The following is a 230,686-nucleotide window of genomic DNA, read 5'->3' on the forward strand; positions in this document are numbered from 1 at the left end:
GCCACCTGCATCGACTGCCATCAGAACCTGGTGCACAAGGAAGCTCCCGAAACCGACCTCAACGAAAGCATCAAGCAGGGCAAGCTGGTCCTCAAAACCGCATCGAAGGATGAGGATGAGGAGGAAGAAGAGGACGAGGAAGAGGAGTGAATTGAATGATAGATGCAGTCTGACCGATCATGCTGTCAGTCAAGAATCAGTGTCTCGGTAATCTGCAGATGAATTCGCAACGAATCAATTAACGGTACCTTTGCTGGATTCGCTGTTGGCGATCCAGCTTTAGGTCCGATTGCCACCGCAGTAAACCGCTGTTATCCATTTTTGATTCAGCCTGCGACCCCTTGATCAACTGGGAATCCACCCGAAATGACGCTGCTTGCGGCGCTGTAACATCTGATGGGGGAATTCTGTCCGGTAATCGGGGCATCACTTGAAAGCTTGTCTGCCGGTCGATTTTTCAAAGCTGAATAAGCGCCAATCGGAATGTTTTAAACGACAATCCTCTGATTATTGACCCTCTGTCTGTCAATTCTTGAATAGGCCAAAGGCTTATTCTGGCTTTTTATGCCATTTCAATGTCACAAAACTGTAATATACCCAGCGTAATATGTAACCTGCTCAGGGAACGTTCCTTTTAAAATGCATTGCCGGCGACAGCACAGTCCGACGAAATGACTCAGCCTAAAAGACTCGGATATAGCTATCGTCGGCATTTGGGTGAGCGTTTTATCGAAGCGTTGCTGTTCCTGATGGCATTTGTCTCGGTGGCGATCACCATTGCTATCGTCGCGATGCTGGTTAAAGAGTCGATTGTGTTTTTTGAACACGTTCCGCTTTGGGAATTTCTCACCGATACCGAGTGGACGCCGTTGTTCGATAACGCACACTACGGCATACTCCCGCTGATTTCCGGCACGGTAGTAAGTTCCGCTGTCGCGCTTCTGGTTGCCATTCCCCTGGGCACGATCACTGCGATATATCTTTCGGAATTTGCGCCTTTCACTGTCCGTGAAATGGCCAAGCCATTTCTCGAGTTGCTAGGCGGCGTCCCGACTGTCGTGTACGGTTATTTCGCATTATTGTTTGTGACACCCCTGCTGCAGAAAATATTTCCCGAATTGCCCGGCTTCAGTCTTCTTTCCGCCGGACTGGTGATGGGCATCATGATCATTCCCTATGTGAGTTCCATGGCTGAAGACGCAATGCGCGCCGTACCCATGCATTTACGTGAAGGTTCTTATGCAATGGGCGCAACCCGATTCCAGACGGCTATCAGGGTAGTGATGCCCGGCGCTTTTTCGGGCATAGCTGCTGCCTACATTCTCGGGATTTCCCGCGCGGTGGGCGAGACGATGGTGGTGGCTATCGCCGCCGGCATGCAGCCAAATCTTACCTGGAACCCGATGGAACCAGCCGCTACCATTACCGCTTATATCGTTCAGGTAAGTCTGGGCGATCTGCCTCATGGTAGCATTGGTTATCAGACTATTTTTGCCGCTGGGCTTACGCTACTGCTGTTAACGTTGATATTCAACATCATTGGCCATGTTCTGCGTAAACGTTACCGTGAAGTATATTAAAATCATCAACCATGATCGTTATTTGTATTCACAATTAGCCCAATGTGCTTTTCCTGTATTTCTGGCTGTTCGATTCCCGGCTTGCCGATGAGCAGGTTTATATCTTTCCCGGGGCTAGTTGATGAAGGATAAAGACCTGGGCGAGATCCGCGCCATCATTGCACGTCATAAGTTGTGGGACCTGATTTTCATGATCGTCGGCATATTTGCGCTGATGATCGCGGTGCTGACATTCATGGCGTTATTCGCTCATATGCTTATCGACGGGCTCCCACGTTTGTCCTGGGATTTTTTTACATCCTTTCCATCGCGTCGTCCCGGATCGGCAGGCATACTTTCCGCCTGGGTCGGTACAACCCTGGTCATGCTGGTGACAGCTGCGGCCGCCGTGCCAATGGGCATCGGGGCGGGGGTTTATCTGGAAGAATACGCGTCCAAAAATATCATTACCGAAATCATCGAAATCAATGTTACCAATCTTGCAGGCGTTCCATCCATTATCTATGGACTGCTGGCGTTAAGCCTCTTTGTACATCAATTCGGGTTTGGTCAGAGTATTCTGTCGGCCGGACTGGCGTTGGCATTATTGATCCTGCCAGTGGTAATCGTGGCCACCCGAGAGGCGATACGCGCCATTCCAGTGGTCATCCGCGAGGGCGCCTACGCGCTCGGCGCAACCAAATGGCAGACCGTTTCCGATCATCTGCTTCCTTATTCTGCGGCCGGTATTTTAACTGGCGTTATTATTGGCCTGGCTCGCGCTATTGGCGAAACAGCGCCGATCATCACTATTGGCGCACTGACTTTTATCGCTTTTTTACCGCCGTCCCCGGTGAAAGCCGAGTTTCCTTTTATATCCTTCGAGTGGCTGATGGCACCATTTACCGTAATGCCAATCCAGATGTTCAACTGGGTATCGCGGCCGGAAGAGGCGTTTCAGATTAACGCGGCGGCCGCAGGGTTGGTGCTGGTAGTGATGACCCTTGCCATGAATGCGATTGCCATCTATTTGCGCTACCGCATGCGCAAGAATTTAAAATGGTAGAGAATTCGGCCGGTGGAAATTCTACTGTCGATGCCCCGCATGCCCAGTACAAGTCGGAAGTCAGAAACCTTAGCTTTTATTACGGCGCCTTCTCCGCGCTCAAAAACGTCAACATGATGTTGCACGAAAAAAAGGTAACTGCACTGATCGGCCCCTCGGGATGCGGCAAATCCACGTTTCTGCGCTGCTTCAATCGTATGCACGACCTTTACCCCGGCAATCGTTACGTGGGCGAAATCATTCTGCATCCGGACAATATCAATATACTTTCGCGTAATGTCGATCCAATCGAAGTACGGATGCGCATCAGCATGGTATTTCAGAAACCGAACCCCTTCCCGAAGTCAATTTACGAGAATGTTGCTTATGGTTTGCGCGTGCGTGGCGTCAGACAGCGTGCGGTACTGGACGAGAAAGTGGAGGAAGCGCTGCGCGGTGCAGCGCTATGGGACGAAGCAAAAGACCGCCTGAATCAACCTGCCTATAATCTTTCCGGCGGTCAGCAGCAACGCCTGTGTATCGCACGGGCACTTGCAACCGATCCCGAAATCCTGTTGTTCGACGAACCTACTTCCGCGCTTGACCCGATCGCTACAGCGAGCATTGAGGAACTCATCGCTGACCTGAAAGATAAGGTAACGATTCTCATCGTTACCCACAATATGCAGCAGGCAGCGCGTGTCTCGGATTACACCGCTTATATGTATCTCGGTGAGATTATCGAGTTTGATGTTACTGACACCATTTTCATCAAACCCAAAAATAAACAGACGGAAGATTACATTACCGGACGTTTCGGATAGATTCATATACCGATCTATTGATAGTTTCTTTTTGCGGTATTGGCCGACGCGCTCCGCGCTCTTCCGCCGGCTCTTCCATACCCACGGCCACGGTCATGCCCACGGCTATTCCTACACCCATTTTGTTTGCTTGTCTTCGCCCACGTCGTTTTATTTTCTTCGGGGCTTTTGTTCCCGGGCGATATTGTCAGTCGTGATTGACCCCGTATTCATTCACGGGTAACATTCGCAGCTTTCAAGTCAAAGGCGGCTCTCCATGGCTATGCGTCCGAAGCTGGTTGCGGGTAACTGGAAAATGCACGGCGGAACCATACAGAATCGGGAGTTGCTTGCTGCGATTGTGGCCGGAACGGAAGGGCTGAGCGGGATTGGTCTGACCGTGTGTGTGCCTTACCCCTATCTTTCGCAGGCGCAGTCGGTGTTGCAGCATACAGCTGTTTCCTGGGGCGCCCAGAACCTGAGTCAGCATGATAAAGGCGCCTACACAGGCGAAGTTTCGGCGGCCATGTTAACGGATTTCGGTTGTCGCTATGTCATAGTCGGTCACTCGGAACGCCGCGCGTTGTATGGTGAGGATAATCATACGGTAGCGCTGAAATTCAAGGCGGCGCAGACAGCTGGGCTGATACCTGTCCTGTGCATTGGCGAAACCCTGGATCAGCGCGCGGCCGCCGTTACCGAGCAGGTAGTGGCAGAGCAATTGGACACGGTAATTGACCTGATGGGGATAGATGCACTTGCGGAGTCTGTACTTGCTTATGAGCCTGTGTGGGCTATCGGTACCGGTAAAACTGCTACACCGCAGCAGGCCCAGGACGTGCATGGATTCATTCGCAGCAGAATCGCCGCTAATAGTCGCGGAGTTGCTAATGAACTTCAAATTCTTTATGGCGGCAGCGTCAAGGCGAACAATGCTGCGGAACTATTTGCCATGCCCGACATTGATGGGGGTCTGATTGGCGGTGCTTCACTTGTTGCCGATGAATTCATCACCATCTGTCGCGCGGCTAAAAACTAATTCATTTTGGAGTAGGTTTTGGAAACAGTCATCTGGATACTACACCTCTTGTCGGCCGTCAGCGTAATTGTTCTGGTTCTGCTGCAGCACGGTAAAGGGGCTGATATGGGAGCCGCCTTCGGCAGCGGTTCTTCGGGAAGTCTGTTTGGCGCCAGTGGCTCGGCAAATTTTCTGAGCAGGACCACCGGTGTGCTGGCCGCAGTATTTTTCATGACCAGTCTGGGTCTAACCTATCTTTCCGGTCACAAGACGGAAGATGGAGGAGTCATGGATAAAGAAGTGCCCGCACAATCAGCCAAGCCCCCTCAGCCCGCTCAGCCGGCCGAGTCCTCACAGGCTGCACCTGAAATTCCCGCGGATGGAGGAGCTTCCAAAGCTACAGAAATACCGGAATAACTTAATGATGAGTTAATCGAGCTTTAATGATGAGCTGATTGAACAATCAATTAAAGCTGCGTTCTAATCAAGATTATGCTTCAGATCGGAACTCGAATTAAGCCGCCGACGTGGTGAAATTGGTAGACACGCCGTCTTGAGGGGGCGGTGGCGAAAGCTGTGCGAGTTCGACTCTCGCCGTCGGCACCATTTAAATGGAATAAGCGGAGAATCAGGCCGGGCAAAGAGTAAAGGTGGGCCTGCTCTCCAGCTCTATACTTTTGATTGCATATGCTCGAAAATTACTTTCCCATTCTGCTGTTCATTTTGCTTGGCCTTGCCGTAGGGGCCTTGGCCATGGGGTTTGGCTGGCTATTTGGTCCAAACCGTCCTGACAGCGAGAAATTGTCCCCGTACGAGTGCGGTTTCGAAGCGTTCGAAGATGCGCGCATGAAATTCGACGTACGCTATTATCTGGTAGCCATCCTGTTCATCCTGTTCGACCTGGAGATTGCGTTCCTGTTTCCATGGGCGGTTGTATTGAGCGAGATTGGTCTCTTCGGTTTTATCGCAATGATGGTTTTTCTCGGCATCCTGGTCGTGGGTTTTATCTACGAGTGGACCAAGGGCGCCCTGGAATGGGATTAAGGTCATGAGTGCTAACGGTGCAATGGAAAAAGGTTTTGTCACCACGAGTCTGGATTCGGTTATCAACTGGGGACGTACCGGGTCCATGTGGCCCATGACTTTTGGTCTCGCCTGTTGTGCAGTGGAGATGATGCAGGCGGGCGCGTCGCGTTACGACCTCGACCGTTTTGGGATCGTATTCCGCCCAAGTCCGCGTCAATCGGACGTGATGATTGTTGCCGGCACTTTGTGCAACAAAATGGCGCCCGCATTGCGTAAGGTCTACGACCAGATGGCTGAGCCGCGCTGGGTAATATCCATGGGCTCCTGCGCCAACGGGGGCGGTTATTATCATTACTCGTATTCTGTTGTACGTGGCTGCGACCGCATCGTGCCGGTCGATATCTACGTCCCCGGCTGTCCACCCACGGCGGAAGCGTTACTCTACGGGATTATTCAGTTGCAGAATAAAATCCACCGCACCAATACCATCGCCCGTTGAGTCATCATATGTCGTCGCCTCGTCTGGAAACGCTCTCCTTTTGCCTTCAAAATGTGTTGGCCGATAAGCTTGTCAATGTCAGCGAACAACTGGGCGAGCTCACCATATCGGTGCTTCCTGCTGATTTGTTGGGAGCGATGGAAACCCTGCGCGATCATCCCGAACTGGGTTTTGAAATGCTCATCGATTTATGTGGTCTGGATTATTTGGGCTATGGCGCCGAATTTGTCGGCGAAAACGACCGGACGGGCAAGCGCTTTGCTGTTGTATATCACCTGCTCTCCATCAACCATAACCATAGGGTGCGGGTCAAGGCGTTTGCGAATGATGATGAATTCCCGGTTGTGGATTCGGTGATAGGCATCTGGCCGTCCGCTAACTGGTTCGAGCGTGAGGCGTTCGATCTTTACGGTATCGTTTTCACCGGCCATCCGGATTTACGCCGTATTCTTACCGATTATGGTTTTATTGGCAGTCCGTTTCGAAAGGACTTTCCATTAAGTGGTAACGTCGAGATGCGTTATGACCCCGATCAGCAACGGGTAATCTATCAGCCGGTCAGCATCGAACCGCGCCAGATTACGCCGCGCGTAATCCGCGAAGAGCATTATGGGGATAGTGAATGAAGTCTCCGTGGAAGACTCTTAAATATGGCTGAGATACGCAACTACACGATGAACTTCGGTCCGCAGCATCCCGCGGCGCATGGAGTATTGCGCCTGGTGCTGGAGCTCGACGGAGAAGTCATTCAGCGTGCCGATCCGCATATCGGGTTGCTGCACCGCGCGACCGAAAAGTTGGCCGAATACAAGACCTACATTCAATCCGTTCCTTACATGGACCGGTTGGACTATGTGTCCATGATGTGTAACGAGCATGCTTATGTGATGGCCATCGAGAAGCTGCTTCAACTCGAGGTCCCGGTGCGCGCGCAATATATTCGCGTGATGTTCGACGAAATCACACGGATACTCAATCATCTTTTATGGCTGGGCGCCCATGCGCTGGATGTGGGCGCGATGACGGTATTTCTGTACGCGTTTCGCGACCGGGAAGACCTGATGGATGTTTACGAAGCGGTGTCGGGCGCCAGAATGCACGCTGCTTATTACCGCCCTGGCGGGGTCTATCGGGATCTTCCGGAATCGATGCCGCAATATCAGGCGTCAAAAATCCATAACGAAAAAAGTACCAAGGTACTCAACGAAAATCGTAGCGGTTCGCTGCTGGATTTTATCGAAGATTTTACCAACCGGTTTCCTACCTATGTAGATGAGTATGAAACCCTGCTTACAGACAACCGTATCTGGAAACAGCGTCTTGTCGGCATTGGTGTGGTCTCGCCGGAACGGGCAAAGGCGCTTGGCTTCACCGGCCCCATGCTGCGCGGTTCCGGTGTGGAATGGGATTTGCGGAGAAAACAGCCTTACGAAGTATACGATCGAATGGATTTTGACATACCGGTAGGTGTCAATGGCGATTGCTATGATCGCTATCTGGTCCGGATTGAGGAATTCCGTCAGTCCAACCGCATCATCAGGCAGTGTGTCGATTGGCTGCGAAAGAATCCCGGCCCGGTCATCACGGATAACCATAAGGTCGCACCGCCTCCACGAGTTGAAATGAAACAGAATATGGAAGAGTTGATTCATCATTTCAAACTTTTTACCGAGGGTTTTCACGTGCCCCCTGGTGAAACCTATGCCGCGATTGAGCATCCCAAAGGGGAATTCGGCATTTATCTGGTATCGGATGGCGCCAATATGCCTTATCGCCTGAAAATCCGTGCGCCAGGCTTTGCTCATCTGGCGGCGCTGGATGAAATGTCGCGCGGACATATGATTGCCGATGTTGTAGCCATTATCGGTACGCAGGATATTGTGTTCGGTGAAATAGACAGATGACGTCATTGACAGTTAAACAGTTATCAAGATGTTAAGCGCCGAGTCCATCAAAAAAATCGACCGTGAAATCGCCAAATATCCCGCCGATCAAAAGCAATCAGCGGTAATGTCGGCGCTCGCCATCGCTCAGGATGAGAAAGGGTGGCTGACCACCGAAATAATGGATTTTGTCGCCCATTATCTTGAAATGCCGCCAATCGCGGTATATGAGGTGGCGGCCTTCTACAATATGTACAATTTGCAGCCGCTGGGCAAATTCAAGATCACTATCTGTACGAATTTGCCTTGCGCGTTATCCGGCGCGAATGAGGCCGTGGCGCATTTCCGGCAAAAATTGGGTATCAATTTCAACGAGACGACTGCTGACGGTAAATTCACCTTGAAAGAAGGCGAGTGTATGGGGGCATGCGGTGACGCGCCTGTACTCCTGGTCAACAACAAACGCATGTGCAGTTTCATGTCCAACGGCGCGATTGACCAATTGCTGGAGGAGTTGAGCAAATGACTCAGCCTACACAGGTACTGCTGGCCGGAGTGAATCCATCGGATCCGGACAATTGGCGCCTCAAAAATTATGAGCAGCGCGAGGGTTATGCCGCGATTAGAAAAATTCTGAACGAAAAGATTCCGCCGGAAAAGGTCATCGAGGAAGTCAAGAAATCTGCCTTGCGGGGTCGCGGTGGTGCGGGTTTTCCCACTGGGCTGAAATGGAGTTTCATGCCCAAGCAGTACGAAGGCGACAAGTACCTGGTGTGCAATTCGGACGAAGGCGAACCCGGCACCTTCAAGGACCGCGACATCATGCAGCACAACCCGCACATTCTGATCGAAGGCATGATGATCGGTGCTTATGCAATGGGCATCAGGACCGGCTACAACTATGTTCATGGAGAAATCTGGGATACCTATGAGCGCATGGAGGAAGCGGTAGACGAAGCACGCGAGGCGGGACTACTCGGGAATAACATTCTGGGTTCCGATTTCAGTTTCCAGTTATACAATCATCATGGTTACGGCGCCTATATCTGTGGCGAGGAAACCGCGCTGCTGGAATCACTGGAAGGCAAGAAAGGCCAACCACGCTTCAAGCCTCCTTTCCCTGCCAGCTTTGGCCTCTATGGCAAGCCCACCACCATCAACAACACCGAAACATTCGCCTCCGTGCCCTGGATCATCCGCAACGGTGGGGACAAATTTCTGCAACTGGGCAAGCCCAATAATGGCGGGACGAAGCTTTTCTCCGTTTCCGGTCATGTCAACAAGCCGGGCAACTATGAGGTGCCGCTGGGTACGCCGTTCGCAACACTGCTGGAGATGGCGGGCGGTATGCGGGGCGGGCGAAAACTGAAAGGTTGCATTCCTGGGGGCTCATCCATGCCGGTACTGCCGGGGGACGTCATGATGGAGACGGACATGGATTATGATTCCATCGCCAAAGCGGGGTCGATGCTGGGTTCGGGCGCGGTCATCATTATGGATGACACCACCTGCATGGTGAGAGCGCTGGAGCGGCTGTCCTATTTTTATTATGAAGAATCGTGTGGTCAATGCACGCCTTGCCGGGAAGGCACCGGGTGGCTCTACCGTGTTGTGCATCGCATCGAAACCGGCAAGGGGCGGATGGAGGATCTGGATCTGCTCAACAATGTTGCCGACAATATTCAGGGGCGCACCATCTGCGCACTGGGCGATGCTGCCGCAATGCCGGTACGCGCTATGATTCAGCATTTTCGTGACGAGTTTGCATACCATATCGAGCACAAGAAATGCCTGGTATAGCAGGGGTGGCGAATAGCACGGATGAAGCCGATGTGTTTTTTTCTTGTCTGCGTTTACTCGCTAAGCCGATTCGTTAAGCCGAGAGTATTTATCCAATGATCAATTTCGAAATCGACGGTAAACCGGTGTCTGTGCCCAAGAATGGCACCGTCATGGACGGTGCGAATCAGCTGGGTATATACATTCCTCATTTCTGCTATCACAAAAAGCTCTCCATCGCCGCCAATTGCCGCATGTGCCTGGTACAGGTGGAAAAAGCGCCCAAGCCCTTGCCCGCCTGCGCGACTCCCGCCATGGAAGGCATGAAGGTATCGACCCATTCCGGACAGGCGGTGACAGCACAGAAAGGCGTGATGGAATTTCTGCTGATTAATCATCCGCTGGATTGCCCTATCTGTGATCAGGGCGGTGAATGCCAGCTGCAGGACTTGGCCGTGGGTTATGGAGCGAGCTCATCACGCTACACGGAAGCCAAGCGGGTGGTGGCAAACAAAAATCTGGGTCCCCTGATTTCCACCGATATGACGCGCTGTATCCATTGCACGCGTTGTGTACGCTTTGGACAGGAGATTGCCGGCATCATGGAGTTGGGGATGGCGGGCCGCGGTGAGCATGCTGAAATCCTTTCATTTGTGGGCCGTACGGTGGATTCGGAGTTGTCGGGCAACATGATCGATCTCTGTCCGGTAGGCGCGCTCGTGAGCAAGCCATTCCGTTATTCAGCGCGCACATGGGAATTATCCCGCAGAAAATCCGTGAGTCCTCATTGCGGTCTCGGCTCCAATCTGGTGGTCCAGGTGAAACAGAATCGTGTAATGCGGGTCTTGCCGCGTGAGAACGAGGACATCAACGAGTGCTGGTTGTCGGATAAGGATCGTTTCTCGTACGAGGGATTAAACTCGGAAGAGCGCCTGAGCAAGCCGATGATAAAGCGCGAGGGTCAGTGGCAGGAATGCGACTGGCAAACGGCGCTGGAATTCGTCGCTAACGGATTGAAAGCCGTAACGGAAAAACATGGCGCGCAAAGTATCGGCGCATTGGTTTCTCCTCATAGCACGCTGGAGGAACTCTATCTGCTACAAAAATTCGTGCGAGGATTAGGTAGTGGAAATATTGATCATCGTCTGCGGCAATCCGATTTTCGTGCGGATGATCATATGCAAGGTACGCCATGGCTGGGAATGAGCATCGCGGATGTTTCTCGCCTTAAGTCGGCGCTGGTTATTGGCAGCACCTTGCGCAAGGATCATCCTCTCCTTGCGCAGCGTTTACGCCAGGCGGTAAAACATGGCGCACAGTTGAACTTGATCAATCCAGTGGATGATGACCTGCTTACCAAGGTAGCGAATCGCACCATTGTCGCGCCCTCCGACATGGCAGCCATGCTTGCCCAGGTTCTGAAAGCCGCCGCCGAGTCAAAGAATGTGGAAATTCCTGGCGACGCAAAGAATGCGTTAAACACGGTTAACGTGAGTGATGCCGCGCGTTCGATCGCAGCCAGCCTCATCGATAATAAACCCGCTGCTATCTTCCTCGGCAACGTGGCTCAACATCATCCGCAATACACGGATATTCACGTGCTGGCGCAGCATATTGCCCAAATTGCCGACGCGCAATTCGGCATATTAGGCGAGGCCGCCAACAGCGTCGGCGCCTATATCGCCGGGGCAGTTCCTGACCGGAATGCCATGGGCGAGTCGGCCGGCAGTCAGGTGCGATCAGGAAGCCTCGATACTTCGCAAATGTTCGGGATGCGTGCTGAAGCTACTGCCGGGGAGTCATGCCAAGCTTATATTCTGCTAAATCTGGAACCGGAATTGGATAGCTACGACCCGCGGCAAACAATGAAAGCCCTGGGCGCAGCCGAGCTGGTTGTGATGATGACCGCATACAAAAACTACGCTGTGCTTCAAGGCGATTACGCCGATGTATTGCTGCCTGTCGCGCCGTTCACCGAGACCTCCGGCACTTTCATCAACACGGAAGGCCGCGTGCAAAGTTTCAATGGCGTTGTGGCGCCCCTCGGAGAAACGCGTCCGGCATGGAAGGTTATCCGGGTGCTGGGCAATATGCTGCAACTCGATGGCTTTGATTACGAAACGCCGGATCAGGTGCGCGCGGATATCCTGCCGGCGGGAACCGATGTCGGCGCTCGCCTGAATAATAATCTCAGCGGTTTTGTTGTCGGGGACCTTGGGCCGAAGGATATTGAAATCCAGCGCATCGGCGAAGTACCGATTTATCAGGCCGATCCTATCGTGCGCCGTGCTGAATCCCTGCAGCGGACCAGTGACGCGGGTGTGCCGAAGGCATGGATGCGCGGTGATCTCATGGACAAGCTTGGCATAGGAGCCGGAGACAACGTCCGGTTGAAGCAGGGAGAAGGCGAAGTGCAACTGGCGGCGGCGCGGAACGATAAGCTGCCCGCCAACTGCGTGCGCGTGGCTTCCGCACACCCGCTGACCGCGGCTCTGGGTGGAATGTTCGATGAAATAGTGGTGGAAAGGCTGTGATGGAAGAAACCGGAATTATCTGATGGAATACGCGCAACAATTATTCGGGGATTTTTTCGGCGCCGAGTGGGGTCCGGCCCTGTTCGTTTTGACCAAGAACGTGCTGTTGATCTTCGCCATCGTGCTGCCCCTGATGCTGGCTGTGGCCTATCTTACGTTTGCGGAACGCAAGATCATCGCCTTCATGCAGATGCGCGTGGGACCCAACCGGGTGACCTTCTTTGGCATTCCGTGGCTTGGCGGCTGGGCGCAACCCATTGCAGATGCGGTCAAGGCGGTGATGAAAGAAATCATCGTTCCCAGCGGCGCGAATAAATTCCTGTTCGTGCTTGCGCCGATATTGACGTTCGCCCCCGCACTTGCGGCTTGGGCGGTCGTGCCATTTTCTCCGGAAGTGGTATTGGCGGATATCAATGCGGCTCTGCTTTATATTCTGGCTATGACTTCCATGGGCGTCTATGGAGTTATCATCGCTGGCTGGGCGTCCAACTCCAAGTATGCGTTCCTCGGCGCGATGCGTTCCGCCGCGCAGGTGGTTTCATACGAGCTGGCAATGGGTTTTGCCCTGGTATGCGTACTGATGATGTCGCAGAGTCTGAATCTGGGAGATATCGTCATGGGTCAGCAGGGCGGGAGCTTCCTTAACTGGTATCTCCTTCCGTTGTTTCCCATGTTTTTGGTGTACTTCATTTCCGGTGTCGCGGAAACCAATCGCGCGCCGTTCGATGTGGCCGAGGGTGAGTCGGAAATCGTAGCAGGGTTCCATGTCGAGTATTCCGGCATGGCCTTTACCGTGTTCTTTCTGGCGGAATATTCCAACATGATCCTGGTGGCTACGCTTGCCAGCATCATATTTCTGGGCGGTTGGCTGCCTCCGGTCAACATTGCACCATTTACGCTGGTTCCCGGTTTTATCTGGCTGGTTTTAAAAATAGCATTTTTACTGTTTTGTTTTCTCTGGTTCCGCGCCACTTTTCCACGCTACCGCTATGATCAGATCATGCGTCTTGGCTGGAAGGTGTTTATTCCTATCACGTTGGTCTGGATACTGCTTTTAGGCCTGGTGATGCAGCTCCCATCGTCGATTCTGAGCGCATTCCCGCTTAATTTGTGGTTCCACTGAGACAGGAGAAAGCCATGAACCGTATCAAGGATTTTTTCCGTACTTTCCTGTTATTTGAACTGCTCAAAGGGATGATGCTAACCGGACGATACATGTTTGCGCGTAAAATCACGGTGCACTTTCCCGAAGAAAAAACGCCCCAATCGCCACGCTTTCGCGGGCTCCATGCATTACGCCGGTATCCGAACGGCGAAGAGCGCTGTATCGCTTGCAAGCTATGCGAAGCGGTGTGTCCGGCATTGGCCATCACCATCGAATCCGAGCAGCGCGATGATGGAACCCGGCGCACCACGCGTTATGACATAGACCTGACAAAATGCATATTTTGCGGCTTCTGCGAAGAGTCCTGCCCGGTGGATTCGATTGTCGAGACTCGTATCCTGGAATATCACGGCGAGAAACGCGGCGACCTGATCTATACCAAGGAGATGCTGCTTGCGGTGGGAGACCGGTATGAGGAACAGATAGCAAAGGATAGGGCGGCAGATGCCGGCTACCGATGAATCTCGCGGTTAATTACATGGGTATGCTTTCTGGATCCAGATTCGCGAGTGTCAGAGGTTTCACCGGGTTATGCTACCCGGCCCGTAGAACCAGTCCGACCCACAAAGTGGGTTGGCAAATGAGCGGACTTGTCGGGTTACGCTACATTAACCCGACCCCTGGAACATCGAACTTATAGAAGTACCCACATGAGTTTTGCGGATATAATTTTCTATTTTTTCTCGGCAGTGCTGGTGGCGTCCGCTCTCGGTGTCATTACCGCGCGCAATCCGGTGCATTCCGCATTGTTGCTGGTGCTGGCTTTTTTTACCTCAGCGGGATTATGGCTGCTGCTGCAGGCGGAATTTCTCGCCATTACGCTGGTGCTGGTATATGTGGGCGCCGTGATGGTGTTGTTCCTGTTCGTGGTGATGATGCTGGATATCAATCTTGATCAACTACGTGAAGGATTCTGGAAATGGTTTCCGTTTGGCGCGTTGCTCGCCTTGCTGATGTCGGCTGAGATGGCCATGGTGCTGATGGGCAAGCAGTTCGGAATCGATGAAATGCCGGCTCCGCCAGCGCGTGCTGCCGATTACAGCAATACCAAAGAACTGGGGCGCCTGATTTATACCGAATATGTTTACGCCTTTGAGTTGGCGGCCGTTATTCTGCTCGTGGCGATAGTAGCCGCCATCGCGCTGACACTGCGGCGCCGTACCGGCAACAAAGCGATGGATGTGGCGAAGCAGGTTGCGGTGAAGCGCGAAGACCGGATTCGTATGGTGACAATGCCATCCGAAAAGAAAGAATAAAAAGTAATTACATAGTCAGTCGTATTTTGACGTTGTCCTAAAAGGGGGCGCAGTTTGGTTTCATTATCCCATTACCTGGTTCTCGGTGCGATTCTGTTCGCCATCAGCATTGTGGGGATATTCCTCAACAGGAAAAATGTGATCATCCTCTTGATGGCAATTGAACTGATGCTGTTGGCGGTAAACATGAATTTTGTCGCCTTCTCCCACTATCTGCAGGATACAGCGGGGCAAATTTTCGTGTTTTTCATTCTTACCGTGGCCGCGGCAGAATCCGCCATTGGCCTGGCGATACTGGTGGTGCTGTTTCGCAACCTGCACACCATCAATGTAGACGACCTGGACAAACTTAAAGGATAGCTTTTCAGGGTGGAGAACCCGGGGATATCCCGGGGTCGGGTATTGGCGATTCAAACAACAAAAACTGAATTTCATGACTGAGATGCAAAAACTATATCTATTGGTGCCGCTGGCGCCTCTGGCCGGGGCGCTTGTTGCCGGGCTGCTCGGGCGCCTGATCGGTCCCGCGTGGAGCCACCGCATTACCATCTTGTTGATGCTCGTTTGCGTGGCCGCGTCCGTCACCGTTTTTCTGGATGTGTTGAAGGGAAATATCTATAACGGCAGCGTTTACACCTGGCTGACCTCAGGCGACACCCGTTTTGAGGTTGGATTTCTGATCGATCAACTCTCGGCCACAATGATGATTGTGGTGAGCTTTGTTTCTTTAATGGTGCATATCTACACGATCGGATATATGCACGAGGATCCTGGCTACCAGCGCTTTTTCAGCTATATCTCGCTTTTCACCTTCTCCATGCTGATGCTGGTGATGTCCAATAATTTTCTCCAGCTTTTCTTTGGCTGGGAGGCGGTGGGACTGGTTTCCTATCTGCTTATCGGATTCTGGTATATGCGCCCCACCGCAATTTATGCCAACCTGAAAGCTTTCCTGGTCAATCGCGTCGGTGATTTTGGCTTTCTCCTCGGCATCGGTCTGGTGCTGATATATTTCGGCACGCTGGATTATGCGGCCGTATTCGCCCAGGCGCCGCAGATCGTGACGCAGACGATTGAAATCATTCCCGGCTCGCAGTGGGAGCTCTTGTCCGCAATCTGTATTTTGCTCTTTGTCGGGGCAATGGGTAAATCAGCGCAATTTCCGTTACATGTATGGCTGCCTGATTCAATGGAGGGCCCAACGCCTATTTCCGCGCTGATCCATGCCGCTACGATGGTGACCGCGGGTATTTTCATGGTGGCGCGCATGTCGCCGCTGTTTGAGTTAACCGAAACGGCGCTATCGTTCATGCTGGTGATCGGTGGCATCACCACGCTATTCATGGCGTTGGTGGCCATTGTGCAGAACGACATCAAGCGCGTGGTGGCGTATTCGACATTGTCACAGCTGGGTTACATGACGATAGCCCTCGGCGCATCGGCTTATTCAGCCGGCATTTTTCATCTCATGACCCATGCTTTTTTCAAGGCGGTGCTATTTCTGGGCGCAGGCTCCGTCATCATTGCCATGCATCACGAGCAGGACATGCGGAAAATGGGCGGGCTCAGGAAATATATGCCAATTACATATTGGACAATGTTCATCGCTGCACTGGCAAGCGCCGGCGTACCTGGTTTTTCGGGTTTCTTTTCCAAGGATGCCATCATAGAAGCGACGCACTTTGCAGACATTCCCGGCGCCGGCTTCGCCTACTTCTGCGCGGTAACCACCGTATTCGTTACTGCGTTTTACACCTTTCGCCTGCTGTTCATGACGTTTCATGGCAAGCCTCGGATGGACCATCACACTGAAGAACATCTGCATGAATCGCCCTGGGTGGTTACGCTGCCGCTCGTTGCCCTGGCGATACCCTCCATTGGTGCGGGCTGGCTTATCGGGCCGATGCTGTTTGGAGATTATTTTGGCAGCACCATACAGATCATGCCTCAGCATGAGGCCATGGCGAGGATGTCAGCGGAATTTCATGGCATATTCGGAATGATGACTCACGCGGTATCTACCTTGCCATTCTGGTTTTCCATCGGCGGAATTTTTACTGCCTGGTATCTATACATGGTGAAAACCGATTTGCCGGGAAAAATAAAGCAGGCTGCCGGTCCGCTTTTCACGCTGCTCGACCGTAAATATTTCATCGACGAATTTTATTCCTGGCTCTTCGCGGGAGGCGCCCGTGCGCTCGGCAGGGGATTGTGGAAATTCGGCGATGCAAAAGTGATTGACGGATTCTTCGTTAACGGCACAGCGCGAGTGGTCGCCGGAACCGCCATGCTGGTGCGCCGCTTCCAGTCCGGCTATATCTATCACTATGCGTTCACCATGATCGTTGGCGTGTTTATACTGATGAGTTTGTGGTTGTTCGTATCATAGGGCAACAAAATACAATAAAAATACTATTGCGGGCTTTACCCGCATCCGCTGCGCGCTAATGAATAAAATGGAATAAACATGTTGTTTGGTCTTCCCCTGTTAAGTCTTGTCATCTGGCTGCCTATTCTTGCCGGCATTGGTGTGCTTGCGACGGGCGGCGATCGCAATGCCCACCTGGCGAGATGGATCGCGCTCATCGGCGCGGTAGCGGGTTTCCTGGTTGCAATCCCGCTTTATACGCGGTTCGATCCGTTAACAACCGCCATGCAGTTCGTCGAATACAACGTCTGGATCGAACGCTTCAACATTCATTATCATCTCGGCGTGGATGGCATTGCCATGCCGCTGATCCTGCTGAACTGCTTCACTACCCCGCTGGTGATAATTGCCGGATGGCAGGTGATAAGCAAACGCGTGTCTCAATATATGGCCGCGTTTCTTATCATGTCGGGTATCGTCAACGGCGTGTTCTCATCACTCGATGCGATTCTTTTCTATGTCTTCTGGGAAGCTTCGCTGATCCCGATGTTCCTCATCATTGGCGTCTGGGGAGGCCCCAACCGCGTGTACGCCGCGATCAAGTTTTTTCTTTACACGCTCCTGGGTTCCCTGTTGATGCTGGTGGCGTTCATTTATCTCTATCAGGTTTCCGACGGCAGTTTTTCCATACTTGATTATCACAAGCTCCCACTCCCACTGGCGCCGCAAATCCTGATATTTGTCGCTTTCCTGTTGGCGTTCGCAGTCAAGGTGCCCATGTGGCCAGTTCATACCTGGCTGCCGGATGCCCACGTGGAGGCGCCGACTGGTGGATCGGTAGTGCTGGCGGCAATACTGCTGAAAATGGGTGGTTATGGTTTCTTGCGCTTTTCACTGCCGATCGTGCCGGATGCAAGTCAGTCTCTTTCCGGCATGATGATTGCCTTATCATTGATTGCGGTCGTTTATATCGGTCTTGTTGCACTGGTGCAGGCGGATATGAAAAAGCTCATTGCCTATTCATCGGTGGCGCATATGGGATTTGTCACGCTTGGTTTTTTCCTGTTCAATTCTTACGGGATCGAGGGTGCAATGGTGCAGATGGTTTCGCATGGATTTATATCCGCCGCCATGTTTCTATGCGTCGGGGTGATGTACGACCGGCTCCATTCGCGCCAGATCGCCGACTACGGGGGGCTCGCCAGCAGAATGCCGATATTCGCCGCATTCTTCATGCTGTTTGCCATGGCTAATTCCGGGTTGCCCGGCACCAGTGGTTTTGTCGGTGAATTCATCGTCATCATGGCTGCCGTGAAGGTCAATTTCTGGTACGCGTTCTTCGCCGCCACCACGCTTATAACCGGCGCGGCGTACACTCTATGGATGTACAAGCGCGTAATATTCGGTGCGGTGGTACATCCGGCTGTGGAAGGGATGCAGGATATCGGCAGGCGCGAGATTCTGATACTCGCGGTTCTGGCGGCAGCGGTGCTGGGGATGGGCCTCTACCCGTTGCCATTGATGGAAGTGATGCATACCACTGTAGATGATTTGCTTGCACACGTCGGTCGCAGCAAATTGTAGTTTAAATAAGATGGCCCTGCTTGTTCGAGGATGATAATGAATTTTACCCAGCCTGATTTCGCGCCTGCCTATGCGGAGATATTCCTGCTGGTCATGGTATGCGTGGTGTTACTGGCCGATCTTGCATGGGGAGAGAAGAAATCCTCTATCGCTTATCTGTTGGCGCAGATATCGTTGCTAGGTTGCATGTTTATCACTTTTGCCACTTCTGCGCCTGGCGTCGTATATACGTTTTCCGGAATGTTCGTCGACGACGCCATGGCCGACATACTGAAGATGCTTGTGTACATCACCGTGTCCACCGTGTTGGTGTATTCGCGCAATTATATTTCTCTGAGGGGTATGCTCAGCGGCGAGTTTTTCGGTCTGGCCCTCTTCGCAACACTGGGTATGATGGTGATGATTTCCGCCAGCCATTTCCTGACTCTCTACCTGGGACTGGAACTCCTGTCATTGTCGCTATACGCGATGGTGGCGTTGAGGCGCACGGTCGGTGCAACCGAAGCGGCAATAAAATTTTTCGTCCTTGGCGCGCTGGCTTCCGGCTTTTTGCTGTATGGCATGTCCATGATATACGGTTCGACCGGCTCCCTTGATATTCCCCGTATCGTGGAAGTGATTCAGACCGGCTCAATCAACCATCCAGTACTGGTTGTGGGTCTTGTATTCATTGTTGCCGGCATCAGTTTCAAGTTGAGCGCGGCGCCGTTTCACATGTGGGTTCCGGATGTCTACGAGGGAGCGCCCACAGCGGTGGTCCTGTTTGTCGGTTCGGCGCCCAAGCTGGCCGCGTTCGGCTTTGTCATGCGTCTGCTGGCGGAAGGTCTGGGGGGAATGGCGGCGGATTGGCAGGGAATGCTCATCATTCTGGCGGTGATATCCATGGTGATCGGCAATCTTGCCGCCATTGCCCAGACCAATATCAAGCGCATGCTGGCGTATTCCACCATCTCGCATATGGGATTCATGCTGCTCGGCATTATCGGCGCGGATGGGAATGGCTACAGTGCAGCCATGTTCTATGTTGTGGTGTACGTGCTGATGACGCTGGGCACATTCGGCATGATCATTCTTTTATCGCGCGAAGGATTCGAGGCTGAAAAGCTCGACGACTTCAAGGGGCTCAACCGGCGCAATCCATGGTATGCGTTTATCATGTTGCTGCTGATGTTTTCAATGGCCGGCATTCCTCCGACGGTTGGTATTTATGCCAAACTATCAGTGTTGCAAGCGGTGCTGAGTGTGGGTTATGTCTGGCTGGCAGTAGTGGCCGTGCTTCTTTCGCTGATCGGCGTGTTTTATTACCTGAGAATCGTGAAACTGATGTACTTCGACGAACCTGAAACAGATGCGGTCATACTGCCGCAGCCTGACGTCAAGATATTGCTGAGCGCGAACGGTTTGGCGATGCTCGGGTTTGGGCTTTTTCCCCAGGCACTGATTGCGTTGTGTGCCTACGCTATTCAGCAGTCGATGTAGCTCGCAAAGACTGAATCACAAGCAATGCAATGGTCTAGATAAGATAGACGAGCTGAATATTTTGAATCTCACCCTCGTTGACTGGCTCGAGATTGCCAAAGTGTGACTGCACTCGAGCGGCGAAAACTGTTTTAATAAAATACGGAGACTATTGGCCTCTTAATATAGTGGAGACCAATGAAACCTATTACTGGCACGGCATCGATAACCAACCAGCCGGACACAGTCGTACCACCAGCGCCGCCGCACACATATTTTGGCGTGGCTCAAAGCCTGATACCTGGGGTAAAAATTCTTGCTGCCGCGTCTCCACCGCAAAATTATGCGCTAGCCCTTGTAGCAGCACATGTTCTTGAGTGTTTACTGAAGGCCTACCTTTCGCGGAACGGATCAGATGCACACATCAGAAAGCGGAAGCTTCGTCATGACCTGAAGGTCCTTTGGGAAATGGCCTTCGAACAAGGTCTTCACATTCCAAAGTCACCGAGCAGTTGGGTCGATTGCCTCAGCAGTTTACACGCCGAGCCCTACCACCTACGCTATTCATCTGGTGTACACGGCATTGTCCTGCCAAGCGCTGAACCGATGACGTCCGAGTTGGCGGCGCTGCTTGAGGTCGTACGAGACCAACTTAAATCCAGGTCCAACGGCAACGCCTAACACGGCCCGCAACTCCGACCCCTAAGCAATGCACCTCCGTCGCTTCGCTTGTCAATATTGAATAGGGTGCCACATCGAGCATCTGCTTTTCGAAAATCTGTCCGTCGACCTTTGTCGATCTGAGATATGACGTTCGGGCAGCGCCGGCAAATGTTGTTGCCATTATTACCGTTAACCTCAGTATTCCCCGACTTGCTCCTCCTCAGGGTTTCTTGTAGCTGATGCGATAAATCACCCCAGCATAATCGTCAGAAACGAGCAGTGCGCCGTCGGGCATGACCAGCACATCCACCGGTCTTCCCCAGTTGTTTTCCTTTTCCAGCCAGCCTTCAGCGAACACTTCCTGTTTTACCACCTTGTTGTTTTTTACCCGTACAAGGTTGAGGCGATAGCCGGTTTTATTGCGGCGATTCCACGAGCCATGTTCGGCAACAAAAATGCTGTTGCGGTATTCCGAGGGGAACATTTTGCCTCTATAGAAGCGCATCCCTAACGCTGCTACATGCGCTCCGAATTTGGCTACGGGCGGAACAAGTTTTCGGCAATCGCGCTTTGCGCCATATTTTGGATCTAGAATATCGTCGCCGTGGCAATAGGGATATCCGAAATGCATGCCTTTACGTGGTGCCCGGTTGAGTTCGTCAGGCGGTATGTTATCGCCCATCCAGTCACGGCCATTGTCGGTGAACCATAATTCCTTTGTTTCAGGATGCCAATCGAACCCCAACGAATTCCGCACCCCATGTGCGAAGGCCTCATAATCGGTGCCGTCGGGCTTGATACGTGAAATCAGCGAAAATTCATCCGGATCCCTTTCACAGGCATTGCAGGGCGCGCCGACCGCCACATATAGCAGATCGTCAGGTCCAAAACGAATGTATCTGCCCCCATGGTGTTTCTCGCTGGGAAATCTGGTCGTCACCACATGAGGTTTGCCGGGTTGATCGAGTTTTTGTTCGATATCGTCAAAGCGCAAAATGCGACTGACTGCGGAAACGTATAGTGAACCATCGTGAAATGCTACTCCCACAGGGAGGTTGAGTCCGTTGGCGATGGTTTTGACTTGACGTGCTCCCCCAGTTTCGGTGATGGCGTATACCTTGCCCTCCGCCATTGAGCCTGCGAATACTGTTCCATTTTTTCCCATTGTCAGTCCGCGTGCGTTAGGTGCTTCCGCCCACACTTCAATGGAAAAGCCGGGGGGGAGCTTTATCTTGTCCAGCGGCAATTCACGCGACTGGTCTTGTGCGGCCGCGGGCAAGACAGAACAGAGCATGCACATGGTTATGAAACGGGTAAGAGCTTTCACGATTGGTGGCATAGATCAGACTCCGATTTATATGGCCGTCCAGGGACCAGAATGGCAGGGAACCGAATGGAAAACAAGGAACGACTAATGCTTGTTGATGCTGAGCACCTTGAAAATTCTCAATCTGCCCTCAGTTATATACTTGCATTTTTTTAAGAGAGGAAACCATGGAAGCCACAGCTACAAAAGAACATTTAAGTTTTCAGACGGAAGTAAAGCAGTTGCTCAAGCTGATGATTCATTCCTTGTATAGTAACAAGGAAATTTTTTTGCGCGAACTGATTTCCAACGCATCGGATGCCGCTGACAAGCTGCGCTTCGAAGGATTAACCGACGGCGCTCTGTACGAGTCCGATTCAGAGCTGAAGATTCGCGTCAGCTTTGATGCCGCATCACGTACCATCACCATTGCCGATAATGGCATCGGCATGTCGCGGCAAGAAGTGATAGATCATATAGGCACTATCGCCAAATCCGGTACTCGAGAATTCTTCAGTTCGTTAACCGGCGATCAGGCCAAGGATGCGCACTTGATTGGCCAGTTTGGTGTCGGTTTTTATTCCGCATTTATCGTTTCGGACAAGGTGACGCTTATCACGCGCCGCGCCGGCTTGACGCCCGAGCATGGCGTCCGCTGGGAATCGGGTGGTGAAGGCGATTATACGCTTGAGACAGTGGAGAAAACAGACCGCGGCACTGAAGTTACCCTGCACTTGCGCGAAGGCGAGGATGACCTGCTCAATGGTTGGCGGTTGCGATCCATCATCCGCAAGTATTCAGACCACATCACGCTGCCCATCGTGATGAAAAAAGAGGAATGGTCACAGGAAAAAAACGAAAACGTAATGACGGACGAAGACGAGACCGTCAATCAGGCAAGCGCGCTTTGGGCCCGGCCCAAAAGCGAGATCACCTCAGAGCAATATGAAGAATTCTACAAGCATGTAGCGCATGATTTCGAGCCTCCCCTGGCCTATCTTCATGCCAGGGTAGAGGGCAAGCAGGAATATACCCAGTTGCTGTACATTCCCTCACGGGCTCCTTTTGATTTGTATGATCGCGAATCCCGCCACGGCATCAAGCTTTATGTCAGACGGGTGTTTATAATGGATGATGCGAAACAGTTGCTGCCGAATTATTTGCGCTTCGTGCGCGGAGTGATCGACTCCAACGATTTGCCGCTGAATGTTTCGCGCGAGATATTGCAGGAATCCAAGGACATTGAGGCCATACGTGCCGGGGCGGTAAAAAAAGTGCTGGGCCTGCTTGAAGACCTGGCGCAAAGCGAGCAGGAAAGTGAAAAGGAAAAATTCAAGACCTTCTGGAAAGAATTCGGACAGGTTATCAAAGAGGGCGTAGCAGAAGATTACGCTAACCGCGAACGTATCGCGAAGCTGTTGCGCTTCGTCTCCACCCATATCGACTCTGACGAGCAAACAGTGTCGTTTAGCGACTATATTGCGCGTATGAAGGAAGGGCAGGAAAAAATTTATTATGTTACGGCCGAAAGTCTCAAGGCAGCTAGAAGCAGCCCGCACCTGGAGGTTTTTCGCAAGAAAGGCATTGAGGTCTTATTGCTGTCCGATCGAGTGGATGAGTGGCTGGTTGCCAATCTGACGGAGTTTGAGGGTAAGCAACTGCAATCCGTAGCCAAAGGCAGCCTGGACCTCGGTAAACTGGAAGACGAGGCGGAGAAGAAGGAACAGGAGAAAGAAGCGGATGAATACAAGGAGCTTACCGAGAAAATAAAGGGCACTCTTGGCGACCAGGTGAAGGATGTTCGTGTGACATTACGCCTGACCGAATCTCCTGCCTGTCTCGTGGCGGATAGCCACGATATGGGGGGAAACCTGGAGCGATTGCTGAAGTCGGCCGGACAGAAAGTGAATCATGCGAAGCCCATCCTGGAAATCAACCCTTATCATGCAATGATACAACGTTTGAAATCGGAGGAAACCCACTTCGCCGACTGGAGCCATATTTTATTCGATCAGGCATTGCTGGCCGAAGGCGGTCAACTGGATGACCCAGCGGGTTTCGTGAAACGGATCAACGAACTGTTTCTAAACACGGCAAATGAGAAATAGCGCCGTTGAGAATGCGGAGCTTTCTCTGCCGAGGCTATTTTGCCGAATGTATCGCATCCGCGCGGGGATACAGGTTCGCGAATAGTTCGCGATGGGCGGTATCGTTGATGGCGACGACGGCAGGGTGGGTGAGGCGGCGTTCCATGGAGATGGCGTAGAACTGCTCGGTGACCTCGTCGGTCTGACCGATAATGGCAACGCCATGTTCGCGCTGCACCTCGTCGGCTATCACCGATGGCGCGATGAAAATGCCGATGCCGGCCTGGCCGAAAGCCTGCATGAGCGCGCTATCGTCAAATTCCCCCACGATACGCGGCCGGAGTTGGTGCACATCGAACCAGCGCATCAGCGGTATTCGCACAGCGGCCTCCTTGCCGGGAATGAGCAAAGGGGCCGCATCAAGAATACGGGGCCATTTTTGTGTGAACTGTGCTGCCAACTGTGGCTCGGCAAAGAACGTGATACCGCAGTCGCCCAGCTTATGACTGTAGCCTTTTACATTGGTCCCGGCTGGCATGGGCCGGTCAGCAAGAACCAGATCCAGACGCTGGATCGCCAGTTCCACCAGTAGACGCACCAGTTTGTCTTCCCGGCAGACGATGCGCACCGGCTGGGCGAGCGCCATTGCCGGGGTTAACAATTTATAGGCAATGGTCTTGGGAACGGCATCATCGACCCCAACGCGCAACGGAATGGCATAGCTTTCCGGGCGGCTACGCAAAGCCTCTTCCAGCTCGTTTCCGATCTGAAAGATTTCGTCGGCGTGGGAAAGCGCCAGTCTGCCTGTTTCAGTTAATTCAAGGCGCCTGCCGACGCGCAAAAAAAGCGCTACCCCAAGCGTCTCTTCCAATAACCCGATCTGGCCGCTCAGGGTTTGCGGGGTAAGATTCAGCCGCTCACTCGCCCGGACAATGCTGCCTGCCTTTGCGACGGCCCAGAAATAATGCAGCTGCTTGTAGTTGAGCATCAGGATTGGATTTAGTGCTTTGGCAATACATACTTCGTAAATATCGATTATACCATCAGGGAGATACTACTTTTCTTGATGCAAATTCTCATTTAGACTAAAACTCTATCTCCTCTATTAATAGAAGCTGGACACTATTTTTTTGCAGTTGGAAACTTTGTGATGATGTCGGAATGCTTGCTGCCGGGGTTCGGTTCATCGTGTTCGAGGAGCTTCCGGCTCATTCACGGCGATTGAAGCAAGCATTGCTTTAGAACAACCGAAGGTAGTACATGCGTATATCACGTTTTTATTGTATTTTGCCAAGTCTCATCCTTGTTTTACCATTTACGCCCGCCTCAGCTCAGGGGTCTGCAACCATACCCGAGATTGCCGTACCTTCGCGTCCATCCGCACCCGCACGTGCCCCGGCAGGACCTGTATTTGCACCTGCGCCTGCCCCTACGCCGGTACTCCCGCCCGTGCCTGGTACCACTGTACCCGCGACCGTACCTTATCCGCCAGCGCCGTCCCTGCCGTCCGGATCCGTACCAGGTATGCCGTCCACTGGCGTACCCTCCACCGAACCTTCCGCCAGGACACCTTCCGTTGTCGTCCCTTCCGTACCGGCTTCTGCCGTACCTGGGGACTCGCTCTCCATCGAGGCCCTGCAAAGGCTGGGGCTGCAAGCCAACGGCCTGGTTCGCGCGGCTGCATTTCAAGTCGACATGGCTGGCGCAGGTGTCGTCGGCGCCGCTGCCTACCCTAATCCGCAAGTAAGCGTGATAGGCGGGCCTCAGGATCCGCGCATCCCGGCGGCGAATCCGGCAACGAACACGCGGACCGTAACCGTCAGTCAGCCCATTGAAAATCCATTTGTGCGCAGGGCGCGCATCGGTTCGGCCGAGGCGGGCGTGGAGGCCAGCCGTGCGAGTTTCGACCAGGTCCGCGCAGACCTGGCGGCGCAGTTGAGGGTGCGCGCATATGAACTGCTGCTGCGTCAGGAAATAGCGCGGATGGAGGCAAGTATCCGAGATCTGATGGAGGAGGTGCGGCGGCGAATCAAAGTGGGCGTGGACGTCGGTGAAACGGCGCGCTTCGAGCTGATCAGAGCCGATGCCGAAGTGTTGAATGCCGCCAGCCGTCAAGAAGCAGCGGTATTGAACGCGCAGCGAGCGCGGATTGCGCTCCTGCAGTTGACCGCAGGCGCATTGAGGCCTGATTTTACAATAGATGCATCCTTGTTCGATCCGGTCAATCTACCTCCGCTGCATGAACTGCGCGAGGAGGTGCCGGCGGTCAATCCCGATGTGCTGCGTTTGCTGGCCGAATCGGAACGGAGCCGCCGGCGAATCGATCAGGAACGTGCCATGATACTGCCGTCGGTGGACATCTTATACAGCAATTATCAGGATGCTCAATACACCGACAACAGGGGCGGATTTAGAGTGACAATTCCCCTGTTATACCGTCGGCGCGGCGAGATCGATGCAGCCGTCGCGGACTCCGCGCGGGTGCGGGAAACGCTGGAATACCGCCGTTTCGAAATCGGGCAGCTATTCGAATCCGCGTGGCAGGCCCTGCAGATTGCGCAGCGCAGGGTGGAGATGTTCGAGGGAGGAATAATCAAGGAAGCGGAGGCGGCATTACGCGTTGCCCAAGCGGCTTACCGTTTGGGTGAGCGACCCCTGATCGAAGTGCTCGACACCCAGCGCGTGTTGCGAGGAATACTGGCGGACTCGCTGCAGGCACGCTTTGATTTACAAGCCGCCGCCGCTGAAATTGACCGGTTGCGTGCTTATTATCCCAGGGAGCAAGTCCTCGAATGAAAACTACAACGCAGGTCACCGGCGCCATCCTGACTGCCATGCTGCTTGCTGCGGGATGTGGCGGCGGTGAGGAGGCCGCATCCCCCGACAAAGAAGCCGCGCAGCAGGAGCAGAAGAAGGAGGACATCAACGCTATCACGATCAGGCCGGAAATGGAGCCACGCATCACGATCGGCAAGCCGGCAATGGTCGCTCTCGCCGATAAGATGCAGGTCCCAAGCCAGGTCGAGGTGGACGAGGATAGGCTCGTCCGTATCGGATCCTACGTGACAGGCCGTATTATCGACCTGTACGTCATGCTGGGTCAAAGTGTTAATGCCGGCGATTCTCTTGCGCGTATTTCCAGCCCGGAATTGACCGAGGCACAGCTCGCCTATCTGCGCGCGTTTTCGCGAACTGCACTGACTCAAAAAGCAGCCGAACGTGCACACCTTTTGCTGGCCGCAGACGTGATCGCCATCGCCGAAGTGGAACGGCGCGAGTCGGAACTGGAGGTCGCACGTGCGGAATTGGGCGCAGCCACGGATCGATTGCGGCTGCTGGGTGTGGACAACGGAGCGCTGAAAGAACTGGCGAGGGAAGGAAGTATTCTACCATCCGTTACCATCGATACGCCGAAGAGCGGCATCGTTATTGCGCGGAATGTGATCACTGGCCAAGTAGTGCAACCGGCCGATCTGCTATTTGCGGTAGCCGATCTATCCTCTGTCTGGGTGGTCGGCGACGTGCCGGAGCAGATAGCTCGTAATGTTCAGGTCGGCCAACATGTCGAGATCAAGGTGCCTGCACTGGGGGATGTCAGCTTCGACGGCCTGATCATATTCGTGGCCGATACGGTAAACCCCATGACCCGCACGGTAATGGTGCGCACAATCGTCGAGAACCCGCGGCGCAGGCTGAAGCCCGACATGCTGGCTAGCATGCACATCGTAGACAACCCGCACGAAAGCCTGGTGGTGCCGGAAACAGCGGTGGTGCGAGAGGCCAATAAAGATTATGTGTTTCTCGCCAAGGGCGACAATCGGTTCCTCCGCATTCCCGTCGAACTGGGCCCCGGAGTGGCTGACATGCGACCGGTGCTAAGCGGCCTCACAGCGGAGCAGAACATTGTGGTGGACGGCGCCTTTCATCTAGACAACGAGCGCAAGCTCGCCGAATTGGAATAAGCCTATGCTTGCCTCGATAGTGCGCGCTATGCTTAAGCAGCGACTGCTAGTCGTAGTGGTCGCGCTAGCCTTGTGCGGCGCAGGCCTTTATTCTACGAAGAGCCTGTCGGTCGATGCCTTTCCCGATGTGACCAATATTCAGGTAATGGTCGCTACTGTTTCGGTCGGTCGCAGTCCCGAGGAGATCGAGCGGCTCGTCACCGTCCCGGTGGAACTCGCAATGATCGGTCTGCCGGGGCTGGTTGAAATGCGTTCTATAAACAAGAGCGGACTGTCGCTCATCACCCTGGTGTTTACGGATCAGACGGACGTTTATTTTGCGCGCCAACTGGTGATGGAACGACTGATCGAGGTATCGCCCACGCTGCTGCCGGGCATCAATCCCGTATTAGGGCCCGTGACGACAGGTCTTGGCGAGGTATATCAATATACGCTCGAGCATCCGGACGACGGCGAGCGCGAACTGACTGTCGAAGAGTTGACGGAGCGGCGGACGATTCAGGATTGGGTGGTGCGGCCGCTGCTGCGTGCAACGCCCGGTGTGGCGGAAATCAATTCCATCGGGGGCTACGTCAAGCAATACCACGTGCGGGTCGATCCGAATCGGCTGCGCCACTATGATCTGACACTGACGCAAGTCGACCAGGCCATCGCGAGCAACAATGCGAACGCCAGCGGCAACGTACTGCCGCTGCATGCGGAACAATACCTGATCCGCGGTGTCGGCCTGATTCGAACGTTGGACGACATCCGCAACATTGTACTTAAGGAACGGGATGGCGTGCCGGTATACGTGCGTGACGTGGCCGAGGTGAAATTCGGGGAGGAGGTGCGCCAGGGTGCCAGTATCAAAGGCGGCTACACGGAGTCGGTGGCAGGCATCGTAATGATGCTGGCGGGCGGGAATGCGAAGGAAATTGTCGGACGCCTAAAGGCAAAAGTTGCCGATATCAATGAGGGCGGCCTGTTGCCGGGCGGACTTCAGATTGTGCCATTCTATGACCGGACCGATCTCGTCAATGACGCACTGTGGACAGTCGGCAAGGTGCTGATCGAAGGCATTTGTCTGGTAATTGTAATATTGTTCATCTTCCTGGGGGATGTGCGCTCCAGTCTGATCGTGGTTGCCACTCTCATCATTACGCCCTTGATCACCTTTATGGTGATGAACGACCAGGAGATAACCGCCAATCTGATGTCTCTGGGAGGTCTGGCTATCGCCATTGGACTGATGGTGGATTCTACCGTGGTCGTGGTGGAAAACGTCTACCACCGCCTGGGTCACGCCGGCGACACGCGGGAGTCGAAGCTGCTGACTATTGTAGACGCTGTGGTCGAAGTCGGTACGCCCGTTATCTTTGGCATCTGCATCATTATTCTCGTATTCCTGCCGCTGATGGCGCTGCAAGGCATGGAGGGCAAGACTTTCAGCCCGCTCGCATTCACGATCGCCATTGCGCTGGCGGTGTCGCTTATCGTTTCGCTGACGCTTTCACCGGTGCTCTGCGCCTACATCCTCAAAGGCGGGGCCGATAAGGATACCAAAGTCATTGCGTTCCTCAAGGCGCGTTATCATGGCCTGCTGAATTCGGCGTTAGCCCATGAGAAAACCACTATCATCATATCCGTGAGTTTGCTCGCGATGTCTTTTTCGCTTTTTCCGCTCCTGGGCAAATCCTTCATCCCAATCATGCAGGAAGGCGCAGTGACGCCTGTGATTATTCGTGTCCCCTCGATTTCGCTGGATAAGGCAATCGAGATAGAAATGGAGGCGATGAAACTGATTGCCGCAATCCCCGGAGTGAAGAGCGTGGTATCGAAACTCGGCCGTGGCGAATCTCCCGCTGATCCTGCGTCACGGAACGAATCCGATCCCATTGCGCAACTGGACGTGGAGGGTTCCGGCCGCACTCAGCATGAGATCGAGGAGGATATCCGAGAGGCTTTGAAGGTGCTACCCGGTGTGAGTGTCGCGCTATCGCAGCCGATCGCGCAGCGCGTGGACGAAATGGTGACTGGAATACGCTCCCAACTGGCGATCAAAATATTCGGCGACGATCTGGAAGAGTTGCGCAAATTGTCGGAGCAGGTAGCGCGCATCATCAAGTCGACGCGCGGCGCTCGTGACATACGGATCGAGCGCTTGTCGGGTCAGCAGGAATTAACGATCGACATCGACCGTCGTGCCATTGCCCGTCACGGGCTCAACGTAGCCGACGTGAACGAGTTGATCGAAACGGCCATCGGCGGCAAGGCGGTCACCAAAATTTTTGAGGGTGAGCGGCGCTTTGTGCTTCTCCTGCGCTTCCCTGAACATTTTCGCGATGACGTCGAGGCGATTCGCGATCTCTTGCTTCGCGCTCCCGCAAGCGGAGGTCGCGGGTCGGTGATGCAAGAGGGTGCGCTGGTGCCGCTGAGCACCGTGGCAGATATCCGCGTGGTCGACGGCCCGGCGATAGTCTCGCGCGAATATGCAAAACGGCGAGTGGTTATCGGTGTTAACGTACATGACCGCGACATTGCCGGGTTCGTTGCCGAACTACAGGACCGTACCGCCAAGGAAGTCAAACTGCCGGAAGGCTACTATTTTGTTTGGGGTGGGCAGTTCGAGAATATGGAACGTGCCATGGCGACGCTCTCTGTAATAGTCCCGCTCACTATCGCGGCTATTTTCTTCTTGCTATTTGTGCTGTTCAACTCGGTCAAGCTTGCCGCGCTTATTATTCTGGTACTACCATTTGCTTCCATTGGCGGGGTCGTCGGGCTTTTTGTCACTGGTGAGTATCTTTCTGTGCCAGCGTCGGTGGGCTTTATCGCGCTCTGGGGCATTGCCGTGTTGAATGGTGTAGTATTGATCTCGTATATCCGAAAACTGCGTAATGAAGGGGCCAGCGTAGCGGAGTCGGTGATCAAGGGGTGCGAACAGCGCTTCCGCCCGGTGCTCATGACTGCTACTGTTGCTATGCTGGGTCTGGTGCCATTTCTCTTTGCCACAGGTCCAGGCTCGGAAGTGCAACGTCCGCTTGCCGTGGTGGTGATCGGTGGACTGATCACTTCGACGTTACTGACGCTGGTGGTACTGCCAACCCTGTACCGCTGGTTCGACGAGAAGCCGATGGAAGTCTGAGGGGAACATTATGAAAGAGATTCGTGCTGTATTCCGCCCTGATCGTCTACACGTCTTACGCCGGGCATTGCGCAAGATTCCAGGTTTTCCCGGTCTGACTGTGATTGAGGTGAAAGGCTTCACTGCGCCGGGTCTCATTAATAATCCCACACTGCAGGAAGAATTGACCGACTTTGCGGGGAAAGTCATGATTTACACGGTTGCCACGGATGACATGGTCGATTCGATCATTGACGTGATAGTACGCGAGTGCCAAACCGGACTTATTGGGGACGGCATCGTCTGGGCACTGCCCGTTGAAACGGCTCGCCGCATTCGTGATGGCAGCCCCCTCTAAATACTCCTGACACTTCTATACACGATGCTGGCGGCAGGAAGTAAAATCGCAGCCTATTCGCGTCCTATCTGTTACTGAAATACCTCAAGTAGAAATTAAAATACAGTTTTATGGGTAAGAAACATGTCGCTATCCCGGTCATCCGCAAAAGATAAAGCTAAAATCCTGGCCGAGGCGCTGCCGTACATCCAGCGTTTTCACGGCAAGACCATCATCATTAAATATGGCGGTAACGCGATGGTCGAGGAAAATCTCAAACAGGGTTTCGCTCGCGATGTGGCGCTGCTGAAACTCGTGGGAATGAATCCCGTGATCGTTCATGGCGGAGGGCCTCAGATTAACGATATGCTGAAGCGGGTTGGCAAGCAAGGTGCGTTCATTCAGGGAATGCGCGTGACTGATGCCGAAACGATGGATGTGGTGGAAATGGTACTGGGGTTGATCAACAAGGAAATTGTCAATCTCATCAACCAGCACGGCGGCCTCGCGGTCGGCCTGACGGGAAAGGACGGTGGCTTCATCCGTGCAAAAAAAATGCTTATGCAGGATAAAGAGAAAGTGCATGAGTGGATCGATCTCGGACAGGTTGGGGAAATCGAAAACATAAATCCTGATCTGATTGAACTACTCGAAACACGTGACTTCATCCCTGTGATTGCCCCTGTCGGCGTGGGCAAGAATGGCGAATCCTATAATATCAATGCCGATCTGGTTGCGGGAGAGCTTGCCAGAGTCTTGAACGCTGAAAAGCTGATACTACTCACCAACACCCCCGGCGTGCTGGACAAGGATGGTAACTTATTGACCGGATTGACCGCGCAGAGAGTAGATGAGTTATTTGCCAACGGGACCATCTCGGGTGGCATGATACCGAAAATCAAGTCAGCACTGGATGCGGTGAAAAAGGGGGTCAAATCCTGCCACATCATTGACGGACGTGTGGAGCATGGGTTATTACTGGAAGTGATGACGGATGAAGGCGTGGGTACGCTCATAAGGGCGGCTGTATGAGTTTCAAGATGGCGCGCCCGAATCCCGGAGCCGTCGCTGCGAGTGCTGGCAGAAGGAGGTGAATCAGAAGGGAACGGACCCTGAAGTTATATTAAAATTAAAGTTATCGAAGTGGGGATTCCATGGCAGCCAAGCCCGGTGAAAGAAAAGATCAGATCCTGCAGGTTCTGGCCAGGATGCTGGAAGAGCCCCGTGCCGGAAAAATCACCACAGCAGCGCTGGCAGCCAAACTTGATGTTTCCGAGGCGGCGCTGTATCGCCACTTTGCGAGCAAAGCGCAGATGTTCGACGGTTTGATCGAGTTCATCGAAAAAACCCTGTTCAGCCTTATCAATAAGCTGGCAGAGGAGGAGAAAAGCGGCATCAGGCAGGTTGAAGGAATCATTGCGCTATTGCTCGGTTTCGCGAAGAAGAATCCGGGCATGACGCGAGTACTGATCGGCGATGCGCTGATAAACGAGAATGATCGCCTGCAAACCCGCATCAATCAACTTCATGACCGACTGGAAGCGACGCTGAAACAGGCGCTGCGCTTCGCGGCCGGAGAGCGGGAAATCACGGCAGACCTGGACGTGTCCGCTCAAGCAAATATGCTGATGTGTTATGTGGCAGGTCGTTGGCACCAATTTGCCAAAAGCGGTTTCAAGCGCGACCCGATGGAATATTGGGAGGATCAACGCAAGGCGATACTTTCAAACGGGGTATTCAGGTTCGGGATTCCGGCGAGCGGTTAATTCTTGTGTAGTGTACGGCCTGGGTTATGCCGCTCAATCACCCGTGCCGCAAACTTTGCAAGTGGCGTCCTTGTTCAATTTAATGGAGCGCCATTCCATTGACAAGCCGTTGAGCAACAGCAATCGGCCATCCAGAGTTTGTCCAATATCGAGCAGGATTTTTAGCGTTTCCGCTGCCTGCACACTACCGATAACACCTACCAGGGGCGCAAATACGCCCATCACTGCGCAACGCATGTCCTGATCTTCTCCCATCGCGGGAAACAGGCAGTGATAGCAGGGGCTATCGGTATGGCGCAGATCGAATACCGCGACTTGTCCGTCAAAACGCACGACCGCGCCTGATACAAGCGGTTTTTTGCTGATCGTACAGACACGATTGATGGCATGGCGAGTGGGGAAATTATCGCAAGCGTCGACAACGACATCCGCATCCTCGACCAGTTGCAGCAGTCTCGTCTCATCCATACGCTCGTTCAGCGCAATCACTTTGACTTCCGGATTGATTTCGGAAAGCGTCTGTTTGGCGGAATGGGTCTTGGGGGCTCCGATGCGATCAGTGCTATGAACGATTTGCCGCTGAAGATTGGTCAGATCAACCGTGTCGCTGTCACAAATCGTCAGTGTTCCGACACCGCTGGCAGCAAGGTATAGCGCGACAGGCGAGCCCAATCCCCCCGCGCCAACGATAAGCACATGGGATCGGGTTAAGGCTTCTTGCCCCGATATGCCAATCTGCGGCAACAGAATGTGACGGCTGTAGCGCAGCAGCTGGTCATCATTCATTATGTCTGGGCAAGTTCACGATTTTGACGGCAGGGGGAACGGCGGCTTGTGAGGCAGTATGCGGAATACTCAGGGGTTGATATTGACGGAGATGGATTCTCATGCCACGCAATGCGCCGCATGAGAATTCCATAGTTAAACTTCCCCGATAGCTTCTAACCCGTCCTGAAATTTTGCCAGAAACCGCTCCTCAACAAACTTGCAAACCTGCAAACCTGCTTAGAGAGGTATCACACTCTCCCTTCGCAAAAATCCAGATTGCTTTTCGCGTCAAAATAATTACAGATTGCAATCAATTCGCGATTTTTGCCGAGTTTGCCGAGTTTTTGGCTGTTGCGCCATCTTTGAAATAGTTCATAGCCTGTGTCAGCAGTAAGTCACCGCTGGAACCAAATTCCGCCGGTGGCTCCTGTTTTTTGTCTTTGACCTCTCCGTTCTCCGGCTTGTGTATTTTGGCTGCGGGCTTGGGTGCGGCCTTTGCAGCTTCGGTCTCAGATTTAGTCTCGGATTTGGCTTCTTCCTTGACCCCCGGTTTTCCATTGGATAGATGGCCATCCAGATCGGCTTCGCGCAAACGCTCCGTTTCATCCTTCGCCGCCTCGTCAAGGATATCGGGGGTAATCCCTTTGGCCTGGATGGATTGTCCATCCGGCGTATAGTAGCGTGCAGTGGTAAGCTTGATAGCCGTATTGTTGCCGAGCGGCAGAATGGTTTGCACCGATCCTTTCCCGAAAGTCTGCGTCCCCATGACAATGGAACGCTTGTGATCCTGCAAAGCACCCGCGACAATCTCCGAAGCAGAGGCCGAACCGCCATTTACCAGGGTAACCATTGGTACGGTCTTGATTTCCGGCGGCAGTCGCTTCAGATAATCGTTTCTTTTATCGCGCAGATAGAATTCCGGGCTGGCTTTGAGCTTCATCTTGGCATCATCGGTACGGCCGTCGGTATACACTACCAGCGAATCGGGCTGTAGAAAGGCGGCAGACACTGCGACGGCGCCGTTGAGTAATCCGCCGGGGTCGTTACGCAGGTCCAGCACCAGCCCTTTCATTGGCACGGCACTCTCCTTGAACAATTTGTCGATGGCCTTGACCAGGTTTTCGCCAGTTTGCTCCTGAAATTGCGTGATACGGATATATCCATAGCCTGGTTCGATCAGCTTCGACTTGACGCTCTGGATTTTGATGATCGCTCGCACGATAGGGAACACCAGCGGCTTGGTCTCACCCTTGCGCAACACGGTAAGGGTAATGGGAGTATCCGGTTTGCCACGCATGCGTTTTATTGCATCGGTAAGAGAGAGGCCCTTGACTGCAGTATCGTCCAGCTTGATGATAAGGTCGCCCGGCTTGATGCCTGCGCGGAAGGCGGGGGTATCTTCTATGGGGGAAATGACTTTAACAAACCCATCCTCCATGCTGACCTCAATACCCAAGCCGCCAAATTCGCCCTGGGTGCCAATTTGCAGTTCCTTGAAGGCGTCCGTGTCCAGATAGGCTGAATGGGGATCCAGACCGGTTAACATGCCATTGATCGCCTCTGTGATCAGCTTCTTGTCTCCCACCGGCTCGACGTAATCGCTTTTGATGCGGCCGAATACTTCAGTGAACGCCCGGAGCTCTTCGACCGGAAGCGGGTGCGCGACTTCCGGGGTTTCCTTATTGGCGACCGCAGAAAAATTGAGACTGAGCATCACGCCGACGATCGCCCCGGAAAGAACCAAGCCGAATTGTCGCATTTTGTCACCCATTAAACATTTCTCCATTGATTGTCAAATTGTTGCATTGCTCATTTTATTCTGACCCAGTTCAAAGGGTCAAACGGTTTACCCTGATGGCGCAATTCAAAGTATAAGCCGGAATCCGGATTGCCACCGCTGTTTCCGACCGTCGCAATGGTATCGCCGCTGCGAACAGAATCTCCTACCTGCTTATAGATGGTTTCGTTATTGCCGTATAGACTCATGTAACTACCACCATGATCCACAATCATCAGATTACCAAATCCTCTCAGCCAATCGGCAAAAACCACGCGGCCGCCTGCAATGGCCTTTACGTTCTCACCGGTAGTCGAACGGATGAACAGTCCTTTCCAGGTAATTCCGCCATCAGCACGTGGACTGCCAAAACGGTTCACAAGTTCCCCGCGTACGGGCAAACTCAAGCGGCCTTTCAACGACGAGAACGGACTTCCTTGTGTCGATGCATCAGGTAATCTGTCATTACTGAGAGGGGCGGGGCCAGGGCGGCGCGGACTTTTTTTGCGCGCGAGCATTTTGGCGATTTTGTCCACCAGCCGGGCGAGGCGATCCTCGTCGCGCTTGAGTTTGCTGATTTCCCGCCGCTGCTGATCCACTTGCGACGAAATCCGCAGGAGCAGTTTTGCGTGCCCGGTTTTTTGTTGTTCAAGGTGTTTTTTGTGTCCTGCCTGCTTAGCCTGAATCGCGGCGATTTCAGCTGTTTTTTCGCGGCTCTGGCTTGTAAGGTCATCAAGCCGCTGAAGATTTATGCGAAGAGCATCTATGTCTTCCACGCGGGCGCGGGACAGATAACCGTAGTAATGCAGATTACGCGCGATTTCGTCCGGGTCTTGCTGGTTAAGCAAGAGGCCCAGGTACTCCTTCTGTCCGCCCCCATCGACATAGCGGCGGTAAAGTAATTTGCTCAATCGCGATTGTTGCGCCTCAATATCTCTGGCAACCTGTCTGGATTGCGCCTTTAATTGACCAAGCTTGTCATTGGCCTCATCCTGCTCTTGCTTGAGCGCCGCCAACTTGCGATTGGCGGCACTGATGGCCTGTTCCGATTCGCGAAGTGCATCGGCCGCTTCCGATTTCGATTCTTCCGTATCGGCCAGTTCCTTCTGCAAGGTCTGGATTCGATCGCGCAATTGTCTCAGTTCTTCCTTATCAACCTTGGGGGTATCCTTGGGCGCGGCGTAAAGCGTATGCGACAGGATCAATGCGCAAGCAGGCATACACTTGCGTATCATGTTCAACCAAAGATTAATACCGGTCAGGAATGAGATTTTCAAACGTATCTTTACCAAAAGAAATCATACACGCCGAAGCAATATAGATTACCTTGGGAAAAGGAAAAAAAGCTGTGGAACTGCCAATGACGGCGATCGTACGTGCCGTATGTATCAATAGTAATGGATCGGTGCAAAGCAATGGGCGAGCGAAAAACTCATGGCTGGGGCAATATTTTTCCCTGATTTGCGACAACCCGCATCGCTTGTTCAATCTTTGCCTGGTCCCCGAGATAATAGCTCCGGACAGGTCTCAGTCTGTCGTCAAGCTCATACACAAGCGGAACGCCGGTAGGGATATTGAGTTCCATGACATCCTGCTCTGAAAGATTGTCCAGATACATCACAAGGGCCCGGAGCGAGTTGCCATGAGCAGTAATGAGCACGCGTTGCCTGGATTTGACCTGGGGCGCGATGGTTTCGTTCCAATAGGGCAGAAACCTTGCCACGGTATCCTCGAGGCATTCGGTCAATGGGATATCCTTACTTGCCAGATTACCATAGCGGGGATCGAATCCGGGATAACGGTCATCCTCCGGCGTTAGCGCGGGCGGGCGGGTGTTATAGCTGCGCCGCCAGATCAGAACCTGCTCTTCACCATACTTGAGCGCTGTCTCAAGCTTGTTCAAGCCTTGCAAGGCGCCATAGTGCCGTTCATTCAACCGCCATGTCAAATTAACGGGGATCCACATCAGATCCATTTCATCCTGTACGATCCACAAGGTACGAATAGCCCGCTTCAATACCGAAGTGTAGGCAACATCGAACGTAAACCCGTTTTCGCGCAACAGGCGTCCGGAATTTTTGGCTTCGTCCAGACCCTTGGGAGTTAAATCCACGTCTGTCCATCCAGTGAAACGGTTTTCCTTATTCCAGGTGCTTTCTCCATGCCGCAGGAGAACGAGTTTTATCATGTTTTTCTTTATAAAAAGGATGAGATTTTCTGTAAAGCAATTTGAAATACCATGGTATTTTAAAGTATTTTGGGCGTGGCCGCAGCACGGAAAAGTGGGGAAGAGATGGGCCGGGACGGCAGCGGAAGTTTCCTCAAAACTTTTATACGTGGTAACAGATTGTTTTAACGTCCTTAACGTTGCTCGCAAATCCCGCCATCGGATCAGTCCCGCTGCAGCATGGCTGACGAGGGGCTCACGAAGGTTATATTCCCGTCTTCGCCCGGAACGAGAGAATTCCGCAATGTTCCCGTCTCTGATAAAATCCCCGGTTAAGTATATCAAGGAGCTCAAGGAGCGTGGACGTGTCATTCCTGCAGAATAATATTACTCTGATCATAGCTGCCCTGGCGAGCGGCGGCATGCTGTTATGGCCATTGTTGCGCCGCTCCGGTAAGGAGGTGGATACAATGGTCGCGGTTCAACTCATCAATTACAAGGACGCGTTGGTGCTGGATGTCCGTGAAGCCAGTGAATACGAATCGGGCCATATACCCAATTCAAGGCATATCCCCGGGGACAAACTGGAGCAGCGTCTCCAGGAACTTGAGAAGTTCAAGGACAAGCCCATTATATTGATACATCGCAGCGGCGTGAGTTCTACCGGCAAAGCCGGCGCGCTCCTGCGCAGTAATGGATTTGCCCAGGTGCGCACGCTGGCCGGTGGCATCGATGTATGGCGACAGGCGAATTTACCGATAGTGAAAAATAAAAGAGGGGGTTGAATGACTAAGGTGGTCATGTATTCCACCGCTTTTTGTCCATATTGCGTAATGGCGGAGCGAATGTTGCGTGCCAGGGGAGTGAAGGAAATAGAAAAAATTCGGGTTGACCTGGAACCTGCGCGACGTGCCGAGATGATAAAAAAAACGGGGCGCCGTACCGTGCCCCAAATCTACATAGGCGAGACCCATGTAGGGGGTTATGACGATCTGGCGAAGCTTGATCGCAGTAATGGATTGGTAAAGCTCCTGGCACTTGACGGCGCCGCTTGAGAAGAAGCAGGATACTACGCTGGTTGCCAGCGTCAGTGTGGCGAATACAATGGTTGTCCCATGTTACTTTCCGGGTGCTCTCCGAACGCGGTCAAATTTATGCCGTTCATGCTTGTACGACCTGAATACCATGTACAGCCTGCATAGGATGCCAGCTGTTTCGGTTTCAGGATAGTTTTACCTCTGCGATGCAGATATTTACGCTGCATTTTTGATTACTCCTTTTCCGGATGACTCCTTATGGAACCCAATACAAATACAAATAACCAGCCGCAACAGCCGGTTTTCACCATTGAAAAACTCTATGTCAAAGACCTTTCCCTGGAGATACCCAACGCGCCTGGAATTTTTCTCGAGCGTGAGACACCGGAGGTGAACATACAGTTGCATACCAAGGGTGAGCGTATCGACGAAGGTATGTATGAAGTATTGCTGACAATAACTGTCACCGCGAAGGTCAAGGAGAAAACGATGTTTCTGGTGGAAGTAAAGCAGGCGGGGATTTTTCAGATTCGCCACGTACCGGAAGCAGACATGGACCCCGTGTTGGGCATTGCATGCCCCAATATACTTTTTCCGTATTTGCGTGAAGCCGTTTCCGACATTGTGACCCGCGCCGGATTTCATGCTGTCATTTTAAACCCGGTGAATTTCGAAGCGCTTTACTATCAGGGAAAGCAGCAAGCTGAGCAGAAGGCTGCAGCACCGGAAAAAGTGGAAGAAACACAAAAAGTGACGCATTAAACATGAAGGTTGTGTGTGTCGCATTACTGAAACGATTTCCGCATAGCCTGGGCCGGGCAGTACCGGGAATTGTGGCGTTGATGTTTTCGGCGCACGCCATTGCAGCGTTCGAGTTTTTTTCGATAAACGATAACGCAGCAATCATGTATGACGCGCCGTCTCTCAAGGCGGTCAAATTATACGTCGCGAGTCGCAACCTTCCGGTAGAGGCGGTGGTAAAAGTCGAGGGCTGGGTCAAGATCCGCGATAGCGAGGGCACTCTCGCCTGGGTGGAAGAAAAAGTCTTGAGCGAACAGCGCTATGTTATTGTTACCGTGCCGCTGGCAGAGGTTTATCACACTGCGAATGTAAATTCCGCGCTTGTATTCAAGGCGCAGCAAAACGTCATCATGGAATTGCTTGAGCCCGCGGAGAATGGCTGGGTCAGGGTACGCCACCCCGACGGTCAGCAGGGCTACGTCAGGACCAATCAGGTCTGGGGTACGTGAGAATAGCCGTCCTGGGCGCAGGCGCGTGGGGCACCGCCCTGGCCATCAGTCTAAGCGTCAATTCCAACTCTTCCCATCAGGTGACTTTATGGTCGCGAAATCCAAACCATATTGCCGAGCTTGCTTCCCAGCGTGTTAACCGGCGCTATTTTCCGGCTTTCCCTTTACCTGATTCACTACGGTTGACCTCAGACCTCGATGCGGCCATCGAGGCCGCGGAATTAGCGCTGATCGTTGTTCCGGTTTCCGGATTGCGCGAGACATTGCGTGGAATTGCTGCCTTCGGAAAAACCATACCTGTGGTGTGGGGATGCAAGGGATTCGAGGCGCAATCCGCGAGGTTGCCTCATCAGGTGGCAGTAGAGGAATACACCAACCTGGCGCCCTGGGGCGTGTTGTCAGGTCCCAGTTTTGCGCATGAAGTGGCGCAGGGGCTTCCTACAGCCCTGACTGTGGCATCTCATGACGAGGAATTTGCGCGAAACGTTGCTGCCCAATTGCACACCCATCGGCTGCGGGTTTATTCGTCCAAGGATGTCGTGGGCGTAGAAACGGGCGGTGCGGTCAAGAACGTCATATCGATTGCCGCAGGCATTTGTGATGGCATGGAGTTTGGTCACAATGCCAGGGCAGCCTTGATTACGCGAGGTCTGGCGGAAATAACCCGCCTGGGCCTGAAGCTGGGCGGTTGCATGGAAACCTTTATGGGGTTAACCGGAGTGGGAGACCTGATACTCACCTGCACCGGAGATCTGTCCCGCAATCGACGAGTGGGACTGGCGCTTGCAGCAGGCCATCCGTTACCAGACATACTGCGGGAGTTGGGGCACACTGCGGAAGGCGTTCATACGGCGCGGGAAGTGTTGCGGCTTAGTCAGGAACTGAAAGTGGAGATGCCGATTACGAAGGCTGTGTGTAGCATACTCGATGACGGCGTGCCGGCAAGAGTGGCGGTGGAAACGCTGCTTAACCGCGAACCGAAGACAGAAAATTATTGAGCGGAGAAGGACCTGTTCAGGTAAAAGTCTTATACGCCTTTTTCAAAGCTCATCTGCCGCCAGGCTTCGTAGACCACCACCGCTACGGTATTGGACAAATTGAGACTACGGCTATCAGGTACCATGGGTACGCGGATTCTGCGTTGTTCCGGGAAACTATCCAATATTTCCGCTGGCAGCCCGCGGCTTTCCGCACCGAAAAGAAATGCATCGTCGCTCGCATAGGCGGCCAGGTCATAGCGTTGTTTTCCTTTGGTAGAGACCGCAAAAAGGCGGCGCCCCTGCAGGTGCTCGACGCATTCGGTCCAGCTTGCGTGAACCATCACGCTGGCAAACTCATGGTAATCCAGACCCGCGCGAATTAACTGCTTATCCTCCAGGATAAAGCCCAGCGGCTTGATGAGATGCAGCTTTGAACCCGTATTGGCACACAAGCGGATGATATTGCCGGTATTGGGCGGGATTTCAGGCTGATAGAGGACTACGTCGAGCATGGCCAATCCAGATTCTCAAAGCGCTTTTACGAATCACCGGAAAGCGTTCTCGCCACTACCCATCCGCTTATGTGAGCAGCGCCGCATTTGCGGAGTATTTTTGCCAGTTCATTCAGGGTTGAACCGGTAGTCATCACGTCATCCAGCATGGCGATGCGCTTGCCTGAAAGATCAGTCTCGCAGGCAAACGCATCCCGGATATTTTTCCCGCGTTCCTTCCAGGGCAGTCCAGTCTGGGAGGGGGTATCCTTGACACGGCGGCAGATGGCGGGCAGTAACGGAATACCGAACCTTTTCGATACGCGACGGGCAATCTCGAGCGCCTGGTTGAAACCCCGTTCACGCAATCTCGCAGGATGGAGTGGCATCGGCACAATGAAATCCGGCAATGCACCGGCATCAATCCGCCTCACCAGCAAATCAGCCAGCACGGGCGCCATGGCAAGGTTTTTCTGGTATTTGAGGGAGTGAAGCAGCGCATCTACCGGAAAAGCATAATTCACGGCCGCCAGACCAAGGTCGAACGCGGGTGGATTTGCCAGGCAAGCGCCGCATACGCGGGATTCCGCTGTAGGTAACGCACAGACAGGGCAATAATGAGGTGGTAAATGAGGCAGGCTGTCCTCGCAAGGAGAGCAAAAGTTACCATCAGCGGCAGCGCCGCAGAGCAGACAGTTTTTGCTGAATAGCACCTGCTTAATATTTAATCGGCTGTTCAAAAATTTTCCGCAAAAAATTGACAACGAAGATGCAATCCGTGATGATAGGTGCAATCTCAAGGATGAGTGACTAGGCGCTTTTCTCGCGCTTTTCTTTTTCGTTCATTGTAGCGCAGGTACTCACTTACTCGCCCAGTCAATGGCTAAGTTAATCACAAAGTTAATCATTGAGTTATCGCCGAACAAAAACATATAGCATCATAAATACCGTATGAGCCAACTTACTTCCGACATAACTGCCGATCTGGAGATGGGCGCAGGCAGCGCAGCTGACAGACTCACTGATAAACTTGCTGAACCTGCGGGAACGGTTGCCGAACCGCCGCGCTGGGATGTTTCCCGCGTTGAGGCACTGCTGGATTTGCCGTTCAGCGACTTGATTCATCGCGCGCAATTGGTTCACCGCCAATATCACGATGCCAACGCCGTGCAGCTTTCCACATTGATTTCAGTGAAGACTGGCGGCTGCCCTGAAGACTGCGGCTACTGCCCTCAGGCGGCACGCTACCACACAAGTGTGGAAAATCAGGATATGTTGTCCCTCGATGAGGTCGTGACAACGGCTGCCGCCGCGAAAGCGCAGGGGGCGTCGCGTTTTTGCATGGGCGCCGCGTGGCGTGGGCCCAAGCAGCGCGACATCGAAAAAATGGTGGAAATGGTTAGTGCCGTAAAAGCCCTGGGGCTTGAAACCTGTGCCACCTTAGGCATGTTGAAGTCAGGTCAGGCAGAGCAACTCAGGCAAGCCGGGCTCGATTATTACAACCATAACCTGGACACAGCGCCGGAATTTTACGATGAAATCATCACCACCCGCAATTACGAGGATCGGCTGGATACCCTGGAGAAAGTTCGCAGCGCGGGAATTCACGTTTGCTGCGGCGGCATTGTGGGCATGGGCGAAACGCGGCATGCCCGCGCTGGTCTGATCGGCCAACTGGCAAATCTCGATCCTTATCCCGAATCGGTTCCCATCAATCATCTGGTGCAGGTGGAAGGCACCCCCCTTCATGGCACTGCGGCGCTAGATCCGCTGGAATTTGTACGCACTATTGCTGCCGCACGCATCACCATGCCTAAAGCAATGGTAAGGCTTTCGGCCGGCAGGCAGGAAATGTCGGATGCGGTGCAGGCACTGTGTTTTCTGGCCGGCGCCAATTCCATTTTCTACGGCGACAAATTGCTTACCACCGGCAACCCGGAAGCTGAAAGGGACAAGGCGTTGTTCCATAAATTGGGGCTCCGTTCGATATAACCCCACGCCCCATCGTGTTATCCATCCGTTTCGCCCGCCCTCAATCGGGGCCAACACCGGAATGCTCAACGATCTTACTGAATACCTGCGCAGCCGGGAAAGGAAAAAGCTGTATCGCCGTCGTCTGACACTGGAGAACGCCCAGAACATGCGGGTCTCGGTGGATGGACGGGAATATGTAGCGTTTTGCAGCAACGATTATCTCGGTCTCGCCAGCCATCCCCGTTTAATCGCAGCAGTCTGCGAAGGCGCCAGCCGATATGGAGTCGGAGCAGGGGCTTCCCATCTTATCAGTGGGCATTCGTTGGCGCACCACGCGCTGGAGGGAGCGCTGGCGAACTTTACGGGGCTTCCCCACGCGTTATTATTCTCGACGGGATATATGGCAAATGCAGGGGTGGTGACGGCCCTGGCGGACCGTGGCGATGCAATATTTGCCGATAAGCTCAACCATGCCTCACTCAACGATGCCGTACTTGTTTCCCGTGCGAAGTTTAGCCGGTATCCGCACCTCGACATGAATGCGCTGGAACGGCAACTTTCCGTGTCACATGCCAAAAGAAAGCTTGTGATAACCGACGCCGTGTTCAGCATGGATGGGGATATTGCGCCAGTTCCCGACCTGTTGGCATTGTGCGAAAAATACGATGCGTGGCTGATGCTTGACGACGCACACGGCTTTGGCGTGCTTGGTCCGCAAGGGAAGGGTATCCTGGCCCATTTCAATATCAGTTCGCCACGCATCATCTACATGGCAACACTTGGCAAGGCGGCGGGCGTATTCGGTGCTTTCGTTGCTGCACAAGCAGAGGTTATCGAAACTCTGATTCAGCAGGCACGAAGCTACATCTATACCACAGCAACGCCGCCGTTATTGTCTCACGCCTTGCTGAAAAGCCTGGTGTTGATCGAAAACGAGGAATGGCGGCGAGAAAAGCTGGCACAGCTTATCGCAGCGCTGAAACAGGAATTGCATCCTTTGCGCTGGAAGCTGCTGCCATCCGCGACTCCCATCCAGCCTTTGATCATTGGCGAGAATGAAAAAGCGTTGCGGATCAGTGAGGCGTTGCGGGAGAGAGGAATCCTGGTTCCGGCAATCCGCCCGCCTACGGTTCCGCAAGGCGCATCCCGGCTGCGGATTTCACTGTCCGCGGCGCATAAGGTGGAAGACATCGCACACCTCGCAACCGCTCTGAAAGAGCTGGACAGCCCGGCTTGATGAGCTTGTGCATATAAACGATGAGCCTTCATGTTGAATCCATTGGCGCCGGCCCCGATCTTGTTCTGCTGCATGGCTGGGCCATGCACAGCGGCATCTGGCGAGACGTACGCGATGACCTGGCACAGCATTTCCGTCTGCATCTCGTGGATTTGCCTGGGCACGGTTTCAGCTCGGGATTTAGTCCGAAGCTCGTTCCGGCTTGCATACCGGGTTCGCCAGGCGGTGCGCTGAAGCACATTGTTGAAATGGTTGCAGTTTTTCTACCCGCGAACTGTATTGTTTGCGGATGGTCGCTGGGCGGGCAGATCGCAATCGAACTTGCACTGCGCGAACCTGTGCGTGTCAAAGAAATCGCACTGATTTCCACGACACCCTGCTTTGTCAAATGCAAAGATCCACATAAAAGCTCGCAGCACGACTGGGATTGGGGAATGGACGCCGCGACGCTACAGTTATTCGCGCAGAATCTGAAGCGGGATTACAGAACGACCATGAAAAGGTTTCTTACCTTGCAGGTGAGCGGTGCTAGCGATATACGCGTGTTAGCGCAGCTCCGCAAGAACTTATTGGAACGAGGGGACCCGGATGAGGCCGCGTTGGAGGCGGGATTACAGGTGCTGTTATCGAGCGACCTGCGGGAGAAAATAAAGAATATTAATCAGCCGGTTTTAATTTTTCATGGCGAGAACGATGCTATCACCCATCCTGACGCAGCAAGATGGATGCATCAGCAATTGCGAAATTCGGAACTCATCATGCTGCCGGACTGCGGCCACGTTCCTTTTTTATCTTATCCTGATCAATTTACAAACAGCCTGGTTCGGCTGTCACGGTCGGGTAATTAGGTCGGGCAATTAAGTGAACTACGATCATACTATCGACAAGCGCCTGGTGCGCAACGCTTTCGGGCGGGCAGCCGTGACTTACGACCACGCGGCAATCCTGCAACGCGAAGTGTGCGATCGAATGCTGTCGCGCCTCGATTACATCAAATACGTCCCTGATGTCATTCTCGATGCCGGGAGTGGCACGGGTTACGGTACGCGCAAGCTGCTCACGCGCTACCCGACTGCCCGGATGCTGGCAATCGATAGCGCCCCGGCAATGCACATCCAGGCGCGCCCTGCGGTCTCGGGATGGCGGAAATTTTTGGCGATTTGGGGGAATCAAGCAGGCAATCAGACCAGCTACATAGGTGGGGACATAGAGCAGATGCCCCTTATAGATTCCTGCGCGGGTCTTGTATGGTCCAATCTGACGCTGCAATGGTGCAATGACCTCAAGCACACATTTGCCGAGGTGCATCGTGTCCTGAAAACGGGCGGTTTGTTCATGTTCAGCACTTTTGGGCCCGATACCCTGAAAGAATTGCGCCAGGCATTCCGTCACATGGATGATTACAGCCACGTCAATCGTTTCACCGATATGCATGACATCGGCGACATGCTGGTGCATAACGGCTTCGCTACACCTGTCATGGATATGGAATATATCACGCTGACCTATGACGATGTGATGGGTGTAATGCGGGACCTCAAAGCCATCGGCGCTCATAATGTTACGCAGGGCAGGCGGCGAGGGTTGACAGGCAAGGCCACATGGCAGAAAGCGATAAGCCATTACGAAACCCTGCGGTTGGAAGGAAAACTGCCCGCAACTTTTGAAGTGGTTTACGGCCATGCCTGGAAGGTACAGTCACGCAAAGACATACTCACACCCGAGACAAGACAACAGCTCGGCCTGCTATGAGAGATTCGGCACGCATCTTATGACGAAAGGTTATTTCGTCACCGGTACCGGCACGGGTGTGGGCAAGACCGTGGCCAGTTGCGCCTTGCTCCATGCCTTTAGTGCGCGCGGCAAGACTACCGTGGGGATGAAGCCGGTTGCAGCCGGCCGCGAGAATGGGAAATGGAAGGATGTTGAATTGCTCGCAGCGGCAAGCACAGTCGCCGCCCCGCGAGAACAGGTGAATCCTTATGCGCTAAACCCGCCGATTGCGCCGCATATCGCGGCAAGCCTGGCGGGCATCAACATCGATATCAACGTCGTCCGCCAGGCATATCTGGAATTGCAAAAAATTGCCGATGTCGTGATTGTTGAGGGCGCCGGCGGTTTTCTCGTACCGTTGAATGACCGTCAGGACAGCGCTGACATGGCACAGGCTTTGGGGTTGCCGGTTATAGTGGTGGTAGGGATGCAGCTTGGTTGTCTTAGCGATGCGCTGCTCACCGCCCAGGCTGTGCGGGCAACTGGCCTGCCGCTCGCGGGATGGGTCGCGAATCGCATAGACCCTCAAATGGCCTCGTTCGAAGAGAATGTGCTTGCACTAGAGCAGCGGCTGAAATGCCCGTTGCTGGGGGTGCTGCCATTCGAGAAAAATCCCGATCCCAAGAAATTGTCGGCGTTGCTGGACATTGCGAAAAATGGAACCGGATGACTATTGTATCAACTCATGGCCTCATTAATCCCCGGACCGGGTCGGAGAATCTCTATCATAACCGCATTGACGGCCGAAATGATCACATCGGCTACGCGAGAAATGCGAGAAAATATTTCGAGAACAGGTTTTCTTGCCTGCCGTTCGTGCCCACGTTGAAGCTGCGTTAGAGTTCGTCCGGGAACTTGACCGGCTTCCAGATCGGAATGGATACGAGAATCCTACAAGACAGCCTGACGGACAGAATTACCACGATCCGGATTGGTCCGAACAAAGACAAATAAAATTCTCCCTTTGTTGCTTATACGATCAGACTCAGCGCATCCTGTACTCATGACAGGCCGAAGACGCCGTGAAACACCTCTGCGGCCACCACCTGCTCATCCTCATTGAATCTGAGGTTCTCGGAAACCCTCTTAGTCCTTCCATCGATGTCCGACGTGTAGATGATGGCCAACTCGCGGCGCTCGGGGTCCCATAGCACGTAATCCACCGTGAACCGAAGGGAAGTGCTACCCGCAAGTGCGGTGGTCCAGTACTCGCGGAGCATCTGCTTACCGCGGATAATCGGTGAGCCTACTACCGCGAGGGCCGTAGGACTGGTGAAGACAATGTCCTCATGGAAGTGCTCAAGGACTGAGCTCATGTCACGACGATTCCATGCCTCAGCCCAACGGGCCGCGAATGCCTCAAGGTTTTCCCGCGTTATATTCATATTGTTGCTCAACTCCGTTCGGGGGCGCGAAGCGCCACCAAAGAACGACCCCGCTCAGTCGCGCCTGCGTCAGAGGGGAAACGGCTCAGATATGGCCCCCTAAAATCCGCTCTTTGCTTACATGAGAAAGATAGCTTTCTCCTGTCGACTTCCAACAATCCGTCATATCTGTGTCAAGCGCGTTCATCATGCGCGGAACTTCGGGCGGTATTGCATTTTCTCGGTCTGAAAGGGTATCGACCGACGAGGAAACACAAAGCGTCAGCAAGTCCAGAACTTCTTCTTGCGGCTGCTTCAATAGCCAGCTAAACAAATCCATGTCGCTGTTGGCAATGGTTTCAATCCGGTTTGTCCAAAGCGGGAACCATTCGATTCAGCATGGTCGTATATTCAAACCATTACACCTTGGTGCGCAGGGGGAGTGTTGAGCAAATTTTCTTCTGATTGAAATATGAGCATACCTGCGAATATGCCAAGAATTGTTATGACGATACTCGCAAAAAATGCGGTCCAGAACCCCGAAATCCTGAATCCCGGAACGAGCGTCGATACCAGAAGCAGCATCAGGGCATTAATAACCAGTAAAAAGAACCCAAAACTGATCAGTGTCAGCGGAATCGTCAGTATGATGATGACCGGCCTGATTACAGCATTAGCAAAACCCAGCAGGAGCGCCGATATCAGCAGGGATTTCTTATTGGTAAACGAAATACCGTGAAAAATGAAGCTCGCCACCCAAAGCGAGAGCGCGGTTATTCCCCAATGGGCCAAAAAAGCCATTATGCTGTCCAGCATTGCCCAGTCCTGGATTTATTCAATCCACCGAATGTCGAACGCGTTATTATTGAATAATCGGCGCGCATAGATCTGATATTCACGCCGCGAGATTCCCATTTATCATTATTCTTGTGCCTGGTTCTTGGCTATTTGAGGATACCGAAGGTTACCTGAAAGATTGCCGGTAGATATGACACGACCGACGCCGGCCTTCTTATCGGCAAATTTTACAATATATATTCTCGTCTGCCCGCAAAAACCGCTACATGACCGAAAAACAGTGCTTTAAATACTGGCACGAATTCTGCTTATCTTCAAGAGCATCCTCTACAGCTGGTCTCTGGCTCAGTGTTGATTATGATAGATGCCGTTGTAACAGGAATTGTCGCTCCGCCTGAACAGGACTATGATGCGTTCGGGTAATTGTTTTACCTTATCCGCCAGGGGAAACGGGAATCGATATGATTTTTCTGCCTGGAGCGGATAAGGCTTACTACAGAGAATGCAGATATCATAGATGCTTGGTCTATGGTCTTGAGCGAAGAGAACGGGATCTCAAACAGGATGGACAGTAAAGGGTTAACTCTTTTATTGGCAGTTTTAATCAGCTTTTCAACCGGAATTCAATGACCACTTCTTCGGATATTTTTAATGCCAGCATTTTAATCGTCGACGACAGGAAGGGTAATGTCGAACTGATCCGCGGCATGTTGTCCAGCGCTGGCTACGCTTCGGTCACCTCTACGGTGAATCCGCTTGAGGTTTGCGACCTTCATCGCGCCAACCGATACGATCTCATCCTGCTCGATTTGATGATGCCAAAAATGGATGGATTCGAGGTAATGGAAGGTATCAAGTTGATCGAATCGGAAATCGAACGGAAAACCGGGCAACCGCAAATTGAATCCAGCGGCTGTCTTCCGGTTCTGGTGATTACTGCCCAGCCAGAGCATAAAGAGCGTGCGTTGCAGGCCGGAGCTAAAGGCTTCATAACCAAGCCCTTTGATCGGCTCGAGGTATTAACGCATATCAGCGACGTTTTGGAGATCCGGTTGCTGCAGAAAGAGTTGCAGCAATTTGTTGCAGGTCTTGAAACCAAGCTCAGCGAACGGATTGCTCCTTTGCGCGAAACGGAAGAGCTGTTCGATCAGCTTGCCGGTAATCTTCCTCAGGTCTTCTGGGTTTGGGATATCCATGAGGACACGTTTCGCTATATTAATGCCGCATGGGAAAAGATGACTGGCCTGCGTGTCGCGCGTGGCGACAAACTGGAAAAATTGTTTGAGGCAGTTCACCCTGAAGATGTGCAGCGTGTTATTCGTGAAACAGGTGAGTTATCGCACGCAGGCGTGGACCATGATTACCGATTGCTGCTTTCGGATAATACGGTACGCTGGGTGCGTACGCGTACCTTTCCGATAAAGGATTCGAGGGGGGTGCATCGCGTTGTAGGGATTATGGATGACATCACGCATAGCAAAGAAGCTGATCAACGGCTACTGCAACTTGCGCATTATGATGCGCTTACCAACCTTCCCAACCGTAATCTGTTTGACGAGTCGCTCCGGAAGCTTATCAAGCAAGCAGAAATGAATAACCGGATCATTTCGGTATTATTTCTTGATATCGATAACTTCAAGAATATAAATGACACTCTGGGACATGCGATCGGGGATGAGCTGCTCCGTCAGTTCAGCCTTCGTTTACTGGAATGTTTACGTGTCACCGACATGGTCGCCCGGGTGGGCGGCGACGAGTTCGGGTGCATTCTGGTAACCCCTGACAGTTCAGGGAACGCGGGAGTCGTTGCAAGTAAAATCAGAGAAGCATTACGCCGGCCTTTCAGTTTGCAGGGTCATGAAATCATCGTAACCGCGAGTATTGGAATCAGTGTTTATCCGACAGATTCCCTTGACGCGGATACGCTTGCCAAAAATAGCGACACAGCCATGTATCGGTCAAAAGAAGCGGGCAGGGATACCTACCGCTTTTTTACGGCCGAAATGAACGCGCGAGCGATCGAAAAGCTTAATCAGGAAAATGCCTTGCGGCATGCACTCGATCGAAATGAGTTTGTTTTACATTATCAGCCGAAGGTGGATCTCTCGACCGGCAGGATTACCGGCGTCGAGGCACTGATAAGATGGGAGCGGCCAGGACACGGATCCATCGCTCCCCTGGAATTCATATCGGTCCTCGAACAAACCGGATTGATCAATCGGGTGGGGGCCTGGGTTATCGAGAGTGCGTGTAAACAGATCGCCGAATGGCGGCTTTTGGGGGTTGGAGAAATTCCCGTGTCCGTCAACGTATCCGGCAGGCAGTTTTCACAAGGTACACTAAGCGAGGACGTTATTCGCGCCACCCGGCAGAACGATGTGCATCCGGAATTGCTCGAATTTGAATTGCAGACCGAAAGGGCGCTTAGAGAGAACAGCATCGATTCTGATTTGCTGGAACTGGAGCTGACTGAAAGTTCTTTGATGACGCATGCAAAAAAAACGACAGGTGTTCTACAGAGGCTTAAGGTGCTGGGGATTCAAATTTCAATTGATGATTTTGGGACGGGCTACTCAAGCCTTGCCTACGTAAAGCGGTTTCCAATCGATGTGTTGAAAATCGACCGTTCTTTCATCGCGGAAATCACGACGAATCCCGCAGACGCTGCAATTACGACAGCGATCATCGAAATGGCGCATAGTCTTGATGTCAGGGTGGTTGCCGAAGGCGTGGAAACAGTGGAACAACTCGATTTCCTACGCGAACGAGGATGTGACGAAATTCAGGGTTACTACTTTGCGCGCCCGCTTCCCGCGAATGAAATTTCCGAATTACTTTTGCATGGAAACAGGTTCCTCAAGCCAGCGCAATCTCTCATCCTGTAATGGATGCCAGACTATTTGACTGATAAGATGACCTGGTATAAGCCAGGTTGCCCGGCTGCCTGGTTAATATCTTGTCATATGATCGAGTAAGGTAGAGCAGGCGGGACACGCAGTATTCAAAAAAGCATGGGTTCAGGAAGAGAGCAATGCGCTGTTGAGCCAGAATCGGATAGAATATGCCTTCATCCGCTCCAGAGCGCCTCTCAAAAATTCTCTTTTTCACCAAGCATGCGCTTTGCCTGTTTAGGTAGCGGTTCACAGGGTAACGGTCTTGTCGTCGAGGTGGCGGATACCCGATTACTACTGGATTGTGGATTTACGCTCAAGGAAACCATTACTCGTCTCTCCCGGCTCGGCCTCGAGCCCGGCATGATCGACGCAATCGTGGTGACTCACGAGCATAGCGATCATATCTGCGGGGTAGCGCGGTTCGCGCGCAAATTCGGTACTCCGGTATGGTTGACCCACGGCACGTTGCGCAGCGTGGAGAAGAAGTTTGACCTGTTACCCGTGCTTAACATTATAAGTGGCTACCAGCGATTCTCCATTGGAGATATCGAGATCGAGCCTTATCCGGTTCCACATGATGCCCAGGAACCGGCACAATTTGTATTCGGTGATGGCGCGTTGCGGCTGGGCGTATTGACCGATACCGGTTGTTCGACACCCCACATCGAATCGATCCTGAGTCACTGCCACGCACTTGTGCTGGAATGCAATCATGATGCGCAGATGCTCGCGAACAGCAATTATCCCCACAGCCTCAAACAACGTGTTGGAGGGCGTTTTGGTCACCTTGAGAACTCTGCCTCAGCGAATCTTCTCGCAAGTCTCGATTGCAGCCGTCTTCAGCACGTAATTGCCGCTCATCTGAGCCAGAAAAACAATACTCCGCTGCTTGCTCAGACTATGTTGAGCCGTGCGTTAAACTGTGAAATAGACTGGATCGGTGTTGCCGACCAGAGTGATGGTTTCGGCTGGCGTCAGTTGATCTGATTCACACTGCACAAAAAAGCCGCCCTGAGGGGCGGCTTTTATTTTGGCATTCCCCGGATTATTTTCAGCCCTTTCCCGGCTGAAATCCATGGCTGTTACTGAAATTCGGTTTGAGAACGTCCGTCTTGTTATTCTTTGGCCTCAGTGGGGTCGGTCTCACCTGATGGGGCAGCAGGCTTATCCGAGGCACCGGATGGCGAAGTAATTTTTGCGAAGTTCCCTTTTTCCTGCTCGGGAAGCGCCTGGTTCGGCTTACCACAGGCAGTCATCGTTATGGCAGCCAGGATAGCAGCGAGGAGCGTGCGTTTCATTATCTATTACCTCTAAGTTATTTGTAACAAAGTTTTAATTATATAATGAAACGCCAACGTCGTTCAACTGCAAGCTTGAGAATGAGGTTGATGCCGAAGTCATTGCATTCCATTCTTTAAAGCAATAAAAAAGCCATCCCTGAGGATGGCTTTTTTTGCCACGTACTATTTTTTTATTAATGACCTGCTGGGATGGCGCTTTGTCCCGGCGGAAGGGGATTGCCATTGCCATCAAGCGCGTGTCCAGGAAGAACAGCTTGCCCGGAATACTCATCTTCCTCTGCAGCCGGGGCGGCGGAAACCTTGTCGTCCGGAGCCTTAGTGGCCGGTGCTTCTGCACCAGCGGGACCACGTTCCTGATCCAGGGTTGTACCTTCTTCGGTTCTGGTTCCGTAAGTCGTCGAATTCTCGGGCAGTGCTTGTTTTGGTCTGTCGCATGCCGTGAGGGCAAGTGCCATCAAAGCGGCGGCAAGGAGTGAAAGTTTCATTATAGGGGCGTCCTTAAATAAAATGGAAATAGGTTGTGACGGGTCATATTATATAGCAAAAATAACCCAGACCAATTGAAATTTGCGAAACTTGTCGTTGAGTTCGATAATCTGCCGGGTTTAATCGGCCAATAAAAAAGAGCAAAAAAACCCGGCTATCGCTGTCAATTACGTACCGGGTGCTTCTTTCTTGGCTTCAGTACCGCCCGCATCTTGAGTACCCCCCGCCTCATCGCCGGGTTTATCAAGATCGTCAAAATTTGGTGCCGATTCACGTTCAACCGAGGCAGAGGGAGGCGGCTTGTCCATAGGATGTTTTTTGTATTCACAAGCGGTCAGCGTCAATGCCGCCACGGCAACAGCAAGGAGAGAGTATTTCATTTTTAACCATCCTATCGTTTCAGAGAAGTTCCATAGTGTAACAAAAGCGTTTGTGTCATTCAAATCGAGGATGCGTGGAACGCTTCCTCAGGAAAGATCCGAAAAAAAAAGCCGCCCCGAAGGACGGCGTTTTTTAAAGCGTGCTTGTTGACATTAGTACTTGGGTTCTTCTTTCGGCGGTTCATTTTTCTTTGCCTCCGTCCCAGCAGCTTCAGATTCTTTCTGCGCCGCTTCAATATCTGCATCACTAAGCTGTCCTTCACGTTTTTCCCAGAGGCTGGGAGGGTATTGCCCCGGTTTCCCTTCACCCGGTTTTTTCTCTCTCATTTGGTCACACGCGGTTAATGATAGTGTTATCAGGGCGGCAGCGAGGAGCGAGTACTTCATTGTTTTAATCTCCTTTATAGATTTATAACGAACAACAAGTAATTATCAAACGTTTCGGCCATTCAAATTTTGAGAGACCACTTATTCTATATAGCCACTATCTTAATAGCAGAATTAATAAATGTTGTCTAGTCGTTGTATCCTGCAGGCAAAATTAATAACAGTAATTCTTCTGAAACCCGCCGCTGTCAACTCATTCAGAACCGCGGCTGAACATTTCTTTGCTACGGATCGTGTCTCCGGTGATAGGCCTCTCACGAAAATTTAAAGCCGCGGCAAAAACCATCCTGACGCCTCATCCTGTAACTGAGAAAGATCAAACTGACGAAATCCGCTGTCAGTCGCCGATATACTCATATTTCGACATAGCCATAGAGATACCACTGATAAAGCAATGTAAGAGACTCGTCATCGAGATCTTCTGCAACTGGCAATGCAAGGGAATCGGCTAACTTTCCCAACAATCGGCGTGCCTGGATCCCAACTGTATATGCGTCGCCGTTCAGAAAAATATTTTTTCCGCTGAATAGCATCCGGCTTTTCAGATCCAGCTGCAGTTTTCCGTCTCTAATTCGATGTGCGAACGCTTGTTGCGTCATGGGTTGTGATGGTGGTGTGAAAAAAACATGAGATTTAGGCTCAGTGAGATAGATTCCCAGAAAACGTTCTATATCCACAAGGTTCCATTTGATTTTATCGAGCGCGGCGCCGGCCTGGCGCAACATGTCACGACTAATGCGACCAGGGTGGGATTGAAAGCTGATATCAGGGTCGTGATAGATGCCTTCGATCATGCTATTGTCTTGCAAATAAATGAGAAACTGAGTAGCGAGTTCCTGATATGCGGGAGCCCGAAAGCCGATGGAATAGGTCATGCAGCGATCTGCCGCCACACCGTTGTGTGCGTAGCCCGGCGGTAGATACAGCATATCGCCCGGTTCCAGCATCCATTCCTGCTCCGGCCTGAAATCACACAAGATCTTTAACGGCCCATCCTTGACCAGGGTCTTATCCTGCTGGGCCGATATTTGCCAATACCTGCGCCCCATACCCTGCAGTAAAAACACATCGTATGAATCAAAATGTGGCCCCACCCCTCCTTCTTCGGGTGCATAGCTCACCATCAGATCATCGAGCCGGGCATGCGGGATAAAATTGAATTTCAGCAGCAATTCACGGGCTTCGGGCAGAAAGTGATTGACATCCTGTACCAGCAGTGTCCAGTTTTTCTTTGGCAGACGCGAAAAAATGCGAGATGTGAAAGGACCATGTCTGACCTCCCATTTTCCATTCTTTTGCATAACCAGCCGCGATTGCGCATCGTCGCGGCAGGCGAGACTGATAAGGTCCGCGGGAGTCAGAAGCCCCTGAAACCCCGGTAGGGCCCCACGTACGAGCAAGGGCTTTTTCTGCCAGTAATCTCGGAGAAAATTCCTGGGGGAAATATTCCCCAGCAGCTTGGTTTTCATTACCAGATTCCAGGCGCTGCAAGCGCTTCCGTTAAAACCGGCCTTGCGTGCCGATCAATATGTCGACGGGTAAAGCTCAAGCGCAAGCTCAGGCGGAAGCTCAAGCTCAAGATCAGGCTCAAGATCAGGCTCAAGATCAGGGCGTCAGCTTATCTGCCCCGCATGAACATCTTGTCAAGATCCGCAAGGCTGATTTCGAACCATGTTGGTCTGCCGTGATTGCACTGACCAGCGCGTTCAGTTATCTCCATTTCGCGTAGGAGCGCATTCATTTCCGGAACCGTGAGCGTGCGGTTGGCGCGAACAGCACCATGGCAGGCCATGGTCGAAAGAAGCTCGTTGCGTCTGCTGGTCAATACCCGGCTGGCGCCATACTCACGGATCTCGCTCAATACATCGCGCGCCAGTTTTACCACATCCGCATCTTTGAGCGTAGCTGGCACTGAGCGCACACCCAACATCGTTGGAGAGAGCGCGGAGATCTCGAACCCGAGTTCGTTTAGCAAGCCGTCGTTTTCTTCCGCTGTAGCAATATCCAGGCTGTCCGCCTGAAAAATAGCCGGGATCAGCAAGGGCTGCATGGAGAGCGTATGGTTATCCAGCGCGGATTTGAGCTTTTCATACAGTATCCGCTCATGCGCCGCGTGCATATCCACGATAAGCAGGCCCCGTTCATTCTGCGCCAGAATATATACGCCGAGGAGCTGCCCCAAGGCGAAACCCAATGGCGGAATATCCTGTTTTTCGGTCCCTGTTGCTGTTATTGATATATCCGATGATTTTGGGGTGGGGCTATCCGGACAAAAGAGTGTCGAATAAAACGCCTGGGATTGGGCCACCCCTGCAGGGGAAGGGGAAGGGGAAGGGGACGGAGGCGGAACAAGCGGCATGAAGGTTTGTCGCGAGTAGACAGAAAGCGCATCTGTGTTCTTTGACGACGCACCAGCCATGGTGGAGGAGTTGCTGGTTTCCTGCCGGCTCTCAGTCCCCATTGAAGCCGCTGACGCAGTTTGAGGCGATGCCAGCGCCTTGTGGACCGCATGAAAAATGAACTGATGCAGTGCACGCGAATCACGGAATCTCACCTCGGTTTTAGTGGGATGCACATTGACATCCACGCCCTCGGCATTCATTTCGAGAAACAGCACAAAAGCGGGATGGCGACCCAGATGAAGTATGTCGCGATAGGCCTCGCGTAGTGCATGGGAAACCAGTTTGTCGCGCACGAAGCGGCCGTTGACAAAGAAATACTGTGCATCGCGAGAAGATCGCGAGTATGCGGGCAACGCCGCTGAGCCCCATAGCCGTAAATCCACCGCCTGCTCATCAACGAATACCGAGGTCTGTGCGAACTCATCGCCCAATAAGGCCGCGATGCGCTGCCTTGCGTTTGCCGCACGTAAATGACTGCGCACGGTGCCGTTGTGCTGCAGCGTGAAAGCGATATCGGCGCGTGACAACGCAATGCGCTTGAATGTTTCTTCGCAATGGGAAAATTCAGTAGCTTCGGTTTTCAGAAATTTACGCCGCGCGGGCGTGTTGAAGTAGAGATTATGCATTTCCACCGTGGTGCCATTGGCAAGTGCCGCGGGTTCCGGCCCTGATAGACGGCTCCCTTCCACTTCTATCCGCCAGGCATGCTTCCCCTCCGGAGTGCGGCTTGCCAGCGTCAGCCGCGAAACTGCCCCAATACTGGCCAGCGCCTCACCACGGAATCCCAGGCTTGCCACTTTTTGCAAATCTTCCAGCGCGCTGATTTTGCTCGTGGCATGGCGGGCAAATGCAAGGGGCAGGTCATCTTTGGAAATTCCCGCTCCATTATCCGCTACACGTATTTGCTTGATTCCGCCCTGCAAAATTTGTACCGCTATTTCGGTCGATCCCGCATCAACACTATTCTCCAGCATTTCCTTGAGGGCCGAGGCGGGACGCTCCACTACCTCGCCAGCGGCAATCTGGCTGATGAGCAGATCGGGTAATAGTTTGATCGCGTTCATGAGCGTTTTCGATAAAACATATCGCCATTATACCCCCGGGCTCCCGGATCAAGGACGGCTCCCTGGCCGCGGTTATCCAGATCGAAACGCCGCTTGATGGTAATTGGGCCGACTTGCCATATCACCCGCCAGCCTGGTTCTCATGAACGTTCTTTCATCGCGGCGGTAACCGCCGCATGGTCAAGATGAGGAGCAAACATTTCGATAAAATCATATACATACCCGCGCAGATAACCATTACGGCTTATACCGATTCTGGTCGTGCTCGGCTCGAACAGGTGGCTTGCGTCGATAGACCGCAGGTGTCTGTCGCGTTTGGGCTCAAATGCCATCTGCGCCAGGATGCCGACCCCTAATCCCAGTTCTACATAGGTCTTGATTACATCCGCGTCTATGGCGGTAAGCACCACGTTGGGCGTCAGCCCTTTCGCTTCGAACGCCTGGTTGATCTTCGAGCGGCCGGTAAAAGCAAAGTCGTAAGTAATGATCGGATATTCGGCGAGCGCCTCCAGTGTCAGTTTCTGGAGTTTAAGCAGCGGATGCCTCGGCGGGACAACGATGCAACGGTTCCATTGATAGCACGGGAGCATTACAAGTTCAGCAAACAGTTCGATAGCCTCGGTTGCGATAGCGATGTCCGCTACTCCCGAAGTGACCAACTCCGATATCTGGGTCGGATTGCCCTGATGCAAAACTAATTTCACATTGGGGTAGCGTGCGGTAAAATGCTTGATTGCGGCGGGTAGTGCGTATCGCGCCTGAGTATGGGTCGTAGCAATAGTGAGAGAACCGCTGGCTTCGTTGGCGAATTCCTGGCCAACCTGTTTCAGGTTTTTTGCATCTCTCAGCATTCTTTCGGCAATTTCAAGAATAGCCCGTCCCGGGGGCGTGGTTTCGACCACTCGTTTGCCGTTGCGCACAAAAATGTCCACCCCCAGTTCGTTTTCCAGAAGGCGAATCTGTTTGCTGATTCCCGGCTGGGACGTATGCAGGATTTCTGCCGCTTTGGATAAATTCAGCCCCTGATTGGCGACTTCACATAGATAACGCAATTGTTGCAATTTCATGGTATCGGTTTTCTAAAGAATATTAAGTTATGTTAATCTAACATAATATTCTTTCACGATATATATGTTCGTTGCTATTATGGCGTTTTCGAGGCACCATGCAGGGTTTGACTGTGAGGGTGTCATGGGCGGGAGCAGGAGTCGCGGAGCCTGATGGGCCGGACGTTAAAAGAAAGCGGTAATTTTTTGGTTTTCCGGGCATTACGGATACTACCTCGCCAGAAGTCAGACCGAGTGCCAATACCAGTGCCAGTGGGAACGCCGAGTCGCCGGGGAGCGGATGATCCATTCCTGGATCTTTAGGGCATCAAGCTGATACGGTCATAAATGTGGAGGATGCAGATGAGTTATTTGGATAATCTCGCGAATGACGAGGAAATAAATTTGTACGCGCAGTCGGTACAGGAGTATCGAGACCTGAACATGGACGTTTCGCGCTTTACCGCAGGCCGGCTGCAAATGGGTATCTACGGCCAGCGGCAGGAGGGTGTCAACATGGTGCGCATCAAACTCCCGGGCGGGCGCGTAACGGCACTGAAATTGAGGACGATCGCCAGCGCCCTGGAGACATATTCCCGTCATGACGTCGTCCATATCACCACGCGCCAGGATATTCAGATGCATTACGTGCCACTCGAGAAGACGCCGGACGTGCTCCGTCACCTGGCCGCGGGTGGATTGACGACCCGTGAGGCATGTGGCAACACCATACGCAATATCACGACCTGTCCTCTATCCGGCGTATGCCCCCGCGAGCATGTCGATGTGACGAAGCATCTGGAGGGTACGGTCCAGCATCTTCTGCGAAATCCGCTGACTCAGCAAATGCCGCGTAAATTCAAGATCAGTCTATCGGCGTGTGAGTCCGACTGCGCGCAGGGCATGATGCACGATCTGGGCGTTGTCGCAGTGCGAAACGGCGACCGGTTTGGCTTCAAGGTCGTGGCTGGTGGCGGTCTCGGGCACAAGCCGCATGAAGCGATCGTCATTGAAGAATTTATCGAAGAAAAAGATCTGCTGTCCGTGATGGAAGCGGTCATTCAGTTACATAACCGCTACTCGGACCGGCCCAAACGCGCAAAATCGCGGATCAAATTCCTGGTGGACAAATTTGGCCCCGAAGGATTTGTCGAGAAATATCGTGAAGAACTGGTGCGGACGACATCGGCCCTGGCGACCCTGGACTATCCAAAAGGCGAATGGAGCGCCGGCGCCGACAGCGAGGTTCCCGGCCTTGGGGCGCCGCGTCATATTTTCGCGCAGAAACAGCCCGGCTATTACGTATTCCCGATCAGCGTGCCCATGGGTAACCTGAATGTAGCGCAATTGAATGGTCTGGCCGATATTTGCGAAACCTTCGACTTGCCTGATATTCGCACCACTCAGGATCAGAACATGTTTTTTACGAACGTGCCGGAAGCCGGAATTGAACCTCTGCGCGCCGCGCTGGCGGAACTGGGTCTGGGAGTACCTGAGGCAGGCGATGATGTGGTGGCTTGTCCCGGCACCTCGACCTGCCGTTTGGGGATAACTTCGAGCACGATCGTCGGACCCAAGCTGAGCGGCGGCAAGCATGACCTGAAAATTCGTGTTTCCGGATGCCATAACGGTTGCGCCCAGCCCGAGGCTGGAGATATTGGCATATACGGCGAAGGCAAGCGCATGCACGGCAAACTCGTGCCGCACTACCAGTTGCATTTCGGCGGGAATGCGATGGCTCGCGGGGCGCTGGCGTTCAAAGGCCCGTCGATACCCACGGCCCGGATCGAGGAGGCGGTGGAACGAGTGCAGTCTGCTTTTGCGACTGAACGCGAGTCGGGCGAAACATTCTTTTCCTGGGCGCATCGGATGGATAAAGCCTATTTCACCGAGTTGCTTGCGGACCTGGTTGAGGTCAAACCGGAAGAATTGGCGTCGGTCTTGCGTGATCATGGCAATGATAACGATTTCAAGGTACTGCAACTGGGCGGAGGCGAATGCGCAGGGGTGAGCCAGATAAAGATCGGTACCATTTTCTTTGAAGCGGCCCATGAACGGAATTATCGGAATGCGCTCAAGTTTCAGCAAAAATTTGCGGATTCGGTCGGGTGTGCGGAGGAGATCGCCCGCTTGATCGGTCAGGGTGTGACTGAAATGCTCGGTGGTGTGAAGCACGACGATTTGGCCGCGCAGGCGGAAGAATTGCGCCGTGTGTTGCCTACGAAGCCGCATCTCTCCAGGCAATTGGGTAGATTCGCGGAGAATTTTGCGACCCCGGGCGAAGAGTTGAACGATGCTCATCTGACTGAATGGTTTTCCGACCTAGATGCGTGGACAATGGAGGTTGCGGAGTTTTGCCTGAACTTCGACCGGCAGCTGGACCTGACGGGTGCGCTACCGGAGCCGCTGACGGTTTCCATCAAATCGCCGTCGTCATCATTGTCTGAATCAGCCCGGTCATCTGTCATAGTCTGATGAATTTCGATGCCCATTCTTGAGCCGGTAATATGAGCCTGGATCACAAGATTGCTGAAGTGCGAACACTTCTGGATACGGTGCAGAGAGATTATGCTCCCGTCACCTTCGCCTGCAGCTTTGGCGCAGAGGATATGGTGTTGATGGATCTCATTGCGCGGCATTATCCCGGTATCGCGATATTTACACTGGATACGGGGCGACTGCCTGAAGAAACCTACAGCCTCATGAGGGAGGTGGCGGATCGTTACGGCATTCATGTGCCAGTGTATTTTCCCGAGCCCGCCGCGGTAGAGGCGTATGTCGCGCAGAACGGGCCCAATGGCTTCTATGACAGCGTGGATTTGCGTAAAAAATGCTGCCATATTCGCAAGGTCGAACCACTGAAACGCGCGCTGAGCGGCAAGCGCGCATGGATCACCGGCCTGCGCCGCGATCAGGCGCCGACGAGAACGGATTTGGCGGTATCGGAATTTGATGCCGGCAATGGTTTGCAAAAAATCAGTCCGCTGCTGGACTGGAGCCTGTCCGAGGTGTGGGCTTATCTCAAACAGTTCAATGTGCCCTACAACGCATTGCATGATAAGGGATACACGAGCATCGGCTGCGCACCCTGTACCCGCGCCATTACGCCCGGCGAAGATGTTCGCGCCGGCCGGTGGTGGTGGGAAGATCCGGAAATCAAGGAGTGCGGTTTACATCCGGACAAACGGTCCGTTACGACAGCAGTTCTCGCGGCGGTGACAAATCCGGCTGCTGCCGGACATGGCAAAGATATGGAACAAAAGGAGCAGGGGTCAGGTTCGCGCTAAGAGGGCCGAGCCAGGAGATTATGAGGTCGATCGATGGAAATATTGAACGAAATGGAAGAGTCTGTTAGTCCTGATCCAGGTTTTGTCACGAAGACTGAACCGGTAGCCATCAAGCGCCGTATCGCACGGCATCTGGGCCATCTGGATGCGCTGGAAAGTGAAGCCATCCATATCATGCGAGAAGTTGCGGCGGAATGCGCCAATCCGGCTCTGCTGTTCTCCGGAGGAAAGGACTCCATCGTAATGCTGCGCCTGGCGGAAAAGGCCTTCCGCCCGGGGCGTTTTCCATTTCCCTTGCTGCATGTTGATACCGGTCATAATTTTCCCGAAGTGATCGAGTTCCGTGATCGCCGCGTCAAACAATTGGGTGAGCGGTTAATAGTGCGCAGCATGGAAGACTCCATCAGGCAGGGAAGAGTCGTGCTGCGTTCGGAAAACCAGAGCCGGAATCCATTTCAGTCGGTGACACTGCTCGACGCCATCGCTGAATTCTGTTTTGATGCCTGTATTGGTGGCGCCCGGCGCGACGAAGAAAAAGCGCGCGCCAAGGAACGTATATTTTCTTTCCGCGATGAATTCGGTCAATGGGATCCGAAGAACCAGCGCCCGGAATTATGGGATATCTACAACACCCGTGTGCATCCGGGGGAAAATATTCGTGTGTTTCCCATCAGCAACTGGACTGAACTCGATGTGTGGGAGTACATCGCCCGCGAGGAACTGGAGGTGCCGCACATTTATTTCGCTCATACCCGCGATGTAATCAGGCGTGGTACCGGACTTTTACCGTTATCCCACCTGGTTCAGCCCGTGGAAGGGGAGAAAGTGGAGAACCTCATGGTGCGCTTTCGGACGGTAGGTGACATGAGTTGCACCTGTCCGGTGGAATCTTCGGCGGTCAATGTCGGGGAAATCATTACTGAAACCGCGATCACACGAATTACCGAGCGCGGCGCGACGCGCATGGATGACCAGACATCCGATGCATCCATGGAGCGGCGCAAGAAAGAAGGATATTTCTGAGGCGTATCTTTACAGATACAGATCGTGCCCTTGTGATACGGCTCTTGTCAATTTATACATTGCATAAGCGACGTGGGCAACGTAACGCAAACCTTCTTTCCCGCCCTGGCACTTGGGATTTCATAGCACTTGGGATTTCATAGAGATATACCGGAAACCAGAATTTAAAGAAGAGTATTGAATGTCAGCCATTGATAACATTTCATTTGATCATACTGAACTATTACGGTTTATCACGGCCGGTAGCGTGGATGACGGCAAGAGCACCTTGATCGGGCGCTTGCTGCACGACTCGAAGTCCATTTTCGAGGACCAGTTGAGCGCCATCACCCATACGTCGCACAGGCGCGGGATGGAAAGTGTCGATCTTTCGCTGCTCACCGACGGCCTGCAAGCGGAGCGTGAACAAGGTATCACCATCGATGTAGCCTATCGTTATTTTGCCACGCCCAAACGCAAATTTATCATTGCCGATACGCCTGGCCATGAGCAATATACACGCAACATGGTTACCGGCGCTTCCACCGCCAATCTCGCCATCATTCTGATCGATGCGCGCAAGGGGTTGCTTACCCAATCGCGCCGGCATGCCTATCTCGCCAGTCTGGTCGGCATTCCTCATCTGGTGGTAGCGGTCAATAAAATGGATCTGGTTAACTATTCCCGCGATGTATTCGAGCGGATTTGCAAGGATTTCAGCACCTTTGCCAAGGGGCTCAAGCTGAACAATATCGCCTACATCCCGATGTCTGCTTTAAATGGCGATATGGTGGTGGAGCGGGGAGACAAGCTTGACTGGTACGAAGGCATGACGCTGATGGACTTGCTGGAGAGCGTCCCTATCGACCACGATATCAATCTCGAAGATTTCCGGTTTCCGGTGCAATGGGTGTGCCGTCCGCAAACCGAGGAGTTGCATGATTTTCGGGGCTATATGGGTCGGATCGAGTCCGGTTTCATCAGCATTGGCGATGCGGTGAAGGTTTTGCCTTCAGGACTGACTTCGCGTATCAAGGAAATTGTCACGTATGATGGCGTCGTCGACGATGCGGTTGCACCGCAGTCGGTAACCCTGACTATCGAAGACCATCTCGATATTTCCCGGGGTGATATGCTGGTAAAACCAGTTGGAGTTCCGGTGGTCACGAACGAGTTTGATGCGATGCTATGCTGGTTGTCCGAGCAGAGCCTCGATCCGAGGCGAAAATATCTCGTCAAGCATACGACGCGGACTGTAAAGGCGCTGATATCACGGATAGATTATCGCGTCGATGTTAATACGCTGAATCATGAAGCGGCGGATACCTTGAAAATGAACGACATCGGGCGGGTATCGCTGAAAGTGCACCAGCCTCTGGCATGCGACCCATATCAGCGTAACCATGCTACGGGCAGCTTTATTGTCATTGACGAAGTCAATAACAATACCGTTGCCGCGGGCATGATCTGCCCGGCAAAAGATTAGAGATCAGACACGCACGCGGCTGGATTTCCGGAGGTTCAGCGAAGAGCGCTTCAGGCGCGTAGCCAGCGTTGGGCCAGAATGTGTGCGGAAAGGCGGACAAGGCGGAAAGACGCCTTTCCGCTTTTGTATTTTTTAGCGGGGAAAAGCACAAAATGAAAAGGGTTATAAAGTTTAACCTGAAGTTGGCAGTACCGAACTTACATAAAAAACGAGGGTCAAGTGACGCAAAAGCCTTCGCGTATCCTGGCGTTAATTGAAAAAAGGCGCAGTCACTTCGAATTAAGGTCCAAGTACAGTCTCTAACAATTGATTGAGGTCACGTTTTTGTCTCCTCCTTTATTTGATTCACTTTCTATAGATATGATGACTTTATCATGACAAGTTTACAATTGGCGCCCCACCCCATGTCAGCAAACGCTATGCCCTCTCCCATCCTCGGATTCGGCATGGCTTTTGCTGATCTGTATCGCCGCGAAGGACTCGTGAGACTGGATCAGGCATTTCTTGAATTCCTGGGGGAAGGAGAACCCGGACTGCGTGCCAGCCTGGATCATGCTCGTGCCTGTCCCGATAGCCTGGATCGCAAAGCGGAAGCTGCTCTACTGATTGAAGTTGCGCCGTGGATGGAAGATTTCATCGCCAGGCTGTTCGGTATAGAGGCAGAGGTCGGCGCCCTTGCGGCGCGCCATCACCAGCTTGCTCCGCTTTATTCCTGCAAAAGACAATTTGTACAACGTCGCGCGATGAGCAAGGTGAGCGAGGCGGAGGCGGTGGCAGTGGATGGGATTGCGCTGGAAGAAAAACTGGTCGCTGAGTTCGAAGCGCCTTTCTCCGAGCTGACTTTTGCAACCAAAGTCTCGCAGTGGTTAGTGAATGAGGACGAGAACGAAGAACGGATCAAGGCGGCATTACTTTACGCGGCCTGGGCGCTCAAGACTCCAGAGGGGAAAGAACGTAACAGGGACGGCGTATTGTTCAAGGCCCCCGCCAAGCTAGATTTCCTGAAGCTCTTGTCGACGGATATCGACAATGCAGCGGGTTATACCATTCACAGTCTTCACCATATACGCCGCCGGGAGGGTTTCGCCCTCACCGATCCGGGAACCGATCTGACAGGCGCTCTGGATGAGGCGAACTACTGCATCTGGTGCCATGAGCAAGGAAAAGATTCATGCTCGAAAGGATTGAAGGAAAAACCGAAGACGCCGGAAGAGGTCCCGTCTTTCAAAAAAAGCCAGCTTGGTGTCCTGCTGACGGGGTGCCCGCTAGAAGAGCGTATCTCCGAATTTCACAAACTGAAGACTCAAGGCGTTGCTATCGGTAGCCTGGCCATGATTGTGATCGACAATCCCATGTGCGCCGGCACCGGCCACCGGATTTGCAACGATTGCATGAAGTCCTGCATTTATCAGAAACAGGAACCGGTCGATATCCCTCAGGCTGAAACACGCACACTCAAGGATATATTGGAGCTGCCCTGGGGTTTCGAAATTTACAGCCTTCTTACCCGGTGGAACCCGCTGGATCTGCGCCGGCCTGTACCGAAGGCGCCGACGGGCCGGAAAGTGCTGGTAGTGGGAATGGGCCCGGCAGGGTATACCCTGGCGCATCATTTAATGAACGACGGCCATGCGGTGGTTGGCATCGACGGTCTCAAGATCGAGCCGTTGGCGCCCGAGATTTCAGGCGTGAATCAACAGGGAGAGCATGTTCCGTTCAAGGCCATCCGCAATGCCGACGAACTTGCCGAGAATCTGGATGAGCGTATGCCTGGTGGATTTGGCGGTGTTGCGGAATACGGCATCACGGTGCGCTGGAACAAAAATTTTCTCAAGCTGATCCGGCTACTCCTGGAGCGGCGAGAAGAGTTTGCGCTTTTCGGCGGAGTGCGTTTTGGCGGAACGCTTACCGCCGATGACGCGTTCGCGCTGGGATTCGATCATGTGGCGCTTGCCGCGGGCGCCGGACGTCCCACTGTACTGGATTTACCCAATGGTTTGGCGCGAGGAGTTCGCGCTGCATCCGATTTCCTCATGGCGCTGCAGTTATCCGGCGCAGCCCAGACCAACTCTGTCGCCAATATGCAGCTGCGCCTGCCTGTTGTGGTGATCGGCGGAGGTTTGACAGCTATCGATACGGCAACTGAGGCGCTTGCTTATTATCCAGTGCAGGTGGATAAATTTCTTCGCCGTTACGAAATTTTGACAGCTGTGCAGGGCGAAACGGCTATCCGTGGAGCATGGGATGAGGAAGAGCGGGAAATTGCCGAGGAGTTTCTCGGTCATGCCCGCGCCATTCGTGCAGAGCGCAAGGAAGCGGAACGGGAAGGGCGCACGCCTCGTATCCTGGAATTGCTGCAGTCATGGGGAGGCGCCACTATCGCTTACCGGAAACGGCTCATCGACAGTCCTTCCTACACGCTCAATCATGAAGAAGTCGAAAAGGCATTGGAGGAAGGTATCCGGTTTGCCGAGGGCCTCACGCCTGTACGGGTGGACACCGACAAGTGGGAACACGCAAAGGCCGTGCAGTTCGCGGTACAGGTTCTGGACGAAACCGGATCGTGGCAAAAGACCGGACAAGCCGTGTTGCCAGCGCGCGCTGTTCTGGTTGCGGCGGGAACTCAGCCCAACACCGTGCTCGCCAGAGAAGATGATAAGCATTTCAAGCTGCACGGCCGTTATTTTGCGGCTTGTGATGAAAATGGCGATCCAGCCAATCCGCCGCGCGCGAATCCCAAACCTGCAACCCCCAGCGTACTGCTGAGCCGCAACGACGATGGACGTTTCATCAGCTTTTTCGGTGATCTGCACCCGTCCTATTCCGGCAATGTGGTAAAAGCAATGTCCAGCGCCAAGCAGGGTTATCCGGTGGTAAGCCGGGTGCTCGAACGCATGGCGCCGGCGTCCACGAAACCAGCCTGGCTGTTTTTTGCGGAAATGAACGGACAGCTGCGCGCCACAGTACATAAGGTCGAGCGGCTTACTCCCAACATCATAGAGGTAGTGGTACATGCGCCGATGGCGGTGGAACGCTTCCATCCTGGTCAGTTCTATCGCTTCCAGAACTTTGCGACGCTCGCCACCACCTCCGGCGATACAAAATTGGCGATGGAGGGTATTGCGCTAACGGGAGCCTCGGTGGATGTGCCGCGGGGATTGGTATCGCTGATTGCGCTGGAAATGGGGGGGTCAGCGGATTTATGCGCCAGGCTCAATCCTGGTGATCCAGTAGTGTTGATGGGCCCAACCGGTACGCCAACCGAAATCCTGCCGGATGAAACCGTCGTGCTGGTAGGCGGCGGGCTCGGGAATGCGGTATTATTTTCGATAGGTGCGGCCGCACGAGCCGCCGGATCGAAAATCCTGTATTTTGCCGGTTACAAGAAACTGATCGATCGCTACAAGGTTGCGGAAATCGAGGCTGCGGCAGACGTGGTGGTATGGTGCTGCGATGAGGCTCCAGGTTTCAAACCCTCGCGGCCGGGTGACCTCAGCTACGTGGGAAACATCGTGGAGGCGATGGCCGCTTATGGCAGCGGTGCGTTGGGTCCTCAGAAAATCCGATTGGCCGATGCCGACCGTATCATTGCCATCGGCTCCGACAGAATGATGGCGGCGGTGGGTGCTGCCCGTCATGCCAAACTTCAACCTTATCTGAAAACAGATCATTTCGCCATTGGCTCCATCAATTCGCCCATGCAATGCATGATGAAAGAGATTTGCGCCCAGTGTCTGCAACCGCATAAGGATCCGGTAACGGGAGAGATTACTTACGTGTTTTCATGCTTCAACCAGGATCAACCGCTTGATCAGGTTGATTTCGGCGGACTGGCTTCGCGTTTACGCCAGAACAGCGTCCAGGAGAAGCTGACCACTCGCTGGATTAGTCATTGCCTGAAAGAAACGAATAAAGTCGGGGCCTGATTTGAATAAAGTCAGGTGTAACTTGCCAAGGATCAGGCTGTTTTCATCAATCGGGCAATGCATCATGGTCAGGTTCATTTATAATCCGGGCTTCGTGATGAACAGGCCATCACAGGGGTAGTGTCGGCTGATTTTCGCCGGTTTGCCGGAAAAATAACCATATTGGAAACATAAGGGGGAATACCAATGCACATAGGGGTACCCGCAGAGATCCGCGGGGGAGAGACCCGGGTTGCGGCCACGCCGGAAACGGTGAAGAAATTCACAGCCAATGGTTTGAATGTTGTTCTGGTACAGGCGGGCGCGGGCGCAGGCGCGAGCATACCGGATGAGGCATACCAGGCTGCCGGGGCCAGCATCGTAGCGAATGCGGCAGAGCTGTATGGTCAATCTCAAATCGTGCTGAAGGTACGTGGTCCGGAATCAGGCGAACTGGCGCTGATGCGCAAGGACGCCGTATTACTGGGATTACTTTCCCCGCATCAGGCAGAAGGCATAGAAGCGCTCGCGCGTCATGGCCTTACTGCCTTCTCGATGGAAAAACTGCCGCGAATTTCTCGCGCCCAGAGTATGGACGTGCTGTCTTCGCAGGCAAACATCGCCGGTTACAAGGCAGTGCTGATGGCCGCCAACGTCTATCAGAAATTCTTTCCCATGCTCATGACCGCGGCGGGTACGGTAAAGGCGGCAAGAGTGCTGATTCTCGGCGCAGGGGTAGCCGGCTTGCAGGCGATCGCTACGGCCAAGCGCCTGGGTGCGGTGATCGAGGCGTTCGATGTTCGTCCCGCCGCAAAAGAACAGGTGGAAAGTCTGGGGGCCAAGTTCGTCGAGGTTCCGCTAAGCGAAGAAGAAAAGGCGCAGGCGGAGACAGCCGGTGGTTATGCGCGGGAAATGTCGGATGATTACAAGCGCCGTCAGGGGGAGTTGGTACATCAACGCGCTGCTGCCGCCGATATCATCATCACCACGGCACTGATTCCCGGCCGGCCGGCGCCGGTACTGATCAAGGAAGAAACCGTTCAGGCCATGAAGCCCGGATCGGTCATCGTTGACATGGCGGTAGAGGCGGGCGGCAACTGCCCCTTGTCGGAGCTGGACAAGATCGTAGTGAAGCACGGCGTCCATCTTGTGGGTATTGCCAATCTGCCTGGGCTGGTGGCAGCTGACTCCAGCGCCCTGTACGCTCGTAATTTAATGAATTTCCTCAATCTCATGCTCGATGCGAAGAGCGGCGAATTCAAGGTGAACCGTGAAGACGAGATCATCGCCGGGACGCTGGTCTGCGCAGACGGGGAAATTATCAGGAAAGCTTGAAAAATCACCGTAATCGCCAAAAAGCCAAGAAGCAGAGCAATGTTTCTTTATGCTCGGTTACTGCTGATAACTCAAGGTTCATAGTAAACAGATAAACAAGGACTAGAAGGAGCAATCATGATCGGTGAAATTGACCCAACCATCATTAATCTCACCGTGTTCGTGCTGGCAGTATTTGTCGGCTATCACGTCGTGTGGAATGTGACGCCGGCCTTGCATACGCCGCTGATGTCAGTAACCAATGCAATTTCCGGCATCATTCTGGTGGGCGCCATGCTGGCCGCCGGGCCGGCGGAAACAGACTGGGGCGTATGGCTAGGGGCGGTGGCGGTGACGCTGGCCGCGGTCAACGTCTTTGGCGGGTTTCTTGTCACTCAGCGGATGCTGGAAATGTTCAGAAAAAAAGATAAAAAAGGAAGCTAGTAAATGTCGGCAAATTTGGTCGCACTCGCATATCTTATCGCATCGGTTTTCTTCATTCTGGCGCTAAAAGGCTTAAGCTCGCCGGTAGCTGCTCGTCGCGGTAATTTGTTCGGCATGGTGGGGATGGCAATTGCCGTCGTCACGACGCTTACCGTTACCAAGAACTGGGCGCTGATAGTCGGGTGTATCGCGCTGGGAGGCGCAATAGGCGCTGTTGTCGCGCGGCGTGTGCAAATGACGGCGATGCCCGAGCTGGTTGCATTCATGCACTCGCTGGTGGGTCTGGCGGCGGTCTTTATCGCAATCGCTGCCGTCAATAACCCCGCTTCATTCGGCCTGCCTGTACAGCTGGCGATGGGCAGCAAACTGGAGCTGTTCCTCGGTACGTTCATCGGCGCCATGACCTGGTCGGGCTCCGTGATCGCGTTCCTGAAGTTGTCCGGCCGCATGAGCGGCGCGCCCATTACCTTTGGCGGGCAGCATATGGTCAATCTTGTTCTGGCGATCGTGATGGTGGGATTCGGCCTCTGGTTCTTCTTCAGCGAGACCACCAACTGGACGGCTTTTGCCACAATGACCGCGATTGCCTTCGTTTTGGGTTTTCTCATTATCATCCCGATCGGCGGCGCGGACATGCCCGTGGTCATTTCCATGCTCAACTCATATTCCGGGTGGGCGGCGGCGGGAATAGGATTTTCGCTCGGCAATCCCATGCTCATCATCGCCGGTTCGCTCGTGGGCAGCTCCGGGGCCATTCTCTCTTACATCATGTGCAAGGCCATGAATCGTCCGTTTCTTTCGGTCATACTCGGCGGCTTCGGGGGTGAGACGGGAACCGCGGCGGCAAGCGACGGGACGCAGAAAACTTATCGCAGCGGCAGTGCAGAGGATGCATCATTCATGATGGGTAATGCCGACAGCGTGATCATCGTGCCAGGTTATGGCCTGGCGGTGGCGCGGGCGCAGCATTCGGTCAAGGAACTGGCGGAAAAACTTCACGAAAAAGGCGTGAACGTGCGTTTTGCCATTCATCCGGTAGCGGGCCGCATGCCGGGACACATGAACGTATTGCTGGCGGAAGCAGAGATACCCTACGAGCAAGTGCTGGAGATGGATGAGATCAACAGCGATTTCTCCAATACCGATGTGGTGTTGGTGCTGGGCGCCAACGATGTGGTGAACCCAGCGGCCAATGTTCCGGGCAGCCCGATATATGGCATGCCCATTCTGGACGCCCACAAGGCGCGTACGGTGATGGTGGTCAAACGCAGCATGGCGGCCGGGTATGCCGGCCTCGACAATGATCTGTTCTACATGGACAAGACCATGATGGTATTTGGCGACGCCAAGAAGGTTGTAGAAGACATGGTCAAGGCCTTATAACCCATTTCGCATAAGAAACGGCTAGCTACCGCGTTCAGCCCACAAACAGCCTGCGAGATTCATACAAAAAATAAACGTGAAGGCTTAAAAAGCCAAAAGTTTCGCGGCTAATGTACTGGCGCTCCGGCTTGATCTGATAGAGGAGCGTATCGGCCCAACCTGCGGGGAAAAGCAGTACCGGCATAGCCACGCAACATAAACTGACCCATCGCAAACAAACTGCGGGGAGTCAACAAAATCATGGTGGCGGATGTGCCAGGTTCGTCCACCCGCTATGCTGCGTGACCGGTCCTTGTTCATATTCGCCGGAAATGTTCTCATGCCGGTGGAGAATTGCAATCGATCGGTCAATGCCATGCCAGGTCTTTCAGTCATTTCCCTACTAACCTGGCAGCCCGCCCCGTTTCCGTAATCGCTGGAATACATCTAAGCAGCGGCTCAACCTGCCTCGTTCTTATCCTCCTTCGATAAAAGGGAGTAAAAGTAGTGGTATTCTAAATGGCCGGGTGACAGTTTGTCTGTTTTCAGAAAAACTCAGCGATTACTGCCGAAGTCTCTTTCCAGCCGCTTGTACATGGATGATTATGCTGGAGCATACCGTTACAAAAATCCGAAGCATCAACAGGAATAACAGGAGACGCGCGTGGTGAGCGCGATCAAGGGCTTTTCCGAGGAGACGTTTACGGCAGACGACCGTACGTTTACACTCTTCAGGAAAGGAGAAGGACCTGGAGTTATTCTCCTGCACGAGTTGCCGGGCCTCACTCAGGAAACTGTCGAATTTGCAGAATGGATTGCCGATCGCGGTTTTCACGTTGTCATGCCGCTCCTGTTCGGCAGGCCGCTTCAGAATCCCATGCTCGGCCTCCTGAAGGCGCCATTCTTCTGCATTCGAAAGGAATTCAACAATCTTGCGGCGGGTAAGTCCAGCGCCATTACAGTGCCACTGCGGAAATTATGCCGAAAAGTGCATGCGGAACGTGGCGGGCGGGGTATAGGCGCCATAGGCATGTGTTATACCGGCGGCTTTGTTTTTGCGATGATGCTGGAAGCATCGCTTCTTGCGCCCGTGGCCGCGCAGCCCAGTCTTCCGTTATTTCAACCCGGTGCACTCGATGTGGAGCCGGAGATATTGGCATTCGCTTCCAGTCGCGAAGACACGATGTCGTTACTCGGACTCCGCTTCGAGGACGATGGTCGTTGTGCTGCGGCGCGCTTCGAGCGGCTGGAAAAATCGCTCCAGAACGCGGCGGGATCAGCGAGGCCGCGTTTTCGCTCCATAACCGTGCCTGGAAAAGCGCATTCAACCCTTACGCTCGATTATCAGACCGCTCTCGACCAGGGAATCGATACACGAGAACTGGTGCTCCAGCACTTGCGCGCGCAGTTGCTCGATTGAACCTAAATCCGGCAGTTGACCGCTCATTTTTCAATTTAGCATTTTGATTGACAAAGACTTTTTGTATCACTTGAGCTTCACCTTTTTGGTGAGTTCGCTACGGGGCGGATTGAACGATTTTTGCGGCACATGGTTGCGTTGCAACTCCTTGGAATGGAGCGCCCCGCAGCGTCGCACGAGGGACCCCGCAAAGCGGGGATCGGCAGCGTAGGGGATGCCGCGACCGCGTTTCATGGCGCCCGCATCCCGCTCCGGGGTCGCACCTTCCTGCGGAAGGCACTGCTTCGCCCTGCGCGGTCGCACCATTCCGCGTCGTTGCGCCTTGCCCTTCACCCCAAAAACCGAACACTCCACCCCGTTCAACTACCGGATTTAGGTTGAAGCGGAACGGGTGTCCCGATGACAGAGTGAAAGGCGCAGGCGGAATGCTAATTTTTCAGCGATTTTTCCATCGGGTTGTTATACTCAAGGGTGAATGTTGGCAAAAAGACGGAGCTACCCGTGGAGGCAATCGCGCGTGAACAGCAGGCTCCTGGTCGAAAATTCACCCCTGATTGAAGCGTGTGAGAGTATCCACGGAACTTGGTAATTCGCGTCATTTTTGCGACAAGATAACGCTACTCGTCAATAATCAGGAATAATATGCTGGTTGGATTACCCAGAGAAACAAAGGATCACGAAGACCGGGTCGGCATGACGCCCAGTACAGTCAAAGCCTTGACACGGCGTGGACATCAGGTACTCGTGCAGAGCGGCGCCGGGGAGGGCAGCTTCCTTTCAGATGCGGAATATCGATCAGCCGGAGCAGTAATTGTCCCACAGGCTGAAGACGCGTGGGCAGCTCAAATGGTGGTTAAAGTCAAAGAACCCACTCCCGCCGAATACCGTTACCTGCGCGAGGACATGATTCTTTTCACTTATCTTCACCTGGCGTCGGACATGTCTCTAACCAACGCTCTGCTGAAAAGCGGTGTTACAGCCATTGCGTACGAAACGGTCCAGACCGAAGATGGAAAATTACCCCTGTTAACGCCCATGAGCGAGGTGGCAGGCCGCATGGCTACTCAAATCGGTGCGACCTATCTGCAAAAAACGCACGGCGGCCGAGGTGTATTGATGGGCGGTGTTCCCGGCGTCCCATTCGCTAATGTCGCAATCCTTGGAGGCGGTATCGTCGGCACTAATGCCGCTCGTGTCGCGGTCGGATGCGGCGCCCAGGTTACTGTCCTGGATGTGAGTCATGACCGCCTGAAATACCTGGATGACATTTATCGGGGGCAATTACAGACGCGCTTCAGCGATGAATACAACATCGAAGAGATAATCTACAATGCCGATCTGGTAATCGGTGCGGTATTGATTCCCGGTGGACGGGCCCCCTGGCTGGTTACAGCCGGGATGTTGCCCAATATGCGAAAGGGTTCTGTAATCGTCGATGTTGCGGTGGACCAGGGCGGATGCGTGGAAACAACGCGGCCTACCACTCACAGCAACCCAACTTACGAACTGGATGGCGTGGTGCACTATTGTGTCGCCAACATGCCGAGTGCAGTTCCACGCACCAGTACCTTCGCACTTAACATCCAGACGGCCGTTTATACTTTGCAGTTGGCGGACGAAGGACTGGATGCCTTGCGAAAAAATCAGGCATTACAAAATGGTCTCAACACGCATCGCGGATCGGTGACCTATCCCGCTATCGCAGAGGAATTCGGTATGGAATATATTGATCCGATGCAGGCATTAGCGCACGCTATCAACTAATCGATAATCAGGAGTCCGGAGAATGAAATTTACCTATTCCACGTTTTCACGAGCATTGCTCGCCTCTTTGCTTACCCCGTTGCTCGCCGCGAGCCAGTCCGCTTTAGCCAATATTGATATCGTCTTTGATTACCGGTATGACAGTTCGAATTTTTTCAGCGGCGCAAACAGTTCCCGCCAGACCCTGTTGAATACGGCCGCCTCAGTATTCGAAACCCGTTTCCAGGACGACCTGACTGCAATCTCGTCATCTGGTTCGAACGGGTTTCACGCACGTCTTTATCAGCCGGACAACGGTAAGATCATCAACATTCCGAACTATAGTGTGGCCGCTGATCAGGTTGTGGTTTTTGTCGGGGCCTACAGTATTCCTGGCAGCTTGGCAGTGGGTGGTCCAGGCGGCTTTTCCAGCGGTGGCTCCGCCGATTTCCTCGCCAATGCTTCCAGTAGAGGTCAGGCCGGAGCACTTTTACCCGAGCAGACGGATTTTGGTCCCTGGGGTGGCAGGATCTCTTTTAATAGTGCGTCCAACTGGTATTTTGACTCCGATGTCACGACGGATGAATCTTTCTCCGGTCAGTATGATTTTTATTCGGTAGCTGTACACGAACTGGCTCATGTTCTGGGTTTCGCCAGCGCTCAATCATTTACTAATCTAAGTTCCGGCGGCGTCTTTACCGGCTCTGCCGTTAATGACCTGCTTGGCTCGAATCCTTCCCTTGCCAGCGACGGACACTGGGCATCAGGGCTCAGCTATGAGGGACAGGCAGCAGCGATGACCCCAGGTATTTCCGTTAACCAGCGCAAGCATTTTACGGAACTTGATTTTGCTGCCATGAAAGATATGGGGTGGGAAGTTTCTCCAATACCGGAGACGGAAATCTGGGCCATGATGCTTGCAGGATTGGGACTGCTGGGCTGGCGCTTTCGCGCTTCCCAACGCAGAGGCTGAGTATCTGGAATGGGGTATACCAATTATTTTATAACTGATCTGCTGATTATCAAAGTACCGTAAAACGCATCTTCCGAGACCGTAATTGCATTCTCGTCAAATCAGGGCACTGCACGATCGGCGATAAACCCGTCAGGTCTTGTGCCGTGGTCTGCCCTCTGTACGCGGCAAACATGCGGCAAAACACATGCCTCACAGTTTTACCCTGATTACCACCATTGCAGTCAGCTTCGGTCTTGCCCTGCTGATGGGGCTCATCGCCCACCGGCTGAAATTGCCGGTATTGCTTGGCTATCTGGTTGCGGGAGTGATTCTTGGTTCCAATACGCCGGGCTTCGTAGCCGACATTGAATTGTCGGGCCAGTTGGCGGAAATCGGGGTTATCCTGCTGATGTTCGGAGTCGGATTGCACTTCTCGCTAAAAGATCTACTGGCTGTCAGACGGATTGCTTTGCCTGGCGCGATTGTGCAGATCGGCGTAGCTACCACTTTCGGCGCCATTGTCGCTGTTTCATGGGGATGGACTCTGGCTGTGGGTATTGTATTCGGTGTGGCGCTTTCCACAGCGAGCACAGTCGTGTTGCTGCGGGCGCTGGAGCAGCGCGGCCTGCTCAAGTCCGTCAATGGATCAATCGCTGTCGGCTGGCTTATCGTCGAGGACCTGGCGATGGTTCTGGTTCTTGTTCTGTTGCCTCCGCTCGCAGGCTGGCTGGGTACCAATCCGGATGGTTCTGCAGGGGAAGCCAGTTCCGATTTACTGACAACGTTACTGCTCACCTTCGGCAAGGTATCGCTTTTCATCGCTCTAATGCTTGTTGTCGGAAAACGCGTATTTCCCTGGCTGCTGTGGCACGTCGCCAGCACTAATTCGAATGAGCTCTTCATCTTGAGCGTGATCGCGGTGGCCATAGGCATAGCCTATGGATCGGCAATGCTCTTTGGCGTTTCTTTCGCCCTCGGTGCTTTTTTTGCCGGCATGGTCATGCGGGAGTCCGATTTGAGTCACCGGGCGGCGCAGGAATCCTTGCCTCTCAGAGACGCTTTTTCGGTACTGTTTTTTGTCTCCGTAGGCATGCTGTTCGATCCGGATGTGCTGACAGAGCAACCGCTTCACGTTCTCGCTACGCTCGGAATCATTATCGTGGGCAAATCACTGGCAGCCTTTTTGCTGGTACTCGCTTTCCGCTATCCTTTGAACACGGCGCTGACCGTGTCCGCCAGTCTTGCGCAGATTGGCGAGTTCTCATTCATCCTGGCAGCGCTTGGCGTTTCGCTCGGACTGCTGCCGGTTGAGGCTCAAAGCCTTATACTGGCAGGGGCTTTTATCTCGATTACCCTCAACCCGCTGGTATTTCGGGTGATCGAGCCCGCGCAAGCCTGGATACGTACCCGCTCCAGACTCGCCCGCATCCTGGAGCGCTCCGACGATCCGCTGGCGGAACTGCCGACGACGGTTACGTCAAGCTACGTCACAAGTCACGTGGTGATCGTGGGCTATGGCCGTGTCGGCGGGCATATTGGCGAAGCGCTAGCCGAGCAGGGGCTGCCACTCGTAGTGGCGGAGCAGAACCGGGAGATAGTGGAAGGATTACGCAAACGTGGAATTCATGCTGTAGCAGGCGACGCCGCCGAACCTGCCGTATTGATACAGGCGCATATCGCGCGAGCGGCTATCCTGGTGATTGCGGTTCCCGATACCCTACGGGCCCGGCGGATGATCGAAACCGCACGTATGCTTAATCCCCCCATTGAGATTATCGTGCGCACGCATAATGACGAAGAAGCGGCGTTGCTCCGGAGGGAAAGCGGGGGAGCGGTGTTTCTGGGCGAGCATGAGCTCGCTCTCAGCATGACGCGGCATGTACTGACGAAAATCACGGCCAGCAAATGAAAAACAGCATGAGATATGCGGTAAAGTGATACCGAAGTGGAGATTGAGTGACGCAGGAAAGTCTTTGCGTGCGACGGCGCTGAACCAAGAATGGAGGGTCGACTGCCGATTCAGGTTGAACCAGCAGCTCGAAGTCATCTTGAACTTTCCATTCGGTCTGCGCGCCATAGATTGACATTAGGGGGAAATTGGATGAGTGACAAAATTCTCATTTACCAGAAACCTGGGTGCAGTAAATGCAGGGCAACACTTGCTCTTCTCAGGAGTAGCGGCAAAGAGTTCGATGCTGTCAATTACTACGAAGCGCCTTTGACGGTGGAACGATTACGCGAATTGATTGATAAGCTGGGCTTGCCGGTACGGGACGTGCTGCGCAGCGACGAACCGCTGGCACACCACCTGGGACTTGCTGAGAGGCAGTTATCGGATGACGAATTGATACGGATCATGGTGGAAAACCCGGATTTGATTCAACGGCCGATCGTTGTGCGTGGTGATGAGGCGGTGTTGTGTCGCCCTCCGGAGAATGTGAAGAAATTTTTATAATGCTTAGACCCGATAATGGAAAATGAGCGCAGCATCACGCCGTCTCTATGCCCGCCTGGATATCACCTAATAGCATTTGCTCAGGCGATATGAATAATATGCTCCCGCACTATTTCAAATATTTGAAACAGTTACCCGCAAGTATTAAACTCTCACCGGGCTGCGGGCAACGAGCGGCGGGGAGTCGAAGCGATATGGAAATCAGATAAGAAAAGGAATGACTGTGAATACGATAACGACCGCGATTTTAAGGTTAATTACTCCAATTGTTCTTGCTATCATGCTGGGCGCCTCCGCTACTGTTGCGCAGGCAGAATGCGCCGGATGTTTGTGTCCCGGGAATCCCTGCAAGTTGTGTTCATTGCCGCCCATGGAAAACATCCCGCCCACCCCAGACGAGCCTGCTACATGTCTTAAAATCAGGGAGAAAGTACCTGCCGTTTCCAAAAATACCGAGCCGAATGAGCATTATGCAAGTCTGAATAAGTCAATCACGGAATGCGTAAGAAATGGTGGTGATGTTGTGATGAACTCGCGCCGAAACAAGGAATTTCCTTCCAAGCATTATTGCAAGCCCTACATTGCTTCACCGGCAAGAAACTAGAATCAGGGGCAGGGGTTTAGGGGCAGGCGCGCTTCCACGAAAGGATCAGGTAAGCGGGTCAAATAAGCAGATCAAGTTTGTGCGGCGATATTTCCCGCGGCTCTCCAGCGGAGTTTTATTACTTTATTACCCCGGATTTCAAAATTTTCCAAACATGATAGTCAACGTGAGTGTGAGGCCAGCGACGCGAATAGAATTAGAATTGCTCCCGTTTTGGAACATATCCGAAGGAAAGAAATGATTGCTCGCGGAGACACCGTCAGGCAGGACAGCGGAGCTGGCGGAAGTTCTTTTTCACGGTTGCGGCGCGATCCCAAGTCTTTCCTCAAATTGATCCTGCTCGGGTTTGCGCTTGTAGGTTTGCCGCTCATCATCGCACTTATCAACAGCGCGTTTTCCATTGACCGGTTGGCGGATCAGAGCCGGAAGGCCGTGTATCAGGCCGCGCAAATCGCCCACAGCAGCCGAGCTCTGGCTGATGAGATTGCGACCATGGAGCGCGCTGTGCGGCAAACCCATATTCTTGGCGATACCTCTCTGCTCGAAAATTATTTTCGTGCGCATACCAAATTCGAGGGCATGGCGGCAAGCCTTTCCGAACTTTCATTGCATACTGAACAGAAGGAATTGCTGACGCAACTGCAATCCTCGGAAGCTTCGATTTTCGAGAAAATATCGGCTGTAAGGGAATCGCCGGAACAATTGCGCGATCTGATTGGCAGCTTCGCGCTGCTGAGGGATTCAGCGCGAACCTTTTTTTCGGTCGGTTATACGTTAATCGAGCGCGAGGTGGATGAAATGCAGGACATGGCAGGGTACGCGCGCTTTACCGTCGGATGGCAACTGCTTGCTCTGATCCCTTTTGCAATTTTGCTCGCGTTCTTTTTTTCAGTGCGGATTGCACGCCCGATTCGTCAGATTGACGAGGCCATCCGCAACATGGGGCAAGGTGAACTGTATAAGCCGATACGGGTGGATGGTCCCCAGGATCTGGTGTATTTCGGCGAACGCCTTGACTGGATGCGCCGCCGCCTGCTGAAGCTCGAAGAGCAGAAAACGCGGTTTTTGCAGCATGTTTCTCATGAACTCAAGACGCCCCTCACGGCAATGCGCGAAGGTGCGGATTTGCTTGTGGAAGGCGTGGCCGGGGAATTGACCGAAGAACAACAGCGTATTGCAAGAATCCTCCACAGCAATAGCGTGCAACTGCAGCGGCGCATCGAGGATTTGTTGAGCTATAGCGCTCTCCAGGCCGAGAAAGCCGCACTGGTGAAAAATGAGGTGAATCTGACAAAAATTCTGGAGGCGGTACTACAAGACCAGAATCTTATAATCATGAGCAAAGGCTTGAGAATTGATTTATCTTGCCCGGAATTGATAATTGACTGCGACGAACAAAAAATCAAGGTAATCGTGGATAACCTGCTATCGAATGCTGTGAAATTCTCTCCTCCCGGCGGTTGTATCCGAATCTGGACAAGCAAGACGGCCGAGGTGGTTCAACTGGATATTGTGGATGCAGGCCTGGGTGTCGACGAGGCGGATCGGGAGAAAGTATTTGAACCGTTTTACCAGGGGCGGCGGGTCCTTGACAGTCATGTCAGAGGCACCGGGCTCGGCCTATCCATTGCGCGCGAGTATGCGTTGGCGCACGGGGGTAATATCGTGCTTGTACCGCAGGTCGGTGTTGGCGCCCATTTCCGTCTCACCATACCTGTTTGCGATCCGGAGGGCTCCCATGAGTAGCGGGGGTCGAAAATTGCGGATTCTGCCGGCAATGATGTTGACGCTGCTGACGGCGTGCTCAATCATTCCGGGAATTCAGCCCACTGTGGCGCCACCATCGGCCGATGTGGTTGTAACTGGTCAGATGGATGATATGATGGAGTTCTACGAGTCCATACGTAAACTGCCGGCGCCAGAACTCGGTCAGGTGTACGAAACGGTAAAACAGAAATTCGTAGGGAACAAAAGCGACGCAAATCGAGCCCGACTGGTATTACTTCTCATCCTGCCCAATACTTCCTTTCGCGATATAAACTCGGCGCTGCACCTGCTCAACGAGTGGCCGCGGGAGGCGCAGCCGACAACCAATTTGCAAAGTTTCCGGAACCTGCTCGCGGCTCTTCTTGCGGACCAACAGCGACTGCATCATAACGTGGAAGAGTTGTCGCAGAAATTGAAGGATGAGCAAAAACGTGTAGAGACACTAAAAAGTCAAATTGACGCCATAAAAAGCATGGAAAAGAATCTCATTCTCAGAGAACTATAAATTCAAATAAATATGTCCGATTCCAAGCCAAGAATACTCATTGTCGACGACGATACAGATCTGCTTGAATTACTCGTCATCAGGCTGACAGCCGCCGGCTACAAGGTGGAGGCTGTGCAAAGTGCAGAGGCAGCGCTGAATTATCTGGATGTGTCGCGCCCGCAACTGGTCATCAGCGATATGCAGATGAGCGGTATGGATGGCATGGCGCTGTTCGAACACATCCATCGCGCCCTACCGACATTGCCGGTAATCATTCTAACGGCGCACGGCACCATTCCCGACGCGGTTGCAGCGGTCCAGCGAGGTGTATTCGGTTATCTGGCCAAACCGTTCGATAGCAAGACACTGCTGGCAAATATCAGCCAGGCTCTCAGGTTTGTCCCCGGGGCCGTATCGCAGGTCGAGATATCGCAGGCCTCCTGGCGTAAAAATATCATTACCCAGAGCGCCATCATGGAGGATCTGCTCACCAAGGCCGGGCTGGTAGCCGAAGGGGATGCAAGCGTACTGATTTACGGGGAAAGCGGTGTAGGCAAGGAATTATTCGCTCATGCCATACATGAGGCTTCGAAGCGCCGTCATCATCCGTTTGTGGCGATAAACTGCGCGGCAATTCCTGAACAACTGCTGGAATCCGAGCTGTTTGGACACGTCAAAGGCGCGTTCACGGGCGCTGTACGCGATCACAAGGGATTATTTCAGCTGGCCGAGGGCGGGACGCTGTTTCTCGATGAAATTGGCGATATGCCGCTTTTGCTCCAGGTCAAGTTATTGCGTGTTCTGCAGGAAAGACAAGTGCGCCCGGTTGGATCCACTCAGTCGATTCCCGCGGATGTTCGCATTATTTCCGCAACTCACCGTGATCTCAAGGCAGAAATCGCTGCCGGCGCGTTTCGGGAAGACCTTTACTACAGACTGGATGTGGTGGCGTTGACCATTCCGGTTTTGTCCCAGCGGCGCGAGGATATTCCCTTGCTGACAAATTATTTCCTCAGCATGTTTTCGGATAAGTATCAGAAAAATATCAATGGATTTTCCCCCGAAGCCATGGAAATGCTGGTTAGTGCGTCCTGGCCGGGTAACGTGAGACAACTGATGAACGTCATCGAGAGATGTGTCGCCTTGAGCACGGCTCCGCTCATATCACCCGTACTGGTTTATGACGCCATGCACCGGGAAGAGGAGCAGCTCGTCTCTTTCGAGGACGCGCGTAAAAGTTTCGAAAGAGATTATCTGGTGCGCGTGCTGAAGATAACCGGCGGCAACGTAACACAGGCAGCACGCCTGTCCAAACGTAATCGCACGGAGTTCTACAAGCTGCTTCAGAGATACCAGCTCGATCCCTCCGTTTTCAAACAGCCGCAGGGCTCACAAAGCTGAAGGTTGAAGGCTGATGTCGATCCGCCAGACGATCAGGCCTGGCCCGCTATCGGATTACGCTCGTCCTCAACGAATTTATCGTCCTTCTTCACGATGAAGCCAAGTTCGGTCCACCACCGGACCATGTCGCCATAGTCTTCTATGCCTCGCGAGAACGGCTGAATCTCTCCCGAGGCGGTGACGATATCGACGGGACGTTGCGCAGGCCACCAAAGTTCGCCACAAGCCAGAAAGTCGGCCTGCCAGGGCAATGCCATGCGCTCCGTCAGAAAACCAGGGGGCAGGGTATGTTTGATCCGGAACGGAGATTCATAGGTTGCCGCCTGGGCGATGACATACGTTACCTCGATGCCTGGAAAGAAGGGCGCGCCTATACAGCCTTCCAGCGCGGCCCGTGTCAAAGCCTCGGGCTGCTGATCCAGGGGTAGAGCATTGAAAGGGACGGGCTCGGGCTCGGCCGTCCAGTCGGCACGGAAATCCCCCTGCGCCCATTTTTCCATCATGGTGTACTGGAACTCCGTCAATGCGGTGTACTCGCCACGCTCAGGGTTATCCGGATCCACGCCACTATTCACTTTTGGCATGCTGGGCGGAGTTTGACGTGGGGGGGTATTGGGATCGACAGGGGTATTGGGTTTCATCAGCCACGTCAAAACCGCTTCACGTGCGGATCTTCCACTCTCGGTCTTGTCCGCCAGTTTGCTCAGCCGCTCGGGATTAAGAAAATTTCCAGCATCGCCGTGATGGCGGTTTCGTTGCTCGACCACCCAATGAATCATGACAACCCGCTTCAGAATCGGGTAGATGTCCCGCGTAAAGGACGGCACATCTTTTATGTGGCGCGGGGAGAAATTTCTCGTGGCGACATTCACCGCCTGATCATACCAGGTCGTTACGTTTTCGATGCCGGGCGCATACGATGGCGGAGCGATAACAACCCAGGCGCCACCTTCCGCACTGCTGGGTGTTTCTCCCTCGACCTCGACGACAGCATTTACCGGCCCATCGGCGACTCCGTCGTACCAACCATCATTATTTGCAAAATTATCCAGACCTCGACCAATGGGCGAGGCCGATTTACCCGGCCCGCCAACGACAATGAGCCGCCCTTCTCCGTCGGTGAGAAGCCGTCCAAGCTCAACCTTCGCACTGCCTTCAACGTTGCCGTTCCTTATAAAATTGATTTCACCGCTTAGCGCCCCCAGGGTTTGGTTCTTCCCGGATATGGATTGTAATGAGGCATCCAGGATTAATCCTGCCCTATCGTACTCGGCGTTTCTGGGCGAAGAAGACGGTCCTCCCGGAGGGAAATTCCCTCCCGCTGCTTTCCTGTTGACGAGGTGCACGCTCCACCTGATTTTCGTCTTTTCATCCATGACAAGCTCGCTGTCGAACGTTTCTTTGCCGAAGTCATCGCGAATAAATTTATAAATCCGGAAGCGAACTCCTTGCGGCTTTATTTTTCCTGAAGTATCGCGATATGGTCCTTCGGGAACAACTCTCGGGGATTCCGGGCCCAGGAAATAATCAGTCTCACTGTTTCCTATCCGCGCAACACCTATTGCTGGATAAATCCGATAGATCGTTTTCATTGGTATTTTCTCCTTTGTCCCTGATTCCCTGACTTCCCACCAATATTTGCCGTTCCAGGATCATAGAGGAAAGTCTCCTTCCGCCTATGTTCGGCAGCGCACGGAAACAACATCAACGAGTGACAAAAATAGTTGGAGGTTTGGAGACTGCATTCGCGATTTTTCATACATAAGCTGCCGGGATACGCCCAAAATTGAATAATTTCCGATAGATGTTATAGCAGGCGCCTGACGCACTTGCGCACTGACGCATAGAATTCTGTGAGACATATTATGATTAAACCCTTACATAGCGGTAACCCTGAAACGACGCCCGTTAGAATCCCGGCAGGGGATGTGCTGTTGAGCGCAGACCTGACCATACCGGCAGAGGCGAAAGCTATTGTCGCTTTCGCTCATGGCAGCGGCAGCGGACGACATAGCACCCGCAATCGTTACGTCGCGGAAACGCTGAACGGGTACCGGTTCGCAACACTGCTCGCCGATCTTTTGACGGAAGAGGAAGAAGTTGTCGATATGCGGACAAGGCATCTGCGCTTCGATATTCCCATGCTGGCTGAGAGACTGATACACATCGCGGAATGGCTGCAAGGTGAACCCCGAACAAAACATTTGAAAATAGGCTGGTTTGGTGCGAGCACAGGCGCTGGCGCCGCACTGATTGCCGCAGCCCGGCGGCCGGAAAACGTCATGGCCGTTGTTTCAAGAGGTGGGCGGCCCGATCTGGCAGGGGATTACTTGCCGGACGTTCTCGCGCCCGTGCTTCTTATCGTAGGGGAAAACGATCCTCAAGTTCTCGATCTGAACAAATCAGCGCTCGCCAGGCTTAACGTCCAATCCAAACTGGAAATCGTGCCGAATGCGACCCATTTATTTGAGGAGCCTGGCACCCTGGAGGCGGCCGCGCTTCTGGCAGCGGAGTGGTTTCAGGGGAATTCGGATTAGCCCGAAAAAAAGAAAAGGTTATTTAATGGGAAGCGCCGGTCACTATTTTGCAGACAGGGCGGAAGCCGGAAAGATGCTTGCTGAAGCATTGTCCGCCTATGCCGGTAGAACCGATGTCCTCGTTCTGGCGCTTCCCCGCGGCGGCGTGCCGGTAGCTTATGAAGTCGCAAAGATGCTAGCTGCGCCGATGGACCTATGGCTTGTCCGCAAGCTTGGCGTGCCTGGCCAGGAAGAACTGGCGATGGGTGCAATGGCGGGGAAAGATACTCGCATTCTCAATCAGGAAATCATCAACATCCTGAATATTGATCAAGCCGCCATTGATGCTGCCGTCGCGAGGGAACAGAAGGAACTGGAAAGACGCAACAGGCATTACCGTCAAGGCAGGCCGCCGCCCGATATCGAGGGAAAAACCATCATTATTATCGATGACGGTCTTGCCACCGGTGCGACCATGCGCGCTGCGATCGCGTCGCTCCGCCACATGGGCGCCAAACGGATTATTGCCGCTGTGCCGGTGGGCGCCGCGTCAACCTGCAGCAAGGTTCAGAAGGAGGCGGATGAGCTTGTGTGCCTGTTTACACCCGAACCTTTTTACGGCGTAGGACAATGGTATAGCGATTTTTCGCAGACCTCGGATGAGGAAGTGCTGGCGCTCCTCGGCCCGGCCGCCACAGCAAAGTAAAATCCGTGCATCATGGATGTAAATGGCCGTGCAGGTACGGAATGAGAAATGGAAAGCTTCTGGAAATTTACTGAAACCGGATTTCCGCCCAAAAGCGAAGAGGTTCGAATATGCCTGATCTAGACTCCCGCCATCATCTGATCGATGCGCTGGAAAAGCATGCGCAGCCGTTGCTGGAAGCCGGCGCTGATCATGAAGGGTTAATATACACACTGCGCGAGCACGTAAAAGGAAAGAAGTTCATCCTGATCGGCGAAGCCACCCATGGCACCGCTGAGTTTTACCGGCTTCGCGCTGAAATGACCCAGCACCTCATCGTGGAAGAAGGATTCGACGCTGTCGCGGTTGAAGCCGACTGGCCCGACGCCTACAGGGTTAATCGCTATGTATCGGGCCGATCGGAGGATACGAACGCCGATGCTGCCTTGTCCAACTTTGAACGGTTTCCCACATGGATGTGGCGTAATACCGTAGTCCTCGACTTTGTTACATGGCTGCGAAATTACAACGAAGAAGCGAGGAAATATAAGGGTCAGCAGGAATCGGTCGGATTCTACGGCCTTGACTTGTACAGCATGACAACCTCCATGGAGGCGGTGCTCGCGTATCTGGACAAAGTCGATCCGCAAGAAGCCGCTGCCGCACGGGCACGCTATGGCTGCTTTGGCCAGTTCATCAGCAATCCCCAGGCGTATGGTTATGCCATTGCCTCGGGCAGGTGGGATTCATGCGAACAGGAAGTCATCACACAGCTCATGCAACTGCAACGCAAGGCGCGGCTCTATCTTGAAAAGGACGGTGTCTTTGCCGGAAACGAATATTTCTCCGCGCAGCAGAATGCCGAACTAGTAAAAAATGCCGAGGAATATTACCGTGCCATGTTCAGGGGCCGGCCCAGCACCTGGAATCTGAGAGACAGGCATATGTTCGAAACGCTCGAAAAACTTGCCAGTCATCTGGAATCCCGGTTGGGACGCGAAGCGCGAATCATTGTTTGGGCGCACAATTCCCATCTGGGCAATGCTGCGGCAACTGATATGGGACAGCGCGGCGAAGTCAATATCGGCCAGTTGGTCAGTGAAAGTTATGCCCATAAATCACTTCGCATCGGATTTTCGACCAGCTGCGGAAGGGTGACCGCGGCTACGGATTGGGACGGACCAGCCGAAACGAAAACTATTCGCGACCCATTGCCCGACAGTTACGAAGAAATTTTTTCGCAGCTCGAAAAGAAACATTTCTTTTTCGACCTGCGGACCGGAAGCGAAGCGGTCGATATGCTAAGAGAGAAACGGCTGCAGCGGGCGATCGGCGTAATCTACCGGCCTGAAACGGAGCGGGTCAGTCATTACTTCTACACCTCTCTGCCAAGGCAATTCGACTTCATGATCCATATCGATAAAACAGAAGCCTTGCAGCCACTGCCGGCGTTCGTCCATAAGAGGCCAGGCGAAATGGATGAGACCTATCCGTCGGGCTTGTAGACATCTAATTCTGGGGCAGCTGCTCTTCTCACATATAACACCCGTTGGTGTTTGCAGACGTACATACATTTTGTATTGATGCTTTGTGTGCGTCCCCTTCTGGAGGGCGATACATTTAAATTAACACCCAACGAAGATCCATGCTTCTTGCGGCACAATGCGCGTCACTATTGGCCCTACCTCTCCAAGCCATGCACCTCTGCTTACTCCCGCTATTCAATCCCTTGCTTTTTAAAAAATCTAATCTATTTTTAATAATGCCGTCTCTCTGGCAGCACAAAAAGAAGTCTTGAATAGCGGAGTCCGTGATCCTTTAAGGAGATACAGATGAAAAATACAAAGAAAAATTATCAAGCTAAAAATATCAGGCCAACCCGAGACTATTTCCGGATATTGCCGATCGCGGCAGCGATGGCCGCCTCCGGCTTCATTCAGCCGGCTCTTGCTGTCGATCGAACGTGGTTTGGCGGTACGGGAGACTTTGGAGTCGATACGAACTGGTCACCTGTTGGTGTGCCAGGCAGCGGCGACAAGGCGATTATTAGCAGCGGCAACTCAGCCTTGTCCTTCAATGCAGGGATTACGGGCCTCGATTTGTTCGGCGGCACTCTTAGCGGCCCAGGTAACCTCACGCTCAGCGGTTTGAGTACCTGGACTGCCGGAGACATCAGAGGCGCGGCTACGACTCAGTTCGATGGCGGCCTGTCCATCACTGGTAGCGAACGGAAGGATATTGAGGAGGGGCGCATTATCAATGTCAGCAATACTACCTGGAGCGGCAACACGGCGGCCAACAACAATGCGATCCTGTTCAATGGCGGGACGATCAACAACACCGGTACCTGGAACGATGCCAACAACTTCGATTCCTTGATGAATCACTTCAGCGGCACCAATGCTTTCAACAACAGTGGCACCTACAACAAGCAGAGCAACACACTGACCACCATCGAGGTGGTCTACAACAACACCGGTACCACCAACGTGAATGCGGGAACGATGCAACTCAAAGGCAACGGTACTCATACCGGCGATTTCAATATCGCTACTGGTAGCACGCTGGACTTCAACCAGGGTACCCACAATCTGAACAACGTCACCACCTCGGGCGATGGCACGTTAAAGATCAGCGGTTCGGAATCGTTCAGTTTCGTCAATGTCAATGGTGGCACGCACAGTGCGCCGGTGCTCATCAGCGGTGGCAATCTGCAGGGTACCAACCACACGTTCACCGGTCCGGCCAACTGGACTGGCGGTACCATCAGAGGCGCGGCTACGACTCAGTTCGATGGCGGCCTGTCCATCACTGGTAGCGAACGGAAGGATATTGAGGAGGGGCGCATTATCAATGTCAGCAATACTACCTGGAGCGGCAACACGGCGGCCAACAACAATGCGATCCTGTTCAATGGCGGGACGATCAACAACACCGGTACCTGGAACGATGCCAACAACTTCGATTCCTTGATGAATCACTTCAGCGGCACCAATGCTTTCAACAATAGCGGCACCTACAACAAGCAGAGCAACACACTGACCACCATCGAGGTGGTCTACAACAACACCGGTACGACCAACGTGAATGCGGGCACGATGCAAATAGCAAACTCATTCACGAATGATGGCGTGATCGACGTTAATGCTACTGCAGCGTTCCAGGTTGCGCGTGCTAGTAATACAACTTTCGTCAACAGCAGGACCGGGGAAGTCCAAGGTAATGGTACTGTCATCACGCCGACGCTTGGCTTATCCAACAGCGGGGCGATCAATCCCGGCGATGCCATAGGTCATCTTACCATCGACGGTGATCTGAATCAGGCTTCAGATGGTGTAGTCAACTTCGAGCTAGCCAGCCTGAGCAGCTTTGACCAACTGGAGATTACGGACGACGTAACGCTGGGGGGTGAAATCGCCATATGGAACCTCGGCTACGCTCCCGTGTACGGCGACAGTTTTGTAGTGGCGACTTTCGATGAACGTCTGGCAAATTCCACATTCGCCTCTGTCAGCACACATGGGTTCGGTTCCGGCGTGGACTTCGACGTGATCTACAACGAGCACAATGTAACCATAACCGCGGTGCCCGAGCCCGAACAATACCTGCTGTTTCTCGCGGGACTCGGCCTGATGGGTGCCATGGCTCGCCGGCGGAAAACCTGCATTGGGGGTGAGGAAACTATCTAGACTGTGCTCGATTTTACTTGGCTGCCCGGGACCTGAAAAAACACATCGTGCCGCAGGACGTTCCTCCAGGCCGATAGCCCACAAGAGGGGAAGTGGATTTGATCTCGTTAACTATTGGATGAGAGGAAAAAATGAAAATATTACCTTATGTTTTGCTTATCGGGGCAGTTGCGCTTAGCGCACCTGCCTTTGCCGAGAATGAAGGGGACCGTGAAGGGGACCGTCCTGCAAGCCGCGCGGTGAATATCTCTCTCGGCAGTACCGGCGGTGCGCTGGACAACGCTGCATTGAAATCGGTGCGCAAGTCGGTCGGAAAGGCGATTACAGCCGCCACCGTTGATACTTTCGCTGTTTATAGCCCCAGGGTAGGCGGCCCGGTCCCGATCGAAGGCGGATTGAGCGCGTGCGCGGAAGCAGGTTTTAGCGCTACACCCACCCAGTTTAATGCCTTTGTCAAGCAGCTGCGGGACATTCGGCCCAAGGCGGGAACCTTCCTCAACGTGGAGCTGACGGATCAATGCAAGCCGATCGATAATGCCGGGTCGGCAGTCTGTGGTGGTATTGCGGGAACAGCCTGTCCTGACGCCAAACAGTTTTGTGATTTCGGCATCGGTAAATGCAAGGTGCCGGACGCGCAAGGCACGTGCAAGACGAAGCCCTCCATTTGTACCAGGGAATTCCGCCCCGTTTGCGGTTGCGACGGCAAAACTTACGGGAACGCATGCACAGCAGCAGCGGCGGGCGTATCCATCGAGCATGAAGGGGAATGCAAGAAGTCCGAACCCAAATCATGCGGTGGAATTGCGGGGATCCCATGCCCTCAAGGCAAAACCTGCATAGACGATCCTTCCGATGACTGCGACCCGAAACGTGGTGGAGCGGATTGTCCGGGGATTTGCGAGCCCAAATAACAGCGGTCCGGGACGTCCCACAGTTTCTTATGGAGACGTCCCGGCTAATGTTAGACAGCGCACAGAGATGCCCCTGATGAGGTGTTAAAAATTGGCAAATTCGCCCGCCGGGCGAAACTGCGCAGCAAATTGGACTAATACCAATTTGCATAGCCGGATGGACCAATTTTTTAAAGGGGAGCGTATTTTGTCAAGTTCATCAAGCAAGCCTGGTGTCGGGATCGAGGAAGACGCGAATAATAACGGCTCTGTTGAGCGGCCCGGGGATTCTTTGCCGGACATTTCAACGACAGCAAAGATAGACGAAGAATCAGCCGAATCTGAAATACAAGGTCATCACATTATTTCGAGTGCTATTTATTATGATTTGGCCGGATACGGTTATGACGAAGCGCAGGATGGGCTGGAGACCGACATGGAAACGGATGGCGTATATCCCGAGGCTGATTTCTAGCTGAAAAAGATTCAGGCGGGAGTCATTTACGTCCGGGTAAGAGGTAGTGTAATAAAGACGCAGGAATTTTTTAATATTTCAAAGGAGAAAACATCATGGCAAATATTGCTCGGCGTTCACCCCTTTATGGTGACATTGCCCGTTTCGACCCATTCGCTAATTTTGATGATTTGTTCAGAAATTTTGGAATGCGCCCGTTTTCGATGGAAGGGGAGACGGCCCCTACAATAAAGATTGATTTGAGCGAAAACGATACGGCCTATACCGTACGTGCAGAAATACCCGGGGTGAAGAAAGAAGACGTGAAGGTACAAGTAGAGGGAAACCGGGTTTCCATCAACTGCGAGACAAAGCAGGAAAAAGAGGAAAAAGAAGGCGAGCGGGTGATTTGTCGCGAATGCCATCAGGGATCGAGCTACAGGAGCTTTACGTTGGGAAGCGATGTGGACGAGACCAAAGCCGAGGCCAAGTATGAAAATGGCACGCTGGAACTGACGCTGCCAAAGAAAGAAGGCAAGACCGCCAAACGGATCGAGGTTAAATAAACCGGCAATTTCGTTGGGGGCGGGCATAACCGCTGCGGGCTCACCGTTCTGCCGGCGGGGGACGGCCAGCCTGCCCATGCAACTTCGGGCGCTGCCGTCCATCGCAATTCCCGCGGTAATTATTAAGGTCTGGGCATGACAAGGCAGGCATGGTCTACCTTAGCGGGAAGCCGATCATGAGGAGCCGCAGAGGTACAGGGCCACGGGCATCGAGATTGTACTGTGCCGCATGGAGGAGCCCCCTGCAGCAGATTATTGCAAACGCTGGTGATGAATCCTATGTCGCTATCTTGCGTTCTTCATCTTGGGCAACCAAACAGATGTGATCACATAAAAGGAGTCTTACCATGGGCACCCAGACAACTCCGCCAGGCTTCCGCCAGATTTCCCGCCATGACAAACTCTTCAAGGAGCGCGTACATGATGCCTATCGGGCAAGACAAAAGCTTCCGGAGCCAAGCGTTTGCCCGCAATGCGGCGCAGTATTCCAGGAAGGGCGCTGGCAGTGGCTTCAGGCTCCCGCCGGGGCGCATCAGCAAATCTGCGCGGCCTGCCAACGCATCCAGGACGATTATCCCGCTGGTTTTATCACCCTGGACGGGGAATTCTATAATGCGCACCGAAGCGAGATCATGCACCTTGTGAATAACATAGAAAAACGCGAGAAGACCGAGCACCCGTTTAACCGCATCATGAAAATCGAAGAAAAAGATGGCGCAACGCTGGTTACAACAACGGATATCCATTTGGCGCGAGGCATTGGTGAAGCAATACACGACGCCTATCAAGGCGATCTCGAATTTCACTATAACCCTGATGAGTATCTGCTGCGGGTGACCTGGACACGCTGACGCCATTTCGACCAGGATGCGATTCCGCTTATTTTGGCTTAACAGCTATTAAAAAATCATGCATGGCGTTGCCTTAAATACTTTGTATCGAACATGTAATTAAAACGGAGGGCGCTATGCCTATCGGGGAAATTTGCAGTCGCGATGTGGTTTTTTTACGCCGTGACGATACCGTTCTTGAAGCGGCCAAACTCATGCGTCAGCATCATGTCGGCGACGTAGTCGTCATTGAGGAGCGCGATGGCGTCCGGGTTCCTGTCGGGATTGTCACCGATAGGGATCTGGTGGTGGAAATCATGGCGACTGAGCTCGACCATACCGTTATCACGGTAGGCGATATCATGGAGCAGGAGCTGGTAACAGTGAAAGAAAGCGTGGGCATCTTCGAAGCGATACAGTATATGCGCAGCAAGACCGTGAGGCGCTTGCCTATCGTGGACGAAACCGGCGCGCTCCTGGGTATCCTGACGCTCGATGACCTATTGGAACTGTTATCGGAAGAACTGCTTGCCATTTCCAAGTTGATCAGTTATCAGCGGCAAAAGGAGACGAGGCGGCGTCACGCATAGACTGGTGTTCACATCCGACGCCTTTGGTCGAGATGCATGACATTAACATATGGAGATCCGCCGCCTGGTTATGGCAATGTTCAGCAGGCTATTGTTGACCTTGTCTGGCATCCATCCGATTTTTTCCAATAATGAGAAAGGAGCATGGTCATGATGGAATCCTTGAAACACGCCAAAACAAATATCAGCCGTGGGCTTAGCCGGACCTGGGATCATATTTCAGAGGGCTGGCGTGAACTGGCCCATCACAGTAGCGATGCGCTTACTCACTTCGTGCACCGCAAGGATGAGGTGGAGAAGGCGCGGGAGACAGCCGGCACGGTCCCCGCTTTTCGAAACTGGAGTCTGCTGGCGGGAGAGATGGAAGAAACAGACAAGGAGATTCTCGTACGGATAGAAGTACCTGGAATGGAGAAGGAAGACTGCCAAATTACAATCGACGGCAATATGCTTTATTTGAGAGGCGAAAAACGTTTTGAACGGACCAGGAACGATAGTACCTACCATGTCATGGAGCGCGCCTACGGAGTGTTCCAGCGGGCCATTCCATTGCCGAACAATGTGGATGCCGACCATGCGGAAGCGGACTACAAGAATGGCGTGCTGACCGTTCACCTGCCGAAACTGGGCGGGGAGAAAGGACGCCTCATTCCGATATCATGATAAACAGGCCCGGTAGATGAGAGCACGCCCGTATTCCGCTGCATGCACGCGAGGTGCTGCTCTACTGGGCATTAGCCTCATCTGCCTGCTGGCGGGAACGGCTGCCACGGCTGTAATGTCCGTGGCGGTTGCGGCTGAAGCGGGCTCCCTCATGAAGCAGAAGGAAAGAAAGCAGGCAAAGCAGAATAAGGAGAAACCCATTATGCCCATGACCATCACATCTTCATCGTTTTCTCACCAGGGGGTGATCCCGGCACGACATACTTGCCAGGGGCACGATACCTCACCGGAGCTTTTCTGGACCGATGTACCGGAAGGTACAAAAAGCCTGGCATTAATCATGGATGACCCGGATGCGCCTGATCCTGCCGCGCCCAAGAGAACCTGGGTGCACTGGGTTTTGTACAACATCCCGGCCACTGCCAGCGGCTTGGCCGAGGCAATTCCGGCGACAGAGCTTCCATCCGGAACGCGAGAGGGGCTCAACGACTGGGAGCGCACGGGCTATGGCGGCCCTTGTCCGCCGATTGGCAATCATCGATATTTCCATAAACTCTATGCGCTGGACACTGTGCTTCCCGATCTGAATCAACCCACCAAGGCAAAGCTGGAGGAAGCGATGCAAGGCCATGTCATCGGATATGCGGAACTGATCGGGCTGTACAAGAAGCATTAAGCTCTGCACGGCGAACAAGTCTATATCAACAACCTCTTGAGAAGAGAAGAGGCCATCTCGAACAATGGCGAGGCTGAGCTACGTATGCCCTCCTTGAAGAGATCTGGGGCAGCTCAGTGTAACGCCTACCATGGTTTTTGAATCGGGTTTGAAGGGATTGCGCGGTCTACCCGCCACAGGGCAGGTGTGGCCGTACGATTTCCTCGAATGCTACGCATTCGCGACGACAAAAAAGTCGACGAAGCCGACACCCTGGAAACATTGAAGGCCATGCTGCCTGACCCATCCGAAAAGGCCGTAGACGCACCCGCATAGCCGGAGACAGGAAGGCCTGCTTGCCAACCTCGCCGAGTTTTAAGAAGAGACGCCAAATATTCGAGCGGCGTGCATATCAAAGAGCTTTTCGCACGTCTTTTTGTCGTCCGATGGAAATAGCATACCTCCTGAACTATACTGAAACCGGCAGCAGTCAAGGATAACAAGGAGTCATCAAGAGTGGCAGGGAGTAGCTATTCATAAGGCTGTCGCCTCGCCCTGCCCGGGAAAATATGAATACGACGCCGGCTTTCTCAGAACTCGGTTCGATTGTTTCGGTGCGCGGCGGTATTGTCGATATACGGTTTGAAACTCGCGTGCCCCCTATCTACTCGTTGCTGCGTGCCGGGAAGGACGAGAAGATTGTTATCGAGGTTTTGTCCCAGCTCGACGCCCACGGCGTGCGCGGCATTGCCCTGACCCCGACGCAAGGTCTTGCTCGGGGCATGTCCGTCAGGAATACAGGCGGACCATTGATGGCGCCAGTCGGGAGCGCAACGCTTTCCCGAATGTTTGACGTTTTCGGCAATGCCATCGACCGTGGGCCGGTGCCGGAGAATGTCCAATGGCGCACAGTCCATCGCGCCTCTCCTTCATTGGCGAGACTCTCCACGAAAGCGGAAATCTTCGAAACGGGTATCAAGGTCATCGATGTGCTGATGCCCCTCGAACGCGGCGGCAAAGCGGGCCTGCTTGGCGGGGCGGGCGTGGGCAAGACTATATTGCTTACGGAGATGATCCACAACGTGGCCGGTCAGCACGAGGGGGTAAGCATTTTTTGTGGCATAGGCGAGCGTTGCCGCGAAGGCGAGGAACTCTACCGTGACATGGTGGCTGCGGGCGTGCTGGAGAACATGGTAATGGTGTTCGGCCAGATGAATGAACCTCCTGGCGCCCGGTTTCGCGTCGGCCATGCGGCGCTGACCATGGCCGAGTATTTCCGCGATGACGAGCATCGTGATGTACTGCTGCTCGTAGATAATATTTTCCGTTTTATCCAGGCCGGCATGGAAGTATCCGGACTAATGGGCCAGATGCCGTCGCGCCTGGGCTACCAGCCAACGATGAGCACGGAACTGGCGCAGCTGGAAGAACGCATTGCCAATACCGATACCGGTGCCATTACATCGATTCAGGCGGTATATGTTCCCGCCGATGATTTTACCGATCCCGCGGCGGTGCATACCTTTTCGCATCTATCCGCATCTATAGTGCTTTCGCGCAAGCGAGCCAGCGAGGGGTTATACCCTGCCATCGACCCGCTGCAGTCTAGTTCCAAAATGGCTACGCCGAGTGTTATCGGTCACCGGCATTACCAGATTGCACAGGAGATCCGGCGCACGCTGGCGCAATATGCGGAACTCAAGGATATCATCGCCATGCTCGGGCTGGAGCAGTTATCGCCTGAAGACCGTAATGTGGTTGCCCGCGCCCGGCGGCTGGAGCGTTTTCTTACCCAGCCATTTTTTACCACCGAGCAGTTTACCGGCATCAAGGGAAAACTGGTAAGTCTCAAGGATGCGCTGGACGGCTGTGAACGCATCCTGCGGGACGAATTCCACGATCTTCCGGAAAGAGCGCTATATATGATCGGGACGGTTGACGAGGTGAAAAAAAGAACAATTCGGCAAGTCAGCGGTAAAGCCCAAGCCGAGGAAAGCGCAACTCATGAATCTTAAAATTCTTCTGCCTTTCAGGGTCCTTGCCGAAAAGGCCGGCGTCGTTCGTATTGTTGCCGAGACAGATGCAGGATCGTTCGGGATTCTTCCCAACCGGCTTGACTGTGTGGCGGCGCTTATACCGGGAATACTCGTTTTCGAGGCGGAAGGCCAGGACAAGGCCGGCGAGGCCTACGTGGCGGTCGACGAGGGCATCCTGATAAAAACAGGCGCGGACGTGCTGGTCTCGGTTCGCAATGCCATAGAAGGAGCGGATCTCGGTACATTGCGCGAGGCGGTCAGGGATGAGTTTTTAAATCTTGATGCGCAGGAGCAAGGCATGCGCCGGATGATGGCAAAGATGGAAAGCGGTTTCATTCGCCGTTTCTCGGAATTTTATCGTGAGTGATCCGTCGGGAGAGAATCGCCCCGAAGAGAAGCATTCAACGAATGAGCCGGAATTAAGCCGGCGGGTGGGGGCTCGGGCGGCACGCAAGTTACAGGCAAAACAGGCGCAACGCCATGTCAGGCGGACCGCCTGGTCAGGGTTGACGATGATCGGTCTGGTCGGCTGGTCGGTGGTGGTGCCAACGCTGCTGGGCGCAGCGCTCGGCGTCTGGCTGGACCAGCGTTACGCCATGACTCACTCCTGGACGCTAACGCTGCTGTTTGCAGGCTTGATCATTGGATGCTTGAATGCCTGGCACTGGATCGCCAAAGAAGATAGGGAAACCCATAAGCAACAGCAGAATCACGAATGGGAGAATCAAGAATGAGCGAAATCTCGAACCAGGCGCTGATGTTGGGGCTGGCAGCAGGCTTTCTGCTGGGCGTGATATTTTTCGGCGGCCTGTGGTGGACCGTGCGCAACGCAGTTGCAGCTCGCAGACCAGCGCTGTGGTTTATTGGCAGCATGATGCTGCGCATAAGCATTGTCACGTGGGGGTTCTATTTACTCCTCGACTTGTCTGGCAGCAGCTGGAAAATCCTGCTCGCAGGTCTGCTCGGATTTTTCATCGCACGACTGGCGGCGACACGGCTCTTACCCGCCCCTCTATCGAAAACCGTACCTATCGCGGACCCATCGATGGAAAAAACAGAGCTGAACCAACCTCGATAGAAGGCCTCGCATGCACCTTAGTCCTGACGACATCATCTTCTGGGAATATGGCTTCATCAAGCTTAATGCCACGATTGTCTATACCTGGGGACTCATGTTTGTGCTTGCCGCCGGTTCAAAGGCCGTTACCCGCAAACTTTCCGTTGGGCTGGAACGTGCCCGCTGGCAGAACCTGTTGGAAATCATCGTCAGTGCCATCAAGAAGCAGATCGAGGAAGTGGGTTTGCGCCAGTCCCGAATGTATCTGGGTTTCGTGGGCACACTGTTTGTATTTGTTGCAACGGCGAGCCTCTTCACTGTCATCCCCGGGTATGAGCCGCCCACGGGATCGCTCTCGACTACCACGGCGCTGGCGATTTGCGTGTTTATCGCCGTGCCGCTGTACGGCATAAAGGAGCAGGGGCTGGGCGGCTATCTTCGTTCCTATCTAGAGCCCACGCCCCTCATGCTTCCGTTTAATATTATTGGCGAGTTCTCCCGTACACTGGCTCTGGCTGTCCGTCTGTTTGGCAACATGATGAGCGGAACGATGATTCTTGCAATCCTGCTAAGCATCACGCCATTTTTCTTTCCAATCGTCATGAGCGCGCTTGGTCTGCTGACCGGTATGGTACAAGCTTATATCTTCAGCATCCTTGCCACCGTTTATATCGCTGCCGCCGCGTCGGGCACGGCGGCGGCTGAAGCCAATGACTCGTGAATCTGAAAGGGGATAACCGGCAAGCGCTTGATATTCAATAAATGGGATCAGATAGAATAAGGAGATGCTATGGACAGCATGACCCTGATTGCAATCGTATCGATTCTCACCGCCGGTTTAACGATCAGCATCGGCGTAATCGGCCCGGCATTGGGAGAAGCGCGGGCGATTGCCACGGCTTTGAGTTCCCTGGCACAGCAACCGGATGCATCCGCGACCATCACCCGCACATTGTTCGTTGGCCTGGCGATAATCGAGTCCATGGCAATCTACTGTTTCGTGGTTTCCATGATTCTGATTTTTGCCAATCCGTTCTGGAATCACGTGATTTCCGAGACTGCGGGGAAGTAATTCGTGCTGATCGACTGGTTCACTGTCGTTGCGCAAACTGTCAATTTTCTTGTTCTGGTATGGTTGTTGAAGCGTTTCTTTTACCAGCCCATTCTCAATGCCCTGGATGCGAGAGAGAGACGAATCGCTGCGGAACTGGCCGATGCCGATGCGAAAAAGATGGCGGCCGAAAAGGAGCGCAACGAGTTTCAGCACAAGAATGATGAGTTTGACCGGCAGCGGGCCGCGCTTTTGAACAATGCCTTGAGCGAGGCGCAAGCCGAACGCCAGCGGCTCCTCTCCGCCGCGCAAAATGATTTCGACAACCTGCGCGCGAGCCGGGAGAAAGCGTTGAGCCGCGAATATCGGAGCTTGAGCGAAGCGCTTACCCGGAAGACATGCGCGGAGGTATTTGCCATTGCGCGAAAGGTGTTGGCCGACCTCGCCAGTACCACCCTCGAAGCGCATGTCGTAGAAGCTTTTATCAGGCGCATGCGGGAGTTGGGCGATGATGAAAAGGCGCAATTGGCATCGGCGTTTCAGTCCAGGGCTGTGTCAACGCCAGCAGCGTCAACGGCGAAGCCAACGGTAGCAACGGTAGCGACGGTAGCGACGGCAGCAACGGTAGCGGAGGAGGTTCTGGTTCGCAGCGCGTTTGATTTATCCGCTCAACAGCAAAATTCAATAGCGGCTGCACTGAAGGAAATCCTGGGAGTGGAATCCTCAGTCCGGTTTGCGACCGAGCCAGAACTGGTCAGCGGCATTGAGCTTGTCACCAATGGCCACAAAGTGGCGTGGAGCATTGAGAATCACCTTGCATCGCTTGAAAAGGAGATCGGGAAACTTCTGGAAAATCAAACCGGATCTGAACCTGATTCTGGATCTGCATCCGCAGTTGAAATTCCGCCAGAGAGCCGATGAAGATGGCAGCAAACAATCTACAAGGCATATTCGACAGCGCTTTCGCACAAATGGCGCAGGCGCGCCAAGCCTGGACGCCGCAAATAACAGAGCGCGAGATAGGCGTTATTACCGGCATCGCCTCCGGCATTGCAAAAGTTTCCGGTCTTCCTGGCGTTGGCTTCGAGGAGGTGTTGAGATTTCCTGGTGATTCGTACGGCATAGCATTCAATGTCGAAGAAAACGACATTGGCGTGATTCTGCTGGACGACTACTCACAGTTGCATGCAGGTGATGAAGTTGAACGGACAGAACATGTAATGGATGTACCGGTGGGGGATGGGCTGATCGGAAGGGTCGTCGATCCATTAGGCCGGCCGCGCGACGGAAAAGCGCCGGTTATTTCCACAGCACGATTGCCGATCGAGCGTCCTGCTCCGTCGATCATGGACCGCGCACCGGTCACGGTGCCTTTGCAAACCGGCATCAAGGTTATTGATGCGCTTATTCCGGTCGGCCGTGGGCAGCGCGAGCTGATTCTGGGGGACCGCCAGACAGGCAAGACCGCCATCGCCCTGGATACGATACTGAATCAACGAAATGAAAATGTACTATGCGTTTATTGTGCTATCGGTCAGCATGCGTCAGGGGTGGCAAAGCTGATTGCAACCCTGTACGAAAAAGACGCAATACACTACACAATAGTTGTCGTAACCGAAGGCAACGATCCTCCCGGCCTCGCCTATATTGCGCCTTATGCCGCAACCAGTATCGCCGAGTATTTCATGGAACAGGGACGCGATGTGCTGATAGTGTACGATGATCTCACGCACCACGCCCGCGCATATCGGGAATTGTCTCTGCTGCTGCGCCGGCCGCCAGGCCGCGAAGCCTATCCTGGCGATATTTTCTACATTCACTCGCGGCTGCTGGAGCGCGCGACGCATTTGCGCGATTCGCTCGGTGGGGGCTCGCTGACCGCGCTGCCGATCGTCGAGACGGAAGCGCAGGATATTTCCGCCTACATCCCCACCAACCTGATTTCCATCACCGATGGTCAGATATACCTCTCCCCATCGCTGTTCGAATTGGGTGTGCTGCCGGCTGTCGATGCTGGCAAATCCGTTTCGCGTGTGGGCGGCAAGGCCCAGCGCGCTGTCTATCGCGCAGTTGCGGGTGATTTGAAACTGGATTACGCTCAATTTGAAGAGCTGGAAACCTTTGCCCGGTTCGGCGCGAGGCTGGATGAAGACACACGTAAAATTATCGAGCATGGCCGCCGCATCCGCGCCTGCCTCAAGCAGCCCGAGTCCACGCCGGTTTCAGTGCCTGAACAAACAGTCATGCTGCTGGCGCTGACCGCCAGGCTTTTTGACAATGTTCCGTCAGAGCGCATGGCCGATGCCGAGCAGGCGATTCGCAGGGCGGCAGCGAATATTTCAGCCGAAGTATGGACGCGCATCATGGCAGCTGATAATTTGGGTGACGAGGATCGTGAAATGATAATTCGAATAGCCCGCAAAACACTTGCCGGTTTTCAACTTCCCCTGGAACCTGATGCCGAAAGTTCTGGTGGGAAGTAGCAGCCGCTTGCGCGTCCTCCCGCTAGGTATCCAGGTATCGCTTCGCGAACCTTTCTTAACATCTTGCAGGTGCCGGAATGACCATTATGGAGGTGAACGGGGGAAGAATCTTTTTTGCCGAGTGGATAGGGCGAAGGTGTCGCTACTTCCTTTTTAGTGTTCGCCTGTTGACAGGCAGTTATAGCAGAGATCCATGAAAACATCCCTGAAGCGGCCAGACGACCGCTCCTCCGAGTGGCCGATGAAGTGGCCGATCAAAGCACTGGTGAAAGACTTCAAATATGTTCGCGATTTATCCTTCTATTTGCTTACAAGAAAGAAGATAAGCGAAAAACCATTGGTAAGACGATGTGAAGAAGGATTTGTAACGCCGGATTACGACAGACCCGTATGTCTTTTTTGTAGCTACGACGGAGAAAATATTGTCAGGGAGAATGTATACCATTATCTTGATGAGCTAGCGCTCGCGGGATTCAATATCATATTCATCAGCTCGAGTGACACGATTTCGGACGAAGATCTGGAGAGACTCTCGAAATGCTGCGTAAGAATTATAAACCGCGAGAATAAAGGGTACGATTTTTATGGATGAAAAACAGGCCTGGAAATATATTCTCAATACAAGACACACGCCGGTCTTCTTTTGGCCAACGATAGCGTTCTCGGTCCGCTTTTCAGTATCAGGGATATCATCACGAGACTTGAAAATTGCGACGCCGATATTGTCGGCATGACGGACTCTTTTCATATCCATCCGCACCTGCAATCTTATTTTCTCTATTGCAAAAAAAATGTAGTGCAATCCGAGGAATTTATCCGTTTCTTCAGGGAAGTCGACGTGCTGGAACTCAAAATTGCCATTATCCGGAAATACGAGGTCGGGTTTTCCCGGTTGTTGCGCCATCGATTTCGCCTTTCCGCGCTTTATGGTTTAGAGCCGGTCCTGGCTCGAGTTGATTACCATCAAAGACCTGCCACGTGGATTGAGCCAACTTTTCACTTGTGGAAGCCGCTTATTACAGAGTTCAAATTCCCGTTTCTTAAAAAAAGTTTGTTGACGAGGAAGGGCGTAAGCATGGAAGAAGCGTCAGCGGTGCTTGCGGAAAGCGGCTCTCCTTATAACATCGGCATTCTCAGCGATTGGATTCCGCCTAAGAGGTAGAACGTATCTGGTTCGGTTCATTCCATTCCACATCTTCGCGGACCTCAATCAAAACGATTGCATTAGCTTCAGGCTACGCAAAAATTAAAAATATTCGGGATTAAAACAAATAAACGGGATATCCTTCGGCATCCCCTATCTTTTTTCTCCGCAAGTAAATTTACAGCTCGAGCATACATGTCTTCATTTTTCACAAATATTCTGTCGGGGCTTGTTGTAGCGCTTTATGGACTGAAAGGCGGTTACACAAAGGTAAACGTCAAGGGCCAGTCCATACGTATCGCGGTGGATAATTTTCGGACTCTGCAACGGGCGAAAACTTATTCCATTAAAGAACCTGATACCCTGGATTGGCTTGACAGCTTCGAACCCGGATCGTGCTTCTTTGATCTGGGAGCGAATATCGGTCAATATTCCTTATACCCAGCGAAGAAATATGGAAATGACATTCAGGTGTATTCGTTTGAACCTCAGTGTATCAACTATTATCTGCTCAATAAAAATATCTACCTGAACAGGCTGGAAAAAAATATTACCGCCTATGGTGTGGCGGTGTCCGGAGAGGGCGGTTTTTCAAAACTGTATATTCCCAAGTTTATCGGTGGGGGAAACCGTTCACAGTTCGGTAAGGAAGATTTGAAGAACATGAAAAAACGGGCCAGCCACATTCAGGGCATGTTTGGGGTAACGCTGGACGAGTTATGTGCGAATTGGGGATTCCCTTACCCCAACTATATCAAGATAGATGTCGACGGCATAGAGATACCCATAATCAAGGGCGCGGAGAATGTTCTGAAGCATCCGTCGCTTAAATCCGTCATCGTCGAGTTGGGAACGCTTGAAGAGCAGCAGGAAGCCGTCCATCTGATGGAACAGGCGGGCCTGAAGGTTAAATTCAAGACAACCAAAAACTGGGGTGAAACCTGTTTCGTATTTGAAAAGACAGGTTAACCGGTTGCGATCCCCGAACGTTGCCGGTGGGTGCAGCGTAACCCGGGTCTGAGCAGCGCTTACCTTATCGGGAAGCCGAAGTTGCTTCCTTGCGTAATATGGATTGCGCATCCGAAGCATCCTCAACCTCGGGCGTGCGTTGCAGCCGCTCTACCTTACCGTTTGAAAGAGTGTATGTGTTATCGGCCGCATTGATCAGCGCGGGCTGATGAGATACGGCAACCACAGTGAGGTTCTGTGCGAGCTTCTGCAGGGTTTGGCAAACGAGCCGCTCACTTTCGGGATCGAGAGCGCTGGTCGGTTCATCCAGCAGCAGGAAAAGCGGCTGATGAGCCAGCGCCCTGGCAATTGCGATACGCTGACGCTGGCCGCCTGAAAGGAGTCCTCCACGCTCGCCGACTACAGTATTCAAGCCTTCCGGGAGTGCGCAAACAAAATCCCACGCGCCTGCCTGGCGCAGCGCCCTTTCTGCATCCGCTTCAACCAGATCGGGGGCGCCCACGATTATGTTGCTGAGGACGGTATCGTGAAGCAGGATATTCTCTTGAGACACATAACCGATCATCCGCCGCCAACCCCGAGGATTGATTTCGCGCAGAGATACGCCATCTATTAGAATTTCCCCTGATTTGGGCTCAGCCAGTCCGCACAGCAGGTCTAGCATTGTGCTCTTGCCAACACCTGATGGCCCTGCAATCGTGGTAAACGATTTGACGGAAATATCGAGGTTGAGACCTTCGAATATGGGCTTGGCGCCATAATCGAAATCGATATTGCGCAAGCTGATTCCCTTTTGAAACGTGGGCTGCCGCGTCCCGGTGGTTCTTTCCGCCGCAGCGCGCGCCTCGTCAATCGCTGTGCGCAAAGCCCAGTAAGCGCTCTCCTGCGCCATGAGATTCTGATATTTCCGCTGAGTTTTATTGAGCAAGCTCAGGAGACGTGTGAGCAGGAAGACCATGACCATCACCGCAGCCATTGAAAGATCCCATACCACCAGGGCCAGATATAGGCCGATTGCGATAAGGGTGGCGAGTATGGGCTCCTGCAGGGCCATCAACGCTTCCCGCGCCATGATTTCGCGCCGGGTAGCTTTTTCCAGTTGCCGGGTTTGATCATGCAGAATGGCATCTGCGACATTGTCTCGCGCCATCGCTTTCAACGATTTTACCGATCCCAGCACATCGGAAAGATACGTCAACAAGAGCCGCAGCAGTTGGGTCTGCTTGCTTCCTGCCCGGCGGGTGGCGCGGATCAACTGATTCAGCAGCCGCAGCATCACGATGCCGACAAGGAAGGAGGTAAGCGTTGCCTGCCATGAAACGAACATGGCCACGGTCCCATAAACAAGTACCTGTATCGCCAGCGCGAGCACTGTGACGCTATGCTCAAACCCATTAGCTGCCCGTAATGCCTCGGTGGCGACCGAATTTGCCAGCGAACCCATGGGTTGACGGAGATAATACTGCCACCGGCTGGCCAGCAGTGCATCGATCAATTCGAGGCGAAGCGCGGTTGCGACATGTGCAACGGTATAGCCAACCTGCCTGTTGGCCAGCAGCAGTATGAGGCTCTTGACGATCATGCCGCCAACGATAATCAGCAGCATCACGCCGATACTCGGCTCAATTCCAATACTATGGAGGGCCGCCACGATTCGCCGTCCGACATCGGAGTTGGCGGTATCGCCCACGGCGGTTGAAAGCAACGGAAGAAGCGCCGTCAGACTGAGCCCTTCAGCAACGCCAGCCGCCAGCAGCGCAATCAGGACATAAGCCGTGCGCCGGGGAAAAAGCATGCAGTAGGTATATAGGGTTCGCATAACTTGGTTTTTGCAGGCTATCGATTATCGCTGCACCTGCCGTAGTCTCTCTTTACGGTAAATTGACGCCGATCAGCTTGGGGATGCGGCAATACTCTTCAGTCGGTGGACGCCTCAGTGAAGCGCAGATGATTTTATCGATGTTAGTCAACGCAGTCGGAAAAGGCAGAATAACAGAATATGGCAAGCATTGACCGCGGTATTCGCGCTGGTTTTCCGCTTCCATTTTGCGGAGGGCCTGAATTTTCACGTTGTTGCCGATGCGGCGATTTTATCACTTTGCGCGACGTAAATAAGCACCAGGACAATAGAAACCACAAACCGGAATGCGGATTCCTGACCATTCCAGTCCGGCGACTGCCACATGCAGAACCATTCCCCTCCAATCACCATAAAACCGAAAAACCACAATCCAAAGCCGCAGGACAACCCGAGGACGGACAGAAATTTCGCCTTATCAAACGTCGGGGGGTCGCTTTTGATATGCCGAAGAAGCCGCAACGCGCCTGAAAGGCATAATATGGCAATTGCAAATTCTGTAAATATAATGAATCCGTAGGTTATGGAATGTAGAAGAGGTTCGGTGATAGCGCGATGTTTCAGCGCATTTCCAGGATAAACGGTATCCATCGACATTACATGCTGAACAAACAGGAAGTTTGACTGATAATCAACCACATTGTTAAAAGCAACCACCAGAGTCAGGCAGCCGATCCCGGATATCAGGAAAATTTTGCTTCCTCGAATTGCCAGTGATTTTTCCATGTTTTGAACTTCCCTTTGCTTAAACAAGGGGAGCATTGGCGGAAAAAGGAGAAAACGGCGCTGCTATTGATGGCCCGGCACTTGTGCTTTCCTTACTCGGTTTTGCGGACACCGCGAACATTAAGCGTGGCCAGAGCAACCTGGAGGCCGATAACCGCGAAGGCTTGAACATGCCATCCCCAGAGAATCCACAAGCCATTGCTGAGGAGCGAGCACAGAAAGCCGGCATGACGCTTATGCCTGGATTGATATGTCAGCAGCCAGACTGAAAGTATGTTGATCACCATGGCGGGCCATTGTAGCAGGTTAAAATAATCCATATTATTCAATCCTTAGAAAAGTATTTGCAAAATGTACCCGACGGTATTCGCGGCCCCCTGCTTCATGAATCGGCGTCGTCTATGGCTGTGTCCGATCGAAATGAACAATGTCTCATTCGCGAGCTGATCGTTCCGTACGAAAGAACACACTAGCAGCCTGTCGGACTTAAAGGAAATCTGCTGCAAAAGCGTCTGGCTGGTCCATATTTCGCCGCTTTTTTGGCCAATAGAATAACTATTGGCCTTAAATCCTCAAAAATCTGTCCTCACCCAGTCACTTTTTCGCTTCGATTCTTCAAGTCCCACAGGCTGGTAGGCAATTAACCTTGGTACGCGACCGCACAGACATCAAGGTGAGGACAGACCATGATTATTCTTGAGGTGTGTTTAAAGGCGCTTAAGTCGCGGTGGCTGGTCAGCAGTATCAGTATCAACGCGTTTGATCGGTGCCCGATTTTGGTTTGGGACGTTATCTTTACTGAAAACGAAACAATGGCTACTTCAACTACAAGCAGTCGGTCGTTATGGAAGGGCGCTATCAGCTTCGGCCTGGTGCATATACCTGTAGCCCTTCATTCCGCGACTTCGGAGCAGGGACTGGATTTCGACTGGCTGGACAAGCGCAGCATGGATCCGGTCGGATACAAGCGCATTAACAAGAAGACCGGGAAAGAAATCGACAAGGAAAATATTGTCAAGGGAATCGAATATGAGGATGGGCAGTATGTGGTTCTGAGTCAGGAGGAGATCGCGGCTGCTTATCCAAAAGCCACGCAAACGATTGAAATCGAAATGTTTGTCCCGGCCACCGACATTCCATTCGTTTATCTTGAACGGTCCTACTATATCGTTCCGATCAACAAGGGAGGCAAGGTTTATGCGCTCTTGCGCGAGGCCCTTCTCAAAACCCGGCGAGTCGGTATTGCCCGGGTGGTTATACAGACCAGGCAGCATCTGGCTGCGCTCGTGCCATCAGGTCCCGCGCTCGTGCTGAATCTGTTGCGATGGGGGGACGAAATACGCAGCTGGGAAAAATTGAGTTTTCCTCCAGAGGGAGCTGAAGAGGCGGGCATTAACGATAAAGAACTGAAAATGGCTGAGCAATTGGTGATGGACATGAGCGGCAAATGGCATCCTGAGCAATTTCGTGATTCGTTCAAGGATGAAATCATGAAGCTCGTGCATGAGAAGGTCGAAACGGGCGACATACAAACTGTTGCTCAACCAGAGGAAGCCGAAGCCGCGCGTAGCAGCGCACAGATTCTGGACCTGACCGAATTGCTCCAGCGCAGCCTGAAGAAGGGCGAAGACAAAGATGAAGAAGATAGGGGCACGACAACCGGGAGAAAGTCGACGAAGGCTGGAGCAGATCCCGTACCGGGCCACGCCAGAGGTACACGCAAGCGCCGCGCGTGATGTAAGCCCATGGCCAAATCCGATTCACTCAAAACCTACCGCGCCAAACGTGATTTTACTGTAACTTCAGAACCCTCCGGCATCAGTAATAGCGGTAAGGCAGACGGGACGGCTTTGTCGTTTGTCGTCCAGAAGCACTGGGCAACCCGCTTGCATTACGACTTCAGACTTGAACTCGACGGAGCCATGAAAAGTTGGGCTGTCCCGAAAGGACCCAGCTTCGACCCAAATGACAAACGAATGGCAGTTCATGTTGAAGACCATCCTGTTTCCTACAATAGTTTTGAAGGCGAAATTCCACCGGGACAGTATGGCGCGGGTAAAGTCATTATCTGGGATAAAGGAACCTGGGTTCCTCTTGAAGATCCTCATAAGGGCTATCGTGGCGGAAAGCTGAAATTTGAATTGCGCGGGCACAAACTGAAGGGGCACTGGGCATTAGTCCGCATGAGAAGCAAGGAAGAAGAAAAGCAGGAGGCCTGGCTGCTTATTAAAGAAAAAGATGAATATGTCCGTCCGTCAAGCGATTATAGCGTGGTGGATGAAATGCCCGAGAGTGTTGCCAAGCTTGAACGCCCCGCGACTCGGAAAATTGAAGAACCGGCAAGTACAGGATCTTCCGGTACCAGACGAGGGCCATCCAGGAAAAAACAAAAACCGGGCTTGCCGGAAAACGCGGTTAAAGCTGATCTTCCCCATACGTTGCGGCCTCAACTGGCCACGCTCGTAGATGGACCTCCCAATGATGCGGATGAGTGGATCTATGAAATCAAGTTCGACGGTTATCGAATGCTGACGAGAATAGACGCCCGAGCGGTCAGGATTTTTACCCGCAATGGACATGACTGGTCTCATAAAATGCCGGGCCTGGTAGAAGCAATAAGTAAAATGAAGTTGAAGCCTGGGTGGCTCGATGGCGAACTCGTGGTATTGAATGAAAAAGGCATACCGGACTTCCAGGCTCTGCAAAACGCATTCGACAGTTCGCGCACGCAAGGCATTATCTATTATTTCTTTGATGTACCGTTCTATGATGGATATGACTTGAGAGGCGTTCCTCTTGTTGAGCGTAGAGAATTGCTGAAAACGCTTCTTGAGACACCTCCTGAAAAAATACGCTTCAGCGACATTTTCGATGCGTCACCCCACGACATTGTTGCCTCCGCGTGCCGTCTTGGACTGGAAGGCGTTATCGGCAAGCGTAAAACCTCGACTTATGTCTCGCGCCGCTCTTCCGAGTGGATAAAGCTGAAGTGCAAGCAACGTCAGGAATTTGTCATTGGCGGCTATACGGATCCGAAGGGTTCCCGAACAGGGATAGGCTCGCTTCTGCTCGGCTTTTATGATGAGGACAAGAAACTCCAATATGCTGGAAATGTAGGCGCCGGATTTAGCGATAAAACGCTTCGAGACCTTAAAGCGAATCTGGACAAGGTTCCTGCTCGGCGTTGTCCCTTCGTTGAAGGGAGCGGCATCGATAAAAAGGCCCATTGGATCAAGCCAGCACTAGTGGCTGAAGTTTCCTTTGGCGAATGGACGCGGGGCGGTCATATTCGCCATTCAGTTTTTCATGGCTTAAGATCGGACAAGAAAGCAGAATCCATTATTCGCGAGAAACCGATGCATATCGACGCAGCGAAACCAGCGAAACCAGCTTCTCTCTCGTCGTCGCTGAAGATAACAAATCCTGACCGCGTGATTGACCCGTCTACAGGGTTCAAGAAAATTGACCTCATTCGTTACTACTCATTGGTCGCTCCTTTAATGCTTGAGCACCTCAAAGCGAGACCGGTATCACTTGTGCGCGCGCCGGAAGGGATATCGGGTCAACTGTTTTTTCAGAAGCATTGGGAAAAAGAAAACATGCCGGGAGTGAGCCAGCTTGATCCCGCCCTGGATCCGGAGCATGAGTCACTGCTCGAAATTGAAACTGCTGAGGGTTTGTTATCAGCTGCTCAAATGAATGTGATCGAGTTTCATACCTGGAACGCCACAAAAAATGCTATTGGCAAGCCTGACAGAATGACGTTCGATCTCGATCCCGGTGAAGGTGTGAAGTGGCCGCTCATGCAGGAGTCGGCGCAGCTTGTTTACGTATTCCTCAAGGAATTGGGGTTGAAGTCTTTTCTGAAAACCAGTGGGGGAAAGGGCTTGCACGTTATCGTGCCGATCAAAAGACTGCGCGATTGGGATACCGTAAAAGACTTTTCTCAAGCCATCGTTCAACATCTGGCCGAAACCATACCGCAGCGTTTCGTTGCAAAAAGCGGACCGCGCAACCGCGTCGGAAAAATTTTCGTTGATTATCTCCGCAATGGTTTCGGTGCAACGACCGTATCCGCCTGGTCGGTACGTGCACGTCCTGGCTTGGGCGTATCCGTACCCGTGTCTTGGGAAGAGCTGGAGTCGCTTACCAGTGGTGCGCGCTGGTCTGCGTCCAATATCCATGAGCGCCTTGATAAAGGCAACAATCCATGGTCGGACTACGACGCTACAAAGCAGTCAATAGTTCCGGCGATGAAGAAGTTGGGATTCAAGCCAAACAAAGGGCAGTGAAGATGAATGCCTGTAAGAACCGGGGGCGGATCTAAAGCACGAACTCGAACCTTGTAATCAGGTGATCAAACCTTGTGTAACGCGGCGTTTTGAAGGAATTCTGAAAAAGTAATGTCCGAGTTTACCAACTGCGCGCTAGGGGCTTTGCAGATGGTCAGGGTTCTAAGGCTTGACCCCTGTAACCAAGCTATAGTAGCCGAAAGCGGGGTATATCTGAATGTCATGAAACCCGGCTTCTGACAACATGGTGGACAGCTCGGGGGCAGAATAAGACTCACCCTCTGTCCACCCCATCATTAACATGCTGAAGGCAGCGGTCGCGAAAGGGCCGGTTTTCTTGTCGTTATAGAGCATTCCATGAATGATGATACGCCCTCCGGATGGAAGGCTATTAAAGCTCTTTGCCGTAAGAAAATTACATTTATCCGACGGCCAGTCATTATAGACGGAGGAATAAAAGTGTAGATCGGCCGAAGGCAGGGGATCACTCCACATGTCGCCTTCGCACGTCCTAATACGGCCCTGCAGGTTGTGCTGGCCGATGAATTCTTTAGCGACTTCGCATACCTGTGGAAAATCGAAAACTATTGCCTGTAGATTCGGCAACTTCGATACGGCACCAATAGAATGCGCGCCCGAGCTTCCGCCAATATCGAGCATTGTCCGGTGACTGGATAGATCCAGAACGTCCGGCCAGCAGAATGCGGATGTAATACTGAAACTGTACATGCCGCGGGTAAACCGGCGCACTTGCTCAGCCTGATCCTCATGAGATCCATAGATGGCCGATCCCCCGTAAACCTGGGGGGTATCCGTGAGGACCGCCCTTTTCAGGCTCGCAAATGAATGAACTTGATCATCATCTATCATCAAATCCCAAAAGAAACCAAAATAGTTGGGGCTCGTTTCCAGTAGATAATGCTCTGCGACCGGGGTGAGCGAATAGCGTTCATCTTGCAGGGACAAGAAGCCAAGCGCTGTTGCAGTTGTTAAAATGGCTTCGGCGGGCCGCCTCTTTATGTTCAGCTTGTCGCAGATGGCGGGCAGCGTCAGCGCCCCATCGGCGAGCAGGGGAAAGACCTTCAGTTTATGCGCCAGCAGTAACGCGGGATAGCCGTAGATCCCGAGTACAACATCCCATAGCGGCCGGTCATCTTCTATTTTCATCGAATTAGCGCTTATGGACGCTTCCTGAGTCATAAGTAAAATCCTTTTTTACCGAAAACTGGATGGTCAAGCTATACAACCATTAATTTCGCCGGGCAGTCCAATATGTGGATAGGGGCGCGGAAACCCGAACTTTTTAATTAAGAGAGATCTAGTCAGGTCAGCCGGTCGCAGCGCCCTCGGACTCAACCAGACGTTTTATGTTTCGCACCGTTCGTTCCGCGCCATCCTGAACGGCGGTGCGGACCAATGGCTCAAACGGCCGCATAAATACCTGGATCTCAAGTAATTCAAACGTAAATTGCAGTTTGACCGACTTTCCATCACGGTCATCCTGCAACTCGTAAATACAGCGAAAAGGTTCGGAGAGGCCAGCGAAGGCCAAGCGCCTATAGGGTTCATAAATCGTTATCCTGAACTTCGATTCCGACCGGTGTCCCTGGTCGACACGAACCTGCCTCGCAATCGTTCCCAGCTTCACAGGGCCGTCGCCGAGCTGCTCAAGCTCTTTGACCTCCGGCGACCATTTGGGATAATTCAAAAAAAGGTCTTCGCCGATATATTTGAATACCTTTGTGGCAGAACATTCCATCAGAATGTTCGCTTTGCCCACTACAGGCTCAGAGGGGCCTAAGTTGAACATGGACCCTAAATTGAACATAGTATGCTACTCCTGTTCCTCAGCCTGGAGATCCGATCGTCTACTTTATTTACAGTAATTGTATGCGGTGCCAAGTAATGCGGCCGGTAAGGTCATCTATAAAAGCAAAACGAGCAGATCTTCCCTGCTCTGAATAAGCTTCCGGCTAGCCCAACTGCCCCTAGCCCAAAGCTTAGTTCAGTTTGTCTGCTTTAACAACTTCTTTAGGCAAAAGCAGCTCTCGTGGATGACGCGCGATTTGCGGAGGTACGGTCATCAGATAACAATTATTGGCACATTGTTCGAGTTTCCATATCTTCCCATCCATTCCCTCCGGGACGGGATATGAGAAGTAGGTGTTCTCTGTTGTGTTTGCCAACACAACAGTACCTTTCGGATCAACGATGCGCGCTCCAATATTCTTCCAGTACCCGCCTATCACGCTGGTGTTTTTCGGTACGTAGAAATAAGCGGCATAGCTGTCGCTAAATGGCGAAGGTTTCTTCAATTCCTGGTTGACGTGTGTCATGGTAAATTGCGGCTCCCAATCAATGGCGAACCCGGCTTTGTCCTTCACGTCGATACGGTACAGCTTTCCAGGGGTCAAGTTCACCTTGTAGTTTCTGACCACCTTGTCCGGAGGCAGAACAGCTTCCGCAACTGCAACACCGGCCGTGGCGTCGACGAAAGTCAGCTTCGTATTGATAGGAATAGGGTACGCAATACCTGTTTTACCGGCGAACGTAAAATCGGATTGCCCCGGTTTCATGAACAAATACCAATGATGATTACCAGCGAGGTTAACAACGTCGGTTCTCGGGCGGGGGTCAGCATCAAATGCTGCGGGTTTGACCAGATCCAGTGAGAACTTGGCCGGGGTAAATATCGATTCCGGATTATCGGCAATAGCCGCCCCGGCCTTTGCGGGATTCGGCTGTGGCTCGTTGGCTAACGCCACCGTGGTATCAGCAAAAGATACCTGAGCAATCAAAGATATTCCGGCAATGTACATAATTAAATCATTTTTCATAAACCCTCCTTTCTACTCATGTTCAAACATTTGTTGCATAAAGATCAGGTGTTCAGTCCCGCGTATGCTGGTGCGCAGCTTATCGTGCCGTCTCTTCGAGTTTCTTGACCTCGGCCCTACCTAACGCATGGGGCTTTCGGGATTCCGGCCTGTGATCAGCAAATCATCCTCCACAACCGGGACGATACATCGGGAAACAACGCTGTTGATGAAGCGGTTTTTGGACTCTGCATCGATAACATATTCCCGATAGATCAGAGCATGGCACTTACCGCAACCAGATGGCGATTTCACCGAGTCAGATCCAATGCTGTTGTCGATACCAGTGCACAGCATCCCTTGCTGATTCCTCTATGGGCCGCGACTTCAAACCAAGTTCGGCAAAGGTTTCTGAGGGATCGATGTGTATGGAACGTTTTGTAAGCCGGACCCCCGTGATGGTTGTCATAGGCATGCAATGCGAGATGTGGTCGGCCCACAGCTCACTGAACCAACCAACTGCAAGCGCCGCCGGATAGGGAATGGCCCATTTTGGGACCGGACGATTCACGATACGTCCAAGAACTTGAAGCCACTCGATCAACCGATAGTTGTATCCACCAAGTAAATACCGGACGCCAGCCCGGCCTTGTTGCATCGCACGCACCAACCCGTCAGCCACGTCGCGCACGTCAATCAGGTTCAATCGACAATCAAGATATGCCGGAATCTTTCCTTGACAGAATGCAACCGAAAGGCGAGTTGGAGGCGTTTTATTTCGATCTCCAGGTCCGATGGGCAATGTCGGGCTACATACGATCACTGGAGCGCCCGCCTCGGCAAGTTGGAACACAGCTTGTTCCGCGCGGAATTTGCTCAGGCAGTAAGGCCCGACCATGTCCTTTTCACGAAAGCGTGCGGGCTCAGCGGTTCCACCATTGGATTGATCCGATGCGAGAATACTTTCAGTGCTTACATACAACGCTCGGCTCACTCCGTTGTCGAGTGCAGCCCGCATGACGTTGAGGGCGCCGATATGATTAATCTCGTCATATTCACGACGTTTGTGCCGCCAAAGATTTGGATCGGCAGCCAAGTGGTAGACATGCTCGCATCCACGTGTAGCATTGCACATCGCGCCCAGGTCGCGAATATCTGCTCGAACAAGTTCAATATAGTCTAGGGGTAAATGATTTACCACTGCAGAGGGGTGTTCAAGCACTCGCACGGGTTCGTGGGCGTTGATTAATTGCTGTACGAGATGTGAGCCGATAAATCCTGCGCCACCTGTCACCAAATTCATATCAAGACACCGTTTGGGCAGAAACGCCGCAAAGTGGTGAAACTGCGTTCGTACTTTGGGGTGCCGCTCGCGTTTGGGAGAGATTCGATCAACCGGATCGATAACGGTATTATTAATTGGACAGACAAGCCTCGCGCAAGTCGAACAAGATGTTCGTTGCAAGCATTGATCCCGGCATGGCCTCTTCCCATATCTGTGACTGCTCCCAACGGGGAATCGCTAACGACATCCTATTTTTTACCCATTTATTACAGTGCCCCCATTCGGATGAAGCACTTGTCCTGCCATGTATGAGCAGTCCTGAGAGGCTAGAAAAACATAACAGGGCGCTACCTCGTCAGGTTGTCCAGGCCGTTTTATCGGGACATCTTTTCCGAAACTGCCGACTTTCTCGGGCGGAAAAGTGGATGGTATTAAAGGTGTCCATATTGGACCAGGAGCCACGGCGTTAACATGTATTCCACGCTCGATCAACTGTAGCGACAACGATCGGGTGAACGAAACGATTGCGCCTTTTGTGGTGGAGTAATCAAGCAGGTGCGGGCTTCCCTTATAGGCTGTTACCGAAGTCGTGTTAATTATGCGCGCTCCCTTTTTAAGATGGGGAAGCGCAGCCTTCACCATGTGGAACATCGAAAATATGTTTGTGCGGAAAGTTTTTTCGAGCTGCGCATTATCGATATCAAGAATGCTTTCGCGAACGTGTTGCTCCGCGGCATTGTTCACCAGGATGTCGATTTGGCCCAAAACGTCGGCCGCCTTTGCCACGACTTCCTTGCAGAATTTTTCATCTCCTACGTCTCCAGCAATTAACAGACATTTTCTCCCGCACTGCTCGATTTCGTCTTTTGTATCATTCGCATCTTCGTGCTCATTGAAGTAGGCAACGACTATATCCGCTCCTTCTTTGGCAAAGGCGACAGCTACAGCACGCCCGATACCGCTATCCCCGCCGGTAATAATCGCAACCTTGGATTTCAGCTTTCCACTGCCTTTGTATCCCTCAACAGTCGAGTCAGGCCGAGGTTCCATCTCTGTTTCCAGGCCTGGTTGCTGCGTTTGATGCTGTTCAGGAATTTCTATGGTTCCCATTGCGAATGCCTCCGTGATTGACGTTTAAGATAACCCGGTGCCGTCAATGTCACGGCTTATCCGTGTATAGCGGCATGAACGCACTTATATCCAGCTACCGATATCTCGAGATAAAGAGTGGCATGATGCCGCCTCCTCTCAAGAATCAATGTCAGTCAGTACGAAGCTCGGGCTTCAGAAGCGAGCGTTGAAAATCAGAAAGATAATAGCCCACTATAATGATCGTCGCGCCTTGATCCGTACGCTGACACACATAAGAGAGGGAGTGATCTAAGTAAGGGGATACCCAGTAGTCCGAGTTTGCTGAACAAGCGCCACCGCTACCGCCACCTGGCGCCACGACCTTTCTCAGGGTTTCCCGGCTCGAGTCTCTTTCTTTTGGGATTTCTTCGGCAGTGGTTTTTCCACCGAGGCAATCAATGCCCTGCAATTATTATCCTCACCCGGACCCGTCTCGATCAGCGGTATCAGCGCAGCGACGGGCGTTGCAAAAATACCCAGCAATACTGCCGCGCCAACGCGTATCGCCAACATCTTGTCCGGATAGACCGTGGGATCCTTGAAAGTACCGCCAATATGGACAGGTGTACGGAGACTGACAATACTGAAGTCTTTGGGCTGAGGAGACAACTTCATATCGATGGTTTCTTCAACCAAGCTTATCTGCCCTTCGCCAATAATATTGGTGTCGGCTGTGTCAATGATGAAGACCTCGCTGGTCATTATGCCGTTCTTGATATCGAAATCGCTTACAGCGCAACGAACCTTGACGTTTTTGTCTCCGGTAACCAGAAACTTCATGATTTCGGCTCCGTCGAGTCCTATGATTTCCAGCATCAGATTACTGATCTGCCCTCCAGCCATGATTAACCCAAAGCGGCCATCCGCCGACGCCAGAAGCGCTCCGACCGATTCTCCCTGACCCTTCAATTTCATTTTGCCGCCAATTACACCCTTGCTGCCCTCGGTAAGTTCGATCTTGGGGAAAAGCTTCGGTAACTGCAGCCTTTTAAAATCCACCTCAGCTTCACCGGCCGGGGTTTCATTGCGAGCATTTATGGTGAGGTTTGAAACGATATTTCCCCCTGCAACCGAGAAGTTGGCAGGATCGAGCGTCAGTAGCCCGTTATCCACTTTGAGATGCGCCACCAGATGTTCAACTGGCAAATCCTTGTTACGGATGGATTTGCCCGTGAATTTGACGTCCGCGTCCATGGCCTGCAACCGATCCACCTGAAATTTCTTGTCAGGTAGAACACGATGGCGCTGAGCTTCTATCGAGGCTTTCTTTTCCTGTTTCTCCGCTGGAGTGTCCTGCGGCTGGGGCGCGCGTCTGGCGCCGATAAAACCCCTTAAATCGTTCAGATCCAGAACTTGGGATACGACGTCGCCACGTAACATCGGGCGCTCACCGCCCGTATCAAAAAGTATGTCGCCGCCGAGATCGCTTTTGCCTACCGTTCCCGAAAATCCTTTCATGGACCATTCGGTTTTTTGATGCAAAAGCCGTCCTGATATGTGGTATGGCGGCGAGGGGAAAATGACAATCCCCACAATCGGGTAGAGCGCGGATAGATCCTCGCCGCGGATATCCACGTTCAAGTCCATTGCGGGCAACTTGGCAACCCGCGTAACCGTGCCGTCAATCGTCGCGCGGGTTGTTCCTACTTCCGCGCTCGCCTTGATGGGATAGGGATATGTCTTGTCCGTGAGCGATATAACTGCGCCACCCTGGGCTTGAGCCTTGAACTGCAAACCGGTGAACTTGCCTTCTGCGGCCACATCAAGCGGCATATCCCGCACGTCCGCACCGGATTCGTTGTTTATGCTCGCTGTTATGTCAGTTTCGGTCTTCGGGTCGCGAAAGATAAGCTTGCCCTGATCCAGGATGAGCTTTCCGATTTCCGGTAATTCCGCTTTCTTTTCCTCTTCTTTTTTCAAATCCCAGTTACGCTTTCCATCCACACTTTTCTCAAGGATGATTTTCGGGTGGGATATGGATACTTCAGGCAATACGATATCCCCCAGAAGCAGATCCCAAAGGCTGATCCTGAACGCAACCTTATCCACCCCGAGCATTGGCTGCTCAGTTCCCCATTCCGCATTGGCAAGCGAGATCCCTTCGGCACTGATCAACGGGTTTAGTGACAACCTGACATCCAGATCGCCCCGGATAACGAATTCGCGATCTGTTTTTTCGGTGACCTGGCGCTCTATGTATGGCTTCATCATATTCCAGTCAAACCAGATGACGAAAATTATGACAAGCAGCACAAATAACGATAACGTGCCGAAGACGGACAATCTTCTCTTTGTACGGGCTCTCATGTCTGCAGGATTCGTAATCCGGGAAGTAAAATGAGCCATCAGTAGTTCGAACGAACGATAATACTGCCGCGGGTGGCGAGTTTCAGTACGTCATCGCACATTGGAGAATCTTTGAATAAGCCGTGATTTGCTGCAAACGCACAGCAGGGGTTTTACAAGAAAGGAAATGCTTCAATGCGAGGCAGCTGGAGGTGAAACTTGGAATCTGGACTTTGCTTGTCCAGAAATGTCAGAAGGGGGAGACTGAGGCCCCGAAAGGATATTGGCAGTGCGTACGAGTGCTGGCAGCCTGTCGGACTTGAAGAATCGAAGCGAAAAAGTGACTGGGTGAGGACAGATTTTGACGGTTTTGAAGGCCAATAGTTATTCTATCGGCCGAAAAAGCGGCGAAATATGGACCAGCCAGACGCTTTTGCAGCCGATTTCCTTTAAGTCCGACAGATTGCTAGTACTTTCGCACGTCGCGAAACAAGCGGTCAAATTCTTTCTTGACAACGTCATAGCATTCGCAGACGTGCGCTTCCAACCCGGTTCTGTCCAGTACAGTAATGTGGCCACGACGGTAACGAATAATTTCCGCTTGTTGCAATTTTCCGGCAGCCTCTGTAATACCTTCCCGTCGCACGCCGAGCATGCTCGCGATCAATTCCTGAGTCATGACCAACTCCTCCGAATTCAATCGATCCAGCGTCAATAAAAGCCAACGACACAGCTGTTGCTCGATCGTATGGTGTCTGTTGCATACCGCTGTCTGGGAAATCTGTGTAATAAGCGCTTGAGTGTAACGCAACAGCAAGCGCTGGACCGGCCCTCCCTGGTTAAACTCTTGCAATAGAAGTGCAGCCTTCAGCCGGTAGCCGTGACCAGCCGTTTGCACTGTGGCCCAACTCGGTGTGCTTTCACCTCCCATGAACAGCGAAATACCGAGCATGCCCTCATTGCCTACTCCCGCAATCTCCGACGATGCGCCATTCTCCAGAATGTAGTGGAGGGAAATGATTGTGGAGGTGGGAAAGTAGACGTAGGGAAGCCGGCCGCCGGATTCACAAAGAACATCACCAAGTGGCAAATGGATCAGTTCGAGATGCGGCTTTAAACGTTCAAGTTCGGCCGCCGGCAAAGCGGCGAGGAGATGGTTCTGGTTAGGCTGATGTGGGGGAGAACTAAGCATCCGCTACAGAAATGTAAAAAATAAGCGCAGCCGGCGCAAAAAAATGGAATCTAATCGCAAATGCTTGGGGCTCCTGTTTCCCTGATCCTATTCCCTATTCCCTTTTGCCTGCCGGTTCCCATCCAGACTTATGATAGCATCTATCCTGAGATGCAATCCTGTCAAGTAGAGCTTTTGCGAGTATTCCATTTTTATGGGTCAGCATTTTGTGCGCTAGCGTACATACTACAGATGAGTCAGGACTTTATCATTACACCAAGGAATAAAAGCGCGACGCTTTGGGGCGCCCCAACAACCTGGCGTCCCGGCAACCTGGCGAATGGCAAGGACGCAATAATACGTTGACATATCAAGGCCGGCAGAGGTTGCGAGAAATACAATGCCATATGCTACCCTTAGGTATAAGGCGTACGTTGCCTTAGGGTACGCGGGGGGTACGCGGGACCGTGAAGATTTTCATGCAAGTCAAGTAAAGACTGCATGGGGACTGAACGAACAAGGCTTCCCTCGTGTAAATTTTTGCCTGCAGCAAGGAGCCTGGTAATACTCCGGAAGCATTCTTCCTTCCCCTCATATCACCATCGCTCTGCGGTTGAGGGAATTACGCATCCGGGGTGAGATTATCGCATCCTCCGGAATCAAGACGAGACCACGACGTTACAAAGTCCCATATCTGTCTCCCATCGCCAAGGGCTAGCATTTTGATCGCGCTATTCAATGAATCGTGGGCCGGAGAATCTTCCAATTGAAAGTTAGAGCCACACCTGTTTCCGAGCTTTTACTCTCCGTTCCTGCCCGGCTTCGTAAAATCAGAAGGCAGTCCGCGCCGATCAGTGAAGAGCTGCCATTACGTTCCGAGCTATTCAGCGGTGATCAGATGGAGTTGTATGGCGGCATCCTCGCGGCCTCCCACGAGGTATCCTCGAGCCGCGGCACGGCTCAGCTTCTCGCGCGGCTGGATGAGAACGAAAAGACGCTTTTCGATATCTGCAATGTGCTGACTGAAGCGGTAACAGCGGACCAACTGCTGACGCCAGCAGGCGAGTGGCTTTACGACAACTTCTATCTGATAGAAGAGCAGATCCGTACGGCCAGGCGACATCTTCCCAAAAGCTATAGCCGGGAATTACCTCTTCTCGCAAACGGGACCTCGGCAGATCTGCCGCGGGTATATGACATTGCTCTGCAAGCGATTTCACACGGCGATGGCAGGGTAGATACGGAGAGTCTCAGGCGTTTTGTCGCTGCGTATCAGGCTGTTGCCAACCTGCAGCTGGGCGAATTATGGGCTATCCCGATCATGCTGCGGCTGGCCTTGATCGAAAATCTCCGCCGCGTCGGCGTACATGTCGCTGCCGGGAGGATAGACCGGAATCTTGCCGATGCCTGGGCTGACGAAATAACCAAGGTTGCCGAAAAAGATCCCAAAAGCCTGGTTCTTGTCATTGCCGACATGGCGCGGTCCAATCCGCCAATGACCACCCCTTTCATTTCCGAACTGGCACGCCGGCTGCAGGGGCAGGGCCCGAGCCTGGCGCTTCCATTGACCTGGATCGAGCAAAGGCTGGCGGAATCGAATCAAACCATCGACCAGATGGTGCAGCTGGGAAATCAGCAACAGGCAGCTGACCAAGTCTCGATATCCAACAGCATTAACAGCTTGCGCAAGCTGGGCGGCATCGACTGGCGTGAATTTGTCGAAACCACGAGTATCGTGGAACAGACGTTGCGAGAGGATCCGGATGGTGTCTATGGCCGAATGGATTTTGCGAGCCGCGATCATTATCGACACGCGGTGGAGCGACTTGCCAAGGCTAGCCCGGTATCGGAAGTGGAAGTGGCCCGACTGGCTCTTCGACTGGCACGCGAGGCTGCGAAAAACGAGAACGACAGTGCCAGGGCGCATGTCGGGTTTTACCTGGTTGACAGGGGCTTGCCTGACCTTGAGAAGGCAGCACAGGTAAGTCCATCGCTCCGGGAGAAATTTTGGCGGACTGGCCGCCAGTATCCGCTTTTCTGCTATCTCGGCGCTATCGGGCTGATCACGCTGACCCTGGTCAGTATGCTGCTGTTCGAAGCGTACTCCGACGGTGCGAGCGGTTGGTTGCTGGCGGCAGCAGGCGTGCTGTCGCTCTTTGCAATGAGTCAGCTTGCCGTATCACTGGTCAATTGGATTACCCCTTTGTTGGTGAGGCCTCATTACCTGTCGCGAATGGATTTTTCCAAGGGTATCCCTCCCACATTGCGGACACTGGTAGTGGTTCCCACCATGCTGACCAACGAGTCGGATATCCTGAACCTTATTGAAGCGCTTGAAGTACGATTTTTGGCCAATCGCGACGTTAACCTTGATTTCGCTTTATTGACGGATTTCAAGGACGCGAATCTGGAAACGCTGCCTGAAGATGAATCCTTGTTGAAGCTTGCTCGAGCCGGCATTGAAGAGCTGAATAAGAAATATTTCAGCGCGCCTGGCGATAGCAGGGTTGAAGCAAAGGACTCAACGGTAATACATCAGAATGGTCAATTTTTTCTTTTTCACCGTCCCCGCAGGTGGAATGGACAGGAGCGTCTCTGGATGGGTCAGGAGCGCAAACGGGGAAAGCTCGCGGACTTGAACTCGCTGTTGCGGGGCGCGGGGGGGGATGCATTTTGCCTGATCGTTGGCAACACAGCTGTGCTGCCCACCGTGAAGTACGTCATCACGCTCGACACTGATACTCAGTTGCCGCGGGAGACTGCCCATCAACTTATTGGTGCGATGGCTCATCCGTTGAACCGTCCCAGGCTTGACACAATGAGCGCAGACGGAGACGCGATGCTGGTAACAGAGGGCTATGGAATTCTGCAACCGCGGGTCGCGGTAAGTCTCTCGAGTACCAATCAATCAAGATACGCATGGCTTTTCGGCGGCGAGGCTGGCATCGATCCATACACCCGAGTTGTCTCCGACGTTTATCAGGATCTTTTCTATGAGGGATCATTTATCGGAAAGGGAATTTATGACGTTGACGCATTCGAGCAGACTGTTTGCCGTCGCTTTCCTGAAAACCGGATTCTAAGTCACGATCTTCTGGAAGGGTGCTATGCACGGGCAGGGTTGATAAGCGATGTCCAGCTATATGAGGGGTTCCCGTCCCGCTACAGCGCGGATGTAAGCCGTCGCCACCGATGGATTCGAGGAGACTGGCAACTCGCGAGCTGGTTGTTGTGGCGAGTACCGGGGGCGCTGGAAAGCTATCACCCAAACCCGCTATCCGCGCTGTCCAGATGGAAACTGATGGACAATCTCCGGCGCAGCCTGGTGCCGGTCGCCTTGACGCTACTCCTGTTGTTAGGGTGGATGGCACTGCCCCACGCATGGTTCTGGACGCTGATCGTTATCGGTGCGCTCGCTATCCCTGCCGTGATAGACGTCATCTCCGATCTTTTGAAGAAACCGGCCGAAGTCGCATGGCGGTCGCACACTATCACCTCAATGCGCGCGGCGGAACGGCACTTCGGACAAATATTATTCACACTGGCCTGTCTTCCATACGAGGCTTATTTCAGCCTCGATGCGGTAATACGTACCCACGTACGGCTTTTCATCACACGCCGCCGACTGCTCGAGTGGAATCCCTCCCACTACATCGAGCGCGAGTCAGGTTCCGTGATCGCAAGGAACGGGCTGGCCGGGCCGGGTGCTTCCTTTCGATCTATGTGGATAGCACCCGTGACCGTGGTTTTGTCGGTGGCAGGAATGGTGATGACAGCACCCTATGCATTAATGGCCGCCATACCGGTACTGCTGTTATGGGCGGGATCTCCCGCCATCGCGTGGTGGGTAAGTCAGCCGTTGCCGCTGCGGGGCTCGGAGTTGAGCGATGGACAAATACACTTCCTGCGCCAGGTTGCACGGCGAACCTGGTTCTTCTTCGAAACTTATATCGGACCGCAGGATAATTGGCTGCCGCCGGATAATTTTCAGGAGCATCCGGTCCCAACCGTCGCGCGGCGGACATCGCCTACCAACATGGGCCTGGCGCTGCTTGCCAATGTTGCCGCCTACGACTTCGGCTACATTGGTGCAGGGCAACTCATTGATCGCACAGATAAAATGCTGCAGTCGATGGAGACACTGGAACGGCATTCCGGTCATTTTTACAATTGGTACGATACAGAAACCAGGACGCCATTGACGCGCTATATCTCCTCAGTGGACAGCGGCAACCTGGCTGGTCACCTACTGACAATGCGCGCCGGCCTTCTGGAGATACCCGATGCGCCCATTGTCAGCGAACAATTGTTTTTGGGACTGGCCGATACGCTGCGGATATTGGAAAAAACGGCCGATTTCGTGGATCCGAATTCCTCTCTCGCACGATTCGGCATGGCGCTCGCGGTTGCAGCAGAGACGCGCCCGATCACAATCACGAGCGCGCGTGCCGATCTTGAGTGGATGGCGGCCTGTTCCGGAGAAATCGTTCGCGAGATTGCCGAAGCGTCCGTCGCTGATACTTCCAGCGAAGCTCATGAATGGGCGATGCTTCTGAATAAGCAATGTGAAAGCGCGCTTGCTGAATTAACCAGCCTTGTACCGCAGTCCGCCCTGGCCGGAACGCAAAATGAAACCGGGATAATGCACGCGGACGGAATCCCTTCGCCTTCATTACGGCAACTCGCCAACCAGGGTAGCGAGGTAGCGCGCGACTGGTTGGCCAGTCTCGAACGCCTGGCGCTTCAGGCAGGTGAAATGGCGCAAATGGAGTACGAATTCCTGTTCAGTCATGCGCAACGACAGCTCTCGATCGGATATAACGCGGGGGAAGATCGGCTGGATGGCAGCTACTACGATCTGCTTGCGTCGGAGGCCAGGCTCTGCAACTTTGTGGCGATTGCGCAAGGGGAATTGCCTCAGGAAAGCTGGTTCGCGCTGGGACGCATCCTTACCACCTACGGCGGGGAGACCACGTTGCTCTCCTGGAGCGGTTCGATGTTCGAATACCTCATGCCGCTGCTGGTGATGCCGACCTTCGATAACACGCTCCTTGATCAGACCTGCAAGGCTGCGGTCGCGCGGCAAATCGCCTACGGCGAGGAACGCGGCGTCCCCTGGGGGGTCTCTGAATCGGGCTACAACGCGGTCGACGTTCAATTCAATTACCAATATCGCGCGTTTGGGGTTCCCGGACTGGGGCTCAAGCGGGGTCTTGGGGAAGACCTGGTCATCGCACCCTATGCTTCGGTACTGGCATTAATGGTTGAGCCCGAGGCTGCGTGCAGTAACCTGCAGCAGCTGGCTGCCCAGGATATGGCGGGTAAATACGGCTTTTACGAGGCTGTGGATTATACGCCATCACGGCTGCGGCGTGGCGAGACGCGTGCCGTGGTCCGTTCGTTCATGGCTCATCATCAAGGGATGAGCCTGCTTTCCCTTGCGTATGTGTTGCTCGATCGGCCGATGCAGCGGCGATTCGAGTCTGAGCCCTTATTTCAGGCAACAATGCTGCTGCTTCAGGAACGTATCCCCAAGGCTACTGTTTTCCGTTCGCAAGCCGCCGAGCTTCCCGATGTGCGCGTGAGCAAGGAGCTTCCGGACATGCCGATGCGAATACTATCGAGTGCAAACACGGCGATTCCCGAAGTACAGCTTCTGTCAAATGGCCGGTATCACGTCATGGTAACCAATAGCGGAGGAGGGAGCAGCCGCTGGAAGGACCTTGCTGTTACCCGTTGGCGGGAAGACAGCACCTGTGATTACTGGGGAAATTTCTGTTATCTGCGTGATGTCGCGAGTGGAGAGTTCTGGTCGAATACCTATCAGCCTACGTTAAAGGAACCCAAGCGTTATGGAGTCGTCTTTTCGGAAGGGCGGGTCGAGTTCCGGCGGCGCGACCTTGATTTTGATACCCATACCGAGATTTCCGTCTCACCCGAAGATGATATCGAGCTTCGTCGGGTTCGCATCACCAATCGCGCATGGACAAGCCGGACGATTGAAATCACCTCTTATGCCGAGGTGGTGCTGGCGGCGCCCGCGGCTGACGCACAGGCGCCGGCCTTCGGCAATCTTTTTGTACAGACGGAAATTTTGCCGGACCGGCATGCAATCGTATGCAGCAGGCGGCCGCGCTCGCAAAGCGATGCCGTTCCATGGATGTTCCACCTTATGATGGTCCATGGCGTTGCCACCGAAGCCGTTTCCTACGAGACGGATCGAATGATGTTTATCGGACGCGGAAACGATGTGTCCGCACCACGGGCGATGACGGATTCCGCACCGCTTTCCGGCGGCGCGGGCTCGGTTCTGGACCCAATAGTAGCGATCCGCAAACGCTTGACTGTCGAACCGGGGGAGTCCGCGACGATAGATATTGTTACCGGAGCTGGTGATTCCCGCCACGCCGCCATGCATCTGGTTGAAAAGTATCAGGATCAGAATTTGACGAATCGAGTCTTCGATCTTGCATGGACGCATAGTCTGGTTGTGTTGCATCAACTCAATGCTACCGAGACAGACGCACAATTGTTCGGCCGACTGGCCGGTTCGGTGCTGTACGCGAGTTCCTATCTACGTGCTGATGAGGCTGTGCTTATCAGGAACCAGCGTGGCCAGTCGGGCCTGTGGGGATACTCGATCTCCGGTGATTTGCCAATCGTGCTGCTCCAGATCAGCGACGTCGCTAATATCAATCTGGTGCGACAACTGATACAGGCGCACTCCTATTGGCGTGTGAAAGGATTGACGGTCGATCTGGTTATCTGGAATGAGGACCATTCAAGTTATCGGCAACTCCTGCACGACCACATCATGGGACTGATCGCCGGCAGTGCAGAAGCTCACGTGCTCGATCGTCCCGGCGGCATTTTCATCCGCCGTGCCGAGCAGATTGCCTCGGAAGATCGCATTCTGATGCAAACCGTTGCACGTGCGATTATTCTGGACACCAACGGAAACCTGGTGGAGCAGTTGAACCGCCGGCTCCCGGCCGAATTGCCGCGTCCGCCCGTCAGGCTGGCGCCCGTCCCGCCGCCCGAATCCGATCAAATTGTTGAGCTACCGCGCCGCGAACTGCTCTTCGACAATGGTTTTGGCGGCTTCACTTCCGATGCGCGCGAGTACGTCATAACGACCGGGCAGGGTCAGACAACCCCCGTGCCGTGGTCGAATATTCTGGCAAATCCGCAGTTCGGGACCGTTATTTCCGAGAGCGGGCAAGCATACACCTGGTATGAAAATGCGCACGAATTCCGTTTGACTCCGTGGGACAACGATCCGGTTTGCGATTCCAGCGGCGAAGCGTATTACCTGCGGGACGAAGAAACCGGTAATTTCTGGTCGCCGACGCCTCTACCGAAGCCGGGAGCAGCGCCATATGTTACCCGGCATGGATTCGGTTACAGCATTTTCGAGTACATCGAGAGTGGTATTCGTTCAGAGCTTGAAATCTATGTCGCCCTGGACGCCCCGGTAAAGTTTGCGGTACTGAAAGTGCGTAATGAATCCGGGCGGTCTCGCAAGCTCTCTGCAACGGGCTGCGTCGAGTGGGTGCTGGGCGATCTGCCTGCCAAGAGCAGAATGCACGTCGTTACCGAGATAGATGCCGAAAGTGGAGTTCTGCTTGCGCGCAATCCTTATAACAACGAGTTTTCGGGCCGCGTCGCTTTTTTTGATGTCGACGACGATACACGCAGTGTGACTGGCGACCGAACAGAGTTTATCGGGCGCAACGGCAGATTGACGAACCCGGCTGCGATGGCCTCGAAGGACCTCTCCGGCCAGGTGGGGGCGGGCTTCGACCCTTGTGGCGCTATCCGTATTCCGTTTGAATTGCTGGATGGTCAGACGCGGGAGATCGCATTTCGTTTGGGCGCCGGGCTCAATGCTGATGATGCTCTCCAGCTTGCTCAACGCTTCCGCGGGATTGCGGTTGCGCATGAGGCACTGGAAAAAGTGCGTCAATACTGGCTTCGCACGCTCGGTACGATACAAGTGGAAACGCCCGATCCATCCGTAAACGTGATGGTCAACGGCTGGCTGGTGTATCAGGTCATGGCCTGCCGGCTATGGGGACGCAGCGGTTACTATCAGTCGGGAGGAGCCTTCGGATTTCGTGATCAACTGCAGGATGTGATGTCGCTTGTTCACGCGGAGCCCGTTCTTGTCCGCGAGCATTTGCTTCGGTCGGCGGCGCGCCAGTTTATCGAAGGTGATGTCCAGCATTGGTGGCATCCGCCGGCGGGGCGCGGCATCCGAAGCCGCTGTTCCGATGACTATCTGTGGCTGCCTCTGGCCACCTGTCGTTATGTTGCCGCCACCGGCGATATCGGAGTGCTGGATGAGCCCGTTTCTTTTCTCGAAGGCCGGCAGGTTTCGGCGGATGAGGAGTCGTACTATGATCTGCCGGTTCACTCCGAACAGGTCGCAACTTTATATCAGCACTGCGTGCGCGCCATCGAGCATGGACTGCGATTCGGCGAACACGGTCTTCCCTTGATGGGTACTGGCGACTGGAATGATGGAATGAATCTTGTCGGTTTCCACGGGCGCGGCGAAAGCATCTGGCTGGCTTTCTTCCTGTATGACAACCTTATACAGTTTTCGGAACTTTCCGAGCAATATGGCGATACGGCGTTTGTCGGGCGATGCAAAAAGGAAGCTGAGCTTTTGCGTAAAAATATCGAACAGCACGGCTGGGATGGAAAATGGTATCTCCGTGCCTTCTTCGATGATGGTTCTCCTCTTGGCTCCCGGAGTAATCCCGAATGCCGGACCGATTCGATCGCGCAAAGCTGGTCAGTGTTGTCCGGCGCGGGTTCTGCCGAGCGCCAACGACTGGCAATGGAAGCGGTAAGTGAGCATCTCGTGCGGCGCGATGCCCGTCTCATACAACTTCTTGATCCACCTTTCGATCAGTCCCACTTGAATCCGGGTTATATAAAAGGCTACGTGCCCGGCGTGCGCGAGAACGGCGGACAATACACCCATGCGGCCATCTGGGCGACGATGGCTTTCGCCGTGTTAAGAGATCATGAGCGCGCATGGGAGCTGCTGGAGATGATTAATCCGGTGAATCATGGGCGATCACCGGAGATGGTCTCGGTCTACAAGACCGAGCCATATGTGGTTGCCGCTGATGTTTATGCGGTTCCTCCGCATACGGGTCGCGGCGGATGGTCGTGGTACACAGGTTCAGCCAGCTGGCTGTACCGGCTGATGCTGGAAACATTGCTCGGCCTTTCACTTGAGAATAAGAAACTGCGCTTCAACCCCTGTCTGCCTGCGGAATGGAATATGTTCACGGTGAAATACCGTTATGGCGAAACGACCTATCACATCACAGTTGCACAGACTAGTGATGTGGAAAATGAGAGCCTTACGGTCGATGGAGTGGGCCAGCAGGATCTGACCATTGCTCTTGTCGACGATCGGACACCGCATACGGTCGAAGTCCGGTTAAACAGTTCTCGCGCGTGAGTACAATTTCAGAGGAAATGACCGGCAATTGCGCCGGGCGGGCCGCAGGGTCAGGGTGCGGGTGAGGAAGCCAAGGCTGAGATGCTGCAGGAAAGCTTGACAGTCAAGGCCGAAAAGAGCGGAGGATATGTCAGCCTTGACGAATGGGAATAGGAATTATATCTGACTTAAGCCAAAGGAGCAGGTGAACCGGTCAAAGGTATGGCGGGTCTGAGAGCCGGGCGAATGGCAGGCATTGTGGCTTGGGCGATCTTGGCCGCGAGGCGCTGAGTATAATGCTGAAGCAAATAACGCAACGGGCTGCCGAGCTCGAATTCTCTTCGTAAATTGGCTGCCTTGAGTCGGTACCCGAAACCGGCACTCTGCACGATCGCCCGGGTTGGTGTAATTTTTCGCCCCATGAGCATGGAAATGCCGAATACGCCTTCCTTGCCGATGGCAGCGATCTTTACCGGTTCTCCCTTGTCGTTAATGATGTGCAGGGAAATGATACTGGTAGTGGGGAAATACACAAGGCCTAACTCGCCGCCATTTTCGTAAACGGCCCATCCCTGGGGCAGGGACACGAGTTCAAGGCAGGATTGCAGCCGCTCGTAATCCTTCTCGGGGAGAGCAGCCAAAAACAAGTTTTGCCTGGGAGTATGAAGCTTGGTGGCATACAACTCAGGGGTATGAGTCTCAGGGGTATGAATCTCAGGGGTATGAATATATGTCATTACATTCCTCGCTATTTGCTTGTCTCGATAATTATGATTGCACGTGCGATAGTTGATGAGATAGATAGATAGTAGATGAGACTAGATGAGACGCACGGCACGATTTGATGTTACATCCAAATTCAGAAATCGTATGTGCGGTGTCCGACAGACCGACGTCAGGAAAGAAGATATAAACGTCCTTGAGGGGTCGTGAACCGCGAGGAAGGGACGGATAGCGGCAGCGGATAGCGACGATTGCGGCGGAGAGCGCACCGTAGACAGAGTATATAGCGTTTATGCTGGAGAATGCTTTTTTATGAGCACAACAGCAGACAGTTGCTGAATAGCAATAATAACAATGTTAATTTTATATGGAGGATTGTGATGGCCAGGACTGCCAAGGATAGTAAAGAAAAGCTCATCAAGGATTTTCAATCGGTTATTGCCGACACGGAGGAATTGATGAAATTCGTGAGCAACGAGGGCGGGGGAAAGGCTCAGGCCCTGCGCGACAAGATCGATCAGAACTTGAAGCTGGCCAAAGATTATTTGCATGATTTTGAAGGTTCGGTAGTCGATAAATCCAAAATCGCGGCAAAGGCAACCGATGAATATGTGCATGAAAATGCGTGGCGCACCGTCGGGTTGGCAATTGGTGTTGGTATCCTGATTGGACTCCTGATGAGGAATCGCGACTAAAACCGGCCCTTGCCCGTCGAATGCTCATGAGGAGGAGCGGACGGAGGGCAGACGGGGTCAGGTCCGGTACCGCACATAAAGCAGCGCGGAAAATTGAGTCTCGGCTATTCTTGCGTCAGCATTAGATCCGGCTACCCGGCCGGTTTCTGTCACCAATTTTGATGGGGGAGGTTGATCATGAATGCACGAGTGACATTTGTCGCACTTTTTGCGTTGTTGTCGGCAGGGAGCAACGTCTGGGCAGCTACCGCTTTCACCGGTCTGCACGCGTTTGGAGACAGTCTCTTGGATGCGGGGGACAGTCCCTCTGCCGTTACAAGCATTTACAAGATCCTGGGCGGTAATTGCGATGTTTCTCATCCATGTCCGCCTTATGAGGGCGGCCGCCTCTCCAATGGACCTGTAGCCTCCGAATATATGGCGGAGTCTCTCTTTCCAGGAGGCGTGACCAGCACGAATTTCCGCAGCTATGCCGTAGGAGGCGCCACATCCGGTATTGGAAACAGTGGTGACGAAGGCAGTGCGACCGAGTCAGGAATTTTTAACCTGCCCGGCATGAAGCAGCAACTGGAACACTATATGAGCGCGGAAGAGTCGGGGGGTGTCGCCGATCCTAACGCCTTGTATCTCGTATGGGGTGGCGGGGGGGATTATCTGACGCACAATTCTCCCGTCGCGGCTGCTCAGAATATCGGCGGTTATGTAAATACCCTGGCGACAGCAGGAGCCAGGCATATCCTTGTTCCAAATCTCGTGGATCTCGGCCACACACCTCTTGCAAGATCCGAGGGCGAAGAATTGGAGGCTCGAGCATATTCACTGGTTTTCAACACGGAATTGGCAACACAATTGGGGAGCGCCAGTTCGAACTTTCCCACAACGGATATTTATCAGTTCGATACTTATTCTTTCCAGAATGACATAATCCAGAATCCTGTCAATTATGGATTCACGGACGTTCAAGATCCATGTGTTTCCCTGCTCGTATTTTCTTGTGACAATCCAGACGGGCATCTTTATTGGGATAGCGTTCATCCCACCACGCGGGCTCATGCTCTTCTCGCATCCGCCTTCATAAGTGCCGTGCCGGAGCCGCAGGTTACAGCCATGTTCATTGCCGGGCTGTTTATTCTCGGTTTCGCTGCCTACCGCCAGCGAAACCTCGGTGCGGACGCATGAGGGCAGGCGACTGAAGCAATCGTCCGATAACGGGAGGGAGGTTGGAACTTTCAAGGGTATTCCCAGCGCCCGATCGCGGCTCCGATTTATCCGGAACAGAAGCGTTTTCTTATTCATTACCCAGTTCTTATGCTGATAATATTTAAAAGCGATGCTTATGCCGATATAACCATGTTCAGCGATGTCGCGCACCGCCTGTTGAGGATGATGGGGCACAGCGGGACTGTGCCCGGTGCGATACTGGCTGAAGATGTGCCGGCAGTGCTTGATCGATTAAAACGCGCGATTGAGCAAGAAAAGCAGCGGGCGCCGGAAACGGGCGATGAGCCTCAAGCCAAGGAGCCGGATGATCAAACGGTAAGCCTTACCCACCGGGCGTTACCCCTGATCGAATTACTTACCGCGGCGGCAAAAAAGCAGTCCAACGTGATGTGGGAAAAGGTGTAGATTGCGCTTTAGACGGCTTGGCGCCTGGATAGGGGAGGTTTCACGCAGGGTAATAATCCACGCTTGTTTTTATGTGGAGCGACGAACGAACCATTTTTCGGAATAGCGCGAAAATACATAGGGTGTCTCTTGAATCTCTCCTTGAAAGCACCCTTGGTCCGGCAGCGATTTATATCGCTCCCGGACTTTTTCATAGGGGGCGGTAAATTCTCCAATATGCCTGGCGCAAATTTCCCGCAGAGTGGATCGGATATTGACGTGGGAACGTAGGGTTTATATCGAGATAAAGGAGTCGCCGCGATTGCAGGACCGCCGCTATCGCGGTGCCATCGAATATAGCTTATGTTGATGCAGTGTGCAGGGCGTGGCCGTATGATCGTCGCCTTATGACCACGCCCATCAACCCGAATCCGGCCAGCAACATGGCGTAGGTTTGCGGCTCAGGTACTACCCCAGCTAAAAGGGTACCGGTAACGCCGTACTTTGTCAGGAGATTGGGGTTCGCGATATCCTGAGCAAAATAATCAGCCCCACCCACGAATACCGAGTAGTCCCCGGCAGCGAGATTCGAAAAAGTGTGTGAAACCTTGCCGTCAGGTGCGCCGTCCGAACCGAAACCCGTGCCGTCGTAGGCATGACCGATATACTTGAAAAAGCTCAGACTGGATGGAATCGGGATGCCGTTGAGGCTGCCTGGATCGTTTCCAATCGACCAGTCCGTCAAAGCTCTGAATGAACCTTCCGTATTATCAGGGCGATTGGCCACTGATATTTCGGCGGAATCATAATCCGCCTTCACCGGGGCTACATGGGCAAGCCCTGGTAGAGCGAGAATCCTGGTATTAATCCAGGTTGAGACGTCGAAACGTTGCCAAGATGATCTGTGACCTGGGAGGTAGCCTGCTCGAACTCAAGTGTGACATCAGTCAGCTCAAGCAGTGTGAAGCGGTAGGGGCGTAATTTATGACTGTCACCGTAGTCGGCATCTGTTCCGTCCATCCGGCCATAGTTGCCGGTAACCGTCTGATCTATCCGGATGGAAGCGGCGTAAGTGTTATCAAAGTTCCAAAATCGCGACCGCCATAACCGACATGGGCCATCGCCGGCAATGAAGCCATGCCGGCCACGAAAAATGCGTACTGAAGTGTTTTTTTCATATGATCTCTCGCTGGTTAAAGGTAGAAAATAATCTCTCCATACCGGTAATGCTCATCAGCAAAACCGATGCAGAGAAGTATTTATTATTCATATCAACAAATCAATGTGACATATTGCCGCATGTGGCAAATTGCCGCAGGGGGATGATACGGGTGCATCAACAATCGAGAGCTTGAATAGCGGGAGCGAAGATGCAGCTGAGATAATTAATCGAAATGAATAATGAGGTTGTCAAGAGAATATGACGATAAAGTAAGATTGGAATGAAGGAATGCAAAATTGAAGAGGAATGGCGATGCGCACCCTGGATGATGCCTGCAATTGGCATCGGCGAAATAGGAATCGAGTTATTTTGAAACCGGGATTAGATAAGATTGTTGAGGGACAGGATGCGTTACGTTAGGATATCTTCCCGACCAATGCGATGTTCTCATCGGCAATTACGTTTGCTTGACAAGAGCATCAATGGCCGTGATCAATTCGAATGAGTCGACCGGTTTGGGAAGATGCTCCTGATAGCCGGCATTCATGGCTCTGGCTCTATCTTCCGCGCGAGCAAACGCTGTGAGTGCGATGGCGGGTGTCCTGCCGCCATCTTCTGCGGAAAGGCTTCTCACCTCGACAATGAATTGATACCCATTTTTTTCCGGCATGCTGATGTCGCTGATAATCACGTCCGGCCTCTCGATCTTCAAAAGCTCCAGTCCTTCCGCGGCCCCCGCGGCGGTGATCACCCTCGCTTCACACTGAGTCAACATTCGCTTGATGAGTTCGCGCGCGTCCAGTTCGTCGTCAATCACCAGCACTTTCAATCCCGCAAGCGAAGCATCTTTTCCATCAAAGTGCTCCCGCAAGAGCGGCAATTCATTTTCCACATCACCAGCAATGGAAAGCGGCAGAATCACGGTAAACGATGAGCCTTGTCCGACACCGGCGCTTTCTGCCCGAACTGTTCCACCATGAAGCTCCACCAGTTGCTTGACAATGGCAAGACCCAGGCCAAGGCCGCCATACTGCCGGGTAAGTGAAGGGTCACCTTGTCGGAAGCGATCAAAAACATAAGGCATGAACTCCGGAGCGATACCGAGACCCGAATCGCTGATCCTGATTTCAAGCAAGGAGTTTGATTGCTTAACTACAATCTCGATCCTGCCGCCTTTGGGCGTAAACTTTACCGAGTTGGAGAGCAGATTCCAGAAGATCTGCTGAAGCCGATTGTAATCCCCCGTGATGGGGCCGATGTGTGGGGCAATTGTTTTTTGCAGAGCCACTCCTTTGGCTTGCGCCGTCGGTTTGACCGACTCGACCGCTGCCTCGACCAGACTGGCAACGTCCAGTTGCTGCATATCCAGCCTGACCTTTCCGGATATTATGCTGCTCATTTCAAGAAGATCTTCTATAAGCTTATTCTGGGCGCGAGCATTTCTTTCGATAGTTTCCAGGCCTCGCTGGATGTCCTCGTTTTTCATGCTTCCGCTCAAGATAAGTTGAGACCATCCCAGAATTGCGTTCAGCGGGGTTCTCAGTTCGTGGGACAGCGTTGCCAGAAACTCGTCCTTGAGTTGGCTGGCCCGCTCAGCCTCATTTCTGGCAATACGTTCATTCTCAAGAAGCTGTCGTTTCTCCGCGTCTGCCAGCGCTAATGCTTCGCCGAGTTTCGCCACTTCGTTACCCGGAGCTTTGCCGTAGCGACTAGGGTGGATACCGCGGGTGATACCAGCCACCTGACGGCCAAGCTCCGCCAAGGGCTGTAGTATGCCAAGGCGGGTATAAAAAATGATGCCTGTCGTGGCGAGCAGGGCGATGAAGATGAGCACCATTTCAAAGATCATCTGGCGCTCGAGCCGGGCGGACCTGGCGTTTAATTCCGCCTGTACACGTCCATTGAATAAATTCATGAACTTCCGGATCGGTGTCATTATGCTGGAGATGCCCGCGACGTAGCGCTTATCAAACAGCAAGCTGATTGCGAATTCCCGGTTGGGCTTACCATGTACAGTAAAATTGCCCTGTCCGTCGTCATACCGCCCTGCCAAGGCCGCAAACGCCTTTTTTTCGATCTTGACCAATCTATCCGAGTTCTCCTTCGCTTCTCGCAATAGGGAAAATTCCTCATCGCTGAAGCCCTCCTGGCGCATCATTTCCAGTAATGGAATCGTATCACCCTGCTCTATGACAGAAGTTTCGTCTGTGGCTACAAGATAGGTCGCGGAATAATTCAGGGGGCGGGGCCGTTTCCCGTCGCGTATATCGAGTATTTTGAAATAGTAACGCTCATACACCGGGTCTTCCGTAATCACATAGTTGCGAGCCATATAGGTGAGATCTCCAGAGCTTTGAAGCAGCTCATCGACCAGCAAAATCACACGGAATCGATGACGTTCACCATTGTTGATTTCCTCGCGGATGTTCAGCGAATGAAACACGAGCGCTCCGATACTTATCAGTAGCAACGCAAGAGCGACATTGGAAAAACTGGTAAAGTTTCTGATATTCACAGGGTTTTTCTCGGCTATGCGATTCTCATCAATGTTGGACGACTAAATTTTATACGTCACCGCTCCCGGTACACCATTTATTTCACGGCACTACTGAAGAAAGCCTGCGGGATTAACCTTCCTTTTCTTCAGGTATCCGGCCTTCTTATCTAGAGGATGCCATGAAACTACTCAATTTCTTCACGTTTATGCAATGCTGCTGAAATAAACGGATGTTAAATTTCTCTAGTGTTTATTATCCTGGAGGAAATAAAGATGCGTTCATATCGTTCCCGTCTTATTTTTGCGGTGGCGGCAATTCTGCTCAGTTTAGGTGCTGCATTCGCGGCGCTGCACGGTATCTCCGAGAGAGGCAATTCCGATCCTACCCAAAAGATGTACGAAGATTTCAATAAAGCATTTGCCAGACACTGGAAAGCGCGGACAGGCGTCGAGGTCACGGTCAAACAAGCCAGAAGCAAATCGGGCGCGCCTATACGGGCCGCTGTGGATGGGCTTGATGTGGCAACGCTTGCTCTGTCGTATGATGTAGATGCGTTGAAAACAAATAGCAAGTTCACATTGCCTAATTGGCAGGAAGCCCTGCCGCAAAATACACCTTTTACTTCGACTATCGTATTTCTGGTGCGCAAGGGTAACCCGAAGAAACTAAGAGATTGGGACGACCTCGCGCGATCTGGGATCGAAGTGGTCACACCCAATCCGAAGACTTCCGGCAGCGCACGCTGGAATTACCTGGCGGCATGGGGCTACGCACTCAAGCAACCAGGCGGCAGCGACGACACGGCACTCGAATTCGTCAGAAAAGTGTTTGCTAACGTCAAGTCGCTCGATCCCGGAATGCGCAGCTCGGTAAATACCTTCGTCGAACGCGGTATTGGCGACGTGCTGCTGGCTTGGGAGAACGAAGCTCATCTGATTGCTGAAGAAGGCGGGGATAAGTTCGAGGTGGTTACGCCCTCTCTGTCGATCCTGGCCGAACCCACGGTCAGTGTAGTTAACGCCGTCGCCGACCAGACCGGTATGCGCGAGGTGGCGCGCGCCTATGTTGATTACCTCTATACCACGAAAGCTCAGGATATCGCGGGCAAACATTATTATCGTCCTCGCGATGAGAGGGTTGCCGCCAAGTATGCGATGCAATTTCCACCCATCGATTTATTCACTATCGAAGAAGTCTTCGGTGGCTGGAAGGAAGCCCAGAACGCCCATTTCGGCAATGGCGGAGTATTTGACCAGATTCAGGGAAATCAGCCTGCCGCTTCCACTGCCGCCAGCAAGACCGAACATGTTGAAAAATTGAGTAGATACGGTGCGAAATTTGCTGAATTCCTGAATTTTCCAGATATTTCGATGTTTTCTGAATCGTCTTGAGGGAAAAACAAGTTACAGCCGTGACCAGCCATTCTCGATAGATTAGCCGGTCCCAGGCATCCTGTGCCATTTTTCATGCCCGCTCAGGGCTTTCCAGGTTATTCCCCTCCTTCAAACGTAGATACCGCATAGGCCCCTTCGGGGCATTTATGCTGATGGAGCCTCGGTTTCCCCAATTGCGTCGCGATGTGAGAATGGTCCAACTGCGCATATTGATCAGATCAGCGGCGCTCTATTTTTCCAATTTATGTGCGCCAGCGCACTGAGCCATTGCCTGAGAATCGCGATCATGAAACTGCGGATATAGAGAGTGTGGAGCCGAGCATTTGCCTTTGCGAGCCATCGGCAATTATTAATTCAAATCTACTGTGGAGAAAAATGGCATGAATATTCAAAATAAATTAGTAGTTCTGACCATCACCCTCATCGGCGCTTTGTCCATGGCTGGTTGCGGAAAGACAGAGGACAAGGGCCCAAAGCCCGAGGCGGCGCCTGCCCCAAAAACTGAACCAGCGCCTGAGCCTAAAACCACGGTCGGAACTGATATCGATGATAACGTCATTACAACCAAAGTAAAGTCCGCGCTACTTGCGGATGAGGAAGTCAAGGGTCTCGATATCCAGGTTGAAACGCACAAAGGCGAAGTTCAACTTAGCGGTTACGCGGATAACCAAGCCCAGATCGATCGCGCCGTAACGGTTACGCGCGGTGTTGAAGGTGTAAAAAACGTGGAAAATAAAATAGGCTTGAAGACCACCGATACCACGGTAGGTGAAAAGATAGATGATGGAATCATCACTACCAAGGTCAAAGCCGCGCTGCTGGGGGACTCGGGTGTCGATGGCACCGATGTCACAGTCGTAACACGCGATGGCGAGGTCCAGCTTAGCGGGTACGTGACAGACGCGGCTCAGATAGACCGGGCTGCAGAGGTTGCGCGAGGAGTAAAGGGCGTCAAGAATGTTGTCAATGAACTGAGCGTCAAGAAATAAAAACGCGCTGTTATTTTTTATCAATGTATGACGCATAAGGAGCAGCGAAATGAACTGGGACCAAATAGAGGGCAACTGGAAGCAATTCAAAGGTAAGGTGAAGGAACAATGGGGCAAGCTGACCGACGATCATCTTGACACTATTGCAGGAAAACGAGATCAGCTTTCTGGAAAGATTCAGGAGTCGTATGGGATCACCAAGGAAGAAGCGGAGGAGCAAATTTCCGAATGGGAACGAAGCCAGAAGGATGTATATCCTCCGAAGTACTGAGGGCGGGAGCAGGCACAGTGAATTGCGGCGTGCCGCCCAATTGTCAGCCAAACCGATCAAGGAAAATCATGCGTAAATTCAGTGTAGTTCAGATAGCAGCGTGGTTGGCGTTCAGTGCCGGTAGTGCTGGTGTGATGGCGGAGCATCAGATGCCATATGATGTATATAAAGCTGACCTTGATCGCATTGAGCGTGAATATGAGGTGGACAAGGAGCGCTGCGATTCGCTTGACGATAATGCCGAGGATATATGTCTTGCTGAAGCCAAGGGAAAGGAAGAAGTCGCGAAGGCCGATCTCGAAGCCAGGTACAAACCCTCCAGGAAAGCCCGTTATCAAGTAGATGCCGCAAAGGCGGAAGCGGATTTCAGGGTGGCAAAAGAGAAATGTGACGATAAAGACGGAAATGCTAAAGATGTTTGCGTGGAAGAAGCAAAAGCTGCGAAAGCAGCTGCAATAGCCGATGCCAAGAGAGAGTACTAAGCAGCAGAAGCGCTCAGGATGCTACCCGACGGAACCAATGCGATGTTCCTACATTAACCAGACTCAGCCTGGCCTCTGCCGAGCCGCTTGCCGATAAATTTTCACTATAAAGGAAATTATCATGCTTTATACAATCGCTGTTGTTTTGGTCATCCTGTGGTTATTGGGGCTAGTGAGTTCATATACCATGGGTGGTTTCATACACATTCTTCTGGTGATCGCTATCGTCGTTATTCTGCTTAGAATAATTAGTGGCCGCAAACCCCTTTGATCACTTGAGGCGTGCGATAGCATTGAGCTTTAGACAAGGAGGTTAAAGTGCAGAAAATCAGTGAGGTAATGAGCTCCGAGGTGCAGACAATCAGTCCCCTCGCCACGATCGAGGAAGCAGCTCAGGAAATGCGCGATGGCGACTTCGGGTTGCTGCCTGTGGGCGAAGATGAGCAATTACTCGGGGTGATAACTGATCGCGATATTGCGATCAGGGCAGTCGCGGAGGGTAAGGATCCCAGTACCCCGGTTGGGGATGTGATGTCCGAAGGGGTGATATGGGTGGATGAGAACGATTCTGTAGAAGATGCGGCCCAAATCATGAGCGATCATCAGATCAGGCGTCTGCCGGTTGTGGATGCGGATCAGCGGCTAGTAGGTATCGTATCGCTAGGGGATTTTGCCGTCGAAGGTTCCGATATCGGGGCCGTGGCGGAAGCGCTCTCCGACATCTCAAGCCCTCCCTGAATTCTGCTCTCCAGGTAAAAGCATTCGGGAAACCCCGGATGCTTTATTCCCATTCGATCGTCGCGGGCGGCTTGCCCGAGATATCATAGACCACGCGGTTGATGCCACGTACTTCGTTAACGATGCGATTGGATATTCTGGCGAGCAGGGTATAAGGAAGCTCGGCCCAGTGCGCCGTCATGAAGTCTTCGGTTTGCACCGCTCTTAACGCTACCACATAGTCGTAAGTACGTCCGTCGCCCATCACGCCCACTGATTTTACCGGCAAAAATACCGCAAAGGCCTGGGAAGTTTTTTCATACCAGCCGGAGATACGCAGTTCTTCAATAAAGATCGCATCGGCACATCGCAACAATTGAGCATATTCACGCTTCACCTCGCCAAGAATACGCACTCCCAGACCGGGCCCCGGAAAAGGATGGCGGAAGACCATGTCGTGCGGAAGACCGAGTGCCAGTCCCAGTTCCCGCACTTCATCCTTGAATAATTCCCGCAGAGGTTCCAGAAGTTTCAGATGCATTGTGTCGGGCAGCCCGCCAACGTTATGATGCGATTTGATGGTATGGGCCTTTTTCGTCTTTCCGCCGGCGGATTCGATCACGTCCGGATAAATCGTGCCTTGAGCAAGCCAGCGCGCATTGGAGACCTTGGCAGCTTCGCGCTGAAACACTTCGACGAATTCGCGTCCGATGATGCGGCGCTTTGTTTCCGGATCGGCAACCCCTTCCAAATGCTTCAGAAACTCTCTGCGGGCGTCGACGTGTATGACTTTTACACCCAGATTTCTGCTAAAGGCATCCATTACCTGCTCGGCTTCGTTAAGCCGCAGCAGGCCATTGTCCACGAACACGCAGGTCAGCTGTTTACCGATGGCGCGATGAATCAATGCTGCGGCTACCGATGAATCGACGCCACCGGACAGACCCAGAATAACTTCGTCTGGGCCCACTTCAGAGCGGATTCTGCCGATCGCTTCTTCCAGATAATCGGGCATGTTCCAGTCGTAGCCTGCTCCGCAGATTTCATGCACGAATCGCTCGATAATGGCCTTGCCCTGCAGGGTGTGTGTAACCTCCGGGTGGAATTGGATGCCATAAAACTTGCGCGCCTCATCCGCGATGGCCGCCAGCGGCGTGGCGGCGTTACTTGCCATGACTTGAAAGCCGGGAGGAAGCGCCGTTACATTGTCGCCGTGACTCATCCATACATCGAGAACCTGTTTGCCCGACGCATCGGTACGATCGTTAATATCTCGCAGCAGAGTAGTCTGATCTCTGATTTGCAATTCCGCGTAACCGAATTCGCGCACTCTGGAATTTTCAACCCCACCGCCCAGTTGCGCCGCCATCGTTTGCATACCGTAGCAAATACCCATTACCGGTATGCCCAGCTGGAAGACGATTTGTGGCGCGCGCGGCGTTTTATCCTCTGCTACGGAAGCCGGGCCGCCGGAAAGAATAATACCCACGGGCGAGAAATCCCTGACAGATTGCGAACTGATGTCATACGGATGAATCTCGCAGTAGACGTTGTTTTCCCGGACTCGGCGAGCAATCAGTTGTGTATATTGGGAGCCAAAGTCGAGGATGAGTATTTTCTGATGCATGGTCGGTGTGCCGGGCAATATCTTGAGTGACAGCCTCAAATAACAAGAACAACAAGAAAATGGGCGGGAATTAAAAAGAAGACTGAATCAATGTCGGGTTGACCTGGAGAGCACGTTATTCACATGCACCAACGGCGATTTTCTGGCACGGCGTATCGCCCAGCAACTATTCCATGCGATAGTTCGGTGCTTCTTTAGTGATCTGCACGTTATGGACGTGAGATTCACGAATACCGGCAGAGGTGATTTCGATAAACTCGGCTTTAGCATGCATGTCGTCAATTGTTTCGCAGCCAAGATAGCCCATGCCGGAACGCACCCCTCCGATGAGCTGCTGAATGACAGCGGTAACACTTCCTTTGAAAGGAACACGCCCCTCCACGCCTTCCGGCACAAGTTTCCTGCTATCCTGCTCGGCTTGCTGGAAATAGCGGTCGCTTGAACCTTGCTGCATTGCGGAAAGCGATCCCATGCCACGGTAGGTCTTATAGGAACGTCCCTGAAATAGTTCGATTTCCCCAGGCGCTTCCTCCGTGCCAGCGAACAATCCTCCCAGCATCACGCAACTGGCTCCAGCCGCAATTGCCTTGGCAATATCGCCGGAATAGCGGATGCCGCCATCGGAAATCAAGGGAACACCTGTATTTGCGAGCGCGTCGGATACATTCCTGATTGCGGTAATCTGCGGAACGCCTACGCCCGCCACCACGCGGGTGGTGCAAATGGAACCAGGGCCTATTCCGACTTTCACGGCATCTGCACCCTGATCAACCAGCGCTCTGGCAGCCGCAGCGGTAGCAATATTGCCGCCAATAACCTGAATATGGGGAAACCGTTTTTTCACCCACTGTACTCGATCAAGCACGCTCTGGGAATGGCCGTGCGCGGTATCCACGACTATTACGTCAACGCCTGCTTCCGCTAGCGCTTCTGCGCGTTCGTCACTACCCTCGCCAACCCCGATTGCCGCTCCCACCCGCAATCGCCCAAAATCATCCTTGCATGCATTGGGGTGCTCCGAGGTCTTTATAATATCTTTCACGGTAATCAACCCGCGCAACTCGAAATTGCTATTCACGACCAGCACGCGTTCCAGCCGGTATTTGTGCAACAGAGTCATTGCTTCCTCGCGGCTGGCTCCTTCATTTACAGTGATCAGCCGCTCTTTGAGCGTCATGATATTTTTGATGGGTTGGTCCAGATTGGTTTCAAAGCGGAGATCGCGATTGGTGACGATACCGACGACTTTTGAGCCTTCCACTACCGGCAAGCCGGATATCTTGTATTTGTGGATGAGGTCAAGCACGTCGCGCACTGTCATATCCGGCGGGATGGTGATAGGGTCTTTCACGACGCCGCTCTCGAATCGCTTGACATTCGCTACATGAGCGGCCTGCGACTCTGCCGGCATATTCTTGTGGATGATGCCAATGCCGCCTTCCTGGGCGAGTGCAATGGCAAGCGGCGCCTCAGTAACCGTATCCATGGCGGCGGAAACCAGCGGTATGTTCAGAGAGATTTCGCGAGTGAGCCGCGTAGTCAGATTGACGTTGCGGGGTAGGACTACGGAGTGGGCAGGAAGCAGCAAAACATCGTCAAAGGTTAGGGCTTTCTCAACCAGTCGCATGATATTGATCCTTCACAAAGCGGCATTATAGCGAAACCCGAGGATTGCGGGGGACAAACCACCGGAATCAGGCGTATTGATTGCGGACAATCATGTCGAAATGGTCGGTCTTCACGGCGGGGCGATGAAGATTTGCGGTTTATTCTCCGGCCTTCCGCGTTGAGCTGGATTCTTTCGCGCGTCTTCTGCGGCTTTCTTTCGGATCGACGATTAAAGGCCGATAGATTTCCACGCGATCGCGATCTCGCAGGACCATGCCGGACTTGACTGACTTGCCAAAAATGCCCACCTTGTTGCGGGCAAGGTCGATCTCCGGAAAAAGATCGATAATTCCCGAAAACAGCACAGCCTGCTCCGCTGTTGTGCCGGACGGCACGCTCAGCCGCCGCATAACCTGATTCCCCGGCAAAGCGTACGCTACTTCGATCTCAACCTTTCGTTCAGGAGCTTCCATAAACTTCTTCCGCACGTTCAATGAACGCTTCCACAAAGCTATTGGCTATCATGAAAAATACTGGCCCCACCAGTTTTTCGAGAAACAGGTGCGCGAATGTGTAATGCAATCGAAATTCTATTTTGCAGGCGTTTTCCGCCAGCGGTATGAAACGCCAGTGACCGTCAAGGTTCTTGAACGGCCCGTTCAGCAGGGTCATGGTAATCAATTCCGGCGGCTGCCTGATATTCTCGGTAGTGAAACTGTGCTTGATGTGATGGTAGTCTATCTGGACAGTCGCGTGGGTAACCGACTCATTTTGCGGAACGACGGACGAACCCCCGCACCAAGGCAAAAACTTGGGATAGTCTTCTACTGCGTCCACTAGCGCAAACATACGGCTCGCAGAGTAACCGATCAGTACCGATTTCTCGATTTCAGCCATAAGATAGAGATAAACCGCCCTGATCCAACGAGACCCTATTGAAAGCTGTTAAAATACACCAAACCCGCTCGGAACTCACCCTTTTTCTTCCCTTACATGAGTATTATCCAGAATAAAAAAGCTTTTTACGATTATTTTATCGAGGAGAAATATGAAACCGGCGTAGTTTTCGAGGGTTGGGAGGTCAAGGCTATTCGAGCGGGGCGGGTGCAGTTAAAAGAAGCTTATGTCGTCTTGCGCAACGGTGAACTGTTCCTCATCGGCTGTCATATCAGTCCTTTGTTAACGGCCTCGACCCATATCCAGCCGGATCCAGTGCGTACCCGTAAACTGCTGTTACACGCCGAGGAAATTAAACGGCTCATCGGTAAGGTGGAGCGCGCCGGCTACACGTTGGTGCCTTTGGATATGCACTATAAAGCGGGCAAAATCAAGCTCGAAATCGGTCTTGCCAAAGGCAAGAAGCAACATGACAAACGCGAATCCGAGAAACAGAAGGAATGGACGCGCGACAAGCAGCGATTGATGCGCGCCAAATAAATCCTTAAGCCCTTAAATTAAATTATTTGCCATGCAACTTGCTCAGACATCGTTAATTCCACCCAAAACCGATTACCATTTCACCATGCAAAAACCCATCGCCATCTGGCTGCTTGCCTGCTGTGCTCTGGTATTTGCCATGGTGGTTGTCGGCGGCGTCACCCGGCTTACCCATTCAGGATTATCCATTGTCGAATGGCAGCCCATCGTTGGCACCATGCCCCCACTCAGCCAGGGTGATTGGGACGAACTTTTTGAAAAATATCATCAGACGCCTCAATATAAAAAGATCAATCTCGGCATGAGCCTGGATGAATTCAAAAGCATTTTCTGGTGGGAATATTTCCACCGGTTGCTGGGGCGTGTCATCGGACTGGCTTTTTTTATTCCCTTTTTGTATTTCATTGCAAAAAAGGCAATAGACCGGCCATTGGGTCTGAAACTAGCCGGAATCTTCTTGTTGGGTGGTTTGCAGGGGGGGATGGGGTGGTATATGGTAAAAAGCGGGTTGGTGGATAATCCGCATGTCAGCCAATATCGCCTCACCGCGCATTTGGGACTTGCCTTCGCTATTTATGCCGCCATGTTTTGGGTGGCGCTGGATCTGCTTTACCCGGTCGGCATATCGCTTGCGAGCAGTGGGTTACGCAGTTTGCGCCGTTTTTCAATCGCGCTGACCTCGCTGATATTCATAATGATCTTATCCGGAGGATTTGTGGCCGGTATCCAGGCGGGCATGGCCTACAACACCTTTCCTCTGATGGATGGCCACATCATCCCACCTGAATTATTCGTGCTGGAACCATGGTACCGAAATTTCTTCGACAATATGACGACGGTACAATTCGATCATCGCCTTATTGCCTGGACGCTCGCGTTTCTGGTACCAGTTTTCTGGTATAAATCCAGAAGCGTACCGCTTGACGGTTCGGCTCGTCTGGCGTGCAGCCTGCTGCTGATCATGCTGGCGGTACAGATAAGCCTGGGCATTTCAACGTTGCTGCTTGTCGTCCCTCTGCCATTAGCGGCAGCTCATCAGGCGGGTGCCGTGTTGCTGTTTACGGCCGCCCTTTGGGTCAATCACCGATTGAGTGGTTAAACAAGGTTCTTCGAATAGGCTATGCGAGCGCGAGGAAGGGGATAAGGGAATAAGGGGGGAGGGGCAAGCAAGCGATTCTTTCAATAAAACCGGAAAAGCTCGCGCTTGTGAAATGCCGCCAAGTTCGAATCAGCAGATTCACTCAATCCTAACCTTGTAAAGACTAGCAGAAAAGCAATAGTCCCGCACCGTCACAGGTAAAATGCCAGACTCAGGCAGTTCAACCGTGGCGTTGGGTCACTGCTGTATCAAGCAGCGCTCATACAGCGCAATGCACTTGGTTTACTGGCGCGCCCCGCACATCATGCATGCCACCTCGTTTTACAAATTCTGGCAATAGGTATTGCGGAGCGCGGCGGCGTAATCCGATATCTTGGACGAAGGTAATTTGGCTAGCAGCCTGTCGGACTTAAAGGAAATCGACTGCAAAAGCGTCTGGCTGGTCCATATTTCGCCGCTTTTTCGGCCAATAGAATAACTATTGGCCTTCAAAAATCCTCAAAATCTGTCCTTACCCAGTCACTTTTTCGCTTCGATTCTTCAAGTCCGACAGGCTGCTAGGGTAGCTGCTGATCAATTACAAAATTAATACCCTTGCTGCCAATCCTGATGGGTTCACTGAAACCCTGCAGATCGCCGCTTTGTGGCATGGGAGATCCAGATTTGGAGATTCTGGCGCCCACTACGACCTCATTGGGAAAAGTGGACAGCTGGACGCCGGACCTGGCCATGGAGTCGTTCAGTGAAAAGGACGCGGGTAAATCCTTGACTTGCAGGCGCAACGTCGCCAGCGGTGCCTTTGGCCCCGTTTTAGCGCGGGCAAAAATATACAAACTGTCATTGGGAGATGCCTTGCCAGCCAGGGCAGGGCTTATCGTGACTGTACCGGAAAGCGTGCCTGATGTGGCAGTCCCGGCTGCCGCTACTGACTCTGATTTGCTCTCCCCAGGCGGTGGAACCCGACTGCCCGGCGACTGTTCCTGCGCTCTTGCCACCAGACTACCTTTTCCTGCCGCCAGAGATTTTGCTTCCGCAATACTGTTGTTAACGGATTGCACCAGCTCGGCCTCGGACGGCGGAATGAGCGCCAGTAATTTTTCCCAGTAGGCGGCCGCCTCCTTGTATTTTTTCTGCTCAAATTCGGCGGTGCCCGCCAGTGCCAGCGCCTTGGGGTTGACGGGGTCGAGGCGTAGTGCCTTGTTGATCAGCTCCAAAGGCTCCCCCAGCAGACTGCCGTTGTTCGTCATCGCAACAATATCGGCATAATCGGTAAGGAATTCCGGATTATCAGGGGACAAGGCAAGCACTTTTTCGTAAGCATCCTTTGCCTCGTTGAAACGTTGCATCATTGCGTAGGTACGACCCAGCATGAGCCAGCCTTCTATATCGTCGGGCTGCTCCTGGAGGCGTGCAGTAAGATTTTCCAGTACGGACGAAATGTTTGCATGACCGCCATCGTCCGTTGCCCCAGCCATCGGCATTTGTTCCATGGCAGATTGTGGCAGCAACGCTTTCGTATTGCCAAGCCAGAGATAGAGTGATATTGCCAGAAGCGGTACTATCAGAATTGTCAATGTTATGGTCGCAACATTGCGGTTGCCGCCCATAATTGCCGCAGTCATGGTTTCTCCTTCGGGTATGTCCTGCAGCATCCGGTGCTGTAATTCCCGCTTGCTTTGTTCGTATTGCTCGCGAGTCAGAACGTCGTTGAGGAAATCGCTATCGAGTTCGGCCAGTTGATCGCGATAGATGCTGATATTGGTCGCGTCGCGCTCGACACCCTCTTGACGATTCTTTTTACTCCACAATGTCGGGAGGACGAACAGCAACGCACCGACAATAAATATGCCGGCTACCACCCAGAATGACGTCATGCGTTGTTACCCTTGCTTTCCTTTAGCAGGGCTTCAGCCTGCTTGCGCTGCTGTTCGGATAGCATTGGTTCTTCAGTCTGGCTACGGCGGCGTTTGAGGTAAACAACCAGTATTACCGCCCCCATTATCAGAAAAATGAAAGGACCGAACCACAGGAAAATTGTCGTAGGCTTGACCGGCGGGTTATAGAGCACAAAATCCCCATAACGCGCTACCAAAAAATCAACAATTTCCTTATCACTTTTGTTAGCCCGCATCTGTTCGCGGATTTCACGTCTCAGGTCGTTGGCAAAATCTGCTCGAGAACCGGCCAGCGATTCGTTCTGGCATACGAGGCAGCGTAAATCTTCCGATAACGCAATCATGCGTCTCTCGATTTCGGGATCCTCGGCCACCGGCGCAGCTTCCTTAGCCCATCCAGGGGATAGCAAAAGCATCAAGGCGAGCATCAGGATTATTTTTCCCATGCTAAAAAAATGTTCTCGCATAGTAAAACGCGAGTGCACAGAAATAAGATTCACTGAGGGAAATAGAAGCATGGTCATCCCTGAAGCTCCTTCACCAGCGGCAGGATTGTTTTCTCAAGTGCTTCCACTGTTATAGGACCAATCTGTTTGTATCGAATAACTCCATTTTTGTCGATGACATATGTCTCCGGCACACCGTAGACCCCAAATTCTATGCCTGTCCTGCCTTCCGGATCCCGCACACTGACCGTGTAAGGGTCTCCAAACTGCCTCAGCCATTGTAAAGCCAGATCGCGCTCGTCCTTATAGTTGAGGCCGTAGACCGGCACTATTCCGGATTTAGCCAATTCGACCATTAACGGATGTTCTTGACGACAAGAGACACACCATGAAGCCCAGACATTCAACAGCCAAACCTTTCCCAGATTATCCTTCGACGTCAGCGTCTTGTCCGATTCGTGGAGTTGCTCTAACTGGAATTCAGGCGCAGGCTTCCCGATTAAAGGGGAAGGGACCTGCCGGGGATTGAGATTCAGACCTACCAGCAGAAAACCGACAAGCACGATGAATGCCGCCAATGGCAGCAGGAAACGCGTCATGCCTTCTTGCTCCTCGCAATCATGGGCGCAGCCGGAGCCTTCTTGCCGGCCGGGATTTTCTTGCCGCTAGCTTTTCTGTCATCGGCAGGTTCACGTTCCTCGCGTGGCGATAGACGATAACGCCTGTCAGTTACGGCCAACGCGCCTCCAAAGGCCATCAGCAAGCACCCAAACCAGATCCAGTCGACGAATGGCTTATGGTAAACCCGTACCACCCATGCTCCGTTCTCAAGCGGTTCGCCCAGGGCAACATACAGGTCGCGCAGGAAGCCGGTATCGATCGCAGCTTCCGTCATAGCCATTCCAGAGGCGTTGTAAACCCGTTTTTCAGGTTCCATGACGCCAACTTTTTCGCCGTTCCGCAGTACATCCACATTGCCGATATCGGCAATGTAATTGGGGCCCGGCGCCTTTTTAGCGCCATTGAAGCGGAATGTGTAGCCACCGACCTCCACCGTTTCGCCAATTGCCATGCGCACATCTTTTTCGGTTTCATAACCACCGACCAAAGTTACACCGATAACGAAGACCGCTATACCCAGATGCGCAAAATGCATGCCGTAGTAGCTACGCGATTGTGCGGCAAGTTTTGCGAATAAACCTATCTTGCCACTGCTCCGCAACCGGTGTGTCAGGCTGACGGCTATAGTTGAAATTACCCAGAAAGCGAGCAGCAAACCGAAACTTACGAAAGGTTTCCATTCACCCATGACAAACGGCATCAGCAGGGCGGTGACGAGACTCACGGCAAAAGCCCAGCGCAAGCGTATTGCGAGTTCAGGTATGCTTGCCTGTTTCCAGCGCGCAAGGGGGCCAACACCCATCAAAAATATTGCGGGCGTCATCAATGGCACGAATACGGCTTCGAAATAGGGAGGCCCGACCGATATTTTTCCGAGCTCAAGCGCATCCATGATCAGCGGATAAAGCGTACCCAGCAGAATGCTGCCCGCCGCGACCATCATCAATAGATTATTGCCAAGCAGCATCGATTCTCTCGAAACCAGTTCAAATTTGCCACCCAGGCCAATTTTTGGTGCGCGCCAGGCAAAAAGCAGCAGGGAACTCCCAATGACGATAACCAGAAAGGCGAGGATGAATATGCCGCGCTTGGGATCCGTTGCAAAAGCATGCACCGAAGTCAATACCCCCGAGCGAACCAGGAATGTACCGAGGAGGCTCAAGGAAAACGCGCATATTGCCAGTAGCACCGTCCAGCTCTTGAAGCCTCCCCGTTTTTCGGTTACTGCAAGGGAGTGAACCAGCGCCGTTCCCACCAGCCATGGCATGAACGAGGCGTTTTCAACGGGGTCCCAGAACCACCAGCCGCCCCATCCGAGTTCATAATAGGCCCACCAGCTTCCCAGCATGATACCGATGGTGAGAAACAACCATGCGACCGTCGTCCATGGACGTGACCAACGCGCCCAGGTTGCGTCCATTTGTCCACTTAACAGCGCGGAAATAGCGAAGGCGAACGCGACTGAAAAGCCTACGTAACCCATATAAAGCATAGGTGGATGAACAACCATGCCCGGGTCCTGCAGCAAAGGGTTAAGATCGCTTCCTTCCATTGCACCCGGCAGCATCCGTTCAAAAGGGTTGGAAGTGAAAAGCATGAACAAAATAAAACCAACGCTCACCAGGCCCATAACGCCTAGCACCCGCGCCACCATGTCGTTAGGCAGATGGCGGCTGAATACGCTGACTGCAACCGACCAGCTCGCCAGCATCAATGTCCACAGCAACAAGGAACCTTCATGCGAACCCCAGGTAGCCGCAAATCGATACTCCACCGGCAATTTCGAATTGGAGTTTTGCGCGACGTTTATTACCGAGAAGTCGCTGGTGACGAATGAATAGGCCAGACAGAAAAATGCGATGACGACAAATACAAACTGTCCCTGAACTACCGGACGCGCGAGCGCAATCCAGGAGGGTATGCCACGGGCGGCACCAATAATGGGCAGGGTACCTTGTATAAGTGCCAGCAGAAGGGCGAGTATCAGAGCGAAATTACCAAGTTCTGGGATCATGGTCAGGGCTATGAGTTATGGATTGAAAATAGGAAATGTGGCCAGGATTGGGCCAGGTTTGAAAGGTTTCCGGTCCTGCCAAACCTCCGCCCACAATATTATTCGTGCTATTGCACCAGCACCGTTTTACGTGCCTTATCCGCCTGGTCCAACGCGTCCGCGGCTTCCGGCGGCATGTAATTTTCATCGTGTTTTGCGAGTACCTCGTCTGCGCGGAAAACGCCATCCTGCGCCAGTTTTCCCTGAGCTACCACACCTTTGCCTTCCTTGAACAAATCGGGAAGAATGCCTGTATACACTACCGGAATAACTTTTGCGGTATCCGTCACCACGAAATTCACTGTCACGCCATCGTTCTGACGCTTGACGCTGCCTTCTTCCACGAGGCCGCCGATACGAAAGCTCTTGCCCATGGGAGCTTCCTTGTTGGCTACCTGGGTAGGGCTGAAGAAAAATACCAGATTGCTCTGGAATGCATTCAAAACCAGTATGGAAGCAACGCCCAATGCGGTTACGCTCGAGGCGATGATTGCCAGTTTTTTATGACGTGGTTTCATTTCTCTTCTCTTGGTTGTTTAGTTGACTGATGAATCAGACTGAGATGTCTGAGCAAAGTTCGCTTGCGGTTGAAAACCAGAAAAATTTCTCCGGCCAGGCAGAGAAGTGCTACCAGATAGGATCCCCATACGTAGAATCCGTATCCTCCCATGTCCAGAAATTCCGATAGACCACCCCAGTTCACTGTACGGCCCCCTGTAACTCGCCCACCCACGCGGTGTGGCGCTCACGTTCCAGGATAATGGCCCGTGTGCGTATCAGTATTACGGCGATTGCGTACATCCAGCATGCGATTGACATGATCAGCATGCCTGTCAGCATGGTGGATGCCATTTTCGGTGATTGGGTAAGGCTGACGGAAGCTCCCTGGTGCAGCGTATTCCACCATTTCACAGAGAAATATATGATCGGTACGTTCACTACCCCAACGAGAGCGATCATTGCGCCTGCCTTGTCGGCGCGGCGTGGGTCATCTATTGCCGCCTGCAGCGACATGAAGCCTATATAGAGGAACAGCAGGATCAATTCGGATGTGAGCCGTGCATCCCATACCCACCAGGTTCCCCACATGGGCTTGCCCCATAGTGCGCCAGTCCATAAGGCAAGAAAAGTAAACATTGCTCCTGTCGGCGCAATGGCTGTGGCTACCATGGAAGAAAGGCGCGTGTTGAACGCAAGGCCGATACCGGACCACATCGCCATTATCACGTAGAGAAACATGGATAACCAGGCGGCAGGAACGTGAATGAAAATAATGCGATAAGCTTCACCCTGCTGAAAATCGGTGGGAGCTACAAAGAAACCGATATAAAGCCCTGCCACGAATAATACGGCCGCGGCGATGGAAAAAAACGGGATCATTTTACCGGCAAGGAAGTAGAAGCTTGCCGGAGAGGAATATTTAAACCAGTTAATCGCCATATTGAAAAATACCGGGTTCCTGTTTGAGGTGTTTGTTTTTGCGCCTCAAGTGTTGCGCCTCAAGTGCTTAACTGCAAATTTTAACCTAAAAACCTTAAATTCAGAATTGGTTTCTTTGGAAAGCTCTGAATAAGTCTCGAGTTTGGCAGCAGGGTTGCGACCGGTCTTGAATCGGAGTGGGATGACATCACAGGAGAACGGGCAACTGTAGGACGTGGGCAAGTATCATGGATTTGGCAATAAACGGTGGCTTTCTTCGTTGCCACAATCAACTTCGCTGAGCACTTTGGCGTAACGTGTGCGGACAGCCAAGTTTTACCTTCGTCATGCGTTTTATGCCCACCCTCATTTTGCCGCGCTCGGTTATCAAAATGAAAGACGTGCTCAGACTTTCCGTTACTCCATCGAAATCCGCAATGACACGGCCGCGGTCCATGGCGCCAGGGCAAGAGATGCCAGCAGAAATGCACCCAGCAGCGACATATGTGCTCCAGCACCCAAACCCGCTACGCTTGCTTCCACCCCGCCGGCGCCAAATATCAGTACCGGAATATAGAGGGGCAACACCAGCAGCGACACCAGCACTCCGCCCCCTCGCAACCCCAAAGTCAGCGCCGCGCCAATCGCACCGATCAGGCTTAATACGGGTGTTCCCAACAATAGCGAGGCCGTCAGCACAAGCAGCGCATCCGCTGATAAATCATATTGAATGCCCAGTACGGGAGCCATCAGCACCAGGGGCACACCTGTTACCAGCCAGTGCGCCAGCGCCTTGCCCAGTACAAGCAGGGATAGCGACTGGGGTGAGAGCAGCATCTGCTCCAGCGTGCCATCAAGGTGATCGCTGGAAAACATCCGCCCCAGCGACAACATCGAGGCCAGCAGTGCCGCCACCCAAACGACGCCTGGCGCCATGGTTCGGAGCATGTTCATCTCGGGCCCCACCCCGAGGGGAAACAGGCTCACGACAATGATAAAAAAAAACAGGGTTGTCAAGACATCTGACCGCCGCCGCATCGCGAGCAGAAGATCGCGCTGGATTATCTGCAGAAACATGTCAGGCGAGCTGCAACCGCTGGGTTGCGCCGGCGGTTATCTCGATCTCCTGGTGAGTTGTCATCACTATCATACCGCCGTGTTCCAGGTGCCGCTCCATTAAACCCTGTACCAGCTTCACCGCCGCAGTATCCAACGCCGTCAGGGGTTCATCCAGTATCCATAGTACCGTACTGCATACCAGCAGGCGTGCCAACGTCACCCTGCGCCGCTGGCCCTGCGACAATACTTTGGCCGGCAAGAGTTCGCGTCCCCCGAGTCCCATGTGCTGCAAGGCTTCATGCGCCTTGCGTTCATCGATTTCGGTACCAGCCAGGGCACTGGAAATACGAAGGTTTTCAATGGCGGTCAAATCGTCTTTCACGCCGCTTAAATGGCCAAGATAGGTCATTGAACCGTAGTAATCGCCACCGAGGGAGCGGATTTCAACGCCATCCCAGAGAATTTCACCATGAGCTGGAGTCGCGAGTCCGCACAGCATGCGTAAAAGACTGGTTTTACCGCTGCCATTGGGCCCTTGGACTTGCATCAATCCGCCAGTTTCGAGGGAAAAATCGATGCCGGCGAATAATTTGCGGTCACCGCGCACGCACGTCAGGTTGTGTCCTTGCAGCGTTGGCATTTATCGAAGCCAAAAAAGCCAGCATTATAGCGTATCGAGGAGACAGGTGGCCGTGCGTATAATTTACATAAAGACCAATACGGTCGAAGCCAATAAACTTCGAGTTGTATTACTGCTACAGGGTGGCGCAGATTTCTTCGCAAGTGGTCCGACTAGCCACAGGGATAGGCGGCCAAACAAGCGAAGCATCACGCCGTATCGATCAGGTTCCTGGTCTGCGAAGCAGCAGATTGAGGTGAAGAATAACACCTGTCAAGCATGCAATGCGCGATGATAATCAGGTGCCGTGGCAACAAAGTGAGGCAATTGGCATACGGTGCAATGCGCCTTTGCTTCTTGTCGTCTTACAACGCTGGGGGTGAACGGTTTGTTTACCTTCGGGATCAGAGCCTGTGTTGCAATTGACCAAGAAAGCCTCCGACCCGGTCCCGATTTTGGGAGGGCTGGTTGATAATCCGGCCTCCATAGAGGTTTATTCAGAGGCTTATAAATATTCCAGATGTCCCCATGCGTTTATCAGGCCTGTTCCGTTGTTCAGGTTTTCGCCTTGTCTTGCTGAAACATTGCCTTGGCGCGCTGTTTGATTTCGTCCAGCGAGAGATCTTCATTGTGAGTCGCAAGGAACCACATATGCCCGAATGGGTCCTGCAGCGTGCCTGTCCTGTCACCGTAAAACTGATCCTGGACCGGCTTGATGGCCTTGGCGCCTGCACTCACCGCCTGATTAAACAACGCGTCCACATCCTTTACATATAAATGAAGACCAATGGGCGAGCCGCCCAAGGATTGCGGATTACGAAATGGGCTTTCGCCGCCGCAATCGTCAGCCATCATGATGCGGGAATCGCCAACTTGAATCTCGGCATGTCCGATTTTGCCGCCGGGCATATCCATTCTGTATAATTCCGCTGCGTTAAACGCTCGCTTGTAAAATTCAATGGCATCGGCAGCGCCATTTATCATCAGGTATGGGGTAACGGTATGGTAACCATCAGGTATGGGTCTGGTTGTCATGTCTGTACTCCTCTTTCAAGTGGATTTTTCGCATCGCTGATATACAGGGATACAGGGGTGGCATACGTCTGTGCATCCTCTCTGCCAAGTGCTTGTTAAACCGTACTATAGGAATTTCGTTAATGGTCTGCCTACTACATCTGCAAGGTCGGCGGATCAGGCGGTTTTGTATCATCGGACTTTGATCTCATCCGTCCCCCGCCCTCGACCGGCACCGTTCGCCCAAACATTTCAGAAGCGTCGGCAGGTCGACGCCCATCTCCTTGAATCTTTGCGTGAGTTCGTCACTGATAACGCCTCTCTCCCGCAGGCAGTGCAGTAAATCGCACAGATCGCTGCCCTTTGGATGGTTCGGATCCCAGTTGTCGCCCCCTGGCGTCGCCACCCCGGTAAGCGTGCGTTCTCGTTCGAAAAGTAGTCCGCGCATGGTCTCGCCGCGCGCGCGAACGCGGAAACTGAAGACCCCCGGTATTTGCAGTTGATAGGCTGCGACGAATTGTCCTCCCGAATCCAGGCTCAGTGCGATAACGTCGGTTACGCCGCCCGGGCGCATTATTTCTGCCCACACATCCGCATGGCCCCTGAGCGGTGCCTCATACTCGCGCAGCGACGCTGTGAGACGGATGATGGCGCCGATCTCGAAACTCGTCTGTGTCGCATAAGCCGAAAAGGTCAAGCTGGAATAGACGTGCGCCACGACCTCATACGGTAGAACAGCCCGTGGCGCGACACCTTCCGGCAATGCGCGAAGTGGCTTCAGCACAGCGTGCCACAGTCCGGCATGGGTTCCGGCGGCTTGGGCCGGAAGCACTGGCAGGGCGCACCGGTAATAGGACGCATACTGACTCATCACAAATTCAGAGTTGGCTCCGCCCGGCCCTGAGGTTGGCGTGATAAGCGAGCCGTCCGGCGCTTCAAGCTGACAATCGATGGCCTGCGGAGCAGGACTCAACACGATCAGATCCATTCCATAATCCGCTTCGCAAGTCCAGAACGGAATGCGATGCTCGGAATTCCTGCCAAGAACACCTCGCGGATCGGCCGCGATTTGCGCATTCGAGACGCCAGCAAGTATTTGCAGAAAATATTTGCCGAGCCGCATAGGCTGATCGGTTGAGAGTGCGCCGGTGATCAAAAGATACCCGTTGTGCCCCTGGCACAGCGTTGTCAGCGCGGGAACGCTGATATTGGACGGCAGTCCGAAGCCAACCGCATATGTGTTTGCCGTGATACTGCCTGAGATGTCGGCCAGGGGTGGAGGGCGGTTCCACATTCCATCGGTGAGCACCACCATTGCCGTCACATCATATGGAGGGGCCGCCGCCGCTTGCGCGTCATCCAGCATCTGCTTTCCCTTCACTACGCCGTCGCCGATGGATGTGGCACCCGCGGGATCGATATCACTTCCTGAAATATGTCCAATCGCAGTCGTACGCCCCGCCCCGCCGGGAGCAGCGCCGACGTCCTGGATTTCCATCAACCGTTGCGCAGCTTCGTTGAAACGGACAAGCCCAATCCCATCCCCGGGCTGCATGATGCTGATAAAAGCGTTGGCCGCCTCGCGCAGTTTCTGCACCTTTGTAACGGCATCGCCGGCATCGTCATCCATGCTACCGGACCGATCCAGCACAAGCGCGACGGCCGCGCGGGGACGCGCGATGGTGTTGGCAAGAATATTGATCGTCCAGGTCTGGTCTGTCTCGGCGCAGCGAACGGTAACGTCCCCACTGGCGGAATCGCCCGGATTCGTCGACGTATATGCCAGCCAGATGCGGGCTTGTGTGACGGGGAGAATCGGATCGCTGGTGACGGTGATAGATGTGCCATCCGGTGTGTCGAAACCACCAGTCGGTCCCGCGATGATTTCGAATGTGAGGCTGCGGCAGACTACAACCTCCCACACGATTGCACGATGCGTCGTGATGCCGACACCCCCCATTCCCGCCGGAACGTCCCGGAAATCAATACTCGGTGTAATCAGGTTGATCGATTCAGCCGGTAGAAACGGTTGTAGCGTTTGGCGGATAACACCGGCACATACAGGACAGAACGGCGCGTAGTCCCGCATGTAGCAACTCGGCAGCGGACGGTAGGTGTTGCAGTCCGAGTAAATCGCTCCCTCATAGGTACCTACCGCCCCTGCCGCCGGAAGCGTCGCAGGAGGTATGCAGGTGGAAGCCGTGCAGCCTGGATCGCATTGTGACGGCATCGGCGTGGTATCGGCAATCAGAGTACGCCACTTGTTCGTGGCGCGATTTGTGTCGCGCGTCACATTAGGCTGAGATGGCTCTCCTGCCGGTGTGCCAACGCCGTTGCCGCCATACTCATCCGCCAGCCCAAAAGCACTGTGGCCAATTTCGTGAATTGCAATCTGGGATGCCAGGGCATTGGTGGAACAGGTGGCGATTGTTCCACCCGAGCCGCCATACTTGCTCGAATTGACGATGCAAAGCACCTGATGCCTGAGCGGTACCTGCGCAGAGGCAACTGACAATGCCAAGGCTGTATTTACGGTCAGCAGGCGATCAAGAGGCGTCCCGGCAAAATCCGTGCAGAATGTTGCATCGAAATAAGTGTTGGCTGTTGTCGGCGTTCCCCCAGCGCATCCGGGATCGTCAGCGCCACTATCGGTTGAGACGACGTCAACCCGATGCACATTGATTCCACAAAAGGCTTCGTCCAGAGGCGGGGTCGTGCGCAAGGTCACCAGGAAATTCTGCACATCCGCATGATACTGGGGCAACTCGCTCGCGCGGTATCCGTCGCCCAGAATGACGAGATTCCAGCGCGCACTGTCGGGACCGTGATCGACAACCTTCGTCGTGCCAACAACATATCCATCACTCGCGCTCATTGGGTGCTTCCCCTCTCTCCCCTGGGTATGTCGAACCTCGCCAGTTCAGCCGATCCCGCCTGCAGTGCGCTTACCTTAGTCACGTCGAGCGATTCACCCATCAGCGTCACTGACGCGGCATCCGGTTTATCCGGAAGGAGCACCTCAAAGATGCTTTCCTTGACATCGCCAAATTCACGCCGAATCCTGCCATCGGGCGAATGTACCTCCACGGATCCGGCCAGCGGCGAATGGATAAGCCGGTGGAAAATCACGTGATCGCTCTTGTCGCGAAGTTCCATCCAGAAGCCGCCGTGCTTCCTCGCCTGCGGGAGTTCTCCGATCGAAGGAGGGCAAATCATTTGCAGCCGTTCATGCGATATCAACTGAACTGTTCCGTCCGCGACCCGAAACGTGAGCCGGAGCGTTTTGGGAGACTGTCTGACATCGGGGCGTTTCGCCTGATCGGGCTGGTCGATATTCGACATGCTTCCTCCTGTAAGTGAAAAGCGGGATAGCGGTGAATTAATGACATCAATCGAACAACTGTTTCAAAGCCACCGCTTCCTGTCCTGTTCAAGTGTTGCGGTCTTGCTGCAGCGTCTTGTCATGCTGGTGCGATCTCGCGCTCCAGTGCTGACCGGTCCCAATCCCCCAGCGTGGCGGCAGCCTCATAGGTGGTCTGGAGAAAAGAGAGCAGCGTCTGTGGAGGATTTGCGGCTGTACGCACGGCTTCATAGGGAAGGATAAACTCGCCCAGCTTGCCATGAAAATACGCGGCCTCTGGCTGAACTGGATAGTCGTTGAAACCGGCGGGGCTGGGATAGGCGTAAGAGTAGAACGCGGCTTCGCCCAAGCCCGTCCCCGGCCAAAAGCCTGCGCTCGATACCTCGTGGGAATACGCTTCTTGCGTTATCCTGTCGGCAACGTTAGGAAAGCCGCCAGGATGCTTCGGGGCGGTTCGTCCGGAAAACCGGGTCACAGCCAGGTCAATGCCTCCCCAGAAGAAATGCACCGGGCTCACCTTGCCTATGAAGCGGGCGCGGAAATCCTTGAAGACGCAATCGGTCTGCACGAGCGCATGCCAGAAGAGGGAAGCCGCGTTCGCGTCGTAGCTCGCATGCTGCTCATCTTTCTCAAATGGTATTGCCACCTCCACCTCGACCGGGCGGGTAAAGATCCTGACCTCGATACCGAGTTCGGCCAGCGCCTGCATAGTCTTGCGGTAGAAGTTGGCGACAGACATCGGTTCTAGAGCGAATGAGCGATCATTGCCTTGCGAAGTCGTGATGTGCAGCGCGTGAGAGATGAAATCGAAGTCGATGGCAAATGTAAACATCCCGTAGGGGATGGGCGAAGTTGTGAGGCCGCGCGTGGTAACATAAAGTGTAGAACCCCAACTGTGGTTGATGTCCGGGGAGAGCGTCAATCGGATTTTACCGACTACCTGTGCCCACATATTGAGCGTGGTACAAGTGTCCTGCCACCCTTCCAGCGGCGGCAGCCTGGGCCAATCGTTCGGGCCAGCTATATGCTTCATTGTCATGATCATTTCTCCTGGCTGGCAAATACCTTTACGCTACTAACCTCACCCACATGCTATTGGTGCTGCTGTGCCTTATGTATAAGCGGAACGCGGATTAAGCGATAATACCTTTCGTATGCCCAATAAGAGCGTACTTGCAAGGGGGTGTCTTGACGTACACTTTCAAACTGCTCTATAGGAACACTATTAATTCAGGTCAGGACAGGGACCGCATGTTCCGGCCTCGTGGTCGTAGCATCCACACTCTCCGGTTTCTTCGTTGCATACTACGATAAGTACGAAGGGTCCATCAGCTTCGGATGCGCCTGAAGACGAGATTCTGAAGTGTGACCAGTGAACAGGCGTGCCATGCAGACGATTCATTATTGTGCTCATCTCTTGCACTTTGCCGGTAATCTCTTCAAATAAGCGTGCCATCCTGTCTTTATCTTCCCCCTTGAGCGACTTGAGCGACTTCAGTTTTTTTCGTACAGATTTAGGCATATCACATTCCCCGAAAAGATTATTTAAGTTCCGCGCCGAAATGGTATAACTGCGACCTACTATTTTCTTAGACCATATTGTTCCTAATAGCAAGGACGATAAATCCGATAAATCCGTACGAAAGTTGCTCAAGAATGAGCAGAGATGGTTGGTTCCCTAGTTCAACAGAAATTTTTACTGCAACCTGGAACGTGAATGAGCATGAGCAGCGGAGATATTGATTTTATGCGTGCAGCGCTCGAGCTTGCGGTACAGGCAGAAGCAGCAGGCGAGGTGCCCGTAGGCGCGGTGGTAGTGAAGAATGGAGCGATCATCGGACGTGGTTATAATTGTCCAATTTCGACAGCGGATCCCACCGCCCACGCGGAGGTAATGGCGCTACGGGACGCTGCACGATCTCTCGGTAATTACCGTTTGGCGGATTGCACGCTTTATGTGACGCTGGAACCCTGTTCCATGTGTGTAGGAGCGATTTTTCATGCGCGTATTGCGCGACTGGTTTATGGAGCGGCGGATCCGAAGACGGGAGCGTGCGGGAGCGTGATCGACTTAACGGCAGAGCTGAGGTTGAATCATCACATGGAAATGACCGGCGGCATCCTCGCAGAGGAGGGGGGCGGAAAGTTAAAGCAATTTTTTGAAAAACGCCGAAAAACAAGGGTAACAGCAGCGCGGGGAATTAATGAGAATTGTCATTAATATCCCATCTCAACAGCTTGATTTATACGATAATAACAATAGTATTGTCGAACAATATAGCATTTCTTCAGCTGGAAAGGGGGTGGGGCAGCAGTACGGCAGTTTTTGCACACCGTTGGGGAAACACGTCATTCGCGCGAAGATCGGCAAGGGCCAGCCGGTCAATACAGTATTCGTAAGACGCCGGCCAACCGGGGAAATCTATACGCCTGAACTGGGTGCAAGCTTCCCGGGACGCGATTGGATTTTAACGCGCATTCTTTGGCTTTCAGGATGTGAACCTGGCTTCAATCGTCTGGGGAAGGTGGACACCATGCGCCGTTACATCTATATTCATGGCAGCCCGGATAGTGTGCAAATGGGCAAACCTGGTTCCATCGGATGCATTCGTATGCGTAACAGCGATTTGCTGGAATTGTTCGATCTGGTGCAGGCGGGAACAGAGGTTGAAATTAACGACGTCTTTTGACGATTACGCTACACTTTCCCTACCTGCATAAGCCGATCAATAGTCGTCATTTTCTTTTCGCTAGCGTTTTTTGTAACAGCTTTATACGCGGCATTGCGCTCAGTGCCCAGCAACCGCTACAACCATCAACATAGCCCTGTACTTTGCTATTTTCAGGATTCTCTAAATAATCCTTCGCAGGGCACTGGATGGGCAGGGATGAAACGTGTGCCAAGTGCGTAGACAAAATCCTGCTATCCTATCATTTCCGACTATTATTTTTTACCCGAAGCTGCCGTTAAACCGATATCTCCTTTCGATATGCTCCCTGTAATAAAAACCGGGTAAAAAGGATGAATCGCAGTATGACCGAATCGGTTTTTCGGTAAAACACCCGCTTCGCTATCCCGGTCAGTTTGTCCGGGAAGGCCTTTTCCGGTATCATAAGCAGCCATGACAAAGTATGTATTTGTGACAGGTGGTGTCGTATCTTCCTTGGGAAAAGGCATCGCCGCGGCCTCTCTCGCAGCTATTCTCGAAACTCGCGGCATCAAAGTGACGATGCTCAAGCTGGATCCCTATATCAATGTGGATCCCGGCACGATGAGTCCCTTTCAGCACGGTGAAGTATTCGTAACCGAGGATGGAGCGGAAACCGACCTCGATCTTGGGCATTACGAGCGTTTCATCAGCGCCAGGATGAGCAGGCGCAATAACTTCACCACTGGTCAGGTTTATGAGAGTGTGATCAAGAAGGAGCGGCGCGGGGACTATCTGGGTGGGACGGTACAGGTTATTCCGCACATCACCGACGAAATCAAACTGCACATCAAGGCTGGCGCGGGCGACGCCAAGGTAGCAATCGTCGAGATCGGCGGAACGGTCGGCGATATAGAATCCCTGCCGTTTCTCGAAGCGATCCGGCAGATGGCGGTGCAGCTTCCGCGCGAGGATACCTGTTTTATCCACCTCACCTTACTGCCCTATATCACGTCTGCAGGAGAGTTGAAAACCAAGCCGACTCAGCATTCGGTAAAGGAGTTGCGCGAAATCGGCATTCAGCCGGATGTGCTGCTGTGTCGTGCCGACCGCGAGCTATCGGGAGATGAACGCCACAAGATTGCGCTGTTTACCAATGTTCGGGAAGAAGCGGTGATTCTGGCATTGGATGTAGACAGCATTTACAAGATCCCCGCGCTGCTGCATGAACAGATGCTGGACGAAATTGTCTGCCACAAGCTGCATATTCTCGCGAAGGCCGCTGATCTGGGCATCTGGAAAAAGCTGGTGCATGCACTGGAGCATCCTCAACGCACGATAGAAATTGCGCTGGTGGGGAAATATGTGGATTTGACGGAATCTTACAAGTCTTTGTCGGAAGCGCTGATACACGCTGGAATTCATACTCGCAGCAAAATCAACATCCATTATACGGATTCGGAAAATATCGCGAAGGATGGAACCGACTGCCTCAAAGGTATGGATGCAATACTGGTTCCCGGCGGCTTCGGCAAGCGCGGAGTGGAAGGCAAGATAATGGCTATCCGCCATGCGCGAATAAACCGCATTCCTTATCTCGGTATCTGTCTGGGCATGCAATTGGCAGTAATCGAATATGCCCGTGACAAAGCCGAAATGGAAGGCGCGCATAGCACTGAATTCAATCCCGACACACCTTATCCCGTTATTGCTCTGACTACGGAATGGCGTACCCGTGAAGGTCAGTTGGAAACTCGCAACGCCACGTCTGATCTCGGCGGCACCATGCGTCTGGGTGGACAGGAATGTTTACTGAGGGAAGGTTCGCTTGTCCGGAAAATCTATGGAATGGATAAAATCGTCGAGCGGCATCGCCATCGTTATGAAGTCAACAATGAATATATTCCCCGGTTGGAAAAAGCTGGGCTGCGCGTAAGCGCTGTCTCGGCAGGAGAAGGCTTATGTGAGATGGTTGAATTGCCGGAGAGCGAGCATCCCTGGTTTGTCGCCTGCCAGTTTCATCCGGAATTCACGTCCACCCCCAAGGCGGGGCATCCGCTATTCACCGCATTCATTGAGGCTGCCGCCGCTTTTGCCGGTACGCGCTTCGAAGCTGAAGGCGCCGCAGCCGAAGCATCGCCATCCGGTAAAATGAAAAACATTGCCATAAGCGCCATCCAATAGAAAAGAATTAAGTCTGGTTGAAGCTGGCTCGGGAAAATCCAATTCCCGGCTGAAGATTCCTTCATGATCAAAACCAAAATAAAGCTTTAACCCATCCGAATATATGACGGAATTCAGGCGAACGTGCCAGCGATTTCCTTTCCTTTTATCTTCTTTTATCTTCAGTTCGTCTCGCCACGAGGCCTGAATACTTAGCAAAGCAGTTTTTAATAACTTATAAATAAATGACCCAGGGAAAATAGCATGAGTGCAATTGTAGATGTCATCGCCCGCGAAATTCTTGATTCGCGCGGAAACCCTACCGTGGAAGCAGATGTATTGCTCGAATCCGGCGTGCTGGGACGGGCAGCTGTGCCTTCGGGCGCATCGGTTGGCACCCGGGAGGCTGTCGAATTACGCGATGGGGCTGCTCAGCGCTATTTCGGAAAAGGCGTATTGAAAGCGGTGGAAAATGTGAATACCGAAATTTCCGAAGCCATCATGGGTCTGGACGCTATGGATCAGAATTTTATCGACCGGACGCTTATTGATCTGGACGGCAGTGGCAACAAATCGAGACTCGGCGCCAACGCGATTCTTGCGGTATCGCTTGCGGTGGCGAAAGCGGCGGCAGAGGAGTCCGGGCTGCCGTTATACCGCTATCTGGGCGGTGCCGGACCGATGTCGATGCCCGTACCCATGCTGAATGTAATCAATGGCGGCGCGCATGCCAACAATAACATCGATATGCAGGAGTTCGTGATCATCCCATTGGGAGCACAGAGCTTTCGTGAAGCACTGCGCTGTGGCGCTGAAATATTTCATACATTAAAAGGCTTGCTTGACAGCAAGGGGATGCACACCGCCGTTGGCGACGAAGGCGGGTTTGCGCCCAATCTGGCCAGTAATGAAGCGGCATTGCAACTGATCGTTGAGGCCATAGAGAAAGCCGGCTACCTGCCGGGCCCTGATGTCGCCATTGGGCTGGACTGCGCCAGTTCGGAATTTTACCGGGATGGCAGATATCATCTGACATCGGATGGGTTGAGCCTGGATTCAGGGCAATTTGCCGATTATCTGGCCACCTGGATAGACAAGTATCCTATTCTCAGCATCGAAGATGGCATGAGCGAACACGACTGGGACGGCTGGAAGCTGCTCACGAGCAGACTGGGAAAATCCGTGCAACTGGTCGGTGATGATATCTTTGTGACGAATGCCAGCATTCTGAAAGAAGGGGTCGCGCAAGGCATAGCCAATTCCATACTTATCAAACTCAACCAGATCGGGACGCTTACGGAAGCTTTTTCCGCTATCGAAAGCGCGAAGCGCGCAGGCTATACCGCCGTGGTTTCCCACCGTTCCGGTGAAACCGAGGATACCACTATCGCCGATTTCGCTGTAGCCGCCAATACCTTGCAGATCAAGGCCGGTTCACTTTCCCGCTCCGACCGTCTTGCGAAGTACAACCAGTTGCTGCGCATCGAGGAAGATCTGGGTGATGCCGCAAACTATCCGGGGCGGGACGCTTTCTACCAGTTGAGATAGAACGCTGCATAGTTTTTCGACTCGTTTTTCTGGCAGGCAGCGGAAGAAATTTGAAGCACGCATATAATTGAACGCGATGCCGCGAAGCGGGGAAAGTCGCAAGTAGCGGTTTCTCGCGAGCTGTGGTCTTGAGAGATGTTCAAGTGAAAGTATTGAGCTTTATACTCACTGCGTTGATTGTCCTGCTGCAATATCCGCTATGGCTGGGCAAGGGTAGCTGGCTTAAAGTATGGGAAGTTGATCAGCAGGTCATGACGCAGTACGAAATCAACCAGAAACTGAAGAGCCGAAATGCCGCGCTGGACGCGGAAGTACGCGACCTCAAGCAGGGTTATGAAGCCATTGAAGAGCGGGCTCGCAGCGAGTTGGGCATGATCAGGGAGGATGAAGTCTTTTTTCACATAACGGAAGATAACGAAAAAAATCTTTCTCAAGCGGACAGGATGGGAGACGGTAAACCCTGAGTTAACAAAACAGCAAAAATTCAAGGAAATGCCCGATAGCGCAAAATTTCCTTGTTCTTCCTTGTTCTTCATGGCGGGAAAGCCGGGATAGTACGGAGCTTGCCAACGATAGCAGTCAAATAGCAGGATAAAGCCATGCATCTGCTTTTAATAATCGGTGTCGCTCTCGCTATATGCGTTGTAGGGTTTGCTCTGCAGAATAATGTACCGGTGACGGTAACCCTGGCCATGTGGAATTTCGAGGGGTCGCTGGCCCTGGTGCTGCTGCTCGCACTTGGTCTGGGCGTGCTCATTGCCGGACTGATGTCATCGCCAAGTATGATAAAGAGCCGATGGACACGTTCGCGCCTTCGTCAGAAGGTTGCGCGTCTGGAGCAGGACAAGATAGGGCTGGAGCGACGCATCGTCGAACTGGAAGCCGAACTTGCCAGCTTGACTCCCGAAATTATCCCCGAGGAGGAACCCCAGCGCTACCTCGGATTCAAATCGCTATTTTTGGGCGAGCCCGGGAAACCCAAAGAATAATCGAAGTTGCGCACGAATCGCCATGGGTAAGCGTCGCCAAGAGGTTGTGCCATCGAGTGGGCTCGCTAATTTACAAAAAACAAATAACAAGAATGTGCTCGACTTCTCATGCAGAAAATCTTCTTATCCAGCAAGATCTTGTAGCCCCGTTTAATAGCACATACTCCCAACAATACTCACCCCAACCGATGCTGCGCTCGCTTACCAATGCGCCTTTGCAGGCACGCCTGTCTCTGAAATTTGCAGAGGATAGTGGCACGACCCGGCTGGTGGAGCGCGATCATTTCGGTCCTCTGCTGGTGCAGAAACCCCTCTACCCGGAAGGGCGCGAGGTTTGCCAGGTAGTCATCATCCATCCGCCTGGCGGAGTGGTTGGCGGGGATGAGCTTGAGATTTCGGCTCGGGTCGGTGAATCAGCACTGGCACAAATCACCACGCCGGGCGCGGCCAAATGGTACAAAGCCAACGGGCATGTTTCGCGCCAGAATATACGTCTGCATGTCGACACCCGTGGATCGCTAGAGTGGGCGCCACAGGAAACCATTTTTTTCGATAATGCACGGGTGGCGCTTGATCATCAAGTCACGCTGGAGAAAGAGGCAGTCTACATCGGTTGTGAAATTTTATGCTTTGGCCGCACTGCGTCCGGCGAATCGTTCACGGGCGGCCAGATCAGGCAGCGCACCAGCATTCGTCGCGACGGAAAACTGATCTGGTTCGAGCAACTCCGGCTACTGGGCGGGAGCCCTGCCATGAAAGGCTCTCTTGCACTATCAGGCAGGACGGTTTGCGCAACACTTATTTCAACCGGAAAAGCAGTGCCGGGGACGCTGATCGATTCAGCGCGGGAAGAGGCGGACGAAATAGCGAATGGCGCCGGTCATATTGGCGTTTCCCAACTCAAGTCGGTAGTGGTGGCACGTTACCTTGGAGATTCGAGCGAAACGGCAAGGCGTATCATGCTGCATATTTGGGGTTTGTTGCGCCCTGCAATGCTCGGCCGTCCGGCGATCGTGCCACGCATGTGGAACACATGATACCCGTCCAGTGAGGGGTATTTTTTTTCATTGGAAGAAAGACGGGCTTCAGGCTGAGCAGTGTCGAAATTATTATTTTGCGGAGGAGAAAATAATGGACCTTACCCCGAGGGAGAAAGACAAGCTTCTGATATTTACCGCTGGATTGGTTGCGGAAAGGCGCAAGGCGCGCGGTCTGCGGCTTAATTATCCGGAGGCGGTAGCACTGATCACCTGTGCAATAATGGAGGGCGCGCGCAATGGCAATACGGTTGCCGAGCTCATGTCCGAGGGTAGGAAGATACTTGCCCGTCCCGATGTGATGGAAGGTGTTCCCGAGATGATCCCTGATATCCAGGTCGAGGCCACGTTCCCGGATGGAACCAAGCTCGTGGTGGTTCACAACCCCATTCCTTGAAAACAGGAGATTACGATGCGCAGAATACCATTAGTTCCAGGAGAAGTGTTTACAGAGCCTGGCGACATCGAGATTAATGTCGGAAGAAATACGAAAACCATAAAGGTCTCCAATGGGGGTGATCGGCCGATACAAGTCGGTTCACACTTTCATTTTTTCGAGGTGAATGCGGCACTTGATTTTGATCACGAGGCGGCTTACGGGATGCGCCTCAATATTATGGCGGGCACGGCGGTGCGCTTTGAACCGGGCCAGGAACGCACCGTTGAACTGGTTGAGTTCGGGGGAGACAGGATTGTGTATGGATTTAATCAGAAGGTAATGGGCAAATTGAAGTAACCTGAAATAACCAAAGCTTCCTCAATCCCGATCTGTCATAAAGAAAGGAGCCAGAGATGAGCGTTAAAATTTCCCGCCAGGCCTATGCTGAAATGGTAGGTCCTACCACTGGCGATCGTATCCGCCTGGCTGATACGGAACTTATCATTGAAGTTGAAAAAGACTTCACTACCTATGGCGAAGAAGTAATATTCGGTGGCGGCAAAGTGATTCGCGACGGCATGGGCCAGTCACAGCGCAATCATGCTGATGTAATGGATACGGTCATTACCAATGCGGTAATTGTTGATCACTGGGGTATTGTCAAGGCCGATATTGGCCTGAAGGATGGCAAGATTGCCGCCATCGGCAAATCCGGTAACCCGGATATCCAGCCCAACGTGACCATGCCGATTGGCGCTGCGACGGAAATCATCGCTGGTGAGAATATGATTGTCACGGCCGGGGGTATCGATACCCATATTCACTTCATCTCGCCGCAGCAGGCTGAAGAGGCGATGATGAGTGGGACCACCACCATGCTGGGCGGAGGTAGCGGCCCGGCGGTCGGCTCGGTGGCGACTAATTGTACTTCGGGACCCTGGCACATTCATTCGATGTTGAGAGCCTCAGATGGCATAGTGATGAATACCGGTTTGTTTGGCAAGGGTAGCGCCAGTCTGCCGACACCGCTGGAGGAGCAGGTTCTTGCCGGGGTATGTGGCATGAAGCTGCACGAAGACTGGGGTTCAACCTATGCCGCCATCGACAACTGTCTCAACGTTGCAGACAAGTATGATGTGCAAGTCGCGATTCACTCGGATACCCTTAACGAAGGCGGTTATCTGGACAGAACAATCGCGGCGATGAAAGACCGGACCATTCATACTTTTCATACCGAGGGAGCCGGAGGCGGTCACGCGCCAGACATCATGGCGGCGGTGGGGTACGACAATGTATTGCCATCATCCACCAACCCTACCATGCCCTACACGGTCAACACCCTGGATGAACACCTGGATATGGTCATGATCTGTCATCACCTGCAATCTCACATTGCGGAAGATCTTGCATTTGCTGAATCGCGCATCCGCAAGGAGACTATTGCCGCCGAAGATATTCTGCATGACATGGGCGCCATTTCTATGATGTCATCGGATTCGCAGGCAATGGGACGGGTCGGCGAGGTTGTCCTTCGAACCTGGCAAACCGCGCATAAGATGAAGCTGCAGCGTGGAACGCTCCAGCAAGATTCATCCAGGAATGATAACTTCCGGGTGAAGCGTTACATCGCGAAGTACACTATCAATCCCGCCATTACGCATGGGGTTTCGCACGCGATTGGCTCGGTAGAGGTAGGCAAGTATGCTGATCTCGTCTTATGGAGGCCCGCATTCTTTGGCGTCAAGCCATCTATGATTCTGAAAGGCGGCATGATTACGGCGGCTCTGATGGGCGACCCGAATGCGTCGATCTCTACCCCGCAGCCAGTACACTACCGATACATGTACGGCGCATATGGAGGGGGGATCAAAACATCATGTTTCACTTTTACCTCTCAAGCGGCGCTTAATGTAGGACTTGATGATGCCCTCAAACTGGACAAGACGCTGATCGCCGTCAAGAACACACGTAATTTACGCAAGAAGGATATGATCCACAATGGTGCGACCCCCAAAATGGAAGTAGATCCTGAAACCTATGAAGTGCGTGCCGACGGTCAGCTGCTGTCCTGTGGACCTGAAGACATTCTGCCAATGGCACAACGCTATTTCCTGTTTTGAGGCGGCAAATGCTTACATTGGACATCAGGATAGATAATGCGGATTTGATTTTCGCACAGCTTGTTCTGCCTTATGAGCTGAGGGAAAACAGTCGTCTGCGCACCGCGCTTTCCTCCGGAGAGGAAGTCGCCATTTTCACGCCGCGGGGCACCGTGCTGCGGAATAACGATCTCCTCACCGGCCGTGATGGCCGCGTTGTTCAGATCGTCGCCGCGCAGGAGCCTACCTATCGAATTACCTGCGGTACGCCTCATGACTTGCTGCGCTGCGCATTCCATCTTGGTAATCGTCATACACAGACGCAGGTCGGAGCAGGCTTTTTGCGTATTTGCCAGGACAGCGTGCTGAAGGAGATGCTGGAGGGGTTGGGTGCTGTCGTGATAGAGGAAAACGCGCAGTTCGAGCCGGAGGCGGGAGCTTACAGTGGAGGAGGGCATCATCACGATGAGGACGGCCATCACGGCTATGCGCGTGGTCCGCTTGCTCCGATTCCGGTACATCAGAAAATCCATCGCCCGTCCGACCCGAAAACCTAGAGGATGACATTACAATCCACTGCGCTGCTTGCCTTGCTGCAGCTGGCAAGCCCATCGCTACCCATTGGAGCCTATACATATTCGCAAGGATTGGAGTCGGCCATTGAAAAAGGCATGGTTAAAGATGAAAGCTCGGCGCGTAGCTGGATCCGTGAATTTCTGAGAATAACTTCAGATTTCGAAGCGCCGATCCTCTGGCGCTTGTTGAAGGCATTTTCGCTGCGGGACATCAAAGCTGTGGGCTATTGGACAGAACATTTTATCGCAGCGCGCGATACCGCCGAGTTTCGTGCTGAAACAATCCAGATGGGATACTCGCTGGGTAAACTGGTGGTTGAGCTAAAGATTGCAGACGACTCGCTGCTGGAGATACTGGCGAGTCAGCCCGAAATTCCACTGCCGACGGCGTTTGCGTGCACTGCGGAGGCACTGGCCGTGCCGCATGAAGATGCATTGCTTGGAATGCTGTTTTCGATGGTCGAAAATCAGGTGCTGGTATGCGTTAAATCTGTTCCTCTCGGCCAGGTTTCCGGTCAGCGTCTCCTGCTTTCCCTGCATCCTGCCATTGAAGCGGCATTGCACCGTGCTTGCGGGCTTGCGGATGACGAGTTATCCAATTGGGCTCCTGGCCTGTCCTTGCTTTCAATGCAGCACGAGGTGCAATACAGCCGGGTCTATCGATCCTGAATTTTCTTATCGGAAATCATAAAGTGAATAAACAATCAAATCCTCTTCGTGTCGGAATCGGTGGTCCGGTTGGCTCCGGAAAAACCGCCTTGTGCGAATCGCTGAGCAAAAGAATGCGGGAGCGCTACGAGATGGCTGTCATCACCAATGACATCTATACCAAGGAAGATATGGAGATTTTGTTACGCGCCAATGCGCTACCCGCTGAACGCCTGATGGGTGTCGAAACGGGTGGCTGCCCGCATACGGCGATCAGGGAGGACGCGTCGATCAACCTGGAAGCCATAGCCCGCATGACCGCCGATTTCCCCGATCTAGATCTCATTCTGGTCGAGTCGGGCGGCGATAATCTGGCGTCAACTTTCAGCCCTGAGCTGTCCGATCTCACCATTTATGTCATTGACGTTGCCGCCGGGGAGAAAATACCTCGAAAGGGTGGTCCCGGTATTACGCGCTCCGCACTTTTGATAATCAACAAGATTGACCTTGCGCCTTATGTAGGGGCAAGTCTGGAAGTGATGGCGCGAGACGCGAAAAGAATGCGTGGCGAGCGACCATTCGTTTTTACCAATTTGCGCACGGGCGAGGGTGTCGACCGAATCGTCGATTTCATTGTGAAACAGGGTTTGCTCGATGAGGTGAAAGCGCAAATTGTTAATGAACGCGGCTAATTTTTACACTTCCCCAACTCGGCGGTATGCTGTACCTGCATCGGTATTGTCGAGATCGTATTGACGGCCCCGATGAGAATTCTTCAATCCTATAACGTTCCTGCCTCGACTTCATTAGTCCAGGCAATCTAATCGTAGTATGTCAGGCTGGTCATGTAGATGTTTCTGTCCGCTGCGGGGAAAATCCAAATATCGGTCAGACTCTGCAGCGAAGTAAAGCCTCTAGCCACCCTTGAGAACTTGAGCTAGCGTGCTATTCTTTATCTTCGCGGACAAATATTCAACAGTCAACGCCACGCCACCCAAATCGGCAGAGCCGTGGGCATCCAGCTTCAGCAACGGTGTAAACTGATCCTGCCGAGCGACTCAGTTTTCCGCACCCCAGGCATCACATCTATATCACGTCCAGCGCCACACATGAACGAGATTATCAATGCCCAAGATCAGGTCGGATCAGGTAAGAGGATTACTATGAGTATGCGGTACAGAGGCAGGTGAATGCTGCTCCTGCTTGATCTCTACCGGCACCATGTGTAATTTGCCGTGCCGAACGCCGCGTGTTGCCATGACCAGGTTGGCAAAATTTTTGACGCTCCGAGTGGCGCCGCGCAGGATTACCACTTCGAGGCAGTTATCATGATCCATATGGACATGCATACTGGATAACGTCAGATCGTGATGGTCATGCTGTACCGAGGTAACGCGGCTGGCCAAGTCGCTTTCATGATGGTTGTATATATAGCTGAGCGTGGCGACGCAATGGCCCCCACCCTCTTTCTCCAGGCGGGAGGCTTCCAGTTGCTCGCGTATCAGGTCGCGCATTGCCTCGGACCGATTAGTATAGCCGCGTCCGCGTATAAACTCATCAAATTGATCAGAGAGCTGATTATCCAGCGAAATGGTGAGGCGCTCCAAGTTGTCTCCCTGAGGAAGAAGATAGGTATTTTTTTAGCTTATCACAAGCCTGGCATTGCAAACGCAGCTATTTTGATCTGTCCGCGTACGGCCTGCGTGGACGATTAATTCCAAGGAATTTTCGAGAGATCAAAAATGCGCTACGAAGCTGATTCGGCACGAACGAGTCTTATAAATTTACGCGGAAGAAACCAAGGCCACGCTACCTAATTTCGGCCTAGTATGAGATATTTACAGTTCTTCATACTCCTTGCCGAAATAAGCAGGATGGGAATAACCTGATCTTCGAGGTGATGTATGAAGAAAAGCTGATTCTTCATACATTGTATGATATCGCGGTTGCCGTAAGGTCAGCTCAAAGTCAACTGATTAAGAAGTAAAGAATTTCACGAATGTATGAATCGAACCTTACACGAGCTCCCCTATAAAGAACCGTGAAATCCGTCCGGCTTGCCATCCAGTTTTTATCGCTTCTGCTAGTTCTGGCGCTGCCCGGCGTTGCGCATTCCGAAGACTCAGCTAAAAAGATCACCGTAGCCACCACGGTCGCTCCCATCACCAATATCGTCCAGAATGTCGCTGCAGGGCTTGCCAACGTGACCGGTATCGTTCCTGATGGAACCGACTCCCATACCTTTGAACCCGCGCCCGCGGATGCGAAGATACTGGGAGCCGCGGATATCATTATCGTAAACGGCCTTGATCTTGAATTGCCTACTGTGAAGCTGGCGGAAAAGGTCAAAAAGGCGACGACCGAAATTTTGCGGCTCGGCAACCGAACCCTTCGCAAGGAGGACTGGCGGTATGATTTCAGTTTTCCTCGCGAGCATGGGCATCCCAACCCGCACTTATGGCCCAATATTGCATTGGCCGCTCAATATGCGAAAATCATCCGGGATAGCCTCGTTGCTCTCGATCCCGCACACCGCGAAGGCTATATCGCAAATACGGCAACTTATTTAGCCAAGCTGCGGAAACTGGATAACGCGATCTTTGCTTGCGTCAAAACCATCCCTCAGCAGAACCGCAAGCTGGTCACCTATCACGACTCCTTCGCCTATTTCGCTCCCCGCTATGGCATGAAGGTCATCGCAGCCATCCAGCCATCGGATTTTTCCGAACCCGGTCCGCAAGAGATAATCCGCGTCATCAAGCAGATAAAACGGGAAAAAGTCCCTGCCATTTTTGGTTCGGAAGTTTTTCCCAGCAAAGTCATGGAACAAATCGCCCGTGAAACCGGCGTCAAATTCATCGATCAGCTTTCGGATGACGAGCTTCCCGCTTCACCTAACAACTCTTTCATTGGCATGATGACCAATAATATGGCCGTCATGACCGAGGCGCTGGGCGGGAATACACGTTGTGTTGCAAGCGTCGACACAAGCAATGCGGCGCCCTGATCGTAAACACCTGCGTGAATACCTGCGGGCGGCGGCAAAATGAATTCTGCGGTTAGCCTCAGCGACGTTACCGCGGGCTATGAAGGCAACCCGGTGTTCACCCGGTTGTCGCTGGAAATCCCGTTCGGTCAATTTGCGGGGATTGTCGGCCCCACCGGGTGCGGCAAGACAACGCTCCTCAAAACCATTCTGGGCATGCAGTCCGTTTTCTCGGGGAATGTATTACTGGATGGACATCCTGCAGGGGTCGCGCGGCGGAGCATAGTCGGTTATGTGCCGCAGTTGGGAAGTATAGACTGGACTTTTCCCGTCACGGTTGAAGAGGTAATCATGATGGGCTTGTATACCAGCAAGCGTATCTGGCCGTGGTCCAGCAAGGAAGAACGTGAGCGCGTCCATGATCTCGCTCACAGGCTCGGCATTTACGAGTGCCTGCATCATCATATTGTGAATACCTCGGGCGGTCAGCGCCAGCGCGCATTCCTCGCCAGGGCGCTTATAAATAACCCAAAACTTCTGGTGCTGGACGAGCCCACATCGGGCGTCGATATCAAAACGCAGCATGAAGTATTGCATCTGCTGGGCGACATCAACAGCGAGGGCGTTACCATTTTGCTCACAACGCACGATCTCAACGCCGTTGCATCGCACCTGCCATGGGTAATCTGCTTCAATAATGGAATCGTGGCGCAGGGCCGGCCACGTGATATTTTTACCAATGAAATCCTCACCAGAACATACGGCGGCGACATTGTCATAGTCAGGCACGAAGGGTACTTTCTGATCGCCAACAGCACGCCTTTACACGCCATGGTCAATCAGCCGTAAGTGGAATTTCTCCTGGAACCGCTGGCGTATGAGTTTTTCCGGCACGGCCTGCTGGCCGCGCTACTGGTGGGTTCGCTATGCGGCGTGATCGGCGTGTACGTGATACTGCGCAGCATGAGCTATGTCGGACACGGTTTATCGCATGCCGCATTTGGTGGCGCTGTGGTGGGCTTTACGCTTAACCTCAACTTTTATGCCGGGGCGGGTGCGATGGGCCTGCTTGCCGCACTGTTGATCAATCGGATTACCAGAAACGGGAGGATCAAACCGGATGCGGCGATAGGTATTGTGACCACTGCCATGTTCGCGTTGGGCGTGGCCATTATCAGTCAGGTGCGCACCTTTAGCCAAAGCTTTGAAGCGGCTCTGTTCGGCAATATTCTGGGTATCACTGGCGAGGACTTGCTGATAATCGGCCTGGTCACCATTTCGACCATGACTGCAATCTTCTTGATGTATAGACCGTTGCTCTTTTCCACTTTTGATAATGAGGCGGCCCAGGTATTCGGCATCAGGACGGAAGCCGTACAGCTTATATTTTCCTGCCTTCTGACACTTTCAATCATCGCCTCCATGAATGTGGTAGGCGTTACCATGATTGCCGCCACACTTATTACTCCCGCAGCAACGGCTCGAATACTCACTGATAGTTTCAGCCGGATGCTGATTTATTCTCTCATCATAGGCGGCATAACTGGAATCACGGGTATTTACTTGAGCTATATTTTCAACGCCGCTTCGGGCGCAACAATTGTATTATTTGGCGCCTCATTATTCTGCCTGGCATTATTTGCCAGACTGATACGCAGGAAGCTCACCATGCACACCCATCTTCATCGTCACGGGAATCTCATTCATTCCCATCTGCATGACCACCTGCACGGCCATAAGCATGATGCGGAGGATCACAAGCACACAAGCAATGGCGCCAAGGATAATTAAAAGGAGATGCCTGGAAGATTGACGCCGGACATTGCTGCGTAGTTGACTTTCTATGCTTCAGGTTTCTGAACATCAAGCTTTTCGCCATGGGCAGCCAAGGTTCTGCACAATCCGGAAGAAGTCCGCATTCGGTCACTCCACGCAAGGGAATTCTTACTCGAGCTATCCCGATTTCATCCCCGAAATAGTGAAGGGAACGCCTCTGCACGTAAACTGAAATAGGGCGAGCAATTTCGCCTTTTCCATACTTCCTCCCTATCGGCTGAAGACTAGATTTTTTTGATGTGGAAACGGTGCGAATTGACTGCAAGAAGCGTTAATAAGAAATCGTGCCGTCCAATTCAATTTTCCCTTTGCCCGACAGTATGTCCTGATTTCCCTTAAGCCCTGCGGTTCCCTCAGCGTCCGCGAACCGTCCTGTTCCGCCTTTTATCTCGAATTTTGCATCCGTAAGGGTATAAACGGATCCAGAATCCACGGGTTTGAATGATCCGCTGTAATTTCCGGTAAGCTTATCGCCGTTAGCGGTAATAAGTGTGAGCCTCCCCGTAAAGGTGAAGTAATTCTCTTTCTCTATTGGCGTTATGCAATCGATGGCAATGAAGGAAACCTTGCCAAGATGCGTGCTTGTCCCCGTCCCGGTCGTGGTGCCACCAAATTTGGAGGGGCAGTCCGGCCTGAATCCGGCTTGCTCCTGCGTTACGAAACTCCCTTTCAATGGCCTGTCGGGTTGGGCCGAAAAGGCAATGGCAGGTGAAATCATCGCTGTGAGAAGAATAGCGGAAACTACGTTACGCCTGGAAAATTCAAGTATGTTCATGGAGGCTCCTTTGTTTTCGAAAATTCTTGAAAATCTGATCAACCCGCTGCTCGCTGTTTTCCCAGATGGCTGTGCTTGCGGGCATAACCGAAATAAACGACGAGGCCTATAACGGCCCAAAACAGAAATAATCTTATCGTGGCCCACCCCAGGCTGACGAAGAGCAGGGCGCATCCCGCCATTGCGAGCGGGCCAACAACCCAGATCATTGGTGTTTTGAAAGGTCGATGCCGGTCGGGCTCGCGCCGGCGCAGCACCATCACGCCTAAAGACACCATGAAAAATGCGAACAACGTGCCGGTGTTGGAGATATCGGCCAGCATTCCCACGGGGAACATCGCAGCGAAGAAGGCTACGGCGATGCCCGTAACGAGAGTGACGACATGCGGGGTGTGAAAGCGGTCATGCACGCGGGAGAAAAACCTGGGCATGAGCCCGTCATGCGACATCGTGAACAAAACGCGCGTTTGTCCGTAAAGCATCATGAGCACCACAGACGGCAAGGCGATGATAGCGGCGGTAGCTACCCAGTTACCAGTGATGGGGTAACCCACTTCACGCAGCACGAAGGCCAGGGGCTCTTTGGATAACGACAGTTCGCTTCCAGGTTGTGCGCCGACAGCACCCACTGCCGCATAGGCGACGATCAAATAAAAAACCGTGCAAATCGTCAATGAACCGATCAGCCCGATCGGCACGTTTCGGTTGGGGTTGGCGGTTTCTTCCGCAGCTGTCGAGACGGCATCAAACCCGACGTAGGCAAAAAAAATGGAAGCGGCCGCTCCGAGGACTCCAACCCCGGAAAGCGGCGTGCCCCAGCCATTGGGCAGCATGGGTTCAAAGTTGGTGGAATTTACGGCAGGGAGGGCGAGAACGATAAATGCTGTCAGGGCGATAATTTTCACAACCACCAGAATGGCAGTAAATCTGGCGCTTTTTGCAGTACCTATAATCAACAGAAAAGTAACGAAAACGGATATCAAAAACGCCAGCAAATTGAAACCCCCTGCGGCGCTTGTGCCGTCCTGCAACAAAATCGTGTCGGCCGGTCCCGCAGTCAGGGCCAACGGTAATCCAAAGTCTATCTCATGCAGAAAGCCATTGATGTAGCCGGACCAACCCACAGCTACCGCGGCCGCGGCGATCGCATATTCCAGGATTAGCGCCCAGCCGACCATCCAGGCGGTCATTTCGCCAAATACCGCGTAAGAGTAGGTATACGCCGATCCAGCAACGGGAACGATCGCGGCAAGCTCGGAATATACCAGCGCCGCCAATCCGCAGACGAATCCGGCAATGACGAACGAAAACATCATACCTGGTCCGGCTTTGCCCGCGGCCACCGACGTCAATACGAAAATACCGGTTCCAATAATAGCGCCGATACCCAGCATGGTCAGGTCAAATGCCCCCAGTTGCCGCTTAAGTCCCCTAGTTTCGGCTGATTCAAGTATGTGATCCAGGGACTTGACGCGCTCAAACAGCATTCATTTTCTCCGTAAAAACGATCGAGCCGATTCGGTAAATGTCCGATGCTCAAGTGCAATGGGATTTTTCTGGCAAAAATGGCCCATTCTAAACCAGCCACGCGCTTCGTGATCATAATGCTGTTTTAAGAAAGCCGCGAACCGGCTAAAGTACGGTAAAAATGTAGGGATGAGCGCCCCGGACGGATTAAACTGGGGATCTGTTGGTCGATCACATCAAAAAAAGCTCTATGTAGCCTTCGTCTTCTTCATGTAATGAGGCAGAGACGGAACCCGCCACAGATACCAGGACGCTACGGTTCGATAAGGGCTGCAAAGCAGGCCTGCACGTTCCATCTCCTTGCGATTGGGGGCGTCATTGAGAGATTTGAGAAAACGATATCCTTCACGAATGCCAAAATCATCGGCGGGCATGATATCCGTTCGCTCAAGCGTGTAGATCAGCAGCATTTCGACCGTCCAGCGGCCAATGCCCGGCAGTTCGACGAGCCGGGTAATCAACTCATCATCATGCATGCGCGCCGCAAGATCCCGAGGCGGTACTATGCCGCTTAATGCGCCTTCCGCTATATGCCTTATAGTGCCGATTTTACGTACTGAAAATCCGCACGAACGTAGATCTTCGAACCGGGTCGCCAAAATCTCAGCGGGGGAGGGAAACATATTTTCCGGATACATATTCAGGAATCTGGCGATAATTGCGTCGGCTGCTCGCGCATGCAACTGCTGGTAGGCCACAGCTCGGATCAGGGCCTCATAAGGTTCACGCACCGGGTTCGATTGATGCATGCATGACCCGATCGCTGTAATGAGCTGCGCCCAATCGTTGTCAATCAGCCTAAGGTGACCAATAGCTTGGTCGTAAAAATCAGCGCGAACGCCTGTATCTGTTATTGGTGCGTCTGTCATCTGAAATGTGGCTTACGTCCTTATTAATTTCGTAGAACATCCAGTAGAGCAATGGGCAGCGCTCTTCCGAGGTGAGTTTATCTTCATCGGTGATTTCAGCGAAGCGAGTATGGCTGTGGATCGTCATGCCAATAAAGTTCGCCGCCGCGAGGAATGTGCAGACGACGAAATAAAGTTGTCCCTGTCGCTTGGTCATTGCAGCCATCTCTCTGCTGTTGGACGAATTTTAAGATGGTAAAGCCTAAATGCCGATGCCCATCCAGTTTGTAATTGAAATCACTGCGGCGTAAAGGATTGCCAATGCTACCAGCATCATAATGCTGAAAATCTTGAAGGGAGCAAAATAACGGGACGTTTGACTCTGCATGGACGGCTTCCATTAGCGTGCGCTTGCGCGCCGTTGTGTTTTTTTTAAAAAACATAGACCATACTTCCCTGCGTGCAAGTGCGTAAAAGTTTTTGGTGATTAACCGGGGTGCGCAAGATAGTGTGACGCACATTAACTTAAAGAGGGTAAATGATGGATATTCATGGATGGGCTGCGCACGGGGCAAAACAGAATCTCGAACCATATATCTATGATGCCGGGTCGCTCGGCTCTGAAGAGGTGGAGATCGCAGTCGAGCATTGCGGACTTTGTCATTCCGATCTTTCTATTCTCAACAATGACTGGGGCTTGTCCCAATATCCCGTTGTCCCGGGGCACGAGGCAGTAGGCAGGGTGGTCGCGGCTGGCAGCCAAGTCAAGGGATTGCAGATCGGGCAGCGCGTCGGTGTCGGCTGGAACGCCGATAGCTGCATGCATTGCCACGAGTGCATAACCGGTAATAACAATCTCTGCCTGGGAGCAACGCCGACAATTGTGGGGCACCGCGGAGGGTTCGCGGACAAAATTCGTTCGCATTGGTTGTGGGCGATCCCGTTGCCTGATGGGGTCGAAATATCTTCCGCCGGCCCGTTGCTATGCGGAGGCATCACCGTTTTTGCGCCGCTGGTTACGTTTGGAGTCAAGCCTACGGATCGGGTCGGGGTGGTGGGCATCGGCGGGCTCGGCCATCTCGCACTTCAATTCGCAAATGCATGGGGCTGCGAGGTGACCGCTTTTACGTCGACCCCCTCGAAGGCGGACGAAGCGCGGAAATTCGGTGCGCATCGCATAGTGTCCAGTCGCGATAGTGCCGAGATTCTCCAGGCCGCCAATTCGCTTGATTTTCTGTTTATCACTGTTAATACGCCTCTCGACTGGACCTCGCTACTCAAGACGCTGAAGCCGAACGGGCGCATGCATGTCGTAGGCGCCGTGCTGGAGCCAATGCCAATTCCCGCCTTTGACCTCATCATGGGGCAGAAAAGCGTTTCCGGATCGCCAACGGGAGGACCCGCAACAATATCGACGATGCTGGAGTTTGTCGCACGGCACAATATTACACCGCAGGTGGAACACTTTCCGATGAGCAGGGTGAATGATGCGATTGATCATCTTGTCACAGGAAAGGCGCGTTATCGGGTAGTTTTGGACGCTGATTTTACGTAAGTAGTCGATTATTTGGCTTGGTCCTGAATGGCTCCACCGTGCAGGAATCGATCATGGAATTCGAAAGCAAGACCCGGAGTGCGGCAGATTGCTGACGTTGATAAATTGGTACCCTGTTGCCAACTCATGCAACTCATGCGAACTATTGAAAGGAGCATGTCATGACTACGTTAGCGAAAAAAGACACGCTCGCTGCCGAAACGGTCAGGGATCCCCGTTGGGTCGCCGTTGGAGCGCGCGACCCTGAAGCTGACGGCAAGTTTTATTATGCGGTCAGGACCACGGGCGTGTACTGCCGTCCTTCATGCGCAGCCCGCCCGGCGAGGCCCGAGAATGTCCGTTTTTACGCCACACGCGAAGAAGCGGAGGAGGCGGGCTTCAGGCCCTGCAAGCGCTGCCAGCCGAATCAACCTCCACTGGTAGAGCAGTACGCGGCCAAGGTCACCCAAGCCTGTCGCATTATCGAAGCGTCAGAGACTGTTCCAGTCCTGGAAGACCTCGCAAGACGGGTGGGTATGAGCACATATCACTTCCACCGGGTGTTCAAGCAGGTTGCCGGACTAACGCCGAGGCAATATGCCGCTGCGCAGCGCGAGAAAAAGGTGCGCAAGGAACTCGGCCGTGGCGGTGCTGTGACCCATGCTATTTTTGATGCCGGCTACAGCTCCAGCAGCCGTTTCTACGAGAAGTCTAACGAGATTCTAGGCATGACACCGAGCAACTATCAAGCCGGCGGCACCGATACCGAAATCCGCTTTGCCATTGGCGAGTGTTCGTTGGGATCGATCCTGATTGCACAAAGCGCCCGTGGCATTTGCGCTATTCTCCTGGGCAACGATCCTGACAAGCTGGTACGCGACCTGCAGGATAGCTTTCCCCGCGCCAATCTGGTCGGGGGCGACGCCGATTTCGAGCAACTCGTCGCCAGGGTGGTTGGCTTTATCGAAGCGCCGAGTATCGGTCTTGATCTGCCGCTGGATGTGCGCGGGACCGCATTTCAGCAGCGCGTGTGGCAGGCCTTGCGCGAGATTCCCACGGGTGAGACCGCAAGCTATACCGAGATTGCCAGGCGTATCGGCTCACCGACCTCGGTGCGGGCCGTTGCGCGGGCGTGCGCAACCAATAAGCTGGCGGTTGCCATTCCCTGTCACAGGGTGGTGCGTCATGACGGCGCTTTGTCCGGCTACCGCTGGGGCGTCGAGCGTAAGCGTGCCCTTCTCGAGAAAGAGGCGGAAGTGGAGTTGAAAGCATGAATACGCTGACAGCGGAATTGCGCCGTATCGCCCCTGTCCGCGACATTGTAAACCGGGTGAGGTCGCTCGATTGGGGACGGATATCGGGCGATCTGGGTGCGCAGGGCTGCACTGTGATTGAAAAGCTTGTTTCGGTCGATGAATGTGACGCATTGGCCCGCTTGTATTCGAGGGATGACATTTTTCGCAGCCGGGTCGTGATGGAGCATCATGGTTTTGGCCGAGGGGAATACAAGTATTTCAGCTATCCGCTACCTGGCGTCGTTTCGGAACTGCGGACGTCGATATATCCGCAACTGGTGCCGATTGCCAACCGCTGGAACGAAGCAATGGGCGTTGACGCGCGCTATCCCGCCAAACACGCCGATTTCATCAAGCGCTGTCATCATGCGGGTCAGCTTCGTCCGACGCCGCTGTTGTTGCAATATGGGTCCGGTGATTACAATTGCCTGCATCAGGATTTGTATGGAGAGCATGTATTTCCGATCCAGATCACCATACTGCTGTCCGAGCCGGGCAGGGACTTCACAGGCGGCGAATTCGTGCTGACCGAGCAGCGGCCACGCATGCAGTCGCGGCCGGAGGTGGTGCCCCTCAAGCAGGGGGACGCTGTTGCATTCGCCGTGCACCACAGACCGGTGCAGGGCGCGCGTGGAATATACCGCGTCAACCTGCGGCACGGCGTAAGCCGCCTTCGGTCCGGTCATCGTCACACCGTTGGCATCATTTTTCACGATGCAACCTGAGGAGGACGAGCAAGATGACACTGAGTCTATTTGAAGATGCAGCGCTATACCAGGCGCAGCGGGAGGAACTATGCCCTGGCGCAACTGTGCTGCGGGGCTTTGCAGCGCCAAACGAAGCCGCCATCTTTGAAGCGCTTGGGTATATTACAGCTCAGGCGCCGTTTCGCCATCTGATTACACCGGGGGGTTTCCGCATGTCGGTAGCCATGACGAATTGTGGTTCCTATGGTTGGGTAAGCGATCTAACCGGCTATCGCTATGACGCGACAGATCCGGAGAGCGGGAAACCTTGGCCTGGCATGCCTGATGTCTTTATGAATCTGGCGCAAGCGGCTGCGGCAAGCGGCGGCTTCGATGACTTCGAGCCCGATGTGTGCCTTATCAATCGTTACGAGGCAGGGGCGCGGCTCTCATTACACCAGGACAAGAACGAGCGCGGCTTCAGTGCGCCTATCGTTTCGGTTTCTTTAGGTATTCCAGCCGTTTTTCTGTGGGGCGGCTCTCAGCGTAAGGACAAGCCGGTGCGCATACCATTGGCCCACGGTGATGTAATGGTATGGGGAGGGCCGGCAAGACTTCGATATCACGGCATCCTGCCGGTCAAGGAAGGCTGCCATCCTTTGTCCGGGGCACATCGGATAAACCTGACCTTTCGTAAAGCCGTTTAGTTGGAGAAATCGTGAATTTTTTTCAGGAATCAGGAGAGGTTAGAACGATAGAACGGGCATTTCTGCAAAAAATGGATGGAGATTGCGGAACTGCTGCAGCTCAACGTCAAAAAATAGTTGCGATTCAATCATTGTTAAGTATAATGCGAATCATTATTATTCCGTTTGGAAATAATATTTTCAGACACTCGGCGGTTATGCATGAGTAGCGTGCATGAGTAGCGTAATGCTTTACAGAAAAGCTTTACAGAAAAAATCGGTATGTGGTACTTTTCTGAATCGCGTCGAGTAGAAAATGCCCGGAATCAGTTAAAAAGCCCATTATATAAACTATCCGTTGCCACTGGGTTCTCCTTTCCCGGTGGCTTTTAGCCCGCCAGCCCATCCTGGGCAAGCCAGCCATTTTTTTATTTGAGAGTTCCAGCCGCTCCGGGCAAGGACCTTTTACCCGTTCCCGAATTACCGGCTGTGAAAATAAGAAAAATGCATCGTTATACCTTGTTATCGACCACAGTCCGCGAAAAAATTTAAAGAGTGCCGCCGTCGCATGCCGGCGCGATCGCGTGTGAAAACACTGATCGGAGTAGGCCTGCCAAGGTCTTATAGAGGTTAATCTTTGATTGCTGGATTGGCTACCGAAAGGAAGGGGTTTTAAAAACAGCTGCGAATGCTTATCCCTCTCATTATTAAATTACTTCGCGCAATGATCATTATTAACTGACAGCTGGAGGTACTACATGGTCTTTCGCAATATTCTTGATTGTATAGGTGGAACCCCTATCGTTAACCTCTCCCGCTTATTCAAGGATTCGCAGTGTGAGGTGTTGGCCAAGCTGGAAATGGTCAATCCGGGGGGCAGCATCAAAGACAGGCCCGCACACTATATTATCGAGCATGGATTGGCCGACGGCTCCATAACTCCAAGGTCACATATTATCGAAAGCTCCTCCGGCAATTTTGCCATTGCACTTGCGATGATTTGCCGAATACATGGGTTGCAATTCACTGCAGTGGTAGATCCGAATCTTTCACCGGTGAATCGTCAGATTATTCAATGTTACGGCGGCAATATTGAGCTTGTTACCGAGAAGGATCGCCAGGGCGGTTATCTGGAAACCCGAATCGATCGGGTCAAGCGCATGCTACGCGAGCAGCCCGATGCCATATGGACGAATCAATATGCCAATGAGCGAAATTGGCAAAGCCATTACAACGGTGAGGGCGAGGAAATCCTGCGCGATCTGGATCGGCCTGTGGACTATCTGGTGCTGGGCGTCAGTACCTCCGGCACCATCCATGGCATTACCCGCCGTTTGCGCGAGGCCTGGCCCGGCATGAAAGTCATCCCGGTTGATGCGTTTGGCTCGGTACTCTTTGGTACTCCACCCGCTGCCCGCGAGTTGCCCGGGCTTGGCGCGAGCCGTGTACCGGAATTATTGAAGCGCGATGAACTTGGCCAGGTCATCCTGGTAGACGATTATGAGTCTGCGATCGCATGCCGGCAATTGGTAAAGCATGAAGGAATCTTCGCCGGAGCCTCATCCGGCTCTGTCATCGCCGCTATTCAGCGTCTCTCTGCTCATTTGACGGAGCCTGCACGTTTTCTCACGATTCTGCCAGATCGTGGCGAGCGTTATCTGGATACAGTGTACAGCGACCAGTGGTTGTTACGCATGAAGGAGCGTCATTTTTCCCGCATAGCAAAGAGATTCACCGATACTCCCGTTGGACAAACAGTATGAGCACTTCAACTTCCTCCCCCACTTTGCTCTATCTTAGCCGCAGCGATATAACTGCATTGGGCGGAGCCCATTCCCAACCCTATGTCGATGCAATAGCTGATGGGCTGGCGTCGCACGCGCGAGGTGACTATGTGCAGCCGCTCAAACCTTACCTGCGCTGGGCTGGCGCCGATCACATCGCCGACCGCATTATTGCCATGCCATGCTATCTGGGGGGCGAGGAGCCGGTTGCGGGTCTCAAATGGGTAGGCAGCCGCCAACACAATCCCGTTCGCTTTGGTCTTGAGCGGGCCAGCGCGGTCATTGTGCTGAATGATGCGCAAACCAATTATCCGATTGCAATCCTGGAGGGCGGGTTGATCAGTGGCATGCGCACGGCGGCCATTACCGCCGTAGCGACCCGTTATCTGGCACGCACTGGGTTTACCGATGCAGCCTGTATCGGCTGTGGCCCGATTGCGCATATGCAAATGCGGACGTTGCTGGAGCAATTCCCCAGTATCGCGCGTATTCATCTGTTTGATTTGTCCGGCAGTGCTGCCAATGCCTTGGCCGCGAAGCTCGCCGAAAACTATCCAGGCGTCGGTTTCCTCTGTGCGGACTCGGCGGAATCCGCAGTACGTGCAGCCAACGTCGTTGTAACCTGTACGGTAACCGATTCACCCTACCTGGCGTACGAATGGCTCAAACCAGGCGCTTTCGTCAGCAATGTATCCATTATGGATGTTCACAAGGATGTTTACGAGAAGGTTGACAAGGTGGTGGTGGACGACTGGGACCAGTCTAACCGCGAGAAAAAGATTATCAATCAACTGGTGCTGGAAGGGCGTTTCAGCCGCGAACGGCTGCATGCGGAACTTGGAGAAATTGTTATCGGCGACAGGCCCGGCCGGGAAAACGATAATGAAATCATTTTGCTCAATCCCATGGGTATGGCGCTTGACGACATCATCTGTGCTCGTCATTTTTACCATCTCGCGAATGAGCGTGGAATTGGTATCCAGTTGCCGCTATACGGTTGAGTTGCATGCAGATCATGACACCTCATCCGTATGCCAACCGCCTGGCTCAGGACTTGTTCGATGCGCTCTGGCTGGAAAATCTTTATGGTTTCCGTGCCCATTGCACCATTCATCCGGCAGATAACGGCAAAGCAATGCTGGAAATCGGGCTTGACAGCTCACGATCATTACGCTTGCAGGGGCAGAGGGCTCATGGTTTGCGGCCGTTCCGGGTGCTGAGCCCGCGTGCAATACTGTACAGCGATACGCAGACGGCAGATCTTGAGATCGGCAAGACTGTCGAGGCATTGCAAACGGCAGACTGGTGGAATGACAAGACAGGGCGTTTCGCACGATTCTTCAATCTGGCATACGACCAGGCCGCGTTTACCGCAGCGCATGAAAACAACATCATGGCACGTTTTATGGATGCTCCCGGTGACTTACTGTCTTGGGAAGCCTTGAGTTGCTTGAAAGACAGGCCATTTCATCCCCTGGCCCGGGCCAAGGATTGGCACGAAAGCGACGGCTATGCCTATGCCGCTGAAACAATGGCACCGCTTTCACTGCATTGGGTCGCGGTGCCGCGAGATCGAATAGTGAAAGCAAAAGGAGACGTCACAGTCACCGGTCAACCCCTGGCCGAGAATCTGCTCGACCCTGCGCAGCAAGATACGTTGACCAGGATCGCTCGCGCCTGCGGTACCGATAACGATGACTGGTTGTGGTTGCCGGTCCATCCGTGGCAATGGGCCTGGCTCAACCGGTCAACTCGTCCTGAGTTGAGCGTATGCATCGACCTGTGTTCAGGACCGGGGGCAGCGATTCCAACCGCTTCGCTACGCTCGCTTGCAGTCACTAAAAGCCCGGGCATGCATCTCAAGCTCGCACTCTCTGTTCGCACGCTCGGGGCAACACGCGCGTTGCCGCCGCGATATCTGCACAACGGCATACTGGCTAGCGCTTGTCTGGAATCCCTGCGCCAACGCGACGACTGGCTTGGGGCCCACCTGCAATTGTGCGACGAGAATCGGTGGTGGGCACTAAGCCAGCGGAGTGGCAGCGCTACACTTGAATCCGAACCAGGCGAACTGGCCTGCATGATCCGGCGCTATCCTGTATTGCCCGGCGCAACGCTGGTTCCAATGGCGTCATTGCCAGTTGTCTCCGCTGGCGGCGAACTGCCTGCATTCAATCATTTGACGGGATCCGCCAATCAAGAAGAAGCTGCGTGGGCGCTATTTGGTGACATAACCCGAGCATTACTGGAATTGGGATTGCGTTGTTTTGCACAGGGTGTGATGCCGGAGTTGCACGGGCAGAATGTACTGCTGGCTTTCAGCGAGCGCCGCATTGTTGCGCTGATGCTACGTGATCATGACACCTTGCGTATTTGCCGCCCGTTGATGCAGGCTCAGGGCGTGGCGGCGCCGGACTATATTATCGATCGCAGTACACCCAATACATTGGAGTTGAGTACTCCGGCGGAACTGCTGGCCTACCTGCAAACTTTGGCCATCGAGGTCAATCTGTACGCCATTCTTGCAGCACTGGCCACACACTATGGGCGGGATGAGGCCTATGGATGGCGCATTGTCCGCAACGTGCTCGAAACATGTCTGGAATCTATACCGCTGCCGGCCGAGATTGCGGGTCAGACGAAAAACCTCTTGCTGAAGGAAGCCGAGTGGCCATTCAAGCAACTGCTTGCACCGCTGCTTGGCGTCACGAGTTTCGGCACAGGTATGCCCAGCGCCATGGGGCGGATGATTAATCCCCTGTTAGCCACGAGTCCATCGAGTCCCGGGGATGGATGCCGTGATATCTTGCATGCATAACCTCGCGCTGCTACTGGTCTGCCAGGCCGTTACTACTCTTGGACTGATGGTTTTTGTGCCGATCATGCCGCTTTACATCGCGACCCTGACGCAGGTGGACGCGGAGGATGTTGCACACTGGAGCAGTCTTGCGCTGGCTGCGCCAGCCGTGGGTACATTGTGCCTGGCTCCTTATGCCGGCAAATGGTGCGACCGTTTCGGCTATAGACGGATGCTCCTGGTATCACTAATCGTATTCATTGCCAGCATAATGCTAATGGCATTAAGCTCGAGTATGCACGGGTTCATGCTGGGCCGGTTGCTCCAGGGCATAAGCACAATTGGCGTGGTGCTCACCGCCTATATCGGATATGTCAGCGAGGACATATCGCGCGGGCGTTCTCTGGGCTTGCAGGAAAGCGCCATTGCCTGCGGGGCGTTGGCTGGTCCGATACTGGGCGGCATAATGCTGGACCACTGGTCGCTTAAACCGCTACTGATCACCAGCGCCGTGCTTACGGCTGTTGCAGGCGGACTGCTGTGGAGCCAGCTCACCGAGCCACGAAAAGAAATTCCGCTCTCGGATTTATCTTTTTCCGGTCTGCGCACCGTGCTTGGCCATAGCAATCTGCGCAACTGGATGCTTGCCGCCTTTTTGATTCAGGCGGCCGCGTTCGCGTTCGTTAACGTATTCCCGCTTTACCTGACGGCTCGCTTTCCGGCTGCCGAGGCAATGGCCAGCAAGATTGGCCTGCTGCATGCGCTGGGTTGGCTGGCGACCATGCTGGTCAGTCCGCTGTGGGGCCGCCTGAACGATCGCGGTGAACCGCGACGCTATTTTACGTTCGCCGCCCTGGGCTGCGCGCTATCGATCGGCTTGCTGATAGTAACCGATCAGATCTGGCTTGTGGCTCTACTGCGGATAGGCCAGGGCGCCTGTTATGCCGCGCTGATGCAGTCGGTATTGCTGGCCTGCAGTCGTCAACTGCCTATCGCGGCATATGGTCATGTGACGGGATTAAGCAGGAGCTTCATGGTCGCCGGCCAATTGCTGGGTCCATTACTCATTATGCTTCTGCTGCCGATTCTTTCTCCGGTCAGCCTCATCTGGCCGATTGCCATACTGTTTTTTACCAGCGGATTGCTGGTCTTCAGCGATCGTACCGTGAGCTTCTCCCTTGCAGAGTTAAAGAAATGATCCCGATGCCCTCCAATTTGCTGGAAATGGCGCCGATAGAGCGACGCCTGGTGGAGCAGTACCTTAATACCTATTGCCGGGAAACGGGTTGTTTCGATCCGCGTCTCGCAACGGACGAGGCGGGACCAATTGAACTTCGTTCACATATTAAAGCCTGGCGAGGCGCCGGACTGATCCCGTATCTTGTGCTGTTTACACGGACGGGCTACCAGTTAGCCGGCGCATTTTCCTATTTCTCGCCAATAGGCTATCACCGGCTCGCACCATTTGCGTGGATGGGGCGGCAGGGTGATTGGCAACCCTTGACGGATAATGCCACTCTACTTGTTGATTTGATCGCCGATACGCTCGCCGCGATCAGCAACCAGTCCGCGGAAGTGGCGGAGCTCAGCCGTCACCGCCTGAGGTCATTGATGCGCAACAGCGTAGCAAAAGTTCGCCGCTTCCACCAGAGTAAGCCCACAGGGGGACGCTCGCCATTCGTCACTGCAGAGCAAGGATTGCGCTTTGGCCATATTTTTCATGTTACCTCCAAGGCCGCGGAAGGTTTTAGCGAAGAAGACATGCAACGCTACGCCCCTGAGCTCGGCGCTTCGTTTCGCCTGCATTACTTTGCGGTGGCGGCCAGCATGCTGGAGACCCGTGCTATAAACGACGAGCATCCATCAATTGATCCGGAGATTGCGTTGTTTGCCGAGGATCTGCTTGCCGATGACGATTACCGGTTATTGCCCTGTCATCCCTGGCAGGCGAATTATCTGCTGGGTCTGCCGGAAATCAGCGCGATGATAAAAAGCCGCATGTTAATTTCGCTCGGGCCACTGGGGGAAGTGGCATGGCCTACTTCGTCGGTGCGTACGGTTTGGTTACCCCGGCAGAATTTATTCCTCAAGCTATCGCTCAATATTCGTATCACCAATTTCATACGCAATAATCCGTCCGACCAGGTGAGGCGGGCGCTGGATGCCAGTCTGGCGCTTTCTTTACTACCGCGGCATGTGTCTGAACAAACGGCATTCTGTATTCTGCCGGAACTGGCCAGTCAAACACTTAAGTTTACCGATGAAGCGCTACGCGCTGCCTGTGCGGTGATTTACCGGCTGGCGATGCCGGCAACCGAGGCCGAGCAGGTGCAGCCCGTCGTAACGGTGCTGGAAGAGCCGGCCGAGGGGGAAATTCCACTGCTAGCGCTATTGAGACTGTCCGCTGAAGGCCAACCGCTCTGCGAGGAACTGATTCGAGAGTGGTGGAAAAGCTACCTTGGCGTCACGCTGCTACCGTTGCTGCGTCTGTTTCTCGAATACGGTATCAGCCTGGAAGCACATCTGCAAAATACGCTGGTAGCCTTCCGCAATGGCTGGCCCGTGCGCGGTTACGCACGAGACATGGAGGGAGTCAGTATCAGCCGCACGCGCTTTCCCTTTCTCGATTGCCTCCCGGACGATAGTCCGGCGCTCTATGACGATGGACAGGCCTGGCATCGCTTCCAGTATTACGTTCTGGTCAATCATGTCGGCCATGCCATTGCGTGCCTGGCTCGTACAGGATTGACTACCGAAGCAACATTATGGCGTGACACGGCAAGGATGCTGGATGCAACAACCGATGACCCGCTGGTGCGGAATCTGCTCGTCCAATCCACGTTGCCGGCCAAAGCGAACATGCTCAGCAGCTTTTATCAGCACGGCGAATCTCCGTTATGGGTCGAGATACCCAATCCGATGATCCTACAACAAGCCCATGCATCCGCTCGATTATAAAAACCTGATAAATAGTTTGGCATATCGCGAGGCTAGCCGGCGCGTGCTGCGACAGCTCCTGGAGGCGCTGTTATTCGAGGGTGCCGTGCCGCACTGCACTTGGGATGAAGAAACATTGACTTTGCCCGGACTTCGCGCCGACGACATACCAGTCAGTTATCAATGCCAGGCACGACGGACCATGAGCTTTGGCCGCGTGCGTATCACGGCGCCGGTACTGCGAATTGATAATGGGGCCACTCACGAAGCCAGCGATCCCGCGCTATTCCTGTCGGAAATCGCTCCATGGCTGGTCTCCGACGAGGTCCGGCTCGGTCAGTTTGCATTCGAACTCCTGGCAACCCAAATCAAGCATGCGCAAACATTAAACGCGCATAGCGGCAAGCTGTTGCGCGAGGCCGACTATGACACGGTGGAAGCAAGGTTGACCGATGGCCACCTCTATCATCCCGCCTATAAGTCGAGGATGGGCTTTACGCTGAGAGACAACGGTGCCTACGCGCCGGAGATAGCGTCTTCCGTGACGCCGTTATTGCTGGCCGTAAGACGCGATCGTTGCCGCTGGGCGGTCAGTAACGGGCTGAATTTGGGGGAGGGGAGGGAATCTGTGTTGTTGGGGAAAGCCGGCTGGCAGGGCTTCCGTGACGAATTAGCCCGGTTCGCATTGCAGCCCGACGACTATCTGCCGCTACCGGTTCATCCCTGGCAATGGGATGAAGTCGTTCTGCCCGGTTATCATCAATCTCTGGCACGGGGTGAGCTCCTGGCAATCGGTCCGTTAGCCGATCAATACCTGCCGCAGCAATCGATCCGTACCCTGGGGAATCTGAGCGACGTGAATCGCCTGTCGCTCAAGCTCTCGATGAATCTCATCAACACTTCCACCTCGCGAGTGCTGGCGCCACACACTGTCCAGAACGCGCCCGTCATCAGCGACTGGCTGCACGGATTGGCAGAACGCACAGACTGGCCATTACCCATGGTTCGCCCCGTGCTGCTCCGCGAAGTGGCTGGGGTGAGCTTCACGCCGCTGGCTCCGGCCAACGGTCAATATGGAGCATTGTCGTGTATCTGGCGCGAAAGCGTGCATGCTTATTTGCGTCCGGGGGAAAGGGCGGTGCCGATGACCGCCGTAACGCATATCGATATCGACGGAAGGCCCTTCATCGATCCATGGGTGCGACGCCATGGTCCAGAACAATGGCTGAGACGATTGGTGGAGCGGGCATATCTGCCGGTGCTGCATCTGCTTTGGGAACATGGGACCGCATTGGAATCGCATGCGCAGAACATGATTCTACTGCTGGAAGACGGTTTGCCGGCGCGGGTAGCGCTCAAGGATTTCCACGACGGAGTGCGCTTCAGCAAAGCGCTGTTATCCGGCCCGGCGCCTATACTCACGGCGCCCCCGTCCGAGCATTCGCAGATCAACCCCAACTCTTTCCTGGAAACCGAAAGTGCCGATGAACTACGGGATTTTACTTTCGATGCGCTTTTCTTTGTCAGCCTGGCGGAATTGTCATGGCTGTTCCTGCGCAACTATGGCATGGAAGAAAAGCGGTTCTGGCAGATCACCGGGGAAGTACTGCACGCGCATCAAACCCGCAATCCCGAAGGTGCAGCACGTTACTCGCTATTCGATTGCTTTGCTGACGAGGTGGGTATCGAACTGCTTGCCAGCCGACGTTTCCAACCGGAAACCCGGTTGCGTACGCGGCATGCGCCTAATCCGCTCGCCCGGATCGAGGAACCGCTGTGTATCTGAAACATCGTTTGGAGAAGAACGATACGGCTTACGGCCTGTTTTGCTCCATTCCCGCCGCGCTGGGTGTAGAGCTGATTGCTGCAGCCGGATATGATTTTGTCCTGATCGATCTGGAACATACGCTGATCGGCGCCGAACAGCTGGGGGCAATGTTGTTAGCGGCGCGGGCAAGCGGTGTAGCGCCACTTGTGCGCGTGGCAGCCGGTTATCAAGCGCTGCAGGCACTTGACGCTGGTGCGGAAGGCATTGTTTTTCCTCGTATTCGTTCGGTGCAGGCCGCACAGGATGCGGTGCGTCTCTGTCGTTTTGCGCCGCTTGGCGAGCGTGGCCTGAACGCCACTTGGCATAGCGGTTATGGACGTGACGATCTCGGGACCTCCATGGATGCGATAAGGGAACGCACACTGGTCGTGATAATGATCGAAGACCAGGCAGGACTGGACAGTGTCGAGGAAATCGCGGCGGTGCAGGGGGTGGACGTGCTGTTGGAGGGCGCGGCGGATCTCTCGCAAGCGTTCGGCCTACCCTGGCAAACACGCCATTCGAAGGTGCGTGCGGCAGTATCGCGTATTCGTGCCGCCGCACAGCACCATAACAAAACATTCTGCGCGCTGCCGCGAGCACCCGAGGATTTTACATACTGGTATCGGGACGACGTTCGAATGTTCATTCTGGGGGATGACCGGGGCATTACACGCCGTGCGATGGCGGCTCATCTCGGCCAGTATCAAATCAAGGTCAACGGGCAATGAATTTGCAGCGGCTGCGCAATTATCTGGAGGGCCGAACCGAATCCCGCACACAGCCCGTATGCGCCTACTTATATGATCTGGCGCATCTGCGAGAGCGTGCTGACCGGTTACGACAAAGCTTGCCTTCGCGGTGCAAACTTTTTTACGCAATTAAAGCGAACAGTGACGGGCCGATACTGAAAGCGCTGCTCAACCATATCGATGGTTTCGAAGTGGCGTCTTTGGGCGAAATCCGGCATGTGCGGGCGATTGATGATTCCGCTACTATCGTTTTCGGCGGCCCCGGCAAGAGTGATGCCGAACTGGAAGGGGCTCTTGACGAACGAATCATGCTGATTCATGTGGAAAGCGAGCATCAGTTGCGGCGCCTCGACTGGATTGCGAGATGCCGCAACCAGGTGGCGGACATTCTGCTGCGTGTTAATCCCGCAAGTGTTCCACAGCAGGCAACCCTGCGTATGGGTGGGCAAGCCACACAATTTGGCATCGAAGAAACGCAGATTCCCGCCATGTTCGAATTTATCCGTACACTGCCGGGCATCCGCCTCAAGGGTCTACACATCCATGCGATTTCCAACAATCTGGATGCGCAAACTCATCTTGCTCTGATGGAGCATTACTTTAACCTGGCAGAAGCCTGGCAACGCGGCTATGGACTGGAGTTTGACTGGCTCAATGTCGGCGGCGGCATTGGCGTAAATTATGCCAACCCCAACGCGCCCTTTGATTGGGATAGTTTTTGCAAGGGGCTGTCGACGCTCATCGCAAGGCGCCGCCCCGGTTTCCAGATTGCTTTCGAGTGTGGACGCTTTCTTGCCGCAGATTGTGGTTACTACATGGCGGAGGTTACTGACGTGAAGACCACCTACGGCAAACATTTCGCTATACTGCGCGGCGGGTCGCACCACTTCCGGTTGCCGGTTTCATGGCAGCACAACCATCCCTTCGTGGTATTGGCGCGCGATAGCTGGTGTTACCCATTTTCACGCCCCGCGGTACATGATGCGCAGGTCACGCTGTGCGGCGAACTGTGCACTCCCAAGGATATCCTGGCGCGTGATGTTACTGTCGAACGTCTGCGGGCGGGTGATTGTGTCGTCTTCCTGTTGGCCGGTGCGTATGGCTGGCACATCTCGCATCACGATTTTTTGAGCCATCCTCATCCTGAACGCGTGTTTCTGGACAATTGTTAAAAAAGGAACTGATGATGCTCTGCTCGTTTCCCGTTCATTTTGTACGCGCTAAGCAGATTAGGCCGAACGAGTGCCATTATCCCCAGCATGCGATTACTTTGGCTGAAACCATTTTACGAGAACAGCTGTGGCGCGTTCCGATTGCGGTGGAACGCACAAGTCTGGCTGTGATGGATGGTCACCACCGTTTACAGGCGGCTCTCCAGCTTGGGCTGAAGTATGTTCCCTGCCTGCTGCTCGACTACGGTTATGTGAGGGTAGGCGCATCCCGGCAAGGTTATATCGTGGATCCCCATGAGATTGTGCGCCGCGCCAGAGCGGGAGACCTGTACCCGCCAAAAACAACCCGGCATCTGTTTCCCTCTCCATTACCAATTTGCAATATCTCTGTACCGTTGCTGCAGGATAAAATGATGTTATCTTCCCCGGTATTTTCGTGCCGTCCGGGTCGGGACGCAGCCAAGATACCGGAAGCGGCCGGTGAACCGGATGCACCCCGGGGTATGGATGTATAACATGGGGCTTTTCGACCGCTATCCGGTATGCTGCTGCCTTTCACAACGCACCGGCAATTTCATGCTGCCGGCTACTATCGATACTTCATAGTATATTTTTTTCCAGGTAATACCGTTTCAGTAATCGATTGCAGGATCACTTTATGAGCAAACAAACTAAAAAAAGAAAAATAACTATGAGACACATAATCATTTCGCCATCATCCGATGTTCTTGATCCCATCCAATACCGCCGCTGCCCGAAGGTTACGGTATCGGGATCTATCGCCATGAGTAACCAGTTGAATGCCATCTTCTTCCTGAAGCCCCGTGGTCGGGTACGGCAGTGTTCATGGAGAAGTATTATGAAACTGAATTTATCCTCGGCAGTCGTGGCGCTTTCACTGGCGTCCTGGATTCAGCAAGCAAGCGCCCAGACCTCGGGCCAGGCTGAACCCGGCAAGAAGCTTCCTGCCGTGACCGTGACCGGAGAGCGCACAGGGAGCTATAAGTCCGACACCGTTCAGGTCGGGACATTCCGGGATATGGCGCCGCTCGACGTGCCACAGACCAGTAATGTGGTTACACGAGAGGTGCTCGATGCACAAGCGACAACCAGCCTGTTTGGGGCTCTGCGTAATACAGCCGGTGTGACGCGTGCGCAGTTGAACGGTTCGACGTACGACAATCTCTCGATCCGCGGCATTCTCGTGGAGAATCGCAGTAATTACCGGCTCAACGGATCGCTGCCGGTCATCAACCTCATCGATATTCCAATGGAGAATAAGGAGCGTGTCGAAGTGCTAAAGGGCACTTCGTCGCTGTACTATGGTTTTGTACCGCCGTCAGGCATCGTCAACATGGTGACCAAGCGCGCAGGCAAGGACCCTGTTTCCAATGTCTCGTTAATGGCCAATATCTATGGCGGCGCCAATACTCATATCGATCTGGGGCGGCGCTTTGGGGACACGCAGCAATTTGGAGCACGCATCAATCTTGTCGCCGGGCGCGAAGATATCGGCATCGACAATTTTTCCGGGCACCGCGCGCTAATGTCGGGGGCCTTTGATTGGCGCGTCACCGACAAGCTTTCCATCAAGTTTGATGTGGAACATTACCGCAAGGAAGTTTCCGAGCAAGCGGCAATCAGAGCCCCCGCGGCGGTAAATGGCGTGATAACGCTGCCGCCTGTTCCGAACGCACGCCGCAATCTTGCGGGAGAGTGGCAGAAATATGATGCCGAAGCGACCAATCTGCTGCTTCGTGCTGATTATGCACTGAGCGACAACTGGGCGCTCCTGTTTGAAGCCGGCAAGGCGCGTACCATGCGCGACCGTAATTTTTCACAGTTTCGGGATTACAACCTTGCCACAGGTCAAGGGACCCTAGAAATATTCTTTAACCGCGGCCAGGTTTGGGATAACGAAAATCTCCGCGCGGAAGTTTTCGGACGTCTGCCCGGCCAGTACATTACCCATGAAATATCCCTGGGCTTTACCGGTAGCGAGCGCAGCCAGGATCCGCGCACTTCGTCCACTGCCCGTGTCGCGCAGAACCTCTTTCATCCCAATCAAATCGCGCGGCAATCTCCCACCATGCCCTTCAGTTCGAACTTCTCGAAAATAACGGACCTGGGCGTGTATCTGTCCGACCGCATTTTGATTGCGGATAGACTGCAAGTGATGTTGGGAGTGCGTGGCAGCTTCTATGAGAGTGTTGGGACCAATACCCACTTTAAGGCGACCAACATCAACCCGTCGCTGTCACTGCTGTACAAGATCATCCCCAACGTTTCGCTATATGCAAGTTACATCGAGGGGGTTGAGGAAAGCGGGCAGGCGCCCGCCAACCGCGCCAACAGTGGCGAGATTCTGGCCCCGGCGGTATCAATCCAAAAGGAGGCTGGGGTAAAAGCAATGCTTGCGCAAGGTATATTGCTCCAGGTCGCTTATTTCGACATCAAGCGCGCTTCGACTACCATAGACGCGGCCAATCGCTTCGTTCTGAACGGGATGGCACAATATAGTGGATTTGAGCTGTCGCTCGCCGGAGAAGTAACGAAACAATTGTCCCTTATCGGATCAGCTCTGTTCATGGAGGCCAAGCAGTTAAACAGAGACAATCCTGCGACCTTTGGCCGGATACCGGATAACACGCCCGAGCGCACGGCCAGTCTTTTCGCCGAATACCGTTTGCAGAGCGTTCCCGGACTGGCCCTCGGAGGGGGTGTGCACTACGTGGGGAGACGGCCCGTCAACACGGAAAACCAGGCATTCGTGGATGACTACGCGATATTGTCCCTTAATGCGCGCTATGCGACTCGCATAGCTGGGAAGCGTACCACGATCCAGGCAGTGGTGGATAACGCAACCAACAGTAATTACTGGAGTACCGCGGGTAATGGCTTGCTCGGCGTAGGTGCTCCTATCATGGCCAAAACGGTAGCTCGGGTCGAGTTTTGACTGACCCTATTCCGAGGGGTGAAGACCGAGTTCTGGAGAACTCGGGCCTTTTCGGTTAGCAGGTCTATTCAAGGTCTTAATCATGAGAACACGTAAAGTTGTCTTTAATCTTCACCTTTATATTGGGCTTGCTGCCGGGTTGTTTCTAGTTCTGAGCGGGCTAACCGGGAGCATGATTGTTTTTCGGGAAGAGATCGAAGAACTCACGCATCCGGAATTGATGGAAACAGCGGTACGCGATGAACGTGTTCCTGTCCAGGAGGTGCTGAACGCTGTCAAGCGGGCATATCCGGAAGACAAGCCAGTTTTTATGCGGATGCCGCGCGCGCCGCAGGAAACTTATTTGCTCAAGATGAATAGCGCCCATGATTTGTTCGTGTATGCGAATCCTTACAGTGGGGAAGTGCTCGGCGCGCATAGACAGGAAGACACCTTTATTGGTTGGGTCGGCCTCCTGCATACCGAACTTCTGATTGGTGAGGACGGTAAAACTATTCTTGGTGTGAGCGCTTTGCTATTAATCTGCATGAGTGTCACAGGGTTCTTCCTGTGGTGGCCGCCCAACGGAATTAAAAAGATTTCCCGGGGCTTCAAAATCGGTTGGCCCGCCCCGTGGAAAAAGGTAATCTTTGATTTGCACCGCGCATCGGGCATCTATACATCCCTTTTCCTTCTGATTATTGCCTTCACCGGCGTTTCTCTGGTGTTCAACAAAACCGTAGTCGACCTTATCAATTTTGTGACAGTCAGTCAGCCAAGACCTGCACCACCCCTTTCCGATCCATCCGGAGCAATGGGAGCAGCAATTTCATTGGATGCGTTGCTGGATCGAGCAGACCGCATCCTGCCCGCGCCCACCACATGGATTACTTTTCCGCAAACGCCGCAGGCACCTCTGGTGGTGCGAAAAAAATTGTCCGAAGAATCGCACCCTAACGGGAAGAGTTTCATCTATTTCGATCAATACACCGGTGAAGTATTGCGTGTCGAAAATGTCTTGAATGCTCCCTCGGGAACCCGCATTTATAATATTCTTTACCCTATACACGTCGGGGTAATAGGTGGACTGCCTACGCGAATACTGCAAGTAATTATTGGCTTTTCACCTCTTGTCCTATTTGTTACAGGCTATCTCATGTGGAGAAATCGAAGGAAGGTAAAAGCACATAAGAATCCTGCCAAAAATTGGGCTACGAATCTGGCGGGATTGCGACGCGATAAATAATAGAATTGAGGTAGCCGCAGCATTTGTATTACTGGGAGAAAATAGATGCGCTAAGAACCCGCCCTGAACAGGGCGGGGTTCGGTGTATACGATAATTACGTATTAACCGCTTTGCTTACTGTTTCTGCGCCGTGCAATAAAACCCATCATACCGAGTCCCGCAAGAAGCATGGCGTACGTTTCCGGTTCGGGAATTGTCGGAACCTGTGTGAGAGTGAAGGTGGTGGTGTTCCCCGCGCCTGGATCGAACGGACTCAGCATGAATGATGCATTGGCAATCCCGTCATCCCCTAGATTTCCGGTAAAGTCGAGGTTGCGCGGACCGCTGGACTGATCAAGCGTGAAACCTGAAAGTGTTGAGCTGGCGTGCTCGGTAAACACGACCCCTTGGCCTTGGTCTGGTTCTTGAATACTATAGTGAAAGTCGATCCAGGACTGGCCAGTATTGTTGGTGACCGCCTCTGTCACGGTATAGGGATTGCCTGGACCGTCGGTGTGAGCGACAGTAAAAGTCAGGACGATTGGATTAACACTTTCAAAGCTTTTGGTAAGATCCAGTACGTTGGGATCGGTAGTGTTACTGAGAATGTTAAACGTTCCCATTCCTTCCCCACTCGCCGTTATGTCGGTAATAACGCCTGCGGCGGATGCGGTGGAAATAGAACCTCCAAAAGCTAAAGCGGCTATAACTAACTTAGACAAATTATTCATTTCTTTTTCTCCTAATGATAAGTTATTGCATTGGACAATAAAAATTGTCATTTTTCCGTGTGCCGTTTGTTCTCCTGTTCCACAAAAATCCTTCCCGAGTTGGAGGTCCGAGAATACCCGGCTTATCTTGACAAGCATTTAGCGTGCCGGAGACGCTTAAGGCTTAAATAACCGTTAATACAACAGGTTAATTAAAAAGATAGTTCTTCAAATGTCGTCGCAGTGCGACTAATCATTCCTCTTGTTGAGCTATAACTACTTGATTTATAGAGAAACAACCTTGTCTCCGAATGGCGACAAGGTTGAATTTACAGGTATAAGAAAGTAAAACGAGCCCGGATAAAGACCTACAGCAAATGAAATTAAAGCCGTGTCTTGTTTATTGCATATGCAAACGATGAAATAACGCGCCGTCGAGAAAATAGTCAATATCGATTATGTTGCCTCGGCGCACAACAACAATATAGGGCAGCGAGGCGACGAACGAACCTGTCCCCCTATGGCGTGGGGATTTCTCTTATCGTAGTTAGTGTTCCGGACTTGCTAGCAGCACCGGGTGACCTTCCCATTTCCTCCATATCGCGCCTCCTGCCGTTCCCGGAAGAATTCGCGGTATGACATGACTGGCTGATCGGGATGTGTAGTTTTCATATGGGCAACATAAGTGCTGTATTCAGGCACCCCGACCATCAACCGCATGCTCTGCCCGAGATAGCGCACCGCCCTGGTAATTTTAATCAACACGATCCCCCGTATTCATCGCGTTCCGGACGCCGCATCGAGCGGCAATAACTCGAATGGCGCCTCCTTTGCGCTTGGCATACCCATGGCGCGGGCGCGCAGCACCGCCCGGATGCCGAACACCAGCATGCTGATCAGCACCAGCATGAAGAGGCCAGCGAGCGAAGCATTCACATAGTCGTTGAAAATCACCTGCTGCATCTGCCCGACCGATTTGGCCGGCGCCAGAAGCGTGCCCTCAGCGATCGCCTCCTGGTATTTGTTGGCGTGCGCCAGAAAACCGATTCGCGGATTGGCATCGAATATCTTTTGCCAGGCGGCGGTGAGCGTACAGACGAGCACCCACACGGCCGGCAAGATCGTCACCCAGGCAAAACGGTCGCGCTTCATCTTGAACAGCACGGCCGTACACAGAATCAGCGCAATACCAGCCAGCATCTGATTGGAGATGCCAAACAACGGCCACAGGGTATTGATGCCCCCCAGCGGATCGATCACCCCCTGATACAGAAAATAGCCCCAGCCCGCCACACAGATGGCGGTGGCGATAAGGCTGGCAACCCATGAATCGGTGCGCTTCATCGACGGGATGAAAGTGCCCAGCAGGTCCTGCAGCATGAAGCGTCCGGCGCGCGTACCCGCATCCACCGCCGTGAGAATGAACAGCGCCTCGAACAGAATCGCGAAGTGATACCAGAAAGCCATCATGCCCTGGCCGCCGACCACATCCGAGAGGATCTGCGCCATGCCCACCGCCAGCGTGGGGGCGCCGCCGACACGGGAAATGATGGTGTGCTCCCCAACATCGCGCGCGGTCTGCGTGATCATCTCGGGGGTGACATAAAAGCCCCATTGGGAGATGGCCTGCGTAGCCGATTCCGCCGTGCTGCCAATGATCGGGGTTGGGCTATTCATGGCGAAGTACACCCCCGGCTCGATGGTGGAGGCGGCAACCAGCGCCATGATCGCGACAAATGATTCCATCAACATGGCGCCGTAGCCGATGAAACGCGCATCGTGCTCATTGCGGATCATTTTTGGGGTGGTGCCGGAGGAGATGAGCGAGTGGAAACCGGATACCGCACCGCAGGCGATGGTAATGAACAGGAAGGGGAAAAGGCTGCCCGACCAGACCGGGCCTGAGCCATCCACAAACTGGGTGAAGGCCGGCATTTTGAGCTGCGGCGAAACGAATATGACGCCGATGGCCAGAGCGGCAATGGTGCCGATTTTGAGAAAAGTGGATAAGTAGTCGCGCGGCGCCAGCAAGAGCCAGACCGGCAAGACGGAGGCGATGAAGCCGTAGCCGATCAGCAGCCAGGTCAGTTGCTCGCCAGTCAAGGTGAACAGGGCGGCCAGTGCGGGGATTTCCTGCACATACTGCCCGCCGACGATGGCCAGCATCAACAGCACAAAGCCGATCAGGGACACTTCGCCGATCGAGCCCGGGCGCAGATAGCGCGCATACACGCCCATGAACAAGGCAATGGGAATGGTAGCGGCGACGGTGAAGGTGCCCCAGGGGGATTCGGCCAGCGCCTTGACCACGATTAGCGCCAGCACCGCGAGCAGGATGAGCATGATGAAGAAGGTGCCGAACAGGGCGATCATGCCGGGTATCTGCCCCAGTTCCGACTTGATCAGGTCACCGAGGGAGCGGCCGTCGCGCCGCGTGGAAATGAACAGGACGATGAAATCCTGCACGGCGCCGGCGAAGACGACGCCCGCCAGCAGCCACAGCATGCCGGGCATATAGCCCATCTGTGCGGCCAGGATCGGCCCGACCAGGGGACCCGCGCCGGCGATGGCGGCAAAGTGATGCCCGAACAGGACGTATTTGTTGGTCGGCACGTAGTCCAGTCCGTCGTTGTGCTTGTAGGCCGGGGTCATGCGGGTGGGGTCCAGCCGCAACACCCGGCTGGCAATGAACCGGCTGTAGAAGCGATAGGCGATGGTGTAGATGCAGATCGTGGCGATGACGATCCAGACGGCGCCAATGGGTTCTCCCTGCTGCAAGGCGATGACTGCGAAGGCAAAGGCGCCGACGGTGGCGAATGCCAGCCAGCCGAGCTTGGTGATCAGGCGACTCATCGATCCTTCCATGTTTGATTGGATGGCTCTGTCTTTGCTTCGCGGGAATATTGAAAATCAGTCATCATATGTTTAGCTGCTTGAGGTTAAAGAAAATCCAATTACGCCTGGGCGAGACCTGATTATAAATAAAATAATTGCTGATTTAAGCGTGCGAGAAATTGGAATGAAGCTCGATTAGAGGGTTTTTTTGGGGACTGCAGCTCATCCATGATACGGTACAGAGCGAGTTGCGGGAAAACACATTTTTACAGCTGCCCAACTCGGAGAACCTCTGACTAAAGGCCGTCGTTGTGCCGACGCAGGAATTATCCCAACTCATCTGGAGTTCCTTTTGCTTCTTGACGACCCGCTTTTCGCGGAGGATAAACCGATCAGCGAAACGGGCGGCTCAGAAAGGGGGACCCGGCGAGCCCGAAACGCCAAGGCACATCCATCGCTTTGGAAATACCGATGCGCGGACCCGTCACGACGGAAATCTGTTCACTTGGAGGCAGGAGTTGAAAAGGCGGTGCATCGATCGGTATGCCGCTGTGTTCATCCGTGATACCGAGAGCCTGGCAGACTCGTCCCGGCCCGGAGCAAAGGAGACGCGCATCGTTTAATCCGCGTCGGGTACGCATGATGTCCAGCCCTGCAAGCGGTTCGATCGCACGAATTAATACGCCTGCGCCATGCCCGTCCGGACGGCAGACGAAATTGAGGCACCAATGGATTCCATAAGAACGGTAGATATAGGCGCGGCAGGGCGGGCCGAACATTACCTTGTTACGCCGGTTTGGGCCCGGGAAGCTATGGGAAGCGGGATCGTCGCGGTCATACGCTTCTGTCTCTACAATCCGGCCCCCAACCCCATCGATCAGCAAGGTCGCGCCTATGAGGGAACGGGCCACTTCGACGGACGAGGCTGAAAAATCTATAGGGGGCGACATTGCATTCATGGCAGCAATTCTATACGGAAGGCTTGATTGCTGGAATCACCTATGAACGATTTGAAGGGTTTTCAGAAAGCAACGTGATATTGCGGTACGAGTCGGCCTCTACTGAAGTTTTAACGATATCAACTGACGCGTTAGATTGAATATAGGCTGAATGCGAAATCTATCTATTTTTTGACGATATTGTTGATGCGCGTTTCAAGGGGCTCTGCTTTTTCTGGTTGGTGTGTATCCCGATATAGCGTTGCAAGGCTCTTGAGAGTTATGGCCAGGCTCGGGTGATTCGGGCCAAGATTTTTTTCATTTATCCTCAGCGCGCGTTTGTAGAGCCGCTCGGCTTGGGCATGCTGCGTTTGACCGGAGCAAAGCGCTCCCAGGTTGTGAAGAGTGGTGGCAACATCGGGATGATCGGAGCCGAGTCTCCTTTGTGAAATCCTCAGCGCACGCCGGAGAAGTGGCTCGGCTTGGGCATACTGCTGCCGGGCGAGATGGAGCAGTGCAAGATTATTTAAACTTGTTGCAATATCGGGATGATCGGGATCGAGGGCTTTCTCGCCAATTGCCAATGCCCGGGCGAGAAGAGGGGCCGCCTCTTCAAGTTGCCCCTGTGCGCGATGCATCTCCGCCAGATTATTGAGGGAGGTTGCCACAACGGGATGATCGGGACCGAATGCCTTTTCTGAAATTTCCAGCGCACGCTTGAGTAATTGCTCAGCTTGCGCGTATCGCGCCTGATCGCGGTAGAGTGCAGCCAGGTTATGGAGACATGTGGCGATATCGGGATGCTCCGGACCCAGCACTTTCTCGCAGATTCCCATCGCGCGCATAAAGAGTGGTGCGGCCAGTCCGAGGCGCCCCTGGGTGCGGTGTATCTCCGCCAAATTATTCAGACTTGCAGCTAAATCGAGGTCATATGTGTCGTGCCTCTGTTTCCAGAACAATAGCGCTTGTTCCAGAAGTGTTTCGGCCTCAGCATATTTACCGTCGGCATAATACAGGACCGCCAGATTATTACGTGCGATGGCGACCTCGAGATGGTCCGGCCCAAGGGCTTGCTCCGAGGCGTGCAGAGCATTCTCCGCTGCTATGGTAGAGTGCACTTGGTTCTCTCGCTTGTCCGGCTTCACTCTATCTCCACACAATTGTTACTATCCCAGCATGAACTGTTTGCTCTATTGACTATTTAACTAGGGTTTGGAAAGCATGGATAGCTGTAATATCTTACAGGGGGAGTTATACGTGACTATATCGCCAAGGCAGAGTTCCTGGAGACCTGCAGGTCTTATTGAATGTTGATTAACGAGATTCCGAATAGGAAGAGAAAGGGAAAAATATCGGCGCCGTTGCTGATGATTGCTGCGACGTTGCTTTTCGCGACCATGGGTATGTGTGTCAAGTTTGCCTCCTCGGAGTACAGCACGGGCGAAATCGTGTTCTACCGGGGCATGGTGGGTGCGGCGATGATGTTGCTGCTGACGCGTACCCGGCGCATGACACTTCGCACTAATGTGCCATCGATGCACTTCTGGAGAAGCCTGACCGGCGTCAGCGCGCTTGGCCTTTGGTTTTATGCGATAGGAGAACTGCCGCTTTCGACTGCGGTGACGCTGAATTATATGTCCCCCATCTGGATGGCGGTGCTGCTCATCTGCAGGTCAGCTTTGCTCGGCGGTCGTGGGGTGGATGCTCGCCTGGCGTGCACAGTACTCGTCGGTTTCGCTGGCGTAGCTTGCATCCTTCAGCCCACTTTGAAGCATGATCAGCTATGGGCCGCTCTGATGGGCCTGATGTCGGGTCTGCTTACAGCGATGGCTTACCTGCAGGTGACGGCACTTGGCCGATCCGGTGAGCCGGAGGCCCGGATAGTATTTTATTTCTCGATTGCCAGCATCTCCGCTGGCGCCCTTGTAACATCAGTTTTTAGCGAATGGCATGTCCATACTGCGCAAGGCATGGGGATGCTGCTCGCCGTAGGTTTATTGGCAACCCTCGCACAGCTATTGATTACCCGTGCCTACGCAATTGGTCGCATACTCGTCAATGGAAGCCTCCAGTACCTGAGTATCGCCTGGTCCTATTTCTATGGGGTGCTAGTGTTTTATGATCCTGTTACAGGGTTGGCGTTACTCGGCATGTGCTTGATTGTGATAGCAGGCATCGCCGCAACGAGATTGCGCCAGTCTCTCGCACCAGCCGACCACTTCAATACGGCGCCAGGACCGTAAATGAGAGAACTGGCTGGCGCAGCCATTACATCATAAGCGAGGATGCGGAAAACGAATACAGCGTAAAAAGCGGGCGGCGAAAATGTTTATACGATCTACCGCGGCAATTCGGGGATACCACCCTCTGAAATGCCGCGGCAACTTATCCATGTCAGGCTAATTGGGTCCGATGGGTCCACCTTGCTGATACATCGGATCCTTAAGCGGCTTTCCTTCTTTATCCACAGGGAAGTCCGGCACGTGGGGATCTGGGCTCGGGGATGCTGGATCGTGAGCCCGCTCCAGCCGTTTCTGCTGATCTACATACCCGGTATCCACCGGTTCCTCAAGGATGTCATACGGGAATGGTCCTTCCTCGAAAGTTTCTTTGGAACTACCTTGGGCGGCAGAGCCGCTTTGCCCTGCAGAACTACCCTGACCGGAAGTGTCGCCATACTGGGCGTAGGCCACACCCGCCACGCTAAAGATCGCAGTGCTGGCCAAAGCTAGTATCGGCGCCAGCGGCTGTTTAATTGACTTAGAAAGTAATTTCATGGCTGTTCCTTCTTATTTGATCCAGCGATATTGCTGTGTTAGAAAGATTACGTTCCGCGTCGCACCCTTTCCGTGCGGTAACACACGAAGATTATTCATTAGGTGGCGGACGGCCCAATTCATATTGATTGGAAGCGAATCGAAAACGAGCAGTTTTCATCGCGGGACTTTAAAGACAGATCTACCTATCCCACCGCAGATCTGGTCTGTGATACGACGGCACACCCGTTTTACCGTGATGAACGCGAGCTTGCGTTCCGCGTTCTGCTTTGTCGGGTTCCTGGCAGATGTTGCATGTTGCACGAGGGAACAGCGGAGGCAGCGCACAAACTACCGATAGGGCGCGCGGGATGCGCAGCCGCTCTTCTCGGGTTCGTATTCCGCTTCGAGGCAGCATCACTCATGTCCCCGTCTTTCTCGATATTATGCAGCTAAGCTAGTCCGCACTCCTGCCAGGAACTTAGTAGGAATTCCCCTTAATATCTGCCTTTGAGTTTGGGGCCGGTGCCGTCGTTACCCGTCCAGTCGTACATTCCGTTACCGAGATCACGACTGTATCCCTGATAAGGATCGTCATACCCTTCACCGCCTGACCCATCAATTCGGTCATCGCGCCTACGCTGGTCGGTTCCGCTCGTACCGTAATCGGAACCCCCTGATGTGCCTGGATATTGCGTGGAATCACCGGGTTTCTGCATGCCATCGTTCTTATCCGAATCATAACCCTGGGCATGCACCGCGCCTGCCGCGCTGAATACCAATGCGCTAGCCAATGCCAACGATTTTGCGGTTAAAATTGAAGAGAATTTCATGACCGTTCCTTTTTTTGTTGAACCAGCAACATTGCTGTGGCAGCGATGATACGGGGCGTTTCTCCATGGTTCAGTACGCTATCGCACGAATGCGGTGTCATGCGGTGCGGCTGCAGGCGGGCCAGCGATAGCAGGGAGACTGGAGCTATCAAAATTTATCCATCATTACGGACTACAGGATTCAGTATGCAAAATGCCGTCTGATTAACTTTAGGCCGATTGACATAAATATTATTTTTAGATGCTGCGCTTTGGCAATGTTCGTGGGCGCGACCATTATCCCGGCTTATGCGGTTAGCTTCGAAAGCAAAGGCGGCCCGAAAATCAAAAGCGAAGATGGCAATTTTGAGCTTGGTATCAATGCTCGTGCCCATCTTGATGTTCACGCTTTCAGTCGGGATAGGGCATCAGCATTTCCGCCCTTTGTGAGTCAGTTGGACACCGGCGAGGAGCGTAGCGGCTTCAACTGGCGCCGCACGTACACTACGCTAACAGGCCGGATATATGGACTGAATTTCAAATTCGAAAATGATTTTGCCGCTGGCGATTTTCCGGGCAGCATTCGCGAAACTTGGGTATCGGCCGATTTGGGTCCGGAAAGGCTTGCGCTTCATGCTCAACTATTATTTGACCGAGGCTGCAATAGGCAATGCGGGTCCCGGCATGACGGAATCGCAAGGATAATCCGTCCGTAATTTCCTTCCGAACCCAGTTGAGTTTTTAAACCGTGGCGAGAAGCGTCCTGATTTTGCCAGCTCCTGGCGCAAACGGCAGGATTGATACGTTGTTGCGCTACATACGTTCGATATATTCGCCGCTGTCGGTATTGATCTTGATCTTTTCACCTTGCAGAACGAAGGGCGGCACCATGACGACAAGCCCCGTCTCCATCTTGGCCGGTTTGTAGGAACTGGTGGCGGTGGCGCCTTTGAGGTTGGGTTCGGTGTCAGTGATGGTCAGCACTACGCTGGCGGGTAGCTGCACGCCGATTGCACGATCGTTATGGAAATTGACCTGCACATCGGTGTTCGGCAGCAAGTATTCATACTGACCCTCAAGGAATTCCTGCGACAGGCTCAGTTGTTCATAGTTTTCCTTATCCATGAAGATATAATTGTCGCCTTCCTGGTAGAGAAAAGTCATATCCCGCGGCTCGACGAAAGCGCGTTCCACTTTATCTTCGGTACGGATGCGCTGGTTGGTTTTGGTGCCTGCTTCGATATCCTTCATCTCTACCTGCATGAATGCCCCGCCTCGGCCGCCTACATGGACGTGGTAACATTTCAGCACGCGCCAAATGCGCTTGTCCCATTCGATAAGGTTGCCGACGCGGATTTCGGTTGCAAGAACTTTGGCCATCATTTTTCCCATGGATCAAGAAGCGCGCATCTTACTACAAAAAGCTATCGATAATCCCATGCAATCAAGGTTCTCGGCAGATTGCCGTCAATGCCCGCGCCTGGCCGGGTTTCTGGATGAGGTGAAAACCCGCTATCCCGATTATTATGCCCGTCCCGTACCGGCTTTTGGCGATCCGGCGCCCAAGCTCCTGATTATCGGCCTGGCGCCGGGCATGCATGGCGCAAACCGCACCGGCAGACCTTTTACCGGCGATTTTGCGGGCATTCTACTATATCGGACACTCCATAAATTTGGTTTTGCCAGCCATGAAGGCTCTGCATCCCCGGAAGACAATTTACAGCTCATGCAATGCCGCATTACCAACGCGGTCAAATGCCTGCCGCCGGAAAACAAGCCGGAGCCTGGCGAGATCCGCCAATGTAACGGATATCTCTCGTCGGAGATTGCTGACTTTATAAATAGGGGAGGCAGTGCGTTGCTCGCTCTCGGCGCTATCGCTCATCAGGCGGCGCTTATGGCACTGGGGTTCAAGTCCAGGGATTACCGTTTTGGTCATGGCGCTGTTCATGCCTTACCCCCCGGTTTGACATCCGACACCTTGAAACTCAACGGTTTGACGTTATATGACAGCTACCATTGCAGCCGTTACAATACTCAGACCCGGCGCTTGACTACCGACATGTTCGAGCAGGTATTTGCCAAAATCTGTACTGATTTGGCTTTTCATCAGAAAACTGGAGATTAACCATGCCCTACGTCAATATCCGCATTGCGGGTTCGCTCAGCCGCGAGCAGAAGAAGCAGATTGCCCAGGAAATCACCGATACGCTGGAGCGTGTCGCAAACAAGCCGAAGTCCTACACCTATATCGCTTTTGATGAGCTGCCACACGAAAGTTGGGCCATAGGAGGGACTCTGCTGGGCAAGGAGGACTGAGCGCCTTGCTGGCAGAATCTGCTTTCGATGCCAAAGCATTTTGCTCCAGTCTGCCTTCCCAACCCGGCGTTTATCGCATGATGAACTCGGCGGGCCAGGTGATCTATGTCGGCAAGGCGATTGATCTCAGGAAGCGCGTTTCTTCTTATTTTCAGAAAAACGGTCTGGCTCCCCGAACCAAGTTAATGGTATCGCAAATCGCTGGGGTCGAAACCACGGTTACTCGCTCTGAAGCAGAGGCGCTGTTACTCGAAAACAACTTAATAAAGACTTTAACTCCTCGCTATAACATACTGTTTAGAGACGACAAGTCTTATCCATACGTTCTGTTGAGCGGCCATCGCTTTCCCCGCCTTGGGTTTTACCGCGGCCCACTGGACAAGAAGCATAATTACTTCGGTCCTTTTCCTAATGCGGGGATGGTAAGAGAGAGCATACAACTGCTGCAAAAGGTGTTTCGAATTCGTACGTGCGAAGACAGCGTATTCAGCAATCGTACCCGGCCTTGCCTGCTCTATCAGATCAAGCGTTGCAGCGGCCCGTGTGTCGATCTGATCACTGCGGATGCCTACCGGGAAGATGTGAGAGATGCTCAGCTTTTCTTGCAGGGCAAGCAAACCGAGGTGCTGGAAAGCATTGGCAGAAAAATGCGGGAGGCTGCGAATTCTCAGGAGTATGAGCAAGCGGCATTGTTTCGCGACCAGATTCAGTCACTACGTAAAATCCGCGAAAAACAGTTCGTGGATAGCGGCAAGGCTCTGGACGCCGACGTAGTTGCCTGCGTTACCGAGAATAACGGTGGCGGAAGAGTCTGCGTCAACCTTGCCATGGTCAGGGGAGGACGTCATTTGGGGGACAAGAGTTTTTTTCCGCAAAACGCGGAAGGCTATGATCCACCCCAGGTGATGGAGGCTTTTCTGACTCAGCATTATCTCAATCGCAGCGCGCCGAATCTCATCATCGTCGGGGAAAAAATCAAGCGGGACACACTTCAGGCTTTGCTCGCCGAACAATCGGGCCACAAGGTTGTTATCAATGCCAATCCCATTGGGGATCGCCGCATGTGGCTGGATATGGCGACCGAGAATGCGCGGCTTGCACTCGAACAAATGCTGAGTCGGCAGGCCAGCCAGGAGGAACGGCTGCAGGCTTTGCAGCAAGCTCTGGATATGACGGGACTTGGCCGGATCGAGTGCTTTGACATCAGTCACACGCTAGGTGAAGCCACCATCGCATCCTGCGTGGTTTATGACAACTTCGCCATGCGTAACAGTGAATACCGCCGCTACAATATTACCGGCATTACACCTGGCGATGATTACGCCGCCATGCGTGACGTCCTTTCGCGGCGCTACTATAAAATTGCCGAGGGTGAGGGAAGCCTTCCCGATCTGATTCTGATTGATGGTGGGAGGGGGCAGGTAAATGCGGCTCATGAAGTGCTGGTCGAGCTTGGGTTGAATGACGCGAATCTGTTAGGCGTGGCCAAAGGTGAGGAGCGCAAACCCGGCCTGGAACAATTGATTTTCCCGGGGGCGGAAAAGCCGTTACAATTGCCAAGGGACCACCCCGGGCTGCATCTGATCCAGCAGATTCGAGATGAAGCCCATCGATTCGCCATTTATGGCCATCGTGCCAAACTTGGAAAATCGCGCACCAGTTCAAGTCTGGAGCAAATTGGGGGTATCGGCGCCAAGCGCCGTCAAAGCCTTCTGGCGAGGTTTGGGGGACTGAAAGGCGTACAGACCGCGAGTATTGAAGAATTGCAGCAGGCTGACGGCATTAGCCGTGCGCTGGCAGAGAAAATTTACAGGGAATTACACTGATTGGTTGCACTTGTTGCACGTTCAGAAATGAAGTCTCGGGCAGGCTTTATCGCGGCTCAGGTATGAACGAGAACGCCGGAGCCATATGGCGGAGATGAAAGGGAATATTGTTTAAGTACAAGGAAGTGCCCGGAAAAGGCAGGCGAGGCACGGCAAACGGGCGATTCGAATCGGCGGCCCGCACTTATTTGACTATCTTTAGTGGCATATTCTGATCTTATGCCTTTTAACCTGCCCAACGTGCTTACCTGGATGCGCATACTTGCGATCCCGCTCTTTGTAGGTATTTTCTATTTTCCACCCACCTGGTTGTCCCAATCCGAGCAGAATCTGATTGCTACGGTTATCTTTACCGTTGCCGCCATCACCGATTGGCTGGACGGTTATCTTGCCAGGGCGCTCCATCAGACCTCGGCATTCGGTGCGTTTCTTGATCCTGTCGCCGACAAATTGATGGTGGCCGCCGCGTTGATCGTGCTGGTCTACTTGAGCCGACTCGACGCATTGATCGCCTTCATTATCATAGGTCGAGAAATCACCATTTCAGCCTTGCGTGAATGGATGGCGCAAATCGGCAAAGGAAAAAATCTGGCGGTTTCCTTTCTGGGAAAACTGAAAACCACATCGCAAATGGCGGCTATCCCGCTGCTGCTGTATCACGAGAAAATAGGTGAAAACTTCAATGCGCAGGAAGTGGGAACGTGGCTGATTTATCTGGCAGCAATACTGACCCTATGGTCGATGGCATACTACCTTAAAGTCGCAATCCCGCAAGGGGTGAAGCACGGCTGAAAACCGGCTTTAAATCTTGCCTTTCTTGACAAAGATAACAGCATCCTTATAATGCCAGATTGCTTTTTTGCGGGAATAGCTCAGTGGTAGAGCACAACCTTGCCAAGGTTGGGGTCGCGAGTTCGAGCCTCGTTTCCCGCTCCAGTTACAGGGAAAATGGATTCGTTTGCATGAGGCTATTGTTTGCAAATAATGTGCCCATGCTGAAATCCGTTTTCCTTTTTTAGTTTTTGCTATTGCATTGCAATGATGACAAACGCAGCCATTTCAGGTTGCACAGCAATGGCGGGGTGGCAGAGTGGTTATGCAGCGGCCTGCAAAGCCGTGGACGCCGGTTCGATTCCGACCCCCGCCTCCAATTAAATCAATGACTTACGTAACTTCTTCTTTTTAACTTTTTCGCCATATTTGAAACTTTTTCGCCATTTTTACGCTTTTTCTCGTTTGGCATAACCGGAGATCAAGACCGGGGAGACCCTTTCTCCGACTCTCGCCCTCACGTATTCGGTAGTCATTGATTCCGTAGAATGGCCTAGCAACTTCCGAGCTTTAGACATGCTCTCCATGTCAGATGCGCTCTTGGCGCGAAGATCCCTGAACTGGAACCGGATAAACTCAATCCCGAGTTCCGCTGCGCGTTTCTCTGCTCGGTCACGCGCCAACTTGAACTGACTGCGAAAGTATCCGGAGTGCTTCAATTGCTGCCCTTTCGGATCGCAAAGCAAGGTCATACCCACAACTCCCCGTGACTTGATGCGATCCAACAGCCCCGATAGTTCTCCAACAACATCAATCTGCAGCCGAGCCTTGGTTTTTCCTTGCTCAACCCACAACGCCCCATCCTTTACCTGATCCCATCTCATCTTTAACACGTCTGCCGGCCGCTGAGCGGTTAGATAGGCTAGATCGATCGCATCCTGAATTACTGGCGAAGCGCATTCGTACACCAGCGCAACCATGGCGTCTGTCACGTAAATATCCCGACCTTCCTTGACCTTCATTTGCTTGGTGGTGCCGGTGACGGGGTTCGTTGATGACATAAAGCCACGCGCCCGAGCCCAACTAAATACCACGGAAAGGAATTTTATTTCTTTCTTGGCCGATACGTTCGATGATCTGCTGTCGAAATATCGGATCATGTACTCCGGTTTAAAATCATCAATCGGCATAGTTCCGAATACCGGCTGCAACTGCTTCCAGTATTTCCTCCGATCCTGAAATGTGCGCACCGATAGTCCTGACTGCTCGCGGTTCTCTGCCCACACCACATACCTAGAATAAATAGCGGTAAGGCTGCGCTCATCCGGCGTTATCCCTGCCGCTTTGAGTCCTGCCCGCTCCAATTCCGCCCATTTCATCTTTGCCTTTAGCAAGTCAGATATCCGAGACCGGTTAGTTTACGTTTTCCCTGGCTGTCGAGGGTGTTCGTAATAGAAGTACTCTGAAACGCTGCCGTCTTTGTTCGTGCGCAAACGACGAACCATGCGCGATGGTAAATCCAGATTTCTTATTTTTGACTTCATCCTCATAGACTATCTCACTTGGGTAAAGTCTGGCAATCTCCCAGGTGCCATATGGGATAGATCAACGCCGGCCAGTTTCATTCTGGCATACCAACGTCCGATTACAGGATCATTCGCCGCGTTCAATCCGTGCCGCCAATCGTTATCCTTGCCATTGAACTTGTGCCGAACGCTGGGCTCTGCCGGTTAGCGCCGTAACCTCTTCGGGTTTGAGGATTCGTCATACGCGTTCACTTCATCGTCTCTTTTTCTATGTCTTGAAGCAGAAAAGAGAGTTTCGCAAGTAAAATTCTCGCTTCCCGACCGAGCCTCGGCCAGTGTGCGACGCGCGTTCTCTCAAATTCAGACCATGTCTCACTAAATTCTCGTAGCAGATAAACATCAAGCATATCGTCGTTTGCGAATGCGATAATCATCCGCAGATGGAATCCAAAATGTTCAGATACTGTCCCAAATCTCTTTCAAGATTTCTGATCAATGCCGCGGGCCATTTTTCAAATCTGAATCTATCTTTTAAGTCATGACAGGGAATACACGTTTTAACTATATCTCTTCCGCCGTGCCTTTCTGGAACAGGGAAATGATCTCTTTCATACGCCTTAGTTAACAGTGTGTCGCAGTAGTGGCAAATATCCAGGTTATTTACCCGTGTTCTATCGGTATCGATTGGCTTCACAAGTCAATTCTCTCGGCAAACCGAACAACTCCTCGTCTTCCTCAATTCGCCTTCTCAAATACCGCCGCTCGGGGAGTCCAAGCGCAACCAAGAGCGCTCTATCAAGCGCATGGCCCAGCGTTCTGGCGTAATCAACAGGATGCGTAAACGATGAAAACTTCGTCCTGGATGAGTTTGTTTGCCCTGGTATTTATTGTGATCGAGTCGTTGCAGCCCGGGTCGTTGACATTGATACCTTTAATCCTTGCGTGCACGGGATAATTATCAGGGAGATAGAGCGGAAATGAAAACGGCCATTCTCTCATCTTGGATGTACCGATCGCCAGAAGATATTTGCGATGGCCTTATTGCTCGCTCACACCATCAATCCCAGCCTGCGCCGAAACCGCAACCAAAACGGCAGCGCAAGGATCGTTACTATAGCCAGCCGGTCAATTCACTTGCGGGAACTCGTACGCATAGCTAAACGTGGAGGATTACGCAATGTTTCATAGCGCTCACAGCGCCCTTGCCTGGGCATATCAGGTTTCGGCAACACCGATCGTAAAACTGTCGAGCGTCAACGCAATGTGCGGCCCTCCGCGGCGATCCGGTTAAAATCTTTTGCTGTCGCACTTATCGGTGCATGAGCAACATGCTCAGGCTGCTGCGATTATTGGAATAGCAGAACCGTTAGAGGATCCAGCTTGCCGGGAATACATTGCAGCGAGGTTCGGGGGAATGATGAAGCCTGAGAATGTTACAGTGATGATGAGCAGGATATTCCAGGCGCTGGGTTCCGGAATTCATGGAAGGCGAGGGGCGTATATGTTGTTGCTGTGTTACTTCGGGGCCAATATCGGGTATCGGGCAATTCGGTACGACCTGAAGTGTCGGGAGCGGTGGTGATTGAGATTCGCGGCACGGCCTATAGAACCCTTGATGGGATCCATGACCGAGATGACCGATGAGATGGAAAAACATAAATTAATCAGGTCGGCTGACACGCAATATGCATCGCTTTCAACTTAGCAAGCTAGATGTACCCCAACAAAATCAAAATAAGCACTATTAACAGCACCAATCCAATACCGCCACTCGGTCCATAACCCCAGCCGCTGCTGTAACCCCATCTTGGAATCGCACCCACCAAGGCAAGTATCAGCACAATTATAAGAATCGTTCCGAGAGTCATTTTGATTCTCCTCGTTTTGATTTGACGTTTTTATTATGCTCTTTTGACGAGTTTTATCTGTTCGGTGGCAAACGAAATACGATCGAGGCAATAATTGAAGGGTTGGCGTATGGGGTGATAGGGTAGGGCTGGCGTTTATTCAGAAGAGGTTGAGCAGTCGGCACGAGGCGGTGGGGTGCAGAGTATTGCTATGATCCATCTGACTTTGTTTCAAGAAGGGTGAGGCTTTTCGCGCGCCTAAGCAGTCGCTCGACCTCTTCCTGATTGAGCCCTTCCGCCTGAATGATGTCGCCGTTATGGTTGTGATGATAACTTTTCTGCTATTTCGATATTTAAGGAATGCAACAATTATTGTTGAAAGGGCGCCCCACATGTATGGCGATAGCAGAACCTAATAATCCCCGAAGCAGCCGGCGAGACACCCGAGCGCTGTTCTCGTATGGTGTATTTCAGGTCATGCTCATTTAGCAACGACAGGAATGGACCAAAGCTATCTCTGAAGAGATGAACAGGAAGTGATTCCATATCTGTTTTATTTAGGTGACATGAAGGCAGGCAACTTACCTGGGGAACCGTCCGCTTGATTTAAAGCTGGACTCCAAACCCATAGAATGCACTAATCGCAGCGCCTAAGATGTTGCCGGCTCCCCCGACGACTCCCAGCAACAATTCATCCTGGGACGCTGCGGAGCCTTCAAAGCTCGATAACTTGATATATTCGCTCCAGAATAAACACATCGACATGAAGCGTGTCATGGATTCTGTGCGCGCATCGCTACTTACTATGTTATGAACTAGGGGAAAATGACGGTATTGGACTAAAGTACATCGGAGAACTGGTGTGGGTATTGGGGCGCAAAAAAGCCTGGTGAGGGCGGGGGAAAACAAAAACTGGAATAGCGAGCTACTTGTTGTATTAAGGTAACGTCTGATTCTGGATGCAGTGACGGTAGAGTGAGGGCGATAAAAACCCGCCGAAGCGGGTTTTAGTTGTAGTAGTTCAGATCCGGTCTTTTGGAATTAGGTTCCCGTTCGAAAAGGCCAGCAATAGCTTTGCCAGTTCTTCACCAACTTCTGGGGGCTGCGTTCGAATCACTTTTGCTAAAATTTTAGAAGATCGCTCAAGCTCCTCGTTCCATAGTTTGGTCACATGTTCTTCCGCCCCGTTATCCTTCCTGCCGTCGCTTTTTTCCATGTACCCCTCACACGGTTGATATTCGTTTCCTTAAGGTTTCGTGCGCAAAAAGCACATGTACAAGGTATCGGATTGGGAGTGAACAGAACGTTAAATTTCTGTAAATTCTTTGTGATAGTGACCCTAAAAAACCGTCAGGTTAGGGTGGTTTAAGCTTCGAAGTAGAGTATTTTGCACTCAATAGAATATTTTTGTCAGTACTTCCCTAGAAATGCACGTATTTTTTATGAGTCAGGCTTGTGTTGCTCGCTTTGTTCACTACCGAGAGGTGGATTGCTCATTATCAAGGAGATTTTAATGGTCGAGCCTGAGTTTTTTTATGCGCAAACATGCTTGGCAATACTTTGTTCTCTGTTTTCTTGGGCGAGCCTATCCTCAACCATTGGTATAAAATATCTCAGTTAACGTGTAAGAGTCGCCATCACATAAGCCATGTAGGCTGCTAACAGGCAAAATCCTCGCTGCCGCGAGATGACACCGTTGCGCGGCAGGATCAGCAGCACGGTCAGCACACCGACTACCAGTGCAACAGAGACCTCTCTGGGGGGTGCCTGGATAGGGTGGATAACGGCGGCGATGCCGACGATCGCCAGTCCATTGAACAGGTTGCTCCCTAGTAAGATGCCCAACCCTAAATTGGCGTGACCACGCCAGCGGGAGAGTAGTGTGGTCACCAACTCGGGTAATGAGGTGCCGATGGCGACTACTGTCGCGCCAATCACATAATTATGCATACCCAGTGCGGCGGCGATGCCGCTCGCCCCGGCTACAAAAAGATGCCCAGCCAGAAGCAGGCACGTTAACCCCACAAGAAGGAAGAGCCAAGCATGGGTAGGCTTGCCTGGTGATTCCGTATCGGCCTTCGTCGTGTCCCGACGATACTTGGTCGCCTGCTTGGCAATCAAGACCAGCCAGAACGCGAATAGCATGAGCAAGAATGCCCCCTCTATACGCGACAACGTACCGTCGGCCGCAAATACCAGCAGGAGGATGGGCACAGCCAAGGCAAAGATGAAGTCACGGCGCAATTCGTTGAGATGGGCGGGTAGTGTCCCGAACAGTAGTGCAAGCCCCAGAACCAAGGCGATATTTACCACGTTGCTGCCCAATGCATCCCCCAGACCAATTTCCGGTCTGCCGGCTATTGCCGCCATGGTCGAAACAGTCAGTTCGGGGCTAGAGGTTGCGAAAGCTGCCAGGGAAGTGGCCACCAGCAGTTTAGGAAGGCGCCACAAAGACGCCACGCCGAGCACACCCCTAAGAAAAAATTCTCCACCCAGTGCAGCCAATGGAATGGCAGCTAGCAAAGCAAGGAGATCAGTCGTGGAGAGGGGCATAGTCGTTATGTTGATTTCCGGAAGATACTCAGCGCTTATGCCTATAAGACACGATGCCCAATGAACAAATCGTGCTGAGGTAACTCACAGGCAACAGAACACGAACGCCACAATAATAGCGGCGGTATTGCGGCCAATGGCAATCCAAATCGATCTATCGCCCATCTTCGGTTATAAGCAAGCAGCGCAAGCAAACATGAGCATGGAGAACGCGTAGCAAATGGCGGAGGAAGCCCGGTAATCATAACCATTTTGCCCGTGCTTACCCACCGTCCCATAAAAATTCCAAGCTGCGCCGCTCTGGCTGCATGTGAGCCGTCTCCGCGACGCAATACCCATTGGTAACAGCGAAACCATCATTGGGTCCTGCCGCAAGAATAGTGATGAGTATCGCGATGATAATTGGCTACCGAGCTTTAATGCATCACCGACAAATGATCGCAACGCGAGCGTTGCGATATATGTGGTTGCGAACGCAAGGGAGAGAGAATTCATTCCCGAGGGCAAGAAACTCGTGCACGTGGGTAAGAAATCCGCGACTATGAACGGGCTCACAATAAAAGCACGAAAATATCACGTACGCGAAAGATTCATGGTTCTGCATTAGTGCCGCAACAAACAGTTGTCAAACTCGACGCTCCAGCACTGAAACCAGGAGCAAGTATGGCCCACTACGTTATTTATACGAGAACCGGCGCGGGATATGTCAAACGAGTCAGAGACTTTTCAAGCCATTATCCCCACCAGCTTTTACACCGCTATTTTCACAAAGAATTGCTCGTTGGCTTCCCCGAGCACATCGTATTCTGGGCGAACCGTGAAGGCCCTAGCATGGGCGTCGCGCCGCAATCTGGGGGTAAGCAAAACCCACCTGATCAGGAGCGGGTTTTGGCCGGCTAACCCAGGGTTGGCGGGTTTCGAATACTGATAGTTAATCAACCTTTATATTGAAAACCATAGTAGAAGTTTCCAGTCATCCGGGCGCCGCCGCTGGGCTATGGTATTGGAGGCGAAGACGGAGACAGTTACTCATGTTGTTAATGGCGAGGGATGCAAAGGGCACGGTTATCCAGGACGCGGCTACCGATGGAAATCCGGAAATGGAGGAAGCTGCTGCTGCCATCATGGGAGGAAATGGATCGGTTGAAGTCATGGGTTCGTGGAAGAGGCGATGACGGAGCGTGGCAAGTGTCATTCAGCAAGAACCGGCAAAGTATGTTAAAACGGCTGAAACGAATCAGGAGAAAAAAATGCAATTACTATACAACCCTGATATATACCCGGATCAGATCCGGGAAGTGATATTGCAATCAGGGCAGACCGGGATCGAGATCGCCAACCGGTGGATGATGGGGTGGCCGAAGCGAGTAGTGAACCTTCTGGTTCAGGACATGTACGAAGACGTGTTTCAGTATCAGCTTCTGCAGGAACAGGACGTGATCGCAAGGGCATCCAGCCTAGGCCATCTTGCGCCGATGGAGATCGTCGTGATGTCGGGCCTGAGCCTGGAGCCCCCGGAAGTGTAGAGGATTTCACAGACGCTGAAGTAGCGCGGGTTCGGCCTCTCGGAAACTCGCTGGGTTTCCCGAACTCGCCCTCACGCAGATCCCTCTCATCAGCCCCGGGCTGCCGCCAGACAGTGCGGAGACGATTTGCCTGATGGCCACGTGACCTGTTCCTGGGGATCTTAAGGCAGCACTTAGCCCCGAAGCTGCCGCACTGGTCGATGCAGTGTGCGCCGACCTGGATCCGTTGCACTTGGCAGATGCGCGCGTGCATCATGTTTCCCGCGATGTTCATCCCAACTGGCCTGCCGATAAATATCACCCTGGAGTTATGGTAGAAAAATTTGAATTCCTTGGCTGATCGCTCATTCTGAAGTTAACATTTTGCATATTTTAACTTCATCATCGGCGTAAAATGGCCCACCAGCGCGCTATGTTGAGGAGTGTCATCAAGGAAGCAGCAACGTACGTCCATGCCGCAGCATTTAGCAAACGTCGGGCGTGCGGCAAATCCCCATCGATCAGATAACGCTTCCGCTCCAGCATTGGTAAGGCTCGGGCAAAACTCGCATTCAATTCCATTGGCAAGGTGAGCGCATGCACAAGCGTGGCACTTCCCAGTGTCAGAATGCCGCCGACAAGAAATAGCAATCCTGCCGCAGGAGATCGCAATATCGTCATAATTACAGGAGTCAGCATCAGGATACCGGCACCCAGTTTCTCCACAGGCGCAACCCATTGCACCAGCCTGGTACGCAAGGCAAAAGGCGGATAGTTATCCTGATCCTGCATGGCGTGTCCGACTTCATGCGCTGCAACCGCTATGGCTGTCAATGAGCGGCCGTTAAACTTGTCCGGTGTGAGACGGACCGCTTTTTCCAACGGTTCATAGTGGTCGCCCGATTCGGTTACCTCCACCCGGATATGTTGCAAATTGGCCTGATCCAGTAAATCGCGGGCGAGTTGTGCTCCCGTGAATGAATAGCGATCAGACGGTTCACTATATTTTTCCATGGTATGTTTAACCCAGTAGGAAGGCCCGACAACCAGGAGAACGATAAAACAGACCAATATCAGATAAATCATGATGGAAAAGACTAGTAAAAAAATAACTTTAATGGGGACTGTCTAATGACAACCTATCGGTAGCTTTTGATCTACAACGCTCGAAATAATTTCTTATTGCGAATCAAGTAAAGCTCGCAGGAGATAAGCCCGTCAAAATCAGTGGCAAAAAACACATTGGCTTGAAAGATGAGATGGGTGCACATGGCGGAGGCGTTCGAAATAGAAACGCCAGCGTCTCAAGCTGCAAAAGGGGGACGGTTCCTTCTTCCAAGCCCGTCGTAGAGCTGGATGGCAGGCCTACTGATTTCGGAATGCTGCCTGCTGGACGAAAGTACATTCGAGTTTTAGTGCGGGTATTTGCGAGATCTGGTAGTAAAAGCGGGGAGGGAAGTGTTACTACTTATTATGGAACAGTAAGGCAATAAAAACCCGCCGGAGCGGGTTTTGAGGGGAGAAGAAACTGACGAACGATGCTCTAGAGCTTGTTGGCAGCGTCTTTGACCGATTCCTTGGCATCTCCAACCCCTTTCTGTATTTTGCCTTCCCCCTGTTTGGCGAGCCCTTTGGCTTGCTGTTCTTTGCTCCCTGTCAACTCGCCCATGTCCTGTTGGGCCTTTCCGGCGATATCTTTCGCAGTACCTTTGACCTGATCCTTATTCATCGCAGTTCTCCTTTGAGGAATGATGTAACAGGAACACAGATTAACAGATGAGTCCTGCTTATACTGTGCGATAGAACACAGATAGAGCCGCCAGGGACAAGGATGGCTGAAATGACGATGGGTAAGAACAGGCAGAAGTATCGAGTGGCCTGTGTGTTCACTATATTGTTTATTTCATGCCAGTTTGCGGCTTTGCAAGCGAGGCGATTCCGCTGCAGCGCTTGTTGCTCTCACAGGCTTCCTGGATGCTGAACCTATCACGCTACGGAAGAAATTAACCAGTTTCGGCACATGATGATCGAACGTAAAAAGGTGCCGCTGCTGCCAAACCCGCTCTCGGATAGTTTTCAATTTTTCGTGATCTCGTAGCTGGGCGGCAAGCTCATCCATCGTATCAAAAAATATTCCGGTACCAAGCTGCTTCGATAATGTTTTGGTGGCGACGAGTGCGCCATCGTTTGCCTTTTGGAGCATCGGCAGACCGGCTGCCGCAAGAGTGCTTAGTCGGGCCGGGTAGTTCAGGTCATCCCAGTTTGCCCTCCGGATTTCACCTCCGTTGCTGCTGTCAAAGAGGTGCAGCCAGCCTGCGTCATATTGGGAAAACTCTTCGGTCCAGCGGCTCTGGTCTACGTTGGGATGCAAATGCAGATACCCGGGGGCCATCGCCTGGATTTTTTCAATCCACTGCAGCCACCGTCCATGAGTTATCTCCCCGTAAAAATGCAGATGAATGCCATGGGTAGCAAATTCCTCCACATGATGCGGGTGCAGGCCAATCGGCCGACCTGGCGACACTGTATGAATTTCGCCGTCGCTATCGAATGAGGAACGCAGTGGCCTTCGCAGCTGATCGAACCAGTCGCGCTTTGGCAAATCGCCGTCCAGCACATGAGTTGGCTTGCTCAGCGACAGGCCCGGAACGATGGTATCGAACCAGTCCCGCATTTCCGGGCTCGAGAAGATCTGCCCATCCGAATACTGATGCAGGTCGATCAATTGTGGCCAGGTTCCCTTTTCCAGGCAAATGAATGGCCCCTCCTTGAAATGCCAGACGAACGGAATGTCGGGGGTTGCCATTAATACCTCATGCGCAAACGGCACTGCCTGCCAGTTTAGCAGCGCGTAGATAACATCCGGTTGGATCTGCTTTATCGCTTCTCGCCAGTTGTCTCGCGGCAGATCCTCAACATGTCCGAAAGGTACTGGTCCAACCGTGTTGAACCAGGTTGGATTTTGCATCCACAGGCCATACAGCTTGTGCCCCTGCTCTTCCAGTGCAAGCACGCGGTCGGCGTTGTACGCCAGTTCACCGACCAGAAGTATCTTCAGCCCATCGCTGGCTCTCGGCGTATCCGGCCGTTCGCGCATCATACGATAGTAGCTCGCCTCATCGATAGAATGGCCTACCGAGGTATGAAAGCGCATCGGTTCGTCGACACGGTAATGCGAGCGAAACGGATTAATGCCGCCTTCCGGCTCCTGCATGATCTTGTGCCGTTGCATCGGATGGGATACCCATTCGCACGTGATGCTGTTGCTGCGAGCAAAAGCGCCGAGGGGGCGCAGCAGTCCCCAGTAGAGCCGCTCCAGGTCATCTGATTCCAATTCTTTGCGCTCCAGCCAGCGAGCCGATGTTTTTCGATGCATGCACTGCACCAGTTGCAAGGGAAATCCGGGAATCTGCCCGTCAGTGTGCCGGTTGTAATGGTGGCATATGCCGGAATAAGCCAGCACGGCTCCCGTCTGCGTCTCAAGACATGTCTTCAGATTGCGCAGATGATCTCGATAATAAATATCATCACTGGGCAAGTAAGCGATAAGCGGCGCTTTCGCTTTGGAGATGGCTTCATTCAAGGCATGTCCAAGCCCATGGTTTTTTGCCCGCCGGTAATAGCGGATGCGTCCGTCGCTCAAGTACGTGGATACCACTTCCGCTGTTGCATCCCGCGATCCGTCGTCGATAATTATTGCTTCCCAGTCGGGCAGGATTTGCGACTGGAGGCTGTCCAGCGCCCGTCCAATGAAACTCGCTTGTTGGTAAGTCGGGATCACTACACTGACGGATGGAGAGTATGGCTGCGTCATCATGTTTTCCTTCTTGGTTGCGCCCCGGAACCGGGCCAACTCCTGCCGGATAGGTAAGTATAGTCATAAGGGGGCTGTCCGGTTGCGCTTTTTGATATACCTCTGTAATCGGATGGGATAAAAACTTTTTCTATTTGCAGAGGCAACGGCACCGGCGCTGAATCACGAGGGGACCTTGTTCAGAGAGAATCAAGGGCCCCCGTGGCATTGACCGGGAAGCTGAGCATTGCTTTAACCTCAGGAAACGTAGCCCATATCATGTCTCCCACGACAAGGCCTTACCTGCGACTACTCGTGATCTGTCAGCAGCAGGTTGTGCGACTGGGAGCAATGTTGGCAACATTTTGCGCCGGAGTGCAGCATGCAGCGGATTCAGCGACTTTGGACGTGTCGACGCCATAGATTTCGACCTCGCCAAGTGTGCGATAAATCTCCCAATCGATGCCCTGCATAAGAATCCCTTTTGCAAACCTCCTCATAAAGATTTTCGCGTCCCAGCTGTGAAAAAGCTACGTTAGTCACTCCGGTCGATCCAGTTCCTGCACCAGAAGGCTGTTATTTATTCTTTTAGCATGAGCTTGCAGCGGTAATTATCCGGGCCTATAAAGAATTCAGGATCACCTCAATAGGCTGCGCGAAAGCGCATTTGAACATCCTGGCTTTAGGGTAACCAGGGAGCCGATGATGAAAGAAGATTTCATAGCAACTACTGACCGCATCCAATTAGAACCCCAGGATCTTTACGCTATTGACCAGCTTGCGCAGAAAACAAGGCAGCCCACGGAAAAAGTAAAAAGAATTTATGCTGACGTGATCTTGCGCCTGCGTTCAGGCGCCCGAATCCAGAGCTTCCTGACCTTGCTGACAAGCAAGAAAGTGCGTGACATACTGCGCAAAACGGAGAAACCTTAGGCGTGAGGATTATTTCTGCGGCCACTTGTTCTTTGTGGCGCAGTCAAGGCTGGAATGATGGATTCGAGCAGGGCTAGAGCGCCTGTGGCGCCCTGGCCCTTGCAGGGTTAAACCGGCTCTTTGTTGTTCGCGGGGGGAACATATTCTGGTGGCCGGGTACGATCCGGCGGAGGAGTATATTCTCCAGGTGGGACGCGGTCCTCAGGCGGTGTACGATGGTCCATATGGTATGATCTCGGCAATGCCGAGCCTGCCACGTCCTTTATGCCCTCCACGACGCTGACAAGAATGTCACGCACGCTCGTGATAGCGGTTGTGCCGATGTCGCCTATCCCTTGAGCTGCCGCGTTTACCGTTGTCCTCGTGACATCGACTGCTTCCGTACCGACCGCTCCTGTTGCTCGAAGCGTATTTGATACCGTATTGCGCACCAGGCTGACGATGTCAGATTCAATTTCATCGATGCCTTTTAAGCTACCGGCAATGCCTGTCTTTACGGTATCGCCTGCGGGCCCCAGCGCACGGTCAGCGTCCGAGCGATAAGGGGCCGCCGTGTCAACGTACCTTTCATCCCGGCGTGTTTCCCTGCGAGCATACTTTTCCTCCTCCGCAGTGCTGCGCGGCAGCTCTTCATCTATCGGCGTTTCTATTTCTGTCCGCTTTTTTTCATGGGGGTGCGGCTTTTCCCCAGGGTGCTTGTCTGATTTTGGCGTATTCATTTCAAATTCCTCCTAGGCATGGTTACAAATTGCACGTCATGGCAAAAATGCTTCTCCTGTTCTGCTGCTTTCTACTGCTTCCATGCGGAGCCCCTGATCGGGACTCTCGCAACCTCTTGGCTCGCTGTTTTTGCAACAGGTTTTTGTTTGCGAGAACTCCGGAAACGCTATTCCATCATTTCCGAATCTAGGATTTCCCAGGGATCACGATCCCGTTTTGAGAAAGGTGTTACGGGTTGGCAACGTTCGCCCCGCGTATCAGAACGCCCTATCGAGGGGATGGCGATGTTGCCTTCTATGGTCTGGACAACGCCCATGCCATCATTCCCAGGAATATCAACCACCGGATATGACCTCTTTCCGGATTTCGTGTATGACGTATGTCCGGTCGTCCTGGTTTCACGAGTAATTGCAGGGCGCGGTGGGGGTGCGCACTGCGGTTTCATTCTCTCTGAGGTGGAACAGTTCGTGCTCAAGGGTATAATCCAAAAGACTTGTATCCTCTGTCGCATGGCTGATCAGCGCCGTGCCTGTCAACGGATTTGTCTCCACCGCTACAACGTCGTAACATCCCGCCAATTCTTTTTCCAGCGTCGCAAAGTGCGCGGAGCCGCCGCGCTTTTCGTCGATCTTTACCTGCTTCCGCCCCGGCAGAGAGTGGGCCAACCATGCAAGCAGTGCCATCATTCCCCCTGAGTTGGGGGTTGGCCTTGTGCTCCTTCGCTACGCTGGCTACCCTGACTCGCCTTCGTGGCGGGTGGTGCAGGGGGGCTCGGCGCCTTGCCGGCTTCGCCTGACTGGGTTGCAGACGTGGTGCCCGGACTTTGACTATCAGGGCTCGGTTTAGGCTGCGCAGACAGCGGCGCGGCCCGTCCTTGCGCAGCCGCCGAGGTGATTGCCGCCCCTCCCTGCGCATCGGTCTCCATCTCTGATTTGGCCTCGGCCACCAGGTCATCCATCGTTTCGCCCAACTCCGCAAACGATTCGCGCCCCTTCTCGTAAAAATGGATGCTGCCCTTGATTGTCGCTTTGGTAAGCGACCGGGAGACATTGGCAAGGAACGGACGCAGCACTGGCGCAAGCAGTGATGCTCCAACACCAGCTACCAGGCCTATGATTAGGTTGCTCTTGAAGTTTTCGGTGGCCATGATCTCTCCTGTTTCAGTGGCTATAGTTATTTCTAGACAGACTTTGTCTTTTTACAAGTCCTGTCATAAAAATTTAATATCCGGAATATATTAAGAGTTGCTTTTGTGGGAAAAATGAAAAGATTTTCGCGTGTCAAGCTGTAAAAAACTCCTGCAGTACACTGACAAGGTATCGTAAGCCAAAGGAATATCGTGATTCACATAGCCGGACCTTCGCGCCATCAGACAACGCTGTTTCCCGAATCACTGGATGAATTGATTGCGCATGATCAGCCATTACAACTACTTGTCGTTCGTAACCAGGTTCTTTTCGTCGGTATCGACGACAAAGACGGCCAGCAGGCGTGCGGGTTGAGTCTTACTGTCATTTGCGCTGACGCTATGATGATCACCAGGTAGTTCGGCGAAGTTCTCGCCGGCGCGATAAACCTTTTCCGGACCGTCATTGATTTTGCTACGAATTGCCCCCTCAAGGACCGTTGCATAGATGAAAGACGACTCTGGATGGGTATGGGCGGGCGATGAGCCACCCGGCTGATATTCGACAAGCACGCCTTTCATGCTCTTGCCGGGCACATTCGGAAGAGCATGATCAAAGACCAGCGTTACCTTGGACTTTTCAGTGGGCAAGTTATCGGCTGAAGCTGCGCTTACGGAGAGAGCTGCGAAGGCAACTCCGCAGAGAAATCTAGTAAACATTGTGTTCTCCTTCGTCGATAAAAATTAGTGGACACAAATTCATGATGCCCTCATCGCAGATACCGCTCAAACCGTCTTCGTTCCAGCGGTAGGCTCTTGACCGGGCCTGATCATGGACAAATAGCCGTTGTGGGTATCTTTTCTTCATTTTCAGGGTACGCTGGGTCCCCTGCGATTTTCGCCTTTCCCTCTCCAGCCACTAGGCTTCCAATACTCGGCTTGAATGAATTATTAGCCATGCTCACGGCTTCACAGGATAACGGCTGGAAGTGGCAATGCGATTCCAAGCATTGATGACTACCGAAAGCCACTCGACAGCCGATATTTCATCTTTTGACAGATTGGCTGTTGCTTGCTCATAGATGGCATCTGACACTTGCCCGTCGGAGATCAGTGTAATTGCTTCTACTAGTGCCAATGATGAGCGTTCCTTTTCGGTGAAATACCCAGTTTCCCGCCAAGCGGCTAAGACACTTATGCGATCGCTTGACTCGCCACTGGATAGGGCATCTTGAGTATGCATCCTGATACAGAATGCGCACTGGTTGAGTTGGGATGCACGAAGGCGCAACAGATGTGCAAAGCCATCCGGGATGCTTGCGGAAGCAACGGCCTCAGCCGCCAGCTTCTCAAGGCCGAGGACTGCTTGGTAAAGCGCTGGGTCGGATTTACCAAGATTGATTCTTTCTGGCACGAAATCTCCCTGGTGATCTCATAAGAATCGAAAAATAAATAATAAGAAAACCTGGATTACGCTTACAGGATGACTACCTCTGAATTAAAAGTCTGTGGCAAAGCGAACAAAACTCGTTTTTGGAAAGCACTGACTGAGGTTGCCGCGCTAGTAAACGCTCTGAGTCTCGGCATGGCCGACTAGTAGGAAGCGACAGCGGAGAATTACCTGGCACATGTCTTCAAAGGTTGGATTCTCAAGATTTTGGCTGCAGGGTTTCGCCGCGACACGCGCAAAGGATGAACGGACTTAAGTTGATTGCGTGTCGAGTGTGTCAATTTATGGTAAACCCTAACGTGCTGTCAGGGAACACGGGATAGTAACGTCAGAAGAGCTGGATTTTTAATTTATTGACACATGCCGGAACCAAGCCGTCGCTAACCACCTTGGTGGCGGTGATACTCGACACCCGCGCCACGCTGATCGACGAAATCATTGATCGGCACGACCGCTTCATGGGGACGCTGTTCAGCAAGGCCAAGCGCAATCATGGCGACCGTTTGCAGCAGTTCCGGCACGGCAATCAACGACCACCGTAAACTATGCTCATCCGTGCCCTGACCGTTTGTCTGCCTGTCTATCCAAATTTCATTTGACAGCAATGACGGTCAGCGAAAAGGAATCGCTGTTCGCTCAATGCTTGCCTTCGTGGTTAGGAGCCGCGCCTCGACGGTGTGTGCGAGTTCATCTATAAGTCCCGCTGATGCCCCGTGGCCGCTTCTTCTAGTGACGTTTGCGATTGCCTGAAGATCCGCATGGAGACGTACAGGGTCGATTTGCCAGCCCAATGCGGTGACGAGCGCTTTCAGTGCGTCTGCATAGGCTTCAGGAATTTGAGTATCGGTGAGCGCCGGAATTGTCATGGTTTGCCTCCATTTGCGAATGAGACTTAATCCTATATTAACTGTGGTTGACTGTAAAGCGTCCTTATTTTCTGCATTTCAATTGCCACGCGCTATGAGGTAATAGCCGTTAGCGGCGGCAGTGGTGGTAGTTCCATCAGCCGGAGCAAACTACCTCCGCAGCGAATGTTGATGGATGTATAACAGTACAGCTATCATGTTGCGATGTATCGGCGTAAAAAGCGAAAGTCATTGAAAACGCCGCGCCCAATTCCGGTAGTCGTTGTCGTTCTCCTGCCTGTTCTGGTATCTGCGTCAGGCCCCTCCATAGCGCAGACGGACGACCAGTCCAGGACTCTGCCAGCCGCCCAGCAAGACGCAACACCGCCTGGCGCCCTGCCGATCCTCAATCCTGTCGTCATTAGCGGCACCCGCATGGAACAATCGAGTTTCTCGCTGCCCATGTCCATTGATGTGGTGGAAGCGCCCGTTATCCAGGAAGCGCAACCGCGGATCAATCTTTCTGAAGCACTATCTCGCGTTCCTGGCTTGGTTATTCAAAACCGGCAAAATTATGCGCAGGATCTGCAGGTATCAATCCGCGGCTTTGGTGCGCGCTCAACTTTCGGCATTCGCGGCATACGGATGGTGGTCGATGACATTCCCGCCAGCATGCCAGACGGTCAGGGTCAGGCGGCCAATATCAATCTAGGTTCGACCAAACGAATCGAAGTATTGCGAGGCCCGTTCTCGGCTATCTACGGCAATGCCTCAGGCGGCGTGATTCAGGCATTCACGGAGGATGGCCCGGCGGCAACCACGCTATCCGGCACGGTGCTTGGCGGCAGCTATGGCACGATTCGCGGGGAGGTCAAGCTGGGCGGCACGCTTGGCGGAACGGATGGAACAGGTGGCGCAAATGGAGCGGGCGGAACCACGGGGCCGTTCAATTACGTAGTCGATGTTTCGCGTTTTCAGACCGATGGCTACCGCGAGCACAGCGCGGCTACCCGCTACCAGGCGAATGCCAAACTGACTTACCGGTTCGATCACGATGCCAAGCTTACGCTGATAGTTAACGAACTTTACCAGGGCAATACCCAGGACCCTCTCGGGCTGACGCGAGCTCAGGCGATGGCGAATCCGCGTCAAGCGGATGCAAGCGCCATCAACTTCAACACCCGCAAGAGTATCGGCAATACGCAGGGTGGACTGGTATATGAACATAGATTTTCCGCCGCGAACACTGTCAAGCTGATCGGGTATGCAGGAACCCGGCAGATCGAGCAGTTTCTTGCCGTGCCGCTCGGCGCGCAAATTCCGGTTACCAGTTCCGGGGGCGTAATCGATCTGGATCGCGAATTCGGGGGATTGGGTCTGCGATGGACGTATCGCAGCAGCGGGCCGCGCCCGCTGATGTTGAGTACGGGCATCGACTATGAGGCATCCAGGGAACGGCGCAAGGGATTCGAGAATTTCTCCGGCACGGTGTTGGGGGTACGGGGCAACCTGCGCCGCAACGAGAATGACACAGTCACCAGTTTCAGCCAGTATGCGCAGGCCGAGTGGCAATTTGCGCGCGCCTGGACACTCTCCGCTGGCTTGCGCCATACCGAAGTTAAATTCAAATCCGAGGATCTATTTATCCGCACGGGCAATGGCAATGACAGTGGCAACCTGGCTTTTCGCAATGTGAATCCCGTACTGGGACTGTTGTATAAAGCAACGCCCACGCTCAATCTATATGCCAGCGGCGGCACGGGTTTTGAGACGCCGACCTTCACGGAACTTGCCTATAGGCCAGACGGCGCGGGCGGCCTCAATTTCGCGCTTCGGCCGAGCAGGAGCCGCAATGTCGAAGCAGGGGTCAAATGGCTGCCGACCGATAATACGCGCGTCAATCTGGCTCTTTTCGAGACCCATGTCAGCAATGAGATTCTGCCTGCCACCAATTCGGGGGGCAGAACCACTTTCCAGAATTCGGCCGACACAAGACGGCGCGGAATAGAGCTTTCGGCCGACTACCGTTTCGGCACCGACGTTTCCGCCTATTTGTCTTATACCTATCTTGACGCCAAGTTCCAGGATTCCTTCGCTTACCGCCCAAGGGCTACATCGCCCCTCGTAACAGTAGCCGAAGGCAATTTTCTTCCCGGCGTGCCCCGCAACACGGCTTACGCGGAACTGGCGTGGCATCGAGGCTTGCCGGGTTTTTCAGCGGTACTGGAAGCAATCTATCGCGATAAAATTTTCGTCAACGATACCAATACCGAAGCTGCGAAACAGTACGCCATGGCAAACGTCCGGCTTGTCTACTCGCACCGGATCGGCCGTTGGAAGCTCAGCGAATTTGTGCGCGTGGACAATGTCAGCGGTACCGGATATGTCGGTTCGGTGATCGTAAATGAGGGCAACGGACGCTTTTATGAACCCGCACCGGGACGGCATGTGATGGTGGGTCTGAATGCAAGTTATACTTTTTGAGGAGCGTGCGGCATATGAGGTTTAGACTCAGAACCTTACGATAAAAAAACGGTTTCATGTTGAACGGCATGCTGGCAGGGGCAGAAGCCGCTAGCGTACCTTAGCAAAACAGCGGGACGGATTTTCTTGCGAAAGCGTTCCGCTATTTTTTCAGACCCCATTGGTTGCCGAACGTTATGCCTGTCTGAAGCGGATCATGAAGCCGATAAGACCGCTTGCCAAGGATAAAGCGGGGAGAATGACGCCGTGCGATCCCTTCAATAACTACACATTGAAAGAGTCGGAATTGCTGCTAATATCCGACGTAAGCGGCACGTCTTTCGATGACTGTGATTTCGGTGGTGAAGCGCGGCCTCCGCAAGTTCCTATCCGCTGGCAACACTCAACAGATCGATATCCGAGGGAGAGAGCGTGAGATGCGCCGCACGGATCAGGCTGTCAACCTGTTGAACATTCGTTGCGCTGGCGATGGGCGCGGTAACGCACTCGCGGGCGATCAACCATGCCAGTGCCGCCTCCGCCGGCGCTGCACCGTGCGCCCCCGCCACGGTGTCCAATGCGCTTAGAATTCGAAAGCCGCGATCATTGAGATATTTACTGGCGACCCGGCCTCGAACGCTCTTCCCGAGGTCGTCATGAGAGCGGTATTTACCGGACAGGAAGCCGGATGCCAGGCTGTAATAAGTGATGACACCGAGACCTTCCTCGATACACAAATCGCGTAATTCTCCTTCGTAGCCGCTGCGGTCGTACAGATTGTACTCGGGCTCCAGAACTTCGTAGCGCGGCAGGCCTTGTTTCGATGCAATTGTTAATGCCTCGCGCAACTGGACGGCATTGTAGTTGGATGCGCCAATCGCCTTTACCTTGCCTTGCCGGATGAGGTTCTCATAGGCGCGCAGCGTTTCATCGACCGGCGTTTCCGGATCCGGACGATGGCTCAGATAAAGGTCGATATAATCAGTCTGCAGGCGGCGCAATGAATTTTCGGCTGCCTCTGCGATACGTTTGGCCGACAAGCCCTTCTTGTCCTCGGCGAGCTGGGCGCCGACCTTGGTAATGAGGACAATTTTCTCTCGGCGCGCCGGTGAAGCCTTGAACCAGTTGCCAATGATTGTTTCCGATTCGCCGCCCTGGTTACCTGGCACCCAGGTGGAGTAGGCGTCTGCGGTGTCGATCGCATTGAGGCCGCCTTCCACGAAACGATCGAGCAGCGTGAAGGCAGTTTGTTGATCGACAGTCCAGCCGAATACGTTGCCGCCAAATACCAGCGGTGCGATTTCCAAGCCAGTACGGCCAAGCGGACGTTTGCTGATGGGGCCGAGGGAACGTTCATTCATGATGGGTTCCTTCCCGTGTTGCTGTTGAAGAACCGCATCGCCACTTCCGACGATGCGATATCAGCGATATCCTGCGTTCGACAGCGCGATTTCAAGTCCCGCGCCGCATTGCCAGCATAGTTGAAAATTGCGTGGATTCTCCTCACCGCATGCACGGCAGAATACGACACGGTTTTCGACCGGCGTTTTCTCGAATTCCCTTATGATCGCCAAGCCCCGCTCAAAGTCACTATCGCGGACTACCCACACCTCCGGATAAGCGTGCGTAAAAGGGATGTCCCCAAGGCCGCCTTGCGCGTGTTCATTAAACAACCGCGCAGCTATATTCGCGTGCCCGAGCAGATCAAGCATGATCTGGGCTTCCATGAGATTCGTGGCGGAGCAGAGTTTCTTCATACCTCAAGTATCCCCAAACTCTTCCTTGCGTGCAACAGAAGAACCTGTTGATTAACGCGTGGCATGATCGTGATCGTCATCGCTCCCGGATAATTTCGAGAAATCTGGTGTGGACTTCCGTACGCTAACGTACCAACCAGCGCCACGTCATCTCCCAAAATACAAAGGCGATGAACCATGGGAGCGATCATGAGCGAACGGAGCAAAAATTTTTGCGTTATTTTCTATGCAATTGTGTTAGCAGCGCTCGCTGGTACTTTTGTATCAGCCACCTTTGCCGAGGAGTTGACGCAACCTGTCACTGCGCCGTCCGGCGCAAAAACGCCGAAAACGAGACTGCTGGAAGCGGGGGCGAAACTCTTGCAGAGCAGTCCGCCGCTGGAACGGTTTGATATTTACCTTGTCGGCTTTCATCCCATGAAAGACTCGCCGGAAGACCAGATGGAGGCTCATCATTACTGCCGTCAGGTTAATGAAGATTTTGCGCAGTGCGCGTTATTCGATAGCAATACGAAGGATGCGAATCTAAATGGCATCGAATACATAATCTCCGAAAAGCTTTTTGCCGCCCTGCCGGAAGAGGAGAAAAAATACTGGCATCCTCATAACGGCGAGATTCTTTCCGGACAACTCGTCGCACCGGATATTCCGGACGCTGCTGAAAAAGCGCTGATGAAGGGGAAGATGAATAGCTATGGCAAGACATGGCACGTCTGGAATACCGGTTATGAAGGAAATCCAGGAGATAAGTTGCCGTTGGGCGAGCCAATGCTCGGTTGGTCTTTCAATCGCCTCGGTGAAGCGGTACCGGGGTTGGTCGAAAAAAGGGATAAAAATATGGGAATAAGCAGCGAGGAAAAGCGCAGGCAGCGCGCCGACCTGAAACAATACGCCAGGCCGCAATCGGGTGTTGATGACCTTAAAGGCCGCTTTGAGCAGCCTACACGGGATATCTCAGGCGTCATCGATCAAAGAAATACAGGTAAAGATGAGTAAATAACTCTAACCGGCAGTAACTTCTTC

220 protein-coding genes and 3 tRNA genes are annotated in these 230,686 nt (G+C 53.1%); 138 read left to right on the forward strand and 85 right to left on the reverse strand.

The window, feature by feature from the left end; all coding sequences use genetic code 11:
• Positions 1-671: 671 nt before the first annotated feature.
• The 21 genes from pstC (at position 672) to BMX66_RS00110 (ending at position 20,658) form a co-directional block, all read left to right on the forward strand.
• Positions 672-1,580: a phosphate ABC transporter permease subunit PstC gene (gene pstC / locus BMX66_RS00010; protein ID WP_090877160.1), complete on the forward strand. Its 909-nt coding sequence runs from the start codon at positions 672-674 to the stop codon at positions 1,578-1,580.
• 121 nt (positions 1,581-1,701) lie between these two features.
• On the forward strand, positions 1,702-2,625 hold the full coding sequence (pstA, locus tag BMX66_RS00015) for a phosphate ABC transporter permease PstA (RefSeq protein ID WP_090877163.1): 924 nt from the start codon (positions 1,702-1,704) through the stop codon (positions 2,623-2,625).
• The gene (gene pstB / locus BMX66_RS00020) at positions 2,619-3,428 is read left to right on the forward strand and encodes a phosphate ABC transporter ATP-binding protein PstB (RefSeq protein WP_090877165.1); all 810 of its coding nucleotides are present in this window, start codon (positions 2,619-2,621) and stop codon (positions 3,426-3,428) included. Before pstA ends, pstB begins: the two co-directional genes overlap by 7 nt.
• 262 nt (positions 3,429-3,690) lie before the next feature.
• Positions 3,691-4,446, forward strand: a complete 756-nt coding sequence (gene tpiA / locus BMX66_RS00025; RefSeq protein WP_090879580.1) for a triose-phosphate isomerase — start codon at positions 3,691-3,693, stop codon at positions 4,444-4,446.
• An 18-nt stretch (positions 4,447-4,464) separates the two neighbouring features.
• Positions 4,465-4,842 carry a preprotein translocase subunit SecG gene (gene secG, locus BMX66_RS00030; protein ID WP_090877167.1) on the forward strand — a complete coding sequence of 126 codons (378 nt, stop codon included), beginning with the start codon at positions 4,465-4,467 and terminating at the stop codon, positions 4,840-4,842.
• Between the two features lie 104 nt (positions 4,843-4,946).
• Positions 4,947-5,031 (forward strand) — tRNA-Leu (locus BMX66_RS00035).
• Positions 5,032-5,112: 81 nt separating this feature from the next.
• Positions 5,113-5,469, forward strand: coding sequence for an NADH-quinone oxidoreductase subunit A (locus tag BMX66_RS00040; protein WP_090877169.1), 357 nt, complete (start codon positions 5,113-5,115; stop codon positions 5,467-5,469).
• Between the two features lie 4 nt (positions 5,470-5,473).
• The gene (locus tag BMX66_RS00045; RefSeq protein WP_090877171.1) at positions 5,474-5,950 is read left to right on the forward strand and encodes a NuoB/complex I 20 kDa subunit family protein; all 477 of its coding nucleotides are present in this window, start codon (positions 5,474-5,476) and stop codon (positions 5,948-5,950) included.
• An 8-nt stretch (positions 5,951-5,958) separates the two neighbouring features.
• Complete coding sequence (locus BMX66_RS00050) at positions 5,959-6,576, forward strand: NADH-quinone oxidoreductase subunit C (RefSeq protein ID WP_090877174.1); 618 nt, start codon at positions 5,959-5,961, stop codon at positions 6,574-6,576.
• A gap of 24 nt (positions 6,577-6,600) precedes the next feature.
• Positions 6,601-7,854: an NADH-quinone oxidoreductase subunit D gene (locus BMX66_RS00055; protein WP_090877176.1), complete on the forward strand. Its 1,254-nt coding sequence runs from the start codon at positions 6,601-6,603 to the stop codon at positions 7,852-7,854.
• A gap of 28 nt (positions 7,855-7,882) precedes the next feature.
• A complete protein-coding gene (nuoE, locus tag BMX66_RS00060) occupies positions 7,883-8,359 on the forward strand; it encodes an NADH-quinone oxidoreductase subunit NuoE (protein WP_090877178.1) in 477 nt (158 codons plus the stop codon).
• Positions 8,356-9,633 (forward strand): NADH-quinone oxidoreductase subunit NuoF, encoded by a 1,278-nt coding sequence (nuoF, locus tag BMX66_RS00065; protein WP_090877179.1) that lies wholly within the window; start codon positions 8,356-8,358, stop codon positions 9,631-9,633. Before nuoE ends, nuoF begins: the two co-directional genes overlap by 4 nt.
• A gap of 95 nt (positions 9,634-9,728) precedes the next feature.
• Entirely contained in the window at positions 9,729-12,146 is a 2,418-nt protein-coding gene (gene nuoG, locus BMX66_RS00070; protein WP_090877181.1) for an NADH-quinone oxidoreductase subunit NuoG, read from the forward strand.
• 22 nt (positions 12,147-12,168) lie between these two features.
• Complete coding sequence (gene nuoH / locus BMX66_RS00075) at positions 12,169-13,269, forward strand: NADH-quinone oxidoreductase subunit NuoH (protein ID WP_090877183.1); 1,101 nt, start codon at positions 12,169-12,171, stop codon at positions 13,267-13,269.
• A 14-nt stretch (positions 13,270-13,283) separates the two neighbouring features.
• Positions 13,284-13,772, forward strand: a complete 489-nt coding sequence (nuoI, locus tag BMX66_RS00080) for an NADH-quinone oxidoreductase subunit NuoI (RefSeq protein WP_090877185.1) — start codon at positions 13,284-13,286, stop codon at positions 13,770-13,772.
• 189 nt (positions 13,773-13,961) lie between these two features.
• A complete protein-coding gene (locus BMX66_RS00085; RefSeq protein WP_090877187.1) occupies positions 13,962-14,567 on the forward strand; it encodes an NADH-quinone oxidoreductase subunit J in 606 nt (201 codons plus the stop codon).
• Positions 14,568-14,621: 54 nt separating this feature from the next.
• The gene (nuoK, locus tag BMX66_RS00090) at positions 14,622-14,927 is read left to right on the forward strand and encodes an NADH-quinone oxidoreductase subunit NuoK (protein WP_090877190.1); all 306 of its coding nucleotides are present in this window, start codon (positions 14,622-14,624) and stop codon (positions 14,925-14,927) included.
• Positions 14,928-15,000: 73 nt separating this feature from the next.
• Positions 15,001-16,956 carry an NADH-quinone oxidoreductase subunit L gene (gene nuoL / locus BMX66_RS00095; RefSeq protein WP_090877192.1) on the forward strand — a complete coding sequence of 652 codons (1,956 nt, stop codon included), beginning with the start codon at positions 15,001-15,003 and terminating at the stop codon, positions 16,954-16,956.
• A 78-nt stretch (positions 16,957-17,034) separates the two neighbouring features.
• Complete coding sequence (locus tag BMX66_RS00100; protein ID WP_090877195.1) at positions 17,035-18,519, forward strand: NADH-quinone oxidoreductase subunit M; 1,485 nt, start codon at positions 17,035-17,037, stop codon at positions 18,517-18,519.
• A 36-nt stretch (positions 18,520-18,555) separates the two neighbouring features.
• The gene (gene nuoN, locus BMX66_RS00105; protein WP_090877197.1) at positions 18,556-19,998 is read left to right on the forward strand and encodes an NADH-quinone oxidoreductase subunit NuoN; all 1,443 of its coding nucleotides are present in this window, start codon (positions 18,556-18,558) and stop codon (positions 19,996-19,998) included.
• Between the two features lie 177 nt (positions 19,999-20,175).
• On the forward strand, positions 20,176-20,658 hold the full coding sequence (locus tag BMX66_RS00110; RefSeq protein WP_090877200.1) for a hypothetical protein: 483 nt from the start codon (positions 20,176-20,178) through the stop codon (positions 20,656-20,658).
• 202 nt (positions 20,659-20,860) lie between these two features.
• Here BMX66_RS00110 and BMX66_RS00115 read toward each other — a convergent pair whose 3' ends face one another.
• Positions 20,861-21,979, reverse strand: a complete 1,119-nt coding sequence (locus BMX66_RS00115; protein WP_090877202.1) for a PQQ-dependent sugar dehydrogenase — start codon at positions 21,977-21,979, stop codon at positions 20,861-20,863.
• Between the two features lie 155 nt (positions 21,980-22,134).
• Here BMX66_RS00115 and htpG point away from each other — a divergent pair, with 155 nt between their 5' ends.
• Positions 22,135-24,054 carry a molecular chaperone HtpG gene (gene htpG, locus BMX66_RS00120; RefSeq protein ID WP_090877203.1) on the forward strand — a complete coding sequence of 640 codons (1,920 nt, stop codon included), beginning with the start codon at positions 22,135-22,137 and terminating at the stop codon, positions 24,052-24,054.
• A 34-nt stretch (positions 24,055-24,088) separates the two neighbouring features.
• Here the strand turns inward: htpG and nhaR are convergent, their stop codons facing one another.
• On the reverse strand, positions 24,089-25,021 hold the full coding sequence (gene nhaR, locus BMX66_RS00125) for a transcriptional activator NhaR (RefSeq protein ID WP_090877205.1): 933 nt from the start codon (positions 25,019-25,021) through the stop codon (positions 24,089-24,091).
• 272 nt (positions 25,022-25,293) lie between these two features.
• Here nhaR and BMX66_RS00130 point away from each other — a divergent pair, with 272 nt between their 5' ends.
• The 6 genes from BMX66_RS00130 (at position 25,294) to slmA (ending at position 33,204) form a co-directional block, all read left to right on the forward strand.
• The gene (locus BMX66_RS00130; protein WP_090877208.1) at positions 25,294-26,829 is read left to right on the forward strand and encodes a TolC family protein; all 1,536 of its coding nucleotides are present in this window, start codon (positions 25,294-25,296) and stop codon (positions 26,827-26,829) included.
• On the forward strand, positions 26,826-27,995 hold the full coding sequence (locus BMX66_RS00135; protein WP_090877210.1) for an efflux RND transporter periplasmic adaptor subunit: 1,170 nt from the start codon (positions 26,826-26,828) through the stop codon (positions 27,993-27,995). Before BMX66_RS00130 ends, BMX66_RS00135 begins: the two co-directional genes overlap by 4 nt.
• 4 nt (positions 27,996-27,999) lie before the next feature.
• The gene (locus tag BMX66_RS00140; protein ID WP_090877213.1) at positions 28,000-31,122 is read left to right on the forward strand and encodes an efflux RND transporter permease subunit; all 3,123 of its coding nucleotides are present in this window, start codon (positions 28,000-28,002) and stop codon (positions 31,120-31,122) included.
• Between the two features lie 10 nt (positions 31,123-31,132).
• On the forward strand, positions 31,133-31,459 hold the full coding sequence (locus BMX66_RS00145; protein WP_090877215.1) for a P-II family nitrogen regulator: 327 nt from the start codon (positions 31,133-31,135) through the stop codon (positions 31,457-31,459).
• Positions 31,460-31,582: 123 nt separating this feature from the next.
• On the forward strand, positions 31,583-32,470 hold the full coding sequence (gene argB / locus BMX66_RS00150; RefSeq protein ID WP_090877217.1) for an acetylglutamate kinase: 888 nt from the start codon (positions 31,583-31,585) through the stop codon (positions 32,468-32,470).
• A 122-nt stretch (positions 32,471-32,592) separates the two neighbouring features.
• Positions 32,593-33,204, forward strand: a complete 612-nt coding sequence (gene slmA, locus BMX66_RS00155) for a nucleoid occlusion factor SlmA (RefSeq protein ID WP_090877219.1) — start codon at positions 32,593-32,595, stop codon at positions 33,202-33,204.
• A 33-nt stretch (positions 33,205-33,237) separates the two neighbouring features.
• Here slmA and BMX66_RS00160 read toward each other — a convergent pair whose 3' ends face one another.
• The 4 genes from BMX66_RS00160 to gpmA form a co-directional block, all read right to left on the reverse strand.
• Positions 33,238-33,990, reverse strand: a complete 753-nt coding sequence (locus BMX66_RS00160; protein WP_090877221.1) for a HesA/MoeB/ThiF family protein — start codon at positions 33,988-33,990, stop codon at positions 33,238-33,240.
• A 292-nt stretch (positions 33,991-34,282) separates the two neighbouring features.
• The gene (locus tag BMX66_RS00165; protein ID WP_090877223.1) at positions 34,283-35,743 is read right to left on the reverse strand and encodes a S41 family peptidase; all 1,461 of its coding nucleotides are present in this window, start codon (positions 35,741-35,743) and stop codon (positions 34,283-34,285) included.
• A 38-nt stretch (positions 35,744-35,781) separates the two neighbouring features.
• Positions 35,782-37,026, reverse strand: coding sequence for a murein hydrolase activator EnvC family protein (locus tag BMX66_RS00170; protein ID WP_255398724.1), 1,245 nt, complete (start codon positions 37,024-37,026; stop codon positions 35,782-35,784).
• 155 nt (positions 37,027-37,181) lie between these two features.
• The gene (gpmA, locus tag BMX66_RS00175) at positions 37,182-37,937 is read right to left on the reverse strand and encodes a 2,3-diphosphoglycerate-dependent phosphoglycerate mutase (RefSeq protein ID WP_090877225.1); all 756 of its coding nucleotides are present in this window, start codon (positions 37,935-37,937) and stop codon (positions 37,182-37,184) included.
• A 344-nt stretch (positions 37,938-38,281) separates the two neighbouring features.
• Here gpmA and BMX66_RS00185 point away from each other — a divergent pair, with 344 nt between their 5' ends.
• The 5 genes from BMX66_RS00185 (at position 38,282) to BMX66_RS00205 (ending at position 41,201) form a co-directional block, all read left to right on the forward strand.
• Positions 38,282-38,701: a rhodanese-like domain-containing protein gene (locus BMX66_RS00185; protein WP_255398725.1), complete on the forward strand. Its 420-nt coding sequence runs from the start codon at positions 38,282-38,284 to the stop codon at positions 38,699-38,701.
• Positions 38,702-38,971 (forward strand): glutaredoxin 3, encoded by a 270-nt coding sequence (gene grxC / locus BMX66_RS00190; protein WP_090877229.1) that lies wholly within the window; start codon positions 38,702-38,704, stop codon positions 38,969-38,971. It abuts the gene before it with no gap.
• A gap of 240 nt (positions 38,972-39,211) precedes the next feature.
• Entirely contained in the window at positions 39,212-39,715 is a 504-nt protein-coding gene (gene secB / locus BMX66_RS00195) for a protein-export chaperone SecB (RefSeq protein WP_090877231.1), read from the forward strand.
• Between the two features lie 2 nt (positions 39,716-39,717).
• Positions 39,718-40,203 carry an SH3 domain-containing protein gene (locus BMX66_RS00200; RefSeq protein ID WP_090877233.1) on the forward strand — a complete coding sequence of 162 codons (486 nt, stop codon included), beginning with the start codon at positions 39,718-39,720 and terminating at the stop codon, positions 40,201-40,203.
• A complete protein-coding gene (locus tag BMX66_RS00205; protein WP_090877235.1) occupies positions 40,200-41,201 on the forward strand; it encodes an NAD(P)H-dependent glycerol-3-phosphate dehydrogenase in 1,002 nt (333 codons plus the stop codon). Before BMX66_RS00200 ends, BMX66_RS00205 begins: the two co-directional genes overlap by 4 nt.
• Positions 41,202-41,230: 29 nt before the next feature.
• On the opposite strand, the gene trmL is transcribed toward BMX66_RS00205, so the two are convergent.
• Both trmL and BMX66_RS00215 read right to left on the reverse strand, forming a co-directional pair.
• Positions 41,231-41,695, reverse strand: a complete 465-nt coding sequence (gene trmL / locus BMX66_RS00210) for a tRNA (uridine(34)/cytosine(34)/5-carboxymethylaminomethyluridine(34)-2'-O)-methyltransferase TrmL (protein ID WP_090877237.1) — start codon at positions 41,693-41,695, stop codon at positions 41,231-41,233.
• A gap of 26 nt (positions 41,696-41,721) precedes the next feature.
• Complete coding sequence (locus BMX66_RS00215; RefSeq protein WP_255398726.1) at positions 41,722-42,414, reverse strand: ComF family protein; 693 nt, start codon at positions 42,412-42,414, stop codon at positions 41,722-41,724.
• Between the two features lie 211 nt (positions 42,415-42,625).
• Here BMX66_RS00215 and bioB point away from each other — a divergent pair, with 211 nt between their 5' ends.
• From bioB to bioD, 5 genes are all read left to right on the forward strand, one after another.
• Positions 42,626-43,666: a biotin synthase BioB gene (gene bioB, locus BMX66_RS00220; protein WP_090877241.1), complete on the forward strand. Its 1,041-nt coding sequence runs from the start codon at positions 42,626-42,628 to the stop codon at positions 43,664-43,666.
• A gap of 61 nt (positions 43,667-43,727) precedes the next feature.
• Positions 43,728-44,885, forward strand: a complete 1,158-nt coding sequence (bioF, locus tag BMX66_RS00225) for an 8-amino-7-oxononanoate synthase (protein WP_090877243.1) — start codon at positions 43,728-43,730, stop codon at positions 44,883-44,885.
• A 20-nt stretch (positions 44,886-44,905) separates the two neighbouring features.
• Complete coding sequence (gene bioH, locus BMX66_RS00230; protein WP_090877245.1) at positions 44,906-45,733, forward strand: pimeloyl-ACP methyl ester esterase BioH; 828 nt, start codon at positions 44,906-44,908, stop codon at positions 45,731-45,733.
• A gap of 13 nt (positions 45,734-45,746) precedes the next feature.
• Positions 45,747-46,637, forward strand: coding sequence for a malonyl-ACP O-methyltransferase BioC (gene bioC / locus BMX66_RS00235; protein WP_090877247.1), 891 nt, complete (start codon positions 45,747-45,749; stop codon positions 46,635-46,637).
• 19 nt (positions 46,638-46,656) lie between these two features.
• On the forward strand, positions 46,657-47,328 hold the full coding sequence (gene bioD / locus BMX66_RS00240; protein WP_090877250.1) for a dethiobiotin synthase: 672 nt from the start codon (positions 46,657-46,659) through the stop codon (positions 47,326-47,328).
• A 331-nt stretch (positions 47,329-47,659) separates the two neighbouring features.
• Here bioD and BMX66_RS00245 read toward each other — a convergent pair whose 3' ends face one another.
• The 3 genes from BMX66_RS00245 to BMX66_RS00255 form a co-directional block, all read right to left on the reverse strand.
• A complete protein-coding gene (locus tag BMX66_RS00245) occupies positions 47,660-48,043 on the reverse strand; it encodes a nuclear transport factor 2 family protein (RefSeq protein ID WP_090877252.1) in 384 nt (127 codons plus the stop codon).
• Positions 48,044-48,128: 85 nt separating this feature from the next.
• On the reverse strand, positions 48,129-48,362 hold the full coding sequence (locus tag BMX66_RS00250; RefSeq protein WP_090877254.1) for a hypothetical protein: 234 nt from the start codon (positions 48,360-48,362) through the stop codon (positions 48,129-48,131).
• A 71-nt stretch (positions 48,363-48,433) separates the two neighbouring features.
• Positions 48,434-48,838 (reverse strand): phage holin family protein, encoded by a 405-nt coding sequence (locus tag BMX66_RS00255; protein WP_090877256.1) that lies wholly within the window; start codon positions 48,836-48,838, stop codon positions 48,434-48,436.
• 608 nt (positions 48,839-49,446) lie between these two features.
• Between BMX66_RS00255 and BMX66_RS00260 the strand changes: the two genes are divergently transcribed.
• Positions 49,447-51,705 carry a GGDEF/EAL domain-containing response regulator gene (locus tag BMX66_RS00260; protein WP_090877258.1) on the forward strand — a complete coding sequence of 753 codons (2,259 nt, stop codon included), beginning with the start codon at positions 49,447-49,449 and terminating at the stop codon, positions 51,703-51,705.
• A 228-nt stretch (positions 51,706-51,933) separates the two neighbouring features.
• Positions 51,934-52,701, forward strand: coding sequence for an MBL fold metallo-hydrolase (locus tag BMX66_RS00270; protein WP_090877262.1), 768 nt, complete (start codon positions 51,934-51,936; stop codon positions 52,699-52,701).
• Between the two features lie 128 nt (positions 52,702-52,829).
• Here the strand turns inward: BMX66_RS00270 and BMX66_RS00275 are convergent, their stop codons facing one another.
• The 7 genes from BMX66_RS00275 to cysB form a co-directional block, all read right to left on the reverse strand.
• A complete protein-coding gene (locus BMX66_RS00275) occupies positions 52,830-53,012 on the reverse strand; it encodes a hypothetical protein (protein ID WP_090877263.1) in 183 nt (60 codons plus the stop codon).
• A gap of 176 nt (positions 53,013-53,188) precedes the next feature.
• Complete coding sequence (locus BMX66_RS00280; protein WP_090877265.1) at positions 53,189-53,500, reverse strand: hypothetical protein; 312 nt, start codon at positions 53,498-53,500, stop codon at positions 53,189-53,191.
• 168 nt (positions 53,501-53,668) lie between these two features.
• A complete protein-coding gene (locus BMX66_RS00285; protein ID WP_090877267.1) occupies positions 53,669-53,881 on the reverse strand; it encodes a hypothetical protein in 213 nt (70 codons plus the stop codon).
• Positions 53,882-54,034: 153 nt separating this feature from the next.
• Positions 54,035-54,268, reverse strand: a complete 234-nt coding sequence (locus BMX66_RS00290; RefSeq protein ID WP_090877269.1) for a hypothetical protein — start codon at positions 54,266-54,268, stop codon at positions 54,035-54,037.
• Between the two features lie 353 nt (positions 54,269-54,621).
• Positions 54,622-55,737 carry a cupin domain-containing protein gene (locus tag BMX66_RS00295; protein ID WP_090877272.1) on the reverse strand — a complete coding sequence of 372 codons (1,116 nt, stop codon included), beginning with the start codon at positions 55,735-55,737 and terminating at the stop codon, positions 54,622-54,624.
• 149 nt (positions 55,738-55,886) lie between these two features.
• The gene (mutL, locus tag BMX66_RS00300) at positions 55,887-57,734 is read right to left on the reverse strand and encodes a DNA mismatch repair endonuclease MutL (RefSeq protein ID WP_090877274.1); all 1,848 of its coding nucleotides are present in this window, start codon (positions 57,732-57,734) and stop codon (positions 55,887-55,889) included.
• Between the two features lie 140 nt (positions 57,735-57,874).
• Positions 57,875-58,801, reverse strand: coding sequence for an HTH-type transcriptional regulator CysB (gene cysB, locus BMX66_RS00305; RefSeq protein ID WP_090877277.1), 927 nt, complete (start codon positions 58,799-58,801; stop codon positions 57,875-57,877).
• 342 nt (positions 58,802-59,143) lie between these two features.
• Between cysB and BMX66_RS00310 the strand changes: the two genes are divergently transcribed.
• The 9 genes from BMX66_RS00310 (at position 59,144) to BMX66_RS00355 (ending at position 73,000) form a co-directional block, all read left to right on the forward strand.
• Complete coding sequence (locus tag BMX66_RS00310; RefSeq protein WP_090877279.1) at positions 59,144-61,255, forward strand: nitrite/sulfite reductase; 2,112 nt, start codon at positions 59,144-59,146, stop codon at positions 61,253-61,255.
• Positions 61,256-61,287: 32 nt separating this feature from the next.
• The gene (locus BMX66_RS00315) at positions 61,288-62,067 is read left to right on the forward strand and encodes a phosphoadenylyl-sulfate reductase (RefSeq protein ID WP_090877281.1); all 780 of its coding nucleotides are present in this window, start codon (positions 61,288-61,290) and stop codon (positions 62,065-62,067) included.
• A 33-nt stretch (positions 62,068-62,100) separates the two neighbouring features.
• Positions 62,101-63,090: a sulfate adenylyltransferase subunit CysD gene (gene cysD / locus BMX66_RS00320; protein ID WP_369826947.1), complete on the forward strand. Its 990-nt coding sequence runs from the start codon at positions 62,101-62,103 to the stop codon at positions 63,088-63,090.
• Between the two features lie 181 nt (positions 63,091-63,271).
• Positions 63,272-64,555, forward strand: a complete 1,284-nt coding sequence (gene cysN / locus BMX66_RS00325) for a sulfate adenylyltransferase subunit CysN (protein WP_090877283.1) — start codon at positions 63,272-63,274, stop codon at positions 64,553-64,555.
• Positions 64,556-64,959: 404 nt separating this feature from the next.
• A complete protein-coding gene (locus BMX66_RS00335) occupies positions 64,960-68,481 on the forward strand; it encodes an FAD-dependent oxidoreductase (protein WP_255398727.1) in 3,522 nt (1,173 codons plus the stop codon).
• Between the two features lie 186 nt (positions 68,482-68,667).
• A complete protein-coding gene (locus tag BMX66_RS00340; RefSeq protein WP_090877289.1) occupies positions 68,668-69,795 on the forward strand; it encodes a Re/Si-specific NAD(P)(+) transhydrogenase subunit alpha in 1,128 nt (375 codons plus the stop codon).
• A 117-nt stretch (positions 69,796-69,912) separates the two neighbouring features.
• Positions 69,913-70,218, forward strand: coding sequence for an NAD(P) transhydrogenase subunit alpha part 2 (locus BMX66_RS00345; protein ID WP_074793893.1), 306 nt, complete (start codon positions 69,913-69,915; stop codon positions 70,216-70,218).
• Positions 70,219-70,221: 3 nt separating this feature from the next.
• The gene (locus tag BMX66_RS00350; protein WP_090877291.1) at positions 70,222-71,601 is read left to right on the forward strand and encodes an NAD(P)(+) transhydrogenase (Re/Si-specific) subunit beta; all 1,380 of its coding nucleotides are present in this window, start codon (positions 70,222-70,224) and stop codon (positions 71,599-71,601) included.
• A gap of 646 nt (positions 71,602-72,247) precedes the next feature.
• The gene (locus tag BMX66_RS00355; RefSeq protein ID WP_158593353.1) at positions 72,248-73,000 is read left to right on the forward strand and encodes a dienelactone hydrolase family protein; all 753 of its coding nucleotides are present in this window, start codon (positions 72,248-72,250) and stop codon (positions 72,998-73,000) included.
• A 66-nt stretch (positions 73,001-73,066) separates the two neighbouring features.
• Here BMX66_RS00355 and BMX66_RS00360 read toward each other — a convergent pair whose 3' ends face one another.
• Positions 73,067-73,354: a hypothetical protein gene (locus BMX66_RS00360; RefSeq protein ID WP_177168713.1), complete on the reverse strand. Its 288-nt coding sequence runs from the start codon at positions 73,352-73,354 to the stop codon at positions 73,067-73,069.
• 288 nt (positions 73,355-73,642) lie between these two features.
• Between BMX66_RS00360 and ald the strand changes: the two genes are divergently transcribed.
• From ald to BMX66_RS00405, 7 genes are all read left to right on the forward strand, one after another.
• A complete protein-coding gene (gene ald / locus BMX66_RS00365) occupies positions 73,643-74,764 on the forward strand; it encodes an alanine dehydrogenase (protein WP_090877298.1) in 1,122 nt (373 codons plus the stop codon).
• Positions 74,765-74,786: 22 nt separating this feature from the next.
• A complete protein-coding gene (locus BMX66_RS00370) occupies positions 74,787-75,716 on the forward strand; it encodes a matrixin family metalloprotease (RefSeq protein ID WP_090877300.1) in 930 nt (309 codons plus the stop codon).
• A 187-nt stretch (positions 75,717-75,903) separates the two neighbouring features.
• Positions 75,904-77,607 carry a cation:proton antiporter domain-containing protein gene (gene ybaL / locus BMX66_RS00375; RefSeq protein ID WP_090877302.1) on the forward strand — a complete coding sequence of 568 codons (1,704 nt, stop codon included), beginning with the start codon at positions 75,904-75,906 and terminating at the stop codon, positions 77,605-77,607.
• 192 nt (positions 77,608-77,799) lie between these two features.
• Entirely contained in the window at positions 77,800-78,153 is a 354-nt protein-coding gene (gene arsC, locus BMX66_RS00385) for an arsenate reductase (glutaredoxin) (RefSeq protein ID WP_090877305.1), read from the forward strand.
• A gap of 841 nt (positions 78,154-78,994) precedes the next feature.
• The gene (locus BMX66_RS00395) at positions 78,995-80,503 is read left to right on the forward strand and encodes a HAMP domain-containing sensor histidine kinase (protein ID WP_090877309.1); all 1,509 of its coding nucleotides are present in this window, start codon (positions 78,995-78,997) and stop codon (positions 80,501-80,503) included.
• Positions 80,496-81,029: a dihydrolipoamide acyltransferase gene (locus tag BMX66_RS00400; protein ID WP_090877311.1), complete on the forward strand. Its 534-nt coding sequence runs from the start codon at positions 80,496-80,498 to the stop codon at positions 81,027-81,029. The genes BMX66_RS00395 and BMX66_RS00400 overlap by 8 nt, the downstream gene beginning before the upstream one ends.
• 12 nt (positions 81,030-81,041) lie before the next feature.
• On the forward strand, positions 81,042-82,412 hold the full coding sequence (locus BMX66_RS00405) for a sigma 54-interacting transcriptional regulator (RefSeq protein ID WP_090877313.1): 1,371 nt from the start codon (positions 81,042-81,044) through the stop codon (positions 82,410-82,412).
• 32 nt (positions 82,413-82,444) lie between these two features.
• Here the strand turns inward: BMX66_RS00405 and BMX66_RS00410 are convergent, their stop codons facing one another.
• Positions 82,445-84,004 carry a LodA/GoxA family CTQ-dependent oxidase gene (locus tag BMX66_RS00410; RefSeq protein ID WP_090877315.1) on the reverse strand — a complete coding sequence of 520 codons (1,560 nt, stop codon included), beginning with the start codon at positions 84,002-84,004 and terminating at the stop codon, positions 82,445-82,447.
• Between the two features lie 273 nt (positions 84,005-84,277).
• Between BMX66_RS00410 and BMX66_RS00415 the strand changes: the two genes are divergently transcribed.
• From BMX66_RS00415 to BMX66_RS00520, 22 genes are all read left to right on the forward strand, one after another.
• Positions 84,278-84,949: a dienelactone hydrolase family protein gene (locus BMX66_RS00415; protein WP_090877317.1), complete on the forward strand. Its 672-nt coding sequence runs from the start codon at positions 84,278-84,280 to the stop codon at positions 84,947-84,949.
• Between the two features lie 25 nt (positions 84,950-84,974).
• Positions 84,975-85,634, forward strand: coding sequence for a phosphoribosyltransferase (locus BMX66_RS00420; RefSeq protein WP_090877319.1), 660 nt, complete (start codon positions 84,975-84,977; stop codon positions 85,632-85,634).
• Positions 85,635-85,744: 110 nt separating this feature from the next.
• Positions 85,745-87,118, forward strand: coding sequence for an erythromycin esterase family protein (locus BMX66_RS00425; RefSeq protein ID WP_090877321.1), 1,374 nt, complete (start codon positions 85,745-85,747; stop codon positions 87,116-87,118).
• 327 nt (positions 87,119-87,445) lie between these two features.
• Positions 87,446-89,302, forward strand: coding sequence for a beta strand repeat-containing protein (locus tag BMX66_RS00430; RefSeq protein ID WP_090877325.1), 1,857 nt, complete (start codon positions 87,446-87,448; stop codon positions 89,300-89,302).
• A 131-nt stretch (positions 89,303-89,433) separates the two neighbouring features.
• Positions 89,434-90,213: a Kazal-type serine protease inhibitor family protein gene (locus tag BMX66_RS00435; protein ID WP_090877327.1), complete on the forward strand. Its 780-nt coding sequence runs from the start codon at positions 89,434-89,436 to the stop codon at positions 90,211-90,213.
• Between the two features lie 187 nt (positions 90,214-90,400).
• Entirely contained in the window at positions 90,401-90,667 is a 267-nt protein-coding gene (locus tag BMX66_RS00440) for a hypothetical protein (RefSeq protein WP_143058169.1), read from the forward strand.
• 95 nt (positions 90,668-90,762) lie between these two features.
• Positions 90,763-91,212, forward strand: coding sequence for an Hsp20/alpha crystallin family protein (locus BMX66_RS00445; protein WP_090877331.1), 450 nt, complete (start codon positions 90,763-90,765; stop codon positions 91,210-91,212).
• 347 nt (positions 91,213-91,559) lie between these two features.
• A complete protein-coding gene (locus BMX66_RS00450; protein WP_090877333.1) occupies positions 91,560-92,063 on the forward strand; it encodes a BCAM0308 family protein in 504 nt (167 codons plus the stop codon).
• 116 nt (positions 92,064-92,179) lie between these two features.
• Positions 92,180-92,632: a CBS domain-containing protein gene (locus BMX66_RS00455; protein ID WP_090877335.1), complete on the forward strand. Its 453-nt coding sequence runs from the start codon at positions 92,180-92,182 to the stop codon at positions 92,630-92,632.
• 150 nt (positions 92,633-92,782) lie between these two features.
• Positions 92,783-93,295, forward strand: coding sequence for an Hsp20/alpha crystallin family protein (locus tag BMX66_RS00460; protein ID WP_090879593.1), 513 nt, complete (start codon positions 92,783-92,785; stop codon positions 93,293-93,295).
• Between the two features lie 202 nt (positions 93,296-93,497).
• Complete coding sequence (locus BMX66_RS00465; RefSeq protein WP_090879597.1) at positions 93,498-93,971, forward strand: YbhB/YbcL family Raf kinase inhibitor-like protein; 474 nt, start codon at positions 93,498-93,500, stop codon at positions 93,969-93,971.
• Positions 93,972-94,519: 548 nt separating this feature from the next.
• A complete protein-coding gene (gene atpD / locus BMX66_RS00475) occupies positions 94,520-95,965 on the forward strand; it encodes a F0F1 ATP synthase subunit beta (protein WP_090877337.1) in 1,446 nt (481 codons plus the stop codon).
• Complete coding sequence (locus BMX66_RS00480) at positions 95,955-96,353, forward strand: F0F1 ATP synthase subunit epsilon (RefSeq protein WP_090877339.1); 399 nt, start codon at positions 95,955-95,957, stop codon at positions 96,351-96,353. The genes atpD and BMX66_RS00480 overlap by 11 nt, the downstream gene beginning before the upstream one ends.
• Positions 96,346-96,720 carry an AtpZ/AtpI family protein gene (locus BMX66_RS00485; RefSeq protein ID WP_090877341.1) on the forward strand — a complete coding sequence of 125 codons (375 nt, stop codon included), beginning with the start codon at positions 96,346-96,348 and terminating at the stop codon, positions 96,718-96,720. Before BMX66_RS00480 ends, BMX66_RS00485 begins: the two co-directional genes overlap by 8 nt.
• Positions 96,717-97,064 carry an ATP synthase subunit I gene (locus BMX66_RS00490; RefSeq protein WP_090877343.1) on the forward strand — a complete coding sequence of 116 codons (348 nt, stop codon included), beginning with the start codon at positions 96,717-96,719 and terminating at the stop codon, positions 97,062-97,064. Before BMX66_RS00485 ends, BMX66_RS00490 begins: the two co-directional genes overlap by 4 nt.
• A gap of 10 nt (positions 97,065-97,074) precedes the next feature.
• Positions 97,075-97,764: a F0F1 ATP synthase subunit A gene (locus tag BMX66_RS00495; protein WP_090877344.1), complete on the forward strand. Its 690-nt coding sequence runs from the start codon at positions 97,075-97,077 to the stop codon at positions 97,762-97,764.
• Positions 97,765-97,833: 69 nt separating this feature from the next.
• Positions 97,834-98,115 (forward strand): F0F1 ATP synthase subunit C, encoded by a 282-nt coding sequence (locus BMX66_RS00500; protein WP_090877347.1) that lies wholly within the window; start codon positions 97,834-97,836, stop codon positions 98,113-98,115.
• Positions 98,116-98,118: 3 nt separating this feature from the next.
• Complete coding sequence (locus BMX66_RS00505; RefSeq protein ID WP_090877349.1) at positions 98,119-99,015, forward strand: F0F1 ATP synthase subunit delta; 897 nt, start codon at positions 98,119-98,121, stop codon at positions 99,013-99,015.
• 2 nt (positions 99,016-99,017) lie between these two features.
• Entirely contained in the window at positions 99,018-100,577 is a 1,560-nt protein-coding gene (locus BMX66_RS00510) for an alternate F1F0 ATPase, F1 subunit alpha (RefSeq protein ID WP_090879600.1), read from the forward strand.
• Positions 100,578-100,770: 193 nt separating this feature from the next.
• A complete protein-coding gene (locus BMX66_RS15865; protein ID WP_255398728.1) occupies positions 100,771-101,169 on the forward strand; it encodes a hypothetical protein in 399 nt (132 codons plus the stop codon).
• Positions 101,170-101,220: 51 nt separating this feature from the next.
• Complete coding sequence (locus BMX66_RS15870; RefSeq protein WP_255398729.1) at positions 101,221-101,739, forward strand: rhamnan synthesis F family protein; 519 nt, start codon at positions 101,221-101,223, stop codon at positions 101,737-101,739.
• A 177-nt stretch (positions 101,740-101,916) separates the two neighbouring features.
• On the forward strand, positions 101,917-102,690 hold the full coding sequence (locus BMX66_RS00520; RefSeq protein WP_090877351.1) for an FkbM family methyltransferase: 774 nt from the start codon (positions 101,917-101,919) through the stop codon (positions 102,688-102,690).
• 64 nt (positions 102,691-102,754) lie between these two features.
• On the opposite strand, the gene BMX66_RS00525 is transcribed toward BMX66_RS00520, so the two are convergent.
• The 3 genes from BMX66_RS00525 to BMX66_RS00540 form a co-directional block, all read right to left on the reverse strand.
• Positions 102,755-104,509: an ABC transporter ATP-binding protein gene (locus BMX66_RS00525; protein WP_090877353.1), complete on the reverse strand. Its 1,755-nt coding sequence runs from the start codon at positions 104,507-104,509 to the stop codon at positions 102,755-102,757.
• 246 nt (positions 104,510-104,755) lie between these two features.
• The gene (locus BMX66_RS00535; protein WP_090877357.1) at positions 104,756-105,274 is read right to left on the reverse strand and encodes a DUF2165 family protein; all 519 of its coding nucleotides are present in this window, start codon (positions 105,272-105,274) and stop codon (positions 104,756-104,758) included.
• A gap of 92 nt (positions 105,275-105,366) precedes the next feature.
• Positions 105,367-105,594, reverse strand: a complete 228-nt coding sequence (locus BMX66_RS00540; protein ID WP_090877360.1) for a hypothetical protein — start codon at positions 105,592-105,594, stop codon at positions 105,367-105,369.
• 492 nt (positions 105,595-106,086) lie between these two features.
• Between BMX66_RS00540 and BMX66_RS00545 the strand changes: the two genes are divergently transcribed.
• Positions 106,087-107,010, forward strand: coding sequence for a non-homologous end joining protein Ku (locus tag BMX66_RS00545; protein WP_090879603.1), 924 nt, complete (start codon positions 106,087-106,089; stop codon positions 107,008-107,010).
• Between the two features lie 9 nt (positions 107,011-107,019).
• Positions 107,020-109,566, forward strand: a complete 2,547-nt coding sequence (gene ligD, locus BMX66_RS00550) for a DNA ligase D (protein ID WP_090877362.1) — start codon at positions 107,020-107,022, stop codon at positions 109,564-109,566.
• A gap of 162 nt (positions 109,567-109,728) precedes the next feature.
• Here the strand turns inward: ligD and BMX66_RS00555 are convergent, their stop codons facing one another.
• The 8 genes from BMX66_RS00555 to BMX66_RS00585 all read right to left on the reverse strand — a co-directional run bounded on the left by BMX66_RS00555 (position 109,729) and on the right by BMX66_RS00585 (position 118,276).
• Positions 109,729-110,766, reverse strand: a complete 1,038-nt coding sequence (locus tag BMX66_RS00555; RefSeq protein ID WP_090877364.1) for a methyltransferase — start codon at positions 110,764-110,766, stop codon at positions 109,729-109,731.
• 127 nt (positions 110,767-110,893) lie between these two features.
• Positions 110,894-111,394 (reverse strand): SRPBCC family protein, encoded by a 501-nt coding sequence (locus BMX66_RS00560; protein ID WP_090877367.1) that lies wholly within the window; start codon positions 111,392-111,394, stop codon positions 110,894-110,896.
• Positions 111,395-111,566: 172 nt separating this feature from the next.
• A complete protein-coding gene (locus BMX66_RS00565) occupies positions 111,567-112,403 on the reverse strand; it encodes a hypothetical protein (RefSeq protein ID WP_090877369.1) in 837 nt (278 codons plus the stop codon).
• A 120-nt stretch (positions 112,404-112,523) separates the two neighbouring features.
• Positions 112,524-112,697, reverse strand: coding sequence for a hypothetical protein (locus BMX66_RS15510; RefSeq protein ID WP_158593354.1), 174 nt, complete (start codon positions 112,695-112,697; stop codon positions 112,524-112,526).
• Positions 112,698-112,701: 4 nt separating this feature from the next.
• Entirely contained in the window at positions 112,702-113,685 is a 984-nt protein-coding gene (locus BMX66_RS00570) for an NAD-dependent epimerase/dehydratase family protein (protein WP_090877371.1), read from the reverse strand.
• 237 nt (positions 113,686-113,922) lie between these two features.
• A complete protein-coding gene (locus BMX66_RS00575) occupies positions 113,923-114,777 on the reverse strand; it encodes an SDR family oxidoreductase (protein WP_090877373.1) in 855 nt (284 codons plus the stop codon).
• A 348-nt stretch (positions 114,778-115,125) separates the two neighbouring features.
• Positions 115,126-117,105 carry an AsmA family protein gene (locus tag BMX66_RS00580; RefSeq protein ID WP_090879606.1) on the reverse strand — a complete coding sequence of 660 codons (1,980 nt, stop codon included), beginning with the start codon at positions 117,103-117,105 and terminating at the stop codon, positions 115,126-115,128.
• 445 nt (positions 117,106-117,550) lie between these two features.
• Positions 117,551-118,276, reverse strand: coding sequence for a Crp/Fnr family transcriptional regulator (locus BMX66_RS00585; RefSeq protein WP_090877375.1), 726 nt, complete (start codon positions 118,274-118,276; stop codon positions 117,551-117,553).
• Positions 118,277-119,021: 745 nt separating this feature from the next.
• On the opposite strand from BMX66_RS00585, the gene BMX66_RS00595 reads away from it, so the two are divergent.
• Positions 119,022-127,736 (forward strand): glycoside hydrolase family 94 protein, encoded by an 8,715-nt coding sequence (locus tag BMX66_RS00595; RefSeq protein ID WP_090877379.1) that lies wholly within the window; start codon positions 119,022-119,024, stop codon positions 127,734-127,736.
• Between the two features lie 167 nt (positions 127,737-127,903).
• On the opposite strand, the gene BMX66_RS00600 is transcribed toward BMX66_RS00595, so the two are convergent.
• On the reverse strand, positions 127,904-128,452 hold the full coding sequence (locus BMX66_RS00600; protein WP_255398730.1) for a Crp/Fnr family transcriptional regulator: 549 nt from the start codon (positions 128,450-128,452) through the stop codon (positions 127,904-127,906).
• A gap of 366 nt (positions 128,453-128,818) precedes the next feature.
• Here BMX66_RS00600 and BMX66_RS00605 point away from each other — a divergent pair, with 366 nt between their 5' ends.
• The 3 genes from BMX66_RS00605 to BMX66_RS00615 all read left to right on the forward strand — a co-directional run bounded on the left by BMX66_RS00605 (position 128,819) and on the right by BMX66_RS00615 (position 130,759).
• Complete coding sequence (locus tag BMX66_RS00605) at positions 128,819-129,133, forward strand: ElaB/YgaM/YqjD family protein (protein ID WP_090877381.1); 315 nt, start codon at positions 128,819-128,821, stop codon at positions 129,131-129,133.
• A 177-nt stretch (positions 129,134-129,310) separates the two neighbouring features.
• On the forward strand, positions 129,311-130,312 hold the full coding sequence (locus tag BMX66_RS00610; RefSeq protein ID WP_090877383.1) for an SGNH/GDSL hydrolase family protein: 1,002 nt from the start codon (positions 129,311-129,313) through the stop codon (positions 130,310-130,312).
• Between the two features lie 129 nt (positions 130,313-130,441).
• Positions 130,442-130,759 carry a DUF1840 domain-containing protein gene (locus BMX66_RS00615; protein WP_090877385.1) on the forward strand — a complete coding sequence of 106 codons (318 nt, stop codon included), beginning with the start codon at positions 130,442-130,444 and terminating at the stop codon, positions 130,757-130,759.
• Positions 130,760-131,099: 340 nt separating this feature from the next.
• On the opposite strand, the gene BMX66_RS15875 is transcribed toward BMX66_RS00615, so the two are convergent.
• The 4 genes from BMX66_RS15875 to BMX66_RS00625 form a co-directional block, all read right to left on the reverse strand.
• Positions 131,100-131,525 (reverse strand): FxDxF family PEP-CTERM protein, encoded by a 426-nt coding sequence (locus tag BMX66_RS15875; RefSeq protein ID WP_255398731.1) that lies wholly within the window; start codon positions 131,523-131,525, stop codon positions 131,100-131,102.
• A 38-nt stretch (positions 131,526-131,563) separates the two neighbouring features.
• Entirely contained in the window at positions 131,564-131,758 is a 195-nt protein-coding gene (locus tag BMX66_RS15880; protein ID WP_255398732.1) for a hypothetical protein, read from the reverse strand.
• A gap of 29 nt (positions 131,759-131,787) precedes the next feature.
• Entirely contained in the window at positions 131,788-131,916 is a 129-nt protein-coding gene (locus BMX66_RS15885; RefSeq protein ID WP_255398733.1) for a hypothetical protein, read from the reverse strand.
• A gap of 441 nt (positions 131,917-132,357) precedes the next feature.
• Positions 132,358-134,415 carry an ATP-binding response regulator gene (locus tag BMX66_RS00625; protein ID WP_090877387.1) on the reverse strand — a complete coding sequence of 686 codons (2,058 nt, stop codon included), beginning with the start codon at positions 134,413-134,415 and terminating at the stop codon, positions 132,358-132,360.
• A gap of 255 nt (positions 134,416-134,670) precedes the next feature.
• Between BMX66_RS00625 and BMX66_RS00630 the strand changes: the two genes are divergently transcribed.
• The 6 genes from BMX66_RS00630 to BMX66_RS00650 all read left to right on the forward strand — a co-directional run bounded on the left by BMX66_RS00630 (position 134,671) and on the right by BMX66_RS00650 (position 138,272).
• A complete protein-coding gene (locus BMX66_RS00630; RefSeq protein WP_090877389.1) occupies positions 134,671-135,789 on the forward strand; it encodes a sulfate ABC transporter substrate-binding protein in 1,119 nt (372 codons plus the stop codon).
• 383 nt (positions 135,790-136,172) lie between these two features.
• Positions 136,173-136,781, forward strand: a complete 609-nt coding sequence (locus BMX66_RS00635; RefSeq protein WP_090877391.1) for a BON domain-containing protein — start codon at positions 136,173-136,175, stop codon at positions 136,779-136,781.
• 49 nt (positions 136,782-136,830) lie between these two features.
• Positions 136,831-137,052, forward strand: coding sequence for a CsbD family protein (locus tag BMX66_RS00640; RefSeq protein WP_090877393.1), 222 nt, complete (start codon positions 136,831-136,833; stop codon positions 137,050-137,052).
• A gap of 68 nt (positions 137,053-137,120) precedes the next feature.
• The gene (locus BMX66_RS00645; protein WP_090877395.1) at positions 137,121-137,534 is read left to right on the forward strand and encodes a hypothetical protein; all 414 of its coding nucleotides are present in this window, start codon (positions 137,121-137,123) and stop codon (positions 137,532-137,534) included.
• A 121-nt stretch (positions 137,535-137,655) separates the two neighbouring features.
• Positions 137,656-137,805, forward strand: coding sequence for a lmo0937 family membrane protein (locus tag BMX66_RS15230; protein ID WP_121169229.1), 150 nt, complete (start codon positions 137,656-137,658; stop codon positions 137,803-137,805).
• Positions 137,806-137,852: 47 nt separating this feature from the next.
• Positions 137,853-138,272 carry a CBS domain-containing protein gene (locus BMX66_RS00650; RefSeq protein WP_090877397.1) on the forward strand — a complete coding sequence of 140 codons (420 nt, stop codon included), beginning with the start codon at positions 137,853-137,855 and terminating at the stop codon, positions 138,270-138,272.
• 43 nt (positions 138,273-138,315) lie between these two features.
• Here the strand turns inward: BMX66_RS00650 and guaA are convergent, their stop codons facing one another.
• The 4 genes from guaA to BMX66_RS00670 all read right to left on the reverse strand — a co-directional run bounded on the left by guaA (position 138,316) and on the right by BMX66_RS00670 (position 142,383).
• The gene (guaA, locus tag BMX66_RS00655) at positions 138,316-139,878 is read right to left on the reverse strand and encodes a glutamine-hydrolyzing GMP synthase (protein ID WP_090877399.1); all 1,563 of its coding nucleotides are present in this window, start codon (positions 139,876-139,878) and stop codon (positions 138,316-138,318) included.
• A 166-nt stretch (positions 139,879-140,044) separates the two neighbouring features.
• On the reverse strand, positions 140,045-141,505 hold the full coding sequence (gene guaB, locus BMX66_RS00660; RefSeq protein WP_090877401.1) for an IMP dehydrogenase: 1,461 nt from the start codon (positions 141,503-141,505) through the stop codon (positions 140,045-140,047).
• A gap of 139 nt (positions 141,506-141,644) precedes the next feature.
• On the reverse strand, positions 141,645-141,959 hold the full coding sequence (locus tag BMX66_RS00665) for an RnfH family protein (RefSeq protein WP_090877403.1): 315 nt from the start codon (positions 141,957-141,959) through the stop codon (positions 141,645-141,647).
• Complete coding sequence (locus tag BMX66_RS00670; RefSeq protein WP_090877405.1) at positions 141,946-142,383, reverse strand: type II toxin-antitoxin system RatA family toxin; 438 nt, start codon at positions 142,381-142,383, stop codon at positions 141,946-141,948. The genes BMX66_RS00665 and BMX66_RS00670 overlap by 14 nt, the downstream gene beginning before the upstream one ends.
• A gap of 96 nt (positions 142,384-142,479) precedes the next feature.
• Here BMX66_RS00670 and smpB point away from each other — a divergent pair, with 96 nt between their 5' ends.
• A complete protein-coding gene (gene smpB / locus BMX66_RS00675) occupies positions 142,480-142,923 on the forward strand; it encodes an SsrA-binding protein SmpB (RefSeq protein WP_090877407.1) in 444 nt (147 codons plus the stop codon).
• Between the two features lie 85 nt (positions 142,924-143,008).
• A complete protein-coding gene (locus tag BMX66_RS00680; protein WP_090879609.1) occupies positions 143,009-144,022 on the forward strand; it encodes a COX15/CtaA family protein in 1,014 nt (337 codons plus the stop codon).
• Between the two features lie 557 nt (positions 144,023-144,579).
• Here the strand turns inward: BMX66_RS00680 and ccmI are convergent.
• The 14 genes from ccmI to BMX66_RS00750 form a co-directional block, all read right to left on the reverse strand.
• The gene (gene ccmI, locus BMX66_RS00685; protein WP_090877409.1) at positions 144,580-145,896 is read right to left on the reverse strand and encodes a c-type cytochrome biogenesis protein CcmI; all 1,317 of its coding nucleotides are present in this window, start codon (positions 145,894-145,896) and stop codon (positions 144,580-144,582) included.
• A complete protein-coding gene (locus BMX66_RS00690; RefSeq protein WP_090879612.1) occupies positions 145,893-146,363 on the reverse strand; it encodes a cytochrome c-type biogenesis protein in 471 nt (156 codons plus the stop codon). The genes ccmI and BMX66_RS00690 overlap by 4 nt, the downstream gene beginning before the upstream one ends.
• A gap of 74 nt (positions 146,364-146,437) precedes the next feature.
• Entirely contained in the window at positions 146,438-146,962 is a 525-nt protein-coding gene (locus tag BMX66_RS00695; RefSeq protein WP_090877411.1) for a DsbE family thiol:disulfide interchange protein, read from the reverse strand.
• Positions 146,959-148,998 (reverse strand): heme lyase CcmF/NrfE family subunit, encoded by a 2,040-nt coding sequence (locus BMX66_RS00700; protein ID WP_090877413.1) that lies wholly within the window; start codon positions 148,996-148,998, stop codon positions 146,959-146,961. Before BMX66_RS00700 ends, BMX66_RS00695 begins: the two co-directional genes overlap by 4 nt.
• 107 nt (positions 148,999-149,105) lie before the next feature.
• Positions 149,106-149,555, reverse strand: a complete 450-nt coding sequence (gene ccmE, locus BMX66_RS00705) for a cytochrome c maturation protein CcmE (protein WP_090877415.1) — start codon at positions 149,553-149,555, stop codon at positions 149,106-149,108.
• Positions 149,552-149,707: a heme exporter protein CcmD gene (ccmD, locus tag BMX66_RS00710; protein WP_235001468.1), complete on the reverse strand. Its 156-nt coding sequence runs from the start codon at positions 149,705-149,707 to the stop codon at positions 149,552-149,554. The genes ccmE and ccmD overlap by 4 nt, the downstream gene beginning before the upstream one ends.
• Positions 149,708-149,736: 29 nt before the next feature.
• Positions 149,737-150,477: a heme ABC transporter permease CcmC gene (ccmC, locus tag BMX66_RS00715; RefSeq protein ID WP_090877417.1), complete on the reverse strand. Its 741-nt coding sequence runs from the start codon at positions 150,475-150,477 to the stop codon at positions 149,737-149,739.
• A 396-nt stretch (positions 150,478-150,873) separates the two neighbouring features.
• Complete coding sequence (gene ccmB, locus BMX66_RS00720; protein WP_090877420.1) at positions 150,874-151,533, reverse strand: heme exporter protein CcmB; 660 nt, start codon at positions 151,531-151,533, stop codon at positions 150,874-150,876.
• 1 nt (position 151,534) lies between these two features.
• Entirely contained in the window at positions 151,535-152,155 is a 621-nt protein-coding gene (gene ccmA, locus BMX66_RS00725) for a cytochrome c biogenesis heme-transporting ATPase CcmA (RefSeq protein ID WP_090877422.1), read from the reverse strand.
• Positions 152,156-152,689: 534 nt separating this feature from the next.
• A complete protein-coding gene (locus BMX66_RS00730) occupies positions 152,690-153,169 on the reverse strand; it encodes a VOC family protein (protein ID WP_090877425.1) in 480 nt (159 codons plus the stop codon).
• 187 nt (positions 153,170-153,356) lie between these two features.
• Positions 153,357-156,023 carry a M64 family metallopeptidase gene (locus tag BMX66_RS00735; protein ID WP_090877426.1) on the reverse strand — a complete coding sequence of 889 codons (2,667 nt, stop codon included), beginning with the start codon at positions 156,021-156,023 and terminating at the stop codon, positions 153,357-153,359.
• Positions 156,020-156,490 carry a hypothetical protein gene (locus tag BMX66_RS00740; protein ID WP_255398734.1) on the reverse strand — a complete coding sequence of 157 codons (471 nt, stop codon included), beginning with the start codon at positions 156,488-156,490 and terminating at the stop codon, positions 156,020-156,022. The genes BMX66_RS00735 and BMX66_RS00740 overlap by 4 nt, the downstream gene beginning before the upstream one ends.
• Positions 156,491-156,609: 119 nt before the next feature.
• Complete coding sequence (locus BMX66_RS00745; protein WP_090877427.1) at positions 156,610-157,548, reverse strand: DUF5996 family protein; 939 nt, start codon at positions 157,546-157,548, stop codon at positions 156,610-156,612.
• A 186-nt stretch (positions 157,549-157,734) separates the two neighbouring features.
• The gene (locus tag BMX66_RS00750; protein ID WP_090877429.1) at positions 157,735-158,031 is read right to left on the reverse strand and encodes a hypothetical protein; all 297 of its coding nucleotides are present in this window, start codon (positions 158,029-158,031) and stop codon (positions 157,735-157,737) included.
• A gap of 201 nt (positions 158,032-158,232) precedes the next feature.
• Here BMX66_RS00750 and tadA point away from each other — a divergent pair, with 201 nt between their 5' ends.
• A complete protein-coding gene (gene tadA, locus BMX66_RS00755; protein ID WP_090879618.1) occupies positions 158,233-158,730 on the forward strand; it encodes a tRNA adenosine(34) deaminase TadA in 498 nt (165 codons plus the stop codon).
• A complete protein-coding gene (locus BMX66_RS00760) occupies positions 158,714-159,199 on the forward strand; it encodes a L,D-transpeptidase (protein WP_090877430.1) in 486 nt (161 codons plus the stop codon). The genes tadA and BMX66_RS00760 overlap by 17 nt, the downstream gene beginning before the upstream one ends.
• A gap of 254 nt (positions 159,200-159,453) precedes the next feature.
• Here BMX66_RS00760 and BMX66_RS00765 read toward each other — a convergent pair whose 3' ends face one another.
• Entirely contained in the window at positions 159,454-159,633 is a 180-nt protein-coding gene (locus tag BMX66_RS00765) for a hypothetical protein (protein WP_090877432.1), read from the reverse strand.
• Here BMX66_RS00765 and BMX66_RS00770 point away from each other — a divergent pair.
• From BMX66_RS00770 to ureG, 11 genes are all read left to right on the forward strand, one after another.
• Positions 159,632-161,341 (forward strand): CTP synthase, encoded by a 1,710-nt coding sequence (locus tag BMX66_RS00770; RefSeq protein ID WP_090877434.1) that lies wholly within the window; start codon positions 159,632-159,634, stop codon positions 161,339-161,341. The genes BMX66_RS00765 and BMX66_RS00770 overlap by 2 nt on opposite strands.
• Before the next feature lie 243 nt (positions 161,342-161,584).
• Positions 161,585-162,868 carry a phosphopyruvate hydratase gene (eno, locus tag BMX66_RS00775; RefSeq protein ID WP_090877436.1) on the forward strand — a complete coding sequence of 428 codons (1,284 nt, stop codon included), beginning with the start codon at positions 161,585-161,587 and terminating at the stop codon, positions 162,866-162,868.
• 143 nt (positions 162,869-163,011) lie between these two features.
• On the forward strand, positions 163,012-163,332 hold the full coding sequence (gene ftsB / locus BMX66_RS00780) for a cell division protein FtsB (RefSeq protein ID WP_090877438.1): 321 nt from the start codon (positions 163,012-163,014) through the stop codon (positions 163,330-163,332).
• A gap of 135 nt (positions 163,333-163,467) precedes the next feature.
• On the forward strand, positions 163,468-163,857 hold the full coding sequence (locus BMX66_RS00785) for a lipopolysaccharide assembly protein LapA domain-containing protein (protein WP_090877440.1): 390 nt from the start codon (positions 163,468-163,470) through the stop codon (positions 163,855-163,857).
• Positions 163,858-164,045: 188 nt separating this feature from the next.
• Positions 164,046-164,894 carry an urease accessory protein UreD gene (locus BMX66_RS00790; RefSeq protein ID WP_177168714.1) on the forward strand — a complete coding sequence of 283 codons (849 nt, stop codon included), beginning with the start codon at positions 164,046-164,048 and terminating at the stop codon, positions 164,892-164,894.
• Between the two features lie 94 nt (positions 164,895-164,988).
• The gene (ureA, locus tag BMX66_RS00795) at positions 164,989-165,291 is read left to right on the forward strand and encodes an urease subunit gamma (protein ID WP_090877444.1); all 303 of its coding nucleotides are present in this window, start codon (positions 164,989-164,991) and stop codon (positions 165,289-165,291) included.
• Positions 165,292-165,306: 15 nt separating this feature from the next.
• Positions 165,307-165,630 (forward strand): urease subunit beta, encoded by a 324-nt coding sequence (locus tag BMX66_RS00800; protein ID WP_090877446.1) that lies wholly within the window; start codon positions 165,307-165,309, stop codon positions 165,628-165,630.
• 56 nt (positions 165,631-165,686) lie between these two features.
• The gene (gene ureC / locus BMX66_RS00805) at positions 165,687-167,393 is read left to right on the forward strand and encodes an urease subunit alpha (protein WP_090877448.1); all 1,707 of its coding nucleotides are present in this window, start codon (positions 165,687-165,689) and stop codon (positions 167,391-167,393) included.
• A gap of 8 nt (positions 167,394-167,401) precedes the next feature.
• Positions 167,402-167,929 carry an urease accessory protein UreE gene (gene ureE / locus BMX66_RS00810; RefSeq protein WP_090877450.1) on the forward strand — a complete coding sequence of 176 codons (528 nt, stop codon included), beginning with the start codon at positions 167,402-167,404 and terminating at the stop codon, positions 167,927-167,929.
• A 3-nt stretch (positions 167,930-167,932) separates the two neighbouring features.
• A complete protein-coding gene (locus BMX66_RS00815; protein WP_090877451.1) occupies positions 167,933-168,616 on the forward strand; it encodes an urease accessory protein UreF in 684 nt (227 codons plus the stop codon).
• 23 nt (positions 168,617-168,639) lie between these two features.
• Complete coding sequence (gene ureG / locus BMX66_RS00820; RefSeq protein ID WP_090877453.1) at positions 168,640-169,287, forward strand: urease accessory protein UreG; 648 nt, start codon at positions 168,640-168,642, stop codon at positions 169,285-169,287.
• 453 nt (positions 169,288-169,740) lie between these two features.
• Here ureG and nikR read toward each other — a convergent pair whose 3' ends face one another.
• Positions 169,741-170,202 carry a nickel-responsive transcriptional regulator NikR gene (gene nikR, locus BMX66_RS00825; RefSeq protein ID WP_090877455.1) on the reverse strand — a complete coding sequence of 154 codons (462 nt, stop codon included), beginning with the start codon at positions 170,200-170,202 and terminating at the stop codon, positions 169,741-169,743.
• A gap of 434 nt (positions 170,203-170,636) precedes the next feature.
• Between nikR and BMX66_RS00830 the strand changes: the two genes are divergently transcribed.
• The 3 genes from BMX66_RS00830 to BMX66_RS00840 are packed head-to-tail and all read left to right on the forward strand — an operon-like array spanning position 170,637 to position 173,372.
• Positions 170,637-171,602 carry a metal ABC transporter substrate-binding protein gene (locus tag BMX66_RS00830; protein WP_090877457.1) on the forward strand — a complete coding sequence of 322 codons (966 nt, stop codon included), beginning with the start codon at positions 170,637-170,639 and terminating at the stop codon, positions 171,600-171,602.
• A 39-nt stretch (positions 171,603-171,641) separates the two neighbouring features.
• Complete coding sequence (locus BMX66_RS00835; RefSeq protein ID WP_090877459.1) at positions 171,642-172,430, forward strand: metal ABC transporter ATP-binding protein; 789 nt, start codon at positions 171,642-171,644, stop codon at positions 172,428-172,430.
• Positions 172,431-173,372 carry a metal ABC transporter permease gene (locus tag BMX66_RS00840; protein WP_090877461.1) on the forward strand — a complete coding sequence of 314 codons (942 nt, stop codon included), beginning with the start codon at positions 172,431-172,433 and terminating at the stop codon, positions 173,370-173,372.
• A 316-nt stretch (positions 173,373-173,688) separates the two neighbouring features.
• Here the strand turns inward: BMX66_RS00840 and BMX66_RS00845 are convergent, their stop codons facing one another.
• The 4 genes from BMX66_RS00845 to BMX66_RS00860 all read right to left on the reverse strand — a co-directional run bounded on the left by BMX66_RS00845 (position 173,689) and on the right by BMX66_RS00860 (position 177,010).
• Positions 173,689-174,192 (reverse strand): hypothetical protein, encoded by a 504-nt coding sequence (locus BMX66_RS00845; protein WP_090879620.1) that lies wholly within the window; start codon positions 174,190-174,192, stop codon positions 173,689-173,691.
• Between the two features lie 38 nt (positions 174,193-174,230).
• Complete coding sequence (locus tag BMX66_RS00850) at positions 174,231-175,679, reverse strand: amino acid permease (protein WP_090877464.1); 1,449 nt, start codon at positions 175,677-175,679, stop codon at positions 174,231-174,233.
• Positions 175,680-175,907: 228 nt separating this feature from the next.
• Positions 175,908-176,588: a DNA-3-methyladenine glycosylase family protein gene (locus tag BMX66_RS00855; protein ID WP_090877466.1), complete on the reverse strand. Its 681-nt coding sequence runs from the start codon at positions 176,586-176,588 to the stop codon at positions 175,908-175,910.
• A gap of 95 nt (positions 176,589-176,683) precedes the next feature.
• Positions 176,684-177,010 (reverse strand): hypothetical protein, encoded by a 327-nt coding sequence (locus BMX66_RS00860; protein ID WP_090877468.1) that lies wholly within the window; start codon positions 177,008-177,010, stop codon positions 176,684-176,686.
• A 95-nt stretch (positions 177,011-177,105) separates the two neighbouring features.
• On the opposite strand from BMX66_RS00860, the gene BMX66_RS00865 reads away from it, so the two are divergent.
• The 16 genes from BMX66_RS00865 to BMX66_RS00935 all read left to right on the forward strand — a co-directional run bounded on the left by BMX66_RS00865 (position 177,106) and on the right by BMX66_RS00935 (position 196,198).
• Positions 177,106-178,122, forward strand: coding sequence for an NADPH-dependent aldehyde reductase Ahr (locus tag BMX66_RS00865; protein WP_090877470.1), 1,017 nt, complete (start codon positions 177,106-177,108; stop codon positions 178,120-178,122).
• 161 nt (positions 178,123-178,283) lie between these two features.
• Positions 178,284-179,375, forward strand: a complete 1,092-nt coding sequence (ada, locus tag BMX66_RS00870) for a bifunctional DNA-binding transcriptional regulator/O6-methylguanine-DNA methyltransferase Ada (RefSeq protein ID WP_090877471.1) — start codon at positions 178,284-178,286, stop codon at positions 179,373-179,375.
• Positions 179,372-180,121: a 2OG-Fe(II) oxygenase gene (locus BMX66_RS00875; RefSeq protein WP_090877473.1), complete on the forward strand. Its 750-nt coding sequence runs from the start codon at positions 179,372-179,374 to the stop codon at positions 180,119-180,121. Before ada ends, BMX66_RS00875 begins: the two co-directional genes overlap by 4 nt.
• 14 nt (positions 180,122-180,135) lie before the next feature.
• Positions 180,136-180,789: a DNA oxidative demethylase AlkB gene (gene alkB, locus BMX66_RS00880; RefSeq protein ID WP_090877475.1), complete on the forward strand. Its 654-nt coding sequence runs from the start codon at positions 180,136-180,138 to the stop codon at positions 180,787-180,789.
• An 11-nt stretch (positions 180,790-180,800) separates the two neighbouring features.
• Entirely contained in the window at positions 180,801-180,998 is a 198-nt protein-coding gene (locus BMX66_RS15235; protein ID WP_143058170.1) for a hypothetical protein, read from the forward strand.
• A gap of 528 nt (positions 180,999-181,526) precedes the next feature.
• Complete coding sequence (gene sbnA / locus BMX66_RS00885) at positions 181,527-182,531, forward strand: 2,3-diaminopropionate biosynthesis protein SbnA (protein WP_090877477.1); 1,005 nt, start codon at positions 181,527-181,529, stop codon at positions 182,529-182,531.
• A complete protein-coding gene (gene sbnB, locus BMX66_RS00890; RefSeq protein WP_090877479.1) occupies positions 182,528-183,553 on the forward strand; it encodes a 2,3-diaminopropionate biosynthesis protein SbnB in 1,026 nt (341 codons plus the stop codon). The genes sbnA and sbnB overlap by 4 nt, the downstream gene beginning before the upstream one ends.
• 5 nt (positions 183,554-183,558) lie before the next feature.
• Positions 183,559-185,370 (forward strand): IucA/IucC family protein, encoded by a 1,812-nt coding sequence (locus BMX66_RS00895; RefSeq protein WP_090877481.1) that lies wholly within the window; start codon positions 183,559-183,561, stop codon positions 185,368-185,370.
• On the forward strand, positions 185,363-186,547 hold the full coding sequence (locus BMX66_RS00900; RefSeq protein WP_255398735.1) for an MFS transporter: 1,185 nt from the start codon (positions 185,363-185,365) through the stop codon (positions 186,545-186,547). The genes BMX66_RS00895 and BMX66_RS00900 overlap by 8 nt, the downstream gene beginning before the upstream one ends.
• Positions 186,544-188,307, forward strand: coding sequence for an IucA/IucC family protein (locus BMX66_RS00905; protein WP_255398736.1), 1,764 nt, complete (start codon positions 186,544-186,546; stop codon positions 188,305-188,307). The genes BMX66_RS00900 and BMX66_RS00905 overlap by 4 nt, the downstream gene beginning before the upstream one ends.
• Positions 188,308-188,350: 43 nt before the next feature.
• A complete protein-coding gene (locus BMX66_RS00910) occupies positions 188,351-190,072 on the forward strand; it encodes an IucA/IucC family protein (RefSeq protein ID WP_199679250.1) in 1,722 nt (573 codons plus the stop codon).
• A complete protein-coding gene (locus tag BMX66_RS00915; RefSeq protein ID WP_090877487.1) occupies positions 190,063-190,824 on the forward strand; it encodes an HpcH/HpaI aldolase family protein in 762 nt (253 codons plus the stop codon). The genes BMX66_RS00910 and BMX66_RS00915 overlap by 10 nt, the downstream gene beginning before the upstream one ends.
• Complete coding sequence (locus tag BMX66_RS00920) at positions 190,821-192,017, forward strand: type III PLP-dependent enzyme (RefSeq protein WP_090877489.1); 1,197 nt, start codon at positions 190,821-190,823, stop codon at positions 192,015-192,017. The genes BMX66_RS00915 and BMX66_RS00920 overlap by 4 nt, the downstream gene beginning before the upstream one ends.
• Before the next feature lie 14 nt (positions 192,018-192,031).
• Positions 192,032-192,532 carry a ParB N-terminal domain-containing protein gene (locus tag BMX66_RS00925; RefSeq protein WP_255398835.1) on the forward strand — a complete coding sequence of 167 codons (501 nt, stop codon included), beginning with the start codon at positions 192,032-192,034 and terminating at the stop codon, positions 192,530-192,532.
• Positions 192,533-192,876: 344 nt separating this feature from the next.
• A complete protein-coding gene (locus BMX66_RS00930; RefSeq protein ID WP_090877494.1) occupies positions 192,877-194,973 on the forward strand; it encodes a TonB-dependent siderophore receptor in 2,097 nt (698 codons plus the stop codon).
• Between the two features lie 82 nt (positions 194,974-195,055).
• A complete protein-coding gene (locus tag BMX66_RS00935) occupies positions 195,056-196,198 on the forward strand; it encodes a PepSY-associated TM helix domain-containing protein (protein ID WP_090877496.1) in 1,143 nt (380 codons plus the stop codon).
• A gap of 102 nt (positions 196,199-196,300) precedes the next feature.
• On the opposite strand, the gene BMX66_RS00940 is transcribed toward BMX66_RS00935, so the two are convergent.
• The 5 genes from BMX66_RS00940 to BMX66_RS00960 form a co-directional block, all read right to left on the reverse strand.
• Positions 196,301-196,909: a PEP-CTERM sorting domain-containing protein gene (locus BMX66_RS00940; protein ID WP_090877498.1), complete on the reverse strand. Its 609-nt coding sequence runs from the start codon at positions 196,907-196,909 to the stop codon at positions 196,301-196,303.
• Between the two features lie 543 nt (positions 196,910-197,452).
• The gene (locus tag BMX66_RS00945; protein ID WP_090877500.1) at positions 197,453-197,653 is read right to left on the reverse strand and encodes a YbdD/YjiX family protein; all 201 of its coding nucleotides are present in this window, start codon (positions 197,651-197,653) and stop codon (positions 197,453-197,455) included.
• Positions 197,654-197,665: 12 nt separating this feature from the next.
• A complete protein-coding gene (locus BMX66_RS00950) occupies positions 197,666-199,741 on the reverse strand; it encodes a carbon starvation CstA family protein (RefSeq protein WP_090877502.1) in 2,076 nt (691 codons plus the stop codon).
• Positions 199,742-200,115: 374 nt separating this feature from the next.
• Positions 200,116-200,673: a DNA-3-methyladenine glycosylase gene (locus BMX66_RS00955; RefSeq protein WP_255398737.1), complete on the reverse strand. Its 558-nt coding sequence runs from the start codon at positions 200,671-200,673 to the stop codon at positions 200,116-200,118.
• Between the two features lie 173 nt (positions 200,674-200,846).
• Positions 200,847-201,806, reverse strand: a complete 960-nt coding sequence (locus BMX66_RS00960; protein WP_090877507.1) for a tetratricopeptide repeat protein — start codon at positions 201,804-201,806, stop codon at positions 200,847-200,849.
• Positions 201,807-201,968: 162 nt separating this feature from the next.
• Here BMX66_RS00960 and BMX66_RS00965 point away from each other — a divergent pair, with 162 nt between their 5' ends.
• Complete coding sequence (locus BMX66_RS00965) at positions 201,969-202,904, forward strand: DMT family transporter (protein ID WP_255398738.1); 936 nt, start codon at positions 201,969-201,971, stop codon at positions 202,902-202,904.
• A gap of 156 nt (positions 202,905-203,060) precedes the next feature.
• Here BMX66_RS00965 and BMX66_RS00970 read toward each other — a convergent pair whose 3' ends face one another.
• From BMX66_RS00970 to efp, 4 genes are all read right to left on the reverse strand, one after another.
• A complete protein-coding gene (locus BMX66_RS00970; protein ID WP_090877509.1) occupies positions 203,061-203,438 on the reverse strand; it encodes a hypothetical protein in 378 nt (125 codons plus the stop codon).
• Between the two features lie 476 nt (positions 203,439-203,914).
• Complete coding sequence (locus BMX66_RS00975) at positions 203,915-204,250, reverse strand: hypothetical protein (protein ID WP_090877511.1); 336 nt, start codon at positions 204,248-204,250, stop codon at positions 203,915-203,917.
• Positions 204,251-204,405: 155 nt separating this feature from the next.
• Entirely contained in the window at positions 204,406-204,636 is a 231-nt protein-coding gene (locus tag BMX66_RS15515; RefSeq protein WP_158593355.1) for a hypothetical protein, read from the reverse strand.
• A gap of 406 nt (positions 204,637-205,042) precedes the next feature.
• A complete protein-coding gene (gene efp / locus BMX66_RS00985; RefSeq protein WP_235001360.1) occupies positions 205,043-205,612 on the reverse strand; it encodes an elongation factor P in 570 nt (189 codons plus the stop codon).
• Positions 205,613-205,667: 55 nt separating this feature from the next.
• Here efp and BMX66_RS00990 point away from each other — a divergent pair, with 55 nt between their 5' ends.
• The 6 genes from BMX66_RS00990 to BMX66_RS01015 all read left to right on the forward strand — a co-directional run bounded on the left by BMX66_RS00990 (position 205,668) and on the right by BMX66_RS01015 (position 209,524).
• A complete protein-coding gene (locus tag BMX66_RS00990) occupies positions 205,668-206,357 on the forward strand; it encodes a uracil-DNA glycosylase (protein ID WP_090879629.1) in 690 nt (229 codons plus the stop codon).
• Positions 206,358-206,359: 2 nt separating this feature from the next.
• The gene (locus BMX66_RS00995) at positions 206,360-206,548 is read left to right on the forward strand and encodes a tautomerase family protein (RefSeq protein WP_090877516.1); all 189 of its coding nucleotides are present in this window, start codon (positions 206,360-206,362) and stop codon (positions 206,546-206,548) included.
• A gap of 8 nt (positions 206,549-206,556) precedes the next feature.
• Positions 206,557-208,374 (forward strand): excinuclease ABC subunit UvrC, encoded by a 1,818-nt coding sequence (gene uvrC, locus BMX66_RS01000; RefSeq protein ID WP_090879632.1) that lies wholly within the window; start codon positions 206,557-206,559, stop codon positions 208,372-208,374.
• A gap of 219 nt (positions 208,375-208,593) precedes the next feature.
• Positions 208,594-209,166, forward strand: coding sequence for a CDP-diacylglycerol--glycerol-3-phosphate 3-phosphatidyltransferase (gene pgsA, locus BMX66_RS01005; protein ID WP_090877518.1), 573 nt, complete (start codon positions 208,594-208,596; stop codon positions 209,164-209,166).
• Positions 209,167-209,235: 69 nt separating this feature from the next.
• Positions 209,236-209,310 (forward strand) — tRNA-Gly (locus BMX66_RS01010).
• 140 nt (positions 209,311-209,450) lie between these two features.
• Positions 209,451-209,524 (forward strand) — tRNA-Cys (locus tag BMX66_RS01015).
• A gap of 70 nt (positions 209,525-209,594) precedes the next feature.
• On the opposite strand, the gene BMX66_RS01020 is transcribed toward BMX66_RS01015, so the two are convergent.
• The 4 genes from BMX66_RS01020 to BMX66_RS01045 all read right to left on the reverse strand — a co-directional run bounded on the left by BMX66_RS01020 (position 209,595) and on the right by BMX66_RS01045 (position 215,071).
• The gene (locus BMX66_RS01020) at positions 209,595-210,335 is read right to left on the reverse strand and encodes a tyrosine-type recombinase/integrase (RefSeq protein ID WP_158593356.1); all 741 of its coding nucleotides are present in this window, start codon (positions 210,333-210,335) and stop codon (positions 209,595-209,597) included.
• Positions 210,336-212,380: 2,045 nt separating this feature from the next.
• On the reverse strand, positions 212,381-212,539 hold the full coding sequence (locus tag BMX66_RS01035) for a DUF3309 family protein (protein WP_090877527.1): 159 nt from the start codon (positions 212,537-212,539) through the stop codon (positions 212,381-212,383).
• 1,000 nt (positions 212,540-213,539) lie between these two features.
• The gene (locus BMX66_RS01040) at positions 213,540-213,734 is read right to left on the reverse strand and encodes a hypothetical protein (RefSeq protein WP_090877529.1); all 195 of its coding nucleotides are present in this window, start codon (positions 213,732-213,734) and stop codon (positions 213,540-213,542) included.
• 401 nt (positions 213,735-214,135) lie between these two features.
• Positions 214,136-215,071 carry a calcium/sodium antiporter gene (locus BMX66_RS01045; protein WP_090877532.1) on the reverse strand — a complete coding sequence of 312 codons (936 nt, stop codon included), beginning with the start codon at positions 215,069-215,071 and terminating at the stop codon, positions 214,136-214,138.
• A gap of 310 nt (positions 215,072-215,381) precedes the next feature.
• Between BMX66_RS01045 and BMX66_RS01050 the strand changes: the two genes are divergently transcribed.
• The 4 genes from BMX66_RS01050 to BMX66_RS01060 all read left to right on the forward strand — a co-directional run bounded on the left by BMX66_RS01050 (position 215,382) and on the right by BMX66_RS01060 (position 216,597).
• Positions 215,382-215,678 (forward strand): hypothetical protein, encoded by a 297-nt coding sequence (locus BMX66_RS01050; protein WP_090877534.1) that lies wholly within the window; start codon positions 215,382-215,384, stop codon positions 215,676-215,678.
• A 56-nt stretch (positions 215,679-215,734) separates the two neighbouring features.
• On the forward strand, positions 215,735-215,971 hold the full coding sequence (locus tag BMX66_RS01055; RefSeq protein WP_090877536.1) for a hypothetical protein: 237 nt from the start codon (positions 215,735-215,737) through the stop codon (positions 215,969-215,971).
• Between the two features lie 131 nt (positions 215,972-216,102).
• Positions 216,103-216,246, forward strand: a complete 144-nt coding sequence (locus BMX66_RS15520; protein ID WP_158593357.1) for a hypothetical protein — start codon at positions 216,103-216,105, stop codon at positions 216,244-216,246.
• 75 nt (positions 216,247-216,321) lie between these two features.
• Positions 216,322-216,597 carry a hypothetical protein gene (locus BMX66_RS01060; RefSeq protein WP_143058171.1) on the forward strand — a complete coding sequence of 92 codons (276 nt, stop codon included), beginning with the start codon at positions 216,322-216,324 and terminating at the stop codon, positions 216,595-216,597.
• 381 nt (positions 216,598-216,978) lie between these two features.
• Here the strand turns inward: BMX66_RS01060 and BMX66_RS01065 are convergent, their stop codons facing one another.
• From BMX66_RS01065 to BMX66_RS01075, 3 genes are all read right to left on the reverse strand, one after another.
• On the reverse strand, positions 216,979-217,662 hold the full coding sequence (locus tag BMX66_RS01065) for a zinc metallopeptidase (protein WP_199679251.1): 684 nt from the start codon (positions 217,660-217,662) through the stop codon (positions 216,979-216,981).
• A gap of 457 nt (positions 217,663-218,119) precedes the next feature.
• Positions 218,120-218,305 (reverse strand): CsbD family protein, encoded by a 186-nt coding sequence (locus tag BMX66_RS01070; RefSeq protein WP_090877542.1) that lies wholly within the window; start codon positions 218,303-218,305, stop codon positions 218,120-218,122.
• A 174-nt stretch (positions 218,306-218,479) separates the two neighbouring features.
• A complete protein-coding gene (locus BMX66_RS01075) occupies positions 218,480-220,393 on the reverse strand; it encodes a glycosyltransferase family 2 protein (RefSeq protein ID WP_255398739.1) in 1,914 nt (637 codons plus the stop codon).
• 678 nt (positions 220,394-221,071) lie between these two features.
• Between BMX66_RS01075 and BMX66_RS01080 the strand changes: the two genes are divergently transcribed.
• Entirely contained in the window at positions 221,072-221,302 is a 231-nt protein-coding gene (locus BMX66_RS01080; RefSeq protein WP_090877547.1) for a DUF3562 domain-containing protein, read from the forward strand.
• Positions 221,303-221,409: 107 nt separating this feature from the next.
• On the opposite strand, the gene BMX66_RS01085 is transcribed toward BMX66_RS01080, so the two are convergent.
• The 7 genes from BMX66_RS01085 to BMX66_RS01115 form a co-directional block, all read right to left on the reverse strand.
• Entirely contained in the window at positions 221,410-222,021 is a 612-nt protein-coding gene (locus BMX66_RS01085) for a hypothetical protein (protein ID WP_090877549.1), read from the reverse strand.
• A 399-nt stretch (positions 222,022-222,420) separates the two neighbouring features.
• Complete coding sequence (locus BMX66_RS01090; protein ID WP_090877551.1) at positions 222,421-222,708, reverse strand: hypothetical protein; 288 nt, start codon at positions 222,706-222,708, stop codon at positions 222,421-222,423.
• Positions 222,705-223,169 (reverse strand): DUF5132 domain-containing protein, encoded by a 465-nt coding sequence (locus BMX66_RS01095; RefSeq protein WP_090877552.1) that lies wholly within the window; start codon positions 223,167-223,169, stop codon positions 222,705-222,707. The genes BMX66_RS01090 and BMX66_RS01095 overlap by 4 nt, the downstream gene beginning before the upstream one ends.
• Positions 223,170-223,451: 282 nt before the next feature.
• Positions 223,452-223,868, reverse strand: coding sequence for a cupin domain-containing protein (locus BMX66_RS01100; RefSeq protein ID WP_090877554.1), 417 nt, complete (start codon positions 223,866-223,868; stop codon positions 223,452-223,454).
• 241 nt (positions 223,869-224,109) lie between these two features.
• On the reverse strand, positions 224,110-224,562 hold the full coding sequence (locus BMX66_RS01105) for a carboxymuconolactone decarboxylase family protein (protein ID WP_090877556.1): 453 nt from the start codon (positions 224,560-224,562) through the stop codon (positions 224,110-224,112).
• Between the two features lie 416 nt (positions 224,563-224,978).
• Positions 224,979-225,203: a hypothetical protein gene (locus tag BMX66_RS15245; protein ID WP_143058172.1), complete on the reverse strand. Its 225-nt coding sequence runs from the start codon at positions 225,201-225,203 to the stop codon at positions 224,979-224,981.
• Positions 225,204-225,209: 6 nt separating this feature from the next.
• Entirely contained in the window at positions 225,210-225,464 is a 255-nt protein-coding gene (locus tag BMX66_RS01115) for a hypothetical protein (protein ID WP_090877560.1), read from the reverse strand.
• Between the two features lie 231 nt (positions 225,465-225,695).
• Between BMX66_RS01115 and BMX66_RS01120 the strand changes: the two genes are divergently transcribed.
• Positions 225,696-227,927, forward strand: coding sequence for a TonB-dependent receptor family protein (locus BMX66_RS01120; protein ID WP_255398740.1), 2,232 nt, complete (start codon positions 225,696-225,698; stop codon positions 227,925-227,927).
• A gap of 365 nt (positions 227,928-228,292) precedes the next feature.
• Here the strand turns inward: BMX66_RS01120 and BMX66_RS01125 are convergent, their stop codons facing one another.
• Positions 228,293-229,267 carry an aldo/keto reductase gene (locus BMX66_RS01125; protein ID WP_199679252.1) on the reverse strand — a complete coding sequence of 325 codons (975 nt, stop codon included), beginning with the start codon at positions 229,265-229,267 and terminating at the stop codon, positions 228,293-228,295.
• A 60-nt stretch (positions 229,268-229,327) separates the two neighbouring features.
• Positions 229,328-229,663, reverse strand: coding sequence for a putative signal transducing protein (locus BMX66_RS01130; RefSeq protein WP_090877564.1), 336 nt, complete (start codon positions 229,661-229,663; stop codon positions 229,328-229,330).
• A 189-nt stretch (positions 229,664-229,852) separates the two neighbouring features.
• Between BMX66_RS01130 and BMX66_RS01140 the strand changes: the two genes are divergently transcribed.
• Positions 229,853-230,659: an OBAP family protein gene (locus BMX66_RS01140; protein WP_090879637.1), complete on the forward strand. Its 807-nt coding sequence runs from the start codon at positions 229,853-229,855 to the stop codon at positions 230,657-230,659.
• Positions 230,660-230,686 lie beyond the last annotated feature (27 nt).

It is taken from the genome of Nitrosovibrio sp. Nv6 (genome assembly GCF_900110495.1).
In the GTDB taxonomy this organism is placed as follows: Bacteria; Pseudomonadota; Gammaproteobacteria; order Burkholderiales; family Nitrosomonadaceae; genus Nitrosospira.

What these genes read in the sequence shown, in the direction of transcription:
- BMX66_RS01090 (WP_090877551.1), bottom strand. Translation starts at nt 222,708, where the DNA reads ATGATGGCACTGCTTGCATGGTTGGCCCACTCTCTGCCGGGGCGGAAG.
- BMX66_RS00430 (WP_090877325.1), top strand. Translation starts at nt 87,446, where the DNA reads ATGAAAAATACAAAGAAAAATTATCAAGCTAAAAATATCAGGCCAACC.
- ccmI (WP_090877409.1), bottom strand. Translation starts at nt 145,896, where the DNA reads ATGACGTCATTCTGGGTGGTAGCCGGCATATTTATTGTCGGTGCGTTG.
- BMX66_RS00270 (WP_090877262.1), top strand. Translation starts at nt 51,934, where the DNA reads ATGCGCTTTGCCTGTTTAGGTAGCGGTTCACAGGGTAACGGTCTTGTC.
- BMX66_RS00255 (WP_090877256.1), bottom strand. Translation starts at nt 48,838, where the DNA reads ATGCTGGACAGCATAATGGCTTTTTTGGCCCATTGGGGAATAACCGCG.
- BMX66_RS00695 (WP_090877411.1), bottom strand. Translation starts at nt 146,962, where the DNA reads ATGACGCGTTTCCTGCTGCCATTGGCGGCATTCATCGTGCTTGTCGGT.
- cysB (WP_090877277.1), bottom strand. Translation starts at nt 58,801, where the DNA reads ATGAAATTGCAACAATTGCGTTATCTATGTGAAGTCGCCAATCAGGGG.
- BMX66_RS00200 (WP_090877233.1), top strand. Translation starts at nt 39,718, where the DNA reads ATGAAGGTTGTGTGTGTCGCATTACTGAAACGATTTCCGCATAGCCTG.
- bioB (WP_090877241.1), top strand. Translation starts at nt 42,626, where the DNA reads ATGAGCCAACTTACTTCCGACATAACTGCCGATCTGGAGATGGGCGCA.
- BMX66_RS15230 (WP_121169229.1), top strand. Translation starts at nt 137,656, where the DNA reads ATGCTTTATACAATCGCTGTTGTTTTGGTCATCCTGTGGTTATTGGGG.
- BMX66_RS00950 (WP_090877502.1), bottom strand. Translation starts at nt 199,741, where the DNA reads ATGAGTCGCCTGATCACCAAGCTCGGCTGGCTGGCATTCGCCACCGTC.
- BMX66_RS00085 (WP_090877187.1), top strand. Translation starts at nt 13,962, where the DNA reads ATGAGTTTTGCGGATATAATTTTCTATTTTTTCTCGGCAGTGCTGGTG.
- BMX66_RS00995 (WP_090877516.1), top strand. Translation starts at nt 206,360, where the DNA reads ATGCCCTACGTCAATATCCGCATTGCGGGTTCGCTCAGCCGCGAGCAG.
- BMX66_RS00445 (WP_090877331.1), top strand. Translation starts at nt 90,763, where the DNA reads ATGGCAAATATTGCTCGGCGTTCACCCCTTTATGGTGACATTGCCCGT.
- BMX66_RS00700 (WP_090877413.1), bottom strand. Translation starts at nt 148,998, where the DNA reads ATGATCCCAGAACTTGGTAATTTCGCTCTGATACTCGCCCTTCTGCTG.
- BMX66_RS00165 (WP_090877223.1), bottom strand. Translation starts at nt 35,743, where the DNA reads ATGGGTGACAAAATGCGACAATTCGGCTTGGTTCTTTCCGGGGCGATC.
- sbnB (WP_090877479.1), top strand. Translation starts at nt 182,528, where the DNA reads ATGAGCACTTCAACTTCCTCCCCCACTTTGCTCTATCTTAGCCGCAGC.
- BMX66_RS00450 (WP_090877333.1), top strand. Translation starts at nt 91,560, where the DNA reads ATGGGCACCCAGACAACTCCGCCAGGCTTCCGCCAGATTTCCCGCCAT.
- BMX66_RS00745 (WP_090877427.1), bottom strand. Translation starts at nt 157,548, where the DNA reads ATGACAATGAAGCATATAGCTGGCCCGAACGATTGGCCCAGGCTGCCG.
- nuoN (WP_090877197.1), top strand. Translation starts at nt 18,556, where the DNA reads ATGAATTTTACCCAGCCTGATTTCGCGCCTGCCTATGCGGAGATATTC.
- BMX66_RS15880 (WP_255398732.1), bottom strand. Translation starts at nt 131,758, where the DNA reads ATGGACGGAACAGATGCCGACTACGGTGACAGTCATAAATTACGCCCC.
- BMX66_RS00900 (WP_255398735.1), top strand. Translation starts at nt 185,363, where the DNA reads ATGCATAACCTCGCGCTGCTACTGGTCTGCCAGGCCGTTACTACTCTT.
- BMX66_RS00990 (WP_090879629.1), top strand. Translation starts at nt 205,668, where the DNA reads ATGCAATCAAGGTTCTCGGCAGATTGCCGTCAATGCCCGCGCCTGGCC.
- BMX66_RS15520 (WP_158593357.1), top strand. Translation starts at nt 216,103, where the DNA reads ATGTTGTTAATGGCGAGGGATGCAAAGGGCACGGTTATCCAGGACGCG.
- BMX66_RS00110 (WP_090877200.1), top strand. Translation starts at nt 20,176, where the DNA reads ATGAAACCTATTACTGGCACGGCATCGATAACCAACCAGCCGGACACA.
- BMX66_RS00055 (WP_090877176.1), top strand. Translation starts at nt 6,601, where the DNA reads ATGGCTGAGATACGCAACTACACGATGAACTTCGGTCCGCAGCATCCC.
- ccmC (WP_090877417.1), bottom strand. Translation starts at nt 150,477, where the DNA reads ATGGCGATTAACTGGTTTAAATATTCCTCTCCGGCAAGCTTCTACTTC.
- BMX66_RS01045 (WP_090877532.1), bottom strand. Translation starts at nt 215,071, where the DNA reads ATGCCCCTCTCCACGACTGATCTCCTTGCTTTGCTAGCTGCCATTCCA.
- BMX66_RS00490 (WP_090877343.1), top strand. Translation starts at nt 96,717, where the DNA reads ATGAGCGAAATCTCGAACCAGGCGCTGATGTTGGGGCTGGCAGCAGGC.
- BMX66_RS00835 (WP_090877459.1), top strand. Translation starts at nt 171,642, where the DNA reads ATGAATTCTGCGGTTAGCCTCAGCGACGTTACCGCGGGCTATGAAGGC.
- BMX66_RS00315 (WP_090877281.1), top strand. Translation starts at nt 61,288, where the DNA reads ATGAGCCTGGATCACAAGATTGCTGAAGTGCGAACACTTCTGGATACG.
- BMX66_RS00040 (WP_090877169.1), top strand. Translation starts at nt 5,113, where the DNA reads ATGCTCGAAAATTACTTTCCCATTCTGCTGTTCATTTTGCTTGGCCTT.
- BMX66_RS00855 (WP_090877466.1), bottom strand. Translation starts at nt 176,588, where the DNA reads ATGACAGACGCACCAATAACAGATACAGGCGTTCGCGCTGATTTTTAC.
- BMX66_RS00730 (WP_090877425.1), bottom strand. Translation starts at nt 153,169, where the DNA reads ATGACAACCAGACCCATACCTGATGGTTACCATACCGTTACCCCATAC.
- BMX66_RS01035 (WP_090877527.1), bottom strand. Translation starts at nt 212,539, where the DNA reads ATGACTCTCGGAACGATTCTTATAATTGTGCTGATACTTGCCTTGGTG.
- BMX66_RS00130 (WP_090877208.1), top strand. Translation starts at nt 25,294, where the DNA reads ATGCGTATATCACGTTTTTATTGTATTTTGCCAAGTCTCATCCTTGTT.
- BMX66_RS00435 (WP_090877327.1), top strand. Translation starts at nt 89,434, where the DNA reads ATGAAAATATTACCTTATGTTTTGCTTATCGGGGCAGTTGCGCTTAGC.
- ccmE (WP_090877415.1), bottom strand. Translation starts at nt 149,555, where the DNA reads ATGAAACCACGTCATAAAAAACTGGCAATCATCGCCTCGAGCGTAACC.
- BMX66_RS00160 (WP_090877221.1), bottom strand. Translation starts at nt 33,990, where the DNA reads ATGAATGATGACCAGCTGCTGCGCTACAGCCGTCACATTCTGTTGCCG.
- BMX66_RS00790 (WP_177168714.1), top strand. Translation starts at nt 164,046, where the DNA reads ATGCTGCGCTCGCTTACCAATGCGCCTTTGCAGGCACGCCTGTCTCTG.
- efp (WP_235001360.1), bottom strand. Translation starts at nt 205,612, where the DNA reads ATGATGGCCAAAGTTCTTGCAACCGAAATCCGCGTCGGCAACCTTATC.
- BMX66_RS00410 (WP_090877315.1), bottom strand. Translation starts at nt 84,004, where the DNA reads ATGAAAACGATCTATCGGATTTATCCAGCAATAGGTGTTGCGCGGATA.
- BMX66_RS01055 (WP_090877536.1), top strand. Translation starts at nt 215,735, where the DNA reads ATGGCCCACTACGTTATTTATACGAGAACCGGCGCGGGATATGTCAAA.
- BMX66_RS00545 (WP_090879603.1), top strand. Translation starts at nt 106,087, where the DNA reads ATGGCTACTTCAACTACAAGCAGTCGGTCGTTATGGAAGGGCGCTATC.
- BMX66_RS00345 (WP_074793893.1), top strand. Translation starts at nt 69,913, where the DNA reads ATGATCGGTGAAATTGACCCAACCATCATTAATCTCACCGTGTTCGTG.
- BMX66_RS00340 (WP_090877289.1), top strand. Translation starts at nt 68,668, where the DNA reads ATGCACATAGGGGTACCCGCAGAGATCCGCGGGGGAGAGACCCGGGTT.
- nuoG (WP_090877181.1), top strand. Translation starts at nt 9,729, where the DNA reads ATGATCAATTTCGAAATCGACGGTAAACCGGTGTCTGTGCCCAAGAAT.
- alkB (WP_090877475.1), top strand. Translation starts at nt 180,136, where the DNA reads ATGACACTGAGTCTATTTGAAGATGCAGCGCTATACCAGGCGCAGCGG.
- tadA (WP_090879618.1), top strand. Translation starts at nt 158,233, where the DNA reads ATGAGCAGCGGAGATATTGATTTTATGCGTGCAGCGCTCGAGCTTGCG.
- BMX66_RS01080 (WP_090877547.1), top strand. Translation starts at nt 221,072, where the DNA reads ATGATGAAAGAAGATTTCATAGCAACTACTGACCGCATCCAATTAGAA.
- ureA (WP_090877444.1), top strand. Translation starts at nt 164,989, where the DNA reads ATGGACCTTACCCCGAGGGAGAAAGACAAGCTTCTGATATTTACCGCT.
- BMX66_RS00555 (WP_090877364.1), bottom strand. Translation starts at nt 110,766, where the DNA reads ATGACTCAGGAAGCGTCCATAAGCGCTAATTCGATGAAAATAGAAGAT.
- nuoF (WP_090877179.1), top strand. Translation starts at nt 8,356, where the DNA reads ATGACTCAGCCTACACAGGTACTGCTGGCCGGAGTGAATCCATCGGAT.
- nhaR (WP_090877205.1), bottom strand. Translation starts at nt 25,021, where the DNA reads ATGCTCAACTACAAGCAGCTGCATTATTTCTGGGCCGTCGCAAAGGCA.
- BMX66_RS00585 (WP_090877375.1), bottom strand. Translation starts at nt 118,276, where the DNA reads ATGCTTAGTTCTCCCCCACATCAGCCTAACCAGAACCATCTCCTCGCC.
- guaA (WP_090877399.1), bottom strand. Translation starts at nt 139,878, where the DNA reads ATGCATCAGAAAATACTCATCCTCGACTTTGGCTCCCAATATACACAA.
- BMX66_RS01130 (WP_090877564.1), bottom strand. Translation starts at nt 229,663, where the DNA reads ATGAAGAAACTCTGCTCCGCCACGAATCTCATGGAAGCCCAGATCATG.
- cysD (WP_369826947.1), top strand. Translation starts at nt 62,101, where the DNA reads ATGGAAATATTGAACGAAATGGAAGAGTCTGTTAGTCCTGATCCAGGT.
- BMX66_RS00635 (WP_090877391.1), top strand. Translation starts at nt 136,173, where the DNA reads ATGAATATTCAAAATAAATTAGTAGTTCTGACCATCACCCTCATCGGC.
- pstB (WP_090877165.1), top strand. Translation starts at nt 2,619, where the DNA reads ATGGTAGAGAATTCGGCCGGTGGAAATTCTACTGTCGATGCCCCGCAT.
- ccmD (WP_235001468.1), bottom strand. Translation starts at nt 149,707, where the DNA reads ATGGGAGGATACGGATTCTACGTATGGGGATCCTATCTGGTAGCACTT.
- BMX66_RS00145 (WP_090877215.1), top strand. Translation starts at nt 31,133, where the DNA reads ATGAAAGAGATTCGTGCTGTATTCCGCCCTGATCGTCTACACGTCTTA.
- bioF (WP_090877243.1), top strand. Translation starts at nt 43,728, where the DNA reads ATGCTCAACGATCTTACTGAATACCTGCGCAGCCGGGAAAGGAAAAAG.
- BMX66_RS00370 (WP_090877300.1), top strand. Translation starts at nt 74,787, where the DNA reads ATGAAATTTACCTATTCCACGTTTTCACGAGCATTGCTCGCCTCTTTG.
- BMX66_RS00850 (WP_090877464.1), bottom strand. Translation starts at nt 175,679, where the DNA reads ATGCTGTTTGAGCGCGTCAAGTCCCTGGATCACATACTTGAATCAGCC.
- BMX66_RS00135 (WP_090877210.1), top strand. Translation starts at nt 26,826, where the DNA reads ATGAAAACTACAACGCAGGTCACCGGCGCCATCCTGACTGCCATGCTG.
- BMX66_RS01115 (WP_090877560.1), bottom strand. Translation starts at nt 225,464, where the DNA reads ATGACAATTCCGGCGCTCACCGATACTCAAATTCCTGAAGCCTATGCA.
- tpiA (WP_090879580.1), top strand. Translation starts at nt 3,691, where the DNA reads ATGCGTCCGAAGCTGGTTGCGGGTAACTGGAAAATGCACGGCGGAACC.
- BMX66_RS00905 (WP_255398736.1), top strand. Translation starts at nt 186,544, where the DNA reads ATGATCCCGATGCCCTCCAATTTGCTGGAAATGGCGCCGATAGAGCGA.
- BMX66_RS01085 (WP_090877549.1), bottom strand. Translation starts at nt 222,021, where the DNA reads ATGAATACGCCAAAATCAGACAAGCACCCTGGGGAAAAGCCGCACCCC.
- BMX66_RS00970 (WP_090877509.1), bottom strand. Translation starts at nt 203,438, where the DNA reads ATGAAATTACTTTCTAAGTCAATTAAACAGCCGCTGGCGCCGATACTA.
- BMX66_RS00845 (WP_090879620.1), bottom strand. Translation starts at nt 174,192, where the DNA reads ATGAACATACTTGAATTTTCCAGGCGTAACGTAGTTTCCGCTATTCTT.
- BMX66_RS00645 (WP_090877395.1), top strand. Translation starts at nt 137,121, where the DNA reads ATGCGTAAATTCAGTGTAGTTCAGATAGCAGCGTGGTTGGCGTTCAGT.
- BMX66_RS00560 (WP_090877367.1), bottom strand. Translation starts at nt 111,394, where the DNA reads ATGTTCAATTTAGGGTCCATGTTCAACTTAGGCCCCTCTGAGCCTGTA.
- BMX66_RS00815 (WP_090877451.1), top strand. Translation starts at nt 167,933, where the DNA reads ATGACATTACAATCCACTGCGCTGCTTGCCTTGCTGCAGCTGGCAAGC.
- pstA (WP_090877163.1), top strand. Translation starts at nt 1,702, where the DNA reads ATGAAGGATAAAGACCTGGGCGAGATCCGCGCCATCATTGCACGTCAT.
- pgsA (WP_090877518.1), top strand. Translation starts at nt 208,594, where the DNA reads ATGCCTTTTAACCTGCCCAACGTGCTTACCTGGATGCGCATACTTGCG.
- BMX66_RS00615 (WP_090877385.1), top strand. Translation starts at nt 130,442, where the DNA reads ATGCTGATAATATTTAAAAGCGATGCTTATGCCGATATAACCATGTTC.
- nuoH (WP_090877183.1), top strand. Translation starts at nt 12,169, where the DNA reads ATGGAATACGCGCAACAATTATTCGGGGATTTTTTCGGCGCCGAGTGG.
- htpG (WP_090877203.1), top strand. Translation starts at nt 22,135, where the DNA reads ATGGAAGCCACAGCTACAAAAGAACATTTAAGTTTTCAGACGGAAGTA.
- BMX66_RS00750 (WP_090877429.1), bottom strand. Translation starts at nt 158,031, where the DNA reads ATGCCTAAATCTGTACGAAAAAAACTGAAGTCGCTCAAGTCGCTCAAG.
- BMX66_RS00460 (WP_090879593.1), top strand. Translation starts at nt 92,783, where the DNA reads ATGATGGAATCCTTGAAACACGCCAAAACAAATATCAGCCGTGGGCTT.
- BMX66_RS00535 (WP_090877357.1), bottom strand. Translation starts at nt 105,274, where the DNA reads ATGGAAAAATCACTGGCAATTCGAGGAAGCAAAATTTTCCTGATATCC.
- BMX66_RS00895 (WP_090877481.1), top strand. Translation starts at nt 183,559, where the DNA reads ATGCAGATCATGACACCTCATCCGTATGCCAACCGCCTGGCTCAGGAC.
- guaB (WP_090877401.1), bottom strand. Translation starts at nt 141,505, where the DNA reads ATGCGACTGGTTGAGAAAGCCCTAACCTTTGACGATGTTTTGCTGCTT.
- BMX66_RS00760 (WP_090877430.1), top strand. Translation starts at nt 158,714, where the DNA reads ATGAGAATTGTCATTAATATCCCATCTCAACAGCTTGATTTATACGAT.
- BMX66_RS00875 (WP_090877473.1), top strand. Translation starts at nt 179,372, where the DNA reads ATGAATACGCTGACAGCGGAATTGCGCCGTATCGCCCCTGTCCGCGAC.
- BMX66_RS00865 (WP_090877470.1), top strand. Translation starts at nt 177,106, where the DNA reads ATGATGGATATTCATGGATGGGCTGCGCACGGGGCAAAACAGAATCTC.
- BMX66_RS01095 (WP_090877552.1), bottom strand. Translation starts at nt 223,169, where the DNA reads ATGGCCACCGAAAACTTCAAGAGCAACCTAATCATAGGCCTGGTAGCT.
- BMX66_RS00415 (WP_090877317.1), top strand. Translation starts at nt 84,278, where the DNA reads ATGATTAAACCCTTACATAGCGGTAACCCTGAAACGACGCCCGTTAGA.
- BMX66_RS00610 (WP_090877383.1), top strand. Translation starts at nt 129,311, where the DNA reads ATGAATGCACGAGTGACATTTGTCGCACTTTTTGCGTTGTTGTCGGCA.
- BMX66_RS00115 (WP_090877202.1), bottom strand. Translation starts at nt 21,979, where the DNA reads ATGCCACCAATCGTGAAAGCTCTTACCCGTTTCATAACCATGTGCATG.
- ccmA (WP_090877422.1), bottom strand. Translation starts at nt 152,155, where the DNA reads ATGCCAACGCTGCAAGGACACAACCTGACGTGCGTGCGCGGTGACCGC.
- BMX66_RS01040 (WP_090877529.1), bottom strand. Translation starts at nt 213,734, where the DNA reads ATGGAAAAAAGCGACGGCAGGAAGGATAACGGGGCGGAAGAACATGTG.
- BMX66_RS00575 (WP_090877373.1), bottom strand. Translation starts at nt 114,777, where the DNA reads ATGGGAACCATAGAAATTCCTGAACAGCATCAAACGCAGCAACCAGGC.
- BMX66_RS00930 (WP_090877494.1), top strand. Translation starts at nt 192,877, where the DNA reads ATGAAACTGAATTTATCCTCGGCAGTCGTGGCGCTTTCACTGGCGTCC.
- BMX66_RS00920 (WP_090877489.1), top strand. Translation starts at nt 190,821, where the DNA reads ATGAATTTGCAGCGGCTGCGCAATTATCTGGAGGGCCGAACCGAATCC.
- mutL (WP_090877274.1), bottom strand. Translation starts at nt 57,734, where the DNA reads ATGAACGCGATCAAACTATTACCCGATCTGCTCATCAGCCAGATTGCC.
- BMX66_RS00925 (WP_255398835.1), top strand. Translation starts at nt 192,032, where the DNA reads ATGCTCTGCTCGTTTCCCGTTCATTTTGTACGCGCTAAGCAGATTAGG.
- BMX66_RS00260 (WP_090877258.1), top strand. Translation starts at nt 49,447, where the DNA reads ATGACCACTTCTTCGGATATTTTTAATGCCAGCATTTTAATCGTCGAC.
- BMX66_RS00785 (WP_090877440.1), top strand. Translation starts at nt 163,468, where the DNA reads ATGCATCTGCTTTTAATAATCGGTGTCGCTCTCGCTATATGCGTTGTA.
- BMX66_RS00975 (WP_090877511.1), bottom strand. Translation starts at nt 204,250, where the DNA reads ATGAAATTCTCTTCAATTTTAACCGCAAAATCGTTGGCATTGGCTAGC.
- nuoL (WP_090877192.1), top strand. Translation starts at nt 15,001, where the DNA reads ATGACTGAGATGCAAAAACTATATCTATTGGTGCCGCTGGCGCCTCTG.
- ccmB (WP_090877420.1), bottom strand. Translation starts at nt 151,533, where the DNA reads ATGTTTCTGCAGATAATCCAGCGCGATCTTCTGCTCGCGATGCGGCGG.
- BMX66_RS00765 (WP_090877432.1), bottom strand. Translation starts at nt 159,633, where the DNA reads ATGGCTGCTTATGATACCGGAAAAGGCCTTCCCGGACAAACTGACCGG.
- pstC (WP_090877160.1), top strand. Translation starts at nt 672, where the DNA reads ATGACTCAGCCTAAAAGACTCGGATATAGCTATCGTCGGCATTTGGGT.
- BMX66_RS00770 (WP_090877434.1), top strand. Translation starts at nt 159,632, where the DNA reads ATGACAAAGTATGTATTTGTGACAGGTGGTGTCGTATCTTCCTTGGGA.
- gpmA (WP_090877225.1), bottom strand. Translation starts at nt 37,937, where the DNA reads ATGATAAAACTCGTTCTCCTGCGGCATGGAGAAAGCACCTGGAATAAG.
- BMX66_RS01070 (WP_090877542.1), bottom strand. Translation starts at nt 218,305, where the DNA reads ATGAATAAGGATCAGGTCAAAGGTACTGCGAAAGATATCGCCGGAAAG.
- BMX66_RS00140 (WP_090877213.1), top strand. Translation starts at nt 28,000, where the DNA reads ATGCTTGCCTCGATAGTGCGCGCTATGCTTAAGCAGCGACTGCTAGTC.
- BMX66_RS00570 (WP_090877371.1), bottom strand. Translation starts at nt 113,685, where the DNA reads ATGAATTTGGTGACAGGTGGCGCAGGATTTATCGGCTCACATCTCGTA.
- BMX66_RS00500 (WP_090877347.1), top strand. Translation starts at nt 97,834, where the DNA reads ATGGACAGCATGACCCTGATTGCAATCGTATCGATTCTCACCGCCGGT.
- ligD (WP_090877362.1), top strand. Translation starts at nt 107,020, where the DNA reads ATGGCCAAATCCGATTCACTCAAAACCTACCGCGCCAAACGTGATTTT.
- BMX66_RS00295 (WP_090877272.1), bottom strand. Translation starts at nt 55,737, where the DNA reads ATGAAAACCAAGCTGCTGGGGAATATTTCCCCCAGGAATTTTCTCCGA.
- BMX66_RS00740 (WP_255398734.1), bottom strand. Translation starts at nt 156,490, where the DNA reads ATGTCGAATATCGACCAGCCCGATCAGGCGAAACGCCCCGATGTCAGA.
- eno (WP_090877436.1), top strand. Translation starts at nt 161,585, where the DNA reads ATGAGTGCAATTGTAGATGTCATCGCCCGCGAAATTCTTGATTCGCGC.
- BMX66_RS00310 (WP_090877279.1), top strand. Translation starts at nt 59,144, where the DNA reads ATGAGTTATTTGGATAATCTCGCGAATGACGAGGAAATAAATTTGTAC.
- BMX66_RS00605 (WP_090877381.1), top strand. Translation starts at nt 128,819, where the DNA reads ATGGCCAGGACTGCCAAGGATAGTAAAGAAAAGCTCATCAAGGATTTT.
- nuoE (WP_090877178.1), top strand. Translation starts at nt 7,883, where the DNA reads ATGTTAAGCGCCGAGTCCATCAAAAAAATCGACCGTGAAATCGCCAAA.
- BMX66_RS00540 (WP_090877360.1), bottom strand. Translation starts at nt 105,594, where the DNA reads ATGGATTATTTTAACCTGCTACAATGGCCCGCCATGGTGATCAACATA.
- trmL (WP_090877237.1), bottom strand. Translation starts at nt 41,695, where the DNA reads ATGCTCGACGTAGTCCTCTATCAGCCTGAAATCCCGCCCAATACCGGC.
- BMX66_RS00690 (WP_090879612.1), bottom strand. Translation starts at nt 146,363, where the DNA reads ATGGGAAAAATAATCCTGATGCTCGCCTTGATGCTTTTGCTATCCCCT.
- BMX66_RS01140 (WP_090879637.1), top strand. Translation starts at nt 229,853, where the DNA reads ATGAGCGAACGGAGCAAAAATTTTTGCGTTATTTTCTATGCAATTGTG.
- BMX66_RS00600 (WP_255398730.1), bottom strand. Translation starts at nt 128,452, where the DNA reads ATGACATATATTCATACCCCTGAGATTCATACCCCTGAGACTCATACC.
- BMX66_RS00955 (WP_255398737.1), bottom strand. Translation starts at nt 200,673, where the DNA reads ATGTCGCCCCCTATAGATTTTTCAGCCTCGTCCGTCGAAGTGGCCCGT.
- BMX66_RS00680 (WP_090879609.1), top strand. Translation starts at nt 143,009, where the DNA reads ATGCAAAAACCCATCGCCATCTGGCTGCTTGCCTGCTGTGCTCTGGTA.
- BMX66_RS00455 (WP_090877335.1), top strand. Translation starts at nt 92,180, where the DNA reads ATGCCTATCGGGGAAATTTGCAGTCGCGATGTGGTTTTTTTACGCCGT.
- smpB (WP_090877407.1), top strand. Translation starts at nt 142,480, where the DNA reads ATGAGTATTATCCAGAATAAAAAAGCTTTTTACGATTATTTTATCGAG.
- bioH (WP_090877245.1), top strand. Translation starts at nt 44,906, where the DNA reads ATGAGCCTTCATGTTGAATCCATTGGCGCCGGCCCCGATCTTGTTCTG.
- arsC (WP_090877305.1), top strand. Translation starts at nt 77,800, where the DNA reads ATGAGTGACAAAATTCTCATTTACCAGAAACCTGGGTGCAGTAAATGC.
- BMX66_RS00665 (WP_090877403.1), bottom strand. Translation starts at nt 141,959, where the DNA reads ATGGAAGCTCCTGAACGAAAGGTTGAGATCGAAGTAGCGTACGCTTTG.
- BMX66_RS00465 (WP_090879597.1), top strand. Translation starts at nt 93,498, where the DNA reads ATGCCCATGACCATCACATCTTCATCGTTTTCTCACCAGGGGGTGATC.
- BMX66_RS00510 (WP_090879600.1), top strand. Translation starts at nt 99,018, where the DNA reads ATGGCAGCAAACAATCTACAAGGCATATTCGACAGCGCTTTCGCACAA.
- ada (WP_090877471.1), top strand. Translation starts at nt 178,284, where the DNA reads ATGACTACGTTAGCGAAAAAAGACACGCTCGCTGCCGAAACGGTCAGG.
- grxC (WP_090877229.1), top strand. Translation starts at nt 38,702, where the DNA reads ATGACTAAGGTGGTCATGTATTCCACCGCTTTTTGTCCATATTGCGTA.
- BMX66_RS00100 (WP_090877195.1), top strand. Translation starts at nt 17,035, where the DNA reads ATGTTGTTTGGTCTTCCCCTGTTAAGTCTTGTCATCTGGCTGCCTATT.
- BMX66_RS00285 (WP_090877267.1), bottom strand. Translation starts at nt 53,881, where the DNA reads ATGAAATACTCTCTCCTTGCTGTTGCCGTGGCGGCATTGACGCTGACC.
- BMX66_RS00420 (WP_090877319.1), top strand. Translation starts at nt 84,975, where the DNA reads ATGGGAAGCGCCGGTCACTATTTTGCAGACAGGGCGGAAGCCGGAAAG.
- BMX66_RS15885 (WP_255398733.1), bottom strand. Translation starts at nt 131,916, where the DNA reads ATGAAAAAAACACTTCAGTACGCATTTTTCGTGGCCGGCATGGCTTCA.
- BMX66_RS00640 (WP_090877393.1), top strand. Translation starts at nt 136,831, where the DNA reads ATGAACTGGGACCAAATAGAGGGCAACTGGAAGCAATTCAAAGGTAAG.
- BMX66_RS01020 (WP_158593356.1), bottom strand. Translation starts at nt 210,335, where the DNA reads ATGCCGATTGATGATTTTAAACCGGAGTACATGATCCGATATTTCGAC.
- BMX66_RS00350 (WP_090877291.1), top strand. Translation starts at nt 70,222, where the DNA reads ATGTCGGCAAATTTGGTCGCACTCGCATATCTTATCGCATCGGTTTTC.
- BMX66_RS00800 (WP_090877446.1), top strand. Translation starts at nt 165,307, where the DNA reads ATGCGCAGAATACCATTAGTTCCAGGAGAAGTGTTTACAGAGCCTGGC.
- BMX66_RS00565 (WP_090877369.1), bottom strand. Translation starts at nt 112,403, where the DNA reads ATGAAAAATGATTTAATTATGTACATTGCCGGAATATCTTTGATTGCT.
- cysN (WP_090877283.1), top strand. Translation starts at nt 63,272, where the DNA reads ATGTCAGCCATTGATAACATTTCATTTGATCATACTGAACTATTACGG.
- BMX66_RS00630 (WP_090877389.1), top strand. Translation starts at nt 134,671, where the DNA reads ATGCGTTCATATCGTTCCCGTCTTATTTTTGCGGTGGCGGCAATTCTG.
- BMX66_RS00520 (WP_090877351.1), top strand. Translation starts at nt 101,917, where the DNA reads ATGTCTTCATTTTTCACAAATATTCTGTCGGGGCTTGTTGTAGCGCTT.
- BMX66_RS15865 (WP_255398728.1), top strand. Translation starts at nt 100,771, where the DNA reads ATGAAAACATCCCTGAAGCGGCCAGACGACCGCTCCTCCGAGTGGCCG.
- BMX66_RS00495 (WP_090877344.1), top strand. Translation starts at nt 97,075, where the DNA reads ATGCACCTTAGTCCTGACGACATCATCTTCTGGGAATATGGCTTCATC.
- slmA (WP_090877219.1), top strand. Translation starts at nt 32,593, where the DNA reads ATGGCAGCCAAGCCCGGTGAAAGAAAAGATCAGATCCTGCAGGTTCTG.
- BMX66_RS00275 (WP_090877263.1), bottom strand. Translation starts at nt 53,012, where the DNA reads ATGAAACGCACGCTCCTCGCTGCTATCCTGGCTGCCATAACGATGACT.
- BMX66_RS00250 (WP_090877254.1), bottom strand. Translation starts at nt 48,362, where the DNA reads ATGGATTTGTTTAGCTGGCTATTGAAGCAGCCGCAAGAAGAAGTTCTG.
- BMX66_RS00050 (WP_090877174.1), top strand. Translation starts at nt 5,959, where the DNA reads ATGTCGTCGCCTCGTCTGGAAACGCTCTCCTTTTGCCTTCAAAATGTG.
- argB (WP_090877217.1), top strand. Translation starts at nt 31,583, where the DNA reads ATGTCGCTATCCCGGTCATCCGCAAAAGATAAAGCTAAAATCCTGGCC.
- BMX66_RS00290 (WP_090877269.1), bottom strand. Translation starts at nt 54,268, where the DNA reads ATGAAGTACTCGCTCCTCGCTGCCGCCCTGATAACACTATCATTAACC.
- BMX66_RS00525 (WP_090877353.1), bottom strand. Translation starts at nt 104,509, where the DNA reads ATGCGAACCCTATATACCTACTGCATGCTTTTTCCCCGGCGCACGGCT.
- BMX66_RS00395 (WP_090877309.1), top strand. Translation starts at nt 78,995, where the DNA reads ATGATTGCTCGCGGAGACACCGTCAGGCAGGACAGCGGAGCTGGCGGA.
- BMX66_RS00580 (WP_090879606.1), bottom strand. Translation starts at nt 117,105, where the DNA reads ATGAGAGCCCGTACAAAGAGAAGATTGTCCGTCTTCGGCACGTTATCG.
- ureC (WP_090877448.1), top strand. Translation starts at nt 165,687, where the DNA reads ATGAGCGTTAAAATTTCCCGCCAGGCCTATGCTGAAATGGTAGGTCCT.
- BMX66_RS00735 (WP_090877426.1), bottom strand. Translation starts at nt 156,023, where the DNA reads ATGAGCGCGAGTGATGGATATGTTGTTGGCACGACGAAGGTTGTCGAT.
- ybaL (WP_090877302.1), top strand. Translation starts at nt 75,904, where the DNA reads ATGCCTCACAGTTTTACCCTGATTACCACCATTGCAGTCAGCTTCGGT.
- BMX66_RS00335 (WP_255398727.1), top strand. Translation starts at nt 64,960, where the DNA reads ATGTCAGCAAACGCTATGCCCTCTCCCATCCTCGGATTCGGCATGGCT.
- BMX66_RS00935 (WP_090877496.1), top strand. Translation starts at nt 195,056, where the DNA reads ATGAGAACACGTAAAGTTGTCTTTAATCTTCACCTTTATATTGGGCTT.
- secB (WP_090877231.1), top strand. Translation starts at nt 39,212, where the DNA reads ATGGAACCCAATACAAATACAAATAACCAGCCGCAACAGCCGGTTTTC.
- ureE (WP_090877450.1), top strand. Translation starts at nt 167,402, where the DNA reads ATGCTTACATTGGACATCAGGATAGATAATGCGGATTTGATTTTCGCA.
- BMX66_RS01060 (WP_143058171.1), top strand. Translation starts at nt 216,322, where the DNA reads ATGCAATTACTATACAACCCTGATATATACCCGGATCAGATCCGGGAA.
- bioD (WP_090877250.1), top strand. Translation starts at nt 46,657, where the DNA reads ATGACGAAAGGTTATTTCGTCACCGGTACCGGCACGGGTGTGGGCAAG.
- BMX66_RS00425 (WP_090877321.1), top strand. Translation starts at nt 85,745, where the DNA reads ATGCCTGATCTAGACTCCCGCCATCATCTGATCGATGCGCTGGAAAAG.
- BMX66_RS00400 (WP_090877311.1), top strand. Translation starts at nt 80,496, where the DNA reads ATGAGTAGCGGGGGTCGAAAATTGCGGATTCTGCCGGCAATGATGTTG.
- atpD (WP_090877337.1), top strand. Translation starts at nt 94,520, where the DNA reads ATGAATACGACGCCGGCTTTCTCAGAACTCGGTTCGATTGTTTCGGTG.
- BMX66_RS01125 (WP_199679252.1), bottom strand. Translation starts at nt 229,267, where the DNA reads ATGAATGAACGTTCCCTCGGCCCCATCAGCAAACGTCCGCTTGGCCGT.
- BMX66_RS00860 (WP_090877468.1), bottom strand. Translation starts at nt 177,010, where the DNA reads ATGTTTTTTAAAAAAAACACAACGGCGCGCAAGCGCACGCTAATGGAA.
- BMX66_RS00405 (WP_090877313.1), top strand. Translation starts at nt 81,042, where the DNA reads ATGTCCGATTCCAAGCCAAGAATACTCATTGTCGACGACGATACAGAT.
- sbnA (WP_090877477.1), top strand. Translation starts at nt 181,527, where the DNA reads ATGGTCTTTCGCAATATTCTTGATTGTATAGGTGGAACCCCTATCGTT.
- BMX66_RS00245 (WP_090877252.1), bottom strand. Translation starts at nt 48,043, where the DNA reads ATGAATATAACGCGGGAAAACCTTGAGGCATTCGCGGCCCGTTGGGCT.
- nuoI (WP_090877185.1), top strand. Translation starts at nt 13,284, where the DNA reads ATGAACCGTATCAAGGATTTTTTCCGTACTTTCCTGTTATTTGAACTG.
- BMX66_RS01100 (WP_090877554.1), bottom strand. Translation starts at nt 223,868, where the DNA reads ATGTTTACTAGATTTCTCTGCGGAGTTGCCTTCGCAGCTCTCTCCGTA.
- BMX66_RS00280 (WP_090877265.1), bottom strand. Translation starts at nt 53,500, where the DNA reads ATGAAACTTTCACTCCTTGCCGCCGCTTTGATGGCACTTGCCCTCACG.
- BMX66_RS01075 (WP_255398739.1), bottom strand. Translation starts at nt 220,393, where the DNA reads ATGATGACGCAGCCATACTCTCCATCCGTCAGTGTAGTGATCCCGACT.
- BMX66_RS01065 (WP_199679251.1), bottom strand. Translation starts at nt 217,662, where the DNA reads ATGATTTATCTGATATTGGTCTGTTTTATCGTTCTCCTGGTTGTCGGG.
- BMX66_RS00670 (WP_090877405.1), bottom strand. Translation starts at nt 142,383, where the DNA reads ATGGCTGAAATCGAGAAATCGGTACTGATCGGTTACTCTGCGAGCCGT.
- BMX66_RS00965 (WP_255398738.1), top strand. Translation starts at nt 201,969, where the DNA reads ATGTTGATTAACGAGATTCCGAATAGGAAGAGAAAGGGAAAAATATCG.
- BMX66_RS00045 (WP_090877171.1), top strand. Translation starts at nt 5,474, where the DNA reads ATGAGTGCTAACGGTGCAATGGAAAAAGGTTTTGTCACCACGAGTCTG.
- BMX66_RS00940 (WP_090877498.1), bottom strand. Translation starts at nt 196,909, where the DNA reads ATGAATAATTTGTCTAAGTTAGTTATAGCCGCTTTAGCTTTTGGAGGT.
- ald (WP_090877298.1), top strand. Translation starts at nt 73,643, where the DNA reads ATGCTGGTTGGATTACCCAGAGAAACAAAGGATCACGAAGACCGGGTC.
- BMX66_RS00480 (WP_090877339.1), top strand. Translation starts at nt 95,955, where the DNA reads ATGAATCTTAAAATTCTTCTGCCTTTCAGGGTCCTTGCCGAAAAGGCC.